This is a genomic window from Nonlabens sp., assembly GCF_051251825.1.
GTDB lineage: Bacteria > Bacteroidota > Bacteroidia > Flavobacteriales > Flavobacteriaceae > Nonlabens.
The window spans coordinates 230,686-461,371 of record NZ_JBPOGG010000001.1; the positions used below are offsets into that span (position 1 = coordinate 230,686).

Annotated in this window: 186 protein-coding genes, 2 tRNA genes and 1 riboswitch (2 of these 189 running past the window's edge); of the genes, 95 read left to right on the plus strand and 93 right to left on the minus strand. The window is 36.8% G+C overall.

Annotation, left to right across the window (positions count from 1 at the left end):
- The 3 genes in view from ACSHWW_RS01005 to ACSHWW_RS01015 are tightly spaced (at most 10 nt apart) and all read left to right on the plus strand, a layout consistent with a single transcriptional unit that may run on beyond the window.
- A protein-coding gene (locus ACSHWW_RS01005) for a transglycosylase domain-containing protein (RefSeq protein WP_435680541.1) crosses the window boundary here: on the plus strand, positions 1–126 show its end. The gene continues 2,211 nt to the left of window position 1, outside the view; the window shows 126 of its 2,337 coding nt (coding positions 2,212–2,337); the start codon falls outside the window, past its left edge; the stop codon is at positions 124–126.
- 10 nt (positions 127–136) lie between these two features.
- The gene (locus tag ACSHWW_RS01010) at positions 137–847 is read left to right on the plus strand and encodes a 3'-5' exonuclease (RefSeq protein ID WP_435680542.1); all 711 of its coding nucleotides are present in this window, start codon (positions 137–139) and stop codon (positions 845–847) included.
- The gene (locus ACSHWW_RS01015; RefSeq protein ID WP_435680543.1) at positions 825–2,525 is read left to right on the plus strand and encodes an ABC transporter ATP-binding protein; all 1,701 of its coding nucleotides are present in this window, start codon (positions 825–827) and stop codon (positions 2,523–2,525) included. Before ACSHWW_RS01010 ends, ACSHWW_RS01015 begins: the two co-directional genes overlap by 23 nt.
- Before the next feature lie 781 nt (positions 2,526–3,306).
- Here the strand turns inward: ACSHWW_RS01015 and ACSHWW_RS01020 are convergent.
- The 5 genes from ACSHWW_RS01020 to ACSHWW_RS01040 all read right to left on the minus strand — a co-directional run bounded on the left by ACSHWW_RS01020 (position 3,307) and on the right by ACSHWW_RS01040 (position 14,428).
- Positions 3,307–5,220 (minus strand): CocE/NonD family hydrolase, encoded by a 1,914-nt coding sequence (locus tag ACSHWW_RS01020; RefSeq protein ID WP_435680544.1) that lies wholly within the window; start codon positions 5,218–5,220, stop codon positions 3,307–3,309.
- A gap of 93 nt (positions 5,221–5,313) precedes the next feature.
- Entirely contained in the window at positions 5,314–7,365 is a 2,052-nt protein-coding gene (locus tag ACSHWW_RS01025; RefSeq protein WP_435680545.1) for a M13 family metallopeptidase, read from the minus strand.
- A gap of 159 nt (positions 7,366–7,524) precedes the next feature.
- Positions 7,525–10,875 carry a T9SS type A sorting domain-containing protein gene (locus ACSHWW_RS01030; protein ID WP_435680546.1) on the minus strand — a complete coding sequence of 1,117 codons (3,351 nt, stop codon included), beginning with the start codon at positions 10,873–10,875 and terminating at the stop codon, positions 7,525–7,527.
- A gap of 161 nt (positions 10,876–11,036) precedes the next feature.
- Complete coding sequence (locus ACSHWW_RS01035) at positions 11,037–13,898, minus strand: alpha/beta hydrolase family protein (protein WP_435680547.1); 2,862 nt, start codon at positions 13,896–13,898, stop codon at positions 11,037–11,039.
- Between the two features lie 32 nt (positions 13,899–13,930).
- On the minus strand, positions 13,931–14,428 hold the full coding sequence (locus ACSHWW_RS01040; RefSeq protein ID WP_435680548.1) for a nuclear transport factor 2 family protein: 498 nt from the start codon (positions 14,426–14,428) through the stop codon (positions 13,931–13,933).
- 80 nt (positions 14,429–14,508) lie between these two features.
- On the opposite strand from ACSHWW_RS01040, the gene ACSHWW_RS01045 reads away from it, so the two are divergent.
- On the plus strand, positions 14,509–15,072 hold the full coding sequence (locus ACSHWW_RS01045; protein WP_435680549.1) for a DNA-3-methyladenine glycosylase I: 564 nt from the start codon (positions 14,509–14,511) through the stop codon (positions 15,070–15,072).
- 19 nt (positions 15,073–15,091) lie between these two features.
- Here ACSHWW_RS01045 and ACSHWW_RS01050 read toward each other — a convergent pair whose 3' ends face one another.
- Together ACSHWW_RS01050 and ACSHWW_RS01055 are read right to left on the minus strand one after the other, a co-directional pair.
- On the minus strand, positions 15,092–15,838 hold the full coding sequence (locus ACSHWW_RS01050; RefSeq protein ID WP_435680550.1) for a metallophosphoesterase family protein: 747 nt from the start codon (positions 15,836–15,838) through the stop codon (positions 15,092–15,094).
- Entirely contained in the window at positions 15,835–16,971 is a 1,137-nt protein-coding gene (locus ACSHWW_RS01055; protein WP_435680551.1) for an ATP-binding protein, read from the minus strand. The genes ACSHWW_RS01050 and ACSHWW_RS01055 overlap by 4 nt, the downstream gene beginning before the upstream one ends.
- A 210-nt stretch (positions 16,972–17,181) precedes the next feature.
- On the opposite strand from ACSHWW_RS01055, the gene ACSHWW_RS01060 reads away from it, so the two are divergent.
- Both ACSHWW_RS01060 and ACSHWW_RS01065 read left to right on the plus strand, forming a co-directional pair.
- Positions 17,182–17,934 carry a UDP-2,3-diacylglucosamine diphosphatase gene (locus tag ACSHWW_RS01060; protein WP_435680552.1) on the plus strand — a complete coding sequence of 251 codons (753 nt, stop codon included), beginning with the start codon at positions 17,182–17,184 and terminating at the stop codon, positions 17,932–17,934.
- 106 nt (positions 17,935–18,040) lie between these two features.
- On the plus strand, positions 18,041–18,421 hold the full coding sequence (locus tag ACSHWW_RS01065; protein ID WP_435680553.1) for a response regulator: 381 nt from the start codon (positions 18,041–18,043) through the stop codon (positions 18,419–18,421).
- On the opposite strand, the gene recJ is transcribed toward ACSHWW_RS01065, so the two are convergent.
- Positions 18,418–20,115 carry a single-stranded-DNA-specific exonuclease RecJ gene (gene recJ, locus ACSHWW_RS01070; RefSeq protein WP_435680554.1) on the minus strand — a complete coding sequence of 566 codons (1,698 nt, stop codon included), beginning with the start codon at positions 20,113–20,115 and terminating at the stop codon, positions 18,418–18,420. The genes ACSHWW_RS01065 and recJ overlap by 4 nt on opposite strands.
- 96 nt (positions 20,116–20,211) lie before the next feature.
- On the opposite strand from recJ, the gene ACSHWW_RS01075 reads away from it, so the two are divergent.
- Positions 20,212–20,802 carry a carboxymuconolactone decarboxylase family protein gene (locus ACSHWW_RS01075; protein ID WP_435680555.1) on the plus strand — a complete coding sequence of 197 codons (591 nt, stop codon included), beginning with the start codon at positions 20,212–20,214 and terminating at the stop codon, positions 20,800–20,802.
- A gap of 1 nt (position 20,803) precedes the next feature.
- Here the strand turns inward: ACSHWW_RS01075 and ACSHWW_RS01080 are convergent, their stop codons facing one another.
- The gene (locus ACSHWW_RS01080; RefSeq protein WP_435680556.1) at positions 20,804–21,610 is read right to left on the minus strand and encodes a hypothetical protein; all 807 of its coding nucleotides are present in this window, start codon (positions 21,608–21,610) and stop codon (positions 20,804–20,806) included.
- Positions 21,611–21,696: 86 nt separating this feature from the next.
- Between ACSHWW_RS01080 and recQ the strand changes: the two genes are divergently transcribed.
- From recQ to ACSHWW_RS01100, 4 genes are all read left to right on the plus strand, one after another.
- The gene (gene recQ / locus ACSHWW_RS01085) at positions 21,697–23,841 is read left to right on the plus strand and encodes a DNA helicase RecQ (protein WP_435680557.1); all 2,145 of its coding nucleotides are present in this window, start codon (positions 21,697–21,699) and stop codon (positions 23,839–23,841) included.
- Between the two features lie 20 nt (positions 23,842–23,861).
- A complete protein-coding gene (locus ACSHWW_RS01090) occupies positions 23,862–24,344 on the plus strand; it encodes an RNA methyltransferase (protein WP_435680558.1) in 483 nt (160 codons plus the stop codon).
- A gap of 110 nt (positions 24,345–24,454) precedes the next feature.
- Complete coding sequence (locus tag ACSHWW_RS01095) at positions 24,455–24,649, plus strand: cold-shock protein (protein ID WP_435680559.1); 195 nt, start codon at positions 24,455–24,457, stop codon at positions 24,647–24,649.
- Between the two features lie 83 nt (positions 24,650–24,732).
- Positions 24,733–25,593, plus strand: a complete 861-nt coding sequence (locus ACSHWW_RS01100) for a hypothetical protein (RefSeq protein WP_435680560.1) — start codon at positions 24,733–24,735, stop codon at positions 25,591–25,593.
- Here ACSHWW_RS01100 and ACSHWW_RS01105 read toward each other — a convergent pair.
- From ACSHWW_RS01105 to ACSHWW_RS01120, 4 genes are all read right to left on the minus strand, one after another.
- Positions 25,590–25,718, minus strand: a complete 129-nt coding sequence (locus tag ACSHWW_RS01105) for a FeoB-associated Cys-rich membrane protein (protein ID WP_435680561.1) — start codon at positions 25,716–25,718, stop codon at positions 25,590–25,592. The two genes, ACSHWW_RS01100 and ACSHWW_RS01105, sit on opposite strands and share 4 nt — an antisense overlap.
- Positions 25,718–27,829 carry a ferrous iron transport protein B gene (gene feoB, locus ACSHWW_RS01110; protein ID WP_435680562.1) on the minus strand — a complete coding sequence of 704 codons (2,112 nt, stop codon included), beginning with the start codon at positions 27,827–27,829 and terminating at the stop codon, positions 25,718–25,720. The genes ACSHWW_RS01105 and feoB overlap by 1 nt, the downstream gene beginning before the upstream one ends.
- Positions 27,822–28,052, minus strand: a complete 231-nt coding sequence (locus ACSHWW_RS01115; protein WP_435680563.1) for a FeoA family protein — start codon at positions 28,050–28,052, stop codon at positions 27,822–27,824. The genes feoB and ACSHWW_RS01115 overlap by 8 nt, the downstream gene beginning before the upstream one ends.
- A 113-nt stretch (positions 28,053–28,165) precedes the next feature.
- On the minus strand, positions 28,166–29,317 hold the full coding sequence (locus tag ACSHWW_RS01120) for a sensor histidine kinase (protein WP_435680564.1): 1,152 nt from the start codon (positions 29,315–29,317) through the stop codon (positions 28,166–28,168).
- Between the two features lie 200 nt (positions 29,318–29,517).
- Here ACSHWW_RS01120 and ACSHWW_RS01125 point away from each other — a divergent pair, with 200 nt between their 5' ends.
- The 6 genes from ACSHWW_RS01125 to ACSHWW_RS01150 all read left to right on the plus strand — a co-directional run bounded on the left by ACSHWW_RS01125 (position 29,518) and on the right by ACSHWW_RS01150 (position 35,038).
- The gene (locus tag ACSHWW_RS01125; protein ID WP_435680833.1) at positions 29,518–30,321 is read left to right on the plus strand and encodes a flavin reductase family protein; all 804 of its coding nucleotides are present in this window, start codon (positions 29,518–29,520) and stop codon (positions 30,319–30,321) included.
- Between the two features lie 2 nt (positions 30,322–30,323).
- The gene (locus ACSHWW_RS01130; protein WP_435680834.1) at positions 30,324–30,698 is read left to right on the plus strand and encodes a DUF3127 domain-containing protein; all 375 of its coding nucleotides are present in this window, start codon (positions 30,324–30,326) and stop codon (positions 30,696–30,698) included.
- A 14-nt stretch (positions 30,699–30,712) separates the two neighbouring features.
- A complete protein-coding gene (locus ACSHWW_RS01135) occupies positions 30,713–31,159 on the plus strand; it encodes a GNAT family N-acetyltransferase (RefSeq protein WP_435680565.1) in 447 nt (148 codons plus the stop codon).
- 174 nt (positions 31,160–31,333) lie between these two features.
- Positions 31,334–31,981 carry a leucyl/phenylalanyl-tRNA--protein transferase gene (aat, locus tag ACSHWW_RS01140; RefSeq protein ID WP_435680566.1) on the plus strand — a complete coding sequence of 216 codons (648 nt, stop codon included), beginning with the start codon at positions 31,334–31,336 and terminating at the stop codon, positions 31,979–31,981.
- A gap of 678 nt (positions 31,982–32,659) precedes the next feature.
- Positions 32,660–33,793, plus strand: a complete 1,134-nt coding sequence (locus ACSHWW_RS01145) for an SPFH domain-containing protein (protein WP_435680567.1) — start codon at positions 32,660–32,662, stop codon at positions 33,791–33,793.
- 153 nt (positions 33,794–33,946) lie between these two features.
- On the plus strand, positions 33,947–35,038 hold the full coding sequence (locus ACSHWW_RS01150) for a DNA helicase PriA (protein WP_435680568.1): 1,092 nt from the start codon (positions 33,947–33,949) through the stop codon (positions 35,036–35,038).
- Between the two features lie 73 nt (positions 35,039–35,111).
- Here the strand turns inward: ACSHWW_RS01150 and ACSHWW_RS01155 are convergent, their stop codons facing one another.
- Positions 35,112–35,564, minus strand: coding sequence for a hypothetical protein (locus tag ACSHWW_RS01155; RefSeq protein WP_435680835.1), 453 nt, complete (start codon positions 35,562–35,564; stop codon positions 35,112–35,114).
- A gap of 390 nt (positions 35,565–35,954) precedes the next feature.
- On the opposite strand from ACSHWW_RS01155, the gene ACSHWW_RS01160 reads away from it, so the two are divergent.
- From ACSHWW_RS01160 to ACSHWW_RS01170, 3 genes are all read left to right on the plus strand, one after another.
- Positions 35,955–36,449: a hypothetical protein gene (locus tag ACSHWW_RS01160; protein WP_435680569.1), complete on the plus strand. Its 495-nt coding sequence runs from the start codon at positions 35,955–35,957 to the stop codon at positions 36,447–36,449.
- Between the two features lie 19 nt (positions 36,450–36,468).
- Positions 36,469–36,918, plus strand: a complete 450-nt coding sequence (locus tag ACSHWW_RS01165; RefSeq protein ID WP_435680570.1) for a hypothetical protein — start codon at positions 36,469–36,471, stop codon at positions 36,916–36,918.
- An 81-nt stretch (positions 36,919–36,999) separates the two neighbouring features.
- The gene (locus ACSHWW_RS01170) at positions 37,000–39,600 is read left to right on the plus strand and encodes a T9SS type A sorting domain-containing protein (RefSeq protein WP_435680571.1); all 2,601 of its coding nucleotides are present in this window, start codon (positions 37,000–37,002) and stop codon (positions 39,598–39,600) included.
- A gap of 79 nt (positions 39,601–39,679) precedes the next feature.
- On the opposite strand, the gene amaB is transcribed toward ACSHWW_RS01170, so the two are convergent.
- Positions 39,680–41,233, minus strand: a complete 1,554-nt coding sequence (gene amaB / locus ACSHWW_RS01175; protein WP_435680572.1) for an L-piperidine-6-carboxylate dehydrogenase — start codon at positions 41,231–41,233, stop codon at positions 39,680–39,682.
- A 14-nt stretch (positions 41,234–41,247) separates the two neighbouring features.
- Positions 41,248–42,243, minus strand: a complete 996-nt coding sequence (locus tag ACSHWW_RS01180) for an NAD(P)H-dependent glycerol-3-phosphate dehydrogenase (protein WP_435680573.1) — start codon at positions 42,241–42,243, stop codon at positions 41,248–41,250.
- A gap of 223 nt (positions 42,244–42,466) precedes the next feature.
- On the opposite strand from ACSHWW_RS01180, the gene ACSHWW_RS01185 reads away from it, so the two are divergent.
- Entirely contained in the window at positions 42,467–43,381 is a 915-nt protein-coding gene (locus ACSHWW_RS01185; protein ID WP_435680574.1) for a nicotinic acid mononucleotide adenyltransferase, read from the plus strand.
- A gap of 239 nt (positions 43,382–43,620) precedes the next feature.
- On the opposite strand, the gene nadD is transcribed toward ACSHWW_RS01185, so the two are convergent.
- The 4 genes from nadD to ACSHWW_RS01205 form a co-directional block, all read right to left on the minus strand.
- A complete protein-coding gene (gene nadD, locus ACSHWW_RS01190) occupies positions 43,621–44,208 on the minus strand; it encodes a nicotinate (nicotinamide) nucleotide adenylyltransferase (RefSeq protein ID WP_435680575.1) in 588 nt (195 codons plus the stop codon).
- Entirely contained in the window at positions 44,195–44,794 is a 600-nt protein-coding gene (gmk, locus tag ACSHWW_RS01195; RefSeq protein WP_435680576.1) for a guanylate kinase, read from the minus strand. The genes nadD and gmk overlap by 14 nt, the downstream gene beginning before the upstream one ends.
- Positions 44,794–45,669 carry a YicC family protein gene (locus ACSHWW_RS01200; RefSeq protein ID WP_435680577.1) on the minus strand — a complete coding sequence of 292 codons (876 nt, stop codon included), beginning with the start codon at positions 45,667–45,669 and terminating at the stop codon, positions 44,794–44,796. Before ACSHWW_RS01200 ends, gmk begins: the two co-directional genes overlap by 1 nt.
- A gap of 66 nt (positions 45,670–45,735) precedes the next feature.
- Positions 45,736–46,323, minus strand: a complete 588-nt coding sequence (locus ACSHWW_RS01205) for a Crp/Fnr family transcriptional regulator (RefSeq protein ID WP_435680578.1) — start codon at positions 46,321–46,323, stop codon at positions 45,736–45,738.
- A gap of 337 nt (positions 46,324–46,660) precedes the next feature.
- Here ACSHWW_RS01205 and ACSHWW_RS01210 point away from each other — a divergent pair, with 337 nt between their 5' ends.
- The 4 genes from ACSHWW_RS01210 to hemF are packed head-to-tail and all read left to right on the plus strand — an operon-like array spanning position 46,661 to position 50,030.
- Positions 46,661–47,323: a uroporphyrinogen-III synthase gene (locus ACSHWW_RS01210; protein ID WP_435680579.1), complete on the plus strand. Its 663-nt coding sequence runs from the start codon at positions 46,661–46,663 to the stop codon at positions 47,321–47,323.
- A complete protein-coding gene (hemE, locus tag ACSHWW_RS01215; protein ID WP_435680580.1) occupies positions 47,316–48,335 on the plus strand; it encodes a uroporphyrinogen decarboxylase in 1,020 nt (339 codons plus the stop codon). The genes ACSHWW_RS01210 and hemE overlap by 8 nt, the downstream gene beginning before the upstream one ends.
- A gap of 1 nt (position 48,336) precedes the next feature.
- On the plus strand, positions 48,337–49,125 hold the full coding sequence (locus ACSHWW_RS01220) for an EI24 domain-containing protein (RefSeq protein WP_435680581.1): 789 nt from the start codon (positions 48,337–48,339) through the stop codon (positions 49,123–49,125).
- Between the two features lie 2 nt (positions 49,126–49,127).
- Positions 49,128–50,030, plus strand: coding sequence for an oxygen-dependent coproporphyrinogen oxidase (hemF, locus tag ACSHWW_RS01225; protein WP_435680836.1), 903 nt, complete (start codon positions 49,128–49,130; stop codon positions 50,028–50,030).
- A 156-nt stretch (positions 50,031–50,186) separates the two neighbouring features.
- Here the strand turns inward: hemF and ACSHWW_RS01230 are convergent, their stop codons facing one another.
- The 4 genes from ACSHWW_RS01230 to ACSHWW_RS01245 form a co-directional block, all read right to left on the minus strand.
- Complete coding sequence (locus ACSHWW_RS01230; RefSeq protein ID WP_435680582.1) at positions 50,187–50,639, minus strand: 6-pyruvoyl trahydropterin synthase family protein; 453 nt, start codon at positions 50,637–50,639, stop codon at positions 50,187–50,189.
- Positions 50,636–50,770 carry a hypothetical protein gene (locus tag ACSHWW_RS01235; protein WP_435680583.1) on the minus strand — a complete coding sequence of 45 codons (135 nt, stop codon included), beginning with the start codon at positions 50,768–50,770 and terminating at the stop codon, positions 50,636–50,638. The genes ACSHWW_RS01230 and ACSHWW_RS01235 overlap by 4 nt, the downstream gene beginning before the upstream one ends.
- A 117-nt stretch (positions 50,771–50,887) precedes the next feature.
- On the minus strand, positions 50,888–52,225 hold the full coding sequence (locus tag ACSHWW_RS01240) for an MATE family efflux transporter (protein ID WP_435680584.1): 1,338 nt from the start codon (positions 52,223–52,225) through the stop codon (positions 50,888–50,890).
- A gap of 15 nt (positions 52,226–52,240) precedes the next feature.
- Entirely contained in the window at positions 52,241–55,603 is a 3,363-nt protein-coding gene (locus ACSHWW_RS01245; RefSeq protein ID WP_435680585.1) for a T9SS type A sorting domain-containing protein, read from the minus strand.
- A gap of 94 nt (positions 55,604–55,697) precedes the next feature.
- Here ACSHWW_RS01245 and ACSHWW_RS01250 point away from each other — a divergent pair.
- Positions 55,698–55,771 (plus strand) — tRNA-Ala (locus ACSHWW_RS01250).
- 11 nt (positions 55,772–55,782) lie between these two features.
- Here ACSHWW_RS01250 and ACSHWW_RS01255 read toward each other — a convergent pair.
- From ACSHWW_RS01255 to ACSHWW_RS01275, 5 genes are all read right to left on the minus strand, one after another.
- Positions 55,783–56,616, minus strand: coding sequence for an alpha/beta hydrolase family protein (locus tag ACSHWW_RS01255; RefSeq protein ID WP_435680586.1), 834 nt, complete (start codon positions 56,614–56,616; stop codon positions 55,783–55,785).
- Positions 56,617–59,352 carry a PD-(D/E)XK nuclease family protein gene (locus ACSHWW_RS01260; protein WP_435680587.1) on the minus strand — a complete coding sequence of 912 codons (2,736 nt, stop codon included), beginning with the start codon at positions 59,350–59,352 and terminating at the stop codon, positions 56,617–56,619.
- Between the two features lie 95 nt (positions 59,353–59,447).
- Positions 59,448–60,821, minus strand: a complete 1,374-nt coding sequence (locus tag ACSHWW_RS01265; RefSeq protein WP_435680588.1) for an OmpA family protein — start codon at positions 60,819–60,821, stop codon at positions 59,448–59,450.
- Between the two features lie 113 nt (positions 60,822–60,934).
- Complete coding sequence (gene kbl / locus ACSHWW_RS01270) at positions 60,935–62,131, minus strand: glycine C-acetyltransferase (RefSeq protein WP_435680589.1); 1,197 nt, start codon at positions 62,129–62,131, stop codon at positions 60,935–60,937.
- A 51-nt stretch (positions 62,132–62,182) separates the two neighbouring features.
- Positions 62,183–65,350, minus strand: coding sequence for a UvrD-helicase domain-containing protein (locus tag ACSHWW_RS01275; RefSeq protein ID WP_435680590.1), 3,168 nt, complete (start codon positions 65,348–65,350; stop codon positions 62,183–62,185).
- 135 nt (positions 65,351–65,485) lie between these two features.
- Here ACSHWW_RS01275 and ACSHWW_RS01280 point away from each other — a divergent pair, with 135 nt between their 5' ends.
- Positions 65,486–66,091: a superoxide dismutase gene (locus ACSHWW_RS01280; RefSeq protein ID WP_435680591.1), complete on the plus strand. Its 606-nt coding sequence runs from the start codon at positions 65,486–65,488 to the stop codon at positions 66,089–66,091.
- Between the two features lie 117 nt (positions 66,092–66,208).
- On the opposite strand, the gene ACSHWW_RS01285 is transcribed toward ACSHWW_RS01280, so the two are convergent.
- The 4 genes from ACSHWW_RS01285 to purN all read right to left on the minus strand — a co-directional run bounded on the left by ACSHWW_RS01285 (position 66,209) and on the right by purN (position 70,223).
- On the minus strand, positions 66,209–68,107 hold the full coding sequence (locus ACSHWW_RS01285) for an amidophosphoribosyltransferase (RefSeq protein ID WP_435680592.1): 1,899 nt from the start codon (positions 68,105–68,107) through the stop codon (positions 66,209–66,211).
- A 101-nt stretch (positions 68,108–68,208) separates the two neighbouring features.
- A complete protein-coding gene (locus ACSHWW_RS01290) occupies positions 68,209–69,129 on the minus strand; it encodes a PfkB family carbohydrate kinase (protein WP_435680593.1) in 921 nt (306 codons plus the stop codon).
- A 50-nt stretch (positions 69,130–69,179) separates the two neighbouring features.
- Positions 69,180–69,659: a ribonuclease HI gene (gene rnhA / locus ACSHWW_RS01295; RefSeq protein WP_435680594.1), complete on the minus strand. Its 480-nt coding sequence runs from the start codon at positions 69,657–69,659 to the stop codon at positions 69,180–69,182.
- Positions 69,660–70,223, minus strand: coding sequence for a phosphoribosylglycinamide formyltransferase (gene purN / locus ACSHWW_RS01300; protein ID WP_435680595.1), 564 nt, complete (start codon positions 70,221–70,223; stop codon positions 69,660–69,662). It lies immediately after the preceding gene.
- A gap of 155 nt (positions 70,224–70,378) precedes the next feature.
- On the opposite strand from purN, the gene ACSHWW_RS01305 reads away from it, so the two are divergent.
- The 5 genes from ACSHWW_RS01305 (at position 70,379) to pyk (ending at position 74,753) form a co-directional block, all read left to right on the plus strand.
- Positions 70,379–70,615 (plus strand): acyl carrier protein, encoded by a 237-nt coding sequence (locus ACSHWW_RS01305; RefSeq protein WP_015361896.1) that lies wholly within the window; start codon positions 70,379–70,381, stop codon positions 70,613–70,615.
- A gap of 87 nt (positions 70,616–70,702) precedes the next feature.
- Positions 70,703–71,950, plus strand: coding sequence for a beta-ketoacyl-ACP synthase II (gene fabF / locus ACSHWW_RS01310; RefSeq protein WP_435680596.1), 1,248 nt, complete (start codon positions 70,703–70,705; stop codon positions 71,948–71,950).
- A 15-nt stretch (positions 71,951–71,965) separates the two neighbouring features.
- Positions 71,966–72,703, plus strand: a complete 738-nt coding sequence (gene rnc, locus ACSHWW_RS01315; protein ID WP_435680597.1) for a ribonuclease III — start codon at positions 71,966–71,968, stop codon at positions 72,701–72,703.
- A gap of 131 nt (positions 72,704–72,834) precedes the next feature.
- Positions 72,835–73,323, plus strand: a complete 489-nt coding sequence (locus ACSHWW_RS01320) for an IPExxxVDY family protein (RefSeq protein WP_435680598.1) — start codon at positions 72,835–72,837, stop codon at positions 73,321–73,323.
- Positions 73,323–74,753 carry a pyruvate kinase gene (gene pyk, locus ACSHWW_RS01325; RefSeq protein WP_435680599.1) on the plus strand — a complete coding sequence of 477 codons (1,431 nt, stop codon included), beginning with the start codon at positions 73,323–73,325 and terminating at the stop codon, positions 74,751–74,753. Before ACSHWW_RS01320 ends, pyk begins: the two co-directional genes overlap by 1 nt.
- 1 nt (position 74,754) lies before the next feature.
- Here the strand turns inward: pyk and ACSHWW_RS01330 are convergent, their stop codons facing one another.
- Both ACSHWW_RS01330 and dinB read right to left on the minus strand, forming a co-directional pair.
- Positions 74,755–75,201, minus strand: a complete 447-nt coding sequence (locus ACSHWW_RS01330) for a PAS domain-containing protein (protein WP_435680600.1) — start codon at positions 75,199–75,201, stop codon at positions 74,755–74,757.
- Positions 75,202–75,316: 115 nt separating this feature from the next.
- Complete coding sequence (dinB, locus tag ACSHWW_RS01335) at positions 75,317–76,402, minus strand: DNA polymerase IV (RefSeq protein WP_435680601.1); 1,086 nt, start codon at positions 76,400–76,402, stop codon at positions 75,317–75,319.
- A 38-nt stretch (positions 76,403–76,440) separates the two neighbouring features.
- Between dinB and ACSHWW_RS01340 the strand changes: the two genes are divergently transcribed.
- The gene (locus ACSHWW_RS01340; protein ID WP_435680602.1) at positions 76,441–77,100 is read left to right on the plus strand and encodes an NAD-dependent epimerase/dehydratase family protein; all 660 of its coding nucleotides are present in this window, start codon (positions 76,441–76,443) and stop codon (positions 77,098–77,100) included.
- Positions 77,101–77,545: 445 nt separating this feature from the next.
- On the plus strand, positions 77,546–78,010 hold the full coding sequence (locus tag ACSHWW_RS01345) for a CYTH domain-containing protein (protein ID WP_435680603.1): 465 nt from the start codon (positions 77,546–77,548) through the stop codon (positions 78,008–78,010).
- Here the strand turns inward: ACSHWW_RS01345 and pbpC are convergent, their stop codons facing one another.
- The 4 genes from pbpC to ACSHWW_RS01365 form a co-directional block, all read right to left on the minus strand.
- Positions 78,011–80,374: a penicillin-binding protein 1C gene (gene pbpC, locus ACSHWW_RS01350; protein WP_435680604.1), complete on the minus strand. Its 2,364-nt coding sequence runs from the start codon at positions 80,372–80,374 to the stop codon at positions 78,011–78,013.
- Between the two features lie 592 nt (positions 80,375–80,966).
- Positions 80,967–81,740, minus strand: coding sequence for an NAD(P)H-binding protein (locus ACSHWW_RS01355; protein WP_435680605.1), 774 nt, complete (start codon positions 81,738–81,740; stop codon positions 80,967–80,969).
- Complete coding sequence (locus ACSHWW_RS01360; protein ID WP_435680606.1) at positions 81,733–84,138, minus strand: M28 family peptidase; 2,406 nt, start codon at positions 84,136–84,138, stop codon at positions 81,733–81,735. Before ACSHWW_RS01360 ends, ACSHWW_RS01355 begins: the two co-directional genes overlap by 8 nt.
- Positions 84,139–84,264: 126 nt before the next feature.
- Complete coding sequence (locus tag ACSHWW_RS01365; protein ID WP_435680607.1) at positions 84,265–84,621, minus strand: hypothetical protein; 357 nt, start codon at positions 84,619–84,621, stop codon at positions 84,265–84,267.
- A gap of 196 nt (positions 84,622–84,817) precedes the next feature.
- Between ACSHWW_RS01365 and hemH the strand changes: the two genes are divergently transcribed.
- The 4 genes from hemH (at position 84,818) to ACSHWW_RS01385 (ending at position 88,186) form a co-directional block, all read left to right on the plus strand.
- Entirely contained in the window at positions 84,818–85,849 is a 1,032-nt protein-coding gene (gene hemH / locus ACSHWW_RS01370) for a ferrochelatase (protein WP_435680608.1), read from the plus strand.
- 272 nt (positions 85,850–86,121) lie between these two features.
- A complete protein-coding gene (locus ACSHWW_RS01375) occupies positions 86,122–87,075 on the plus strand; it encodes a hypothetical protein (RefSeq protein ID WP_435680609.1) in 954 nt (317 codons plus the stop codon).
- A gap of 93 nt (positions 87,076–87,168) precedes the next feature.
- Complete coding sequence (locus ACSHWW_RS01380) at positions 87,169–87,645, plus strand: acyl-CoA thioesterase (RefSeq protein ID WP_435680610.1); 477 nt, start codon at positions 87,169–87,171, stop codon at positions 87,643–87,645.
- Positions 87,646–87,763: 118 nt separating this feature from the next.
- A complete protein-coding gene (locus ACSHWW_RS01385; RefSeq protein WP_435680611.1) occupies positions 87,764–88,186 on the plus strand; it encodes a hypothetical protein in 423 nt (140 codons plus the stop codon).
- Here ACSHWW_RS01385 and ACSHWW_RS01390 read toward each other — a convergent pair.
- Together ACSHWW_RS01390 and ACSHWW_RS01395 are read right to left on the minus strand one after the other, a co-directional pair.
- Positions 88,183–89,079 carry a DMT family transporter gene (locus tag ACSHWW_RS01390; RefSeq protein WP_435680612.1) on the minus strand — a complete coding sequence of 299 codons (897 nt, stop codon included), beginning with the start codon at positions 89,077–89,079 and terminating at the stop codon, positions 88,183–88,185. The two genes, ACSHWW_RS01385 and ACSHWW_RS01390, sit on opposite strands and share 4 nt — an antisense overlap.
- Positions 89,079–89,432 carry an arsenate reductase family protein gene (locus ACSHWW_RS01395; RefSeq protein ID WP_435680613.1) on the minus strand — a complete coding sequence of 118 codons (354 nt, stop codon included), beginning with the start codon at positions 89,430–89,432 and terminating at the stop codon, positions 89,079–89,081. Before ACSHWW_RS01395 ends, ACSHWW_RS01390 begins: the two co-directional genes overlap by 1 nt.
- 59 nt (positions 89,433–89,491) lie before the next feature.
- Between ACSHWW_RS01395 and ACSHWW_RS01400 the strand changes: the two genes are divergently transcribed.
- Both ACSHWW_RS01400 and ACSHWW_RS01405 read left to right on the plus strand, forming a co-directional pair.
- A complete protein-coding gene (locus ACSHWW_RS01400) occupies positions 89,492–89,947 on the plus strand; it encodes a DinB family protein (protein ID WP_435680614.1) in 456 nt (151 codons plus the stop codon).
- Positions 89,948–90,004: 57 nt separating this feature from the next.
- Positions 90,005–91,147 carry a trans-sulfuration enzyme family protein gene (locus ACSHWW_RS01405; protein WP_435680837.1) on the plus strand — a complete coding sequence of 381 codons (1,143 nt, stop codon included), beginning with the start codon at positions 90,005–90,007 and terminating at the stop codon, positions 91,145–91,147.
- Between the two features lie 64 nt (positions 91,148–91,211).
- On the opposite strand, the gene ACSHWW_RS01410 is transcribed toward ACSHWW_RS01405, so the two are convergent.
- Positions 91,212–91,982: a THC0290_0291 family protein gene (locus tag ACSHWW_RS01410; protein ID WP_435680615.1), complete on the minus strand. Its 771-nt coding sequence runs from the start codon at positions 91,980–91,982 to the stop codon at positions 91,212–91,214.
- A 232-nt stretch (positions 91,983–92,214) separates the two neighbouring features.
- On the opposite strand from ACSHWW_RS01410, the gene gdhA reads away from it, so the two are divergent.
- From gdhA to ACSHWW_RS01440, 6 genes are all read left to right on the plus strand, one after another.
- Positions 92,215–93,558, plus strand: a complete 1,344-nt coding sequence (gene gdhA, locus ACSHWW_RS01415) for an NADP-specific glutamate dehydrogenase (protein ID WP_435680616.1) — start codon at positions 92,215–92,217, stop codon at positions 93,556–93,558.
- A 137-nt stretch (positions 93,559–93,695) separates the two neighbouring features.
- Complete coding sequence (locus tag ACSHWW_RS01420) at positions 93,696–95,978, plus strand: two-component regulator propeller domain-containing protein (protein WP_435680617.1); 2,283 nt, start codon at positions 93,696–93,698, stop codon at positions 95,976–95,978.
- Positions 95,979–96,698, plus strand: a complete 720-nt coding sequence (recO, locus tag ACSHWW_RS01425; RefSeq protein WP_435680618.1) for a DNA repair protein RecO — start codon at positions 95,979–95,981, stop codon at positions 96,696–96,698.
- Positions 96,698–99,106, plus strand: a complete 2,409-nt coding sequence (locus ACSHWW_RS01430) for a TonB-dependent receptor (RefSeq protein ID WP_435680619.1) — start codon at positions 96,698–96,700, stop codon at positions 99,104–99,106. Before recO ends, ACSHWW_RS01430 begins: the two co-directional genes overlap by 1 nt.
- Positions 99,107–99,112: 6 nt before the next feature.
- Complete coding sequence (gene pdeM, locus ACSHWW_RS01435; RefSeq protein ID WP_435680620.1) at positions 99,113–99,748, plus strand: ligase-associated DNA damage response endonuclease PdeM; 636 nt, start codon at positions 99,113–99,115, stop codon at positions 99,746–99,748.
- Between the two features lie 54 nt (positions 99,749–99,802).
- Entirely contained in the window at positions 99,803–100,648 is an 846-nt protein-coding gene (locus tag ACSHWW_RS01440; RefSeq protein WP_435680621.1) for a hypothetical protein, read from the plus strand.
- Between the two features lie 2 nt (positions 100,649–100,650).
- On the opposite strand, the gene ACSHWW_RS01445 is transcribed toward ACSHWW_RS01440, so the two are convergent.
- Entirely contained in the window at positions 100,651–101,898 is a 1,248-nt protein-coding gene (locus ACSHWW_RS01445) for a dihydrolipoyl dehydrogenase family protein (protein WP_435680838.1), read from the minus strand.
- A gap of 186 nt (positions 101,899–102,084) precedes the next feature.
- Between ACSHWW_RS01445 and mfd the strand changes: the two genes are divergently transcribed.
- Complete coding sequence (gene mfd / locus ACSHWW_RS01450) at positions 102,085–105,423, plus strand: transcription-repair coupling factor (RefSeq protein WP_435680622.1); 3,339 nt, start codon at positions 102,085–102,087, stop codon at positions 105,421–105,423.
- 3 nt (positions 105,424–105,426) lie between these two features.
- Here mfd and ACSHWW_RS01455 read toward each other — a convergent pair whose 3' ends face one another.
- The 11 genes from ACSHWW_RS01455 to uvrC form a co-directional block, all read right to left on the minus strand.
- Entirely contained in the window at positions 105,427–107,655 is a 2,229-nt protein-coding gene (locus ACSHWW_RS01455; RefSeq protein ID WP_435680623.1) for a YCF48-related protein, read from the minus strand.
- Positions 107,570–108,004, minus strand: a complete 435-nt coding sequence (locus tag ACSHWW_RS01460; RefSeq protein ID WP_435680839.1) for a hypothetical protein — start codon at positions 108,002–108,004, stop codon at positions 107,570–107,572. The genes ACSHWW_RS01455 and ACSHWW_RS01460 overlap by 86 nt, the downstream gene beginning before the upstream one ends.
- An 89-nt stretch (positions 108,005–108,093) precedes the next feature.
- Positions 108,094–111,345, minus strand: a complete 3,252-nt coding sequence (locus tag ACSHWW_RS01465) for a TonB-dependent receptor (protein ID WP_435680624.1) — start codon at positions 111,343–111,345, stop codon at positions 108,094–108,096.
- Positions 111,346–111,458: 113 nt separating this feature from the next.
- Positions 111,459–113,096, minus strand: a complete 1,638-nt coding sequence (gene pgi, locus ACSHWW_RS01470) for a glucose-6-phosphate isomerase (RefSeq protein ID WP_435680625.1) — start codon at positions 113,094–113,096, stop codon at positions 111,459–111,461.
- Positions 113,093–114,337 carry a peptidoglycan DD-metalloendopeptidase family protein gene (locus ACSHWW_RS01475; protein ID WP_435680626.1) on the minus strand — a complete coding sequence of 415 codons (1,245 nt, stop codon included), beginning with the start codon at positions 114,335–114,337 and terminating at the stop codon, positions 113,093–113,095. The genes pgi and ACSHWW_RS01475 overlap by 4 nt, the downstream gene beginning before the upstream one ends.
- A gap of 3 nt (positions 114,338–114,340) precedes the next feature.
- Positions 114,341–115,309, minus strand: a complete 969-nt coding sequence (locus ACSHWW_RS01480; RefSeq protein WP_435680627.1) for a tryptophan 2,3-dioxygenase family protein — start codon at positions 115,307–115,309, stop codon at positions 114,341–114,343.
- 99 nt (positions 115,310–115,408) lie between these two features.
- Positions 115,409–116,197 carry a DUF3108 domain-containing protein gene (locus tag ACSHWW_RS01485; RefSeq protein ID WP_435680628.1) on the minus strand — a complete coding sequence of 263 codons (789 nt, stop codon included), beginning with the start codon at positions 116,195–116,197 and terminating at the stop codon, positions 115,409–115,411.
- An 81-nt stretch (positions 116,198–116,278) separates the two neighbouring features.
- Positions 116,279–116,914: a hypothetical protein gene (locus tag ACSHWW_RS01490; protein ID WP_435680629.1), complete on the minus strand. Its 636-nt coding sequence runs from the start codon at positions 116,912–116,914 to the stop codon at positions 116,279–116,281.
- Between the two features lie 44 nt (positions 116,915–116,958).
- On the minus strand, positions 116,959–118,116 hold the full coding sequence (locus ACSHWW_RS01495; protein ID WP_435680630.1) for a homogentisate 1,2-dioxygenase: 1,158 nt from the start codon (positions 118,114–118,116) through the stop codon (positions 116,959–116,961).
- A gap of 107 nt (positions 118,117–118,223) precedes the next feature.
- Complete coding sequence (locus ACSHWW_RS01500) at positions 118,224–120,458, minus strand: patatin-like phospholipase family protein (protein WP_435680840.1); 2,235 nt, start codon at positions 120,456–120,458, stop codon at positions 118,224–118,226.
- Positions 120,445–122,244 carry an excinuclease ABC subunit UvrC gene (gene uvrC / locus ACSHWW_RS01505; protein WP_435680631.1) on the minus strand — a complete coding sequence of 600 codons (1,800 nt, stop codon included), beginning with the start codon at positions 122,242–122,244 and terminating at the stop codon, positions 120,445–120,447. The genes ACSHWW_RS01500 and uvrC overlap by 14 nt, the downstream gene beginning before the upstream one ends.
- A gap of 125 nt (positions 122,245–122,369) precedes the next feature.
- Between uvrC and trxA (ACSHWW_RS01510) the strand changes: the two genes are divergently transcribed.
- The gene (gene trxA / locus ACSHWW_RS01510) at positions 122,370–122,663 is read left to right on the plus strand and encodes a thioredoxin (protein ID WP_435680632.1); all 294 of its coding nucleotides are present in this window, start codon (positions 122,370–122,372) and stop codon (positions 122,661–122,663) included.
- Between the two features lie 87 nt (positions 122,664–122,750).
- Complete coding sequence (locus tag ACSHWW_RS01515; protein ID WP_435680841.1) at positions 122,751–123,134, plus strand: DUF2237 family protein; 384 nt, start codon at positions 122,751–122,753, stop codon at positions 123,132–123,134.
- Positions 123,135–123,137: 3 nt separating this feature from the next.
- On the opposite strand, the gene ACSHWW_RS01520 is transcribed toward ACSHWW_RS01515, so the two are convergent.
- Positions 123,138–123,605, minus strand: coding sequence for a CBS domain-containing protein (locus tag ACSHWW_RS01520; protein ID WP_435680633.1), 468 nt, complete (start codon positions 123,603–123,605; stop codon positions 123,138–123,140).
- Positions 123,606–124,057: 452 nt separating this feature from the next.
- Here ACSHWW_RS01520 and ACSHWW_RS01525 point away from each other — a divergent pair, with 452 nt between their 5' ends.
- From ACSHWW_RS01525 to ACSHWW_RS01550, 6 genes are all read left to right on the plus strand, one after another.
- Complete coding sequence (locus ACSHWW_RS01525) at positions 124,058–124,498, plus strand: ATP-dependent zinc protease family protein (protein ID WP_435680842.1); 441 nt, start codon at positions 124,058–124,060, stop codon at positions 124,496–124,498.
- Entirely contained in the window at positions 124,488–125,360 is an 873-nt protein-coding gene (gene rimK / locus ACSHWW_RS01530) for a 30S ribosomal protein S6--L-glutamate ligase (protein WP_435680634.1), read from the plus strand. Before ACSHWW_RS01525 ends, rimK begins: the two co-directional genes overlap by 11 nt.
- Entirely contained in the window at positions 125,360–126,346 is a 987-nt protein-coding gene (locus ACSHWW_RS01535) for a succinylglutamate desuccinylase/aspartoacylase family protein (protein WP_435680635.1), read from the plus strand. The genes rimK and ACSHWW_RS01535 overlap by 1 nt, the downstream gene beginning before the upstream one ends.
- Positions 126,315–126,890: a 5-formyltetrahydrofolate cyclo-ligase gene (locus ACSHWW_RS01540; protein WP_435680636.1), complete on the plus strand. Its 576-nt coding sequence runs from the start codon at positions 126,315–126,317 to the stop codon at positions 126,888–126,890. The genes ACSHWW_RS01535 and ACSHWW_RS01540 overlap by 32 nt, the downstream gene beginning before the upstream one ends.
- 117 nt (positions 126,891–127,007) lie before the next feature.
- Positions 127,008–128,105, plus strand: a complete 1,098-nt coding sequence (locus ACSHWW_RS01545) for a sensor histidine kinase (protein WP_435680637.1) — start codon at positions 127,008–127,010, stop codon at positions 128,103–128,105.
- A 1-nt stretch (position 128,106) separates the two neighbouring features.
- Positions 128,107–128,517: a response regulator gene (locus ACSHWW_RS01550; protein ID WP_435680638.1), complete on the plus strand. Its 411-nt coding sequence runs from the start codon at positions 128,107–128,109 to the stop codon at positions 128,515–128,517.
- On the opposite strand, the gene ACSHWW_RS01555 is transcribed toward ACSHWW_RS01550, so the two are convergent.
- From ACSHWW_RS01555 to ACSHWW_RS01575, 5 genes are all read right to left on the minus strand, one after another.
- Positions 128,514–129,131, minus strand: coding sequence for a lipoprotein signal peptidase (locus tag ACSHWW_RS01555; protein WP_435680639.1), 618 nt, complete (start codon positions 129,129–129,131; stop codon positions 128,514–128,516). The two genes, ACSHWW_RS01550 and ACSHWW_RS01555, sit on opposite strands and share 4 nt — an antisense overlap.
- Positions 129,132–129,163: 32 nt before the next feature.
- A complete protein-coding gene (locus tag ACSHWW_RS01560) occupies positions 129,164–129,820 on the minus strand; it encodes a DUF4097 family beta strand repeat-containing protein (RefSeq protein WP_435680640.1) in 657 nt (218 codons plus the stop codon).
- A gap of 36 nt (positions 129,821–129,856) precedes the next feature.
- Positions 129,857–130,243: a TraR/DksA family transcriptional regulator gene (locus tag ACSHWW_RS01565; RefSeq protein ID WP_435680641.1), complete on the minus strand. Its 387-nt coding sequence runs from the start codon at positions 130,241–130,243 to the stop codon at positions 129,857–129,859.
- A 2-nt stretch (positions 130,244–130,245) separates the two neighbouring features.
- Positions 130,246–133,653, minus strand: coding sequence for an isoleucine--tRNA ligase (gene ileS / locus ACSHWW_RS01570; protein ID WP_435680642.1), 3,408 nt, complete (start codon positions 133,651–133,653; stop codon positions 130,246–130,248).
- A gap of 99 nt (positions 133,654–133,752) precedes the next feature.
- The gene (locus tag ACSHWW_RS01575) at positions 133,753–134,916 is read right to left on the minus strand and encodes a DUF3095 family protein (RefSeq protein ID WP_435680643.1); all 1,164 of its coding nucleotides are present in this window, start codon (positions 134,914–134,916) and stop codon (positions 133,753–133,755) included.
- Between the two features lie 169 nt (positions 134,917–135,085).
- On the opposite strand from ACSHWW_RS01575, the gene ACSHWW_RS01580 reads away from it, so the two are divergent.
- Both ACSHWW_RS01580 and ACSHWW_RS01585 read left to right on the plus strand, forming a co-directional pair.
- A complete protein-coding gene (locus ACSHWW_RS01580) occupies positions 135,086–136,324 on the plus strand; it encodes a M48 family metalloprotease (RefSeq protein ID WP_435680644.1) in 1,239 nt (412 codons plus the stop codon).
- Positions 136,287–141,797, plus strand: coding sequence for an AAA domain-containing protein (locus ACSHWW_RS01585; RefSeq protein WP_435680645.1), 5,511 nt, complete (start codon positions 136,287–136,289; stop codon positions 141,795–141,797). Before ACSHWW_RS01580 ends, ACSHWW_RS01585 begins: the two co-directional genes overlap by 38 nt.
- A 189-nt stretch (positions 141,798–141,986) precedes the next feature.
- On the opposite strand, the gene ACSHWW_RS01590 is transcribed toward ACSHWW_RS01585, so the two are convergent.
- The 6 genes from ACSHWW_RS01590 to ACSHWW_RS01615 form a co-directional block, all read right to left on the minus strand.
- A complete protein-coding gene (locus tag ACSHWW_RS01590) occupies positions 141,987–144,443 on the minus strand; it encodes a ligase-associated DNA damage response DEXH box helicase (protein WP_435680646.1) in 2,457 nt (818 codons plus the stop codon).
- 25 nt (positions 144,444–144,468) lie between these two features.
- A complete protein-coding gene (locus ACSHWW_RS01595; protein WP_435680647.1) occupies positions 144,469–145,662 on the minus strand; it encodes a T9SS type A sorting domain-containing protein in 1,194 nt (397 codons plus the stop codon).
- A gap of 11 nt (positions 145,663–145,673) precedes the next feature.
- The gene (locus ACSHWW_RS01600; RefSeq protein ID WP_435680648.1) at positions 145,674–147,293 is read right to left on the minus strand and encodes an ATP-dependent DNA ligase; all 1,620 of its coding nucleotides are present in this window, start codon (positions 147,291–147,293) and stop codon (positions 145,674–145,676) included.
- Positions 147,290–148,456 carry a ligase-associated DNA damage response exonuclease gene (locus ACSHWW_RS01605; RefSeq protein WP_435680649.1) on the minus strand — a complete coding sequence of 389 codons (1,167 nt, stop codon included), beginning with the start codon at positions 148,454–148,456 and terminating at the stop codon, positions 147,290–147,292. Before ACSHWW_RS01605 ends, ACSHWW_RS01600 begins: the two co-directional genes overlap by 4 nt.
- A gap of 59 nt (positions 148,457–148,515) precedes the next feature.
- Entirely contained in the window at positions 148,516–149,040 is a 525-nt protein-coding gene (locus ACSHWW_RS01610) for a hypothetical protein (protein ID WP_435680650.1), read from the minus strand.
- A gap of 100 nt (positions 149,041–149,140) precedes the next feature.
- A complete protein-coding gene (locus ACSHWW_RS01615; protein ID WP_435680651.1) occupies positions 149,141–149,818 on the minus strand; it encodes a hypothetical protein in 678 nt (225 codons plus the stop codon).
- Positions 149,819–150,044: 226 nt separating this feature from the next.
- Between ACSHWW_RS01615 and ACSHWW_RS01620 the strand changes: the two genes are divergently transcribed.
- Both ACSHWW_RS01620 and ACSHWW_RS01625 read left to right on the plus strand, forming a co-directional pair.
- Positions 150,045–150,983, plus strand: coding sequence for an NAD-dependent epimerase/dehydratase family protein (locus tag ACSHWW_RS01620; protein ID WP_435680652.1), 939 nt, complete (start codon positions 150,045–150,047; stop codon positions 150,981–150,983).
- 50 nt (positions 150,984–151,033) lie between these two features.
- Positions 151,034–151,465 (plus strand): TerB family tellurite resistance protein, encoded by a 432-nt coding sequence (locus tag ACSHWW_RS01625; protein WP_435680653.1) that lies wholly within the window; start codon positions 151,034–151,036, stop codon positions 151,463–151,465.
- A 4-nt stretch (positions 151,466–151,469) separates the two neighbouring features.
- Here the strand turns inward: ACSHWW_RS01625 and ACSHWW_RS01630 are convergent, their stop codons facing one another.
- Genes ACSHWW_RS01630 through fbp form a run of 5 tightly spaced genes read right to left on the minus strand, consistent with a single transcriptional unit; the run spans position 151,470 to position 155,722 of the window.
- On the minus strand, positions 151,470–152,990 hold the full coding sequence (locus tag ACSHWW_RS01630; RefSeq protein ID WP_435680654.1) for a hybrid sensor histidine kinase/response regulator: 1,521 nt from the start codon (positions 152,988–152,990) through the stop codon (positions 151,470–151,472).
- A gap of 4 nt (positions 152,991–152,994) precedes the next feature.
- A complete protein-coding gene (locus tag ACSHWW_RS01635; RefSeq protein WP_435680655.1) occupies positions 152,995–153,474 on the minus strand; it encodes a Rab family GTPase in 480 nt (159 codons plus the stop codon).
- A gap of 1 nt (position 153,475) precedes the next feature.
- On the minus strand, positions 153,476–154,303 hold the full coding sequence (locus ACSHWW_RS01640) for a cell envelope biogenesis protein OmpA (RefSeq protein WP_435680656.1): 828 nt from the start codon (positions 154,301–154,303) through the stop codon (positions 153,476–153,478).
- A 14-nt stretch (positions 154,304–154,317) separates the two neighbouring features.
- The gene (locus ACSHWW_RS01645; RefSeq protein WP_435680657.1) at positions 154,318–154,671 is read right to left on the minus strand and encodes a fructose 1,6-bisphosphatase; all 354 of its coding nucleotides are present in this window, start codon (positions 154,669–154,671) and stop codon (positions 154,318–154,320) included.
- Positions 154,672–154,711: 40 nt separating this feature from the next.
- A complete protein-coding gene (gene fbp, locus ACSHWW_RS01650; protein WP_435680658.1) occupies positions 154,712–155,722 on the minus strand; it encodes a class 1 fructose-bisphosphatase in 1,011 nt (336 codons plus the stop codon).
- A gap of 108 nt (positions 155,723–155,830) precedes the next feature.
- Between fbp and ACSHWW_RS01655 the strand changes: the two genes are divergently transcribed.
- The 4 genes from ACSHWW_RS01655 to ACSHWW_RS01670 are packed head-to-tail and all read left to right on the plus strand — an operon-like array spanning position 155,831 to position 160,518.
- Complete coding sequence (locus ACSHWW_RS01655) at positions 155,831–156,316, plus strand: N-acetyltransferase family protein (RefSeq protein WP_435680659.1); 486 nt, start codon at positions 155,831–155,833, stop codon at positions 156,314–156,316.
- A complete protein-coding gene (locus ACSHWW_RS01660) occupies positions 156,303–157,583 on the plus strand; it encodes an aspartate kinase (protein WP_435680660.1) in 1,281 nt (426 codons plus the stop codon). Before ACSHWW_RS01655 ends, ACSHWW_RS01660 begins: the two co-directional genes overlap by 14 nt.
- Before the next feature lie 56 nt (positions 157,584–157,639).
- Positions 157,640–159,460 carry a GNAT family N-acyltransferase gene (locus ACSHWW_RS01665; RefSeq protein ID WP_435680661.1) on the plus strand — a complete coding sequence of 607 codons (1,821 nt, stop codon included), beginning with the start codon at positions 157,640–157,642 and terminating at the stop codon, positions 159,458–159,460.
- Positions 159,461–159,462: 2 nt separating this feature from the next.
- Positions 159,463–160,518, plus strand: coding sequence for a carboxypeptidase-like regulatory domain-containing protein (locus ACSHWW_RS01670; protein WP_435680662.1), 1,056 nt, complete (start codon positions 159,463–159,465; stop codon positions 160,516–160,518).
- A 204-nt stretch (positions 160,519–160,722) separates the two neighbouring features.
- On the opposite strand, the gene ACSHWW_RS01675 is transcribed toward ACSHWW_RS01670, so the two are convergent.
- From ACSHWW_RS01675 to ACSHWW_RS01730, 12 genes are all read right to left on the minus strand, one after another.
- Positions 160,723–161,163 carry an NINE protein gene (locus tag ACSHWW_RS01675; RefSeq protein ID WP_435680663.1) on the minus strand — a complete coding sequence of 147 codons (441 nt, stop codon included), beginning with the start codon at positions 161,161–161,163 and terminating at the stop codon, positions 160,723–160,725.
- 35 nt (positions 161,164–161,198) lie between these two features.
- Complete coding sequence (locus ACSHWW_RS01680) at positions 161,199–161,588, minus strand: VOC family protein (protein WP_435680664.1); 390 nt, start codon at positions 161,586–161,588, stop codon at positions 161,199–161,201.
- Entirely contained in the window at positions 161,585–162,523 is a 939-nt protein-coding gene (locus tag ACSHWW_RS01685) for a 2-hydroxyacid dehydrogenase (RefSeq protein ID WP_435680665.1), read from the minus strand. The genes ACSHWW_RS01680 and ACSHWW_RS01685 overlap by 4 nt, the downstream gene beginning before the upstream one ends.
- Before the next feature lie 145 nt (positions 162,524–162,668).
- Entirely contained in the window at positions 162,669–163,145 is a 477-nt protein-coding gene (locus tag ACSHWW_RS01690) for a hypothetical protein (protein ID WP_435680666.1), read from the minus strand.
- A gap of 55 nt (positions 163,146–163,200) precedes the next feature.
- On the minus strand, positions 163,201–164,550 hold the full coding sequence (gene mgtE / locus ACSHWW_RS01695; RefSeq protein ID WP_435680667.1) for a magnesium transporter: 1,350 nt from the start codon (positions 164,548–164,550) through the stop codon (positions 163,201–163,203).
- Positions 164,551–164,620: 70 nt separating this feature from the next.
- Positions 164,621–165,463, minus strand: a complete 843-nt coding sequence (rsmA, locus tag ACSHWW_RS01700) for a 16S rRNA (adenine(1518)-N(6)/adenine(1519)-N(6))-dimethyltransferase RsmA (RefSeq protein WP_435680668.1) — start codon at positions 165,461–165,463, stop codon at positions 164,621–164,623.
- Positions 165,464–165,579: 116 nt separating this feature from the next.
- Positions 165,580–165,951: a four helix bundle protein gene (locus ACSHWW_RS01705; RefSeq protein ID WP_435680669.1), complete on the minus strand. Its 372-nt coding sequence runs from the start codon at positions 165,949–165,951 to the stop codon at positions 165,580–165,582.
- Between the two features lie 106 nt (positions 165,952–166,057).
- Positions 166,058–166,387, minus strand: a complete 330-nt coding sequence (locus ACSHWW_RS01710) for a DUF4286 family protein (protein WP_435680670.1) — start codon at positions 166,385–166,387, stop codon at positions 166,058–166,060.
- Between the two features lie 9 nt (positions 166,388–166,396).
- Positions 166,397–168,187 (minus strand): tetratricopeptide repeat protein, encoded by a 1,791-nt coding sequence (locus ACSHWW_RS01715; protein WP_435680671.1) that lies wholly within the window; start codon positions 168,185–168,187, stop codon positions 166,397–166,399.
- An 18-nt stretch (positions 168,188–168,205) separates the two neighbouring features.
- On the minus strand, positions 168,206–169,477 hold the full coding sequence (serS, locus tag ACSHWW_RS01720; RefSeq protein ID WP_435680672.1) for a serine--tRNA ligase: 1,272 nt from the start codon (positions 169,475–169,477) through the stop codon (positions 168,206–168,208).
- Between the two features lie 38 nt (positions 169,478–169,515).
- A complete protein-coding gene (locus ACSHWW_RS01725) occupies positions 169,516–170,844 on the minus strand; it encodes an HTTM domain-containing protein (protein ID WP_435680673.1) in 1,329 nt (442 codons plus the stop codon).
- Positions 170,825–171,787, minus strand: coding sequence for a bifunctional riboflavin kinase/FAD synthetase (locus ACSHWW_RS01730; protein WP_435680674.1), 963 nt, complete (start codon positions 171,785–171,787; stop codon positions 170,825–170,827). The genes ACSHWW_RS01725 and ACSHWW_RS01730 overlap by 20 nt, the downstream gene beginning before the upstream one ends.
- Before the next feature lie 105 nt (positions 171,788–171,892).
- Here ACSHWW_RS01730 and ACSHWW_RS01735 point away from each other — a divergent pair, with 105 nt between their 5' ends.
- Positions 171,893–175,150: a reprolysin-like metallopeptidase gene (locus ACSHWW_RS01735; RefSeq protein WP_435680675.1), complete on the plus strand. Its 3,258-nt coding sequence runs from the start codon at positions 171,893–171,895 to the stop codon at positions 175,148–175,150.
- On the opposite strand, the gene pth is transcribed toward ACSHWW_RS01735, so the two are convergent.
- The 3 genes from pth to ACSHWW_RS01750 all read right to left on the minus strand — a co-directional run bounded on the left by pth (position 175,151) and on the right by ACSHWW_RS01750 (position 177,459).
- Positions 175,151–175,786: an aminoacyl-tRNA hydrolase gene (gene pth / locus ACSHWW_RS01740; protein WP_435680676.1), complete on the minus strand. Its 636-nt coding sequence runs from the start codon at positions 175,784–175,786 to the stop codon at positions 175,151–175,153. It abuts the gene before it with no gap.
- Between the two features lie 65 nt (positions 175,787–175,851).
- Positions 175,852–176,490 carry a 50S ribosomal protein L25/general stress protein Ctc gene (locus tag ACSHWW_RS01745; protein ID WP_435680677.1) on the minus strand — a complete coding sequence of 213 codons (639 nt, stop codon included), beginning with the start codon at positions 176,488–176,490 and terminating at the stop codon, positions 175,852–175,854.
- 27 nt (positions 176,491–176,517) lie between these two features.
- Positions 176,518–177,459: a ribose-phosphate pyrophosphokinase gene (locus ACSHWW_RS01750; protein ID WP_435680678.1), complete on the minus strand. Its 942-nt coding sequence runs from the start codon at positions 177,457–177,459 to the stop codon at positions 176,518–176,520.
- 131 nt (positions 177,460–177,590) lie between these two features.
- Between ACSHWW_RS01750 and ACSHWW_RS01755 the strand changes: the two genes are divergently transcribed.
- The 5 genes from ACSHWW_RS01755 (at position 177,591) to ACSHWW_RS01775 (ending at position 180,756) form a co-directional block, all read left to right on the plus strand.
- A tRNA-Leu gene (locus ACSHWW_RS01755) sits at positions 177,591–177,672 on the plus strand.
- A 48-nt stretch (positions 177,673–177,720) separates the two neighbouring features.
- Positions 177,721–177,969, plus strand: coding sequence for a GIY-YIG nuclease family protein (locus tag ACSHWW_RS01760; protein WP_435680679.1), 249 nt, complete (start codon positions 177,721–177,723; stop codon positions 177,967–177,969).
- 136 nt (positions 177,970–178,105) lie between these two features.
- On the plus strand, positions 178,106–178,690 hold the full coding sequence (locus ACSHWW_RS01765) for a HupE/UreJ family protein (protein WP_435680680.1): 585 nt from the start codon (positions 178,106–178,108) through the stop codon (positions 178,688–178,690).
- Positions 178,691–178,752: 62 nt separating this feature from the next.
- Positions 178,753–179,181 (plus strand): deoxycytidylate deaminase, encoded by a 429-nt coding sequence (locus ACSHWW_RS01770; RefSeq protein ID WP_435680681.1) that lies wholly within the window; start codon positions 178,753–178,755, stop codon positions 179,179–179,181.
- Positions 179,182–180,756: a S41 family peptidase gene (locus tag ACSHWW_RS01775; protein ID WP_435680682.1), complete on the plus strand. Its 1,575-nt coding sequence runs from the start codon at positions 179,182–179,184 to the stop codon at positions 180,754–180,756.
- Between the two features lie 54 nt (positions 180,757–180,810).
- Here ACSHWW_RS01775 and ACSHWW_RS01780 read toward each other — a convergent pair whose 3' ends face one another.
- Entirely contained in the window at positions 180,811–181,011 is a 201-nt protein-coding gene (locus ACSHWW_RS01780) for a hypothetical protein (RefSeq protein ID WP_435680683.1), read from the minus strand.
- 355 nt (positions 181,012–181,366) lie between these two features.
- Between ACSHWW_RS01780 and ACSHWW_RS01785 the strand changes: the two genes are divergently transcribed.
- From ACSHWW_RS01785 to ACSHWW_RS01820, 8 genes are all read left to right on the plus strand, one after another.
- A complete protein-coding gene (locus ACSHWW_RS01785) occupies positions 181,367–181,942 on the plus strand; it encodes a DUF3109 family protein (protein ID WP_435680684.1) in 576 nt (191 codons plus the stop codon).
- Between the two features lie 364 nt (positions 181,943–182,306).
- Complete coding sequence (locus ACSHWW_RS01790; protein WP_435680685.1) at positions 182,307–183,302, plus strand: ribonucleotide-diphosphate reductase subunit beta; 996 nt, start codon at positions 182,307–182,309, stop codon at positions 183,300–183,302.
- A 137-nt stretch (positions 183,303–183,439) separates the two neighbouring features.
- Positions 183,440–186,025: a ribonucleoside-diphosphate reductase subunit alpha gene (locus tag ACSHWW_RS01795; protein WP_435680686.1), complete on the plus strand. Its 2,586-nt coding sequence runs from the start codon at positions 183,440–183,442 to the stop codon at positions 186,023–186,025.
- Positions 186,026–186,320: 295 nt separating this feature from the next.
- Positions 186,321–186,767 (plus strand): ferritin-like domain-containing protein, encoded by a 447-nt coding sequence (locus ACSHWW_RS01800; RefSeq protein WP_435680687.1) that lies wholly within the window; start codon positions 186,321–186,323, stop codon positions 186,765–186,767.
- A gap of 264 nt (positions 186,768–187,031) precedes the next feature.
- Positions 187,032–188,639, plus strand: a complete 1,608-nt coding sequence (locus ACSHWW_RS01805; RefSeq protein ID WP_435680688.1) for a peptide-N-glycosidase F-related protein — start codon at positions 187,032–187,034, stop codon at positions 188,637–188,639.
- Positions 188,640–188,936: 297 nt separating this feature from the next.
- Positions 188,937–193,307, plus strand: coding sequence for a DNA polymerase III subunit alpha (gene dnaE / locus ACSHWW_RS01810; protein WP_435680689.1), 4,371 nt, complete (start codon positions 188,937–188,939; stop codon positions 193,305–193,307).
- A gap of 110 nt (positions 193,308–193,417) precedes the next feature.
- Entirely contained in the window at positions 193,418–193,738 is a 321-nt protein-coding gene (gene trxA / locus ACSHWW_RS01815; RefSeq protein ID WP_435680690.1) for a thioredoxin, read from the plus strand.
- A gap of 168 nt (positions 193,739–193,906) precedes the next feature.
- Positions 193,907–194,836, plus strand: a complete 930-nt coding sequence (locus tag ACSHWW_RS01820) for a DUF58 domain-containing protein (RefSeq protein ID WP_435680691.1) — start codon at positions 193,907–193,909, stop codon at positions 194,834–194,836.
- Between the two features lie 402 nt (positions 194,837–195,238).
- Here the strand turns inward: ACSHWW_RS01820 and ACSHWW_RS01825 are convergent, their stop codons facing one another.
- From ACSHWW_RS01825 to ACSHWW_RS01840, 4 genes are all read right to left on the minus strand, one after another.
- On the minus strand, positions 195,239–197,965 hold the full coding sequence (locus ACSHWW_RS01825; protein WP_435680692.1) for an alpha-amylase family glycosyl hydrolase: 2,727 nt from the start codon (positions 197,963–197,965) through the stop codon (positions 195,239–195,241).
- Between the two features lie 63 nt (positions 197,966–198,028).
- Entirely contained in the window at positions 198,029–199,144 is a 1,116-nt protein-coding gene (locus ACSHWW_RS01830; RefSeq protein ID WP_435680693.1) for a SusF/SusE family outer membrane protein, read from the minus strand.
- 18 nt (positions 199,145–199,162) lie between these two features.
- Positions 199,163–200,758 (minus strand): RagB/SusD family nutrient uptake outer membrane protein, encoded by a 1,596-nt coding sequence (locus ACSHWW_RS01835; protein WP_435680694.1) that lies wholly within the window; start codon positions 200,756–200,758, stop codon positions 199,163–199,165.
- Between the two features lie 19 nt (positions 200,759–200,777).
- On the minus strand, positions 200,778–203,660 hold the full coding sequence (locus tag ACSHWW_RS01840) for a SusC/RagA family TonB-linked outer membrane protein (protein ID WP_435680695.1): 2,883 nt from the start codon (positions 203,658–203,660) through the stop codon (positions 200,778–200,780).
- Positions 203,661–203,854: 194 nt separating this feature from the next.
- Between ACSHWW_RS01840 and ACSHWW_RS01845 the strand changes: the two genes are divergently transcribed.
- The 7 genes from ACSHWW_RS01845 (at position 203,855) to ACSHWW_RS01875 (ending at position 215,354) form a co-directional block, all read left to right on the plus strand.
- Positions 203,855–204,874, plus strand: a complete 1,020-nt coding sequence (locus ACSHWW_RS01845; protein ID WP_435680696.1) for a LacI family DNA-binding transcriptional regulator — start codon at positions 203,855–203,857, stop codon at positions 204,872–204,874.
- A gap of 119 nt (positions 204,875–204,993) precedes the next feature.
- Positions 204,994–206,379, plus strand: a complete 1,386-nt coding sequence (locus ACSHWW_RS01850) for an MFS transporter (RefSeq protein WP_435680697.1) — start codon at positions 204,994–204,996, stop codon at positions 206,377–206,379.
- On the plus strand, positions 206,372–207,034 hold the full coding sequence (gene pgmB / locus ACSHWW_RS01855; RefSeq protein WP_435680698.1) for a beta-phosphoglucomutase: 663 nt from the start codon (positions 206,372–206,374) through the stop codon (positions 207,032–207,034). The genes ACSHWW_RS01850 and pgmB overlap by 8 nt, the downstream gene beginning before the upstream one ends.
- Positions 207,034–209,337 (plus strand): glycoside hydrolase family 65 protein, encoded by a 2,304-nt coding sequence (locus ACSHWW_RS01860; RefSeq protein WP_435680699.1) that lies wholly within the window; start codon positions 207,034–207,036, stop codon positions 209,335–209,337. The genes pgmB and ACSHWW_RS01860 overlap by 1 nt, the downstream gene beginning before the upstream one ends.
- A gap of 3 nt (positions 209,338–209,340) precedes the next feature.
- Entirely contained in the window at positions 209,341–211,305 is a 1,965-nt protein-coding gene (locus tag ACSHWW_RS01865; protein WP_435680700.1) for a glycoside hydrolase family 13 protein, read from the plus strand.
- Between the two features lie 240 nt (positions 211,306–211,545).
- The gene (locus tag ACSHWW_RS01870; RefSeq protein ID WP_435680701.1) at positions 211,546–213,909 is read left to right on the plus strand and encodes an alpha-amylase family glycosyl hydrolase; all 2,364 of its coding nucleotides are present in this window, start codon (positions 211,546–211,548) and stop codon (positions 213,907–213,909) included.
- 5 nt (positions 213,910–213,914) lie between these two features.
- On the plus strand, positions 213,915–215,354 hold the full coding sequence (locus tag ACSHWW_RS01875; RefSeq protein ID WP_435680702.1) for an alpha-amylase family glycosyl hydrolase: 1,440 nt from the start codon (positions 213,915–213,917) through the stop codon (positions 215,352–215,354).
- A 58-nt stretch (positions 215,355–215,412) separates the two neighbouring features.
- Here the strand turns inward: ACSHWW_RS01875 and ACSHWW_RS01880 are convergent, their stop codons facing one another.
- Positions 215,413–215,613 (minus strand): hypothetical protein, encoded by a 201-nt coding sequence (locus tag ACSHWW_RS01880; protein WP_435680703.1) that lies wholly within the window; start codon positions 215,611–215,613, stop codon positions 215,413–215,415.
- 164 nt (positions 215,614–215,777) lie between these two features.
- Between ACSHWW_RS01880 and ACSHWW_RS01885 the strand changes: the two genes are divergently transcribed.
- From ACSHWW_RS01885 to ACSHWW_RS01925, 9 genes are all read left to right on the plus strand, one after another.
- Positions 215,778–216,113 carry an arsenosugar biosynthesis-associated peroxidase-like protein gene (locus tag ACSHWW_RS01885; RefSeq protein ID WP_435680704.1) on the plus strand — a complete coding sequence of 112 codons (336 nt, stop codon included), beginning with the start codon at positions 215,778–215,780 and terminating at the stop codon, positions 216,111–216,113.
- Between the two features lie 258 nt (positions 216,114–216,371).
- A complete protein-coding gene (locus ACSHWW_RS01890; RefSeq protein WP_435680705.1) occupies positions 216,372–216,971 on the plus strand; it encodes a DUF6624 domain-containing protein in 600 nt (199 codons plus the stop codon).
- Positions 216,972–217,154: 183 nt separating this feature from the next.
- Positions 217,155–218,222, plus strand: a complete 1,068-nt coding sequence (gene arsS, locus ACSHWW_RS01895; protein ID WP_435680706.1) for an arsenosugar biosynthesis radical SAM (seleno)protein ArsS — start codon at positions 217,155–217,157, stop codon at positions 218,220–218,222.
- A 1-nt stretch (position 218,223) separates the two neighbouring features.
- Positions 218,224–218,910 (plus strand): TIGR04282 family arsenosugar biosynthesis glycosyltransferase, encoded by a 687-nt coding sequence (locus ACSHWW_RS01900; protein ID WP_435680707.1) that lies wholly within the window; start codon positions 218,224–218,226, stop codon positions 218,908–218,910.
- 45 nt (positions 218,911–218,955) lie between these two features.
- Positions 218,956–222,165, plus strand: coding sequence for a SusC/RagA family TonB-linked outer membrane protein (locus ACSHWW_RS01905; protein ID WP_435680708.1), 3,210 nt, complete (start codon positions 218,956–218,958; stop codon positions 222,163–222,165).
- Positions 222,166–222,218: 53 nt separating this feature from the next.
- A complete protein-coding gene (locus ACSHWW_RS01910; RefSeq protein ID WP_435680709.1) occupies positions 222,219–223,670 on the plus strand; it encodes a SusD/RagB family nutrient-binding outer membrane lipoprotein in 1,452 nt (483 codons plus the stop codon).
- A gap of 172 nt (positions 223,671–223,842) precedes the next feature.
- A complete protein-coding gene (locus ACSHWW_RS01915; protein ID WP_435680710.1) occupies positions 223,843–225,189 on the plus strand; it encodes a sodium:solute symporter family transporter in 1,347 nt (448 codons plus the stop codon).
- Entirely contained in the window at positions 225,174–225,998 is an 825-nt protein-coding gene (locus ACSHWW_RS01920; RefSeq protein WP_435680711.1) for a metallophosphoesterase family protein, read from the plus strand. Before ACSHWW_RS01915 ends, ACSHWW_RS01920 begins: the two co-directional genes overlap by 16 nt.
- A 3-nt stretch (positions 225,999–226,001) precedes the next feature.
- Positions 226,002–226,484: a rhodanese-like domain-containing protein gene (locus ACSHWW_RS01925; protein ID WP_435680712.1), complete on the plus strand. Its 483-nt coding sequence runs from the start codon at positions 226,002–226,004 to the stop codon at positions 226,482–226,484.
- 138 nt (positions 226,485–226,622) lie between these two features.
- Here the strand turns inward: ACSHWW_RS01925 and metK are convergent, their stop codons facing one another.
- Positions 226,623–227,879, minus strand: a complete 1,257-nt coding sequence (metK, locus tag ACSHWW_RS01930; RefSeq protein ID WP_435680713.1) for a methionine adenosyltransferase — start codon at positions 227,877–227,879, stop codon at positions 226,623–226,625.
- A gap of 382 nt (positions 227,880–228,261) precedes the next feature.
- A riboswitch (SAM riboswitch) is annotated at positions 228,262–228,366 on the plus strand.
- Positions 228,367–228,493: 127 nt separating this feature from the next.
- On the opposite strand from metK, the gene ACSHWW_RS01935 reads away from it, so the two are divergent.
- Together ACSHWW_RS01935 and ACSHWW_RS01940 are read left to right on the plus strand one after the other, a co-directional pair.
- Positions 228,494–229,786, plus strand: a complete 1,293-nt coding sequence (locus ACSHWW_RS01935; protein WP_435680714.1) for an O-acetylhomoserine aminocarboxypropyltransferase/cysteine synthase family protein — start codon at positions 228,494–228,496, stop codon at positions 229,784–229,786.
- Positions 229,786–230,686 carry the 5' portion of an alpha/beta fold hydrolase gene (locus tag ACSHWW_RS01940; protein ID WP_435680715.1) on the plus strand. 89 nt of this gene lie beyond the right edge of the window, so 901 of the gene's 990 nt are visible here — the first part of the coding sequence; the start codon lies at positions 229,786–229,788; the stop codon falls past the right edge of the window. Before ACSHWW_RS01935 ends, ACSHWW_RS01940 begins: the two co-directional genes overlap by 1 nt.

Here is a 230,686-nt window from a genome sequence, read left to right on the forward strand (position 1 = left end):
GAAATTTCAACTGGAAATTTCAATAAGCCTAATAATCTATCCATCATTGTAGATTGCGATGATTATAAAGAAAGTAGTAATGAATTAGAAGATGAAGATGACGATGGCGATGAACTAGGAATGTAAATCAAGTATTATGCTCAACACGCTTAAACTCGATAACGTTCTATTTCTAGACATTGAAACTGTGCCACAGCAAGCTTCTTTTGATGAGCTGGACGCTGTAGATCAGCAATTGTATGGTGATAAAACTAAGTATCAACGCAAAGATGAGTTTAGTCCCGAGGAATTTTATGATCGAGCTGGAATTTGGGCAGAGTTTGGTAAAATAGTTTGCATCTCAGTCGGTTATTTTGTGGACCGTACTCATAGACAGTTCAGAGTGCGCAGTTTTACAGGAACTGAAGTAGAATTACTCCAAGAATTCAGCAATTTGCTTAAAGAACATTTCTCAGGCAGGCATCAATTGCTTTGTGCACATAACGGTAAGGAATTTGATTTCCCCTATATCGCTAGACGTATGATTATTAACGGATTAGAGCTTCCGGCAAAACTGAATCTATTCGGTAAAAAACCTTGGGAAGTTCCTCATTTAGACACGATGGAGTTGTGGAAATTTGGCGATTATAAGCATTTCACTTCTCTTAAATTAATGACTCGAGTATTGGGTATTCCGTCGCCTAAAGATGATATAGATGGCTCTCAAGTACGGGATGTATATTATAAAGAAAATGACATCAACCGTATTGCTATTTACTGCGAGAAAGACGTGATTGCGGTAGCACAAATACTCCTTAAATTACGCCTAGAACCATTACTTACAGATGATCAAATCGTCACCAAATAAGCCACTGGCCATTATTAAAAATCTCAATGTTTCCTTCAAAAACGGAAAGCAAGAGAATCAGGTGCTGTTTGATGTCAGTCTAGAACTTTTTGAAAACGAAATTCTTGCCGTAGTAGGAGAATCGGGTAGTGGTAAATCTGTTACTTCTAAGGCATTAATGGGTTTATTGCCGGTAAATAATGCTATTATTCAAGCAGATGAGCTGGTAGTACTGGATAAGAATTTATTGAAGTTTGAGAGTGGAGATTGGTCACGCTTTCGCGGAAGCGTCATATCCATGATCTTCCAGGAACCTATGAGTTCTCTCAATCCTACCATCACTTGTGGTGCTCAGGTTGCCGAAATTCTAGAGATTCATACCAAGCTATCTTCTAAAGAAATTAAAGCGGAAGTTTTACAACTCTTTGAAAAGGTGAAATTACCAGTTCCTGAACATACTTTTAATAAATATCCACACGAGATAAGCGGCGGACAAATGCAGCGTGTCATGATTGCCATGGCCATTGCTTGCAAACCTAAAATCCTTATTGCCGACGAACCTACCACAGCTCTTGATGTAACGGTTCAAAAAGAGATTATTCTACTTATTAAAGAACTACAGGCAGCATATGGAATGAGCGTATTGTTTATTTCTCATGATCTAGGTCTAGTTCATGAAATAGCAGATAGGATTGCGGTGATGTATAAAGGAAAAGTGGTGGAAATGGGAACACCTCAACAGCTTTTTGAAAATGCTCAAGAAACCTATACTAAAGCTTTAATAGCCGCTAGGCCAGATACTGAAACTAGACTTAAAAGACTTCCTACTATAAGTGATTTTATGAATGACGCAGTGCCGTCAGAGTTGATAGATGCTACTCAACGTGCAACATCTCATGAAAAAATTTATACTCAACAACCTTTACTTGAACTCGTAAATGTGGTTAAGAAATATCCGTTAAAAAAGAAGTTTTTTAAACCTCAAGAATACTTTACTGCGGTAAATGGAGTGAGTTTAAAGCTGTATGCTGGTGAATCTTTAGGATTAGTAGGTGAAAGCGGTTGTGGTAAAAGCACCCTAGGAAACATGATTCTAGGATTGCGGGATATTACCAGTGGACAGCTGATCTATAAAGGAGAAGATATTACAAATCTCAAAGGAAGTAGAATGCGAGCTTTGAGAAAAGAAATCCAAATTATATTTCAAGATCCGTTTGCGTCTTTGAATCCGCGATTGACGGTAGGGCAAGCGATTATGGAACCTATGAAATGGCACGGAATAGGAACGAGCGATACAGATCGTAAAGATCGAGTGATGAAATTACTAGAACGTGTAGGCTTAACTCCAGAACAGTTCAACCGGTATCCACATGAATTTAGTGGTGGACAGCGACAGCGCATAGGAATCGCAAGAACAGTTGCTCTAGAACCAGAATTGATTGTGTGTGACGAGTCTGTAAGTGCTCTAGATATTTCAGTTCAGGCGCAAGTACTCAATTTACTGAATGAGTTTAAAGAAGATTATGGTTTTTCTTATTTGTTTATTTCGCATGATCTAGCCGTGGTGAAATATTTCTGTGATCAAGTCATTGTCATGAATCAAGGTAAGATAGAAGAACAAAATGAAGCTGACGAGTTGTATCGTAATCCGCAAACAGATTATACCAGAAAGTTGATTGCTGCTATTCCTAAGGGATAAATTTTCAGTAAGCAGTCTTTAAGTCTTCAGTCTTCAGTCCTGTTGTTCGTTTTTTATTCTGAGTTTGTCTGCAGTATTATTTTCAAAATGGAATTGTGCTAAACTGCATATGACTTAGATAGGTTTCCATTACCCAACCCTAAAGGGTGCGGAAACTTGAAGCATATTAATTTTATTATTTGATAATTAGAAACCTTCCCTTTAGGGTTAGGGAAATGCTTTGAAGTCAATTTGTTCCAATCTGTCTATAAGATTAGAGAGCATAAAAAAATCCTCTTTAGGGAAGAGGATTTTTTTGGTTAATTATGAAAAGTGTGTTTTAAAAAACAAAAAATGTTTTAATAATCAGAGTAAACAGACCTTTTAAAAATTTATAAGTTGCCACAATTAAGTTAGGTTGTTTTTCTTCTAAAAAGGTAGTTTCCATGATTAGTCATTGAATTTAGGGATGACGAATATGGGAATAAATGATGAATAAACAGGTTTATTGGTTATAATTATTCGATGAAATGCATCTTTAGTCTCAAGTCGAGTAGTCCTCAGTCTTCAGTCACATTGTGAGGTCTGAGGCTCTCGAAGACCGCCTTAAATAAAATAATATCAGTTAATTACAGGCTTACTTCTGTTTAAAGACATATCTAAAAAGTTTTAAGACATTGCTTTTCACTAAGAAAATCGCATTTTGAGCACCTCAATTCTTGATTTTATAAAAGAGAAAATAACAAGTCTAGGCTTTAATTTTAAAGCGAAAAGGACTGCGTACTAAAATACTGCCTACTAATTACTGTTTCAATTTAGGCAATTGCATGTCAATTCCGTTATTATCTCCTACACTTACTGTACTAGCACCAGTAATTGTTACTTCTCCTACTGTAAAATCACTTTCAGTAGCTTCAAAGATATTCTCCACATATTTTTGTGGATTGCGGTCTATGTATGGAAACCATGTGCTGTGAATTTGAATCATTACTCGATGTCCTTTCTTAAAGGTGTGCAATACATCTTGTAAAGGGAAATTAACGATAGTTTTCTTTCCTTCTTTAAATGGCTCAGGCTTTGAGAAATCGTTTCTGAATCGACCTCTAAAAGTTTCTGCACGCACGAGCTGTTGATATCCTGCTAGAGTCACATATTCTGGAGTGTGTTCTCCGTTTTCCATATCATCAGGATAGACATCAATTACTTTAACTATAAAATCTGCATCAGTGATACCTTTGAGGATTACTTCAAGGTTTGCATTAATTTCTCCGGCAAGTCTCATGTCATCTTCAAGAATTTCTGTTTGAAAAGTAATCACGTCAGGTCTGCGTGAAGCGTGACGCTGGTCGTCAGTCATGTAAGCTCTAGGAGTAAAAGTAACAGGAGTCACTTCACTTCTAAAAGGAACTGGTTTAGATGGATCACTGGTATAGGTATGTTTAAGTTTTTTATCTCCAGCTTGGTTTACTAGCAATTCTCCATTGTTGCCAAATCCAAAAACGATTTCATCTTGCTGTGGTGGCCATTGCATGAATTTCTCCCATTGCTTTAATCCTGTATCAAACATGTAAGCTTCTGGCAACACAGGATTTTTTTCTCCTTTTAAATGGTGTTCAAAGAATGGTGTTTCTATTTCTCTGTGGTAGAACGTAGAAAGACTATCACCAAAATGGATGTGATTTACCATCTGATTTCCTGGCTCACGAGCCCAATTTCCATGACTCCATGGTCCCATGACAATCGTGTTGTTTTTATTCTTTGGGTTATTGCGTTCTACATTTTTGTAAATATTCAATGGTCCATAAAGATCCTCTGCATCAAACCAGCCACCTACAGTCATAACTGCATGATCTACATTTTTTAAATGTGGAATTATAGATCGTTTTTGCCAGAATTCATCATAGTTAGGATGTGTTGCTACATCTTTCCAGAAAAAGTTATCGGGATATATATTTTCTGTTACATTTTTAAGTGGTCCTATGCTTAGGTTAAACTCATAAGAGTCTTTCATACTACCTGCAGCTCTTAACTTGTCCCATTTGTCATTATACCAGCTCTCTGTAGTAGGTTCTGTTTGATGTCCAAATACTGGATAGGCAAAAATATAGCTCTGTAATGTTGCTCCCATGTGATGAAAATCGTCAAAAAAGAAATCACCTATAGGTGCTTGAGGTGAGCTTGCCACTAGTGCTGGATGCGCATCAGGTAACGCAGCCGCCGTATAAAATCCAGGATAAGAAATACCCCATTGACCTACTTTCCTAGTATTATTTGGAATATTATTTATGAGCCATTCTACGGTATCATAAGTATCTGAGCTCTCATCGATATCTTGTTTATTATTGACATCATTTCCAGGGATATTGGGTCTCATGTTATCAAAATCACCTTCACTCATCCAGCGACCACGCACATCTTGATAAACAAATATGTAGCCTTCTTTCATAAGTAACTCGTTAGGTCCTAAACGGCTCGGGTAAGCATCTTCTCCATAAGGTCGCACACTGTAACAGGTGCGTTGCATCATTATGGGATACTTTTTTGAAGTGTCTTTTGGACTATAAACGTGTGTGTATAATTTCACGCCATCACGCATCTCAATCTGGTGGACGGTTTTAGTATAGTTTGCTTTTATGTACTCTTGTTTAGTTGAGGATTGCGCTTTCGCGAAAGCGGAACCTAACACCACTAACGCCACTAGTAAAAACTGTTTCATAATTATCGCTTTATTGCTGGTTTAAAGATAACTCAACTACATAAAAAAAGGCTCTCTATTAAGAAAGCCTTTTAATTTTAATGGATTTGTATCTTACCAGATTTTAATACGGCTGTCTGGAGCCATGTACATTCCGTCAGTTTCTTTGATGTCAAACGCGTCGTAGAATGCATCAATATTTTGAAGTGGCACATAACCACGATACATTCCTGGTGAGTGTGTATCACTCTTAATACGTTGCTTTAAAGCTTCATCTCGCATTTTAGTCCTCCATACCGTTCCCCAACTCAAGAAGAAACGTTGTTCTGGTGTGAAACCATCTATGTTTTCTGGTCGACCTTTATCTTTCATCCATAACTGGTGTGCGTCATAAGCCGCATTAACTCCACCTAGATCACCTATGTTTTCACCTAATGTAAACTCACCGTTAATATTTACTCCAGGTAGCACTTCTATTGTGCTATACTGGTTTGCAAGATCTTTTCCTAGTGCTTCAAACTGCGTTTTATCGTTTGCAGTCCACCAATCTGTCATATTACCGTTTGCGTCAAATTTTGCTCCACTATCATCAAATCCATGAGAGATTTCATGACCTATAACAGCGCCCATTCCACCAAAGTTAAAAGCAGCGTCTGCCTTATAATCATAGAAAGGTGGTTGTAAAATTGCAGCTGGAAAAACGATTTCATTATAATAAGGATTGTAATATGCATTTACCGTTTGTGGTGCCATAAACCATTCTGTTTTATCTACTTTTTCACCTAGTTTGTTCAAGTTATCACGGTAGTTCCAAGCTTGAACAGCAAGCATGTTGTCAAATAAAGTTCCACCTTGCTCAGGAGATTTAATTTCCATTTCAGAATAATCTTTCCACTGGTCTGGATAACCGATTTTTATGGTCATTCCGTTAAGCTTTTCGATTGCTTTTTCTTTAGTTTCTGGACTCATCCATGCTAGACCATTGATACGTACTTCATAAGCTTTCTTCACGTACTCAATCATTTCTTTTGCTTTGGCTTTAGCCTCGGCTGGGAATTTTTCACTTACATATAACTGACCAAGAGCTTCACCTAGAGTTCCATTAACGGTTCCAAGAGCACGCTCATCACGTGGACGTTGTTCTTTTGCACCACGCATGGTTTTACTATAAAAATCCCAGTTTGCATCTTCTAGCTCTGTAGATAACATACTTGCAGCTGCGTCCACCATAGTCCAGCGCATGTAAGTTTTCATAGCCTCAAGATTACTGTTGTCCCACATGTCATTCAATGCGGTCAAGTATGCTGGCTGAGAGACGATAATATTGTCAAATTCCTTTACATCAAGTTTATCAAAATATACATCCCAGTTGATTGCAGGAACTAGAGTTTTAAACTCTTTCATGCTCATAGGGTTATAGCGCTTTAAAGGATCTCTACTAGCAACTTTATCTAATCGTGGTTGAGCCATTTTAGTTTCAATCGCAATTACTGTTTGCGCATCTTGTGCTGCTTTTACTGGGTCAGTTCCTGTCATGGTTAACATGCGAGCTATGTGTTTTTCATAAGCGGCAAGTTTTTCTCTGTTATCTGCATCATCCAGATCTACGTAGTATTCACGTTGCATCCCTAGAGCGCCAGGTCCCATTTGCGCGACATTCATGTCAGTATTTTGAGCATCTGGTCCTACACCAAATCCGTAGAAACCTCTCAATCCTTTTGAAGAAAGGTCTGCTAGTAAAGTAGGAATTTCATCAACTGATTTTATGGCATCGATTTGTGCTAGGTATGGTTTTAAAGGTTCGTAACCTGCTTTATCTCTAGAGTTAGTATCCATGATGCTTTGGAATACATAAACAGCCTTTGCTTGATCTGAAGAAGCATCTAGATTTTTATCGTTCATCGCTTTGTCAAGAATGGCAAGAACGTCGGCATCTGTATCTTTTCTAAGTTTGTTGAATCCACCCCAAACGGTTTGGTCTGCTGGGATCTCAGTAGAGTCGATCCATGATCCATTCACGTAGCGGTAAAAATCATCTTTAGGGGATACGCTTGTATCCATTGCGGTCAGGTCTAAACCTGGATAAGTTTTAGGCTCTTTATCTTCACAAGAAGTAAGAGCTATTGCAGCTACGCAAGCACCTATAATGGTAAGTTTTAATTTCATGATAAGTTTATTTTAAAGGTTAGTTGCATTCTTTTAAAGAATGTTACGAAATATAGGTATAGTTTAAACCTATCCTTTACTCTTTAAATTATAATTAACTAGTGCTCAAAGAAAAAGCCCACAAATTGTGGGCTTTTAATGAATTAAAGTTTGAAAAACTTATTTAATAATAAGCTTTTCAGTTACGGATCCAGTCGCTGTAGTAATGTTTAAGAAATACATTCCTTGAGCAACTCCGTTAATATTAATTTGATGTTGTTCACCTGTATTATTTGACTTAGTCGTAATAAGTTTCCCAGTCACATCATAGATAGAATAGTCAAACTCATTAGCATTATTCCATGATAATGTGAAGTTACCTTGAGAAGGATTAGGATATACTTTAAAGGAATCTTCAAGAGCGATATCACTATTGCTTAGAGTTCCAGTGACAACTACATTATCGATCACAATTCCTTCTTCAGTTACTGAATCATCTGATTGGAATACATATCTAAATGTGATATTGTTTTCAGCACTAAAAGCTGATAAATCATAAGAATAAGTCTTCATAGTTGTGTCAGTACCAGTCCATTGTGCTCCAACACAGTTAAAACAATCTACACCATTAGGCGTTCTACTAGAATTATACCAGTTAGGATCTGTAGAACTACCTAGAATACTCCAGTTCAATCCACCATCAGTGCTATATTCTGTATACATAATATCCCAATCTTGCTCTAGATCAAAAGCCATTTCAAATTGTAATGTTGGATTATTAAGTCCAACTAGGTCATAACAGCCCGTAAATAAATATGCTATTGTAGCGTCTGGATAGTTACCGTCTAGATTAGTCCCATAGACTTGAGTTCCACTCGCGCTTTGATTAAGTGAAGATCCTGTAGGCACACCACGTTCCCATAATATTGCTCCAGTGGCTTCATTAAGAGTTAAGAAATCTCTATTTTCAAATTGATGAACATCATTGATTACTCCAGAGTTATTTTTTAAAACACTAGTTGTCTCATTATTATTATTTGCAAACGCATCATTAAAAGTACTTACCGTAACTGCTAGGTCATTAGTTCCTAGAGCTAAGTTAAGTCCAGTTAGTGTAACAACAGATTGACCTTGTGAAGGAATAGTTTGAGTATAGTTTGCACTTACTGCCGTGCCTCCATTAATGGAGTAACTTATATTAAAAGAATTAATATCATTAGTTCCACCATTTTCAATAAGAACATCTATGTCAGAACTACTACATGTTACAGAGGTGTTTGAGGTTGCAAGGCTTACTAATTTAATATCTGTAGGTGGTAAACCTGCAAACGCTGAAGTTTGCCAAATTCCTCTACCATAAGTTCCAGCAGTTAATATATTATCCACAGGATTAATCTCTAAATCTCTCACATTAACATTAGGTAAGTTATTATTGAATGTGATCCATTGAGTGGTAACGTCATCATATTTGTAAACACCTCTAGTTGTTCCTACAAATAATTCTCCATCTACACTTAGAGGTAAACTAGCAAGAGTATTTTTTCCTAAATCAGGCAGATTACTAGTAATATCTGTGAAATTGGTACCTTGATTAGTACTCTTATAAACACTACCGAAAGAAAATTGTGTGGAAACATAAACAATATTATTATCATTATTGCTTACCTCAATTGCAGTTATATTTTGAGGAAATCCAGCTACTGGCACAAAATTAACACCTGCATTAATACTTCTGTATAACTGGCTATTGATAGCCATATAGATGATATTATCATTAGTTGGATCTATTTCAAGAACATCGATATTAGAACCATAAGGAGATGAAACAGATACAAACGCTCCATTTTGAACCTTATAAAGCCTCGTGTATCCTGCATAAATAGTTCCTTGACTATCTGTTTTAAGTGGAGTTATCCAGTTACCAGATTCCCCAGAAGGTCTGTTTATAGATCCTTGAAGAGAGTTACCGGCATTATTTGTGAAATAAAGTCCGCCACCGCTTTGAATAAATCCATATCTAATATTGGAGTCAAGTGGATCAATTCCTCCATCCATTCCATCTGCTCCGTAGAAATTCTTCCATTGATCACCACTTCTAGCATGTCCACCATTATCTTGCAATCCACCTACTATGTCTGCGCTCGATTGCGAACTAACAGCAATTCTGTAAAATTGACTTATTTGAGCACCTGCAGTTAGGTCTGTAAAAGAACTTGCATTAGAAGTACTACGATAAATTCCACCATCAGACATTACAAAAAGCTCGTTACCGAATTGTCTTATCTGGTGAATATCTGCATGCGTATAGCTAGGTCCTGAAGGATTACTCCAAGAATTTACATTTGAAAAAGAGATTCCGCCATTAAAAGATCTCCAAATATTTAAACATCCTGTATAAACTAAATCGGCATTTGTAGGGGATACTTCAAGTGCAAGGTCATAATTTCCCTGTCCACTTTCTAGAATATCAGTACCATTATCTCTTCTTGTAAAGGTCATTCCACTATTTGTAGAGCGGTACAATCCCATTAGTGATGCATTATTATTAATGATAAGTAAGTATACATAATTAGCATTTGCTGGTGTTACAGCGATTACACTTCTTCTCATACCTGAAGGAAGACCTGTAGATGGTTGTGAAAAAGATACTCCATTATCAGTAGAGATGTAAAATGCATTACTGGTACTTAAATATATGGTGTCTGGTGCATTAGGTTTTAATTTAATGTCCTTTACGTTTCCAGGAAAGTTTCTAGTAAACGTATTTCCTCCATCAATAGATCTATAAAAACCTTGATTAGAAGAAACAAAAACTTTATTGCTATCTCTAGGGTCAAGGTATACTTCACTAATATTACCTGTTGATCCTGCAAAAGTCAAGTCTGTAGTATTCCACGTTTGACCACCATCAGTTGATTTCATCAATCCTATACTGTAAGAGTCTCCACCATCATCATCTCCAGTTCCTATATAGATTACATTAGAATTTGTTGGGTCTATTGCAATCGCACTTACACCTATCTCAGTTAAAAAATCAGATAATGGTGACCATGTAACTCCTGCGTCTGTAGATTTCCATATTCCACCTGCTGGTGCTCCTAAATAATAAGTGTTAGCATTATTAGGGTCCACAATCATCGTGTTTGCTCTACCTTGACCTGTAGACCATGAGCCTGTTCCTAGGGTAGTGAATGGACCTATTGCATTCCAGTTAGAGTTATCAGTTAAGCCACTTTTTTGTCCTTTTCGTTGATTAATTATTTGAGCAATATCTCGCGCACCTTGTAATGTACCATCTTCTTTTACATAAGCTGAGGCTGCATCTACCCAACGCATAAAAGGTTTGTATCCACTTCCTTTTGCATCTTTATCGTGAGTTGCCCAATAAGCTTCACCAGCACTTTTAATATCTTGGTAAGTAAGCTCGCCACTTTTCTCTTTTCTTAATTGTTCCATCCATGGATTGTCTGCACTAGGTTGAGCTGTTACAAACACAAATCCTAATAGGAATAGATAGGGTAAAAATTTCATAAGGTATATTTAATGGATGCGCAATATAATATCTAGATGTCACGATTAAGTAACAACTTGTAGATTATGTCTTAATATATACGAAAACTGACAACATTTAGATTGTTTTTTACCAGATGAATCACCTTTTATCGATTTAAATGGTAATAATAATCTTAAATTTACATCTTCAATGGAGTATTTGTATCCAGTTCATATCCCATTTGTTTTCCTTTTCTATCTGCGCTTAATCCTTGAGTCATCCATACTGGAGCTTCATCACCTTTAAGATAGTGATCAAAAAATTGCATCATGCGCATGGATAAATCACGCTTGTTTTTCATTTTACGTAAGTTGTGTGCTTCTTTATTATAAACGAGCAGCCATACCGGTTTATTGAGACGTCTCATTCCCATAAACATTTCGATTCCTTGATAGTAAGGAACGGCTCCATCTTCATCATTATGCATCATTAATAAAGGCGTATTGATTTTAGGAATATGAAATAACGGTGAATTTTCAATATATAAGTCGAGTCCATCCCATAGATTTTTACCTATACGCGTTTGAGTTCTTTCATATTGAAATGCACGGCTTAAACCGCTTCCCCAACGTATTCCTCCATAAGCGCTCGTCATATTAGACACTGGAGCACCAGCCATTGCTGCGGCATACATATTAGTGCGAGTCACAAGATAAGCCGTTTGATAGCCACCCCAACTTTGTCCTTGCAGTGCCATAGCATTGCGATCTACGTAGCCTAATTGAGCTACGGCTTCTGTTCCAGATATAATACAATTGTATGCGCTTTCTCCAGGATGTCCGTCTTTATAAACGATGTCTGGTACAAAAACCACATAATCATTACTCGTTAAATAAGAGAAATTAACCGTACTCGCACTAGGTTGTGGCGAGCGATATCCGTGTAAACGATCTGCATATTTCTCGTAGAAATAAACGATCATAGGGTACTTTTTTTCAGGATCAAAATCCTCAGGTTTGTAAATCAATCCTTCTAGCTTTTTCCCATCATAAGCATTCCAAGTGAACAATTCCACGCTGCCCCATTTGAAATCTTCTTGTTGAGGATTTGCATCGGTTAAGCGATTCATTCCTTTCTGACCAGCCATATAAACGTCTGGATAGTTGTTGAAATTAGATTTTCTATAGAGGATAGTGTTGTCGTTTTTTGCTTTCGCGAAAGCGGAATTCTCAAAACCTTTATGCTCAACAAAACTCTCTATTCCACCATTACCTAATAGATGAATGTGCGATTCCTTAGTGGTGTGATTGAAACTGCTCAAAATCATCTTATCAAAAAGATATGAAGCTAAATTCCTGTTCTCAGAATCAAGATTCTCTGTGCGATAAGTAATGTTGTTCTCACGACCTTTTGTGATGCGTTGAGGTTTTTCACTTGTGTTTAAATCGACTTTCCAAAGGTCAAATTTGTCCTGAAGTAAAGCGTTGCCATCTTGATCATATCCAGCAAATCCATAAGATGGAGGCAGCGCTGGATGGTCGTCATCCACGTCGTGAAATGCCACTCCTAGCCCTTGAGTTAGATTTTTATCAAGCATGGTATTGAGATTAATACTATGCCAATTGCGATCATCGAAGCTGTAATAAATAGCATGTGTATGAGCAGGATTAAACTGCGGTCTGCTACCTGAATTTGATAGTAATAACTGCTGATCTCCAGTTTTTACATTTTTTAAATAATAATCTGATCTCCATGGATATTCCCAGGAACGTGCGACGTCATATTTTGCGTTATCCATTATTATGATAAGGTCTTTTTCAAGATTTCTATCCCACATAATTCCAGAGCTATCATAACTATTTAGATTAGTGATGTTTCCAGTAGATGTATCGTAAAATTGCTCTGTGGATTTATTTTTCAATCTGCTTTTTCTCAAATTTTGCTCGGGTTGAGTCATGCGATCTTTATAATTCCATACATCTACTTGCGCGATTTCATCATCCATTAATGTGGTGTCGATGGTGTATTCCATTCTAGGCTGCGTGTAGAAGAATAATCTCTTACCATTTTCAGAAAAATAAGGAGCACGTCCTGAAGTTAATTGCCAGTTTACTTTAATATTTTTCTCTGTTCCAGCGATTTTCTCTGGAGATGCGGTGAAATCTTTTAGGTAGTGTAGGTCATATTTCAAAGAATCTGTTTCGGCACTATCAATAGCTACATAATAAGCGGCTTGTTTACCATATTTATCTATACTTAGCTTATCATAGGTCCACGCATCTATCTGGATTTCTATGGATTCTTGAGTTTCAATATTATACATGTAAACTCCATGATCTTTTTTATCTTTTCCTTTTTTACGAGAATAAATAAAGCTCATTCCTTCACGTGCGGTGTCATAATCTTTAATGTCAGTTATGGTGTCTTTAAACTTTGTGGAAGGCTTGTAAACTACTAGATAATCTTCTTTAAGGTATTCTGGTTTTTCCTTTTTGTCTTTTTTTCCTTTATTCTTTTTGCGAGCTTTTTTCTCTTTTTTAAGACGCTTCTTTTTTTCTTTGGGTGTTTCTTTAATTTCTTCCTTTTCGGGTTTTAAATCTTTGTGATGTTCTACGATTACATATCCAGCTGTTTTATCACTAGCATAGAATTTTTTTACCCTTGAGATAGAATCCACTATTTCTCCACGATCTACATCATAAACCATAAAGGTGTTTTTAGACTGATTGTCTTTTTTTACTTCACCCTTCTTTTCTTGACGTGCTTTTTCATAAGCTGGTTTTTGCATGAAATAGACGTACTTCTCATCGGGAGATATTTGTGGATTCACTCCATTAAAGAATGTTTTCTTTTCTCCACTTGCTAGATTGTGAATCTCTAAATATCCATCGCCAGCGCCAGTTGCAGTTACTACCGCTATAGCTGCCACGTTTCCATTATTAGATATACTTGTTGTGCTTACTCGTTTCCATAAATCATAATCTTCGTGACTGAGAGATTTTTTTTGTGCAAACGTTACTGTGATGCATAGCAGAAGTAATAAGGTGAGTGCTCTTTTCATAATATGTTATTGTAGTTTTCCTTGAAGCTTTTTTAATCGTTTTTCAATTTTAATTCTTTAATGTATTCCTTATCCCATTGTTTTTTAAGTTCTGTTAATGAAGACACATTATCATTAGGAACAGCTATGGATAATACATAATGGGCAATTTTATAAACGCCATTTTCCATTTTTAGAATTCCGCTGCCGCGGCAAATTCCCATTTGGGTATCGAGCAGTTCATCAAAATAAACGACTCCATTTGAATTATAAATGTTACGTTCTAGTGAAGTGAAAGACCAGGCTTTTCCTTTATCAAAATAGGGTTTTGAAAAAGCTTTGAATTCCTCGATTTGCCAGTTTTCAGTAGCATCTGTTCCTATAAAGACAGCGTCACGGGTCATTAAGTTAAAATAATTATCAAAATTTGCTTGAGCAGCTGCAATATGCCAGTCGTCTATTCTTTGATTTATTGAATCTGTTTGAATAGCTTTTTGTGAGCCGCATGAAGTTATTAAAATTGCGGTTATAAGGAGTAAGATTCTTTTCATAGCTGTTAAAGATAAAGCAGAAAAATTTAAACTCTAATTGAATATTTGTTTCATACGTAGTGTGTTCTTACATTCGGTTTATGGAAAAAAATAAATGCGGCTGGTGCCTAGGTAGTGATCTTTATGAAGCTTACCACGATCAGGAATGGGGCGTTCCTGTTTATGATGATCAAACATTATTTGAGTTTCTTATTCTTGAAACTATGCAAGCTGGTCTGAGCTGGATTACTGTTTTAAACAAAAGGGACAATTACTTTGATGCTCTAGACCAGTTTAATATTCATAAAATTGCAAAATACGATCAATCCAAACAAGATGAATTACTCTTGAACGCCGGAATTATACGTAACAAGCTTAAAGTGAAATCCATTATCACAAATGCTCAGCTCTTTCTTGAAATTCAAAAAGAATACGGCAGCTTCTCTAAATTTATTTGGGATTATGTGGATGGAAAACCCATTAAAAACGCAATAGTAGATTATAAAAAAGCACCTGCAAACACACCGCTATCTGATCAAATTTCAAAAGACTTAAAAAAACGAGGTTTCAAATTTGTGGGCTCGACCATAATCTATGCATTTATGCAAGCGGTTGGAATGGTAAATGACCATGAGGTAAGTTGTTTTAGATATGATGAGGTTTAATTGAGGAAGGAATTAAAAGCTAGTTCCGCCCATTCTCATTTGGATAGAAAGTGTGAACCGGATCGCTTTGCCAGACTTCTTTAGTTTCTACACAAATCGCTGTGAGTGGTCCTTTATATGCCGCCGCAGTGTCGATATTCCAAACATTGGCAGCATTAACCGGTTCTAATTTCCCTAATCTTGATGTAGGTGTGTGACCTATAAAAACCTCGTTATAGAGTTTCAATCTATTAGGATACCGATCGTTATCTGGTGATAAGTTAGGGTCCAGGCATAGTGCAAGTTCCCATAGAGTGCGGTCCCAGTAGGGCAAGTTGTCATAATATTCATACTCAGGTCCTTTGAGATTATGGAATCCTGCATGGAAAAAGCCGTTATTTGATTTATCGATGTAATAATTTTTCAAGCCGTTTTGAAAAAATTCTAAATGCTTTTCAAAATCTGCTTGGGTTCTGTTTTCATAACTATCAATGGTGCTTTGTCCACCATGTTGTAACCACATATTGTTTTGTGCTTTGGTGGTTAAGTAAGTTAAAAATAATTCATCGTGATTACCTCTCAGATAGATAGGAGCGGTATGATTATTTTCAATACGCTTTCGCTTGAGCGCAATTAAAAACTCTATTACTTCAAAACTCTGTGACCAGCCGTCTATGTAATCTCCTAAGAAGATGAGTAAATCTCTTTCTTGTATATCAATTTTTTCTATTAATTGTTCCAGCGCTTTGTAGCCGCCGTGTATATCTCCTATGGCAATGGTTCTCATGAATTATATGTTACTTTTCTTAATACTCGCAAAGCTTCTTTATAAGCTTGGTAGGTATCGGGATATTTTTTAAGTGTTGATTTGTGAGTTTTCATCTTTTCAATGGCCTCGCCTATACTGTTAAAATGGCATATCAACATGGTCTCTGGTAAGGCACGTAAATCTATAAGTTCTTGTTCTGAAAGTGTTAAGTCGTTTGTTATCTTATTCAATAACGATAAATTAGTATTATAAATATGGTGCAAGGTACGTCTATCATAATACGGCGGATTGAACATTATTTTAGTCTCTAGTTTGTAGGTGCCGTTAGGAGAAAAGTGCAAGGTCTGTCGTTCCAGTGGATAATATTTTTGCTCCTTACCGATGCCTAATTCCACAAATTCTAGTATGCTAAAACTGTCTTTATCATAACTGATTTGCACATCATCTAGCGCACTGTAGAACAATTTAACCTGTTCATTTATAAGTTCTATATCTACTCGAGAATAATAATTTTGCCCATTTTTATGGCTTAATTTTCCTGACCAGCATAGTACAAATTGTTCCTTAAACACCTTATAATGAGTTTCAAGACCGCGATCTTTACGTTCCATAAATTCCATTACGCTATCTAGTGTCAGCTCTATATTATTGCTGGCTTGTTTTTCAATTTTTTGAACTTGGACTGAATTTATATCCTTTACCTCGATGTCAAAATTCTTAGGCATGGAAATACTGCCATCTCTAAAGAACACGGCACCACCATAGTACTTCCAGATATTTTTGCGCAATGAGGTGATACTTTTTTGTGCTCTAATAGTGACTAACCCGACCACTTTGCCATTAGGTAAATGCGGAAACGGAATATTTTCATATTGAATAATAGGCGCATTTTCCAGATATGCATTGACAAGATTTTGCAACTTAGAATCATCATAAAAATCTACTCCTAGAATATCATTTGTCGCATCATCTATACCTATGACTATGTAACTATTGTTTGCAGGATTAGTATTAGAAAGCGCGCAAATGTGCTTGAGAAATTTAGCTTTCCCTTCTTTGTTACTTAAATCTAAACGCAACTTCTTATCATAAAAACTATTCTCATCATTATGAGCGAGCAAGTTTTTAATAAGAAGACGTTTGTTAATCATATAGCTAATATAGTTATCTGGATTGAGTTCAATGTTGAAAGTTTGAAGTTCAGGAATCCTAAACATCATTAAAAGCGGACTTCGAGAGCACTTCGACTAGCTCAGTGTCCACCTCAGTCCTGGTATTCTAGTTTCTTCGAGCATTGAGGCACTCGGAATGCAATCTTAATGGTTTTCAAGTTCATTCAGAAGAATAGTATCTTTGCTCACATGCAAATACCAGCAGGCAAAAAAATCTACTTCTCCAGCGACAACCATTTAGGTGCGCCTACTCAAGAGTTGAGCAAACCTAGAGAACGCAAGTTCCTAGACTGGCTCGATATGGTAAAAGAAGATGCCGCTGCAATATTCCTACTGGGCGATCTATTTGACTTTTGGTTTGAATACAAACACGTCGTTCCTAAAAATCAAGTGCGCGTTCTAGGAAAACTTGCCGAAATCGCAGATAGCGGAATCCCTATTTATTTCTTTGTCGGGAATCATGATTTGTGGATGTTTGGCTATTTTGAACAAGAACTAGGTATTCCTGTTTATCATGAACCACAAGTTTTTGAGTTTAATGATAAGAAATTCTTCATAGGCCATGGTGATGGAAAAGGTCCAGGTGATAAAGGGTACAAACGCATGAAAAAAGTATTCACGAGTCCTTTTTTTCAATGGTGTTTTAAATGGATGCATCCTGATATAGGTGTAGGAATCGCAAGATATCTCTCGGTTAAAAACAAATTGATATCTGGTGATGATGATGCTAAATTCTTAGGTGAGGAAAATGAGTGGCTTGCTCAATATGCTAAGCGTAAACTCGAGCAAGAACACTATGACTATTTTATTTTTGGTCACAGGCACATGCCTATGGAAATAAAAGTAGGTGAGAATTCTACCTATATTAATCTAGGTGACTGGATAGGTCATTATACTTATGGAGTATTTGATGGAAAAGAGTTTAAACTAGAAAAACATTAAGTTTAACCTTAAAAAATGCTTTTAATCGGTAGTGGTTCGTTTTGTTAGAATGATTAATCATTCTTAAGTATAATAAGATGAGATTTAGATTCCTAAAAGAAATCTCATGAAAGAACCACAAATCTGGATCGTTGACGATAATCCTGTTGATTCTTATGTTATTAAAACTATGTTTGAAGTTAACGAGCTGTCACATGATATTCAAGTTTTCTCAACTAATGAAGAAGCACTTAAAAAATTAGATGATTTAAAAAACGAAGATTTTAATAACTCTATCCATATCATCACTGAAAATAAAACAACTACTGTAGATGGCTGGAATCTAGTAGAAGAGATGTCGAGGAAGAATAAAAGTTTAAAATTTCATTTAAGCAGTGAAAATTATAACGCACAAGATTTAAGGAAATTTAAAAACACCGCAGCAGTTCATAGTTTAAATGTAAAGCCATTACGATTAGATGATTTAAAAAGCATTATCGAGCACTAAGCTTTGAGATCTTTAAGCATTAACTGTAGACTTACATTACCATTCCACTCGTTTTCACTGATGGTGTAAGCGATATCAAATTTATTTCCGTCTTTTACAAGGTCACTTTTACTACCTAGATTAAAACCTATCGCATTGATACCATTGCGGTCTTTTTGCTTTTTAACTACTTTGATTTTAAGATGATCTTCCGTCTTGCCTACACATTTTCCATATCCAGTATCAATTACTTTTTCAGTCATAAAAACCGGTCGCATATTTCCAGGCCCATAAGGTGCCATTTGCTGTAGAATGCGATAAAACTTAGGCGTAATAGATTCTAGTGGTAATATTGCATCTATTTTTATCTCAGGTGTCAAGTGTTGTTTTTCTATAGTCGCACAAACCACTTCTTCAAACCGAGCTTTAAAAGCTGCATAATTTTCAGGCTTTAAAGTCAATCCAGCAGCATATTTGTGACCACCAAATTGCTCTATAAATTCTGAACATTGCTCTAGAGCGTTATAAACGTCAAATCCAGATACACTACGTGCGCTTGCGGCGAGGTAGTCACCACTTTTAGTAAAGACTAGTGTAGGACGATAATATTTTTCAATCAATCTTGAGGCTACGATTCCTATCACACCTTTGTGCCAGTTCTCATCATAAACTACGGTAGTGAAACGCTCTTCTTCCTTATCTGTTATAATCAACTCTAGTGCTTCTTCTGTAATAGAACTATCTGCTTCTCTACGGTCTGCGTTGAATTCTTCAATCTCGATAGCAATACGTTGTGCATCTTCAAAATCATCAGTCACCATTAATTCTACGGCATGCAAGGCATGTTTCATTCTTCCAGCGGCATTAATGCGTGGTGCGATGATAAAAACCACATCAGTAATGGTAAGCACGTCTTTTTTTAATTGATGAATAATCGCTTTAAAACCAGCTCGCGGACTCGTATTAATCACATTCAAACCGTGATAGGCTAGAATTCTATTTTCTCCTATAATGGGAACTATATCTGCTCCTATGGCGGTAGCAACCAGATCTAAATACGGAATCAATATCTCAAAGTTCCAATCGTTTGCCTCAACCAGCGCTTGACATAATTTAAAACCTACTCCACAACCGCAAAGTTCATCAAATGGATATGAGCAGTCTGCACGTTTAGGGTCTAGAACCGCGACTGCAGCTGGTAATTGTTTTCCAGGTCTATGGTGATCGCAAATGATGAAATCAATTTTTTTATCGGCCGCATAAGCTACTTTATCAATCGCTTTTACACCACAATCTAGGGCAATGATGAGCGAGAAATCATTGTCGGCAGCAAAGTCTATTCCTTGATAACTCACTCCATAGCCTTCTCCATAACGATCTGGAATATAGGTTGCTACTCGATCATAGAAGCTGAGCAAAAAAGTGGACATTAAGGCAACACTAGTCGTTCCATCCACATCATAATCTCCATAAATAAGGATATTCTCGTTGTTACCTATAGCTTCTTGAATACGTTTTACAGCCACGTCCATATCTTTCATTAAGAATGGATCATGTAAGTCGTTCAAATCAGGTCTGAAGAAGGATTTCGCTTTCGCGAAAGCGTCAACACCACGCTGCACCAGTAAACCAGCAAGAAAGGAGTCTATACCTAGTTCTTGAGCCAGTTGTTCCTGTTTCTCTACATCGGGTTGTGGTTTTAAAGTCCAGCGCATAATTTCAAATGTAATACCAAAATATGATTTGATGGAAAATATCGCAAACGCTGTGATATAATATTATTAACTTGCGGGAACAACCAAATTTATCCTATGCCATTAGTAACTCCACTTGATGCCAGTCATGATCCAGAAACACGTGAATTAGCTGCTTTTTTTAATGAAACACTAGGTTTTTGCCCTAATTCTGTGCTCACTATGCAACGCAGACCAGCTATTTCAAAAGCATTTATCAACCTCAATAAAGCTGTCATGGCAAATGAAGGTCGTGTAACGAGTGCTCTTAAACGTATGATCGCATGGGTTTCTAGTAATGCAACAGGCTGTAGATACTGTCAAGCACATGCCATAAGAGCTGCAGAGCGTTATGGAGCAGAGCAAGAACAACTCGATAACATTTGGGAATACCGCACACATGCTGCATTTAATGAGGCTGAACGTGCTGCGCTTGATTTTTCACTCGCTGCAAGTCAAGTTCCAAATGCTGTGGACCAAAAAATCCAGGATAGATTACACGAGCACTGGAATGAAGGCGAGATTGTAGAAATGCTCGGCGTTATTTCCTTATTCGGTTATTTAAATAGATGGAATGACTCCATGGGAACTATTATGGAACAAGATGCCGTTGATAGCGGTAATCAATATTTAGGTAAACATGGATTTGAAGTAGGGAAACACGTTTAAGTTATTCTGCTTTTTTGAATACTAAAAACTGAGCACCATTTTTATCGTACTCAATAACTAAATTATCATCCTTCTCATAACCTATCCCCATAAAATCTGTGGTAACAGCAAGATAGCAACCTGATTGACTCTTTTTAAGAGTACCGATCAGGTTATTCTTTTTGTATACATTAAATCCAGAATCATTGCTATGAATTTTATATTCTTTGGAGTCTGTTGTATAGATTTGATCTCTTACTAATTCTACAATTTCAGGTTCAGGTATGTCACTCTTTTCTTCCTTGACAACCTCTGCTGAAGGTGTAATATTAACTCCTACGGCTATAGTGCTAGGTTCCATAACTTGAACAGGAACTTCTTTACTAGAAGGGCGATTAACTAAAGGCGCCGAATATGAATAATTTACATCATCCATTGATGTCATGGCATCCCTTAAGGCTTCTCTATAAGCTATTTCAAAATCTTTAGTATGCCCTATTCCTTCTTTAGTAGTATAAACGACTTCATCCTCACAGTTTACAAACTCCAGCGTCATTTTAACTCTAAAACCTGCACTTGTGATAAGCCTTACTGATAATGAGTTACAACGTCCTATATTTAAATCCGCTGGCAATACTTCACTATTTCTAAACCCTTTAATTCCTCTTTTTCCCAGTTCAAAAACAATCATTTCATTAAAACGATATTCATTTGCTTGCCTTTGGAACTCATACTGACTATCTACAATCACATATTTATAATCATTAAGAGTTTGTGCATGGCTCAATCCAGCTGTTAAGATGGTTATTAAAATCAGGAAATGTTTCATGTTGAATTATGGTCTCTTTGTATGCTTTGCTAAAATAGAATAAATTTGTCTTCTATAGATAATTACAAGCCATACAAACCAATTTCATGAAACAATACGAATTATTAAAGAAGCATTTCGGTTACGATAGTTTCCGGCCATTGCAAGAACAAATCATAGATGATGTTCTTGCCCACAAAGATCTCATGGTGGTCATGCCTACAGGTGGTGGAAAATCCATGTGTTTCCAGTTACCATCATTAATGTTAGATGGCGTCACACTTGTGATTTCTCCGTTAATTGCTTTAATGAAAGATCAGGTAGATTCCTTAAAAGCAAACGGAATTACTGCTGGTTATTTCAACAGCTCGCAAGTAGGAACAGAGCAACAGGAAATGTTACAGCTCTTAAAATCGGGCAAGCTCAAACTACTATACGTCGCTCCAGAGAGTATCCAGCAATTACAGCACTATTTACAACCTAGTGATATATCGCTTATCGCAATAGATGAGGCGCACTGTATCTCTACTTGGGGACACGATTTTAGACCAGCCTACACGCAACTGGCTTATCTTAAAAAGTCGTTCCCGCAGGCGAGTATGATTGCTTTAACTGCCACCGCAGACCGCGCCACACGTGCTGATATTAAAAAGCAACTCGACATCTCTCATGCAGACGAGTACGTCGCATCCTTTGATAGGCCTAACTTAACTCTGGAAGTGCGACCTGGTAATAACAGATTGGCTCAAGTGCGCCAGTTTCTCAAAAAATATAAAGACGAATCTGGTATTATTTACTGTCTGAGTAGAAAGTCTTGTGAGAAACTAGCAGAAAAGCTAGCTAGTCTAGGATTCTCTGCTGCTGCTTACCATGCTGGATTGGAACACCGCTTTCGCGAAAGCGTGCAAGAACAATTCATTAAGGATGAATTGAAAATCGTTTGTGCTACGATCGCATTTGGTATGGGAATCGATAAGTCCAATGTGCGATTTGTGATTCATTACAACATGCCTAAAAATATCGAAGGATACTATCAAGAAATAGGCCGTGCAGGACGTGATGGAATTGATGCTCATGCGCTACTTTTTCACAGTTATGCAGACATGATTCAACTGCGCAATTTTGCAGGAGATAGTGGTAATAGTGAGGTGCAAATTGCAAAGCTTGAACGCATGAAACAGTTTGCTGAGGCGCTCACCTGTCGCCGACGCATGTTGCTTTCCTACTTTAATGAGTATCTAGAAAAAGACTGTGGTAATTGTGATGTTTGCTTGAACAAGCCCGACTTTTTTGATGCGACACTTGTGGCTCAAAAAGCGCTGAGTGCTGTTTATAGGATGAAAGAAAACGCATCACTCAATTTATTAATTGACGTGTTGCGTGGTGCGCAAAATGCTACCGTTATAGAAAGTGGATTCCAAACCATAAAAACTTATGGTGCCGGACGTGAAACATCGTGGAACAACTGGCAACAGTACATCATTCAAATGATCAATCAAGGATTGCTAGAAATTGCTTTTCACGAGCATAATCGTTTGAAATTAACACCTCAAGCTCAAGCGGTGTTATTTGATAAGCAAAAAGTGCAACTCGCTGTTATTCCTAAACCAGAAGATCTTGCTGCGCGTAATGCTCAAGCCGCTCAAGATGCCTTGCCTAGTGATATTAATAAAGATTTATATGCAGGATTACGCAAGTTAAGGATGCAAATTGCTACACAAGATAATCTGGCGCCTTACATGGTTTTCAGTGATGCGACGTTGAAGGATATTGCTTCTAGAATACCATTAACTATAGATGAGTTTGACGATATTACCGGAGTAGGAAAACATAAATTAGATACTTATGGAGAAGCGTTTTTAAAACTTACCCAAGGTTTCAAAATGATGCGTGAAGGTGATTTTGTATATCGAGTAGTTGTTGCAAAACCTAAGAAAAGAAAAAAGTCTGGTCTTAAAAAAGATACCGTAATGGAGTCTGTACAAATGTACTGGGATGGCAAAACGGTTGAAGAGATCTCTGAAGCTAGAGCACTTAAAAGCGACACGATTCTTACCCATTTAGGTAAAAGGTATTTGAGCCATAAAGATGTGGATTTAGAGGCTCACATTTCACAGGAAGAAATAAAAGCGATTGAACCACAGTTTGAAACATACCAAAAAGAGAATGCCCTCAAACCTGTTTTTGAACATTTTAATGGTCAGTATAGTTACGGGAAGTTGCGTCTTGCGATGATGCTGATAGGGAATTAATCGAGGTTAAAAAAGATGTGATGAAAATAGATCAATTAGAACCAGGATATTTTGGGATAGGAATTCAAAATGGAAAAACTCCTGAGAACCTAGGTGTTTTGTGGCGTAGTGCTCAAAATCTAGGTGCTAGTTTTATTTTTACGGTGGGCAAACGATATGCTAAGCAAGCAAGTGACACTCATGATGTGGTAAAAGCCATGCCTTATTTTCATTATAACACTTTTGAAGATTTCTATCATCACCTACCTAAAGGTGCCATGATTATAGGTGTAGAATTAGACGATCGAGCAGTAGAATTAGAGGTGTTTAAACATCCTCGTAATTGTGTTTATCTACTCGGTGCTGAGGATAATGGACTTACTAATGAGGCTATTGAAAAATCACATCATTTGATAAAGTTCAACACACCTAAAAGTTTAAATGTGGCCGTTGCAGGCAGCATAATTATGTACGATAGGTTTACAAAAGGCAGTCATATTTATATAAAAGGAGTGCCTAAATAAACTCTTAATCGTTGATTTTCAGCTTAAAAACGATTAATTTACCTACTTAACATTTTAAAATTATAATTCCATATACCTTTGTAACTTATTAATTATTACAATTTATTACAATGAAAGAAGGTACCGTAAAGTTTTTCAATGAGTCTAAAGGATTTGGATTTATCGTTGAAGAAGGATCACAAAACGAATGTTTCGTACACGTAACTGGACTTATCGATGAGATAAGAGAAGGCGACAGAGTAGAGTATGAAGAAAAAGAAGGAAAAAGAGGAATGAATGCTGTTAACGTAAGAGTTGTACAGTAAATAGATCATATTTTTTTTGAATTCAAAAGCCCTTTCAATTTGAAAGGGCTTTTTAGTTGAATCTATTTTTATATATTTCAACTATGAATAATGAATTGAAATTTTACAAAGAGTCCGGTAGTTATAATTTAGGTAATTTAGGTTTTACATTTTTAGCCCTTATTGCTGTCTCCTTAGTATTGGGATATGTATATGCCATCTTAACACAAGTTAGTCCTATAATATATTTAAATGCGCTTGCAGCATTAGGCGCAGGTATTGCTATAAATTTTTGTCTTACTAAATTATTTGACGTTTTTAAAATACGAAGTAGGATGTTCCGTATATTATTTGCGGTACTAATTGCTTTACTGACTTGGTATTTTCAGTGGACTGTTACCTTGTTATATTTATTATATGATGGTGTACCATCAATTACCGATTACTTTTCAAATTTAGGTTGGGCATTTACTGATACTGACTTGAGAGCTGTTTTACCTTTTTTATATGAAAATGGTTATTATGAAATAAAAGGCGCTATGGTTAGTGGAGTTTTTCTAGGAATCATTTGGCTAGCAGAATTATTGATTTTTATTGGTTTTCCAGTATTCGCTTCATTTACCTATGAGCCTACACCATACTCTGATTCTTTTGAGAAATGGTATGATCAATATGTGATTAACAAATCGTTTAGGGTTATGAATAAATCTCAAGTAACACTAGAAGAACTCAACAATAATGCTGCTGAGAAAATTCAATCTTTAACTAAGGCTGGTGTAAATGGGAATTCTATTATATCCTTATTTTATTTACCAGAGGAAGGAACTCAATACTTGCACGTTGCAAATCTCACTTATGAAGGTGAAAAGAAAGAAGAAAAATTAACGACTATAGTAAACTGCCTAGCTATAAGTAAAGATCAAGCACAGCTTATAATGAGTCAGAATGATTGCGTGAAAGTTTAATGACATCCACAATCTCCATCACCACAGCCTGTAGTTTTCTTAGACGGAAATAAAGATTTTCTAAATAACCAGCCCAGAGCAATAAGAACCACTACAGCAACAAGAATATATTGTAAAAGCTCCATTATTTAAGAATTTGGTATGCTGCTAGTGCGGCAAAATATGCAATCACCGTCATGGCACTAAATTGTATTGCTGGCCATTTCCAGCTGTTTGTTTCTCGTTTTACAATGGCGAGCGTACTCATACATTGCATGGCAAATGCATAGAATAGCAACAAAGAAATACCACTCGCAAAATTAAATAACGGACCGCCGAGTATAGGATTGACTTCAGCTCTCATCCGGTTTTTTATCGTTTCCTCTTCATCACTACCTACACTGTAAATAGTCGCAAGAGTTCCTACAAATACTTCACGTGCTGCAAAAGATGCAACAATAGCAATTCCTATCTTCCAGTCATATCCTAATGGTCTTACTGCAGGTTCAATTCCTTTACCTATGTAACCTATAAAGCTGTGCTCTAGTTGTTGAGATGCTATTTTATTAGTCAGCTCTTCTTCAGTTAGATTTTGTCCGGCATATTGTTCCTTTACAATTTCCTCAGCATTTGTAAACTGCTCACCCATTCCGTGACTGGCGAGCAACCATAAAATCACTGAGATTGCCATGATGATTTTTCCAGCTCCTAGTACAAAACTCTTTGTTTTTTCTAACACGGTAATCGCTACATTTTTAAACATAGGTAGCTTATAAGCTGGCATTTCCATGACAAAAAACGCTTTGCGCTTAATAGGTAATATTTTATTAAGAACCCAAGCTGAGAATATCGCAGCACCAAATCCTAGCAAATACAACAACATCAAGGTTAATCCCTGCATATTAAAAATCCACCACACATGTTGCTCTGGAATAACAAGAGCAATGATAATTAAGTAAACAGGTAACCTTGCAGAACAGGTCGTAAATGGCACGACTAGAATAGTAATCAATCGCTCTTTCCAGTCTTCGATATTACGAGTTGCCATTACCGCTGGAATAGCACATGCTGTTCCAGACACTAATGGAACTACACTTTTACCACTTAACCCAAATTTCTTCATAATGTGATCCATTAAAAAGACTACTCGGCTCATGTATCCACTTTCTTCAAGAATGGCTATAAATAGGAATAAAAAAGCTATTTGTGGTATAAAAATCACTATTCCGCCCAGTCCTGGGATAATACCTTCAGCAATTAAGTCTGTAAAAGGACCTTCAGGTAAAGAAGTTTGTGCCCATGAACTCGCTTTTGCAAACGCGGTATCAATCCAATCCATAGGATATGTAGACCAGTCATAAATCGCTTGAAAAATGAGTAGCAGTACTAAAAAGAAAATTAAATAACCCCAAACTTTATGAAGCAACACACGATCTAGTCGAGTACGTAAATCTTTGGCCTGTGATTGATCTACATTGAGAACTTTTTTAAGCAATCCATTTATGAACTGGTAGCGCACTACCGTTTCCTTATGTTGCATCTTTTTCAAATCACTCTCAGACTTTACAGAAAATGATGCTGTTTTTAAATCTTCTAAATCTCTATTTCTATCAATTTTACCAAAGTTGACATCCTGAGTAATGACCAACCACAATTTATAGATAGACTGTTTAGGATATGCTTTTCTAAGTGTTTCAAAATACTCTGGATCGATGCTGGACGCATTTACACAAGGCTCAGATTTTAGATTCTTATAATCTAAAATTGCCTTCTTCAAATCATCTACACCTTCATTTTTACGAGCACTAACTAATACTACTCGAGTATTTAACTCTTGCTCCATCAAATCTATATCTAGTGATATGGCTTTGCGCTTCATACGGTCTGCCATGTTAATCACAAGAATGGTAGGGATCTCGAGATCTTTAATTTGAGTAAAAAGTAGCAGATTACGTTTTAGATTTTCAATATCAGAAACTACCACAGCTACATCTGGATAATCTTTTGAATTCTTATTTAATAATGTTTCTACAACAACGCTTTCATCAAGACTGGATGTGTTTAAACTATAAGTTCCTGGAAGATCAAGAATATGAGCTTTTAAACCGCGGTGGAGTTTACAAATTCCTTCTTTTTTCTCAACCGTAATTCCTGGATAATTCCCTACTTTTTGGTTCAATCCTGTGAGCCTATTAAAAAGGGAAGTTTTACCTGTATTAGGATTTCCTATTAAGGATACGTTTATCGATTTACCCATGGCGCTCTACTATGATTTCTTGAGCTGTCTCACGGCGTATCGCTAGGTAAGTTCCATTTATATTGAGGTAAATAGGATCTTGAAACGGCGCACTTTCCATCATAACCACTTTATTACCTGGTAAACATCCCATTTCTAGGAGTTTCAAGGGAACGAGCTCTTCATTAAAAGAGACGATTGTGGCCTGTTCACCACGTTTTAAGTGTGCTATAGTATTGCTCAAAGCTTATTTAGAATAAATTTGAATAAGCAAAAGTAAGTCCAAATGTAGGAATGAAAAAATTTAGAATACTAAACTTTTGTTGTGGTCGTAGAAAGTATCATTTTAAGTAAATCTTATTTCAATTTACTCAATACTATTTCAAATGTAGTTCCTTGATCTTTTTTACTTTCAGAGACTCTTATGTTACCTTTATGATAATCGTTTATAATGCGATGTGCTAGTGATAAGCCTAAGCCCCAACCTCTTTTCTTAGTTGTAAAACCTGGAGTAAAAATTTGATTCCATTGACTTTTAGGAATCCCTTTTCCTGTGTCTGATACTGTTATAAAAACTTTATGAGCATCGGCACGTAGGTAGATATTTATAGTACCTTTTCCTTTCATGGCATCTATTCCATTTTTTATCAAGTTCTCAATAACCCAAGCATAAAGTTGCTCGTTGAGTTTTACTAGGATAGGTTGACTAGGTAAATCCACCGCAAATTCTACAAGTTTAGAACTACGTGATGAAATGTAATGAGCCGCTTTTTCCGTTTGATCCACGATATCCATTTCTTTCAAAGTAGGAATGGAACCTATTTTAGAAAATCGCTCTGTTATAGTCTGTAATCGCTCGATGTCTTTCTCCATCTCAACGATGTAACTGGGATCTACATCTGTATCTTTTAATAAAGTGGTCCAGCCTACCAGAGAAGATAAAGGTGTTCCTATCTGGTGAGCACTTTCTTTTGCCATTCCAGCCCATAACTTGTTTTGTTCACTAGCTTTAGTAGATCTATAAAAAAACCAAATTACCGCACCAAAAAGAACTAAAATAAGCAGCAACGCCAGTGGGAAGTACTTCATTTTAGTAATAATCGGGCTTTCACCATAGTAAATAGTTTGATAAGGTTTTCCCTCGTAACTGATTTCTAGCGGTGGATTAAGATCTTTGTATTCCTTAACAAGTTCCACGAGAGCTAGAGAATCATTTTTTATTTCATCGGGTAGGTTTCTCGCCTTCATCTCACCCTTAAAATTCACTTCTATAAGTGGAACGGTTGTGTTATTCCGAGTTACTATAGTTCCTAGATTACCCATTTCGGCATTCAGTGATTGATTGTTAAAATCTTCAATTGCCGTTTTATATTCGGTCATGTTTTTTCTTTCACTTTCTTTAAGCTGTTGAAAAAACCCATAGGTATTCCAAAGAATAAGAGCTGTAATAACCATCGCAAAAGCGATAATTACCCATCTCAATACATTACGATTTGCGGTAAAATTCATGAAATTTGTTAAGAATTTTAAATATAGTATTAATTGTCAAACGAGTAATCATAGATTTTATGATACATAGACTAAGAGTCTATTTATAATCTCAAATCCAGTTTATAAAAACGCCATAAAATCCATACCTTTACCATCCTTAAAAAATCACGTTGAAACTAGATCCTAAAGACACAAAAACAGCTCATTTACACGGCATTATGCTAGGCGCGGTACAGCCACGACCTATTGCATTTGCGAGTACTATTGATGAAGATGGAAATGTGAATTTATCACCTTATTCTTTTTTCAACGTTTTTAGTGCAAATCCGCCAGTGATGATTTTTTCACCAGCGAGACGTGTACGTGATAACACGATTAAACATACATTAATAAATGCTCGCGCTACTGGTGAAGTTGTTATTAATGTAGTGAATTATGACATCGTTCAACAAATGTCATTGAGCAGTACAGAATATGCAGCAGGAGTTGATGAGTTTGTAAAAGCTGGTTTAACCGCAGCACCATCAGATCTAGTTGCTCCACCACGAGTGGCAGAAAGTCCCGTACAGTTTGAGTGTAAAGTGAAAGAGATTGTTGAATTAGGTCAAGAAGGTGGCGCTGGGAATCTCATCATTTGTGAAGTGGTGATGGTTCATGTGAACGATGATGTACTGGATGCAGATGGAAAAATAGATCAAATAAAAATAGACACCGTAGCTCGCATGGGTGGCAACTGGTACTGCCGTTCTAAGGACGCGATGTTTGAAGTTCCTAAACCTTTGGCGACTCTAGGAGTAGGCGTGGATGCACTGCCTGATCATGCTAGAAACAGCGATATACTGACGGGTAACGATCTAGGTAAACTAGGAAATGTTGAAAATGTACCTGATAGAGATGCTGTTATCGCTTTCGCGAAAGCGGAAAAACTACCAACATTAAGCATAGAAGAAAAACACAAACGTGCGCACGAGCTTGTCCTGCAAGGCAACATAATAGATGCGTGGAAAATTTTATTATTATAGATATGGAAGTACAAGGAAAAATTAAAGTAATAGGCGAGACTAAATCTTTTGGCTCAAGTGGTTTTCAAAAGCGTGAGCTTGTTGTAACGACTGAAGAGCAATATCCACAGCACTTGATGCTAGAATTTGTTCAGGATAAAACAAGTTTACTAGATGGTTTTCAAGTAGGTGAGCCAGTGAAAGTAGGAATCAACTTGAGAGGTCGTGAGTGGACGAGCCCGCAAAACGAAGTGAAATATTTCAACTCAATCGTAGGATGGAGAATCGAGCGTGTAGGAGCAACTCCTGCTGCGCCGTCACAAGAAATTCCGCCGTTTGATGAATTTGACCCGATTTCAAATTCAAAAGATGAGGACCACGACGATTTACCGTTCTAATAAATTCTTGAACAATGAGGTTAGTAAGAACTGATTCTCATAATGAAGATTTTATAGCTCTAGTCAAAGAACTCGATACTTACCTAGCTATTGCTGATGGTGAGGACCATGCGTTCTATGATCAGTTCAATAAACTGGATCATATAAAAAATGTTGTTGTAGCGTATAAAAGTCATATTCCTGTAGGTTGTGGCGCTATTAAAAAGTATGATTCTCGTTCTGTGGAGATTAAAAGAATGTATACTCAACCAGCTTATAGAGGTAATGGTATTGCATCTTTAATTCTTAAAGAACTTGAGAAATGGTCTGCAGAGCTCTTATTTGAAAGATGTATTCTAGAAACTGGAAGCCGTCAAGAAGAAGCCATCGCGCTATATAAAAAAAGCAATTACGAGATTATTGAAAACTATGGGCAGTACACTGGAATAGCAAATAGTTATTGTTTTGAGAAAAAGCTTTAGATCTTTATAAATGTTATAAATACAAAAATCCCGACCTTAACAGTCGGGATTTCTTACTTAATAGGTTAGCCTTCATTACAAACTCAAAAAAAGCAATGATGAAATAAATTAGCTTTGAAGGCTACTCAAAGTTATCATTTTTGCGGTCAAAACCAAATTTAAACGTCCTAAATCGTGCAAATACTAGATCATAGACATATTTTTCCTCATCCTAGCACAGCTCCTGATCATGGTTTACTGGCTATAGGTGGTGATTTAAATGTAGATAGATTACTGCTCGCATATCGTTCAGGAATCTTTCCCTGGTACAGCGATGGAGAACCTATTTGCTGGTGGAGCCCAGATCCTAGAATGGTATTTGACTTATCAACGGAACAACCCATGCGAGTGAGTAAGTCGTTGCGACAGAGCCAGCGCAATCGTGGTTATGAAATAAAAGAAAACACTTGTTTTACTCAAGTGATGCTTCACTGTGCAAACGTGAAAAGACTACATGAAGATGGCACGTGGATCAATGATGATTTCATAGAAGCTTATTCTCAACTCCATCAACTAGGTCACGCAAAAAGCATAGAAATTTTTAAAGATGAAAAATTAGTAGGCGGACTTTACGGTATCGATTTACCAGAAAAAGGAATCTTTTGTGGAGAATCTATGTTCACTCTAGCTACCGATGCTAGTAAAATAGCGCTACTCCATCTCGTGAATTCTTTACAAGAAAAGAATTATAAACTCATTGATGCCCAAATTTATAATGATCACTTAGACAGTTTAGGTGCTGTGGAAATCGATCGTGAAGTGTTTTTAAGTTATTTGAGTTAAAACAAAGGTTTGGAACTTGGTTTTAATCTGTAGCAGTAAATTACGATCTTGAGTGTTCCTCGTAATGACGTTTTTGAATGAATGGCTTTTTTCGTAGAAGTTCCACCCGCAATAACTATTAAATATTAAAATGTAAATGGTCTTGGGAAGTCTGTCGTAAAAAATGAAAATACGGAAACGTTAATAAGAAAAATCTTTTAGAAATGGATGGAAGTTAGTAGGAGTAAAGCCTATTCTGGCTGTTAGATTTTTAATTCGACAGCCCTTCTTTTTCTTTAGTGAGAGTATTGAAATTTTTAGACAGGTGTCCCAAAACCTAGATTTTTTTGGTTCGTTTTTGCAGCAATGGCAAAAATGAACAAGATTTCAAAAACTCAAAATATACCTTTTAGGCTTTAAAGATATTTAGATACTCGATATTGCAAGCTCCTATCAAGTATCTCAATTACAGCGAAGCAATCTGTTTGTTGAACTCAGTATTTTAGTATTTAATAATTTGTAGAAATGAGGTTTCATAAATCTTTGTTTTCATTACTGGCAGATTACTTTGTCGCGCGCTTCTCGTAATGACGTTTCTATTTTCTCCTTAAAATGCCTTTTAAAAATTACTTTTTAGCGCAAGCAAAATCATCTAAAAATTTACTAACTTGAAAAACCAATTTTAACACATTAATTATCATGAGCATATTTGATAAAATAAAAGAGAAATTAAGTCACGAGTTTATAGACATCGTCGAGTGGCTGGACTATACTGACGATACTATTGCGCACCGTTTTGAACGTTACCAAAACGAGATCAAGACTGGTGCAAAACTTATAGTACGTGAAGGGCAAGCTGCTGTTTTTATAAATGAAGGTCAACTGGCAGATGTTTTTACACCTGGAACCTATGACCTGACTACACAAAATTTACCTATTCTTTCCACTTTAAAAGGATGGAAGTATGGATTTAATTCACCGTTCAAGGCTGAGGTGTATTTTGTAAACACACACTTATTCACAGACGAAAAATGGGGAACTAAAAACCCGATTACGTTAAACGATGATCGTTTTGGTCTGGTAGAAATAAGAGCCTTCGGTACTTATGCATTTAAAATTGCTGAGCCTGGTAAGTTTATTGTAGACATAGTAGGAACAGATAATAATTTTACCAATTTTGAGATTAACGAGCACTTAAAAAGTCTCATCGCTACTCGATTTACTGATACTGTAGGAGAAGCAAATTTACCTATTGAGCTATACGCAGCAAACACCACTGAGCTTTCTGAAACTTGTCAGGAAGTAATGCAACCAGAATTCATGAGTGTGGGAATCTCGCTGGAGCGTTTCTATATTGAAAATGTTTCTATGCCTGAGGAACTCAAGAAAGAGATTTTTGAGTACAGTCGTATTGATAAACTGGACCTAGACAAGCTTACTAAATTTAAAACAGCCAAAGCTATCGAAGCTGCTGCTCTTAATGAAGGCGGAACAGCTGGTGCTGGAATGGGAATGGGAATGGGATTTGTCCTTGCACAACAAATGGGCGGCATGATGTCACCACAAATGGGTGGACAGCAAGCTATGCCACAGCAACAAGCTGTAGGAGCTATGCCACCACCTATGCCTCAAGCTACTCAGTATTTCTATGCTGCAAACGGCGCACAAGCTGGACCAGTAGGATTTGCTCAATTACAATCCTTATTTGCAAGTCGCTCTATTAATAAAGAAACACTGATCTGGAAAGCAGGAATGGACGGCTGGAAAGCGCTAAGCGAAATCGAAGAATTGAAAGGATTCTTAGGAGGAAACACGCCACCACCACTGCCATAAATCTTAGTAGATTACTAATAATTGCCTATTCTTAGTTTGCTATGTAAATTTTTAATTGTTGATTACCTATTTGAGATTTTAAAAATGGGTGATTCTTAATTACGTTTTGCAACGCAAAACGAGAATAGGCAATGGATAGAAACTAAATATCTGTTGGAAAAAACAACAAATTCTGAGCGTAAAAAATCCTGTATCAACTGCGGTGCAGAGCTTACTTATGAACCTGGTACTGATTTAATTACTTGTGATTATTGTGGTCATAAAGAAGTGATTGAACAAAGTGAGCAGCTTTTTCAAGAGCTTGAATTAGACAAGTACTTGCAAGAAATGGGTGCGCAATCGCATTCCATGGAAATCTCTATGCTCCATTGTAAAAACTGTGGTGCAAACCAGCACGTTGAGGAAAGTTATAAATCACTGCATTGTGTTTACTGCACGATGCCTCTGATTATTGAAGATGCATATCAAGAAGACTGGATTGTTCCTGGAGCCGTATTACCGTTTCAGCTGGATCAGAAAAAGGCACATCAAGTATTTAAAAAATGGGTCGATGGATTATGGTGGGCACCTAATAATTTACAACGTGCCACTATCAATCCAGAGTTTACTAAAGGACTTTATGTTCCTTACTGGACCTTTGACGCACAGCTCGTTGCAGACTATCAAGGGCAACGTGGTGAGTATTATTATGTCACTAAAACCGTAGGTTCTGGAAAAAACAAGCGCACGGTTCAAGAGCGCAGAACTAACTGGTCTCCTGCGTCTGGTACGATCAATGGTTTTGTAGATGATACCTTAGTAAAAGCAACTAAGCAACGTGGTAGTCAAATCCCGCGTGAAGTGAGTAACTGGAGTCTCGATGGATTAAAGAATTTTGATACTAAATACCTGTCTGGTTATGTGACTGAGAAATATACCATACCGTTAAAAGATGGTCATTTAGTTGCAAATAAGGAAGCTGAGCAAATTGCTCAAAACTGGATCCGTCGCGATATAGGTGGAGACACGCAGCGCATCAGTGCGATGGATATGCGCTTGTCTGAGGAGACATTTAAACACATTTTATTGCCAGTTTACATAAGTTCTTACACATATAACAGCACTAAGTTTAACTTCTTTGTGAATGGTCAAACGGGCGCAATTTATGGTAAGCGACCTTATTCTTTTTGGAAAATATTTTTAGCGATTCTTGCGGTGATTCTTGTGATAGGACTCATTACTATGATGGCGCAGTATGCTGGATAGTCCGCTTTCGCGAAAGCGTATAAAAAAAAGCCTGATTAAACAATCAGGCTTTTTTATCTTAACAGATAACGTTTTACTGAACCGAGCGCTTAAAAATATAACGAGTTACATAAATACCGTTGCTATCTCCTTTTCCTCCGTAGCTTTCTACACCACTATTTACAAATTCTAGTGACCAGCCGTTTGCAGACATGTCGTTGAGTTTTGAAGTGACAAGAGCGTCATTTGCGGCTATGTTTTGAAAACGAATTCCACCTATGTTGAAAAAGTTCAAAAGTTTAGTTTCATCAAAGTCTTTTACTCTCACATCTTTTCTTTTGGATTTATTTCTCGTGTTATCATCCTCAGTTTGAGTGCTAGTGAACTCTTTATAGTCTCTCATTCCATTTACTGATAACATACGGGAACGTCCTAGACCGTTAGGTACAATAGACTCTATGACGGTTACTGTTTTGAATTCAAAAGTTTGAACTGCAGGTGTTTGTTCATTTTTGTTGATTGTAGTTGCCCCAACGATAATTACCATTACCAGAGCTGCAATAATTGCGTGTACTGTTTTCATAATGAAAGATTTATAGTTTTTAAAGTGCTCAAGATAAGGTGTTTTGTAGGAATGATTTTCACAACGCTTAGCATATGATATAAAAGATATATGACATAAGAATAGAAAGTGCTCTCTTTAAATAAGATTGATCATAATTCATGTTTAGGTTTTGTTATCAATGTTATATTAAAGTTAAACAACACCAGACTTCATATTATCAATTTGTTGATAATCAACGTTTTAATATTATTTCTAAAACAGTAGTATTTTCTCTTAACAACTCTTTAACATTTCGCTCAGTAAAGTCCTATAATTTTAAGTCATCAAACGATTAGTATTTCTCCCCTAACTAATTGCATAAAATATAATCTTATGAAACTATTAAACATGTGCTTGTGTACACTGCTGTTATTGTGCACACTTTCTTGCGAGAAAGATGATGATTCAAATGATAACAACGACCCATTATCTCAATTACCACCCGCAACTATGACTGGTGAGAATACTTTTGGCTGTTTGATTAATGGAGACCCTTTTGTGGTTACCAATACTTCAAATCAAGTTGCTATTTATCAAGGCGGTTTTTTACAGTTTGGTGCAGATGGTATTTTCATGACCGTAAATGATCCGATAACGATTAATACTGAGTATGAATTAATTGGAATGGCTAGATATTTTGTTGATAATAACCCAAATATTGGATGCCATTATCAATTTGAAGACTCTTACAGTGGTAGAGTTGTTTTTAGTAAAATAGATACCCAAAATTTTATTGTGTCAGGAACATTTGAATTTTCAACTGTAAATCAGGATTGTGAAAATATAGATATTATGGCAGGACGTTTCGATTTGCAATATATACCATAAACCATTTAAAATTAAATAGATGAAAAGAATTATTACCATTTTAATTGCATTATTCGTTTATAGTGCTCAATCACAAAATTCAGACTATGCTAATCGTATGGAGCATATTTTTGAAAATATTGATCCTGCAAAAGTTACCACAGGTTATTTAAAAGATTTTGGAATACGTTTTGCCAATATGGGATTAGTAAATGGCGAAATCACAGCTCAAAATCCTGTCAGTAAGCCAGAATTTATAAACATATATAATTCACTTTACAGTATGCGAGTTGGTACTCCTTCAAGTGGAATGCTTGCTCCAGGCACATTTAAAACTGATTTAAGTAATCAACAATCTACTGCTAGTGCAGATGTTTTGTTAGCTGTACAACATTATAACTATAATCAATATAAGGAGAATGCTTATGTAAATGGTGATGTTGCCATTATTGACGACCAGATTTATGACCAAACTGGTAGAAATCCTTAAGAGACTAAAACTGTATTTGCTGCATCAGTTTTAAGTCATGAAATTGAAGGAAGTTCATTTAATTTCAAATTACCTAGTGGATTGGTTTATTCTAATTATAATAATTCAATTGAAATCATACGTATAGATTTCAATGACGGTGCAGGATATCGTGTTATATCATTAGATACAGATATTTATATCTCTTATAATTCAGGTGGAGAAAAAGATATTAAAGTAGAATTTAATTATAGTAATGGAGAACAATTAAGAAGTCATTCTTATTTGTATGTTAATTATATTAATCCAAATGCGCCATTAAGTTACGATGGTGGAGCTTTATTATGGGATCGTGTGCTTATTACTGGTGCTGATTATCAAGGGGCAAGTGCATCAGGACAAGTAACTATAGAATTAGCTCCAGGTCATACACAATTGACTAAACCTTTAATTGTAGTTGAAGGTTTTGATCCAGATGGTAGTTTTAATTATTTCTCTTTGATTAATTCTACTGGTGCCGGTGGATTAAACATTATTATCGATAACTCTACATCTCTAACACTTAACCAAGCTATAGAAGATGAAGGATATGACTTAGTATTTGTAGATTATGTAAATGGTACAGATTTCATACAACGTAACGCTTTTATGGTTGAAGAAGTGATCCGTCGAGTTAATCTTTTGAAAGTTGGAAGTGAAAAAAATGTAGTCTTGGGAATTAGTATGGGCGGTTTGGTTTCTAGATATGCTTTGCGTCATATGGAAATAAATAATGAAACACATGAAACTAAGCTTTATATAAGTCATGATAGTCCACATCAAGGAGCAAATGTACCACTCGCTGCGCAAGCTCTTGTGAGACACTTAGTTGGTGAACAAGTTTCTTTACCAGTCTTTCTGAGTTTATTTAATATTAATTTGACTGATGTAAATGATTTAACGGGTGAAGAAGAGCTTGCCCAAGGATTAGCTATTTTAGAATCGCCAGCCGCAAAGCAAATGTTGATTTATCAGATAAATGGTACTGGGCAAAACTTATCCCATCCATCAACTACATTACATGATACTTTTTTAACAGAATATCAAAACATGGGTTATCCTCAACAGGACAATATTAGAAATGTAGCCATAACTAACTCCACTGATTGTGGAACACCTTTAGAATTTGAACCGTTAGACGATTTAATTAATGCAGACATTACTATTGACTTACCTTATTTTTTTACAAATTTAGGATTAGCTGGAGTCAATGTCTTATCTCTTAATCCTGGTAGGATAGTAAGTTCACTTTTATCTACAAATACAGATGTTAAGGTTGAAATTAATTGTAAAGCGCTACCTTCAGAGCAAATTGAAAGAATTTATAGAGGTAAAGTTTACATAAGTAAGACCATTTTAGGAATATTTGAAGAGCAAGAACATTTCATAGATCCTGGAGCCTTTTATTCTAATAATAATATGTTGGCATTAGATAGCTCTAATGGAGGAATATATGATATCAATACTCTTGCGCAATTACCTGCGTTAGCAGAAGAATATGTATTGGAAACACAATTTAGTTTCATTCCTGTTTATAGTAGTCTTGATATAGGAGAAGGTTTTGTAGACATTACTCCACCAGATTTGTTGAAAAAATATGATGCCACGATGCCACCGCCGGCACCTAAATATGTGCCATTTGACAACTTTCATGCAAATCCTTTTATAAGTCAGGCTCATACACAATTTACTTTAGAAAATGGAAACTGGTTGATTGAAGAGCTTAAGGGCACACCTTTTTCAGAATCGTGCGCCTTAGCTTGTGAGATTGATTCATGGGCAATAGAAGGTCCAGATATTTTTTGTGGTAATGGTTCATACACTTTACCTCCTGGTGCATTTGAATATAACTGGTCTTTTCCAGGTGTGACTAATTCAGATCCTCTAACTCCACATATTGTATCTGTTCAGGAACATTTGAATGGTTACCAAACTATAGCGGCAACCATTAATTTACCAGATTGCAATTATTCAAGAACTATAACTAAAATAGTCTATGCAGGAGTTCCAGAAACTGGCGGTACGTTGATTCAAGTAGATCCAAATACAATTCCTAATTTATCTATTTCGGGTGAAACATATTGCACAAGTACTGGTGTTATTATCACCAATTGGCCAGGTTTTGAGCATGTAACTAATATAGAAATGCAAAAAATATCTGGTCAATCAGATTGGGATGGAGAATATAGAAGTGGTAGAGATTTAAGAACAGTTATTTCTTCAAATTGTAATGAAGTTTTTGAATTTGAGGTACGTGTAGAAAATCAATGTGGCTGGTCAGAATGGGAATACTTTAGTGTAGATATTACGGGATGTCCTAACACTTGTCCACCTGTTTCTAATAGTGGTAATATAGTTTCAGAGAATTTTGTCATATCTCCTGTTCCTGCAAATGATTGGTTAGGAATTGATATGGTAGATAATCCGAATTGGACATTTTTCACGATAGATTGTGGTGACTCAACTACAGACCCAAATGGTAATACTAATTGTCCTACTTATGTAGGTGTTAAGTTATATGATTTTGAAGGGAACTTAGTTATTGATAAACCATCTCATCAATTAGGGTCGGCAGTAGATGTTTCTGCATTATCACCTGGGACATATATTTTACATGTTTCCCATGCTGGACAGTTAGAAACTCATCAAATACCTATTAATTAATATTCAACTTTTGAATAGTCAAAAAAATCCGCTTAAGAATTCAACCTTAAGCGGATTTTATATTTAAAAAAGAAATATTCTATAAATCAAATTTAATTCCTTGTGCTAGTGGTAACTCATCAGAATAGTTTACCGTATTGGTTTGTCTTCTCATATAAACTTTCCAAGCATCTGATCCAGACTCGCGTCCACCACCAGTTTCTTTTTCACCACCGAAGGCTCCACCTATCTCAGCTCCTGAAGTACCTATATTAACATTTGCAATTCCACAATCAGAACCTGAGAATGATAAGAACTTCTCTGCTTCTTTCATTTCATTAGTCATAATAGCAGAAGATAATCCTTGCGCTACACCGTTTTGTTTTTCGATGGCATTTTCTACACCACCAGAATATTTCATTAAATATAAAATAGGAGCAAATGTCTCGTGTTGTACGATTTCAAAATGATTCTCTGCTTCAATAATAGCTGGTTTTACGTAGCAACCGCTTTCATATCCTTCACCTTCTAGTACGCCACCGTCAACTAGTACGTTTCCGCCTTCAGCTTTTGCTTTTTCAATAGCAGCCAGATATGTATTAACAGAGTCTTTATCAATTAATGGACCTATATGATTCTTTTCATCTAGTGGATTCCCTATAGTCAACTGGCCATAAGCACCTACTATAGCGTCACGTACTTTATCATAAACAGATTCGTGAATAATCAATCTTCTTGTAGAAGTACAACGCTGTCCACAAGTTCCTACGGCACCAAATACAGCACCTGGCACCACAACTTTTAAGTCTGCAGTAGGTGTGATGATAATAGCATTATTTCCACCTAGCTCAAGTAAAGACTTTCCAAAACGTTGAGCAACAGTAGCACCAACGATTCTTCCCATTCTAGTAGATCCTGTAGCAGACACTAAAGGAATTCTAGAGTCTGTAGTCATCATTTCACCTACTTTATAGTCTCCATTAATGATACATGAAATACCTTCTGGTAAGTTATTTTCTTTTAAAATTTCGGCTATAATATTTTGACAAGCAACTGTACATAAAGGTGCTTTTTCAGAACCTTTCCATACACATACGTCTCCACAAATCCATGCTAGTGCTGTATTCCATGCCCAAACAGCAACTGGAAAATTAAATGCAGATATAATACCTACAACACCTATAGGATGCCATTGTTCTCTCATTACGTGTCCTGGACGTTCAGACGGAATGACTTGACCGTTTAACTGTCTTGATAAACCTACTGCAAAATCACAGATGTCAATCATTTCTTGAACCTCACCATAACCTTCTTGTAAAGATTTACCCATTTCATAAGAAACAAGTTTACCTAGAGGTTCTTTAAGGTCTCGTAATTTGTTACCAAATTGTCTTACAATTTCTCCTCTTTGTGGAGCTGGCATAGCTCTAAAAGTAGTGAACGCTGCTGTTGCTTTTTCCATTACAGCATCATAGTCTGCACGAGTGGTAGTAGTAACTTTACCTATTAATTTACCATCTACCGGTGAGTAAGAAGCAATCTCTTCTCCACTACCGAAATGGTTATTTCCAGTTGATGTACCATGATTTACATCTTTAATACCTAGTTGTTTCAAAGCTTCATCCATCCCGAAGCTACTTGCAATATTTGACATAGTTGTTTTTAAGTTTAGTCCAGCTTATCAGCTAGTTTTTTAAATACCTTTTTAGGATTTTTATTATCGTATAAGATGCTGTAAACGGCATCTAGAATAGGAGTGCGAGCTCCTTTTTCAGTATTAATTTTATAGGCACTGTTTGTGGCATAATAACCTTCGGCAATCATGCTCATTTCCAGCTGCGCACTTCTTACTGTATAACCTTTACCTAGCATGTTCCCAAAGAGTCTGTTTCTTGAAAATACAGAATAACCTGTAACGAGTAAATCACCTAAATAAGCACTATCGTTTATGTTACGTTTCATTTTATGTACTTTCTTAATAAAACGTTTCATTTCTCTTATAGAGTTGCTCATGAGTACACTCTGGAAGTTATCTCCATAACCTAGCCCGTGAGCGATACCAGCTGCAATCGCATAAATATTCTTTAAAACAGCAGCATATTCAGTTCCTATAATATCGTCTGTAGTTTTACAATTAATGTAATCGCTACTTAATTTAGAGGCAACAAACTCGGCTTTTTCATTATCTGCACAAGCGATGGTGAGGTAAGAAAGACGTTCAAGAGCAACTTCCTCTGCATGACATGGTCCTGTAAGCACACCTATGTCTTCAAACGGAATATTATAATGTTCATTAAAATGCTCACCTACGATCAGTCCCGTTTCGGGTACTATTCCTTTAATAGCACTGAAGATGATTTTACCTTTTAAGTCCACTGTTAAACTTTCTAACTCGGTATATAAAAAGGCACTTGGTATGGCAAAAATACACACGTCAGCATCTGCGACGATCTCGTTGATGTCGTTAGACAATTTAAGCTGCTTATTATCAAACTCAACAGAGCTCAAATAACTAGGGTTATGATCATTACGTTTGATATGCTCTATAGCATACACACTGCGCATGTACCAGCCTACTTGATCAAGGTTTTCACAAAGCATCTTTACGATCGCTGTAGCCCAGCTGCCGCCGCCTATTACCGCAAATTTTTTGTTATTCTCCATAAGTGTTAGTTGGATGGTAAAAATAGCATTTTAAAACGTATGACTCAACCCATTGCAATAGCAGTTGTTCACTAAACGGCTGTAAAATGATGGGTAGAAGAGGTTTTTGTGATTACGCTTTCGCGAAAGCGTAATAAAAAATCTATAAGTAATTGAAAATAAGTTTATTGTGAATTTGGCACACTTTTCGCAAACGTTGTAGTAACTATTAAATATTACGATTATGAAAACATTTTACAAAATTATGGGAAGCCTGTTAATTGCGATGACTATCGTGAGTTGTGAGACAGAAGTAGTGTTAGGAGATGGTTTTGATAATCGCCCTACACTAAATGAGATTTTAAGTGACCAGGATGTATGGTATGTGGACTTGAATAGTACTCTGGGAAATCCAGATATACCGTTTATGACTAGGGCATTTACTATTAGTTTCGATTTTGGTACTTTATACGCAAACAATAATTTAGTTGGTGTAGGAAGAGCTGGAGCTGGACTAGGACTAGATGTAGGTAGTTACCAGATTGTAAATAATCAAGTTTCTATTTTACACGATATTGATGGATTACATGATTTTCAAGTTGTGGTTTTAAGTTACAATCGTATTAAAATAATTGACTTACATCGTGGAACGGTTTACTATCTTGATGGTTATAACCGTAGCAACTTTGATTATGACCAGTTATTCTATGATAACATTCAGTATTTCTTACAGGAATATAAAGCATGGGAAAAGGTTTATACTAGTAATGTAGGTGCGCTTAATGATTTTGATGATGAGAACTACTTGCAGTTTACACCAGGTTTTAATGGTGATGAATTTAAGAGTTCAACAGATCGTACAGGATTGAATTACAGTAGTTTGTTCTGGGATTATACAGGAGAATACTGGGTAGAAGATGCGACGCCAGGATCAATTAACAAGCATTTAACTATGGATTATGATTTTTTAGGCAATGATTATTTCGACCTTTACGTTATTGATGACAGAACGATTGAATTGTATCATGCTGCCTCTGGCACTACTTATGAATTTAAAGGTAGAGGCTACATTCAATTAAAAAGCACTAATAGTGTGGAAAGCAATACCGGTAAATCTAGAATGATAGATGCTGGTAGAATTATAAATAAGAAAAAGTAATAAAAAATTGGTTGGTTGAAAACCGTCTGTGGATCTCTCGAGATTGCAGGCGGTTTTTGTTGTTTTATGGTTTTACTGTTTAAAGTTTAAAGTTCAAAGTTCAAAGTTCAAAGTTCAAGGTTCAATGTTTAAGGTGAAATTCAAAACTCGCTAGCGTAATGGACTTGTAAGTAATGTATAAATACTTTACAGTCATTATGCAGGGTAGTTATCTAATAGTAGATTAATACCTAATACTTCTACTCATAAAATCCCATCTCATCGATATATTCATGTACTCTATGATGCAAGAAATAGCGCAAATCTTTTCCTTCTTTAATACCATTACGTATCATAGTAGAAGAGATTTCCATGATAGGAGCATCTATTCTTGTAACACTTTTATGTTCTAGTAAATCTTTAGGGATATCGCCTTTAGAGATTCGAGGATAAACTATAATTTGATAATCATCAAGCAATACTTGATAGTTTTTCCATTTGTGAAGACTTTTTAGATTGTCTTCTCCCATGATAAGCGTGAATTCATTATCGGGATATTTCTCGCTTAGATGAGCTAGTGTGTTTACGGTATAATTGGGTTGTGGTAAATTGAACTCAATATTACTTGCTTTAATCTTCAAATAATCTTCGGTTGCGATATGAACCATATGCAATCGCTGGTAATCATCGAGTAAGGTAGCTTTCTTTTTATGAGGATTATGAGGTGTAACTACCATCCATATTTCCTTGAGATTGCTGTTTTCTATTAAATAGTTTGCAATCGCAAGATGACCTATATGTACAGGATTATAAGTTCCAAAATAAAGACCAATGTTACTCTTCTTCATTTGCGCCTACTCTTTTATGAATAAAATCTCTCACGACATCTTCTGCCTGCTTTTTTGCAAGTTCTAGATCTACATTTTTAATGATCACGTCAAACTGTGGTGCTGTAGCCATCTCAGTACTTGCCTTTGCGACACGCATGGCTATCTTTTCATCAGTCTCTGTTTTACGTTTTTTAAGACGTATTTGAAGTTCATTAATAGAAGGTGGTTTTACAAAAATAGAAATACAGCGTTCTGGAAATTTTTCCTTTAAACGCAATCCACCTACCACGTCTATATCAAATATCACGTTTTTACCTTGAGCCCATAAACGTTCTACTTCACTTTTTAAGGTGCCATAAAATTGATCTTTATAAACCTCTTCAAACTCTATAAAATCGTTTGCCCGTATTCGATTTTTAAACTCTGGAATTCCTAGAAAATAGTAATGCACACCATCTATCTCGCCTTCACGAGCCTCACGTGATGCTGCCGATATGGAAAAGGCAAGATTTAAATCCTCTATACTCAATAAGTGTCTTACTAATGTAGTTTTTCCAGCGCCCGATGGTGCACTGAAAACGATAAGTTTAGGCTGTGCAGTCATTACAATACGTTCAACATTTGTTCTTTAACTTTCTCTAGCTCATCCTTCATTTGTACAACAATTTGTTGCATCACCGCGTGATTTGCTTTACTACCTATGGTGTTAATCTCACGTCCTATTTCCTGACTTATAAAACCTAGCTTTTTACCTTGAGATAAAGGAGCATTCATGGTTTCTATAAAATAATCTAGATGGTTTTTAAGACGTACTTTCTCCTCTGTAATGTCATATTTTTCTAGGTAGAAAATCAGCTCTTGTTCAAATCTGTTTTCATCTACCTTTTCTTTGATTTCGCTTACTGCTTTTTCTAATCGAGTGCGTATATCTGCAAGACGCGAAGTATCTACATCAATAACCTCATTTAATAAGTTCGTGATGTTTCCTATGCGCAATTCAAACTCGGCAGTCAGTGTCTTTCCTTCATCGAGGCGATAGTTATTTACTTCAGCAAGTGCTTGTGTAGCCGTGTTTACTATAGCTTCTAGTTCCTCTGGTGCAACTTCATCTATTTGAGAAGCAAATACATCTGGAAATTTAGTGGCTATTTCTAGCAGTTTTCCATCTTCAGTATTTCCTATAAAATTGAGACCTTTCACTTCACGTAGTTGTTTGATATACGCTTCTACCACGACAGTGTTTAGTTGTGGAACGTTATCTACACCTGTGCTTTCTACATGAACGGCAAAGTCTATTTTACCTCTTAAAAGTTCCTTTGCAGCGAGCTGTCTTAAAGCAAGTTCTTTCTCTTTATAGGCACTTGACATGCGCATGTTAAGATCCAGATTTTTACTGTTTAAGGTTCTGATTTCTACGGTAATTTTTTTATGAGCCAGTTGAGACACACTTTTACCGTAGCCAGTCATAGATAATATCATATCACTTCATAATTTAATAGAAAGCAAAGATAGGATAATATAAAATCAAGGAATAGAAGAGTGGTATTACTTTGCCTCTTCTAGTTTGCTACGCAGTCGACTTAACGATTGCTGTCTTATACCTAAAAAAGAGGCGACCTCTTTAAGAGGTAAACGATCTATGATACGAGCATAACGTTCTATAAAATTTTTATAGCGTTGTGTAGCATCACGACTTATCATTCTGGATTTTTCATCTACTAATGTGTGATAACTACGAAGCATAAGTTTATGAAATGCCGGTGATAAACCTGGATACAATCTATTCATATATTCAAAATCTTCATATTTGAAGAATACTATTTCAGCTGCTTCTACACAATCTATTTGAATGTTTGAAGGTTGTTGTTCAATAAAACTCATCATTGAGGTGATGATTTCATTTTCTGCCACAAATCTTATAACGTGTAAGTCACCTTTTTCATCAATGATGCTAGCCTTTAAAATTCCTTTTTTCACAAAGAATATCTTAGTAGCAGTATCCCCTAAATATAAAAGTGTTTCTTTTTTTCGTATTTTCTTTACTTCTAGCAGGCTAAAAATTTCACCTACATATTCAATGCTAGGTGTATTTTCACCTTTAGCCAATTCGTAAAGGAATGGTGGTAATTCCATAATTATTCTAAATATTTACTCTTTTCGCATCTAAAGATGCTGCAAATAATTAAGACTTCCTATCGTTTGTGTTATAATTATTATACATAAATAAACACAAAATAATGATTATAAGCATTTTAAGCACTCAATAAACACTTTCTTGATTCTTATCCTTTTTATAGACTAAATGCGGTATTGAACGTATTTAAAGATAATTTGTAGGAATTATTGTTCAAGTATAAATTCTGTCAACTTTACCATTAAATGCATCAAATTCTTACTAAGAAAGACAGCAGCTTTAGTTATTTTTATACATAATTAATCGTTTAAAAAAGCGATTCCTTACGACCATAAATTGAATATTAATAAACGCGTTTTATCCACTAAATTACTTAATGAGCCTCAGTCTGAGTTGCTACTGGCTACAGGACTTGCGATGGTACATTTTAATATTTTGAATATTAAGATGTTGAATCCATCTATGGATCATGCAGTATTGCATCATATTATTATTACAAGTTCAAATGCAGTTGAAGCTCTTAAATCTATTCAAAATAAGGATCAGCAATTCTATGTGGTAGGAGAAAAAACAGCACTTGAAATTCGTGAGTTGGGTTTTTCTGTTAAAGAAGTTGCGCAAAACGCTGCCCAACTGGCGCAAAATATCATTGCTAAATATAGCAAGCATCATTTCACCTATTTATGCGGCGTGCATAGACGTGATGAATTACCTCAAGCACTTTCAACGACACAAATAAATTTTATGGAGGTAAAAGTCTACGATTCTGTTGTGGTAGAAAAGTCATTTGATTGTATTTTTGATGCGGTATTATTCTTCAGTCCTCGTGGTGTGCACGCTTTCGCGAAAGCGAATCCACAAAATCTCCATCTTGCCATATGCATAGGAGAAACTACAGCCACTGCTGCTAGAATTTATACTCAAAACGTAAAAGTGGCACATAAAACCACTGTCGAAAATACCATAGTCACCGCTGTAAAAGCACTACTCAATGATTAAAAACGATTTATTTTTAAGAGCACTCAAAGGAGAAACTGTAGAAAGACCACCAGTGTGGATGATGCGCCAGGCAGGTAGATACTTGCCAGACTTTATGAAGCTCAAAGAGAAATATGACTTCTTTACACGTTGTCAGACTCCAGAACTCGCTACTGAAATTACAGTAATGCCTATCAAACAAATAGGTCCTGACGCTGCGATATTATTTTCAGACATTCTAGTTATTCCTCAAGCGATGAATATAGAAGTAGAGATGAAAAATGGGGTAGGACCATGGTTGCCTAATCCTATAAGAAACGCGGCAGACCTAAATAGAGTGGTCATTCCAGACGTAGCAGATTCATTAAGTTATGTAATGGATGCTATCGATATGACTAAACAAGAACTCAATAATGAGGTCCCATTGATAGGTTTTGCTGGTTCTCCATGGACGATTTTATGTTATTGTGTACAAGGTCAAGGAAGTAAAAACTTTGATAAGGCTAAAGAATTTTGCTTCACGCAACCCGAGGCTGCTCACGAATTATTACAACGCATTACTGATACTACAATCGCTTACTTAAAATTAAAAGTTAAACATGGCGTGAATGCTGTGCAAGTATTTGACTCTTGGGGCGGCATGTTATCTCCAGTAGATTATCAAGAATTCTCCTGGAAATATATTCAGCAAATTGTTGATGCGTTGAAACCACATACTGAGGTAATCGTTTTTGGTAAAGGATGCTGGTTTGCACTAGGTGATATGGCAAAAAGTGGTGCTGCAGCACTAGGTGTAGACTGGACTTGTAGTGCTCGTAATGCACGTTACCTAACAGGTGGAAATATCACATTACAAGGTAACTTTGATCCGTCAAGATTATTCTCTCCACCAGCGACTATTAAAAAGATGGTGAAGCAAATGATTGACGAATTTGGTAAAGATAAATTTGTGGCAAACTTAGGTCACGGGATATTACCAAATATTCCAGTGCGCAATGCACAAGCATTTGTAGACGCAGTAAAAGAATATTAAAATGTTTAAAAACATCATAAAAGGTCTCAAAGCATATGCAGATGGGTTTGCTCTCATAGGTAAGTTAAAGCTGTGGCAGTTTTTTATGGTGCCTATGATTATAAGCGTTTTTATTGCAGGACTAGTAGGACTTGCAGCTTATGGATTATCTGACAACCTTGCAAATCTCGTTTCTCGTTTATGGATATGGGATTGGGGAAAGGAAAGTTTTCATGTGGTAGCAGAATGGATTAGCGCACTAAGTATTTTACTTCTAGGATTTATACTTTATAAACACTTAGTAATGGCGCTGAGCGCACCATTCATGTCGCCCGTTTCTGAACGCATTGAGAAACATCTTTATCCACATGCTCGTGAACACGTTAAACATCGTGACACGTCTAATATGGAGCAATTATGGCGTGGATTGCGCATCAACTTGCGTAATATTATTTACGAATTTGGGATTACGATTCCGTTATTATTGTTAAGTTTTATTCCTGTAGTAGGTATCTTTTTTACCATTTTAGCTTTTATAGTTCAGGCTTATTATGCTGGTTTTGGAAATATGGATTACACGCTGGAACGTCATTTTACGTATCGCGATAGCATAGATTATGTGAAGCGCCATCGTGGGATTGCTATAGGAATAGGTATAGTGTTTATGGGAATGCTTTTTATTCCTGTTATAGGAGTGATTTTAGTATTGCCGTTTTCAGTAACAGCAGCTTCACGTGTTACACTTGAACATATGATTGCCGAAGAAAATCTGGAGCTTCCAGATGCTCAAAAGCCTCAAATTAACGCTTAATGATTAAGACAAAGTTTTATAATTTCATAAAAGAACTTCAAAACACCATTACCTCAAAACTTGAAGAAGTTGATGGTACAGCTACGTTTCAAGAAGACCAATGGCATAGAGAAGAAGGTGGCGGCGGTTTTACACGAGTGATAGAAAATGGTGCTGTATTTGAAAAAGGTGGCGTGAACATAAGTGAGGTTCATGGACCGTTACCAGCAGCAATGCAATCTTATTTTAAAGTAGGCGATGTAGATTTTTACGCAACTGGATTAAGCCTGGTGATCCATCCGGTAAATCCTCATGTTCCTACGGTTCATGCAAATTTCAGGTATTTTGAAATGTATGATAAAGAAGGAACGGTAGTAGATTCATGGTTTGGCGGTGGACTAGATTTAACACCATATTATTTATATGATGAAGATGCAATCCATTTTCACCAAGTGTGTAAAACAGTTTGTGATGAACATGATGTAGCAAATTATCAATCTTTTAAAGAGAAATGTGACGCTTATTTCCACAATTCACATCGAGGTGAAGGTCGTGGAATAGGTGGACTTTTCTATGATTACTGCAAAGCAAGCGATGCACATAGTATGGAAGACTGGCTCGCTTTTCAAAAAGATATGGCTTCTCATTTCCTTGATGCTTATGTACCTATCGCTCAAAAAAGAAAGAGTTTAGAGTATACTCCAGCGCAACGTGACTGGCAAGAAATACGCCGTGGACGTTATGTAGAATTTAATCTTGTTCATGATAAAGGAACATTGTTTGGTTTAAAAACAAACGGTCGCATAGAAAGTATATTAATGAGTTTGCCACCTCACGTTCAGTGGCGTTACGACCATCATCCAGAACCTAATACACCAGAGGCCGCGCTTGTTGAAGTGTTGAAGAATCCTAAGGATTGGGTTTAAAGCTCAACGTTTAAGGTTCAATGCTAGCAACAAATTGTTGTGCTGAGCTCATTTACACATTCCATTGAGTATTATAAACTAAAAACCTCACAGGTCTTCAAGATCTGTGAGGTTTATTTATTTGAAACTGAAAACTGCCTATTAAAATATTGCTAGTTAATTTTGATCACTTGCATGCCACTCAGCATAGCTGGTTTCTGTCTCGCGCAATCTTAGAGAAAAAAGCTCAATATTTTCGGGAAGTCTGTTTTTAATTTTATCGGCAAAATCTAGAATCATCATTTCACTGGTAGGTTGATAATCAGCAAGGATGACCTCATGACCGCGTTCTGATAATTCTTGAGCAAGTTCTACATGTGGTGTGTTTTTATTAAACACTGTAGCATGATCAAACGGATCTACAATCTCTTCTTTTACTATCTTTTTCAAGTCTGTAAAATCAATCACCATTCCATGCTTTACATTGCTAGAATCATCGATAGGACTTCCTATAACGGTAACGGCGAGTTTATAACTATGGCCGTGAACGTTACGACATTTCCCATCATAACCATATAAAGCATGACCAGTTTCAAAGGTGAATTCCTTAGTAATTCTTACTTTTTTCATCGTCTTGATTTCCACTTGTTATAGCCTACTACTACGAGCAAAATTATTGCTATGACTAGAAATATTCCTGAACCACCCATAAATCGAGATAGTTTAAAGAACCAGTTATCGTCTATAATTAATTGAAACATGGATTGTAGTTTGTGGCAAAGATATTGGAAAAATTATGCTTTTTGTTGTTATGCTTTCGCGAAAGCGGAATTAAAAAATCTCTATCTATAATTAAAGATAAATTTGATAGAATGATGTTACTGCTCCATCGCTTTAATACGTTGATAAAACTTGAGAGAAAGAATGAGCGCTCTGCCCAGCATCCAAAGAGTAAAGGCAATCCATACAGCGTAGAGTTGAAAATTAAAGTAATCAAAAATGAGCAACGCAGGAATGAAAACGAAAGCTGTTAAGGAAAATAGCAGATTGCGTAAGTAAGGCGCCTCGCCCCAACCTTTAAAAATCCCATCAAACACAAAGGCGACCGCGTTAATAGGCTGCATGAGCAATACTATCCAGAATGTGCTGAGGAATATTTCAAAAACTGCAGTGCTGTCCGTGAATTGTTGTCCTATGAATTTATAAAAAATCGTACAAATAGATACTAATATTAATGCGACAATAATCCCGTAGCGAGTAGTCATTTTACCTAAATACTTAAGACCAGTGACATCTTTTGAGCCTAGTAATTTACCACCTAGAGCATTTCCAGCATTTGCAAATCCATCCACAAAGAAGGAGAAAAAGAGCCAAATATTCATAAGAATCGCATGTGCAGCACCATATTCCTCACCATAGCCAGTGGAAAATCTATAGGACATAAAGATGGCCACATTTATGGCTGCGGTACGTAGAAAGAAATTTGCTGTGAGACTTACATGTGTTTTAAGTTTGGGATGTGGTTGCCACTTGAGTTGATGTAAGTTAAACTCAGTATGATTATATAAAAAGTATAGCGCAATTAACAACATGCTCAATTGAGCGACTAGACTTGCATAAGCAGCGCCTATAATACCATATGCCGGAATGAAGTCTGTAACTCCATATACAAGTAAATAATCCAGAACGATATTTAAAACCGCTCCAGTTATACTCGCAATCATGGCCCAAGAGGTGTTTTGTAGACCTCTAAATATTCCGAATATGGCAAAAGCACTAAGAGTCATAGGAAATCCTATGGCTCTAATTTGATAGTAAGAGACAGATAAGTCTAGCGCTAATCCTTCAGCATTATAGAGTGTGAAAATCCATGATGCTAGTGGTGCAGTTATTAAATAAAGTAATATACCCAATGCAATATTTATCCATATAACTTGAGGTAAAAGTGAGTGGATTTTGTCAAGATTATTACTGCCCAATGCATTTGAAACTATACTTGAAATAGAAGTCTTAGTCTGTGCAAGTGTCCAGATAATAGCGCTTAAAAATGAGCCTACTAAACCTACTGCAAGCAGACCTTCCACAGCGTTAGTTTTCATGTTACCTATAATGGCAACATCTGTAAGACTAATTAAAGGCTCAGCTATTCCAGCGATAATTGCTGGGATGGCGAGCCTTAAAATATCTTTAGGCGCAATAGAATGTGATTGTTTCAATCTCTAAAGTGCCAACTATTTTATAATTATTTTTTCAGCTGCTACCGTTCCGTCTTGGGTTGCCTTTAGAATATAATTTCCAGAACTTAAGGTAGTTTCTATTGTATGGATTCTTTGATTAGTAATATCAGAACTGTAAACTTTCTGACCTAAAAGATTGTAAATTTCTACCTGCGCCATTCCAGCCTGATTCAAATTCACTTGAAAAGTACCGTTGCTAGGATTAGGATATACTTTAAATAGTTTACTTTCTTGTTCAAGCGTGCTCAAAGTTTGATTTGAGAACTCAATGCTGAAACGTCTCACATCACTACTCAATGGATCATTTGCATCTATAGTAAAAGCGATGCTAGTCGTTGCATTATTTACTAATTCATAACGCATATTTTCATAATTATCAAAGAGGTATGCATTTAGCGGAGCACCACTCATATGAATAAAATAAGTATATGAATTATCGCGATAGTTAGTATGAATTAACTGTATTGATTCTTGATCATTAGGTAAGGCTCTTTCTGCAATGCTGTAATTCAATCCATTTTGTTCAATGGAGGTAGACTCGTCTATGTTATTCAGTTTTTGAGCATCATTTATAGTTATAGCATTTGAGAAATTATTATCAAATATCATATTGAAACCATCGAGGATAGTTGTTCCATTTCCGTTTTTAAGTAGTGCGCTTATTCTCATGGTACCATGAGCGCTGTTAACGGCAAGATTACCTTGGTCTAGAGCTTTGTCAGCTTCAGTAAAATTGATAGATGCTGCACCGTTTGCAGCGGTTTGCACAAAGAACGCTTGGTTAGGTTGCGCATATTGATTTGCAGGACTTCCAGAGTTGCTAGAAACTTTTGTTACTGTGTTAATAGTTACATATGCTCCATTAGTATTAAGATTAGGGTCCCATATATAATAAGAAGGAGCTAGATTGCTACCACTTCTCGTGAGTACAGCTTCCATATCAACAGGTGCTTGATATGGATTTCCTGCAAAACCAAAAGCATTTGCCACATTACTTAATGCAGGACCTGATGTGTTTCCTGTACTGAGTGTACCAGTTGCACGCACTGTTGTTTCATTTACATTACCACCACCAGTAAGTAATGAAGGATCTCTATCACCTCTAACAAATAGTCGATAAGCATTTCCAGCTGTAAGAATGTCTCCACTTGCGTTTGTGCTCGTCGCTGCTATCCAGCCATTTGAGCCTGTATTATCATAAGTGAATAAAGAAGGATTTCCACTTATAGTTGTGTCAAAACCATTTGCTCCAGTGGTACTACCAGATATATGTGTTCCTATTCCAGCTACAAAAACACCATTCTCCTGCCAGTTTTCAAAAATGCTGGAACTAGTTGTTACAGATGGAGACATGAATCTAAAGGCTCTTTTTGCAGGATAGTATCTCTCGACGATTACATCACCATTGATGGTTCCTTCAAACGCATCAACATGTGCGGTTCCATTTGCTGTACTTTTCATTACTAAATTACCATTAGTATTTAAAGTGCTACCGTCGTTATTAAAACTTGTTATAACTTCAACTGGCGCGTTTAAATTAATAGAAGTTGAATTACTTAATTCAAACTCATTAACTGTTATGGAACTACCATTAATTGATTGATTAGTATCACCTTGCATAGAGAGATAATCAAATGTTGCTGTTCCATTATTTGTAAGATTACCATGAAGTAAAATTTCATTGCCACTTGCAGTGCTTAATGTTGCATTATTATCAATAGTCATATCTCGAGTTCCTATTTTATCTGTCACAGACGCAATACCATCTTGCGCAGTTATAGTTGAATTAGGGTTAAAAGTACCACTTGGATCAAAAGGTGTCCAGCTTGAGTTTGTATAGATAAAATTACAATCTGCAAGTTCCATAGCTGGTGATCCACATGGCGCTATACTTGTGCTTTTATCATTAATATAAGTTGCGCCTTCTATATCTGCCTCATCTATAGATCTACTCTGAGATCCATTTGCGATGGAGAAATGCATCACTTTTGTAGGGTCGATTACATGTCCTAATTGTTGGGCATGACCTATTTCATGTAACATAACAGACTCAAAGTCATATTCAGAAAAATCTAATGAAGTAGATGATGCTCCACCATCACGATAATGCCAGTTGATGGCATCATTAATTACAACGTCCATCTCATCAACAAATGCTGTTAATTGATTATTAATAATACAGCCCGAAGCACGAGTAAGTACAAAAGCTAATGTTGTAGAACCTGCAGGTAAATCATTGCCATCAAATTTTACAACATTTACAAAATCTGAGCCTGAACTACTTGGATTATCAGTATTTGCACTGTTTTGAGCGGTAAGATCAGTTCCACGTACAAAGTTGACACCAGTAGTACATCTCCACTTTTCATAAATATCATCTAATGTTGCACTTGCATCTGGCACTGCAACAAAACCTGTAGCATAATCAAAGTCATAACCACCAGAGTTGTTATCATTATAGAGACTCACTTCTGCTACTGCGTTTCCTGTGCTTAACCCAAATGTAAAATTCACATGATTATAACCAATAGCAAGATTTTGTGGCGAAACACCACTATTACCAGTATCTTCTAACACTGCGATGGGACCATTTCCAGCACCACTAGGAACTTGAACTATTATCTCTGTATCATTCCAAGATATAAATTGAGTATTATCTGGTGGTACATTTAGACTACCACCATCATCAGCATTTGAAAAAACCACAGTTCCACTTCCTTGTGTTGCCCCAAATCCAGATCCATTGATAGTAATCACATCACCTACACCAGCATTCACAGAAAGAGGAGATACGTTTGTAATACTAGGTGTTCCCATTTTTGATAAACTAGGAGTATAGTTGAAATTAATCGGAGCTACGCGACGATAAGAATTTCTTGTTATTGCAGTAATTTCATTAAATAATTCAGTTTCTATATTATCCCATTGATTAAGAGCAGAGTAAGCTCTATAATCAGGTTGAGAATATCTTATGAAAGATTGTGAACCAGCGATGGTTTGATAAGTTCCATTTTGATAATTCTGTAACGTAAAAATACCTTTGTCATTTTTAAAAAGCTCTAGGGAAGTGGTCACCTTATCTGCTTTAAGACCTAGAACACCACCTTTTGTGATAATATCGATTGTTGAAGGTATGTTAGATTGATTTTCCTTAAAAAGTTTTGTGATTTCAACAGTGTTTCTGGTTAGAATCATTGAGGATTCATCTATTTGAAAGGTTTCTTGCGCAACAACTTGTCCTTCTATTACAAGATCTGCAAGCACAATTCGCTCATTTAAAGAAATAGGTTTCATTCCACATTGAGCTTGAACGTATCCTGAAATTAGTATGATTAAGAGAATTGATAATCTTTTCATGGTATGGAGTTTAAAATGGGTATAAAAGTAAAGGTAATTTATTGAAAATGCTATATTTACATCGCTTTCGCGAAAGCGTAACACTACAATTTTTGGGGAATTAGCTCATTTGGCTAGAGCGCTTGCCTGGCAGGCAAGAGGTGACCGGTTCGATTCCGGTATTCTCCACTTTTGTTTTCTTAATTTAGAAAATTAATTACACACTGAGTCGTTTGTCTTAAATCTTTAGGTAAGATGTCGTGATTCCATGGATGACTTGCTCCAAATGTATGATTTGCATTATGAATCGATTGTAGCTCTGCTCGAGGATTCCATTGATGTAATTGAAGAGCCTCGTTAAAAGAAACCACTATATCATTTTTACCGTGGACAATTAAATGTGGTATTTTTAAATTTTCAACGGAATTTTTAATAGTGAGCATTTCTTTGTTTTTTTCAAAATCTTCAAAAAACTGAAAATAATGAGGCATTTCTTGATGAGTGCGCCCATTTTTCACATGATAAACGCCACTTTCTTTCCATTTGTCAAAAGTGTTGTCTTTAGGAAATCTCGATTCATAATCACTTACTCCAGCAAGAGTAACTACCTTTTTAACAAGTTTATTTTGCGCAGCACAGATACTCACTATTCCGCCAGCTCTGGAGTGCCCGATGAGGTAAATTTCATTTGTGTTTGCAATTTGTTTTAAATGAGTTTGCGTCCAGTCGATAACAGTATTTAAATCATCTAGTTCTTTACTGTAATTATTATTCCCAAAAGCTTCTAAATCTGGAAAGTCAATGGGGTTTTCCATAGTACCACCATTATGCGAAAAATTAAACTTCACAAAGCAGAATCCAGCGTTAGCATATGTTTGAGCCATAAGATTCCAAGCACCCCAATCTTTAAAACCCTTATAACCGTGGGCAAAGATGATTATGGGTTGATCATTAGATTTACTTGAAGTGAAGTAATCCAGTAGGATAGGCTTTTTTTCTCCTCTTTCAAGGATATGGTTTTTAACAACTTTCATTTAAGCAGGTTCTGATAAAGGAATCTCTGGATTGTAGAGTTCTCTGATAATCTTATGTAATTGTTCTTCAAATTTTTGTAGTTCGCTTTCATCTACCATTTTTGGTTGATATTTGCCAGACTTGATTTGATAAGGAATAAAACCTGCTTTAAAATTCTTAAAACTGATGATTCCTGGGCTGCATTCTGTAAATGGATTATTTCTAGAAAATAGGTAAGCGTACATGAGTACTTGAAAAGCTTTGGACTTCTCATAAGTTTCAATTAATTCATCATACCCATCTTCATTGAGTCCTACATTTTTAGGCTCTACTTTCCCTGACTTGTAATCTATAATTCTTAAGACACCATCTAGTTGATCGATGCGATCTACTTCTCCGTGTATTTTTACTTGACCTATGGAATCAATGTCGATAAGCGTTTCATATCGTACTTCAAGTTGTTTGATAATTAAATCGCTGCCATTTTTTATTAATCCAGCGTCATGAGCTAACATTTTATTTATATAGTGTCTCGCAACTTCATACATGATGGTGTTTTTCCCTTGAGGTTCTTTGGTTGTTTTATAGCTGTCTAGATAAGCTTTGTGAATTACTTGATCTATTTTTTCTCGCATATTTTTAATATGCTGCGCATCTAGAAGTTGATTCACGTAAGGCAGATATAAAGCTTCTAGTGCTTTATGAATCATAGTCCCCATAGTGTTTGCTGCCATATCTTCTTCTACTTCCTCGGCTTCATTGATTTTTAATATTTTACTTCGATAAAATTCGATAGGATTATAAATGTAGCTGGTAATACTAGAAGGAGAAAAACCAGATCGAGCGATTTGAGCTAGTCTATTAAAATAGAACTCATCTTTTGGTATTTCGAGTATTGGGGTTTTAGTTGTTTTTATTTTGTTGGCGTAGAGAACATTCTTAAGATGATGTGCTTCAATCTCATTACTTTCTATTTGCATCAAGAATCTACTTTTTTCTCCACCACCTAAACTATCGGGTTCTGAGTTATAGATGAGGTGTGCTGTTTTACAACGCTGTAATAATCTATAGAAGTGATAAGCATATACACTATCCTTATCTGAATAAGTAGGTAAACCGAATTTCACCTTCATATCATAAGGAATGTAAGAAGCAGTCGATTTTCCCGCAGGTAAAACACTCTCATTTACAGAGAGCATAATAATGTGCTCATAATCAAGCGCACGTGTTTCTAGTAATCCCATTACTTGTAAACCTTTAACAGGTTCACCTATAAAGTCTAGTTTTCTTTGCGGTAATAATTGTTTGAACAAATAATGGATGGTCTTTACATCAGTTACTTGATCTTGATTCTTTACTATGGTGGATAGTTGTTCTATGACACTATGAATACCTAACAGTTGCTCTAATTCCAGTCTGCGATTACTTACTTCAGTTAGTTTTACTTTAAGGAATTGAGAGATGTTATTAATAAAGTGAATTAATTCACTAGCATTCTGTGCAGGCTTAAATAATTCTTTTAAAAAAGAAGATTCTTGATTTTTAAGAATATAATTTAATGGTAGAAAAACCATATTTTCTTTATGAATCTCTTTGAGTAAGGCTTGAGAACCAGAACTATCGATAATTACGGCAAAGTGAGATTCTAGAATATGCACTACGTGCTTGTAATAAAATCCGTGCTCGTTAAAACTTATTTTAAGTGCTATTAAGTGATTGAAAAAACTAGCAATAGGAGTTTTGTCAAGTGTTAATCCCATTGTAATATTGAGGTGACTCACTAAATCGGGAACGGCACTGAGTACTGGTAACAATAACGCTTCGTCTGCAAGTACTAGAGCTGTGTTATCCAGACTTTTATCACTTTCAATTAATTCTTGAATCATTTTCCCAGCAACTTGCGCCATACCTATGGAGCCTGATGTTCCTACAATAGTAATTTTCTTTTCTTTTTCAAATTCATTTGAGCTGAGCTGGAAAGGATTTTTTTCATAGTAGGACCATTCAGTTTTATACTTTCTTAAAAACCTACCAGCCTCGTGATATTCATTTTCTTGAAAGTAATTATCACTATCCCAGTAAATATGAGCATGATTACTTTCTAGAAATATTTTAATTATTTCTTCTTCTGATTTATTGAGTGCATTGAGTCCTAAAAACACAATAGGTTGCTCAGCGTTATAGTCGTTCACCTTTTGAGGTGCTTTTTCATACGCTAACCTGTAGGCCAGTCCTTGATAAACTAGTTCTTTTTGAATACAGTCCTGAGTGAATTGATTATAATAAATCTCTAGTTTTTTCCAAAAGTGAAGATACTTTTGAACCATTTCAGTTTTAGGCTCTAGAATGGACCAGTGACCTTTTTCAAGTTCTTTGAGGTTTCCTAGAAAATTAAAAAACTCTTGTGGTTCAATTAAAAACCTATCTATTTCATTAAAGTCTTTAAGTATAGTAGGTGCCCAAGAAATAAATTCATCGATATGATCTTGATGATCTACGTCTTCTACTTGACAATAACTTTTATAAAAGTCAAAAAGCAGATCGATGTCTGGTGCAATTTCTACTTGAGCTACGTGACTTATAAAATCTTCTACACTGTAAACAATAGGTTCAAAAATTGGTTTTGATGTATTGCTAGCAATTACTTTATTAAGAAATGTAGCAACTCTGCGACTGGGAACAACATAGCTACATTTGCTAAGGTTATAGCCTTTGCTTTTCAAATCTTCAGTAACCGTATGTAAGAAAGTTTTCATTGGTACAAGATATCAATTAAGAATGATGAGCAAAAAATTTAGGCATAAAAAAAGCGCCACTGAAAAGTGGCGCTTTTACTATTATTAAAAATCAATTAGTTAGCTAAGTTGATTTCTACACGTCTGTTCTGAGAACGACCTGCTTTAGTTTTGTTATCAGCAACTGGGCGAGCTTCACCGTAACCTACTGAAGATAATCTGAATTCATCAATTCCATTTCCAACTAAGTAATTCTTAACCTCATTTGCACGAGCGTCAGATAATCTTTGGTTAGATGTAGCAGAACCTACACTATCAGTGTGTCCATCTACAGAGAATTTAGCTGAAGGGTATTTCTTTAAAATTGCAGTAATGTCAGCAAGAACTTTTGCAGACTCAGCTTTTATAGATGCTTTACCTGTATCAAATAAAATTGTCTTAGCATATTGATTCAATTGCTCTTGTTCTTTTACAGTTGGAGCAGCTGGCTTAGGACAACCTTGAAGTGAAGCAATACCAGCAACATCTGGACATTTGTCATCTGCATCTAGTACACCATCACCATCTCTATCTGTAGGACAACCATTGTTTGATGCTGGACCTTTTACAGTCTTACATTTGTCTTTACTATCTACAACACCATCACCATCAGTATCAGGATCTGGACAACCATTGTTATAAGCAGGACCTGCTTCATTCACACAGTTATCATCTTTGTCTAAAGTTCCATCACCATCAGTGTCAGGACAACCCATAGTTTCAGCTGGACCAAAATCGTTAGGACAGTTGTCTTTACTATCTTCTATGCCATCTTTATCAGAATCAGGACAACCCATGAATTGCTCTAAACCAGCAACTGTAGGACAGGCATCTTTATCATCGTAGATTCCATCACCATCAGTGTCAGTTCCACCCCAAATAAATTTCAATCCTGCAACATGCTGGAAGTGCTTAGGGTTTGCATCTTCAAATGCGTGCTTGTAAGTAGTCTGTAAGTTAAAAGCAAGACCTTCAGTTAAGTGAATGTCAAAACCTACTGTACCGTTAAAAGTTCCAAAACCATCAGAATCTAACCAGTTATAACTACCACCTACACCTACGAAAGGATCGATGATACCGTCTTTTTTAATAAGATTGCGGAAGTTGTACTGTAATCCACCATCTAAACTAGTATAAGCTAATTCCTTAATTCTTGTGTCACCAGCTGTAGTAATTTGATTTACTGAAATTCCTCCAGTTGCAACGATTCCATCACCTACGTAGTATCCTAATTGAAACTTAGATGGGAAAGGCATAATGTTGTAATGTGATGTATCAAAGAATTGACCGAAATAGTCACCTAATCCTTGATCAGCTTCACCTACTGGATGAAGATCAATAGCGTTTACACCTATTGCAAATGACCATCTGTTACCTTCATCTTGTGCATTAGCACTAGTTGCTCCTATAAGAACAGCACATGCTACTAAAATTTTAAATATGTTTTTCATGTTGGGGTTTTTTATTAATCAACGTAGCAAAATTACTCGCTTATTGCGCTCTCACAAATGTTTATTGCATAAATTTTCCTAAAAATGCTGATTTTCTGTTAATTTCTCTTAATTTATCGTATAACTCCTAGTTCTAAGCCTACTTTCTTGAAAGCTTTTATCGCTTTGTCTAGGTGTTCTTTTGTATGAGCAGCACTTAATTGTACTCTTATTCTTGCTTTTTCCTTAGGGACTACAGGAAAAAAGAATCCTATAACATATATTCCTTCTTTCAAAAGAGCATCTGCCATGTTTTGAGATAATTGAGCGTCATAAAGCATTACTGGAACAATGGCGCTTTCTCCATCCATGAAGTCAAACCCTAATTCTTTCATTCCTTTTTTAAAGTATGCTGTATTTGCCTGTACTTTATCGATAAGATCTGTGCTAGAATCTATTAATTCTAGTGCTTTTATAGAAGCACCTACTATAGAAGGAGCTAGTGAATTACTAAATAGATAAGGTCTAGATCGCTGTCTTAGAATTTCAATAATCTCTTTACTTGCAACTGTATAACCACCCATAGCACCACCTAGAGCTTTTCCTAAAGTACCAGTGATAATATCTATTCTACCCAAAACGCCCATTGCCTCAAGCGAACCACGACCTGTATCACCTAAAAATCCAGCGGCATGACATTCATCTACCATTACCAGAGCATCATACTTATCAGCTAAGTCACAAATTTTATCTAGCGGTGCGAGAATTCCATCCATAGAGAAAACTCCATCTGTAACTATTACTTTAAAACGAGCACCGTTCTCAGTGGCTTGAATTAATTGTTTTTCTAGATCAGCCATGTCTGCACTAGCATATCTGTAACGAGCTGCTTTACATAAACGTACACCATCGATGATAGATGCGTGGTTTAAAGAATCAGAGATAATCGCGTCTTTTTTTCCTAATAATGGTTCAAAAACTCCACCATTTGCATCAAAACATGCTGCGTATAATATGGTGTCTTCACTACCATAAAAATCAGCGAGTTTTTGTTCTAGTTCTTTATGGATATCTTGAGTTCCACAAATAAAACGTACAGAGCTCATTCCAAAACCATGTGAGTCCAGCGTATCTTTTGCAGCTTGAATAACTTCAGGATGTGATGATAATCCTAAGTAGTTGTTTGCACAAAAATTAAGCACTTCGCTTCCATCATCTAAGGTAATTACCGCACCTTGTGGAGATGTGATGATACGTTCCTTTTTAAATAATCCTTGATTTTTTATTTCTTCAATTTCTTTTTGAAGATGCTCTTTCATACTACTATTCATAGTTCTTTTTTTATAAGGTTTCAAAGGTAATAAACTCTTTACTGGTCCTGTTTAGTTCCATACGAGTTCTTCTAGCTTATCTGTATAAATTAATATTTTGCTTTTAATTTTATAATCCATTTCTTGAAGTAATGCGGCATAGTAATCCAGTTGATCTCTATGTTTCTCCTCAACCGCTCCAGTTTTGTAATCTATGATGGTCACCATATCTTGATCTATAATTAAACGATCTGGAATGAACTTTTCCCCTGTAGGAGTTAAGATTCCTCTTTCATTGAGTACTGTTAAATCAGTATGGAAATATTTCTCAAAATGTTGCGCACTCAGTATTTTTTGAAGTGTTTCTTTTAGCTCTGCTTTGAAATCTTCATCTATAAATGTGTCTCGATCTATTTTATCAAGCACTTGTGGTAAATCTTTTACTGTTTCAATTAAAGACATGTAATCATGGAGCACATTACCTTTATTTATGGATTCTTGGACACCACTTGCCCATAAGGTTCCACGTCGTGTAGAAAAATCTGCACGGTTGTTGGAGGCGCTGGATTTATAATTCCCCAACTCGAGAGTTGGTATAGATTCTTCTTGAGCAGATTGCCTTCCAGTCTCGCCTAATTGGTAACTTGAGGATTGATCATTTTCAATGGCTTTGAGACCTTTACTTTCCACATATCTTTTAAGGAGCTGACTATAGGTGAGTGATCCTACTTTTAGCGATTTGGACTCTGCGATGTCCAGTCCACAAATATATAGTTGCTCTGCGGCTCTTGTAAACGCTACGTAGAGACCGTTAATTTGATCCATTTGCGTTTTATGAATATGTCGTTCATAAATACTCGCCGGTTCTTCTGGATAAAATTGAGCTTCACTCGACAGTGACATATAAAGATGATTAAAATCTTCATAAGCTGCTGGATTCACTGTTACCCAATCTGTTGGGTTAATAGAAAAATTGAGGCGTGTATCGCAGTACGGAACTATTACTACCGGGAATTCTAAACCTTTTGATTTGTGAACGGTCATAATTTGTACCGCTTGAGGATCTGGAGTGGCAGGAACGCTTAATTTTTCTTTCTTCTTTTCCCAGTGTTCTAGAAATAATGATAAAGAGACGTCATACCCATTTGAGAACTCAAATACGAGTTCTAGAAATGATTGCAACCTGAGATCTTGCTCGTTAAAAAGTCCCATAGCTTGTGCTGTGCGCTCTGTGGCTGTGAATAGAGGCGCTTTCGCGAAAGCGTACTCAACACCAGCATGTTCACTATCAAATAACTCACTGATGATATCTTCAATGGTGTTATTAACATATGTAACCACAAATTCATTAATACCAATTATCTTATGATACTGAGCATATTGTAAAAGAAAATTGAGTTTTAAAACGTCCTGATCTGGCTGATGTGCCATTTTCATAAACTCTACCAGCAACTGCACGCGTGGTGATGCCTGGACTAATAAACTATCGCCAGAAACCACTGTGATGTCCTGTTTTACAAGATATTGAGCGAGCTCGTGACCTTGTGTATGCTTGCGCACGAGAATACATATGTCGCCCAGTTGAAATCCTTGAGCAACCACTTTTTCAATCAATCCATGCACGTGCGGTGGATAAGGTGTTGCTAGATCTTCATCTTCTTCATTAAAATCTGCTTCTTTATCTAGAAAATCTATTTGAACATAGCCACCTTTTTTATCGGTGGTGTTTTGATGCAGGTAATTATGATACAGGTCTTGATAAGGTGGATTGTTAAGGTAGTCACCAAAAAAGCTAAAAAAACTATTGTTGAATTCTATAACATCATCATAACTGCGCCAGTTGAATTCTAGTGGCTCATTAATTTTTGCGAGATCAAATAATTTTTCCTCATTGAGCAATCCCAGAAACTGGTCTGCATCTCCACCACGCCATCTGTATATAGACTGTTTTGCATCGCCCACGAGCATTAGGGTACCGCTGTTGCCATACTCATCCTGACTTTGTAAAGCATTACTAATCAATGGCGTCATGTTTTCCCATTGCATGCGTGAGGTATCCTGAAACTCATCAATAAAATAATGACGGTATTTTTCTCCTAATCGTTCATAGATAAATGGCGCTGGCTGATCTTTAATTTGCTGTGCTAGAATACCGTTGAACTCATAAATAGGAACGATTTGCTCTTCTTTTTTAATGTTGTTGATTTCATGCAGCAGCTCATTCAACAATGAAAGCGGCACGATACTTTTTATAATATTCTCATGGAACTTGATATAACCATAAGCAGACTTGTAAGCGTTTCCAAAATCGGCCAGATCACTTGCTAGACCATCGATGGCATCTTTAATATTTTGTTTTTGACCTTTGGCATATAGATTTCCTTCTACGAGATCTCTTATGGAAGCGGCATCTGGTTTTACGGAGAAGTCTTCGTTTGATGTTTTTACAACAGCACTAAATACACCGTTTTTACCTCTTAGGTAGTCTGTAGGGTCGATTCCTTGCTGTGCTGATTGCTCCACAAGATTTTTAGCGAGCTGAATAAGTTGGTTTTTTAGGTCCTTATTTTTAAGCTTTAGGTTTTGCTGCAATCGATCAAAATCTGCTGCGGTTTTATGTTCTAAGGATTTGAGGTATTTATAGTGGTTTTCATTTTTAATTAAGGAAGAGATTTGCATTAAGTCATAAGCAACGTCCCAGCTTTTATCATCATCAATTTTAGAAAGAGAAAATTCTACGAGTCTTTTAGTAAGTTCTTTATCTGTTCCTGCTCTGGCGAGTAGGTTTTGAATGGCTTTATTAATAAGTGAATCTGTATCCAGTTCTACTTCAAAGCCTGGTGGTAAATCGATGTCCTTTGCAAAGGTTCTCAACACGCGATGGTTGAACGCATCTATAGTCACAATATCAAATGCTGAATAATCATGCAACAATCGCTGGTGGATTTTAATCGCTTTTTTAGTGAGATCATCTTCAGTTAATCCTGTAACTTCTTGAATATGCTTGAAAATCCCTATGCTATTACTAGGAACTGGTTGTTTACCAAAATTATGTAAATGCTCCAGCACACGTTCTTTCATCTCAGCCACAGCCTTATTAGTAAACGTCACCGCTAGAATCTTGCGGTAATGGTTATGAAACTGAGATTGAAATAACAATGTGAGATAGTCACGTGCTAGGGTATAAGTCTTTCCAGAACCAGCACTGGCGCTATAAAATGTAGTAGGAGATGCGATCATACTCAAAGGTAAGTAAGCTCGTGTAAAAAGTCATAACTCATTATTAAGTATATTATAACATCAATAATTTTAACATATCGTAGTTTGTAATTAACTTTAGGCTTTCGTTATTAAATAATTAAAACCAAACATATTATGGCTTTTGAATTACCTAAATTAAACTATGCGTATGATGCGCTAGAACCACATATTGATGCAAGAACAATGGAGATTCACCATTCTAAGCATCATAATGGATACACAAACAACCTGAATAATGCTATCGAGGGAACTGATCTTGCTGGAAAGTCTATTGAAGATATTCTTCACAATTTAGATATGGATAATAAAGCAGTTAGAAATAATGGTGGTGGATTTTACAACCATAGATTGTTTTGGGAAGTAATGTCACCTAATGGTGGAGGAAAACCTACTGGAGATCTTGCTGCTGCAATAGATAAAGCATTTGGTTCTTATGATGCATTTCAAGATAAATTTGCAACTGCTGCCAAAACTCAATTCGGTTCTGGATGGGCATTTTTATGTGTGAAGGATGGTGCACTAGAAGTATGTGGAACACCTAATCAAGACAATCCATTAATGCCTGGTGTAGGTTGTGGTGGAACTCCTATTTTAGGACTTGATGTATGGGAACACGCATATTACTTAAATTATCAAAACCGCAGACCAGATTATGTAAGCGCATTTTTTAATGTGATCAACTGGGACGCCGTAGCTGAGAAATATAACGCTGCTAAGTAGTATTTAGTTACTAGTTAACTGATACCAGTTAAATGTATAATTGAAAAGCTCTAAAGTTTCACAAGAAACTTTAGAGCTTTTTTATGTTCAAAAAGTTATTTTACTAATAACCCGTCATCAATAAGCACGTCCAGCATTACCTTCAAAGAAGTTGATGTAAGCACGATTTACCACTCGATTACCACCTTTAGTAGGGTAGTCACCGGTGAAATACCAGTCACCTAAGTTTTTAGGACAGGCTTTATGAAGATTATCTACTGTTTGATATACGATTCTCACCTCTGCCTTTAGATCATCTTCAGACAGTAATTCACCTATTTTATCAGATACTTCTTGATCTGTAAATGGAGCATAAAGTTCCTTTACATAGTTGATCACATCTTTATCTTTAAACTCGATTTGGGATTTACATTTCTTATAAATTTCTTCCACAACAGCATAAGTTCCACGATCTTCATGTAAAGCAAGTGCTGCTTGAAAAGCAACTAAACCTTCAAGTCTCGCCATATCTATTCCATAACAATCTGGATACCTAATTTGTGGAGCACTAGAAACGACTACGATTTTCTTAGGCTTCAAACGATCCATCATTTTAAGAATGGATTTTTTAAGCGTCGTTCCACGCACTATAGAATCGTCTATTATTACAAGATTATCTTGCTCTTTTACGACTCCATACGTTACATCATATACGTGAGCCACGAGGTCATCACGAGAAGAATCCTCAGTGATAAATGTTCTCAATTTAGCATCTTTAATCGCGATCTTTTCAGTACGCAGCTTTCGCGAAAGCGTATCCTCAACTTGCTGAGCGGTCATTTTACCTTCACCTGCTATGATAGCATCTCGTTTTTGCTCGTTAAGAACAATATGAGCCGCTTCTACCATTCCGTAGAATGAAGTTTCGGCAGTATTAGGAATGTATGAAAATACAGTGTTATCGATGTCATGGTCTATAAATTCCATGATTTTAGGGAATAATAAATGCCCTAGTTTTTTACGCTCTTGGTAAATCTCTGCATCACTACCACGAGAGAAATAGATACGTTCAAAAGAACATGCTTTGCGCTCTAGCGGTTTAAGGATTTGTTGAATTTTTACTTTACCATTCTTTTTAATGATAATCGCATTTCCAGGATCGAGTTCTTTAACTTCTTCAAACGGTGCATTAAACGCCGTTTGAATCACTGGTCGCTCGCTGGCCACTACAACTACTTCATCGTTTTGGAAATAATAAGCTGGTCTTATACCAGATGGATCTCTTAACAAGAATGCATCTCCATGGCCCATGAGTCCACCCATGGCGTATCCACCATCCCAATCTCTAGCACTTTTCTTAAGAATTTTACCTACGTTGAGTTGTTCAGCGATTTTAGGTGAAGATTCCATTTTAGAAAGTCCTTCAGCCTTGAATTTTTTATATAATTTAGAAACTTCACGGTCTTGAAAATGACCTACTTTTTCCATCACTGTAACCGTGTCTGCCATATCCTTAGGATGTTGTCCTAATTCTACTAGCTTGTCAAATAACTCAAACACGTTAGTCATATTAAAGTTACCTGCCATAATAAGATTACGGTGCATCCAGTTGTTCTGACGCAAGAATGGATGAACAGACTCTATACTGTTTTTACCAAAAGTTCCATAACGCACATGACCCATCATCAATTCACCTATGTAAGGAATTTGAGCTTTTTGAGCAGCTACGTCATCTTTAATTCCAGGATTTTCTGTGAGCTCAGTATTAATACGATCGTTAATTTGAGCAAAAATATCTTGGATAGGTTGTGCCTCATTACTACGTACTCGAGAAATGTAACGTTGTCCTGGCTTTACATCTAGTTTGATACTTGCAAATCCAGCACCATCCTGACCACGGTTGTGCTGTTTTTCCATCATTAGGTACATTTTATTTATTCCATAAAATGCTGTCCCGTATTTCTCTTTGTAGTATTCAAGAGGTTTAAGTAATCTGATGAGTGCGATACCGCACTCGTGTTTTAATGGATCGCTCATGATGATATCTAAAGGTCAAAGTTAATACCATTTTAGAACAAAATCTAAAACTGATATAAATAAAAAGCCCTCAAATTTTTTGAGGGCTTTTTAATAGTTATTTACGCGTTTATTTCAAATTTAGTCAGCGCTTTAAACTGTTCTAAACGAGTGTTTATTTCGTCTTGTGTGATGGTTTGCATGCGCTCGGTTCCAAATTTCTCTACAGCAAATGACGCAAAGTTAGATCCATAAATAATAGCACGTTTCATGTTTTCAAAACTGTAGTCTTCGCTTGCTGCAAGAAATCCTGCAAATCCACCTGCAAACGTATCTCCAGCTCCGGTAGGATCAAATACTTCTTCTAGCGGTAAAGCTGGTGCAAAGAAAATTTCTTCATCATGAAATAATAATGCGCCGTGTTCTCCTTTTTTAATGACTACATATTTAGGACCCATAGAATGAATCTTACGCGCTGCAGCAACTAGTGAATATTCACCAGACAGTTGTCTTGCTTCTTCATCATTAATAGTAATCACATCTACTTTTGCAATAACATCATGTAACATATCCAGCGCACTATCCATCCAGAAGTTCATCGTGTCCAGAATGATCAATTTTGCATCTGGAGTTTGCTCGATAACTCCTAATTGAACGGCTGGATGTAAGTTTCCTAGCATCACAACTTCGGCATCTTTAAAAGATTGTGGTACAACAGGATTGAAATCTGCAAGAACGTTAAGTTCTGTCGCAAGTGTATCGCGAGTATTCATATCGTTATGATATTTACCAGACCAGAAGAACGTTTTACCGTCTTTTACTACTTCTATTCCTTCTATATTCATACCTCTGTTAGAAAGCATGTCTAGATATTCTTGTGGAAAATCTCCACCTACTACACTTACTAATCCTACTTCAGTATTAAAATGCGAAGCACTTAATCCTATAAAAGTGGCAGCACCACCTAAAATTTTATCTGTTTTTCCAAATGGTGTTTCAATAGCGTCAAATGCTACAGTACCTACAACTACGAGTTTGCTCATTCTTGAGAAATTTTTTGCAAAAGTACGGATTTGTCAACTCTTCAATAGCGTTAAAAAAGACCTTTTTCAGCAGCTTCAAACCCTTCATCCACTAGATGATTGCTTTTATTTAATGCAGCGCCCACGGCAAGTGCATCGCAACGTTCATTGATAGGGTGATCGTTATGACCTTTTACCCATTGCATTCTAGGCTGCGTGGCGTTAAATGCTTTAATGAAACGTTTCCATAGATCTGGATTCTTTACATTTTTCCATTTACGCTTGATCCACCCAGCAATCCAGTTTTTATTAACAGCGTCACTTACGTATTTACTGTCTGTAAAAACGGTGATTTGTACGTCAGTCATTTTAATTTTCTCGAGAGCTTCTATAACCGCAAGTAATTCCATGCGGTTGTTTGTGGTGCGTCTATAACCTTGAGAAAATTCTTTTTTATAATTTTTTCCTACCCATATCATGACTATTCCGTAGCCGCCAGGACCTGGATTGCCACGTGAAGAACCGTCAGTATAAATGTGTACTTGTTCCATTTAAGCGAGTAATTCTTCTATAACCATAGGGAAATGTAGATGTTCTAGCTCATGGATACGTGCCGCAAGATCATCGGCCGTATCATCTTTATGTACAGGACAAGTAAATTGCTCTATAATCGCTCCTTCATCATATTGCTCATTCACATAATGTATGGTGATCCCACTTTTTTCCTCTTTATTATCAATAATCGCACGGTGCACATTCATGCCGTACATGCCTTTTCCGCCATAATTAGGTAATAAAGCTGGGTGAATGTTAATAATTTTTTTTGGGAATAATTTTACGAGACTTTCTGGGATTTTCCATAAAAAGCCTGCTAGGACTATCATATCGGGTGATTCGGCTAGTAATAGAGATTCTACTTTTCCCGCTTTCGCGAAAGCGTACTTATTAAAACTCATCGCAGGAATATTATTTTTTTGAGCTCTTTCCAGCACATATGCTTGTGGCTTATTTGATAAAATCAAAGATATTTCTACAGATTCATTTTGAGAAAAATGATCTATAATTGCCTGAGTGTTAGTACCATTACCTGATGCGAGAATTACAATTTTCTTCATAAATTTTTATGGCAGGCTTGTTGTAAATCAACTGCCAGAGTTGAATTAATAATCATTATCAAATGCGATGGCAAGTTAACTCAAATAACTAAAAAGTGGTTTTATCACAAAGTTTGTTATTTTTGCCATTCATTTAAAATTAAAATTAGAAAATTATGTCAGACATTGCATCAAGAGTAAAAGCAATTATCGTAGACAAATTAGGTGTTGACGAAAACGAAGTTGTAACAGAAGCGAGCTTCACAAACGACCTAGGCGCAGACTCACTAGATACAGTTGAGTTGATCATGGAATTTGAAAAAGAATTTGATATCCAGATCCCAGACGATCAAGCAGAAAACATTGCTACTGTAGGTCAAGCTGTTTCATACATAGAAGAAGCAAAAGCGTAATACTTTTTTGGAGCTTAAAAATATCTTTAGGTCATTTATTGATTTTTTAAGGTATTTTTAAGCTCTTTAAGTATAAAGTTAAATTACATGGAATTAAAGCGAGTAGTCATCACCGGAATGGGAGCTCTTACACCTATAGGTAATAACCTAGAGGAGTATTGGGACGCATTAAAAGCAGGTAAGAGCGGTTGTGCTCCTATCACATATTTTGATACAGAACATTTCAAGACTAAGTTCGCTTGTGAAATCAAGAACTTTACAGTTACTGATTTTATAGACCGCAAAGAAGCTAGACGCATGGATCGTTTTGCCCAGTATGCACTGGTAGCAGGAGATGAGGCGATAGCAGACTCTGGATTAGACCTGGATTCTATAGATAAATATAGAGTTGGTGTCATTTGGGGTGCAGGAATAGGTGGTCTAGAAACTTTCCAGGAAGAAGTTAAGGCGTTTGCAGCTGGTAACGGCATACCGCGTTTTAATCCTTTCTTTATCCCTAAAATGATTGCAGACATAGCTCCGGCTCATATTTCTATTAAATATGGATTTATGGGACCTAACTATACCACAGTATCTGCTTGTGCTTCAAGTGCAAATGCTATGCTGGATGCAGTTAACTATATTAGACTAGGACATTGTGATGTGATTGTGACTGGTGGCTCTGAGGCTGCTGTAGCACAAGCTGGAATGGGTGGATTTAATGCCATGCATGCCTTATCAACTCGTAATGAAAGTCCAGAAACCGCTAGCCGTCCATTTGATGCGACGCGCGATGGTTTTGTTCTAGGAGAAGGCGCTGGTGCGCTGGTTCTAGAAGATTATGAATATGCAAAAGCTCGTGGAGCAAAAATCTATGCTGAGGTTATAGGTGGTGGTTTCTCCAGTGATGCATATCACATTACTGCTCCAGATCCTGAAGGACGTGGAGTTATAGCAGTAATGAAAAATACTCTACAGAATGCAGGAATCAATCCTGAAGATGTGGATCACATTAATACACATGGTACTTCTACACCATTAGGTGACGTGGCAGAATTAAAGGCGATTAAAGAAGTCTTTGGCGATCATGCCTCAAATATTAGTATCAACTCAACAAAGTCTATGACAGGTCACCTGCTAGGTGCCGCTGGAGCGATTGAGTCTATTGCAAGTGTTATGGCTATAAGAGAAGGAATTATTCCTCCTACCATTAACCACACTACTGTAGATGAAAACATCGATCCATCGTTGAGGTTAGTATTAAATAAACCAGAAAAACGTGAGGTTAACATTGCGTTGAGTAACACATTTGGTTTTGGTGGTCACAACTGCTGTATCGCATTTAGAAAAATCTAAGCGGTACTTTCTTAAATGAATCGGTTTAAAAAAATATTCTCCTCTCGCATTTCTACAGATGACGAGGCACTATCACGTGGAATAAAAAAAATTACTGGAGTTACTCCAAAGAATATCGATATTTATCGCAAAGCTTTTACTCATAAATCTATGAGCTTAAAAGATGATAAAGGGAATCCTATAAGCTATGAGCGATTAGAGTTTCTAGGTGATGCGATTTTAGGAAGTGTCATTGCAGAGTATATTTATAATGAAGTTCCTCATGGAGATGAAGGATATTTAACTAAAATGCGTTCCAAAATAGTAAGTAGGGAACATCTCAACGAGCTGGGAATGGATTTTGGCCTTATAGACTTTGCAAAAACGCAAGTGCCTGAACGTAATTTTGGGGCAAACGTACATGGGAATTTATTTGAAGCACTCGTAGGTGCTATCTATCTAGATAAAGGATATAAACGCACTCAAAACTTTATAAGTCGTCGTGTTATTGATCCTTATGTAGATATTGAAAAATTGGAAGGTAAGGTGATAAGCTATAAAAGCATCCTTATCGAGTGGTGTCAAAAACATAAAAATGTTTTCAAATACGACACTTATGAGGATACTGGCGTGAATGAAATCAGACACTTTTCTGTAAAGTTATCTATTGATAACCGAGTGGTAGCAAAGGCTAGAGCTACCTCTAAGAAAAAGGCTGAGGAAAAAGCTAGCAAGCGTGCGTTCTTTGCATTGCAAGACAAAATGAAGAAGTAAAAGTTCTTTGAATCACGCTTTTGCGTAAGCGATGTTACGATAACCATTTCGTAAAAAAAAGACGATTATTAGACTTATATAAATACTTAATTGTAGTTTGTCTGCTTAAATTTGTGGTAGAATAAGAAATTATGGCTACTTACAAATTAGATGGATGGGATTATGAGGAAGAGCCATATACGCTAGTAGGAATTCATTCTACTATGGAGCCTTATAGAATGGCTTATATGGTGAATAAATACTTAGGGTTAAAGTTTCACAGGACTGATGAGGATCAAGACGTGATTATGCCCAACTTTACAGTTAGATATCCTGTCTATAAATATGAAGATGTCATCAACTACACGACATTTTATTTAACGCCTAATAAATATTGGGCATCATTAAATACAGTGGTCAGTAGTGGAGGATTATTTGATAATCAAGAAGAGACTGAAGTTAAAACAGTACTTCTTAAAGAGTTTGCAAAAGTGGACTTTATCATTAAAGTAGAAAAAGAAGCTTCTTTTTTTCCTTTAAAGAAATTGATTAACGACTTAACAAAAATACCTCATGTCATTACAGCTTACCAGCTGGATGAACATGTCATAAAACAACAAGATTATTTAATTTTTGAATAATGCCAAAAACAAAAAAGACCAAAATCGTAGCAACATTAGGACCAGCAACTTCTACTAAGAAGGTATTGCTAGGAATGATGAAAGCTGGCGTAAACGTATTTAGAATCAACTTTTCACATGCAGATCATGAGGACGTAAGAGAACGCGTTCAAATGATACGTGACTTAAATGAAGAACATGGATTTGCTACAGGAATTTTAGGAGACCTTCAAGGTCCTAAGTTACGTGTAGGAGTTATGAAAGAAGAAGTAGTGGTACATCCTGGAGATGTGATTACAATTTCTACTGGAGAACCTTTTAAGGGAACTGCTGAGCGTGTTTACATGAACTATGAGCACTTTCCTAGAGATGTAAAAGCTGGAGAACGTATTTTACTAGATGATGGTAAACTAATGTTTGAAGTAGTAACTACTGATGGTAAAAAAGATGTAGTTACTAAAGTAATTCAAGGTGGACCATTACGTTCTAAAAAAGGTGTGAACCTGCCGCAAACTGATATCTCACTTCCTGCATTGACTGAGAAAGATATCGTGGACGCAAAATTTGCTTGTGAATTACAAGTAGATTGGATGGCACTTTCTTTTGTACGTCACAGTCGTGATTTAATGGAATTACAGGAATTAATTAAAGAGCATTCTGAGCACAAGATTCCTATCATAGCAAAAATCGAAAAGCCTGAAGCGGTAACAAACATTGATAAAATTGTTGCTTACTGTGACGGATTGATGGTTGCTCGTGGTGATTTAGGAGTGGAAGTTCCTGCTCACGAAGTGCCCCTAATTCAAAAGCAACTAGTTCTCAAAGCTAAGCAAGCACGTATTCCAGTAATTATCGCTACCCAAATGATGGAAACGATGATTACAAGTTTAACACCTACACGTGCAGAAGTTAATGATGTTGCAAACTCTGTAATGGATGGAGCAGATGCGGTAATGTTATCTGGTGAAACTTCAGTAGGTCAGTATCCTATTCAGGTAATTGAAAAGATGACAAGTATATGTAAATCTGTGGAGGATAGCGATTTGATTACTGTTCCTCATAGCGCACCGCATATCAAAACTAAAAGATATATCACTAAATCCATTTGTTATCACGCCGCAAAAATGGCCGATGATATCGACGCAAAAGCCATTACCACGATGACTAACAGTGGTTATACCGCATTTCAAATAAGCGCCTGGAGACCAGACGCACACATTCTTACCTTTACAAGTAACAAACGGATTCTCACGCAGTTGAGTTTATTATGGGGCGTTAAAGCGTTCTTATATGATAAATTTGTTAGTACTGATGAGACTATTGAAGATGTGAATCAATTTGCAAAAGATAAAAAGTTTGTGAAGAAAGGAGATTATCTGATTAATCTAGCAGCTATGCCTGTTACAGATAAAGGAATGGTTAATACACTAAGGGTTTCTGAGGTAGAGTAGTTTAAACAAAATACTCTGTTTCAAAAGCTATAAAATGAGACAACTCGCTTTTTCCATTAAAAATGGGAAATGCATGAATCTCGCAACCATAAGCCTCTTCGTTTTTACGATAATTAACAAGGCGAGCAGTAAAAGGCAATTCTTTTTGAATTGCCTTTTTTATGAGTAATTTTGAATTAGAATCTGTTTTATGACCTTGTAAAATACGTGGTTGATGACCTATTAATTCATAGTTTTCATAACCAGTCATTTTCTTAATATTCTCAGAACAACATTGAATGTTTAAATCTTTATCAGTAATCACAAGGCTATAACCTTGAAAATGAGAATAAGCGTCGAGAAAATAATTAAAATGCCAGTCGTTCTCCTCAGCTAGAATTTCCATGTGGTCAAACATTTCTGGATCTAGATTCCATAGTAATTTTCCAACTAAGTCCCAAGATAACATGGGTAATGATTTAATTTGTGATTGTATGGTGGCGTATTGGGAACTCTCTAATGTCATGATAATTCCAAAATTATAATAGTTTTAGATTTATTTCCTACATACGGTAGTTAAATTTTTAGAACGAAAATTTCAATTGAACTTCAACAAAATCTTTTTCTTCAACTTCAGTATTTAAGTTGGATAGAGTGATACCAAGGAGTCGCACGCTTTCACGGAATCCTTCTTGCTCCATTAATTCTATAGCCGTTTGAAGTATCAAATCTTTATTTCTTATAAAATGAGGCAAGGTTTTACTGCGTGTTTGGGTTTTAAAATCACTGTATTTGATTTTTAAAGTTACCGTTTTCCCTGCGACATTATTTTTAGATAATCGTTTTTCAATCTCCTCGGCGATTTGAACCAGTCGTTCTTTCATAAAAATCTCACTGGATATATTTTCAGAAAAAGTACGTTCTGCGCCCAATGATTTTCTAATACGGTCGGGTTTTACAGTACTGTGATGAATTCCTCGTACGATATTATAGTAATGGCTACCACTTTTACCGAAATGTTCTACAAGAAATTCTAGACTTTGCTCCTTTAAATGCGCACCAGTAAAAATACCCTGCATGTACATTTTCTCTGCAGTTACTTTACCTATTCCGTGAAATTTCCTGATGTCGAGCTCTTCAAGAAATGGAAGGACTTCATCTGGTGTGATGGTTTTTTGCCCATTAGGTTTATTATAATCGCTGGCAATTTTTGCTACAAATTTATTGATAGAAATTCCGGCGCTTGCGGTTAAACCTGTTGTTTCATAAATGCGCCTTCTTATATCATAAGCTATTACCGTTGCACTAGGATAATTAAGCTTGTTGTCAGTAACATCAAGATAAGCTTCATCAAGTGATAAAGGTTCTACGAGATCTGTGTAATCTAGGAAAATATCTCTTATTTGGGAAGATACCTTTCGGTATTCTTCAAATCTGTGCTTGACAAATATTAATTCTGGACACAATCTTTTTGCGGTAACGCTAGGCATGGCACTACGCACTCCGTATTTGCGAGCCTCATAACTTGCTGCTGCGACTACTCCACGATCACTGCCGCCGCCTACGGCAATGGGTTTTCCTTTTAATTCTGGAAAATCACGTTGTTCCACGCTCGCATAAAATGCGTCCATATCCACATGTATTATTTTACGATCTTCCAGTTCGTGCATGCTGCAAAATTACTACCTTTAAGTTCATAATTATGTTAATGAAATACTCTGCTGTTGTTATTGGTGCCACTGGACTTACAGGAAGTAAGTTAGTAGAATTATTGTTTGAAAATGAGCAGTATGAACGAGTGATTACGCTTTCGCGGAAGCGTACTAAACTCAACCACCGCAAACACGAATCACATATCGTAGATTTATTTGATCCTACTACTTATGCTGAATTTCTAAAAGCTGATCATTTATTTATATGTACGGGAACCACACAGGCCAAAACGCCCGAAAAAGAAAAATACTATAGAATCGAGCACGATTTACCAGTTCAAGTTGCTCAAGTCGCTTTAGAAAATGGGGTAAAAAAAGTCATCGCCATCTCAGCTCTAGGAGCAGATCCTGAAAGTAGGTTTATGTACAACCGTGGCAAAGGAGAAATGGAGCGTGATATTGAAAAGTTAGGTTTTCAAGAAGCTTATTTTGTACAACCGGCATTAATAGGTGGCGAGCGAGAAGAGCAACGCAAGTTTGAAAGTGCGTGGAAAAAGTTTCAAAAACTGATCGACCCATTACTCATAGGATATCTTAAAAAATACCGCACCATCGAACCAGAAACCATAGCTCAATCCATGATTTATATTGCTGTCAATGGCTATGAAAAATTCAGGATAGAAAGTGATGAGTTGAAGGTTATTGCTTTCTATTAGTTTACAGTCTCAGTCTCAGTCTCAGTCTCAGTCTCAGTTTCCAGTTTGCATATAAATGAAAGTTCGCACTGCTACAAGCTCAGTGACCACCTCAATACCCGTTAAAACTAGAATGCGTGGACTGAGGTGGTCACTGAGCTAGTCGAAGTGCTCTCGAAGGCCGCTATTGAACTTTGAAAATATTATGTGTCAGTTATAGAACGATATTAATTATAGTTTGAGAATTTAGTTTCATCATGTCTTCAGACCGCATTTCGAAAACCTCAATGCTCGTTAAAACTAAAATGCGAGGACTGAGGTGGTCACTGAGCTAGTCGAAGTGCTCTCGAAGTCCGCTTTTTTAAACCATAAACCTTAAACCTTGAACTTAGAACTTTGCCCTTTAAAACAAAGAACAACTTATAACTAGATACAAATTGATACCTTTCCGTTTTAAAACTACTTCATGCTCGAAATAGAACGCAAATTCCTAGTCAAGAACACCGACTTTTTAAAAGATCGCAAAGGAAAACGCATTACCCAAGGTTACCTCTCGACCGATCCTGCACGTACGGTACGAGTACGCATTAAAGGAGCTCAAGGATATATTACCATCAAAGGACAATCTACAGAAAGTGGATTGACTCGATATGAATGGGAAAAAGAAATTTCTATTGTAGAGGCAGAGGATTTACTGGAGCTCGCTTTACCAGGAGTCATTGATAAAACGAGATATGAAGTCATGATTGATCATCATACTTGGGAAGTAGACGCTTTTCACGGAACTAATAACGGATTAATAATAGCCGAAATCGAACTTCAAACCGAAGATGAAACTTTTACATTACCCAATTGGATAATTCAAGAAGTAACAGGTGATCCACGTTATTATAATTCTTATTTGAGTAAGAATCCATTTGTTGAGTGGTAGTTACTTAAACCTCAAACTCATCTGTATATCATTTCCATCCTCATCTACAGCTGTAATCACATGCAATCCAGCGGCTGCGCTTAATGCTATTTCATGGAATTCTTTGGTGCTGGTGATATAATCTTCATCGAGATACCAATACACCGTGGTATTAGGTATTTTATGAGCTAGTTCAAAAACGGTTTCATTCACCTTACCTTCTATATTTTTAGTAAGTGTGATCGTAGTTCCGCTATTAGGTCTTATAAAAGTCATCGCTTTTTCTTGAGGAGATTCACAGTCTGCTCGATAAGGTGGCAACGGTTCAAAATCAGGATGCGTGCGTCTGTAATACCAAGCCATTACTGGTGGTAGTGTGAAATAGGATTTAGAGACCATTTGTGAAACAGGTTCACAATCTGCATTTACCTGATAGGATTGTGTAGCGTCCAGTTGAACTACTTGATGATATGGACAGGAATCATAACGTTCTCCTACGGCAGGAATCCACTGTTTTTCAACTTCACAATCTATCGTGGCAAGATAGCCTGACTTCTTACATATATCTATTTCTACCATATCGTCATATGGCGGCGCAAACCATTCTTGCTGTGGTAATCTATTGAACAAGTCAAAAAGTACTGGCGCAGCGCTTTTTATTCCGGTCATTTCGGCTCGTCCTTCACCGTCGGCGTTTCCGGTCCATACACCTATGACATATTGAGGTGTGACGCCTATCGCCCATGCATCTCTATTCCCGTAACTAGTTCCTGTTTTCCAAGCCATGTTATGGTTGGGATTGAAAAAATGCCAAATCTCTTCGCCTTCTGGTCGGTTGACTTCTTTCATTGCTTCAAAAGTGTGGTAAATGCTTCCAGCTCCGTAGATATTGGGTGTCGTTTTTAAGTCCGCTTTCACTTCGACAGGCTCAGTGCGGCGCGCGGTCGCGTCTCCATCATCAACCACATAGTGTAAACCGTTCATCACGTTTTGATCGTACTCACTGCTGGTTTGTGTGTAGTCTTTTAAAATAGTAGCCATAGCGAGATAGGCATGACTCATGTCCCACAAACTGCTCTCGCCACCACCTATAATTAAGCTCAGTCCATAAGTTCCAGCGCCACGATTAACGTGGGATTGTTCTAGATCTTGCAATTTGTCATAGAAACGAGAAACACCATGGTCGCGCAACATACGTACGGCAGGAACATTTAACGAGCGTGATAAGGCTTGTGAGGCAGGAACGGCACCGCTGTAGGTTTTGTCAAAATTTTGAGTGTTGTATCCATTTATCACAGTAGGAACATCTTTAACTAGGCTATGCGGTAGTAACTCACCATTATCGAGCATGGTTGCATATAAAAATGGTTTGAGCACACTGCCAGTACTACGTGGAGCAGTGATGATGTCCACATCTTTCTGGTGTTCTCTGGTAGTAGGAGCATTTCCCACATAAGCAGATACCGATTGGTTTTCAATATCTAGAACCAGCATTGCTAGGTTGTTAATACCGTTTTGCTTGATGATATTATGATGATTCTGCACGATGCGGTTGACCGTTTCTTGCATTTGGTAATCAATCGTAGTTCTTATTTTTTTAGTGCCGTATTGCTTATTTGCTCTATTCAATAAATGAGGTGCCAGTTGTGGTACTCTAAAATCTCGTGTAGGAACAGATTCTGATACGGCGAGCTCATAATCCATATCATCAATAATGTTTTCCTCTTTTAATTTGAGGAGCAACGCATCTCGTTTTTCTCTAAGTTGGCTTTCTCTTTTCCCTGGATAAATTAAACCTGGTGCGTTAGGTAAAACAGCCAGTGTAGCACTTTCTGCCCAGCTGAGCTCATGTGGTTTTCTACCAAAATAGCGCCACGACGCCATATCTAGTCCTATTACATTTCCACCATAAGGCGCATGAGAAGCGTAGAGTTCTAAAATTTCTTCTTTGGAAAGTCTCAACTCAAGCCTTGTTGCCCAAATAAGTTCTATAAATTTCTCGTAGTATTTTCTATCCTGTTTTCGCGCAAGCCTAATCACTTGTTGGGTAATCGTGCTTCCACCACGCACCACTTTTCCAGCACTTATGTTTTCCTTAAAAGCTTTACCAATAGAAATAGGATTAAAACCTGGATGAGAATAAAAGTGTGCATCTTCATACTGCAACAAGCACTTTTTATATTTATAGGGAACACTGTCCACCGCAGGAAATCGCCATTGATCATCTCGAGCAATATGTGCGTCGAGCAAGCGGCCATCGCTACTTTCTATAACGGTAGAATACGGAACATCAAATAATTGATCAGGCAAACAGAATGCATACCACACAAGTAAAATAGTGGCAACAACTAGTTTTATTTTATGCTTAAAGAGAAATTTTTTCACTGCTGAAAGCTAAGAATAGTTTTATAAATATGTTGATTGCTATACATCTATTTGTAACTGTCATTCTGAACCTGCCTGCCGGCAGGCAGGTTTATTTCAGAATCTGCAATTGATGGAACTGTGTGATTTTTTTCACTAAGTCATTTGTTTAGTTTCCGTTCCCCAGCCCTATAGGGTGCGGAAACCGATCGCGTTTATGTTTTCAATAAATTTCTAATAGAAAATGGGATCTAGAAACCTTTCCCTTTAGGGTTAGGGAAAAAAGGTTTCGGCGTTATTTATAACTCCAAACCTCACAGGTTTTGGTTTTAATAATTACAGGATTTCAGGACTCAGAGAATTTGTATATCCTATGATGATAATTAAAGCGAAACCTGTGAGGTTGGGCTAGGAGCTTTTTAAACCGTCATTACGAGAAGCAACAGCGACGAAGTAATCTGCTAGTGATGAAACTGTATGGTTTTTACACTGAGTCTTTTGTTTAGTTTCCGTTCCCCAGCCCTAAAGGGTGCGGAAACCGATAACCTTATTACTTTAAAACCTGTCATTGAGAGAAGCGACAGCAACGAAGCAATCTGCAATTGATGAAAACCTAATTATACAAAGACTCTATCTTCTTCCCAACTGATGTCCCAGTTTCATCAAATTCAGGTGCTTCCAAACCAAATTCTGCTGCTTTTTGAGAATAGTATTTTTTTCTCGTTTCATGCGGTTCACTTATGGCATGAACGACAGGAGCTTCTAATTCTCCAGTTATGAGTTGTTTTACGATTTCAATGACGTGATCTCGATGAACAAGATTTATAGGCGCATCTGGATTTGAAACGCCTTTGCGACCTGCGAGCATTTTAATTGGGTTTCTATCGCCACCTATTAAACCACATGGTCTGAGAATAGTTGTTTTTTCAAATAGTTCCTGTACGACTTGCTCTGCAGCATGAATCTTTTTGCCGTTGTTGCCTCGGCTGTTTGGGATGTTTTTTTCGTTATAAATTGGTATTTCTAGAGCATCTTGAAAAACCGAAGTGCTCGAGACAAAAATCACATGTTCAACAGTTGCCGTATTTACAAAAGTCATGAGTAATCTCATTCGTTGTGCAAAGTCACTTTCAGGATTCTTCCGCAAGCCTGGCGGTATATTGATAAACAACACATCAATCTCTTTCAAGAAATCTGCAACGTCACCGTAGAGTTTGTCTTCCTTTAAATCGAGAATATAGGTATCTATTCCAGCAGCTTTTAAGTCGGCTAGTTTATCTACATGTCGTACGGTTCCTTTTACGGGAAATCTGTCTTGTACAAGTTGTTTTCCTAGCTCAAGACCTAACCAGCCACAGCCTAAGATACCGATTGTTTTCTTATTCATTTGATGGAATAGAGTCTGTTACTACGGCTGGTTTTGTTAAGGTTACATAGCGTTTTCTCAACACCGCATCGTTGAGTACAAACGGCATACTCATTTGGTTGAGTGGTCTTGCTTTTACGTCTAGCGCTTTGGTTTTTAATAAGTCAAATGAAGCTGCATAGAATTGGAATTGAGGTTCCACGTCTGCTTTAAAGGTGAGTTCTAGTTCCAGTGGCTCGTTGTTAGTCACGTAGTAACTCAATAGACGATTTCCCCATCGGTTAGGCAGTGCTTTTTTGGACACTTTGGCTTTGTAAACTTCTTTGCCATTTACTTTTCCGTCTTCAAATACATAAGATGTATCGCAAAAAACTTCTAATCGCTGGATCACAGATTCACTGTAAATTTTCATTTTCACCGTTCTTAAATCGGCATGCAGGCTGTCTATTAAAGTTTCCACTTTTACCGGTGCGAGTTCTTTATAAGGTGCGGTTGCTGCATAGCTGAATCCGGTTCCATACTTAGAATCGATGGTGTTTTTGTTGAGTGTGCTCGCTTTTTCTGGAGCGTCGCCCAGTTTTGCACGTGTCCAGTCGGTGAGTACTTCATCATAGGTTGCCCATTGTGCGGTTTGCTCGTCTTGATTCTGGATATACACTAAGCTAGTGGATTGTGGTTGAGATGGTGAGAAGTCAGCTTTCGCGAAAGCGTATCCCACACAAACTACCGTTGCCACCATAGCCATAAAAGCTAGTAAATCTTTCCTGCGGTAATGTCCAAAAACAGGAACCAATAAACCGAAAATTAAAGTTGTTAATATACCTGCAACAAACAGAATTCCCATTCCTAGTGCTACTGGAAATGCCTTAACAAACGGTACAAATATGAATAGCGCTGGAATAGCGAGCAGCAATAGTAGTATGTAACTAGGTTTGCGCTGGTTGATATTGAGCCATACCATGAGCAATCCTGCAAATAGTGGTACTAGAAAAAATCCTGCACCTGGTAGAAATACGTCTGGAATCAAGCCGCCATCGCCCACTGGAAATGCGATCAATAAACAAATGAGCCACAAAATAAATAATGGTGCGATACTCAAACTCGCAACATTTTCTTTCTTGTAATATTTATGATATAAAAAGAAGCATAAAGTCACTGCTGCCATAGCTGCCGCTGCAATGAGCCAGTATCCATTATAAGGAAATCCATGCTGTTGATCGATGTAGAAATCACCATTTTTAATAGCTTTCCAACCATACATTCCTAACAAAATACTGATGATTAAACTTCCTAAAAACGGAACAAATCCACCTAAAACTTGAAGGAAGTTAATGCGCCTTTTGCGGATTCCGTAGATGACTAAAAGCACTAATAATAAACCGCTACCAATGATTAACAAAGGCAACCAACTGAATGGGAAACTGACCATTTTAAGAATGGGCATAGGGAAAAACACATCATCATCGCCTAGTTCCGTTTTTAATTCATCACTTAAATCTAAGTTAGAAAAGTGATTCATTAATGGCATGAGGTAGGAACCTTGATGAGCTAGTGTGTTTCTATCCAAGCGCTCATAATTATCCAGCTCTGTATGGTAATCATAATGATCGCCTATGAACGCAAAGTTGAGGCCGTTGATATCACCTTCTTGTCTGAAAACGGTAAGATCCGTATCATTAGGAATCATTTTATAAATACTGTATGCGAGCGAGTTTGCCACTGGATATTCCACACCAGCAGCTGAGAATTCTTTGATGATTTTACGGTTTCCACCATTTGTTTCTAGCAGCATGTAACTAGGTCCACCGCTACCACGTGCTTCAAAGTTGAGTACCATCGCCACTTCTTGTGCCCATGGATGCTCGTTTACAAAAAGCTCTGCGCCGTTGAGTCCTAGTTCTTCAGCATCAGTAATACATATGATGATGTCGTTTTGCGGTTGATTATTTTGAGCTATAAATGCGCGTACACCTTCTAGAATGGTGGCAACTCCACTTGCTGCGTCACTGGCTCCTTTACTAGAATGTGGATCACTATCGTAATGGCTGAGTAGTAAGAGTGCTTTGCCGTTTGAATTTGAACCTTTTATACGTGCAAGGATATTTTCTGGATGAGCTAGATTTCCCCATGGATCCATGGTGTAACCTTTTTGTGTAGTGACGTTAAGTCCTATTCCTTCTAGTTCGCCAATGATATAATCTCTCACGTCATCATGAGCAGCGCTACCTACGTGATGCGGCTCTACAGACATAGTTTTTACATGTTCCAGTGCACGCGCCGTGGACCATTCTGTTACGGCAACATTATTTTCTACTGCAGGAGATGGTGTCTGGCTATAAAACACGTACCATACTAAAGCAATAATTGCCAGAAAGGAAAGCGCTGACGATAAATGGGATTTAGGTTTGAAGGTTCTCATTATTTAGGTTTTTGGTGGTCTTTTGTTTTAAAATCAAAATCAAAAAACATTATAAAGGTATTAGAAATTTGCTTAGTCAATTGAGTGGAAACTGCCTACTGCTTACTAAATGACTGCCTACTCAAATCAAGTTTCCCTTTTTACAATCAAATAGTAATCATCATCCATAGGAAGATATCCTTGATCATAAACGAAGTAATAAACGGTGCCTTTTTTAGTAGTATAAATACTGGTAAATAGTGTGAAGTCAAAACCGTTTGCGAGCAATTTATTGCGCGTGGTTTTGGTTTTGTCTTTTGGGTTGAGTTCATGGAGCACACGCCAGTTCTTGCGCAGTCTATTATTGATATTGCGCATGAGAGCGTTGCTGTCTCTGTTCAGCTTATTATTTGCAACGTTGCGACAGTAATCGCTACAAAAACGCTTGTCTGCTCGACCACGTATTTCTTCATTACATTCTGGACATTTCTTTTGAGCTGCCATAAATAGTATTTTGATAAAGGTACTAAATGTTTGTAAACGGATAGGTTAGTAAAAGTCAAGATACCTGAATTATAAATTGTAAAAAGTATATAACAATAAGATGATATGAGGTGTGAGATTAATAAAGTAAAGAATTTGGTAATTTACTAACAAGTGCAACGACTATAAAACCTCTATTTTTGCACAAAGCCGTACTATGAAAAAAGGAGTTTTAATGGTCAATCTGGGTTCACCAGATAGTCCTAACCCTAAAGACGTTAAAAAATATCTTGATGAGTTCTTAATGGATGAACGCGTTATAGATTTACCCTATATTTTGAGAGCAATTCTGGTAAAAGGAATCGTACTCAACACTAGACCTAAAAAAAGCGCCGAGGCATATAGCAAAATCTGGTGGGAAGAAGGAAGTCCTTTAATTGTGCTTTCTGAACGATTACAAGAAAAAATTGATGGATTTACTAGTGTGCCTATTTCCTTAGCGATGCGTTATGGTTCTATCTCCATAGAAAAAGGACTTCAAGAGTTGAATGATAAAGGTGTAGATGAGGTATTAATAATTCCGCTATATCCTCAATTTGCGATGGCAACTACAGAGACTATTCTCGCACTTGCTGAGGAGTTGCGTCAGGAACATTTCCCGCACATGTCATTCACGACCATGCCGCCATTTTATAATCATCCCGATTACATAAGAGTGCTCTCTGAGTCTATCAAAGAATCGCTGGAAGGTAAAGATTATGAACACTTACTGTTCTCATATCACGGCGTTCCTAAAAGACACATTAGAAAAAGTGATATCACAAAAAGCCATTGTAAAATGGATGGTAAGTGTTGTGCGACTCCATCGCCAGCACATGAGTTTTGTTACAGTCACCAGTGTAAAGAAGTAACACGTTTAGTAGGTGAATATCTAGAAATGGAAGATGGCACGTACTCTACAAGTTTCCAATCACGACTAGGTTTTGATCCATGGTTGACTCCATATACAGATCGTACGATTGAGAAAATGGGATTAGGTGGCACTAAGAAAATGGCGATTGTCACACCAGCCTTTGTAAGCGATTGTCTAGAAACACTAGAAGAAATTGCTATGGAAGGAGAAGAAATTTTCCACGAGGTAAACGGAGAAGAATTTCATGTGATACCATGTTTAAATACCAGAGCAGATTGGGTAAAAGTGCTATCTCGATGGATTGATGAATGGGCGATGAGTGAGGTGACAGCTTAGTTGTTGAATCTCGCTTCCGCGAAAGCGTTTACAAACTTTCAATTTGATTTTATACTTAAAGGACCTTTTTATCGAAGGTCTTTTTTAATTGAGGAAAACGGTAAATTCAAAAGGCATGGTATTTATGGGTCGCCATGAAGAAGTTGAAGCACAGTAATTAACCTAAAATAATGCTCTTAATCGATGATGATAGTGAATAGGGTTAAACTATCCTAAAAGTTTCTTTTAAGTGAACTTTTCTTACCAGTTTTGCATTCAATAATTATATTGTTATGTACAAAATTTTATTTTTCTTTTTATTGCTGTCTGCTTCTATACAAGCACAGGTAGGAATAAATACAGATCAACCTCAAGCGGCACTAGATATAGTTTCAACTGAATCTGGAATGCTTATCCCTAGAGTAGAATTGATTAACACTGGAGATACTACTACTGTCATTAATCCCGATGGGACCTCATTACCTAAATCAACATTAGTGTACAACACAGCTACTAGAAATGATGTAGAGCCTGCATTTTATTATTGGAATGGAGTTGATAAATGGCTCAGACTATTAATAGCTGATGATAACGAAGACATTTGGAAAGCAAATCCTTCTAAAAACCGTATAGAAATTGATAAATTGAGCGATGGAACTACTGACAGGCCTAATAATAATGTTTATATAACAGATGAAAGTCAGCTGATTATAGATCAAGTAGTTACTAATAATGATAACGGTGGTTCTCGTAAGATTCAAGTTTATAATGGTGATATTGCTTATTATTCAAACATAGATAGTAAGAGTGCATTTGGATATTTAGGACATAAATCTCGAGGAAGTATCACGACTCCTACTACAGTGCAAGCTGGAGATGATGTCTCTGCTCTATATTCTCTTCCATATAACGGGATTGAGTATAAGTTATCATCTTATTTCATGCAAGGAGTAGACCCATCTTGGGATGGTACTAATCCTATTATTCCAGGGAATTTTCAATTTCACACTAGGTCTACCACTTCAGGTCTAGCTGGTGAAAAAATGAGAATTACCCATGATGGAAACGTAGGAATCAACACCACATCTCCTACTGAGAAACTTGAAGTTGTAGGAACTATTAAAGCTACCGATATTAATTTTACAGGAATTCCGTCTTTTAGCAGTCAAGCGCAGGCAAATGCATCTACTTCGTTGACATCAGGTGATGTTTATCGAATAGGAAATAATTTAAAAATCAAAATATAAATTACGCTTTCGCGAAAGCGCACTTATAAATATTTTTTAAACTCCTTATCTACTTCTCATCACTGTAATATCTTTACTCAAAATTGAGAGAAGATGTACACCAAAGAATTTGACGTAAGATGGAGTGACCTGGATGCTAACAGGCACATGGCAAATAGTGCCTACCAGAATTTTATGAGCCACACACGTATGGCGTTTTTAATCGATAACGATTTTGGACAGCGAGAAATGGCTCAGTATGAAACTGGCCCAGTTATTTTTAATGAGAATATCTACTATTTTAAAGAAATACATCAAGGAAAACCTATTACGGTAAGTTGTGAAGTTACTGGGATGAGTGAAGATGGTAGCTTATTCAGTTTTAGGCATAATTTCTATGACTATAAAGGTCGCAATGTTGCTCGAGGATTGATGACTGGAGCATGGATGAACTTGAGAGAACGTAAAATTACTGCGCTCCATCACGATTTACACGTAAAGATTAAAAATTTCCCGATGGCTGGTGATTTTAAAATCATGAGTAAAGAGGACACACGTTCTCATGGTGAAATCCCTGTAGATATCAAATAATTAGGTAGTTAATCGTTTGTAATTGTGGAATGTAACTTGAAATAGTGTAGTTGGTCGTTTTTAAATTATTGCTCTTGCAATTTTTTTATTTTTAAGTGTTTGCTGCTTAAATTTGAAAATGTCAACGATTAGAGAATCCATATTTTACTCTGAAGTTATTAAAGAAATGAATTTGCCTTATGGTGATTTCTATTTTTTTGAAGGCTTTATCGTTTCTGAGATTTTTGAAGGTGTGAATTTCACATGGGAAGAGGCTAAACCTGTTATTTATGAAGCTAGCTCTTTTTATAAACATTTAAATGGTGAATTGATTTACATTTCAAATCGTATCAATAAATATTCTGTTAAGCCTATCGACTGGCTCAACTTTGCCACCTATTCTTTTACATTAAAAGGATACGGTGTTATCAATTACTCTAATACGGGAACTTTAAATTCTAAACTTGAGGCCATGTTTGTAAAGTCTAAGTTTAAAACCTTTACAAGTATCATGGATGCATTGCAATGGGCAGCTCGCTTAACTAATGATGTGAACGCCTAACTATTCTTTTTAGGAATACTCGTAATAAATACACCGCTAAAAATTAATAATCCTGCTATTAATTTATATCCTGTGATTTCATCCTTGCCTAATCCTACAGCTATTAAAGTAGCTAGTAACGGCTGTAAATAAACAAAAACAGCTACTACACTAGGTTTCAAGGTTTTTATGGCAATTATATTAAGCATGTAGGTCCCAAATGTAGCAAACAGAACTACATAACCTATATAAAGTAATGTGTCCATACTTGCAGCACCAAAATCAAATGCCAGTCCTTCCATAATACCAAATGGAGTTATTAGTATCACTCCAAATAAGTATAACCATTTCATTAATGTAAATACGTGATATTTGGTAGTCAGCTTTTTAGCAAGGACTATATAGAAAGAGTAGGAAATCGCATTAACAAAAATCAAAAAATTCCCTAATACAGGATCTGTTGCGTTTTCACTACTACCATTACTTGATAAAAAGATAAGTAATGCAGCTCCAGAAAACCCTACTAGAATACCTAAGATACGACTTGCGTATAATCGTTCTTTTAAGAAAATAGCACTCAGCACTAAAACGATAATAGGCGTAGTCACCATAAGAACTGACGCACTTATGGGTGATGTGAGAGAAAGCCCTTTCATAAATGTCAGGATATTAAAACCTACACCGCAAAATGCTGCAAGAGCTATAAGTGGTAATTCCTTAAGTGGCACTTTTTCTCTAGGTCCTATAAATGTGGCTATAACCCAAAAAATAGCACAAGTAACTAGTACTCGATACCACGATAGTCCATATGGACCTATATGTTCAGGAGTTACTTCCTTTGCCGCGGTAAAATTATAAGCATAAAATAATGCTACGAGAAATCCGCAAATAATCGCAATGGTACGTTTGCTCATTATAAAAGAGATTCTTTGGCAGCAGCTACAACTTTCTTGCTGTTACCTATGTATGCTTTATTGTTATAAATAAGAATAGGTCTCATTATAAAAGTATAATGATCTAGGAGTAGATTTTTATAATCTGCTTCAGTGAGATTTTTTTCATGGAGTCCGCGGCCTCTGTAAAGTTGAGCACGTCTATTAAAAAGACTCTCATAAGAACCAGATTGTTCTTTTAGAAATTCTATTTGCTCTAGTGTTACGGGTTGCTCTTTTGTATTTTGTAAAGCGACACTTGCAGGTAAGTTTAATTCTGCTTGAATACGTTTACAAGTGTTGCAGCTTTCTAGATAGATAAATAGATTTTTCATATTGCAAAATTACAAAAGCAACTTGCTTTATGAATACCTTTAACCAAAGCTTTTTAAAAATGGATATTAGATTTGAACATAATTTACGCACTAGGCAATATTTCTTCGATTTTTTAGACCAGTTGAGTGCTGAAGAATTAAACAAGATTTCTGAAGGATTCAGTAATAATATACTTTGGAATACCATCCATGTGATGGTGAGTCAGCAAGCCTTGCTTTATGCGCTTTCGGGATTAGATCAAGGCGTTCCTAAAGAATTATCTTTACTATATCGCAATGGTACAACACCAGAGGAATTTGTGGACGCTGCAAAAATTCAAGTTTATAAGGAAATGCTTTTACCTCTGTTACATAAAACTATTGAAGATTACAACGCTGGATTATTTGTAAATTTTAAAGAATACACGACCAGTACAGGATATGTTTTAAGAGACATAGATGAAGCTATCAATCTCAATAATATTCATGAAGGAATTCATCTAGGATATTGCTTAGCATTGAAAAAAGCGCTCTAAACCGTTTTAAATATCAATTCATTACAATAATATTTTCCTGATATGAGAGATGATAAAATGAAATTTAATACTAAAACCATTCATGGCGGTCAGCATAATATAGATCCAGCATACAACTCAGTAATGCCACCTATATATCAAACAACTACTTATGGGCAGTCTAGTCCTGGAGAACATAAAGGTTTTGAATATTCTAGAAGTGGAAACCCTACGAGAGCGGCACTAGAAAGATCTATTGCCAGTATAGAAAATGGTGATTATGGACTCGCATTTAGTTCAGGTCTTGCGGCTATAGATGCTGTATTGAAATTATTAAAACCTGGTGATGAGGTGATTTCTACCAGTGATCTTTATGGTGGTTCTTATAGGATATTTACGAGAATCTATGAAGATTTTGGAATCAAGTTTCATTTTGTGGGAATGGAAAATGTTGCAAATATTGAAAAGTTCATAAATGAAAACACCAAGCTTGTTTGGGTAGAAACGCCTACTAATCCTATGATGAACATCATAGACATAAAAGCAGCGGCGGCTATTACTCAAAAACACAATCTGCTGCTAGCAGTAGATAACACATTTGCAACGCCATATTTACAAACTCCTCTAGATTTAGGGGCAGATATTATTATGCACAGCGCCACAAAATACTTAGGTGGTCATAGTGATGTAGTAATGGGATCACTAGTAGTAAACGATAAATCCCTAGCTCAAAAATTATATTTTATACAGAATGCAAGTGGAGCAGTTCCAGGACCACAAGATTGTTTTCTTGTTTTAAGAGGAATAAAAACACTTCATCTAAGAGTTCAAAGACATTGCGAAAACGGAAGAGCCGTTGCACACTTTCTAAAATCAAACTCTAACGTAGATAAAGTGTACTGGCCAGGATTTGAAGATCATCCTAATCATCAAATCGCAAAAAAACAAATGAGCGATTATGGCGGTATGGTTTCATTTACTACTAAGGAAGGAACATTAGAAAGTGCCATAAACGTTGTTTCTCGAGTTAAAATATTCACTCTAGCAGAATCTTTAGGTGGTGTGGAGTCACTAGCCGGCCATCCAGCAAGCATGACACACGCAAGTATTCCTAAAAAAGATCGTGAGAAAACAGGAGTTGTAGATTCATTAATACGATTAAGTGTAGGAATAGAAGATATTGATGACTTGATAGCAGACCTTGCACAAGCACTTGAATAATTGGAATTATTATAAACTAAAAAAAGCAGCCTTAAGGCTGCTTTTTTTCTATATTAAAATGAGATTATAAATAGTAAATGTATCCTACATTAAACCACCATATAAAATCAAATGAGCGGTTGTTTACATTGTTAGGACTTAACCCATCTACAAAGTTACTATCGTAATAATGCCATGTACTGGATACAAGAATATCGCTTAGTTGACTTACTTTATATCTAAAACCTACATCACCTACAAGAGAAAAAGTACTTCCTTGTGAAGTATCTATACGATCTATAAAAGTTGGATAAGTTGTAACTGGATTATTTAAAGGTCCTAATGTTGAAGTTGCCTCAGGTCTGTAGTTCACGTAATGAGCACCGATCCCAAAATAAGGCGCAAAATTAGTAAGACCATCTTGAAATTCTCTTATGCTCCATGGAAACCATTCTAAATGCGTTCCTATTTCAAATACTTTGGCTTTACCTTCCATGGATCTTAACTGTAATCCCGCAAGACTAGGTCTGTCTGCAAGCTCACTTAAGTGATTTAAAGTCGTCACATGATAAGCTAGCTGATTTCTTATTTTAAAGTGATCATTCCAGTACGTTTCTTGAGTATAACAATTACAATCTGCTCGATAAGCAAAGTTGATGTAATGAACGAGTCCTAATCCCATTCCCACGTTTCCTTTGTTAGTATCCCAGTCATAGCGCTCACCATAATCAGATTGAAAAGCAACCGGACCACCTATAAGACCTATCTCATGAGAGAATCCTAGCTGTGCTTGTGCTGCTTGAGCCGTACATAAAAAGGCAATAAAAAATCCAATGTAGCGTAGGGTATTCATCATGGTTCTATCATTAGTAAAGCGACAAATATAACAAATTGTTAATGATACATAGACTACCATTAAATACTTTAGGACAAGAAGTTTAAGTTCATCTCGCTTTCGCGAAAGCGTAATCACAAAAAGCTATCGTATCACTACTTAAATAAATGTCAAAATCAATAGCACTTATCTACATTAATATATATTTGCAGTATCAACGAAAACGTTTTCTTAAACGCAATTATTACTAATAATGGAAAAAAACATTCAGAGTTTTATCGATTTGATAAAAAGTAAAAATCCTAACGAGCCAGAATTTATCCAGGCAGTTAGTGAAGTGGCAGAAGCTGTAATTCCTTTTATCGAGAAAAATCAACAATACGCTAGCGATAAGTTACTAGAACGCATGGCAGAGCCAGAACGTGTTACCATGTTCCGTGTGCCGTGGACTGATGACAGTGGTGAGGTTCATGTAAATCGTGGTTACCGTATTCAAATGAATAGCGCAATAGGACCATATAAAGGTGGATTGAGATTTCACCCATCTGTTAACTTGAGTATTCTTAAGTTTCTGGCTTTTGAACAAGTATTTAAAAACAGTTTGACCACATTACCTATGGGTGGTGGAAAAGGTGGATCAGATTTTAATCCTAAGGGAAAATCTGATCGTGAAGTAATGCGTTTTTGTCAATCATTTATGGTAGAGCTTCAACGTGTAATAGGAGCAGATACTGATGTTCCTGCTGGAGATATAGGTGTAGGTGGACGTGAGATAGGATATCTTTTTGGATATTATAAAAAATTAAGAAATGAATTTACTGGAATTCTTACTGGTAAAGGACGTTCTTATGGAGGTTCATTAATACGTCCAGAGGCTACAGGTTACGGTAATGTGTATTTTGCACAAAACATGTTGAAGACTAAAGGTGAAGATATAAAAGGTAAAACTGTTGTCATATCAGGATCTGGAAACGTAGCTCAATATGCTGCAGAGAAGATTCTTCAATTAGGTGGTAAAGTTGTTACCATGTCAGATTCTGGAGGTTATATTCACGATAAAGATGGAATAGACGCAGATAAACTTGCGTTTATTATGGATCTTAAAAATAACAAACGTGGTCGTATCTCTGAGTACGTAGATGAATATTCAAGCGCTACATATCATGAAGGAGATCGTCCATGGTCTGTGAAATGTGACATTGCGTTACCATGTGCAACTCAAAATGAGCTGAATGGTGATGAGGCAAAAACTCTCGTTTCAAACGGTTGTATGTGCGTAGGTGAAGGAGCAAACATGCCATGTACACCAGAGGCTATCGAGCATTTCCTAGATAAAAAGATTTTATTCTCTCCAGGAAAAGCGTCTAACGCTGGTGGTGTAGCAACATCTGGTCTTGAAATGTCTCAAAACTCTATGCGTTACAGCTGGACTGCAGAGGAAGTTGATAACAAACTTCACAGCATCATGAATGATATTCACGAGGCTTGTGTAGAGTATGGAAAAGACAGCGATGGTTTTGTAGACTACGTAAAAGGAGCAAACATTGCAGGATTTGTGAAAGTGGCAGACGCTATGCTGGCACAAGGAATTGTATAATTACGCTTTCGCGAAAGCGGAATTCTAAATATCAAAAACCTCTGAATTTGTATTCGGAGGTTTTTTTATGACTCACTTTTAAAGGTTATTTTTGCTAGGCTTGTATCATATTCATACTTAAAAGACGTTTGCTTTCTATGAAGCGATTATTACTTGTATTATTTTTTCTATCACAATGGTGTGTAGCGCAAGATTTCTCAGATAATTGGGAAGCCTTTTTCTCGTACTCCAATATCGTGGATATGGAGCAATCTGGTAATCTAGTCTATGCGGCGAGTGATAATTCTATTTTTGTATATGATACCGTTTTAGAAACCTTTGAAACTATTACAACGGTAAATGGATTGAGTGGAGAAACCATTTCTCAAATACATTATAGTGAGGCAAAGAATTTACTCGTAATAGCTTATGAAAATGGACTGTTACAAATAGTTCCTGAAAATGGGGACGTTATAAACGTAGTTGCCATAAGAGATAAGCAAACCATATCACCAGCAGATAAAAGTGTGAACGAGTTTCTAGAAAGCGGTGATTTATTATATCTAGCGACAGATTTTGGAATTGCGATATACAACCTCGAATTGCTCGAGTTTGATGATACATATTTTATAGGTGATAACGGAGCACAGTTAATTATTAATTCCATTGACATTTCTGGAGGATTTATCTATGCCGCAACAAATGGTGGCGGAATAAGAAGAGCATCCATCTCAAATCCATTCTTATTGGATTTCATGAATTGGACTCAAATTAATGCCGACGTTTGGGAAGAGATGACAGCTTTTAACAATACTATTTATGCAGTGACTGCAGGTAGATTTGTGGCAGCGCCTAATTTTACGGGTTCTTTTGGTGGAATAGGATCGCAACTTCCTTCTAGAGCTCGAGACGCTCATGTCTCTTTAGATAGAATTACATATGCAACTAGAGACTTTGTGTTAATTTATGACACCACATTTACTGAGATTTTTAGAGTTGATGATATCAATGGAGAAAGTTTTAATTATACATCTGCGATTTTAATAGATGATGAACTTTATATAGGAACTGAAACCGCTGGTATGATAAGAGTTAATTTATCAAATCCTATGGACTATGAATTCATAATAGCCGACGGTCCTGCATTTAATTCAGTATTTTCAGTACAGACCTTACCTAACGAGTTATGGGTGACTTATGGTGCTCACAATGTTTTTTACTCACCAGATAATTCTTTAAGAGGAATTAGTCATCTAGTTGAAGAAGGCTGGATCAATTATTCAAGTGCCGAAGTAGGTGCACTACGTAGTATCCCTAATGTAACCATAAACCCAGATAATCCAAATGATCTAGTCATACACTCTATGAATGACGGATTATTGAATTTTATTGATGGTGTAGCTGGAGTGAATTATAATATAAATAACAGCACGCTTGAAGGTATAGAACCACCTTTTAATCTTACAGTAAGAATACCAGATGGACAGTACGATTCTCAAGGAAACTTATGGGTCATTCAACCACAAGTTGAACTAGCTCTTCATAAAAGAACTCCTTCAGGTCAGTGGACAGCTTATGATGTAGGAGCAGTATATGATGAAGTAACTAATGGATCCAGTGTGACTAAAATGGAAATCACTTCAAATGACAAGATTATTTTTGGTTCCACAGATGGTGGATTAGTAGGTTATGATCCAGCAATGAATCTCTTTTCAAGATTGACAGAAGGTCTTCAAGAAGGTAATTTAGTAAATAACTATGTGAGTAGTCTTAGAATAGATCAGCGTGGTCAGTTATGGATCGGGTCTAATTTAGGATTACGAATTCTATCCAGTGCTAATAGTTTATTCTCAGATAACATCTCAGACGCTAGAGCTGTAATCATAGAAGATATAAATGATATTCCTAGAGAACTACTTGCAGACGAGGCTGTGCTTGATATAGAAGTAGATGGGAATAATAATAAATGGGTGGCCACTGGTAGCTCTGGTGTTTTTCTTTTCAATCCTAGCGGTAGAGAAACAATTTTTCAATTTACTAAAGATAATTCACCACTTCCAGATAATGAAGTGCGTGATATTGCTATAGACGAAGCCTCAGGATTAGTATATTTTGCTACTAAGAATGGATTAGTTGCCTTTAAAGGAGATCGAGCAAGCAAGCCACAAGATGATCTTGAAAATGTATTTGCTTTTCCTAATCCGGTGCGACCAGGTTTTGAAGGAAATGTAACTATTGATGGTTTAACTAATCGCGCAAGAGTTAAAATTACAGACATAGAAGGTAATCTAGTTTTTGAAAAAGTATCTCAAGGAGGAAGTATTCTTTGGGACACGCGCAGCTTTGCTGGTAATAAAGTAGCCAGCGGTGTTTACATGCTTTTCATTTCTACAGACGATAATATAGAAACTACGGTTTCTAAAATAATGGTCATCAGATAAATGCTCACTCGCACACCAGCAATTGTACTATCGACAATTAAATATGGTGAAGCAGATTTAATCGCTCGCTTATATACTCGGGAATTAGGCACACAATCTTATATGCTTAAAGGAGTGCGCAAATCCAGAAAAGGGAAATTAAGAATATCCTATTTTCAACCACTTACACAACTCGAAATTGAAACCCAGCATAAAGGTAAAGGTGCGCTAGAGTATATCAAAGAAGCACGAGTAACGCCAGCTTATGATTCCATTCATACAGACATTATCAAAAGTAGCGTGGTGTTATTTTTCTCAGAAGTACTCACTCAACTATTAACAGAGCAGCAGCCTGATGGAGATTTGTATGATTATTTATCGAGTATTTTTCAGTTCCTTGATCAAACAGATGCTGTTGCAAACTTTTCCATAAAAACCCTACTTGACTTGTCAGTACACATGGGATTTCAACCAGATAGAGAATCCATGGACTTGCCATATTTTAATTTAATGGACGGAACATTTGATAATAACGGAATGTTACCGCACCACGCAACGATTGAAGAAAGTAACTTAATCAAGCTCTTTCTAGGCACGAATTTTGTAGAGATTAACGAAGTTAAAATGAATCGAGAAGATCGCAATAGCCTATTAAATTTGGTGATTGACTATTTTCAGATACATTTGCACGTCTTTAAAAAACCCACATCATTAACGATTTTAAAACAGCTATTCGACTAGTGAGAAAGCTATTATTTTTACTTCCATTCTTATTCTGCATTACGGTTGTTGCTCAGGTAGTTACAGTTGTAGATTCAGAAACTAATGAACCACTCGTTAACGTAGCCGTTTATAATAAATCCAAGTCTAAATCTGCAATTACAGATCTTGAAGGGCAAGTTGATATAGAAAAATTTGATAATCAAGAAGTCATTTATTTTCAAAGTATTTCTTACGCAACTTATAAAATTGAAAAATCTAAGATATCACGAGATAAATTTATAAGATTGATCCAGCAGTCTAACTACTTTAATCCTATCATTTTATCAGCTTCTAAGTTTGAGCAACGAGCACATGATATACCTCAAAAGATATTTGCAGTTGATAAAGAACAAATAGCGTTTAATAATCCTCAAACGAGTGCTGACTTACTCCAGCAATCGGGTCAAGTATTTGTGCAAAAATCACAACAAGGTGGCGGCAGCCCTATTATAAGAGGTTTTTCTACAAATAGATTATTACTTACCGTGGATGGAGTGCGCATGAATACTGCAATTTTCCGTAGTGGGAATTTACAGAATGTCATCTCTATCGATCCTTTAAGTGTAGAGCGCAGTGAAGTAATTCTAGGTCCAGGTAGTGTGGTCTATGGGAGTGATGCTATAGGTGGAGTGATGAATTTTTTCACGCTCAAGCCTCAGTTTCATCAAGACTCTGTACAAATTACAGGGAATGGTTTATTGCGATATGCAAGTGCCAATAATGAAAATACAGGCCATCTTGATTTTAATATTGGTGGTAAAAATTGGGCTTCGGCTACGAGTATAAGTATTAATTTTTTTAATGATTTGCGCATGGGATCTCATGGGCCAGATGATTATTTAAGGGAAAGTTATGTGATCCGTCGTGATGGTCAGGATGTTTTAGTTGATAATGATAATCCTTTAATACAGCGTCCTACGGGCTACGATCAGCTTAATTTATTACAAAAATTTAGGTATAAACCTACTCAGGATTTTGAATTTGGTTTAGGACTTATTTACTCTGGAACAAGTGATTTTTCTCGATATGATGCTTTAGATCGCTTTCGCGAAAGCGGAGAACCCACAAACGCAGAGTGGTTCTATGGTCCACAGACCTGGTTAATGACTAATTTTAATATCACACATCGCGGTAATGGAAAATGGTATGATAAAGCTGTTTTAACAACAGCATACCAGCGTTTTGAAGAAAGTAGAGTCACTCGAGATTTTCAAGATCCTGAGCGTTTTGAACATATTGATCAGGTAGATGCTATTTCAACTTCACTCGACTTTGAAAGAAGAGATCGCGAGTCCAATGCCTTATTCTACGGTGGTGAATTTATTCATAATCGTGTGAATTCTGCAGGATCAGTTCAGGACATAGATACAAATACTTTTACCGCAACGGCCACTCGTTATCCTGATGGATCCTCATGGAGATCACTAGCGGCATATGCAAATTATCAATGGAAGGTTTCCTCACAAATGGTTGTCAACAGTGGTTTGAGGTATAATCATATATGGATCGATGCAGATTTTGGCCCAAATAATACGTTCTTTAATTTTCCCTTTGAAGAGGCGACAGTAAATACCGGAGCGCTCACTGGCGGAATAGGAGCGACTTATGTGACCGAGAATAAATGGGAATTGAGATCTAATTTTAGTACAGCATTCCGTGCGCCTAATATTGATGATCTAGGAAAGATTTTTGACCCGAGTCCTGGAACAGTGATAGTTCCTAATCCAGACCTAGAAGCTGAGTATTCCTATAACGCAGAGCTAGGATTTAAAAAAACATTTCACGAGAAGTTTACCATAGACGCAGCTGTTTATTACACCTATTTAAAAGACGCGCTAGTTGCTCAAGATTATGAGTTGAACGGACAAGAGTTTATCGATTATCAAGGTGAACAGAGTAGAGTTCAGGCGATTCAAAACGGAGAAAAAGCAAATGTCTATGGGCTTGAGCTAGCCTTGAATTATAGAATTAATGATGAATTCACCTTAAAAGGTCATTATAATATTACAAAAGGTGAACAAACTGAAATAGACGGTAATAAAATACCAGTGCGACATGTGGCTCCAGCTTTTGGTGATATTCATTTGAACTATGACAAAAAAGATTTGAAACTAGGTCTTTTTGCTCAATTTAACGGTCAGCTGGACTATAACGATTTGAATCCCACGCAGCAAACACGTCCTTATTTGTATGCGCTGGATTCAAATGGAAATCCATACTCACCATCCTGGTACACACTTAATTTAAGGTCTCGATTTAATTTTAATGAGGTATTCTCACTTAATGTTACATTAGAAAATATGACGGACCAGCGTTATAGAACCTACTCGTCTGGTGTGAGTGCTGCTGGTAGAAATCTTATCGTAGGAGCACGATACCAATTTTAATTTCTTGTGATTTTAACTGTCCAACTTGCTCAACAAACCTTTCAACTTCATCCTAGTGGAGCGGCTTATTGGGTAGAACAGGACACCATTCTCCTCGCCGATGTCCATTTAGGAAAAAGTGCACACTTTCGTAAAAACGGAATGGCTGTTCCTGCTAGTGCAGACGATATGGAATATGATAAACTTAATGAAGTAATCGCTTTATTCAAGCCATCTCGACTTTGGTTTCTAGGTGATTTATTTCATTCTTATGTAAATGCAGAGTGGCATTTCTTTGAACAATGGGTGCGTTCTCAATCTATTGAGATTGCTTTAATTATGGGAAATCATGATGTGATAGGTAGAGATTCCTTTGAGCGATTAGGAGTAAAAACTTATGAGCAACTCAGTATGGGAGATTTGATTTTAACGCATCATCCACAGGAAATAGAAGGTAAGTTTAACATTGCAGGTCACGTTCATCCATCGATTAAAATGAAAGGTGTAGGAAGACAACGTGTGAAGTTATCTTGTTTTTTCAATAATGAATTTGGTTTGATTCTAGCGGCCTTTGGAGATTTTACAGGAACTTATACTTTAAAGCCAAAGAAAGGAAATCGAGTTTTTGCGATTGTTGAGAATGAGGTTATAGAGTTACAATAGGAATTTATCAAACTATTAGCAATAGATTTTGAGGAGCTCTACTATCTTTAAAACATGAAAAAAATTTACTCAGTTCTCAATCTCATCAGTATTATTTTCCTCATCGCATGGAATTGGTATGCAAATACTGGAAATTATAATGGTAAATCGGTAGGTGAACTAAGTGCTGAGTATGATAATTTATTTACGCCAGCGAGTTATGCGTTCTCTATTTGGGGTTTGATATTTTTAATGCTGTTGGTTTTTGGGATTTATGGTGTTTATACTGCTTTCAGGAAGGCTGAGTCGGTAAAGTCCAATGATTACAAAGTTGACTTTGTGAAAACTACAGCGCCTTGGTTCCTTGTTGCAAACATATGTTGCTCAGCTTGGGTTGCTTTTTGGTTGGATGAGATGATAGGTATATCGGTCATTTGTATGCTGGGAATACTTGTGAGCTTATTAATGTGTGTAAAAAAGCTTGATATGGAAATATGGGATGCGCCTTTTCCTATCATTGCTTTTGTCTGGTGGCCGTTGTGTTTATACTCAGGATGGATAAGTGTGGCGACTATTGCAAACATAGCGGCTTATTTAAATGGCACTTATGATATTGCAATAGAGACGCAAGTTTATGCTACCATGGCAATGATTTCCGTAGCGTTTCTGGTCAATCTATTAATGGTGATTTATCGCAACATGCGAGAATTTGCCGCAGTAGGAGTTTGGGCACTGATTGCTATTTTTATGAGATTCAGGACTCCTATGGATGGATTAAGTAAGCTAGCCACAAACCAAATAGCTTATCTCGCACTAGGTCTTGGGATTGTTCTTTTTGTAATAATTGCAATCCATGGATCTAGAAATACGGATACTAATCCTTTTAAGAAGTATTTCGAATGGCGAGCATCAAAGTCTTAATCTTAGAAGCTTTTCAAATCATTTCCCCAAGTAGGGTAATTAAAAATCACTTTTTTCAATTCTTTAAAAGTCATTCCGGCCTTCATAGCGATTGCAAACATATTAATTTGCTCAGCGGCTTCTGGACCTACTATGTGTGCTCCTAGAATGGCGTCACTTTCTTTTTCTATAATCAATTTATAACCATATAAAGATGCGTTGATTCGTCTGTTGTTGAACCAGCCCCTAGAGTCTTCTTCCTTAATATGATATTTTTTATTAGAATCTTTTGCTTGCTGTTCAGTCATTCCTATACCAGCGCATTGAGGAATTGTATAAACGGAACTAGGTATTGCTGTAATTTCTAGTTTTTGTTTTTTACCAGTCAGATTATTTCCTACTACGTTTGCTTCTATACCGCTTAATGGAGTGAGTGGTAAACTTTTACTTGAAACATCTCCACAAGCATAAATATGAGTTTGTGTGGTGCTTTGCAAATACTCATTTACGACCACGCCACCTTTGTCTGTCACAACATTTGCTTTTTCTAGATGAAGTGTTTTTATGGAAGGAACTCTTCCTGCGGTGTTGAAAACACAATCTGTGGTGATTTGGTGAATGTTATTATCAATGGCATAATAAACTATGAATCGATCATCTACTTTTTCAATACTTGAAACTTGAGCATTTTTAATAATGTTAATTCCCATTTGCGAGGATTCTTTTTCTAGCAAATTTGCTGTGAAGGATTCAAAAGGATTCAAAATTTGATCACCTTTTTCTATAACCGTAACCTTAGAACCAGCTCTATGAAGTAGGTGACTAAATTCCATTCCTATATATCCACCACCTATAAAAACTACTTTCTCTGGAGCATCTTTTAATTCATAAAATTCTCCCGAAGTCTGCGCATATTCCTCACCAGGAATGCCTAGTGTTAAAGGTTGCATACCAGTTGCGATAACAAAGTTATCTGCTTGAATCTCTTCGTCATCAAGAATGACAGTATTGGGATTAATAAACTTTGCTTCTCCATGAAAGCATTTTATTCCTTTTGATTTTAAATCCTTTTCTGTGTTAGACGGAATATTTGCTGTGTAACGACGCGCATAATTGTATGCATCACGCCAGTTGATAGAGACATCACCAGCGATTCCATCGCCTTTAATGTCTTTTGCTTTTTGAAAGGCTTCACTAGAGGCAAGTAAGAGCTTTTTAGGATCACAGCCACGTTGCGAGCACACACCACCATATTCTCGATTATCTATAATCCCTACTTTTTATCCAGCAGCTGCACATTTGCTAGCGACTAGTTTTCCCGCAGTTCCAGTTCCAAAAACAAATACATCAAATTTCTCCATACACTAAAGGTAAGCACAGCAATTGTTACGGAGTATTAAAGTATTCTCAATATTCTTGAGTGAGCTGTATTCTAGGCTTATATTTACACTTTCATTATGAGTTTTAACACGATTATTAAGCAGTATGCACAAGCTTCTCAAACGCAAAGTTTGCGAGAAGTCGTGTCTCAATCCCAAGGTTATACTCATGTAAGTGGACTGCAAGGCAGTGCATTTACGATTACCGCAAGTGCCATTTTTGATGATTTAGATAAACCTTTTCTAGTCATTGCAAATGATAAAGAGCAAGCAGCATACATTCTCAACGACTTTGAAAAAATGCTGGGTGAAGATCGAGTGCTTTTTTATCCAGGAAGTTATAGAAGACCTTATCAAATAGAAAAAACAGATAACGCAAATGTCTTATTACGTGCTGAGGTGCTCAATCGCATCAATTCACGCAAGAAACCAGCGGTGATAGTTACTTATCCAGGAGCGCTATTTGAAAAAGTAGTAACTCGCAAAGAACTTGAAAAAAACACACTCAAGATTGCAGTAGGCGACCAGATTTCTATTGATTTTGCAAACGAAGTTCTGTTTGAGTACGAATTCAAACGTGTAGATTTTGTTACAGAACCAGGCGAGTTCTCTGTGCGTGGAGGAATACTGGATGTCTTTTCTTTTTCGCATGATGAACCCTATCGTATAGAGTTTTTTGGAAATGAGATTGATACGATTCGTGTTTTTGATGTAGAAACGCAACTATCTAAAGACCAAGTAAAAAAAATCTCCATTATTCCTAATGTGGAGAATAAGAAACTTGAAGAGAATAGAGAGAGTTTTTTGAAATATCTATCGAGCAAGACCGTCATTTTTGCTGAGAATGTAGAGTTGCTGTACAGTAATTTAGATTCGCTTTTCGCGAAAGCGGAACAAGCATACAGTGAATTGCAAGGCGAAATCAGACAGCTTGTACCAGCTGAGATATTTTGTGATGCTGCACTTATTAAAAAGCAAATAGCCGGCTACAACTTGATCGAGTTAACCACTCAGTCGGGTAATATCAAGTATACGACAGTGCCACAACCAGCATTTAACAAGCAATTTGATTTACTGGTAGAGAATTTAAAAGAGAACGAAGCAAACGGTTATACATCATATCTATTTTGTGGAACGGCGCAACAGGCTAAACGTTTTAAAGACATCTTTGACGACATGGGTGCTGACGTGGAGTATGAAACCGTAGTCATGACCTTAAATAAAGGTTTTATCGATCACGATTTGCGCATAGCTTGTTATACAGATCATCAAATTTTTGATCGTTATCACAAGTTCAAATTGAAGAATGGCTATGCAAAAAAGCAGGCGATTACACTACGCGAACTCAACACACTCGAAATAGGTGATTATGTGACGCATATCGATCATGGAATAGGAAAATTTGGTGGTTTGCAAAAAATCGATGTGAACGGAACGCAGCAAGAAGCTATTAAATTGGTTTATGGCGAGCGCGATATTTTATACGTTTCCATTCACTCGCTACATAAAATTACAAAGTATTCCAGCAAAGATGGAAAAACACCTAAAGTCTATAAACTAGGTAGTCCAGCTTGGAAAAAACTTAAGGCCAAAACAAAGACGAAGGTGAAGCAAATCGCCTTTGATTTGATACAGTTGTACGCAAAACGACGTGCCAAAAAAGGATTCCAGTTTGCACCAGATGGTTATCTTCAAAACGAGCTAGAAGCAAGTTTTATCTATGAAGACACACCAGACCAGTCCACCGCAACTGCCGATGTTAAAGAAGACATGGAAAGCGATCGACCTATGGATCGATTAGTTTGTGGAGATGTAGGTTTTGGTAAGACTGAAATTGCGATACGTGCAGCATTTAAAGCAGCAGTTAACGGTAAACAAGTTGCCGTTTTAGTTCCTACTACTATCCTCGCATTTCAACATGCCAAAACTTTTAAAGAACGTTTAGGAAACTTACCAGTTACAGTCGACTACTTGAATAGATTCAGAACCGCCAAAGAACGCAAAGGAGTTCTAGAAGGACTTGCAAATGGACAGGTAGATATAGTGATAGGAACGCATCAACTCGTCAGTAAATCAATTCAGTTTAAGGATTTAGGTTTGCTGATTATTGATGAGGAACAAAAATTTGGTGTAGGTGTAAAAGACAAGCTTAAAACGATTAAAGAAAATATAGACACACTGACTTTAACAGCAACACCTATTCCTAGAACGTTGCAGTTCTCGTTAATGGCTGCACGTGATTTAAGTGTGATTAAGACAGCACCACCTAATCGTCACCCGATTGAATCTCGAGTGGTACGCTTTTCTGAAGAGACCATACGTGATGCGGTGAGTTATGAAATATCTCGTGGTGGACAGGTATTCTTTGTCCACAATCGTATCGATAATATCACTGAAGTCGCTGGTATGATACAGCGCTCAGTTCCTGATGCAAAAATAGGAATAGGGCATGGGCAAATGGATGGTAAAAAACTAGAAGAGTTAATGCTGGCCTTTATGAATGGTGAATTTGATGTTCTAGTTGCTACTACTATTATTGAAAGTGGACTTGATGTACCTAATGCCAATACCATTTTTATTAATAATGCCAATAACTTTGGACTCTCAGACTTGCATCAAATGCGTGGTCGAGTAGGACGTAGTAATAAGAAAGCATTTTGTTATTTCATCACACCACCATACGATATGATGACTGACGATGCTCGCAAACGTATTCAAGCCATAGAAACATTCTCAGAATTAGGAAGTGGTTTTAACATTGCTATGAAAGATCTTGAAATACGTGGTGCAGGAGATATTTTAGGCGGTGAACAAAGTGGATTCATGAACGAAATAGGATTTGATACCTATCAAAAAATCCTGAATGAAGCCATCACAGAATTAAAAGAAAACGAGTTCAAAGACTTGTATGATGAAGATCTTACTGAGAAAGTCCATGTAAGTGATGTCACCATCGATACAGAGTTTGAATTACTCTATCCAGACGATTATATCAACTCTATAACAGAACGTCTAGCTCTATATTCTAAGCTTAACGAGGTTAACAATGAAGAAGAACTTGCCGTTTACAGAAAAGATCTCGTTGATCGTTTTGGTGAACTACCTGACCAAGCAGAAGATTTACTTACCAGCATTAAACTCAAATGGGTTGCTGCAAGAATGGGACTTGAAAAAGTTATCATGAAACAGGATAAGCTTATAGGATATTTTATCTCAGACCAGCAAAGTGAGTTTTACCAAAGTGACGGTTTTTCAAAAGTATTACAAGCGGTACAGCAACAACCTAAAATACTGCGTATGAAAGAAAAGCAAACCAGAAGTGGATTGCGATTAATGCTGACCGTTGATAAAGTCAAAACGGTGGATAGAGCATTTGAAATATTAAACGCAATTATTCCTGTTGTAGAAACTGCTTAGAAATTATTCTTTTATAATTTTATGAATGGAAACTACTCGGTTTTCATCAAGTATGTGCATGAAGTAGATTCCAGTAGTGAGCGAACTCAAATCAACCGTATCAGAGTCATCCACTTTTTGAGATAACACTTTTCTACCATTTAAGTCATATAATTCTGTTGCGCTTATTGATAGGTTTAAAGTCTTGATGTTGATAAAATCTGCTGTTGGGTTAGGATATATTTTAATATCGTTATAAAGCTCTGTATCGTTATTGCTGAGTAGTGCGCCTATCTCTAGCGTGTAAATATCTGTTCTTGTTCCAAACGAATACACATGATCTTGAGTGATGTAAAAATTAGTAGGCATATTGCTTGGGCCTGGTACATTATTTACAACGGTCCAGGTCGTTCCGCCATCTTCAGTTTTATAAACCCAACCGTTACTACTTACTCCTATAGCAAATGTTGCTGAGAAGAAGCGATAATCCCATAGGTAACCTGGGAAATTATAATATTGAAAAGTGATACCACCATCAGTAGTTACTTGTTGACCTATATAGAATGTATTTGCATCTATAAACTCAATAGTTCCTTGATCATTATTACCGCCTGTATAAGCGATAGAAGTCCATGTAGAGCCACCATCTATAGTTTTATAAGCTTGATTGCTACTATTAGTCAGTACTCCTACATTATCATTGAGGAATTTAATATACTCTACGTTATTTACAGCAGCATTATGAGTCCAGCCAGTTCCTGTTTGGTAACGATAGAGTCCATCGCTGGCAAAGAAATTTCCACCACCTACAAAAAAGTCATCACGCGACTTGAGCCATATAGCTTTGGCAATGAATTGTTGAGTAATAGTAGGTCCAGGAATATTAGTCCAAGTATCTCCATAATCACTAGAATAACTTACGGTTCCTATATTGAATTGAGTGGTTAGCGCACGACCATCAGGTTTCATATCAACGGCATAATAACCACCAGTGACTGTTTTGCGTTCCCAATTGACTCCACCATCATCAGTACGATACATAACGTCTCTAAAAACGCCACTACCATTCTGTCCTTTTCCTACCATTAATCCAGTATTACTATCTGAAAAAGCGGCGTCATCTAGACTGCTCATAGTAACATCTTCTAGATGTGTACTCCATGTCGCTCCATTGTTGAAGGATTGAAAAACTTCATTCTCAGATCCTATGTAAATAGTATTGCTGGATGCTGCGATGCTAAATAAATCTTTATTGTCAATAATTTGACCATTCCAGGTGACACCTAAATCTGCTGAGGTCAGTAGCGTTCCATCATTTCCTACGACCATATACTGATTATTGATATAAACTACGTCTTGCAATTGTTTAATAGTATTAGTAGTTGCAAGATTCCATGTTGTTCCACCATCAATGGTGTTGAAGATAAGACCGCCTACACCTATGACTATACCGTTTAAACTGTCTTTAAAAAAGACTTTATTAAGTGCATATTGATTTGCGCTAGGTAAAGTTACCGGTTGCCAAGTTGTTCCACCATCTATAGTTTTAAGAAAAGTAAGACTTGCACCACAGGCAAACCCTATGTTATTGTCTATAAAAAATACATCATAAATATCTCTGGTAGTTCCAGATGTTAGAGTTGTCCATGTCGTTCCTCCATCAATGGTTTTATGAATTTTACCATCTTCTCCAGATACAAAACCAACATTCTCATCTATAAAAAATACATTTTCAAAGAAATAGGCATTTAAGGTAAAGTTGGTGGTAGTGCGCCATTTATCAGTGGTTTTAGTAAGTCTATTGGTAGAAATTAAAAACCCTTTATCATCGTCAATCATCTGCATATCTTTTGCAGCGGCATTACCTTGTCTTCTGTAGGTTGCACCATTATCCTCACTGATGTACATGTGATTGAGCAAGTTGCTAGAATCATAGATATAGATGGTCCCATCTGGTGTGACGTCTATTTCTTTAAGATCAGATATGTTCTTAATAGGAGTGCGCAACGTCCATTCCTGAGCTTGAGCTATTCCTTGAAATAAGAAAATTAAAGCTGTAAATATTTGAATAATATACTTCATAGGAATGTGTTGAAACGCTATTGATGTAATGAGTTGTTGAGGTTGTTGTTGATACGCTTTCGCGAAAGCGTGATTCAAACAATCCCTAGAACCACTGACTCCATGGGATTCTCGTAAGAACAAGAATAAATGCGATAGAATAGAAAGTGGCAAGCATTTTAAATTTACCATTGCTTACGATCTTCTTTTTATGCTTAGAATAACCGATGGTCAAAAATGTGATTGCGATAATCATGGTTAAAGGATGTTCTACAAGCATGAGACGAGCTTCAGAATTTCCCATGACTTCTTTCATGCCGCCAGACCATGCATCAAACCATGGTGACGTGAAGTATAAAACCAGTCCTATCAATAATTGAATATGTGTAACGATAAGTCCACCTAATGCAAGACTGAAGTCACGATTCCCAAATTCCTTCTTAGTGAAATAACCGATAAGAGAATTTATAGTCGCTAAACCTAATACGATTAAAACGATGTATGCCCAACCTGAGTGTGCGTATTTAATAATGTCCATAATGTTGTATTTAAATTCAAAAATAACCATAAACAACAAACCCTACTCGCTAGAGTAGGGTTTGTTTATAAAATGTATGTTTTAAATAACTCTTAGTTAAAGATATATCTTAAACCTACTTGCATTTGCCATCTTGAAGAACGAGTTCCACCATCATCAATCACTTCGATATCATCGTTTGTGAAATTAGGGTTGAAACTGAATTCAGGATCTGGCCCACCACTTTCAGTAGTAATTAATCCTACTTCACCAAAGTTAGGTACAAATGTTCTTTGTCCCCAATCTTTGTTTAATAGGTTAGCAAAGTTGAATACATCTAAAGAAATCTGTAAAGTGTTCTTATTTTCTTTATTTGCACCAGTATAGATAGAAAAGTCTTGTAAGAATTTAAGATCGATACTGTGATTCCATGATGCACGACTCGCATTAGCTTCAGCATACTTACCACGACGACTACTTAGGTAATCATCATTTTCAATGAATCTATCAAGAGCAATCCATTGGTCTGCTGCAGAGATACCATCGTTATCTACAAGGTTGATTTCGCTTGCGTTTCTAGGAACATAGATTAATGCGTTATCACGTGAATCATCACCTAATAAATCGCTTCCTTCATTGTATATATAAGAAACTCTACCACCATTCTGTCCTGTGTAGAAAACACCAAAAGTAGTTGCGATGTTTTCATTCCAGTCTTTTCTATAAGTAGCGTTTGCTATAATTTGATGTCCTGTTGCAAATTGAGAGTTTTGAACTTGTGCAGTATTCTTACCGTTTACTGTAAGTACGTTTCTCCACTGACTACTGTTTTGAGAAGATGTTCCTTCAAAAACGCTCTGACCATCACCATAAGTATAAGCTACCTGACCACCAAAACCATTTGTAACTGGCTTAGTTAATGTAAATGTTGCGTTGTAAGAATAACCAGCATTAGTATTAGTACCTAGATAGATATTGTTATAAGTGTTATCTAATCTGTTACGGTTCCAGTATAAACGATCATCAGCACCATTCAAGTTTCCTTGTGGACCTACGGTATTAAGGTTCTGGTAAGTAACGTCAGTTAAAACTTCATTATAAAGGAAATCTGCAGATGCGATCAATCCCCAAATTTTAGTTTTTTGATCTATACCTATGTTAGTTTTTAAACGCTGTGGCAATTTAAAGTCTGGAGCAAAAAGATCAATCTGACCACCTAGCTGACCACTACCTGGAGCAGCACCGTTACCGATAGGTTGGTTGTTAGGATCTGAATTAAAGAATACTTCATCTAAGTCAAAGTCTCTTTCATCTACAGAACCTACAGAGATACCGTTATTATTATAAGCTCCACCAGGCCATACTAGAGGAATTCTTGATGTAAATACACCTATTCCACCACGTATTTGTGTAGAGTTATCACCTTTAACATCCCAGTTGAATCCTAATCTAGGAGCTAGGTGCAGTTGACTTTTAATAGGAGTTCCTACTCTAGCTCCTTGTAAATCTTGACCTGCAGCCTCGAGTATTGCTACTGTACGAGTGTTGAAATCTTCATTTACTGTTCCTTCTTCAAAGAATGGAGTGTCAACACGCAAACCATAAGTTAAACGTAAGTTGTCTGTTACGTTCCAAGCGTCTTGTAAATAGAATCCTAACATAGAATATCTAAATGCAGCCGCAGCAGCTTCAATATCATCTCCTGTAGTTCCAGCTGGATCTAAAAGAGAGTAGCTGTAGTCATAAGCATCTGCAGCGACATCATTTGTTGCGTCATTATCAAAATAAGTATTGAAATCATCAAGACTTAAGAATTGATATTGACCAAAATTTTGTCTTACAAATACGTTTCTTACATCAAAGTGTTCAAAACTACCACCGATAGTGAAGTTGTGAGCACCAGACTGAATTTCAAAGTTGTTAGTTACATTGAATAACTTCTGGTCTAGAATGTTTCCTGTAGAAAATGCTTCAGATCCAAAAGTGATTCTTCCATTACCATCATTTATTTGTACTCTAGAGAAATTATTTCCTATAGGATCTCTATCATCATTTACAGTAGAGTAACCTATTACTAAATTGTTAGAAAGGTTAGATCCATTTGTTGTTCTCCATTCAAAGGTTGTGCTGTTAGTTTCAGATTTGAATAGAATTCCTGCATTTGCAAAGTTGATGCTATTTGCATTACTTAAACCTGGTGAGTTGGATTCTCCACTTACATAATTATGCTTTAATGTAAAAGTGTTTTTTGCGTTCAAGTTGTAATCCAGACGTGCTGTAAATGTGTTTGAAGTAAGTGACTGTGTACCATCTTCAAAATCACCAGGATTGTAACCAAAAACGTTTGTCAAATTATCACGAAGGGTTTGTATGTCAGCTAGTGAAGAGTCACCATTGTAAGCACTCGCGTCAAAGAAACGTGGAGTCTCTTCATCTTGTCTTTCATAATTCAAGAAGAAAAATAATTTATCCTTGATAATAGGTCCACCTATTCTCATCCCTATACGTGATGCCGTGAACTCATCAAGTTTTTCTCTATCATCAGCTTCAAAACCTCCTGGAGTTTTACCAGCAAGGTCTTCACTTCTATAGTAACTATAAGCAGATCCTGCCCATTTGTTAGTACCAGAACGAGTAATAGCGTTAATTGCTCCACCAGCAAAACCTGACTGACGTACATCAAAAGGTGCAAGATTAACAGAGAACGATTCAATAGCGTCAAGTGAAATAGGATTAACTCCTATTTGTCCACCATTTGTTCCTGAAGCTGCTAAACCAAAAACGTCATTACTAACAGCTCCATCAATATAGAATGAGTTATAACGATTGTTCTGACCACCTAAGCTAATTCCGCCACCTTCATTAACTTGAGCTTGTGGAGTTTTTCTTAGTAAATCTGCGATATTACGAGTTACAGTAGGTAGTGTTTCAATTTCACGAGTAGAAATGTTAGTCTCAGGTCCTGTTTTTCCTGAATCAAAAATCCCATCTCTAACTGCTTCTATAACTATAGCGTCTAGCGCATTAGTATCTGCCTCAAGTGTTGCTTCAATACGTTCAGATTCACCTAATTGTAAATAAATATCACTTAAAACGATTTCATTCTTACCTACGTAAGATATAGTAACAGTGTAAGGTCCACCTACACGCATGTTGTTAATACGATAGTATCCATCTATGTCTGTAGATGTTCCATACTTCGTATTTGTAGGAGTGTGTACTGCTACTACAGTAGCTCCTAGAAGAGGTTCATTCTCTGCTTCGAGAATTCGACCATTGATACTCGAGGTTGTTACTTGAGCACTCATGACCATGGAGCTTAATAAAAGCCCGATTGCAAAAAGAAATTGTAAAGATTTTTTCATTCCTATCAGTTTAGTTTGTTTTGCAAAAGTACTGACGAAATGAATGTTCTACATTAATTTATCTTTAAGAATATAAAAAACTTATAAACTTTAAAATATTGGCAAACAGAAGATTAACTATTTGCCTGTGCAAATCTTTTTAAAATAGCGGTTGTGGAGCTGTCGTGACCGTCAAATTTCTTGTTTTCTATGTCATCAAGAATCGCATCGGCAAGAACTTTTCCTAGTTCAACGCCCCATTGATCATAACTGTAAATATTCCATATTACACCTTCAGTAAAAATCTTATGTTCATACATCGCAACGAGTTTTCCTATACTCTTTGGTGTCAACTCATCAATGAGTAATGTCGTTGTAGGTTGATCACCTTCAAAGACTTTAAATGGTAATAATTTCTCTATTTCTTCGGCGCTTTTTCCTGCTTTTTCCAGATCTTTTTTGGCTTCGGCTTTTGTTTTACCGTTCATTAATGCCTCAGTTTGGGCTATGAAGTTTGCCATCAATTTATTGTGGTGATCTGGTTGGTCGTATTTCGCTTTCGCGAAAGCGATAAAATGAGCCGGAATTAACTTAGTTCCTTGATGAATTAACTGGAAAAAAGCATGTTGTGAGTTAGTTCCTGGTTCACCCCAAACGATGTTTCCAGTATCATAAGTCACTGGATTACCATCGCGATCTACACTTTTACCATTACTTTCCATAATGGCTTGCTGTAAATAAGCTGGCAATCTATGTAAATATTGAGTGTACGGAATTACAGCTTCGCTTTGAGACATGTAAAAGTTATTATACCAAATAGTCATTAAAGCGAGTTGTACCGGTATATTCTGGTCAAAAGCGGTGTCCTTAAAATGGTTGTCCATTTCATGAGCGCCATCTAGTAAAGCCTGGAAATTTTTAGATCCTATCCCTAGTGCGACAGACATTCCTACGGTACTCCACAAAGAGAAACGGCCACCTACCCAATCAAACATAGGGAAGATGTTTGTAGCGTCTATCCCAAATGCTACGGCTTTATCCACATTACTGCTTACGGCAATAAAATGTTTAGAAACTGCTGCTGCATCTATCTTTTCTGTAAACCAGTTTCTGATTGTTGTTGCGTTTGTAAGTGTTTCTTGAGTTCCAAAAGATTTAGAAACGATTACAAACAGAGTAGTTGCTGGGTTGATTTTTTTAAGTACTTCTTCTACGTGATCACCTTCTACATTTGAAACAAAATGAAGTGTCATGTCATTTTTATAAGTTTGTAAAGATTCATAGATCATTACAGGACCTAAATCACTTCCACCTATTCCTATGTTAACTATCGTGTTAAACTTGTCGCCGCTAGCAGTTAAGATCGTTCCATTGAGAACACTATCCACATAAGTGAACATTTTTTCCTTGCTTTCTAGAGCAGCTTTTACATTTTCAGTCACACTTTTAGGTGCATCTTCAAGTGGAGTTCGCAGTGCGGTGTGAAGTACAGCCCTGTTTTCAGTAGCGTTTATAATATGGCCATTGAAATAAGAGTTAATCGCACCTTTAAGATCACATTCAGTCGCAAGAGCGGTAAGGTGTTCTTTAGTGATCGCAGTAATTAAGTTTTTTGAAAAATCGACGTAAAAATCATTATTTACTAACGTGAACTTTTCTGCTCTTGAGGAATCTTTTTTGAATTCTTCTCTTAAACTAAAATGATCAAAACCTTCAAAATGTTTTTCAAGTTTAAGCCATGCAGTAGTTTCTGTAGGATTTATATTTTTCATAGAATCTGATCGTCGTTGTCGTTTTTAAAAGGTACTAAGTCTATTTTCTCCTTAAGAGGTTGAATAAAGTTGAGGTAGTCTTCCATTTTTTCTTTAGGCAGTGGATCTGCGCTCGGTAAATTTTGTTTATAAGGATCGACTTGCTTGCCATTTACCCAGAATCTATAACATACATGTGGTCCTGTTGCAAGACCTGTAGAACCTACAGTTCCTATAACTTGACCTTGCTTGACTCGTTGCCCTACTTTTACTTTACGTTTAGTCATGTGCAGGTACTGAGTCGTGTAAGTGCCATTATGTTGAACCTTTACATAATTACCATTACCTCTGGTATATCCTGATTTTGTGACTACGCCATTTGCCGTAGAGACGATAGGAGTACCATAAGCGGCAGCATAGTCAGTTCCTTTGTGAGCTTTCCAGCGTTTTTGAACTGGATGAAATCTGCGTTTAGTAAAACGACTTGAGATTCTAGAATAATTTACGGGTGCTTTTAAGAAAAAACTACGCAGTGTTTTACCATTCTCGTCATAGTAATCACTCACTTGATTAATAGAATCTGTCTCAAATTCAAATGCGTAGAAAGGTGTTTTATCAGTTTCAAATACAGCTGCTTCTATACTTTCTATTCCAGCAAATATGCTGTCATTTATATAGCGCTCTGTATAAATCATTTTAAAACGATCGCCTTTTTGAAGTCTGAAAAAATCAATGGACCATCGATAAATATCAGACAGTTCATAGATGGCGCTCATACCTAGTCCTTCTTCTTCCATCGCCTCAGATAGTGTGGAATTTATGATACCGCTGGCAGTTTTTTTAACAAATTTAATGGGATGTTTATCCTTGTAGGCATTTAAACTATCGGCAAAGTTGAGTACCACGTAGTCCATTTTAGTAGGCTCATAAATAAAAGCCTCAGGAGTTCCCAGGCTGTCTTTTCTTTTTAAAATTTTATAAGGTTTACCTACCTGAATGCGGCGCACGTTATAAACAGAATCTAGTGTTTGAGAAGCTTTAAAAACGCTTTGTCCATCAACAAGATGTGCATCTATAATTTTTCCAAAAGTGTCTCCGTTTTTTACCGTATCTGTAACGACCTCATAGTTGTTAAGGTCAAAACCGTATTGCATAACCGGTAAAACTACCTCAGCGACAACAGGTTCTACATAAACTTCTTTTTCTTTGCAAGCTGTTAGGCTCATTCCTAGTGCTAGAACCAGGATTAGAAATTTCTTCATTTATTATTTTGTATTTAAAACGTGGTTCACCCATTGCTGTCCCCATTCCTCATGTTCTTTTTCAGTCCATAGAGTAGGGAAGAAACAGATTTTCTGGAAACTAGGTGGTAAGAATTCTTTCCAGTTTGTTCCTCCTGTTGCTTTTACCGCTTTGCCTTCTTTACGCAGGTATCTGTGTGCTGCGCCTGTGTGCATGAGTTTCCAGTTAATGTTTGTGTTTTGGTCTAGAGTACGCAACGCGTCTTTTAAATCTTGTGTTTGTTCTTCCTCAGGAAGTGACAAATATTTCTGATTTAGATTAGAACTTTCTACTTCTTCTATAATTCTTAAAAACCTAGGTGTATAACGTTCTTCAAATTGTTTTAGTGTAAGCGTTTTTTCTCCAGTATCCATATCGATACCACCTTTTTTCCAGTACACATTATCATATAGTTCTAGATGAGTTGTGCTGGTTCCGCTTTCGCGAAAGCGAGATCTAACAGATGGATGTACTAGATTTATCAAGTCCGTGCTGTAAAATTCTACCATTCTATACTGAGCGCTCTGGAAACCACTTGCTGGTAATAATGACATGCGGAATTTGAGAAATTGATCACGCTCCATTCCAGTAATCATGACCTCAAACGAGTTGATCATAACAGAGAAATAGGTATTAATCCTCAGTGCTTTTTCTTTAAAAAATGCGCCTGTAAGATTTTCGTTTTCTATGATTTGTTTTTGCTCATGAATAATGAGCTTTAAATACAATTCTGATATTTGATGATAACTTAAAAATATCAACTCATCGGGAAATTCTGTAGAGGTAACCTGTAGGCTTAATAAAGTTTCAACACGTATGTAATCCCAGTAAGTTAAATATTTATCATAGAGCAAACCGTCTAAGTAAGAGGTCATGTCCTGTCCAGAATTCTTAAATTTTTCTTCTAGTAGCTTTATGCGTTGCGCAATTTCAGGACTGATTTCTTGTGACATGATAACATTTTACGGGTTCTACAAATGTAATAATACCTGAGAAACCCTAAAACGTATCTATCTAATAAAGCAGGATGTTGTTAACAGCAATATGTTAATCTAATCTGGCAAGGTCTTGAACTGGTATTTCAATCCTTTAAAAGCATCTAAGTCTGCAGTAAGAGACCCTACAGCTAGTTTTGCTTTAATCTTTAAAGGCATTTTATTCTCGTCATCAGAGATCCACACCGTAAGACTTTCTTCTTCTTTAAATACACGACCAGATTGTACATAAGGTCTGAATTCAAGTGCTGGAATTTTACCGAATTTAGTACGAATAGTATCACGACCTAAGAACTTCAATTTAAAATCAAAATTCTCATTATCAAAAAACATAGGTAATTGAAACTCGTCTCCTTTTTCAAGTGTTGTGATATCCACTATAGTACGCAAGTGATAAAAGGCACTCATCATATCTTGAGTAGCAGGCTCTATGTTCATAGATTCTACTTTATCGCGTTTTTTATCATTTATCAGAGCTGTTCCAGCCTCGTGATCAAAATCAATTTGGATATTCTTAGTATGTCCACCTTCATCTATATCGCGTATAAAACGATACGGTTTTACTGTGGTGCGATCTATATAAGTTTCATAGCGGTCATCTACTTTAAAGAACAAGTGCATGAGTCCCGTAGATTTTCCTTTTCCTTTTATATGATATACGTCTTTTCCATCCAGCTTAGCTTCTGATACCTGCATGGTCGCATAGCTAGCGTTAAAAATACCGTAGTGTATTCTGAATCGGAACCATTCACCTTTTTTGAACGCCATTTCTGGTGGCGCAGTACTAGGCATGAATGCAGTCGTAGAGATAAATATAGCGAGTAATATAAGTAAGGTCTTTTTCATGATGCTGTTATTTAAGCGTGTTTTCACACGTTTCAAACTTAGAATTACAAAACCCGTTCCAAAACTCATTTTAATCGCTTTTTAGTCTTCAGGAACTTCCTCAATTACAGTTTCAATCTCTTCAATCTCCATTTCTATGGAGTCGATATCTTGCTCCATACTGTCTATTTCTTCTTCATATTCATACCAGTCATCTTCCACTTCAGACTCTTCATAGTCTAATTCTTCATCATAGTACTCATTATCATTCCCAAAAATATCTTGGAAATCTGAATCACCAAATCTGTAAGCATTATCAAATACATCAAACAAGCCAAGACCGATAATCAATAGACTCACAATTCCTACTACTAGATTGAAAATTTTTGCATTGCTCACCTTTTTGAAACTACCAGGATCGTATTGCTCTGCATTCTGTTTGTATTTATTTACACTATTGTTTGCTAAAATAAATCCTATCACAGAAAGAATAAATGCAAGAATCGGTCCTCCAAAACAACAACATAATACAAATACACATGTTGCTATAATGGCTAGCACCATTGCGCTAGGATCTGCTGGTAACTTAGTGCGATAGGGTTGTGAGCTCCAGTTCTGTCCACCTTGATTCTGATTTTGCTGCTGATTTCTCGTGCTGTCAAAACCTTGATTTGTGTAATTGTTATCTTCCCAAGATCTGTTCTGGTTAGAAGAATTATTAGTTGTGTTGTTTTCCAATGGTAACGTCTTTATTGATAATTTATGATTGCAAATATAGTGGCTTATTCTAACCAGCTTTTGTGATATTCTTCATCTGCAATTTCGAGTGCGGCTTTTGTGACCTGTAATGGTTTAAATGTATCAACCATTACTGCGAGTTCTTCAGTTTCTGTTTTTCCTATGCTACGTTCTGCAGCTCCTGGATGTGGACCATGAGGAATTCCTGCAGGATGTAAACTTATATGCCCAGCATCGATATCATTACGGCTCATAAAATCACCATCTACATAATACAAGACTTCATCACTGTCTATATTACTATGATTATAAGGTGCCGGAATACTATCTGGATGATAGTCATACAATCGAGGTACAAAACTACATACTACAAACGCATCTGTTTCAAAAGTTTGATGTACTGGTGGCGGCTGGTGGATACGACCTGTAATAGGTTCAAAATCATGAATAGAAAGTGCATAAGGAAAATTATAACCATCATATCCTACCACATCAAATGGATGTGAAGCATAAACCATGTCAAAAATCTCATCCTGCTTTTTTACCTTCATGTGAAAATCACCGAGCTCGTCGTGAGTTTCTAATGTCTCGGGTCTTCTTAAATCACGTTCACAAAATGGAGAATGTTCCAGCAACTGACCGAACCAGTTTCTGTAACGTTTAGGCGTGTAAATAGGTCGTCTGGATTCGGTAATGAATAACCTATTGTCTTTATCGTTAAAACGGAGCTTGTAAATAACACCACGTGGGATTAATAAATAATCTCCATATTTAAAATCTATATTACCTAAATGTGTGCGTAGCGTTCCAGATCCTTTGTGGATAAAAATGAGCTCGTCTGCATCTGAGTTTTTATAGAAATAATCTTCCATAGACTCTTGTGGCGCAGCAAGTATAATGTTTACATCACTATTAGTAAGAACTACCGTGCGGCTCTCTAAGTAATCTGCCTTAGGTTTTACTTGAAATCCTCTAAAACGATATGATTTGATATGATTTGCAAGCGCGATCTCAGGTTTTACAGAATACTGACCTTTAATCTCTTTTACCATGGTAGGTCTATGGACGTGATATGAATTTGTAGACATCCCATCAAAACCTATGGTTCCAAAAAGCTGTTCAGAATATAATTCACCGTTAGGTTTTCTGAAAATCGTGTGTCTTTTGGGTGGTATTTTCCCGAGTTTATGATAAAAAGGCATGTGCTTTTATTTTTGTTTTAGCAATTTCGGAAATTCTTGAGACGATTCCATGCATTAAGCTAATTATTTTGAATGAGTTAGTGAGGATACGCTTTCGCGAAAGCGTACTAAAACTGAAATCCTAGATTTACATAAAACTCACCTTCTTTTTGCTCAGGACTGAAGCTATATTTTAACTCCAGTGGTCCTAGAAAAGTTTCTAAACCATAACCTATCGCATATCCTGTAAAGCCGTCTGTACTGAACCAGTGCGATTTTTCAAAAAGATAATCTTCAATCTTTACAGAGTTTGTACTTAAGATAATATGGTTGTTTTTAAAAATCTCATAATCGACTTCTATAAGACCACTTATAACCGTATTACCGCTTAAACTGATAAAATCATATCCATAGAATGGCAGGATATTGTTAATGCGTCTTGCACCATAACCACCTAAATAAAAGTCAAATGTGCTGTTTCCTGGATTACCTATAGGTAATCCTAGGAGTAAATTACCTCTCAGACTTAGGTTGCCAAAACTTCTCGCATGACCTATACTGACTTGTGCCAGCGAGAACTCCTGAAAATTATTAGTTGTTCCACTATTATATAAATACAAGTGAAGATCGCCATCTACTTTCCAACCGCTAGAAGGGAAAAATAAATTATCATAGGTGTCATAAAGCAGCCTTGTATAAATGCTGCTATAATCACTATTTTCAAAAATGGTGCGATTGTCTGCTGGGTTAGTGGTGCTTAATGTTTCTGTAAATAAACGCAAGGATTTATACTCTGCACCTATGGACAGGTTAAATCCATTACTCAATCTAGTTTGTAAAAAGAGTTGCTGTGTCCAGTCATTATAATCTAGACTTATGGAGTTTACATTTATAGGGTCACCTGTAACTTGTTGCACAAATTGTGCGTCGATTTGTTTATCAAACTGGATAAACTCACTGTGCAATCCTATAGACCAATATTTACCTTTATCAATATAATAATCAAGGTTATAACGTACATTATCACCCAGAATCACGTCTGCAGATATGATGTCACTATCAAATAGCACATTTTTTCTAGTAAGATTCACCAGCGCAGCGCTTCTCATCAACTCGTCATAATGAACACCTAGTCTTAAATAATTGCGTACCGTAGATTCTATCACACCTATTTCAAGCACCGCACCATCTGGTGTGTTGATGATTTCATAGTTGATTTTAGAAAAATTATTAGTCGCTTGAAGGTTGTTAATTCCATCTCTAATAGCGGTGTAAGCGACGTTACCTGGTGTTTCAATTTTAAAACGTCCATTGATGTATGCTCTAGAATATCTTTCATTTCCATTAATATAAACCTGTGCTACATAGATACTGTCTGAGGCGACGGCATTTAACTGCGGTCTCTGGTAATTTTGCGTAACAAGTGCTTTAAGTTCTTCTTCCTTTTTAAGTGCTGCAATTTTACCTTCACTAATTATTTGTGTTCCTGCATCAAATGAGATAACGGTGTACTTCTCAATATTGGGTTGAATGTAAATATCAGTTAGTCTTGACTTATCCTTCATCGCATTTATCGTACGATAATTGTTGATTTGGGTAAGAATGTCAAACGCTCCATTGAGATGTTCACGATCTTTTAATCCATCTTGAACATCTACTCCTATAATAATATCTATTCCTAGCGCTCTTAATTTTTCTACAGGATAATTATCTGTCACACCACCATCTATAAAAAGCCGATTTTCTATTTCTACAGGAGCAAACAGTGATGGTAATGCACCACTAGCATTTACTGCACGAGGTAAATAACCACTATCTAGGATTACGTCCTCACCTGTCTCCACATCAGTCGCGATGCAAAAGAATGGAATGGGCAACTCACTAAAATCACTCACATCCTTAACATGAGAAAGCAGTCTTGAGAGCAAATTATAAATGTTCTGTCCTTTACTCAAGGAGTTAGGGACTTGAACTTTAAAGTCTTTGAAAGGTAGAGTAACAGCATATCGCTCGTTCTCTCGTCGTTCAAAAAATGTTTTAGATTCTCTAGGAATATCATCACTTATAATATCGTCAAAGTTGATGGTCTTAAAAATTGAGTCCAGCTGCTTACCCGTATAACCTGACGCATATAAAGATCCTACAATTGCGCCCATACTGGTTCCCGCGACATAATCTACTTGAATACCTAATGAATCTATGACTTTTAAAGTTCCTATATGAGCAAGGCCTTTGGCGCCACCACCAGAAAGTACGAGTCCTATTTTTTGTTTTTTAATTTCTTGATTTTGTTGCGCTGTGACATATATCGCTTGCGCGAAAACCAATAACAAAACAAGTCCTAATTTCTTACTCACTTTCATCATTGTAAAAATCGATTATTTTTTGCGCTCGTGAAACACCTACCACAGTTTCAAGCTCTTTTTTACTGGCTTCTTTAATTCTTTTAACAGATCTAAAGTGACGCAATAAGTCTACCGCTGTTTTTTCTCCTATTCCAGGAATGTTATCTAGTTCAGTTTCAATCGCTTGCTTACTGCGTTTATTGCGATGATGTGTAATCCCGAATCTGTGCGCCTCATTCCTCATTTGCTGGATTACTTTTAAGGTTTCAGAACGTTTATCTAGGTATAATGGTACAGGATCATTAGGATAAAAAAGTTCTTCCAGCCTTTTTGCAATTCCTATAATGGTAATTTTACCGCGCAACCCTAATCGATCGAGTGCTTTTAAACCACTGGATAGCTGACCTTTTCCACCATCAACTACTACAAGTTGCGGTAACGGCTCGCCTTCTTCCTGCAACCTGCGATATCTTCTATGAACGACCTCTTCCATACTCGCAAAATCATCTGGTCCTTCAACGGTTTTAATATTGAAGTTGCGATAATCTTTTTTGCTCGGTTTCCCATTTTTAAAAACCACACAAGCTGCCACAGGATTAGTTCCTTGAATGTTTGAATTATCAAAACATTCAATGTGAGTAGGCTCCACGTCCAGTCTCAAGTCTGCTTTCATTTGTGCCATTAATCGTTTCACATGTCGGTCAGGATCTACGATTTTAATAGTCTTAAACTGCTCCTGACGGAAGAATTTTGCGTTTCTCAACGATAAATCTACAATCTTCTTTTTGTCGCCCAGTTGAGGAATCGTGACTTTAATCTGGTCGCCTAATGCTACTTTAAATGGTACATAAATCTCTTTACACTGTGAGTTGAATCGTTGGCGCAATTCTATAATCGCTATTTCTAGCAATTCTTGATCTGTTTCTTCTAGTTTCTTCTTAATCTCTAAGGTGTGAGAACGTACAATTGCACCATGTGATAATTGCAAGTAGTTCACATAAGCATGCGTCTCGTCAGATATTAATGAGAACACATCTACATCAGTAATTTTAGAATTAACGACTGTAGATTTAGACTGATATTTTGTGAGGATTTCTAGTTTTTCTTTAATACGCTGCGCATCTTCAAACTGCATGTTACCAGCAAGTTCCATCATTTGAGATTCAAAATGCTTTGCCGCATTTTTATAATCTCCTTTAACTATATTGCGCACGTTATCTATATTCTGTGCATAAGCCGTTTCGCTCATGAGATTTTCACAAGGTCCAGCGCAATTTCCTATATGATATTCCAGACATACTTTATATTTGCCAGCGTTAATTTTATCGGCACTCAAGTCATATTTACAAGTCCGCAGAGGATACAATCCTTTAATTAAATCAAGTAACGCACGCACTGTTTTTACACTTGAAAATGGGCCATAATACTCGCTGCCGTCTTTAATCATGCGACGTGTTAAAAATATGCGTGGGAAACGTTCGTTTTTAATACACAACCATGGATAGGTTTTGTCATCCCGCAACATAATATTATATCGCGGATTCCTATTTTTAATCAGTGAGTTCTCCAGCAGCAGCGCATCCATTTCAGTCTCCACCACGATGTGCTCAATAGTCACGATTTTCTTCACCATCGATTTGATGCGATAACTGTCGTGATTTTTTGTGAAATAAGAGGAAACGCGCTTCTTCAAGTTCTTTGCCTTACCTACATAGAGCAGTTTGTGGTCTTTATCATAGTATTGATAAACACCAGGTGTAGAAGGTAAAATTTTTATTTGGACCTCGAGTGGAGATAATTCCATAGCGATGTAAAGTTAGGAATTTTCTAGGGCACGCTTTCGCGAAAGCGTATTAAAATCAACCCAAATTCTTATCATTTCTATAACGCAGGTAAATAGAATATTGCTTTAATTTTGAAAATAAAAAGATGGCCAGCTTCAAAGAAATCATTGCAACAGACACACCAGTGCTTATCGACTTTTTTGCCACATGGTGTGGTCCATGTCAAACTATGATGCCCGTACTTGAAAAATTAAAAGATGAGCTAGGCGACAAAGTAAAAATTCTAAAAATAGACGTCGATAAAAATAAAGCGCTCGCTACTCAAATGAATGTGCGTGGTGTTCCAGCATTTATGATTTATAAAAGTGGAAAATTAATATGGAAAGGCAGTGGTGTGCAGCCGCTGCATGTGTTAAAAGAGCAAATTGCAAGTGCATAAATTCCCTTGTGTAATTAAGGTAGTTTTTTTAAGACTACTTTAAATATGCGTTTACTTATAGGACTCTTCTTAATTTCATCAATAGCCATGGCTCAAAGCAATACTGTATCGCAACCACTTAATGTTCTAGGAACAGCTTTAGAATCTTGTTGTAACGATCCCATGACAGGTTACTGGCGTGATGGATACTGTCGCACGGCTAGTGAGGATCGCGGTACTCATGTGGTTTGTGCTGTGATGACTCAAGAGTTTCTTGATTATACTAAGTCTAGAGGAAACGACTTGAGCACAGCTATTCCAGCTTATCAATTCCCTGGATTAAAACCAGGAGACAAATGGTGTTTATGTATCTTAAGATGGCTCGAGGCAGAAAAAGCAGGAGTAGCGCCTTTAATTAACTTAGCATCTACTGATGATGCTGCGCTAAATTATACAAGTTTAGAGTTATTAAAAAAGTATGCTGCGGAATAGCGTTTATCTTTTCCAGTCTTCACCTTTGAGTTTAGTCGCTGCTATGATGACGTCCATCCTTGAGATTTGACCGATTAATTTACCATTATCGGTTACTGGGAATCTTCTATGACCAGTTTTCAAGAATCGGGTGGCCGCTTCAAATATGTCTGCTTCTACGTCTATGGTATCTACTTGCTTAGACATATAATCACTCACTTTGCGATCACCTACGGGCATGTTATGATATCTACTGTCTCCTATCACATGCATTAAATCAGTATCGCTTATAATTCCTACGAGTTGCTTATTCTCATCAACTACAGGTCCACCGGTGATGCGCTGTTTTAATAACGTTTCCATAACTGTTGTGATTCCTTGATCTGGGCTGAACGTGACCAGTTTGCGAGTCATGAAATCCTTCACTTGAAATGCTTGATTAGAGTTGCTAGCTTTATCAGTTCTTTTTCCTACAAAACTTTTAATACCCATAATGAATGTTTTTGAACATCAGTAAGGTAAGTAAAAATATCCAATTTGAAAAGCGCCAAATTTTAACTAAAAACAGCAGTAATTTTAACTAAAAATGAGATGGTGTATTCAAAATCTAGAATACATTTACACTATAATTTTAAAGTCATAACACCATGGCAAATAAACCAGCAAAAGGTCCGAAAAACTTCGGTAAACCTTCTTCTAAGCCAGCAGCGGTAGCGCCTAAGGCAAAGAAACAAGCTCCTAAGAAGTAATTGTTTCTTGCGGTACAACCCGATTGTACCTTAACTTAAGATTAAAACAAAGTAAAGCCGTTTCCTTAAAAAAGAAGCGGTTTTTTATGCGGTTGATGGAATTGAATATTTCAATAATGTGCTTCAATTAAATAATTTACTTCAAGATAAATTCTCATAAAATACACGCATCTTTGCCTCTTATAACAGATAGAAATAGTGTCTAAAAAGAAACATGTAATAGGTCGTACCGATCGAGCAGATTTTCCTAAGCTAGAAATAGAAGCTCTCGATATTAAAATTGATACCGGAGCATATACCTCTAGCATTCACTGTACAGATATTCAAGAGGAAAATGGCGTATTGCTTGCCACATTACTAGATGAGGCTCATGAACAGTATCATGGTAAACAAATGCGATTTGATGAATATGAAATTACAAGCGTGCGCAGTAGTAATGGAACCTCTGAGTTACGTTATGAGGTAATGGCAAATATTAGACTATTCAGTAAACTCTGGAAAATTTCATTAACGCTCAGTAATAGAGAAAACATGAGGTATCCAGTTCTTATCGGTAGAAAGTTTTTATCGTCTAAATTTATAGTGGATCCTGAATTACAGGATGTTTCTTATCTTCAAAGCCTACATGAAAATTAACATACTCTCACGTGGAAACACGTTATACAGCACTAAACGCATGGTGGAAGAGGCGCAAGCCGCTGGTCACCCGGTAAAAGTTATTGACCCTTTAAAGTGCGACATTAAATTAGAAAGGCAAAAACCAACCGTTTATTATAAAGGTGAACGGTTAGAAAAACCAGACGCTATCATACCGCGTATAGGTGCTTCCATTACTTTTTATGGTACCGCAATAGTGCGCCAGTTTGAAGCAATGAATTGTTTTACAACAGTTAGTTCTCAAGCACTGGTGCGTAGTAGAGATAAGTTGCAGAGTTTACAACGACTTTCTAGTGCTGGAGTAGGCATGCCCAAAACTGTTTTTACAAATTTTGGACAGCACACTGACGCTATTCTTAAAATGGTAGATGGACCACCGGTGGTTATAAAAGTTCTTGAGGGAACTCAAGGAATAGGAGTGAATCTCGCAGAAGATTATGATAGTGCACAAACTATTCTTGAAGCTTATAACACCATGCAATCTAGAGTGATTGTTCAAGAGTTTATTAAAGAAGCTGGTGGCGCAGACTTACGAGCATTTGTGGTAGGAGATCGCGTAGTAGGAGCTATGAAAAGACAGGCGATGGAAGGAGAATTCCGTTCAAACCTACATCGTGGTGGAAGCGCCATGAATATTAAGTTATCGCGTGAAGAAGAGTTAACAGCAATAGGTGCGGCAAAATCTCTAGGATTAGGAGTTTGTGGAGTCGATTTATTGCAAAGCGCTCGCGGACCACTAGTTCTTGAGGTAAATTCATCTCCAGGACTAGAAGGAATAGAAGGAGCAACAAAACACAATATCGCAAGAGAAATTATTAAGTTTATTGAACGCAGCGTTTAATGTCACTGAGAAAAATAAATATTCTAGATACTGAGGTCAAGCCTGGTCATATCTATAAGTTGAACTTTAATAAAGCAAAACTTTATACATCTACAGTCATAGAAGTTCCTGTTATTATAAGGCGCGCGCACAAAGCTGGTCCTGTAGTATTAATTATGGGTGGCTTGCACGGCGATGAGATTAATGGAATAGAAGTAGTTCGTCAAATTATTGCAAAAGGTTATAATAAACCTAATGCGGGAACTATAATATGTATGCCTGTGCTCAACATTTTTGGTTTCTTAAATATGCAACGTGAATTTCCTGATGGAAGAGATTTGAATCGTAGTTTTCCAGGATACAAATCGGGTTCACTAGCTGGTAGGTTTGCACATCAGTTTGTAAATGAAATATTACCACATGTAGATATCGTCATGGATTTCCATACGGGTGGTGCGCAGCGATTTAACGCGCCTCAATTAAGAGTAGATCCTGGTTATGAAAAATCATTAGAACTTGCACATGTTTTTAAAGCGCCGTTTCTCATTCATAGCGGGAAGTTAAAAGGAACGCTGAGAAATACTTGTATGGAATTAGGTAAAGCCTATTTGTTATATGAAGGAGGAAAATCTTTTGAGAGCGATAAGCACATCGTTAAAATAGGTGTGCAAGGAGCAAAACGAGTCCTACATCATTTAGGAATGCTAGGTACTTCTTTTGAATTGCCACCAGTGGTTCCTGATAGTGTAGTTGTTCATAGTTCCAAGTGGTTAAGAGCCTCTTACTCTGGATTATTCCATCCTAAAGTTCCTTATGGTAGATTTGTTGAAAAAGGAGAATACATTGCTACTATTACTGATCCTTACGGTTCATTCCGTCATAAGGTAAAATCAAATCAAACAGGTTATATTATAAATGTAAATCAAAGCCCGATGGTATATCAAGGAGATGCCATATTCCACATAACTTCTCATGATGGACAAGAAAAACCTAAGGAAGAAATATAAAGAGTTAAGAGCCCAGCTCACTGATCAGCAAATCGAGGATTACAGCCTTGATATAGCAAATCAGTTAGTGACTCTAGATATATGGAATGATAAAATGTATCACCTATTTCTCAGTATAGAGAAACAAAAAGAAATTCAGACAGATTTCATACTCCACGTTTTACAAGGAAAGGATAAAAATGTTGTGATTTCAAAAAGTAATTTTGAAGATTACAGTATGAATCATTTTCTCTTGACCGATGATACCCTAATTGAAATCAATAAATGGGGAATTCCAGAGCCCGATGGAAATGGAATTCAAATCAACGAAAATCAACTCGATGTGATCTTCATTCCTTTACTAGCTTGTGACCATTATGGAAATAGAATAGGCTACGGAAAAGGTTTTTATGACCGATTTTTAAAAAAATGTCGACCAAATGCGATTAAAATTGGTTTATCATTTTTTCATCCTATAGACAGTGAAATCACCACAACAACCGACGATGTCCCGCTAAACATACTTGTTTGTACAGATAAAATATTTCATTTCGGTTATAAATAACATTTCGTCGTTGAATTGCATGTTTTTTAATCATTGTAATTTGAAACTTTTGTCTTATTTTTCCACTTGTAGCAGATGTTGTATTCTGTTTTTATAACGTTTTTCCCCTAAAAAACGATGCGTCGACATAATCAAATAGGACTTCAAGAAGCTCTTGAAGATTCTTCATACTTCCTCAAGGAGATAGCTGCCATGACTAAAACTGGCGGCTACAGTTGTAATTTAATTACTGGAGCAGTTTTTCTAGATGAAATGGGTATGGAATTGTTAGGTATTCCTCACGATTTCGACTTAAATTTCAATAATGTTTCTCGCTTTTTTGTGAATAAAACGCCAGTAAGTGAACTATTTAGAAAATCTTTAATAGGTGAAGAATCTGTTTTAGATTTGGAAATGATAAAGTTTGATGGCTCTCACTTCTGGGCTAGATTTAATTGCAAACCTTATCAAGAAAATAAAAAAACTATTGCTTTGCGTGGTGTTTTTACAAGTGTAAACCGATATGTAAAAGATGCTATAAAAGCTGAGAAGGACGCTCAAGTTATTCAAGCCCAAAATGAACGTTTAGTGCATTTTGCTCATATAGTTTCGCATAACTTAAGATCTCATGCAAGTAACCTGCAACTCACCTTGCAAACTTTTGATGATGTAAAAGAGCCTGGAGAAGTAGAAGTGTTTAATAGCTATTTACATGATATTTCCTCGAGTCTCAATCAAACGTTGAGACATTTAAATGAAGTAGTGACTATTAATACTGAACTTCAAATAAAGGAAAATGTTGATATTGAAGCGGTATTTAATAAAGTACTTTTAGGATTCAAACAGGAACTAGAGGATATAAAAGCCGTAGTGATTTATGATTTTGCAGAATTGCTATCTGTAGAATATGTTCCAGCGTTCCTAGAAAGTGTTTTTATAAACCTTATTAGTAACGCTATTAAATATAGAGATCCAGCAAGAGCTTTGAAGATTACCGTCAAAACTAAAGTGAGAAATAAACGTCAATTATTAGTCGTGAAGGATAATGGGTTAGGTATTGACTTAGAACGTCACGGGAATAAAATATTTCATATGTATCGCACATTTCATGCAAATGAAGATGCACAAGGAGTAGGGCTTTTTCTAGTTAAAAGTAAAGTCGAGGCTTTAGGTGGCGATATAACCGTAAAGAGTGAGTTAGGAAAAGGAAGTTCATTTTCAATAAGATTCAATTAAAATGTCTCAACCAGCAATTAAAAAAGCCTGTATTATAGATGATGATAAGCTCTACGTGAGTCTTATTAAAATGCTCATTCAAAAAAACAACCTAGCCGATGAGTTACTAATTTTTGAAAACGGAGAAAAAGCGTTTGAATACTTTAAACAGGCATTGAAACAAGATCAAACAACAGACTTGCCTGAGGTCGTCTTGTTAGATCTCAACATGCCTATTATGGATGGATGGGAATTTCTAGAGGCGATTAAACCTTTTGCATCAAAACTCCAAGACATAGACTTAAAGCTAAATGTGGTTAGTTCCACCATAAACCCTGCAGAAGTGAGCAGAGCAAAGAACCATTCAATAGTTAATGATTTTATTACAAAGCCTATCTCAAAAGAAGCGATGATAAAAGCTTTTAAAATTTAAGACTTTTCTGGAAATGCCTTTTTACTAAATAAAATCAATAAGGCAACTCCTATCGTTATGGAGGAATCTGCTATGTTGAAAATGGCATTAAAGAAAGAAAAAGTTTCTCCACCTACCCATGGCATCCAGTCGGGCCATACTCCATCAAATAAAGGAAAATATAGCATGTCCACCACGTGTCCATACCCTATTCCAGCATAACCACCACCATCTGGAAATGCAGTTGCAATGGCTCCATGGTAACTGCCAGAAAAAATAACTCCATAGAATATAGAGTCTATAATATTTCCTAATGCACCAGCAAAAATCAGTGCAATGGAAAGGATAAGGATCTTATGGCCGTTTTTCTTAATGCTGCTCCACAACCAGTAACCTATTCCGCAAACAGCAAATACTCTAAAAATCACAAGAATTAGTTTTCCATACTCTCCAGGAATCTCTGCGCCCCATGCGGCTCCAGCGTTCTCATAAAACATAAGTTTGAACTTGTCGAGATCGTAGATAGGGTTATTAGAGTCTGTAGTAAGTGTGTAATTCAATTTTATATAAATCTTACTTATTTGATCAATAAGAAGAACTATAGAAATAATAAGAATCGCTTTGGATAACTTCATCAGTTGCGTTTGGATAGGAACAAAAATACTACTTAATCCTCAATAGTAATGTCACCGTTAATGGTTTCTATTTTTTGAAGATATAGTTGATTTTTGTGAGAATTATTTTTTTGAATCGCTCCATATTTAGAGTGCATTTCTATAGTTGAGGTGGATTTTGAAACATGCACATCTGCATGAACAGATATGATATGAAAATCACCTTGAATTGCGTTGAGTTTACAATCTCCTGACTGTATATTCACAAACATCTTTTTGAATTGACCACTAATAGTTAAATAAGAACTTCGTGCAGTTATTCTTAGTTCTAGTCCAGCAGGTAGATATAACGTCGCTTTTCCATCTATGATTTTATGAGCACTCAGTTTATCTTGAGGAAAATGAAAGTTAGGATTGAACGGATCAGTGATTTCAAGCGTGTCGTTTACTACTTTGGAGCTTAATAGTATAGCATCTTTATATTCTCCGCCTTGACTTCCTGATATTCTTATTTCTTGGGAAGTAGTAGTTCGTATCTCAAGTTCAATTGTCGATTCTAGTGTGATATCTACCACTTTGACATGCGCATTTGAGTAGATGATGTCGCTTGAATTGCGTTGTGAATACGCTTTCGCGAAAGCGAATAACATCAAAATACAGCTCATAAAAAAACTCCTGTAAACTATAGAAAACCAATGTGATTTTGCCATAATTTAAAGGAGTTGAATATGTGAAACAGCGGTGATTTACTGCTGCATGTTTTTTGCTTCTATACTAAGTGTTGCGTGAGGAACTAATTCCAAGCGCGCTTTTTGAATTTTTTTTCCGGTCACACGACAGATTCCGTATGTTTTATTTTCAATACGGATTTGTGCATTTTTCAAATCTCTAATGAACTTTTCTTGTCTTATAGCAAGTTGAGAACTCGTTTCCTTATTCATGACCTCGCTACCTTCATCAAACGCTTTAAACTGTGGCGCAGTGTCCTCAGTTCCATTGCTGGCGTCATTCATATAGGCACTTTTAATAAGCTCCAGTTGTTTAGTAGCCTCGTCTAGTTTTTCTTGTACTAAAGTTCTAAAATATGCAAGGTCTGCATCACTATACCTTTCTTTTTCTGCGGTATTGCTCATAATTATATTTTTTTAATCTGTATGGTGGTTACAATATCGTCAAATTCAATAATTGTACCATTATCTACAGTTTGTGTTAATGTTAAGCTATCTGCCAGCGTTTCATCTTTAATGTATTGCTCATTTGATGCAACGGCTTCATCAATCTCATCATGCGATTGTATCGTAATATTGATACGATCAGTTACCTCGAGTCCTGAGTCCTTTCTTATATTCTGAATACGATTCACGAGTTCACGTGAAATCCCTTCCTTTTTAAGCTCAGGAGATATCGTTACATCGAGCGCAACGGTAATCCCAGATTGATTTGCAACTAGCCATCCTTCTATGTCTGAAGATGTAATTTCCACATCTTCAAGGGTCAAGATAATTGCATTTCCGTTTACTTCAACTTCTTTTTGACCAGTTTTTTCTAACAAAACGATGTCTTCTTGTTGAAAACTTTTGATTTTCCCAGCTATTTGCCCCATTGCTTTACCAAATCGTGGTCCCAAAGCCTTGAAATTAGGCTTGATTTCTTTCACTAATATTCCGCTAGCGTCATCTATTAATTCAATCTCTTTTACATTTACTTCACTTTTTACAAGATCTGCAATCGCTTCTATTTGTGCTCGGTCATTAGCATCTAGAACCGGTATCATAATACGCTGTAAAGGCTGGCGCACTTTAATACTTTCCTTTTTACGTAACGATAAGGTAAGACTGGATATTACTTGTGCTTTATGCATTTTATCTTCAAGCGCTGCGTCTATTAATGTCTCGTCTGCTTTAGGGAAAAGGGATAAGTGAACACTTTCACTCGCGTCGTTCTCACAAACACTAGTTAAATCGCGGTACAATTGGTCCATAAAGAATGGAGCAATAGGTGCGCCTAATTGTGCCACTGTTTTTAAACAGGTATAAAGTGTCTGGTAAGCAGCAATTTTATCTTGCTCATAACTTCCTTTCCAGAAACGTCTTCTACACAATCGCACATACCAGTTACTCAAGTTCTCAGTCACAAAAGTGGTGATCGCACGAGCTGCTTTAGTAGGCTCATAATCTTCATAGAATGCCGTGGTTACTTTTATCAAAGTGTTTAATTCTGATAGTACCCAGCGATCGATTTCTGGTCTTTCATTCAATGGAATGTCTGCTTCGCTATAAGTGAATCCATCTACGTTTGCATATAAACTAAAGAAGGAATAGGTGTTATAAAGTGTTCCAAAAAACTTGCGCTGCACCTCTGTAATTCCATCGGTATCAAATTTGAGGTTATCCCATGGATTTGCGTTGCTCACCATGTACCATCGAGTAGCATCGGCTCCATACTTGCCTAGGGTTTCAAATGGGTCCACCGCATTTCCTAAACGCTTGGACATTTTCTGTCCGTTTTTATCGAGTACGAGTCCGTTTGAAACTACGTTTTTATATGCTACATCATCGCTTATCATAGTTGCGATAGCGTGTAGAGTGTAGAACCATCCACGAGTTTGGTCTACACCTTCGGCAATGAAGTCTGCTTTTCTAAGTTGGTTTTCTACTTGTTCTTTATTTTCAAAAGGATAATGCCATTGTGAATATGGCATAGAACCAGAGTCAAACCATACGTCGATAAGATCTGCTTCACGAGTTAATTTTTCTCCAGTTTTACCTACTAAATAAATGGCATCAACTACATTTTTATGAAGATCAACTAGGTCATAGTTGGTCTCACTCATGTCTCCAGATTTGAATCCGTCAAATGGATTTGAAGTCATGAATCCAGCGGCGATGGATTTTTCTATCTCGCCCATCAGTTCTTCAACAGAGCCTATGATGACTTCTTCAGTTCCTGTTTCATTTCTCCATATAGGAAGTGGTATTCCCCAGAAACGAGAACGTGATAAATTCCAGTCGTTTGCATTTGCCAGCCAGTTGCCGAATCTTCCTTCTCCTGTAGATTTAGGTTTCCAGTTGATAGACTTATTCAGTTCATGCATGCGATCCTTAAACTCGGTCACTTTTATAAACCAACTGTCTAGTGGATAATACAATACAGGCTTGTCAGTTCTCCAGCAATGCGGATAACTGTGTACATATTTCTCTACTTTAAAAGCACGATTTTGTTCTTTGAGAGCAATCGCGATATCTACATCTACAGAGCGTTCTGGCGCTTCTCCATCTGCAAAATATTCGTTCTTCACATATTTCCCACCTACTTCAGGAAGTTCATCTCTGAATTTTCCTTGTAATGTAACAAGTGGTACTGGATTTTGATTTTCGTCCAGAACCAGCATCGGTGGAATAGGCGGATTTGCTTGTTTTGCAACTAGCGCATCATCTGCTCCAAATGTAGGTGCGGTGTGTACGATTCCTGTTCCATCTTCTGTCGTTACAAAATCTCCTGCGATAACTCTGTAAGCGTCTTGGGCGTTTTCAAACGGTTGTGCATATGGCAACAACTGTTCGTATCTTAAATTTACAAGTGCAACACCTTTGCAAGATCCTAGTACTTGATATGGTATTTTTTTATTAGCTAGTTGATATTCTTGTTTCGCTTTCGCGAAAGCGTCACCTTCAAGAACCTCATACTTCTTACCAAATTGATAACTCACTAATTTCTCAGCAAGAATCACTTGCATAGGTTCGCCAGTGTACTGGTTAAAAGTTTCTACGAGAACGTAATCAATTTTAGGACCAACGGTAAGTGCCGTGTTAGATGGTAAGGTCCATGGCGTGGTCGTCCAAGCTAGGAAAAATACATTCCCGTTATTTTCAAAAGGTAATTTTGATGGGTCTTCTACTTTAAATTGAGCCGTTACCGTAGTGTCCGTCACGTCTTGGTAACAACCTGGCTGGTTTAACTCGTGAGAGCTCAATCCTGTTCCTGCAGCAGGAGAATACGGTTGTATAGTGTACCCTTTATACAATAAATCTTTAGAATAGATTTGTTTCAACAACCACCATACCGATTCCATATACTTGGACTTATAGGTAATATATGGATCTTCCATATCTACCCAATATCCCATGTCATCAGTCACTTTACTCCATATGTCGGTATATTTTAAAACGGCATCTTTACAAGCTTGATTGTATTCTTCTACAGTGATTTTAGTTCCTATATCTTCCTTAGTGATTCCGAGTGCTTTTTCAACACCTAACTCTACTGGAAGACCATGCGTGTCCCAACCAGCTTTACGATTTACTTGATAACCTTGCTGGGTTTTAAAACGACAGAATAAATCCTTTACCGTTCTTCCCATTACATGATGTATCCCAGGCAAACCGTTTGCAGATGGTGGTCCTTCAAAGAAAATAAAAGGCTCATTTCCTTCACGAGTCGTCATGGACTTGTTGAAAATGTCGTTGTCTTTCCAGAATTGTTTGATACGTTCATCAACTTCAGGAAGGTTCAATCCTTTGTATTCATTGAATTTTTTACTCATCACACAGGTGTTTTAAAGCTGGCAAAAGTACGGAAATTTGAAACAATTGCAGTCTATTAAAAGCAACACTGAAAGTAATAGTCGCAAGTGGACGAACCTTTAATGGACCGGCTCTAATTTGCTTTTATAAATAATGGCAGCGCTTGTATAACCGCCTTCAGTACCATCAACAAAATGAATATGATTTTCTTTACGGTCTTGCACATAGCAACTCATTACAGAAGCATAAGTTATATGGACACCGTATTTTATTTTACCTTCTTGTTCTAATAGTTTCAAGTAATTTTCTAGCCTCTCAATTTGTTCAGTGCTACCTTCTATGACCATATTGAGTGATCCATCAATCATTATCGTGTCTGATAATAAGCTTACCTTAGATAAATATTGTTGACCTTCTTTAAAGTACTTGAAATAAATACCACCAAAATTAGTCACAATCCAATGCTTCAATAGATAGCTCAGTTTGTTCTGACCTATACGCGCAATCATTTCTTTTTTTATTTTAGAAAGAGTAGCTTTTAGTTTTAATCGATTCACTGAAATAGGAGTGCGCTCAGATAATGTTCCAAATAACAAGGTTATAATATCAAGAATATCACTGTATAGTTCTGTTTGAGAATCTTCATTAACTGTATTTACAAGTAAACACAATACTTTATGGTCTTTTTGTTTTGGAGATATCTCGTCCCACCGGCATTCCATACCGTTGAGATTAATTTTACTATTGAGGTTAGTAGGGATGCTTTTTTTAGTCACATCGTTTTTAATTTGGCTTTCGGCAAATTTTAATCCGTGGCCTAAAACTACAGGAACAGTTAAGTATTTATTTAATTTGGATTTAGCTAATCGAAGCGAATAGCCATTTTCAATAATTTTGCTCACGCGCATACTTCCCACTATTAAAGTTAGTGCGAGGTTTTTTTCCACATGAATTCTATAGGTTTCTAGTGCTTGGTTTACTTCTTCTATAAAGCTGTCATGAACTAGAAATGTAGCTCCATCACCACCAAAAAAATAAGGAACTTCTGTCTCAGATAGGTTTCCTTTAATTTGATTAATTACAGTTACCACACTGCCAGTTGCTGCTAAGTTAACTTCATTGTGAAAACCATTTGCTACAGCATACGTGCTGTCTTTTACATCTGCAACTACGACATGCCAGTCTTGCGGAACGTTACAAAAGTATTTATCATTCCTCACCAGTTTATGAACTGGAGATTTATTGGCCTTTAAAGAAGAATAAAAGTGTTTCGTGGATTTCATGATTTTAATTAGTCATGTAAATTTAGGAAGATGAACAAATATGAAATCATAATTAACTTTTTGTGTGTAGGAGTGAAAAATTAAGATTGTAATACTTCATTACAGACCATTAATTTATCTAGTAAATCCTTAAATTTAAAACCTACAATTCACACAGTAAAAGTTATTCATGTCACAAGACGTTATTGAGTCTAAGGCCGTTCTGGAGCCTTTTCCTTATCATAAAAAGTTGAGAGATCATTTAAAGAGTCGTAAAAAGACCTGGCAATGGTTTAAAGATGAGAAAGTAAAAACCCAGCAAATAGAATCTTTTAAAAAAGACTTGCTTAAAAACACCTACCGACTGGATCAAGACAGCCATGGTAAGTTGTATCAAATGGCACAAGAAATCTGTAAAGATTTAAACATAGATGCTCAAGTCACTTTTTATCAAGAAAATAATAGCTTGCAATTAAACGCCAGCATCTCAGTCATAGAAACTGAGGCTCATATCGTCCTTTCTGGAAATATTTTACAGTTACTAGATGATAAACAACTCAAAGCATTACTAGCTCATGAGCTATCCCATTATCTATTTTTTAAAATTGAAGATGGAGATTATGAAGTCACGCAACGCATTATTCTTGCGCTAGCAAACGACTCACGTAGTGAAGATAGTATTATTGAAACGGCACGTATTTTTCAATTGTACTTAGAGCTTTTCTGTGATGCTGGAGCTTTTAAATCTTGCAGAGAACACTACACGGTAATCCAGATGTTGATCAAACTCAATACCGGACTTGCTGAAGTAAATGCCCAAAGCTACCTGGATCAAGCCAAAGAAATTATCAATCAAGATGATGAGGCCACAAATCAACAAACACACCCAGAATCTTACATGCGTAGCATAGCGCTGGATTTAAAAGCGCGCAATGCCCAAGATTATTTTGAGGAGTTGAATAGACTGATTGAAGGGAAATGGGATATTAATAGTCTCGATATTTTTGAACAAGAAAAGACAAGAAAACTCTCTAGAGATTTCATGCAACTTATTCTAAGACCACAATGGATGAATTCCAGTGCTGTGCTCAATCTCGCTCAACAGTTTTTTCCAGATTTCAATAAAACAGAAGAACTAGATACCACCGAATTAAAAGAACGATTAAAACACACCACACCGAGTACAAAAAGTTACTTGTGTTATGTTTTACTGGATTTTGCTCGAGTAGATAGCACTCTTGAAAAATTACCACTGGCACACACACTTGAAATAGCTGAGCTATTAAATCTTGTGGAAGATTATGAACGAGTGGTAAGAAAAGAATTGAAACTTACTGTGCGCAGTTTTAAAGATTTAAAAGAAGAAGCGATGAAAGATTTAAGTCGCGTGAATGAGAACCAAGATAACAGCATCTACGATAATGAGTGATTATAAAGCAAGTTTTTTCAGTCTGCTGGATGAGGTAAAGGATCATGGAGGCAGTACTACATCAGATTTTATCGCGCGCGTTTTACCGCTTATTGAGAAAGCACATTTCTTAAGATCACGTAATCTGGTACTCGGTATTTATTCCATAGATGATATTTATTTCAATGGCAGAATCCTAGCCATAGACTCTGAAGGAAAAGAATTTAGAAAAGGAACCAGAAAACCATTTAGCAAACCTAAACAGCGCTATGCGGTTGAGGTAAGCGGAAATTACAGCGAGATCAGTAAATTGGAAGGAGATGATCTTGATCGAAATATCTACGATGATGAGGCAATCCAAGAAGATGCAGAAAAGCCCATTTCTAAACCGGTCTATTTACCATTTTATAAAAGTTGGGATCTTAAAACAGGTCATTATGATCCTATAACTGAGATTTTTACTCTAGGTTTTATAATGGCATCAGTCGCTTATGGAATAGACTTTAGAGATACTGAGGAACTCAAGCGTTTTGTAGAAAATAGAGAACGATTGTATTTCTATAATAAAGAGTTGCACCCAACCGTGCATCACGTGATCAGAGAAATGACTCCTTTATATAGAGAAGATCGTGCGCCTAGTCTGGAAGAAATAATCGCAAAACTCAAAAACTACAGAGATTTCAATCCTGAAAATTATGTGGATTTAACCGCTACTGAAGGTTTCCGTAATTTGAATCTTTCGGATCGTGGTAGTTATATTCTCGATAAATTAAAACGTAGGTTATTTGATATTTCTCGCAGGAACAAACTGCTTTATTTTAATGATCGCGGTGGCTTTTTAAATCTTACAGAGGCATCTGTTCCTATGTTGTTGGATTATAAAAATATCAGTGAGAAGGATTTGATTTTTTGGAACGCTCATATCCACACGCAGTTCATTTCAAAGAAAAAAGTCAACTTAAATAGATATTTAGAAATTGATAGAAATAGATTTTTAGGTCCAGCGCTCAATAAAATCAGGCTCGAGGCACGCAAGAGTAAAAATGAATATGGTTTTGATCAATTGCGAGTCGTCGTGGCATTTTTACACTGGTATAATTTTAAAGAAAGTAGTGATGAACGTATCAGTTCGCCGTTGCTATTATTACCGGTTTCTTTAACTAAGAAGAAAGGCGTTAAAGACCGTTTTGAACTCACGGTAAATGATACTGAGGCAGAGATTAATCCGGTGCTGAGTTATTACCTCAAGGATCTTTATGACATCGATTTACCAGATTTTGTAGATTTAGAATCCAGCTCTGTAGAAGAATTGATCCAGAGTATAAAAAACCAAATCTCCCTAGGCGGAACAGGAATCGATTTGAGATGGAGAGATAAGCCCAAAATCCAGCTCATTCACAAACTGGCTAAACGCAACTTCAAACTTAAAAAACGCAAACTTTCTAATCGTAATTCAGGATTAAGCACTCGTAGTTATGACTACTCTTATGATGATGAGCACATGAAACCGTTAGGACTTGCGATTTTTAATAACCTCATTGCCAAAAAACACAACGAGCTCGAGTACATCATTAATGAAGATATCAATCCTTACAGTGATCTCGCGGTAGCAGAGCAACGTCGCAGTTTTTATCACACAGATAATGACGGCGAAGTGAATCCGCTGGTGTGGGAAGTAGATACTTGTAACATGACCATCGGTAATTTTAAGTACCGCAAGATGAGTCTAGTACGTGATTATTCTGAAATTTTAAAGGCCGATATTAAGGATGAGGTTTTTGATGAACTCTTCAGTGATCAACCTAGAAAAATTAATCTGGACGGTTATCAAAAAACCAGTCTGGACCAGTTATATCCTATCATTCAGTCCGATCCTACGCAGTCGCAGGCTGTTTTAAAAGCACGCTCTGGAGAGAATTATATCATTCAAGGACCACCTGGAACCGGTAAATCTCAAACCATTACTAATCTCATTGCAGACTATGTCGCGAGAGATCAAAAGGTGCTGTTTGTATGTGAAAAACGGGCCGCTTTGGACGTGGTATTCCACCGTTTGAAAAACAAGAAACTGGATGAATTATGTTGCTTAATCCACGATTCCCAAACCGATAAAAAGGCCTTTATCATGAATCTCAAGGATACCTATGAGGCGTTTATGAAGAAGGATATGAGTACGAGCACGCTTTCGCGAAAGCGTGAAAAAATAATCCACGAGATTGAAACACATCTAGGGAAACTAGAACATTTTCACAAGAGCATGCGTGATGGTGAGCCACCACTTTATGAGCTTTTTCAAGTGCTTATTGCGCATTACCAAAGCAAAGAAAAACTGGATGATACCGAGTTGATTTACGTGCCTTTCTATGATGAATGGATTACAAATGAAACCTGGATTACTGAAATGATTGCTCAAATAAAGTTGAACGATCATGGGCAAAACATATCAGATTATGCTTTTAATGGATTATCGCAAGAGTTGCTCGATGCGCCTAATTCTAAAGGAGCGGTACTGGAAAAAATTGAAGCAACCATCAGTTTATTAGACGCTTTAAATGAGTTGCTGGATGAGCAAGAAGTCCCTATTAAAAAACAATCTGTAGGAGCATGGAGACAGGAATTTGAGTTTGCCGTAAGAGTTTCAAAAATAGTCGCTCAAAATGCAATAGGGATTTTTGATACGAGTACCATAAGCGCATCTAACCTCGATAATCTTAACAGGCGTATTGAGAAACAACGCAGGTTACATCAAAGTCTTATCAAAGAAAACAGCAATTGGACTCAAAAATTAAATGCAACCGATGCTCAAATTGCCCAACAACAATGGCAACGACTCGATGGTAGTTTCTTCAAGTTTTTAAATCCTAGTTGGTATAAATTAAAAGGTCAAATCAAAAGTGCTTATAATTTTAAAGCACACAGTATTGAACCTACTATAGAAACCGTACTCAAGACTTTAAATGAGGAATATCAAGCGCTAGAATCACTTGAAGAACAACGAGAAGAAGGAGCAAGTAAATTTGGTCTTGAAGATTTTGTAAGCGATTATGAATGGATCAAAAAACAACAGCAACAACCAGATGATATCATAAAAAGCTGGATGGCGACAGATCATACGGCTTATGTAAACAGTTTGTTAGGTTTCAAATCTAGTTTTGATGAACTGGATGCAAATCTCAACCAGTTATTTGCTCATTATAAAGATGACTCGCTGACTGATCTAGAAGATAAATTACAACGTGGTCGAGCGTCTATTCATACTATAGGGTTATTTACTCCTTATATTAAACAATTACATGGTACGACTCAGGAAATGCAAAACAACCTGCGCCGTAAACCATGGCAAACAGATGATATCGCCTTTCACACGGCTTATAAATCCATTAAAGAAGTGTATGATAAAGAACCTGTTTTTTCTCAAACGAGTGAAGACAGCCTGGCAAACTCTGTACGTAAAATAGATTCTTTACTGGACGGTTATTATGATTCAAATGTGGCTTATATACGTTCTAAAATTAGAGATAAGTTTCTAAACAAAGTACGCATTACAGAGTCTGTGGCCGCACAATTAACAGTAGAGGAAAAGATTCTTAAAAAAGAATACAATGCTTCTCGCAGGATTTTAGAAAATGAGTTTGGTAAAAGCATGCGTTATAAATCCATACGTGAACTCGCTACTGGAGAAGCACAAGATATTATGACGACGTTAAAACCAGTATGGTTAATGAGTCCGTTGAGTGTAAGTGATTCTATGCCTATCGATACTTCAATTTTTGACGTGGTGATTTATGATGAGGCTTCTCAAATTACCGTGGAAGAAGGTGTGCCATCACTATTTAGAACCCATCAAACCATAATCGTAGGTGATGAAATGCAAATGCCGCCTACAAATTTCTTTAGTGCAAATAATACCGACCAAGAAGAAGACGAGGAGGAAATCGAGGAGAAAACAGGAATCATGCTCGATGCAGATAGTTTGCTTAATCAAGGCGCACGCAAATTAAGTTCTGTGATGCTGGGATGGCATTACCGCAGCCGTCGTGAGAGTTTGATAAGTTTTAGTAACGCTGCTTTCTATAAAAGAAACTTACTTACCATTCCAGACAGCCGCATCGCACGTACGGGAATAGAACCACTGGAACCTATTATAAATCCAGATCAAGAGATAGATACTCAAGATGTGTTGAGCCGCAGTATCAGTTTCCATTATATGGAAAATGCGATTTATCACAAACGAGTCAATAAAGATGAGGCGAGTTATATTGCAAATATGGTGCGCACGTTCCTCATGGAAGACGTGAAAAAAAGCATAGGTATTGTCGCATTTTCTATGGCACAACAAGCCGAAATAGAAGAAGCACTAGACAAACTGGCGCTGGAAGATCCACATTTTGGAAAGTTACTGGAAGAAGAATACCAGCGTACTGAGGAAGATCAATTTGTAGGGCTGTTTGTAAAAAATCTAGAGAATGTTCAAGGTGATGAGCGTGACATTATTATTATGAGTATTTGCTACGGTTTTAATAATCAAGGCAAGATGTTTATGAACTTCGGGCCTATTAATAGACGTGGTGGAGAGAAACGACTCAATGTGATTTTCTCAAGAGCTAAGCGCAATATGATCGTGGTATCTTCTATTCAGGCATCAAATATCAAGAACGATTATAATGAAGGAGCAAATTATTTTAAACGTTTTCTCGCTTACGCGAAATTTATTAGCGACGGGCAGTTAGAACTCGCAAATGGCGTTTTAGATAGTTTACACCTCGATGATGATGCCGAAGAACGAATCAAGCGACTGCCTATCATCAATCAGCTTAAAAAGGCGCTTGAAAAAGAAGGCTACATAGTAGATAATGCAGTAGGGCAATCGCATTTTAAATGTGATCTCGCTTTGCGTAAAACAGATAGTGATTCTTATGCACTCGCCATTTTAATAGACCGCTCAACTCATTATGCCACAGATGACATACTGGAACAATACAGCCAGAAACCAGCAGTTTTGAGAGCCTTTGGATGGAAATTACAGCATGTATATAGTAAAGACTGGCTAGAACAACCAGAACGTGTCCTTGAAAAAATCAGACAAAAACTAGAAGGCAAAGAAGAAGAACTTGAGGAACTCGAACTTGAACCTGAATTCGAACTTGAAAATGAAAATGAATTTCAAAATGAAGTAGATGCTGTTGCAGCAATAAAACCTATTACTGAAAGCCTAAAAACTTCAACACCTCAAGAATTTGAAACGGAACTTGAACCTAAAACAGAACAAAAACATCAAAGCAATCTCACCTTTAAACGCTACGAGTTTGTGGAAGGTTCCAGTAATAAATATTGGGAAATCGCTGTAGATGGATTTGATATTGTAACTCGATACGGCCGTATAGGAAATCAACCTCAAGAAAATAGAAAGAGTCTAGATGATCAGGTGGCTGTTCTTAAAGAGGAACTAAGATTGATAGGAGTAAAGACTAGGAAAGGTTATCGACCGGTGTAAACAAGCAAGACGCGCTATAAATCTCTATTCTTTTCCTAAAGGCAGACTTAAGTCTGCCCTCAGGAAAACTAGGTTAAACTAAGATTATAGCTAACCTATTTCCCTCTTTTCCAAAGGGAAATATTTGAACTCAATTATACGATTTTCAACTTTCAACTTCAACTTCAACTTCAAGTTCTAATTCAGTAACTATTCCCACTTCAACTGCATGCGCTTGATTCTATCGGCAAGCTTTTCACTAGATAACTTTTCGCGTAAGCGGTCTGTGATGATAGGGAAAGAAAATGGCGTAGGTTTTTCACAGGCTTTCCAAATGATTTCTTGTTGCTGGATGCGTTCTAGCGCTTCTCTTAAACGGTATTCTTCAATCGCATTTTCAAAAGTTTCTGTATAAGCCTGGCGGAATAACAAATTATCAGGTTCATTATCACGGAACACTTCAAAAAGCAGCTGACTGCTGTTTTGTAAATGCTTGGTCTTGATTAATTTATTTGGATACCCAGAAAATACAAGTCCTGAGATGACGGCAATATCTCTAAATTTTCTTCTTGCCATTTCAGTGGCGTTCATGCTGGCTTGCAGGTCTTGAGAAAGCATGTCTGGAGTAAGTAAATCGTTATCTAGTATCTCTTGCATGTCAAATTCTAAATCGCTCAATATCTCAAAACCATAATCGTTAAAAGCTAGTGAGAAAGTGATAGGTTTTAACAAACTAGCACGATATGCGATGATTCCTGCCATAGCCTCGTGGACAAATCGGCCTTCAAATGGGTAAAATACCGCATGGTAACCTTCTCGAGTTTTAAAAGTCTCAATGAGAAATTCATTCTTCTGTGGAACGATGCTTTCTCGCTGCTGTCTTTTGATGATATCTTTAAGCGCTTTAACTTCTGGAGTGCGCTTTTTACCCGTTTGAAAATTCTCCATCTCGTCACGTAGGAGTTCGCCTAGTTGTGCGCTCAATGGTAAACGACTTCCCTGCCAGTTAGAGACTCGTGCTCTTTTTTTAGAAGATAATCGCACTTGTGCCACCATTCCTTTTAAACGCACAAATTCTAGGGTTCTTCCTCCTAAAACAAATACATCACCACGAGATAATTTGCTTACAAAGTATTCCTCAATACTACCTATGTAGCCACCAGAAACAAATTTTACCGTCACGGTCGTTCCAGTCACAATCGTTCCCATTTGTAATCGATGACGCATAGCAACCTTTCTATCATCTATAAAATACCGACCGGTATCGTCTATTTTCACCTTTTTATATTCATCATAAGATTGCAAGGAAGAACTACCGTAAACTATAAAATCGAGACACCATTTCCATTCATCCTCTGTAATAGCGGCATAGCAAAATGTGTTTTTCACTTCGGGATAAATCTCATCAGGATAAAAGCCACCAGATACCGCGAGTGTACAGAGGTACTGAATAAGCACATCATAACATAAAATATAAGGCAGTCGGTCTTCTACGGCTTGTGTTGCGACGGCTTTTTGTAATGCGCTAGCTTCTATTAATTCGAGTGCATGTGTAGGTAAAAAATGGATCACACTGGTTTCTCCAGGTCTATGACCAGAACGACCTGCACGTTGTAGAAAACGAGCCACACCTTTAGGTCCACCGACTTGTATGATGGTTTCTACTGGAGCAAAATCTACTCCTAAATCCAGTGATGAGGTACAAACACAAGCTTTTAGACTTTCGTTTCTAATCGCATTTTCTACCCAAATGCGAGTTTCTTTATTAATCGAACCATGATGCATCGCTACTTCACCAGCAAATTCGGGATATTGTGTCATTAATGACTGGAACCACAGCTCACATTGCGCACGAGTATTAGTAAAAATCAAGGTAGAGCGACTGGAATTGATAATCGCCACCACTTCCTTTAGCAGGTGTAACCCGAGATGACCACGCCATGGAAATTTATCCATGCTCTCAGGAATTATGGGCTGAACTTTTATGTCTTTTTTGATATTGGCTTTGATAAGTACACTTTCGCGAAAGCGTGTTTCATCAACTCCTAACAGTACTTCACGAGCTTGTTCAAGATTACCAATCGTAGCACTAATTCCCCAAACTCTAATTGATTTACTTAAGCCTAAAAGTCTGGAAATCCCAAGTTCCATTTGTACGCCACGTTTTGTACCAAGGAGCTCGTGCCACTCATCAATGATGATGGCTTGGCAATCTTTAAAGATTTTTGCATGGTCTTTTGAGCCCAGTAATAGGTGCAAACTCTCTGGTGTAGTGATGAGTAAATCGGGCATGGATTTGCGCTGTGCCGTACGTTCTTTAGTCGTCGTATCACCACTGCGTATTCCGACTGTAAAGGGCAAATCGATCCCATCTACAAAGCGTTGGGATGCTTGTGCAATCTCTTGAGAAAGCGACCGCAAAGGAGTAATCCATATCGCTTTGAGTCCTTTTTTAGGTTTCTTTTTATAGTCGGGATTCTTCTTGATGTAATCCAGAACAACAGCTACCCAAAGGGCATAAGTTTTTCCACTACCAGTAGGTGCGTTCAACAAACCATGTTTACCCGATAAAAAAGCATCCCAAGTCTTTTTTTGAAATGGAAAAGCATCCCAACCTTGCTGGTGGAAGTAATCTTCGGCGATATGGAAAAGCTCTTTACGATTCATAAAGTGGTAGAGCGCAACTGTATTATCAAGGCGCCTTTACAAATCTCAAGGTTTCTTTATGATCATCCTGTGATTGTATTGTTAAAAAGTACAATCCAATTGTGAGTTGAGATATATTTATAGTGCTATTTTCATAAAAATCGGTTACTATTAATTTACCAGATACATCATAAATGCTATAGGATATGATTGTTTTATCAGTTAAAATTGAGATGTTATCTTGACTAGGATTAGGGTAAAGAGACGTGTTTTTAGCTGGTTTAATTTCTGTATTGTTGAGTACAGCACAATACTGATTTGTGAATTGACTATCATAATGTTGTGTGTGAAAATCAATCATAGAAAGTGCTAAGGAATCTATAACAGCGTCGCGATTGGTACTATTAAATCTCAAGTTGGAATTCAGTTCGATTTGAATGGCATTGATCTGGCTTGTGTTATCACTGGATCCATGTCTTCTCGTATTATATCCGCCAGCAAAATAAGGTTCTGTTCCTTGAGGTGCTGGATCAAAACTGCTGGGAACTGCATGAAAACCACGATTAGCAATGATATCACCAAAACTACTCGTTCCACGCAAGAGCTGTGCGAGCGTTAAATTTTGCTGGTTGCTGTTTGACAAGGTTCTGATGCTATTGTCTTGAGCCGCTGTATTCGTGTTTAAGTAATTATCTGTTTGCTGTAATTCTGCACTGGTAAGAAGATATCCTAATTCTATACGCTGTATGGTATGGCCATGACCATGCATGTCATAAAATGTTCCCGTTCCATAATCTTGAATTATTTGAGCTTTTGCAGCGTCTATGAAGTTATGATAGTTATTCCAGCTCTGAATAACCGTAGGATCGCCGTTTGCGGCATCACCTACATCTCGGTTAGCATCAAATTTTTTACGATGCAATAAATTAATAATGACGTGCGGATAGCAACCAGTTTCTGCGAGTATAGCGTTATCTACTCCACGAGTAACTTCTTGAGTAAATGAGTCTCTTATGGTCACGCAACCCGTACAATTGCGATCAGGTATGCTAGCAGGCTCTAAATAACCTCCATGAGGCGAAGAAATCACTATTGGTAAATTACCAGCTCTATATTCAACATAACCTGTTGCGTCTATATAAGTGTTGCCAGGAATGTAATTTTGAGCAAAGGATAGGAAACCTAATCCTATTATAATGTAATTAACGAAATAGAAAATAATTAAGGTCAGCTTGCTCATGAAATGGTAATTTACAAAAATCCGCCATCAGATGGGATGAGTGCTTTTAAATCATCTAAAGTATTTGCTTCTTCAATAGGTTTATCTTGACGCCATCTTATGATTCTAGGGAATCGAGTTGCTACTCCAGATTTATGTCTTTTACTAGGTGCGATACCTTCAAAGGCTATTTCAAAAACGTGGTGTGGTTTTACAGAACGCACGGGACCAAAACGTTCCAAGGTGTTTTTCTTGATCCAAGCATCTACTTTTCTAAATTCTGCATCAGTGAGTCCTGAGTAAGCTTTTGCAAAAGTGACGAGTTCTCCATCTTGCCAAAGTCCAAAGGTATAATCGGTATATAAATTTGCTCGGCGTCCATGACCACGCATGGCATAAGTGAGTACGGCATCTACAGAAAACGGATCTACTTTCCATTTCCACCAGTCGCCTTTTTTACGACCTACGAGATATGGACTATCTTTTCTCTTCAACATCAATCCTTCAGATTTACGCTCGGCACTGCGTTCTCTTTCATTTGCAACTTCTTCCCAAGTGGAGAAATGCATAGTTTCTGAGAGAAGTAGAGGCACTTGGTTTGAACTTGAATCTGAAGTTTGAACTGAGGCAACGAGTTGGTCTAGTAAAGCTCTACGTTCTTGAAAAGGTAATTCTCTAATGTCTTTACCTTGCCACTCGAGTAAGTCATAAGCAACGATGACCACAGGAACATCTGCCAGTAATTTTTTACCTACTGTTTTGCGACCTATTCTAGTTTGAAGATCATTGAAATTGAGAATTTGGCCATCTTTATAAGGTAAAATTTCTCCATCTATGACGGTTCCGTCTGGTATGACGTTGAGGAATTGCTGGAACTCAGGATATTTATCGGTAACGAGTTCTTCACCACGTGACCAAACAAAAATCTCACCAGCACGTATAATAGTTTGTGAACGTATTCCATCCCATTTATGCTCAGCGCTCCATTGGGTAACATCACCTAAATCTTTTACTTTACCTTCTACGGCATAAGCGAGATAAAACGGATAAGGTTTACCACGCATGGCCACTTCATTATCTTCATAAACGAGTTCTTGAAAAGTGGTGTTTTCTCCTGTCCAACTTCCCATTAATTTATGAGCTAGGATGTCTTTATCTATGCCTGTAGCTTGAGATAATGCTCGGGTCATCAACTTTTGAGAAACTCCTATTCTAAAACCACCAGTCATGATTTTATTAAATACAAATCGCTCGTAGTAATTAAGTTTCAACCAGTTTTCTTGAAGATATTCTTTCTTGTAGTCATCATCTTTTTTGCGCAGTTGTATGAGTTCTTGAATAATTTGAGAAAGTGATTTCTCAGAAGATTCATTAGTCGTGGGAAGTATTAATGCAATCGTTTCTGCAAGATCACCTACGATGTGATAGGATTCTTCAAACAACCATAAAGGAATGCCACTAATTTCAGTCGCCCATTCTCTCATGAGAGTAGTGTTCACTGGTCGTTTAGGGCGACGATGTGATAGTATGGCAATGGTCCAAAGTTTATCCTCGTCAGGAGCGGTTTTAAAATACTCAGTTAATGCCGCAACTTTGAGCGTGGTTTTATTTGTACCGTCTATGATTCTTATGAGTTCTGCAAACTGTTTCATGGCGCTATGCTTGAAGTTGTACTTGAACTTGAAAAGGATTCCTTGATTTGCTGAGAATCTTTCTGATTGCTCATATTTTTAGAAGATGAAAAGTTTGTGTTTGATGATTTTACCTCTTTAGTAGAATCTGAAATTACGGAGTCGGTTTCATCATTTGAACTTTCTTTTTCATTGAGATTTTCACCTTCATATTGTGTGCGCTCACTGATAGCGTTGAGTCCTTTTTCTTCTCTTAAATATCTTGCAAAAATATCTTGATAACCGTGAGTAGTAATGACATTTTCACAACCTGTGGCGTCTATACTATTTAATAAGCCGTCCCAATCGCAGTGGTCTGACAGTACAAAACCTTTATCGATAGCGCGTCTTCTCCTTGCTCCACGGAAAGCCATCCAGCCACTAGCACTAGCTGTGACATAAGGAACCATTTTACGCATCCATGGACTACCGTGTGCACTAGGTGGCGCTACTACTATATTACCTACAAGTTCTTCCTTAGTAGTTTCTTTAGTTATTAAATAAGTCGGCGGAAAATCGATGAGTTCTCGTAGTACTTCAGTCATTTTATAGACCGCACCATGGCAATAGATTTTCATTTGTGAAGTATCGAGATGCTTGATCAACCGTTGCGCTTTACCTAAGGAGTAAGCAAAAAGTACCGAGGTTTTACCATCGGCATGATTTTGTGTGCACCAGTTATTTACGTCATCCATGACTTGTGATTGTGCTTGCCACTTAAAAGCTGGTAAACCAAAAGTACATTCTGTGATAAACGTATTACATTTCACGGGTTGATATGGAGTAGAGATTCCATCATCTTCCGTTTTATAATCTCCTGTAAATACCCAAACTTCATCTTTGTGTTCTACACGTATCTGGCTGGAACCTGGGATATGTCCAGCAGGATGAAATGAGAATTTCACGTTGTTGATGAGCAGGTTTTCGCCGTGAGCGATTCCAGAAACATTAATATCACCTAATCGATGTGATATGATAGGTACATTATCGTGATGAGTGATGTAATTTTTGTGTCCCCAGCGGGAATGGTCTGCATGGCCGTGTGTGATAAGCGCTTTTTCCACGGGCTGCCATGGATCGAGATATACTCCAGCGGCGTCGCAGTAAATTCCTTTATTAGTAAATTGAAGTAGTGGTTTGCTCATTGCTTAAAATTAAGCACTGAGCAGGAGAATTGCCTTGGGATTAAGAGAATTTTATTACACTAGATACCTTCTAGTGCATCATTATTTTCCTCAAGATCATTTAAATTATCTTCTAGATTTTCCAGAATACTTTCTTCGGCCTTTTTTAAGAGAAAAACCTCCATCATTTGGATTTTTAATCCATCCAGTGCAGTAATAAGCTGGTCGTAACGATCTTGTTGCGTTGATACTTCATAGCTATTATGAGTCAGTAAGGCGTGATATGATTTTACCCGAGTTTCAAGTACTTTTAATCGTGATCTCACGGGTTGTTTGTTGAGTTCTTCGGGAAGGCTTACATCCATGTCATCTACGGCAAGTATAAGACGTTCTGCTGCTGCAGTTGAGTGATCAAAGTTTTCTAATTCAGTAATGAATTTTTGGTAAGCAACCCAAGTGGTGTTGAATCGCGCCGCATCTCCTATCAACTCCATTTGAGAAACGGCTGGATCAAATGCAATTTCACTTTCTGTATTATTGGACTCAATGGGAGCATTTTTCTCACCACAAGAAACTATTAAAAATAATAAAAGTATAAATCGCATGAGTAGTAAACGTTGAAGTACAAAGATGATTATAAAGTAGGTAAAAAAAAAGTGCCGTGATTTCTCACGGCACTTTCTAAATTAAAGAGATGATAGATGATTATTTATCTTTCATTTCTTCATTATACTCCTCAGTTGCATCTAAGTACTTTTGAGTAGTACTTTGCTTTCTATTACTATTAATTTCTTCCATGTATTCTTCCATGGCATCTTCTTTATTATCTACATACTTTTTACGAGCTTCAATGATTTCTTCTTCTAGATCATCAAATGCTTCTTGAAGTTCTTCCATGTTCTCTTTATTATTCTTCATAGAAGCTTTTTCACCAGTAAGTTCAGATTCGTACTCATTTAATTCCTTCTCGACGTCTTCTATAGCATCTTGAACATCATCAATTCTTAAATATTCAGGAATGGAAGCTTTAAATTTATTAAAACTTGCTTTCAAGCTTTCGCTATTATTACTTAGGTCTGCTTCTTTCATGGAAGGTAAAGCCATAACGTCTTGTCTAAACATAGCATAAGAGTCGTAACCTTTAATAGCAACAATTTTATTGTCTTTTACTTCTACATTACTTTCAAAATCGTTTGCCATTGTAGTAACTTTCTCTTTAGTATAAGAGGCTACTTCTTCTGTAGTTTCTTCAACGTCGTTTGCTGCGTCTTGAGCCATTTGCTCAGTATCTTCCATAGCTTTCTCCATTTCCTTTTCTTGTTTTTCATTACAAGAAGTTAATGCGACTGTTGCAAACATTGCGGTAATTATTATCTTTTTCATAGTTTTCGTTTTTAAGTTGTGACAAATGTATGTCGATTATATTATCTTAAAAATTATTTATAACTAATTTTTAGTTAATCATTTATATCATTTATTAAATTAATTAACATAATTGTTGATTTTACGCTTTCGCGAAAGCGAGATTCTCAATTTGTTAAATTTTACCACTAAATATTAAGAATTACAGAAAATAGAGTGACTATATTTACCAACCTTAAAACAACATATGGCTACTAAAATCTTGATAATAGGTGCTTGCGGGCAAATAGGAACGGAATTAACGATGCGACTGCGTGAAATATATGGAAATGATAATGTCATTGCTGGTGATATAAGAGAAGGCAGCGAGGAATTAATGCAATCTGGGCCTTTTGAGATTGTAGATGCTACGGATAAGAGTTCTATTGAAAACGTTTGTTTATACTACGAGATTACTGAAATTTATTTAATGGCAGCCATGTTAAGTGCCACTGCTGAGAAGTATCCTAAAAAGGCATGGAATCTTAACATGGATTCTCTTTTTCATGTGTTGAATATTGCTAAGGAAGGAAAGATTGATAAGATTTTCTGGCCGTCGAGTATCGCGGTTTTTGGACCTACTACGCCTAAGGAGAATACTCCACAACAAACCGTAATGGAGCCTAGTACTGTTTATGGAATTTCTAAACAAACTGGTGAACGCTGGTGTGAGTATTACCATAATAAATATGGAGTAGATGTGCGCTCGATACGCTATCCAGGATTAATATCATGGAAAACACTGCCTGGTGGAGGAACTACAGATTATGCTGTTGAGATTTTCCATGAAGCTTTAAAAAATAATCACTACGATTGTTTTCTCAAAGAAGATACTAGCTTGCCTATGATGTATATGGAAGATGCTATAAAAGCTACCGTTTCCATCATGCAAACTATACCTGTGAATATTAAACAGCGCAGTTCTTACAACCTTGCTGGAATGAGTTTTACACCACAAGAAATCGCAGCCGAGATTCAAAAGCATTTACCTCAATTTACTATTAATTATGAACCAGATTTTAGACAAGCAATTGCAGATAGCTGGCCTGGATCTATAGATGATAGTGTTGCAAGAGAAGATTGGGCATGGAGTCATGATTATGACTTACAAAAAATGGTTAAAGAAATGCTAGATAACCTTAAATAACTTACGGTTTCATTATAGGTCTTTTTATATTTGCACTTTAAATTATAGATATGTCATTCTCAAGTTTATTTGAATCTGGTGAAAGCGCCAGAAATAAAAGTCATTTTGCTACGATAGTAAGCATAGCTCAATCTCATGAAAATATTTCTCCTGAGGAAATGATTGTGATTATGCGTTTAAAATCTAAGCTAGATATATCTGACTCAGATTATGCTGCTATTTTAAAGAATCCTGCAGCTTATCCTGTAACGCCTCCTACTGATAGTGAGGAACGTATTCAATGGTTGCATGATTTATTTAAAATCGTATTTGCAGATCATGCTATGGATGAAAATGAGCATAAATTATTGAAAAGATATGCTACAGCTATAGGTTTTAACGATGTAGATGCTGAGTATCTAGTGAAACGCTCAATAGAGATTTTTTCTGGGCACTTAAACCTAGAAGATTATAGATATTTACTAAATAAAGATCGCAAGTAAGGAATTACTTGAATTTTTTAAGATTGAGCCTTTTATAAATGGTGTTTAACAACTCATCATCTGTATAAGGCTTTTTTACTACGTCCTTAAATCCTGCTTTGCGATAAGCAGCGATCTCTTCAGGTAAAGTTTTTGTGGTGACAGCGATAATAGGAATCTTCTTATTATGATCGTTTGAAAATTCGTTGATAAGACTCATTAATTCTATGGCATCCATGTGAGAGATGGAAGATGACATTAAAATAAGATCGTAATCGTCTTTTTCTACAGTTTCTAAAAGTTGTTTAGGGTCTGTGTAGACTCGAGTGTCAAAATTACCAGAGCTTACTAACACTTTTAACGCAGTCATTTGAGTAACGCTGTTGTCCTCTGCAACGATGGTGCGTACTTTTTCAGTAAGATGGATTTTACTTTTTGATGTTGAGTTAGGTTCTTCGACTATTTCAGTATCGTGCATCGGGAATACTAACTTGATATCTGCAATTTGCGAGGTGCCACCATTATCGTTTTGCTTAATCGCTATTTTACCATCCATGAGGTAAGCAAGTTCTCTAGCAATAGAAAAGCTTAGTCCTGTTGTTTTTTCTAAGTCACCTTTGTCAAGTGAAGCATACTCATCTAAGCTACTGGAGTTAGACATATCTGGAATAGCTCCTTCATTGTTATTGACTTCTATGCGCAAGCTTGTCTTATTTGCTCTACGCTGATTTTCTTTGATATTAATTTCTATTTCCTCACCTTTTCCGTATCTCAAGGCGTTATCTAAAAAATTAGTTATGATTTGTTCTACCCTACGCTTATCTCCTGTTAATGTAAGTGGTACACCAGGTTCAATTTTCAAAGAAATATTTATTTCCTGAGAAGCAATTGCTGTAGTATAATTGAGGTGTATTTTCTTAAGTAACTTAGGTAAAGAGAAAGGAGCGTTTTCTAAAGATAGTGAGCTGGTTTTAAGAATTGAAAGATCAATAATGTCATTGAGAATGTCACGCAGCTTGTCGCTTTGGTCTTTAATAGCCTCTACGAGCATGTTCTGATCTAGGTTGAGCTCCGTCTTTAATAGCATAGAAGAGAATGAACTCACTAGCGTTAAAGGGTTGCGCAATTCATGGGAGAAATTTCTAATAAAAACATTCTTAAAGTCTTCCTTTTCTTTAAGTAATTGGTTTTTGAGCTCTAGGGATTCTTGAAAAATGATAGATTCATTTCTCTTTTGAGCCATCATCTGTACTCTATTGTAGAAATCTGTTCCTTCTCTAAAGATGACTACAGCTGTGTCATCAGTATTAATCAAAAAATCGACGTCAAAAATGCGCTCATTTATATGTACACATTCCAGCTTAAAATGCTTTTCATTACTGTCAAAATATATTTCAAGACTTTCAAAAAACGGGTGAAAGTCTTTAATAGAATTATTGATTTTGAGGCTAAAAAGTTGTTGGTCAGTAGTTAGTATTGTTCCAGATTTATCTATTGATACAAACTGTAAATCTTTTGAACTATAATTACGCTTTAATTCTTCCATGGGATTACAATAACATTTTTGCTATTTTTTCAAATAGGCGTTGAACATTATTTCCTTCTTTTGCGCTCACTAACATGTCTAGAAAAGAGAGTTCTTCTTTTTTATCTGAGATACTGCCTTTAGGTAATAAATCACTTTTATTTCCTATGCTTAAAATGGGAACGTTATTAAAGTTTGTTTGAAGGTACTCAGTTTGAGACTCGATATTACTGTAGGTAACAGGTCTTGTTAAGTCACACACAAAAATAAAACCATGAGTTCCTAACAGGTAAGCCTTTCTTATATCTTCTATGTTATCAGTACCTTCAGTATCCCATAAAATGAGGTTAATTTCTTTCTCATTTACTTCTACGGTTTTCTTTAAGATATGAACACCTATGGTTACTTTATAGTCTTCGGAAAAAACATCTTCTACAAAACGGCGTATGAGGGATGTTTTACCAACTCCAAAATGACCAACTATGACTATTTTCTTTGATACCATATTATTGATTACTGAATTTGAGAGTGTAGTATTTATCAAGAAGTAACTCTTCTAGTTCTACTCGTGAAGTTAACACTTCTTTTTTATTAATCTCTTCAGAAACCTCTAGATTAAAATTCTCTAACTCGTTCTCTAGAGTTTCTGTAAATGTACCGCTTACGGCGGTTGCTATATAGTATTTGTGAAAGCTATGAAGATGAATTTCATAAAGATCATATTCTATAGATTGTAAGTCATGACCAGTTTCTTTAAAAGCGTCTTCCACAAAAGCTTTAATGGCAGTTAACATACCGCTAATCATATCCTCATCTACGGTTTCTTTAATTTGAAACTTACCTAGGAGGATTCCAGAACCTTTTTCAATGACAAAGACTTGCTCAATTTTAGCATTTGCAAGCTCACTAAGAATCATTTCTTTCTCGCTTACTCCTGTGAAAATTGATTTTAACTTGCGCTTTAATCCAGCTACAGAAAGTGTGTCTTTGGCTTTTTTATTGACGGTTTCTGTAAGTACTTTAAGTTCTTGAGAGATATATTTTTTAATCATTTTCCCTAGAATGGGATATAATGCTTCTACCACTTCATCTTTTGACTCAGCGATTTGTTTTTTTAAAGTTGCAGTAATTGTAGGTCCTAACGTTCTAGGGATATTTGCACTGAATTCTTCAAGTTCTTCACGAATGATTGGAGAAATTTTGTCAGATAATTTTTGTTTTTCTCTTAGAGTTTCTTCAAGAATATTAATCTTAACCGAAATGGATTCAGCATACTCTCGCTCATCTGTGAGCAAGATGGTCTTTAATAACGCCAGTTTTTCATCTTCGGTCATGGCGATTTGTATTATTAGGCTTTTATTTTATTCCCTAATTCTATAAGAGCTTCACCTAGCATATCTCGACTAGTCTTCTCATCTTCAATGGTGTCAAGACGGTCTTCAAGTTTATTCTCTAAGTCAGTAATACGTATGTTGAGGTCTGTGGAAAGACTGTCAATACTCTTATTGAGTTCATCGCGAGTATCATCAATGAAACTTTGAAGTTCTTGTTTCTTTTTTAATAAATCAGCCTTGAGATCATCAAACTCTGTATTGTACTGTTGTATATTCTCTCCAAAAATGAGGTTTTTAATCGCCTCGATCTTTGAATTACTATCAACACTTTCGTTTTCAGCGGTTTGGGTTTTAGATACTTTACTCATCTTTATTTCTCATTTGAGAAGTAAAAATACTAGAAAATTATTACTTATCGTGCTTTTGTATGAATTCCTCGACCTTTGCCACCATATTCTTACTTCCACAGAAGAACGGAACACGTTGATGTAGCTCAGTAGGTTTTAGATCCATTATACGAGTATGCCCATCACTAGCTTTACCGCCAGCTTGTTCTGCAATAAAAGCCATAGGATTACATTCATATAATAAACGCAATTTACCATTAGGTGCTTTAGAACTTTGTGGATACATATAAATACCACCTTTAATCATATTTCTATGAATGTCAGACACTAGACTACCTATGTATCTACTTGTATATGGTCTGTTGTCTTCTTCTTGCTGGCAATATTTAATATAATCTTTAACGCCTTGAGGGAAATGAGTATAGTTTCCTTCATTCACGCTGTAGATGTTTCCATCTTCTGGAAACTTCATATCAGGATGCGATAAATAATATGTTCCTAGGGCAGGATTTAAGGTAAATCCATTTACTCCATGGCCAGTTGTATAAACCAGCATGGTAGAAGTTCCATAAATTATATAACCAGCAGCAACCTGAGAGTTACCTGGCTGTAAAAAATCTTCAAGTTGAACTGGAGTTCCTACTGGAGTAATCCTGCGATAAATTGAAAAAATAGTTCCTACAGACACGTTTACATCTATATTAGAACTACCATCAAGTGGATCCATAAGTACCACATATTTGTTAGAATGATTTTCTCTTGAACCTTTTATGGTAATAAAGTCATCATTTTCTTCACTGGCGATTCCACAAACTATTTCACGATTAGTAAGTGTTCTTATAAATGTATCGTTTGCTAGAACATCTAGTTTTTGTTGATCTTCACCTTGAGTGTTTATTTCTCCTGCGCTACCAGTGATATCCACTAGTCCAGCTTTATTTACCTCATGGTTTACCATTTTTGCGGCAAGCCTTATGGAATTAATTAGTCTAGAGAGTTCACCGCTAGAATATTGAAATTCTGACTGATTCTCTATGATGAATTCTCCTAAGGTTTGATTTTTACGTGCCATAATTGGTTTGAGGTATTTTGCAAATATCTTAAAATTAAATGCAGTACGATAACGATGTAGTAAGATAGTTTTAAGAACTTGTCATAACTCTCCATTATATTTACACATATGATTGAAATAAGAGAAGCTGTTAAAGCAGATTATCCTAGAGTATTAGAGCTTATTCAAGAACTCGCTATTTTTGAAAAAGAGCCAGAAGCTGTGCAGGTCACTGTTGAAGAATTAATTGTGAATGGAACAGGAGACCATCCACTTTTTAAATGTTTTGTAGGCTTGTATCATGATAAAATTGAGGGAATAGCACTTTGTTATCCTCGATTTTCAACATGGAAAGGGAAAACCATTCATCTCGAGGATTTAATTGTCACTCAAGAAATGCGTGGTGTAGGATTAGGCAAAGCGCTTTATAATAGGGTCATGAAGTATGCCTATCAAGAAAAAGTGAGGCGAGTGGAATGGGTCGTACTCGATTGGAATAAAAACGCAATTGAATTTTATAAAAATACTGGAGCAACCATTTTAGAAGACTGGCATCTCGCACAAATGGATGAAGAATCGCTCTGTAATTATGTTTTGAAAAATGAAAATATTTAAATTTGGTGGAGCATCAGTTAAGGATGCAGATGGTGTGCGCAATGTAGTGAAGGTTGTTCAACACATGGGCTTTGAGAATTTGGGAATAGTAATCTCTGCTATGGGTAAAACGACCAATGCCCTAGAGAGTATCATACTCAAATATCAAGAAAAAGACAGTTCGTACTTAAATCTTATTGATGAATTGTATGAAAAACACCTGTTAATTGTTAGTGATTTAGAATCTAGTGGAGCTGGTGAGGATGTGTTATTACGCTTTCGCGAAAGCGGACTCAAAACAACCCTAAAAGCTATTATTGAATCTCTAAAGGGAGAAATGCTGCGCAATCAAAGTAAAAATCATGCATTTCTTTATGATCAAGTGGTCAGTCACGGAGAATTACTCTCAACTAAAATAGTTGCGGCTTACTTTAATGCGCATGAGATACCAGTAGAGTGGATCGATGCCAGGGAACTCATAAAAACAAATCAAAAGTATAGAGATGCTGCCGTAGATTGGAATAGAACGGTGGAACAAGTGCAATCAAAATGTGCAAATAAGCTTTTTTTAACTCAAGGTTTTATAGGGTCTGATGATAACGGATTCACAACTACATTAGGCCGTGAAGGAAGTGATTATACCGCAGCAATCCTAGCTTATGCGCTGGATGCAAGTGATGTGACTATATGGAAAGATGTTCCAGGAGTTCTTAACGGTGATCCTAGAGTGTTTGAGGACACAATTTTGCTAGAACAAATATCTTACAGAGAAGCTATAGAACTTGCCTTTTATGGAGCTAGTGTTATTCATCCCAAAACGTTACAGCCATTACAAGGTAAAGGTATTGAGCTGCGTGTGAAATCATTTATAAATCCTCGTGAAAAAGGAACCGTAATTAGAGAAGGCGAGGCTCTTTTTCCCATGATTCCTTGCTATATCGTTCGTAAAAATTTAGTTCATCTTGAAATATCGGCAAGGGATTTTAGTTTTATAGGTGAGGATAACATCAGTGATATTTTTCACCAACTCAGTGAGAGTAAAATGCAAGTAGGATTAATACAGAATTCTGCTATTAGTTTTACATTGTGTGTTGAAGATAAGTATCATCATATAGATAAGTTATTGAATAGTCTCGAGGCGCGTTATAAAGTAAAAGCCATTGAAAATGTTGATCTATACACTATAAGACATCATAGTGATAATGGGATTGAGTCTATAGAAAAAGGTAAAAAAGTATTGTTAAGACAGCGTACTCAGGAAACTTTGCAACTGGTTATAATTGAGTAGAATCGAGCACTGCTCAAATATGCTATATTTGTAAGTCTACTATTTTAAAATAAAGAATGGGTCTGGTAACAGCAAAGGAAGTCGCAAAAGCGATTCATATCGATAAGTATGGTTTTCTAGGAACGCTAGGTGGCTGGACGCTCATGAAGGTTTTGCGTATCTCGACGCTTAACAAATTATACAATAGACATAAACATCTTAACGACGTAGAGTTTCTTACAGCGTTACTGGACGATCTTCAAATTGAGTTTGAGATTCCAGATGAGGACTTGCGACGCATTCCTAAAACTGGAGCTTTTATTACCATCTCAAATCATCCACTAGGTGGAATAGATGGTATTTTACTCATGAAATTATTACTGGATAAAAGACCAGATTATAAGATTATAGCAAATTTTTTACTGCATCGTATAGAGCCTTTAAAGCCTTACATCATGCCAGTAAATCCGTTTGAGGATCGTAAAGATGCAAAATCATCTACAGCTGGATTTATGCAAGCCATACGTCATTTAAAAGCAGATTTACCGTTAGGGATTTTTCCAGCAGGTGAGGTTTCCACTTATAAGGACGGAAAACTCGTAGTGGATAAACCATGGGAAGAAAGTGCTATGAAATTAGTTCAACGCGCTGAGGTTCCTGTGATTCCTATCTACTTTCATGCAAAGAATAGCAGTCTTTTTTACAGATTAGCAAAAATCTCTGACACGTTCAGAACGGCAAAACTACCGTCTGAATTACTAACTCAAAAAAGAAGAGTCATTAAAGTGCGTATAGGTAACGCCATCTCTGTTAAAGATCAAAAAGAGCACAATGATTTAGGCGATTTCACAGAGTTCTTAAGAAAGAAAACCTATATGTTATCTAAGGCATATGATAAGGAAGCGACTAAGCTTACTGATATTCCTAAAAATATAAAATTACCTAAATCGCCTAAAAAGATTGTAAATCCTGGTGATCCTCAAAAGATGATCAAAGAGGTGGATCAATTACGCTCAAATGATAAGCGATTATTAATATCTAAAAACTATGAAGTGTTTCTTGCAAAAAGTGAAGAAATGCCTCATGTAATGACTGAAATAGGAAGATTGCGTGAAATCACCTTTAGGAAAATAGGTGAAGGAACTAATAAAGCAATTGACCTAGATCACTATGATAACTATTATCATCAAATGTTTTTATGGGATAACGAGGCAAAAAAAGTTGCCGGAGCTTATCGCATGGGAATGGGAAGTGAAATCTATGCAGCACATGGAATAGAAGGGTTCTACCTAAATGAACTTTTCAAGTTTGAACCAGAGCTCTATAAAATGATGAATGAATCCATAGAAATGGGACGTGCATTTATTATTCCTGAGTATCAAATGAAGCCTATGCCATTATTCCTTTTATGGAAAGGAATCGTACACTGTACGCTGCGTTTCCCAGAACATAAATACCTTATAGGTGGAGTAAGTATAAGTAACAAGTTTTCTAATTTCTCAAAATCTTTGATGATAGAATTTATGAGAAGTAATTATTACGATCCTTATATAGCACAGTACATTACTCCTAAAAAAGAATTCAAAGTAAAACTAGCCGACGCAGATAAGGATTTCATCTTTGATGAATCTAAGGCTGATTTAGTAAAATTTGATCGTCTTATTGATGAGCTAGAACCTAATGAGCTGCGATTACCAGTGCTTATTAAGAAATACGTTAAGCAAAATGCAAAAGTAATTGCATTTAATGTCGATCCTTTATTTAATAACGCGATTGATGGATTAATGTACATACGTATCGCAGATCTGCCAGAAAGCACTGTAAAGCCTGTAATGGAAGAGTTCCAGGCAGAGATGGAGGCAAAGTACTTCAGAGATAAAGATGACAGTGAAGAGTAGTAATGAAGTCATTCTATCTATTTAGTGTAATTCTCTTTTTTTGCTCTGTCAGTTTTGCTCAAGAACTTCAAGGTAAAGTTCTAGACTCCAAAACCCAAGAACCTATTAGCGGAGCATCTGTCTATATAGATGGAACTTCTCAAGGTGTGATTACAGATCTAGATGGTGTATTTAAATTCAACTATCCAGATAATGTAAACTCAGCGCTGGTGATAAGAATGTTGGGTTATCAAACTTTACGATTTAAAAATCCACAGGAAGCTGATTTGAGTATCATTAAACTCATTCAAAAGGCAGACGAACTCGATCCAGTAATCATTAATCCTGACCCATGGTCTAGAAAAAAGAAAGAGCGGTACTTTAAAGAGTATTTTCTAGGTACTTCTAGATTTTCTAGTGATTGTAAAATATTAAATCTTGATCAGGTAAGATTACGTTTTAACCCATCTACAGGACTACTCACTGCAAAATGCAAAGTACCTATTCAAATTAAGAATAAATACCTGGGCTATTTAATTACGTATGATCTTTTAGATTTTGAATTGGAATTTGAAAAACAAATTTTAAAAGCTGGTCCTGGCATAATTCTACCTAATAATGCAGAAACTCAGGAAAGCTATCACTTAAAGGAAGCCTATTATCTAGGCTCTTCCTTTTTTCAAGAATTAAGTGATAAGGAATCCAAGCTCAAAAAATATAAGAAAAGAAGAGCTGCATTATACGAGGTTAGCGAATTGAGATTCTTCAGAATTCTTGCTCAAAATAAGTTAAAAGAGAGCGGTTATAGCCTTTATTACAATAAATTTCCTGTAAAAATTAAGGATCATGTGCGAGTAAGGCAACTGAAAGATTTTTCTATAGTGAATTTTAGAAATGAAAAATATCCAATCATTGATGCACATAAAAATAGATCAGATATCTACCTAACTGGTGATGCAATCATCATTGATGAATATGGGAATAACCACACTGGACGATCGATTAAATTCAATGGATTTCTAGCAAGCTTGAAAGTTGGTGGTATGTTACCGTTAGACTATAAGCATGCCGAGAAGTAATACATGTATTTATTGAAACTAATCTAGAGATTTAATTTTTAATTCCTTTTCCGCTCTTGCGAATGCGTCTCCATGATAAATCACTTTAAAATAAAAGCTGCAATTATCCTTAATATTACTTAGGGTAGTTGCAGCTTTGTATTCATACTACTCATAGAATTATTTACTAATTCTATGAAGTCTTAAATCAAGTTTAATCGATTTCTAGAACCAAGGTTTCTTGTTGACTTGGTAGGTTTGATAAAACTCTTCTTCACTTTTAGTAAGGTAAATAATACCTTCAATAATTCCAATAATACCAGTCGTACCACAAGTAAGTACGCCTACTACTAATTGAATAATACCTTCTTGAGTGTAGCCTAGAATGAATTTGTGAATTCCTAACCAGCCAAAAAAGATTCCCATCACTCCTGCAATGATTCTTTTGTTGCCTTTATCTCCAGAGAATTTGTCAAACTCTTTTTTAAAATCATTTGCGGCACCTGTGGCTGCCTCTTTTGCATCTTCAAAAGTTTCGCTCGCACTTTCTTTCACGTTTTCAAAAGTTTCGCTTGCTGCTTCTTTTGCCTTATCAAAGTTTTCTCCAGCAGCTTTTTTTGCGCTGTCAAAACCTTCTTTTGCACTATCAAATCCTTCGTTACTCATGGTGGTTGGTTTTAAGTTAATAGGTCTAATTTAAACTATTTTTCAAATAAGTGCTCATTTGCTGGTTCCCATAATTCGACCTTACGGCCATCTATATCTATGATCCACCCAAATTTACCGTAATCAAATTCTTGCATTTCTCCAGCCATCTCAACACCAGCTTGTTTTAATTGTTCTAGTAAACGGACTAAATCATTTACTTTATAATTAATCATAAATTCTTGATTCTTGGGATCTAGATAGGTCGTGTCATTTTTAAAAGCACTCCATTGCTGGCTCGATTTCACCTCTGTAGGACCATTCCAAAACGTACATCCATAATCATCAACTGGTAATCCTAAATGTTTTTCATACCACGCTTTAGTCGCAGCAACATCTTTGCATGTAAAAAATATTCCGCCTATTCCGGTGACTTTTGCTTTCATGATTTATGGTTTTTAATGATTTTATTTGCGATAACTTGCGCGAGTTTGAATTTAGATTCTACGGTCCATCCTGCCACGTGTGGACTTAATAGAACGTTATCCATTTCAAGTAATTTTTTAAAAGCACTCGGCATGTGATTTTCAAAAAGAGATGTAAACGAGCTTTTTTCATATTCTAGAACATCTAGTCCAGCACCTAATATTTTTCCTGACTCAAGTGCTTGAACTAAGTCAGCCGTAACGACTGATTTTCCTCGAGCGGTATTGATGAGGTAAAACGGTTTATGAAAACTAGTAATGAAATCAGTATTCACCATATTTGTGGTTAATGGCGTTTGTGGTGTGTGTAAACTTAATACATCACTGCGTTCTTGGAGCTGGCTTAAAGAAACTTGAGAAGCATTCTCATCACCTATTCCGTCTTTTAAATCATGAAAAATGACTGTACAATCAAATCCAGATAATTTTCTAGCAAATGATTTTCCCATGTTTCCATAACCTATCAAGCCTACCGTCTTTCTTTCCAGTTCCAGACCACGATTTTCCTCTCGCAACCAGATTCCTTTGCGCACTTGCTGGTCTGCACGGTTCATGTGGTTAAAGAGTGATAATAACATTCCTAGCGCGTGCTCACCTACAGCATTGCGATTTCCTTCGGGCGCGTTATAACATGATATGTTCAATTCCTGTGCAACAGCTAGATCTATATTTTCCAGTCCTGCACCTACACGACCTATAAACTTTAATTTTTTGGCAGTTTTTAAGAACAATGCATCTATAGGAAATCTACTGCGCACTATAAGTCCATCATAATCGTCTATGACTTTTAAGATGTCTTCTTTAGGAGATGTATAATCGTGATGATTTGTAAAACCAGCCTGTTCGAGCATCTCTGCAAGAATGTCGTGGTTAGAATCTATGTGCAATACTTTCATGATTTAAAAATACATCTTTTTAAAGTCCACAGCTCAACTTGAATTAAAATCAATTTGATGAGGACTGAGGCTCTCGAAGTTCGATGTTAAAGGGATTTCTGATAATAATAACAGATTCCGCATCAGGTGCGGAAATTCAAGTTCGTCAATAATCAATCATGTTCAGTTCCTGCTCAAAATCATATTGAAGGTCTTCATGTAAGGTGCTTATACGAACTTTGATAAGAACAATCTGGCGAGCACAAATATCTCTCAGGACTTTACTCTGTGAGTAGTAGGGCTGGAAATTCTGTAACAGCCTGCAAAAATGAATTAATACAGACACCTCAGTTTCTTTACTGCCAGAATAGCGTATATATTTTTTAGCCTCTTTAAGAATTTTTCTGATTCCTTTTTTTGCGTAGTAAATATTGCGTGTGTTCACGGCAAGAAATTGCTCGTCGATATGCGCTTTAACAGAGTCCACATAATCGTCCTCGTGATGTGCTTCAAAAAGCAAGTAAGTGAGTAGTTCTTTATTCTCTTTTTTGAAACGAGACAATCGCAAAACGATTTCCATGAGCTCTTTCTCGTCCTTATATTTAAGTTCGTCTTTGAGTTCTTTAACGCTGGCCGTTTTCATGTAGTGAGATGGTTTTTTACGCTTTCGCGAAAGCAAGATAAATAATACCCGAGTGCTATATTCCTATAATCGCCTTTGCAATTAAGAAGTAGATCAAGATACCAAAAATATCATTACTCGTAGTAATAAACGGTCCAGTAGCCAGTGCTGGATCGATGCCTCTTTTATGCAATGCCAGCGGTACAAAAGTACCAACTAGACCAGCCACAATAATAACGGCAAATAAGGATACTGAAATGGCGAGTGAGGTCAAAAACTCACCTTCGGCAAAGAACGTATAAGCAAATAAAAGAATGGCGAGTATGACACCGTTAAGCATGGCGAGCAGCACTTCTTTTATCAATCGATTTCCTATGGATCCTTTCAAGTCATCATTTGCAATACCTTGAACGATGATCGCACTGGACTGCACACCTACATTACCAGCCATAGCGGCAATAAGCGGCGTGAATAAAAACAGTACAGCATATTCTTTAATGAGGTGTTCAAATCCACCCATAATCGCTGCGGCACCTATTCCACCTACCAGTCCTAGAACGAGCCAAGGTAATCGTGCTTTAGTCAGGTCCCAGATGCTGTCATTTGCCTCTACGTCTTGTGAAATACCACTAGCGAGCTGGTAATCTTTCTCTGCCTCTTCAGTTATAAAATCTACAATATCGTCTATGGTCACACGACCTACTAATCGATCGAGTTCGTCCACTACGGGAATAGCCTCAAGGTCATACTTACGCATGATACGAGCTACTTCTTCTCCAGAAGTATTCACGCTTACAGAATCTACTTTGGGCTTACAAACGTCTTTTATAGGAGTAGTCTCTGCGCTTGTCAGTAAATCTTTGAGTGATAAACGACCTTTTAATTTATCATTATTATCAACGACATAAATGGAGTGTACACGAGTCACGTTTTCTGCTTGAGCGCGCATTTCACTTACACAACCAGTAACGGTCCAGTTCTCGTTCACTTTCACGAGCTCTTTTGCCATGAGTCCACCAGCGCTGTTTTCCTCATAACGCAGTAGGTCCACGATATCTTCAAGATGCTGTTCATCTTCCATTTCAGAGATCACCTCTTTGGCAATGTTATCTGGTAGATCGTTTAGAATATCTGCAGCATCATCAGTGTCCATTTCCTCGAGCTCGTCTGCGATTTCCTTAGGAGAAAGTGCGTTAAGAACGCGATCTCGCTGGTCCTCATCGAGTTCCATAAGAGCTTCACTGGTAGTTTCAGAATCGAGAAGCTTAACGATGTAAACGGCTTGCTCGAGATTGAGCTCGTCTATAATCTCTGCAATATCAGCAAAGTGTAGTTCTTCTAGAATGTGTTCTAGCTGCGCACTATTATCGCTTTCAATGAGCGTGCGTATTTCTTCTAGAAAATCTTTGGTAATATTAAACTGCATGATAGAATGGACTTAGTGCAAATATAAAGGTAATAGGAATTGAAACCGAACTTGAATTTCAACTTGAATGCTACAACTTCTCAATCTCCGTAGCCAGCTCCACAAACATATCCACACTTATCTGTTCTGGGCGCAGGCTAAAAATTTCTTTTTCACGCATTTCATCAGGTAAATTCATCGTTTTTAAAGAGTTTCTCAAGGTTTTGCGACGTTGTTGAAAGGCGAGTTTTACAACCTGTCTTAAAATGGAGTAGGAGCAAGTAAGATTGTCATAGTTATCTCTACGTTTTAAAAAGAGTACACCACTATCTACTCGTGGTGGTGGATCAAATACTTCTGGTCCTACGGTAAATACATAGTCTGCTTCATAATAAGCTTGTGCAAGAACTGATAAGATTCCGTAGGTTTTTGAACCGTGCGGTGCGCAAATACGCTGGGCAACTTCTTTTTGAAACATACCGCCAAATTCAGGAATTTGCTCACGGTTTTCTATCGTTTTAAAAACAATTTGCGTACTGATGTTATACGGGAAGTTCCCTATAATGGCAAACGACTGCTCGCCATAAATCTCTTTCAAGTCTTTCTTCAAGAAATCTGCTTCTATGACTTGGAAGCTTTTTTCATTGACAATCTTTACATGTTCAATAGGAAAACTATGTTTCAAATACACTACAGATTCACTGTCCAGTTCCAGCGCTGTCACCTTCATGTTTTTACGGATCACATGTTTAGTCAGCACACCAGTTCCAGGTCCTATTTCTAGAATTTGGTCATAACCTTCATAGCTCAACACATCTGCAATGCGCAATGCGACCGTTTCATCTTTAAGGAAATGCTGTCCTAGATGTTTTTTTGCGGTAACACCTTTATCGCCTACTTTGTATGGAGTTCTATGTTTGTTGTGTTTTGCCAATTTATTTAGTTTACAGTCTCAGTCTCAGTCTCAGTCTCAGTCTCAGTCTCAGTCGCAGTCGCAGTCGCAGTCTCAGTCGCAGTCGCAGTCAAAACTAAGATCAATAAAGGTAGAACTTATTGCTTGTTTGAGCCGAACTTATCTGGATTATTTATCATGTAGTTAATAAGCTTCCCAATTTCCTGCGTTTGGTTGTAAATAGCCTTATAGTCTTGATTGGGAATGTATTCGCAGGCTAGAGCAAAATTGAGCCATACCGCAGTTTCACTGTTTTCTGCATCAGAATCTGTTAGTTTGCTTATGAAATGTCTAGGATATCTTCTTTTTCTATAAGCTTCGGCAATATTTGCTGCAACGCTTCTTGAGGAACGCCTTATTTGGTCAGTTAATGAATATGTTTCTTCTTTAGGAAATGACTTTGAAACTTCTTGAATAAGCATAGCGTTTTCAAAAGCTTTTTTATATGCTAGTAAACTTTCAAAATCCATGCTTCAATTATTTAGAGAAATCTCAAATATATTTAAAATGACCTTACTACTTTCCAACAGTACTGAAAACTGCGACTGCGACTGAAAACCGCGACTGTCAACTGAATTAATTCAAATTAGTATGTACCGTATATTCATCAAGTACATCTAGCTCTGTGCGGAATGCGAGAACATTGTTTCCCCATTTCTCCAAACCTTCTTTGCGTAATGCTTCGGCGTGTTTTGAGTAATAGATTTCTAAAGCCTCACGACTTATCGCTTTGTACTGAATAGAAAAAGTACTGTCTCCATCTTGTTCTTCTACAAGTACTCGAGTCAATTTTGCGTCTTTAAAAAGTCCTGTTCCTAATACTTGAGCGATGTGCTCGCGTATCCAATCTAGCCATTCTTCTTCAAGATGACTTGACATATTACAAGTCACATTATATATTACCATAAATGATTTTTAAAAAGCTTTTACATTTTCATCACCTCTCAAACGACGGAATCTCCTGCGAGCATCTACAAAGTGTATGCTGTCTGCATAGTCATAAATAATGCGTTCAAAATGTGCTTGAGCTTTATTATTATCGTTAAATTTTTCTTCAAAAAGCAGTCCTAAGTAATAATAAGCATCGTCTGCCAGAATACCGTCTGCAAAGTTATCGATGATAGTTTGATAGTTGCTTTTTGCCGCCTCAAAGTTCGACTCAAGTTCGTAGAGTTGCGCTTGTTTTAATAAAGCTTCATCTTCAATTGGGTCGCCTTTGTGGTTTTGTAACAATTTGTCGTAAAGTGCAATTGCTTCTTGACGTCTGTTTTGATATTGTTTTAAATCTGCATAGGAATATGCTTTTAATGCTACAAACGTGGTGTCTTCCAGGCTGTGATCGCTTATAGTAAGACTTAGTTCCATAGCATCGTTTGCGATTAACTTAGAAGTAGCGCTTCTCAACACTTTTAATTGGGTTAAACTCCATGGGAAATCACCTTGATAATAACTAGTTCTAGCGACTCTAAACTGAGCCTCTTGAGCTAATTCATCATTGGGTAAATCAGTTTGCACTTGACTATAAAGAATAAGTGCGCGATTAAATTGTTCTTGAAGCACGAGAATGTCTGCGAGAAGCATTTTCACTTCGGCTTTTTGAAACTTGCTGAGTCTTTTATTTTCTAAATCGCTTAATAAAGTCACAGCAGTATCTGGTTCGCCGGCTTTAAAAGCGAGAAAGTTTGCATAATCTAGCTGCAGCATAAAAGTTTCTCCATCTCTACCATAAGTAGTAAGTAATTCTTCATACTGTGCTTTTACGGTTGGAAATTCTGTTGCGGTGGCTTTATCGGCATCTATTTTTGCGAGTAAACTCTGTGCTACATATCGTGTAGAAATTACCTGAGATTCTTGGACTAGGTATTCCAGAATTTCTTTGGCAGCATCTACATCTTTTTCCTCGATAGCGGTTACGGCAAGTTCTTGTAATTCAACGGTACTTTCTTTAGTACGTACATAGATTGCTTTTTCTTGAATAAAAGCTTTCTTAAAATCTTTTTGCTGAATGAAAAGCCAGCTTAAGAGCTGATTGTAGATGGGATTTTGGTTTTCGCGCAAGCGTAATAGCAGCGTTTTCCTCAATAATTTATTTCCCTCATTATCTGGGTCATCTGTGACATATCTTGTAAAAATAGCCTGTGCACGACCACGATAAGCAACATTTTCTTCAATTAAATCTACGTACTGAATAAACATTTTTTCAACGTTTCCTTGCTGCCCATAAAGGTTTGCTAGCTGGTACCTGAAGTTTGCCTTAGGATTTGCCGCCATGCCACGTTCATAAGCTTCTATCGCTTCATCGAGTAGATTGCGTCGTTCAAATCTATTTGCGATTTGATAGGTTAAATTAGGCAAGGAATCAAGAATAGTAATCGCTTCGTTATAATAAGGTTTTGCCAGTGAATCTTTTCCTTGCAGTGTCAAATTATAGCCACGTTCTACGGTTAATCCATAGTTATTGCGCAGTAATTTTTGCGCATCATCAAGTAAGGAATCTACCTGCTGGTATTGTTCCAGTTGATGATTAATGTCTATGACTTTAAGTAAGTTATTAACGTTGCGCTTATTCTCGCTATAGATTTTATTGTAAATCTTGAGTGCTTTACCGTATTCACCTTGATCTATATAATTCTCGGCCAGTCTAGGGTTTTGAGAAAAGCCCAAGCTGCTGCATAGCAGTAAAGTAAGAATTATAAATTTGCGCATAGGTCTAAATATAGGCTATTAATCAATGATGTCAAATCCGCAATAAGGTTTTAAAACCTCAGGGATTTTGATTCCGTTTTCTGTTTGGTAATTTTCTAAAATCCCAGCAAGAATACGTGGCAGTGCCAGTGAACTACCGTTCAAAGTGTGTGCCAGTTCTGTTTTCCCTTCGCTATTGCGAAAACGTAATTTCAAACGATTACTCTGGAACGTTTTAAAATTTGAGACACTACTTACCTCGAGCCATTTTTCTTGAGCCGTACTATAAATTTCAAAATCATAAGTGAGCGTTGAGGTAAATCCAAGATCACCACCACACAATCTTAAAATACGATATGGCAATTCTAGTTCCTCAAGAATTTCTTTAACATGAACCACCATTGCGTCGAGTGCACCATCACTCTGATCTGGATGCTCAATACGTAGTATTTCTACTTTATCAAATTGATGTAAACGATTCAAACCACGCACATCACTTCCATAACTACCTGCCTCACGACGGAAACATGGTGTGTAACCAGTCATGGCGATAGGTAAATCTTTAGATTCTAATAAATCACCACGATAAATGTTTGTGATAGGCACTTCTCCAGTAGGAATCAAGTATAAATCATCTACACCTACGTGGTACATTTGTCCTTCTTTATCTGGTAGTTGACCAGTTCCATAACCACTAGCTTCATTTACTAAATGCGGTACTTGCATTTCTTCATAACCAGCAGCGGTATTTTTATCTAGAAAATAATTAATTAATGCACGCTGTAAACGAGCACCTTTTCTTTTATAAACAGGAAAACCTGCTCCAGTGATTTTATTACCTAGTTCGAAATCGATAATATCATAATCTTTCACCAGTTCCCAGTGTGGTTTTGAACCACTGTGTAGCGTAGGAATCACACCATGCTCAGAAACTACCTCATTATCTTCATCACTATTTCCGGCAGGAACGCTGTCTTGAGGTACGTTAGGAATCGTATAAAGTATGTTTTGTAATTCTTCAACGGCAACATTTAACTCGTCGTTGAGTTGCTTAGATTTTTCTTTTAAATCGCCTGTTTGAGCTTTGAGTTCGTTTGCCTCTTGAGCTTTGCCAGACTTGAATAAATCGCCTATTTGCTTAGAAAGTTTGTTGCTTGTAGCAAGTGTTTCATCAAGTTGTGCTTGTAGAGAACGTCTAGTTTCATCAACTGAAATGGCGTTTTCTAACAATGGCAATGCATCAATGTTTCTCTTTTTAAGTGCTTGTGCATAAGCTTCTTTATGCTCGCGTATAGCTGCGATTTGTAACATGGTAATCGTTTTAAATTCTAAGCTGGTAAAATTACCATTTATTCCTTGTTCTCATAGAGAGATGATGGTAAAATCCACTCAGTATGTGACCAGTGACTCCATTCTTGAGCAGCTACATCTACTTTCTTATCTGTAAACTGTTGCATCGGGCGACCATTGATGCTTACCTTGGCATCGATATAGACTGCAATGTCCTCGCCTTCAGCAGCGTGGAGTTCTTTAAGTCGTTGTGCAAATTGCCACATGAAATCGGGTTTGGTTTGCACACTATAAGATTGTTTTTTTGTGAGATAATCGTCATAATTCACAGGTTTGCGACTACCAGTAGTTTTGTTTTCTATATAGTAAGTAGTATGACCGCGTCGATTGCGCAACATCATACGCCAGCTTAAGCGATGACCTTCTTCGGTCCAAAGTACATCGTCTTGAATCAACCAGTGACGCAATGGTAATAATAACATCACAAGCAAAAATCCAGTGCTCACTATTAATAATGGCTTTTTAAGGGCAGGAATTATCACTTCATCACCTTCATAGAAGTTTTTCTTTTTGAAAAATCGCTTTTGAATAGTTTTAGGGTTAAAAAAGAAAACTAAAAACGCCAGTGCGAGATAAGGAAAGATACCTATCTTGAATATGATAGAATTAAAAATATGAAAAAAGAAAGATGCAATCACAGCAATCACTCGAGTGCGTTTCCAGAGCAATAATGGGATGATTAATAGGTCAAATGTGAGTCCGTAAATCATAATCGCCCAGTGCGCCCATTCATATTGTAATATATTCCAGTCGCCAGCTCTTATTTTCATTAAATGTTTAGGGAAAGAAGTATCCATCCAGTCTGGATAAAACTTTGCCACACTTGCATAAGAATAGACTATGAATAAAAAAGCGATTATAAAAGCATATATCCAGCGACTCATATGTTCCTTGCGCAACACTGGATTATACTTTGCATCTAGCGATACAGAACGATTTGCAGGTAAAAATACCATGATGTAATTAAGCAACATCAATAAGTAATAATGATTGTTATAAGAAGTTTTTTGAAGTAAATAAACATAGGTCCAGGCAATTGCGTAAAACAACATCGCTGCACGATATTTATAGCCTACCATGACTAAAAGTCCAGCGATTCCCATAAGAACAAATAAACCATACATTAATGGTGCTGGTAATGGTTCTAGAAACTCAAAGCCTATGAAAGTAAAGGTAAATTGAGGTTGTAAAAAGTGTTTATCTACCGCTCCTAGAGCTATGTGACCAAAAGCCTCACAAGCCAGTAATAGCCCAAAAAACATGCGGAATAATACCAGCGCAGAATTATCTACCTGTTTGAAAAGCCAATTATCCCATTTGCTGAACATAAGCTCTGGTGTTTAATTCGTCTTGTTTCATGGCGACTTTTAACTCTTCAATAGAGTTGAATTTAAGCTCGTCTCGCAATCTTTTGTGAAAAAATAACTGCATTTGCGAGTTGTATAAATCGCCATTAAAATCTAAGTAGTAAGTTTCAATGGTTTTTTGAGCATTATCTGATATCGTAGGATTCACGCCTATGTTAGTCATTCCATACACACGTTTTCCATCTATCATGCTGCTGGTTACATAAACACCGTTTTTAGGAAGTAATTTGTAATTCTCAGCTACTTTGAGATTTGCAGTTGGATAATTTATAGTGCGCCCTATTGCTTTTCCGCTTTCTACGATTCCTTGCACGCTATAAAATCTGTTCAAGTAATTATGCGTGGTTTCCATGTCGCCAGCTTCTATTGCAGCTCTTATTTTAGTGCTGCTTACAGTAACTTCTTCCACTTCTTTTTTAGAAATTTGTATGACTTGAAAATTAAATTCTTTGCCATATTCTTCAAGTTCATTAATACTCGCCGCACGATTCCTGCCAAAACGATGGTCATAACCTATTACAACCACAGCCGCTTTTAATTGATCAACGAGGATATTTTTCACATAATCGAGAGCACTCGTTCTAGCAAATTCAAGTGAAAAAGGATGAGTGACTATATTCTCGATTCCATTTGCCGCGATTAATTGCTGTCGCTCTTCAATGGTATTAATGAGTTTCAAGTCAGCATCGGGTTGAAGCACCATTCTAGGATGCGGAAAAAATGTCAATAAAACGCTGGTAAGAGATTGCTGTTGGGCAATTTCTGTGACACGTTGTAGTATTTTCTGGTGGCCGTGATGCACACCATCAAAAGTTCCAATCGTTACTACCGCACCTTTTTGAGCTTTATAAGAAGCTATGTTTTCAAATATATTCAATAGAATAATGTTGTTATTTCCTGCCATCGCAAATTAAAATATTCTCGACGAAATGTGCTAAAAAACCAGAGGTTTATACAAATGTTTGTACATACCGCAAACAAGCAGTATTTTGTGAGCTTATAATTCCCTATGAAATATTTTTTTAGCTTCGTAATGGTGTTGAATTTCGCTTTCGCGAAAGCGCAAAACTACTGGCAACCTGCTCCACAAATACCTACTGAAAATTTAGAAAATCGTCGTTTTATTCCCGAGACTTTTCAAGTTTTTAAACTCAATGTAGATGGATTACAGCAACACGTCGCAAATGCGCCGCAAAGATTTACAGTTGCAAATTCAACAGTGATTGTGAGAATGCCTAATGCTACTGGAGATTTTAATGATTTTGAAGTATTTGAGACGGAATCTATGGAGCGACCGCTGGCTCTTAAATATCCACAAATTAAAACCTATATAGGATTTAATATTAACGACGCTGCTCACGTGATTCGTTTTTCAATAACGCCTCATGGATTTCATAACATAGAGTTTATTCCTGGTGCGCCTACCGTTTATACAGATCCGTTTACACAAAATCATGATACTTATATCATTTATGATCGCTCTGCACTTCCAGAAATTAAAGAAGATTTTGAATGTCTCACAGATGATGCTACAGTTATAGGAACTGGAAGTGAAAGTGCCACACAAATTCAAAAAGCCGCAGATGATAGTTCTCTAAGAACCTATAGAGTGGCAATTTCTTGTAATGCTGAGTACGGTAACATCTTTGCCGGGAATGGAACCGATGCTCAAAAACGAGCTAATATCCAAGCGCAGCAAGTCATCACCATGAATCGTGTGAATGGAGTCTATGAAAGAGATCTGGCTGTAAATATGGTTTTTGTAGCAAACAATGATGTGCTTCTTTATTATGGAGATACATCGCTGGATCCTTATACTAATAATTTTAATGGGCGCACGCAGGATTTAATTGATGGAGATCTTGCTGGGCAAGGTTTTCCTGGAATAGGAAATGCAAACTATGATATAGGACATAATTTCAATACGTCTGGTGGAGGAAATGCTGGTTGTATAGGTTGTGTATGTCAAGCTGGTCAAAAAGGTAGTGGAATGACAGGTCAAGCAAACCCGACTGGAGATCCTTTTGATATCGATTATGTCGCTCATGAAATGGGACACCAGTTCGGTGGTTATCATTCTATGGCATCAAATGGTTGTAGAAGTGGAAGCGGTCAGACTGAAGTAGAGCCTGGTAGTGGTAGCACGATCATGGCATATGCAGGAATATGCAATCCTAATGTTCAGAACAATTCAAACGATTATTTTCATTATGTAAACATAAGAGACATTACTAATAATATTCAATCAGGTGTTTCTAGTTCATGTGCCGTAATAACAAACGTTTCCATAACAGCACCAGTTGCAGATGCTGGAGCTGATTACATCATTCCTTATGGTACAGCCTTCTTATTAACTGGAACAGCTAGTAATTTAGGTGCAGATACGGTGACTTATAATTGGGAACAAAATGATCCAGAAAACCCTAATAGTAGTGCAGGACCTGATCCTACTAGAGTAGTTGGGCCAATGTATCGTTCTAGGCCATCTGTCACGGTTCCTACTCGCTATTTCCCACCGCTTGCAAATGTGGTTCAAGGAAATTTAGTGCCCGATTTTGAAGTGACGCCATTTGTTGCTAGATCTATGGAGTTTGCTTTTACAGTTAGAAAATACAACTCAAACATAGGTCAGAACGATTCTGATTTAATGAATATTACGGTAGATGGTGTCGCTGGGCCATTTCAAGTAACGAGTCAAAACATTAATGAAACGTATAATACTGGAGAGGCTGCAATTATTAATTGGGATATTGCTGGTACTGACTTAGCGCCTGTAAATACAAGTTCGGTAGATATTCTATTATCGACTGATGGTGGTTTAACTTTTCCAAACATTGTAGCTAGTGCAACACTTAATGATGGAACTGAAACAGTTGTTATTCCTAATGTAGGCGCGACCACTCAAGCTCGTATAATGATAAGAGCAAATGGAAATGTTTTCTATGCTGTAAATTCAAGTAATTTTACAATTACAAGCGATGAGTTTTCATTAAGCACCACTGATTTAAGTCAGGAAATATGTCTTCCTGGAGATGCTGTTTACGACTTTACTTATAGAACGTACAATGGTTTTAACTCGCCTACGACTTTATCTTTATTAGGCGCGCCAGCTGGCTCTACTGTAAACATTACTCCATCAACAGTTACAAATGATAATACACCAGTAAATATTACTATAACTGGATTGACTGCATCGATGGTAGGAAGTTATAATTTGACTTTTGAAGGAATGGCAGGATCCACTATGCGTTCTACAGGTTTAACTTTAGACGTGTTGAATTCTGGTTTGACTACAGTTACTTTAGTGGAACCTCAGGATAGTGCTGTTGACGTGGCTTTATTTCCGACTTTAGAATGGAGCGCAACGGCAGGCGCTCAAGAGTATGATGTAGAGCTTGCTACCGATGCTAGTTTTACAAACATCATAGAAATCGCTACTACGCCAACAAATTCATTTATAACAACGTCAACTCTTATTGAAAACACGGTCTACTACTGGCGTGTTAAGAATAGAAATGTTTGTGGTGAAGGAAATTATAGCATGGTGCGCAGTTTTAGAACGGCAAATCTAATTTGTAGTAATGAGTTAGCAACGACTATTCCAGTTGCTATAAGTCAAGGTCCACCATCATCTATAGATTCAATTATTACTATAACTAATAATGTGGTTATCACTGAAGTTTCACTAAATATAGACTTGTCACATACATGGATGAGCGATATTGATATTTATCTCACAAGCCCGTCTGGAACGCAAATTATAATAGTAGAGGATCGTTGTAATAATCGTAATGATATGTTTGCAACCTTTACTGATAGTGGTTCACCTATTAATTGTACATTTTCTGCACCTACTATTAGCGGAGTTGTTTTACCAGTAGAATTATTCTCAGCTTTTAATGGAGAGAATTCGATAGGTGATTGGACACTTACTGTAGCAGATGATACAGAACAAGATGGCGGTAGCTTGAATAACTGGTCACTAGACATTTGTGGAACTCAAACATTATCTACGCCAGATTTACTATTGAGTGAAATTAAATTATATCCTAATCCGGCAAAGACAGTTGTTACCGTGGAGCTGGGGAATCTCGCTTTCGCGAAAGCAGAATACCAAATCTATGATATGGCTGGAAGATTTATTACATCCCAAAACTTACAAACTGCTACTTCCCAAATTAACACGAGTCAATGGGCGAGCGGAATGTATTTAGTAAAAATTAATGTCGATGGAAATACTGTGGTGAAGCAATTAATTAAAGAGTAATTATTTACCGTTAAATTGATTCATGGTATTTGCGAGTCCTGCGTGCGTGAAAGATAAACAAGCTTCGGCTGCTTTTCCTATGCGTTCAGGTAGTGATTTTTGTTCTTCTTTATCCCATTCACCTAAAACATAATCTACCTGGCGACCCTTTGAGAATTCGTCTGAGATGCCAAATCTCAATCGAGGATAATTAGGTGTGTTGAGCTTGATTTGTGTGTCTTTTAAACCATTATGTCCACCATCAGTGCCTTTTGCTTTCATGCGTAAGGTGCCAAATGGTAAATTCAAATCATCAGTAACTACAAGAATTTGTTCCTTAGGAATCGATTCTTGATTCATATAATATTTAATAGCCTTACCACTTAAATTCATATAAGTGCTAGGCTTGAGTAAAGTGATTTTTTTTCCTTTATGTGTAATAGTTGCTACGTCGCCTAAAGTCAGTGTTTCAAACGATGCGTCTTTTTCTCGAGCGATTTCATCGAGTATTTTGAATCCTATATTATGACGAGTTTCACTGTATTTTTCTCCTATGTTTCCTAATCCTATAATGAGAAATTTTTTCATGTCATGTTCTTTTTCAATGGGCTGCTCTTTAAATAACGAGCTCCACCATTTTTGAATGGCTATTATCATGCGTTAAAAATAAAAAAAGCCGTAAGAAATTAATCTTACGGCTTGTAAATATTTGATAAAAGAAATTAATCTTCTTTTACTGCAGCTACATCATCAGTTTGAGTTGATGGTACATCTCCAGCTTCCACTTCTTCTTCCTCTTCTTCGTCCACAATTGCAGTACGAGAAGTTTTGATCATTACAACAACAACACTGTCTGGGTGCATGATTTCAAATTCTGGCACACGTAAGTCGCGTACATATCTCTTGTTTCCTATCTTCATATCAGAGATATCAATTTTGATATAATCTGGCAGGTTAGCAGGAAGTGCTTTTACTTTTAAACGACGGTTATTTCTACGTAGAACACCACCATTAAGTACACCACGTGCAGAACCTTCAAGCATTACAGGAACTTCCATAGTTACTGGCTTGTCATCAAAGATTTGATAAAAATCTGCGTGTAATAATTGTTCTTTTACTGGGTGCCATTGCATATCTTGAGCGATAGTTGCAAATTGCCCATCTTTACCTAGGTCTATAACAACTGTCATTGCGTCAGAGGTGTAGATAAGGTTTTTAAATGCTTTTTCTTCTGCTTGAAAATGCACTGGTTTGTCTCCTCCGTAAATTACGCAAGGTACCAATCCAGCATTACGTAGGGCTTTAGTTGCCTTTTTGCCCACGCTTTCTCTTGTAGATCCGTTGATCGTGATTGATTTCATTTGTTGTTTATTAATTAATTATTGAAATTACATGATAAAATTAGAACTGATCGATTCATTATTTTGAACGCTTTTCATAACGTCAGCAAATAAAGAAGCACAAGTAAGGACTCTTATTTTTCCACTTTCTTTTCTTAAAGGGATAGAGTCAGTTACTATCAATTCAACGAGTTGAGAGTTTTCTATTCTCTCATAAGCCTGACCAGATAAAATCGCATGAGTACAAATAGCTCTTACACTTTTTGCACCGCGCTCCATCATTACGTCTGCAGCTTTAGTTAATGTTCCAGCAGTATCGACCATGTCATCTACTAGAACTACATTTTTTCCTGTCACATCACCTATCAGCTCCATGTGAGATATCACATTTGCTTTTTGACGTTGTTTATAACATACTACTACATCGCTTTCTAGAGTTTTTGCATATGCATAAGCTCTTTTAGAACCACCCATATCAGGTGAAGCAATAGTAAGGTCAGTTAAATTTAAACTCTTTAAATAAGGTATAAATAGCGCACTACCGAAAAGGTGATCCACTGGCTTTTCAAAGAATCCTTGAATCTGGTCTGCGTGTAAATCCATAGTAATGATGCGAGTTGCACCAGCACTTTCTAGAATTTTTGCGATCATTTTTGCACCTATAGGTACACGAGGCTTGTCTTTACGATCTTGTCGCGCCCAACCGAAGTAAGGAATCACGGCTGTAATATGACGAGCACTTGCACGTTTTGCAGCATCCAGCATTAATAATAACTCCATTAAGTTATCACTGCTAGGATGTGTAGAACCTATAATAAAGATGCGACGACCACGAATCGATTCTTCAAAAGACGGCTGAAACTCTCCATCGCTAAACGTAGAGAAATTTACTTGACCTAGTGATGCACCGTATTGCTTAGCTACTGCTTTTGCAAGGTCCATACTTTGTCTACAACCGAATAATTTTGCTTCTGTCATGGTGTTAGTCATCTTAAAATGATTTAGACTCCTGATTTTAAGGCTGCAAATGTACAGATATTTTTATTCTATCTCTTTAAAAATCACTCTAAATAAGGTGTGGAATTTAAAATATAATGTACTTTTGCATTCCAATTTTTGTTGCCTCAGTGGTGGAATTGGTAGACACGTTGGATTCAAAATCCAATGCTCTCGGGCGTGCCGGTTCGATTCCGGCCTGAGGTACTTTGAGAATCCAGATCAGAAATGTTCTGGATTTTTTAATTTTAGGGCATGTTTACAGTTTACGCATTAAGTTCTGTTTATAGAAATTATATTTATGTAGGATTAAGTTCTGAACTAGAAGAACGTTTAAAAAGACATAATTCTGGAAAAAATAAGACTACAAAACCGTACGCGCCTTTTATTCTGTTGTACTCTGAGGAGTTAGAAACAAGGGACGAAGCTAGAATTAGAGAGAAATATTGGAAATCAGGAACAGGAAAAGAACAATTGAAAAGAATGCGTGAGAATATAAAATAAAGGTTCGACCTGCCTGCCGGCAGGCAGGTTCCGGCCTGAGGTACTTTGAGAATCCAGATCAGAAATGTTCTGGATTTTTTTATGGGACAACACTTAAAATCTTATTTTTGAATCTTTGCCTTAAAATTAGTATTCAATGGAGGATTTCTTACGCAATGTTATTTTTGGATTTGAGCACGTGCTGGATTGGAAAGCTTATGATCACATTCTTTTCATTGCGCTACTTGCAGTACCGTTTCTATTTAAAAGTTGGAAAAAATTATTGTGGCTGGTTACCGCTTTTACTATAGGTCATACCGTATCGTTAATGCTGGTTGCGTTTGCAAGCGTAACTTTCTCTAGTAGGTACATTGAGTTTTTAGTACCTGTAACGATTGCCATTACAGCATTATATAACATTTTTACTGCAGGAAACAGGCATAGGGATAATGCGCCATGGATAGGGATTGGTATATCTTTATTCTTTGGAATAGTTCATGGATTTGCGTTTTCAAGCGCTTATAAGATGCTTGCGAGTGGTAGTGATAATGAATTTTTACTACTTTTAGAATATGCTTTAGGAATAGAAGGTGCGCAACTAGTAATCGTTCTAGCTGTGCTGGTTCTTAACTTTCTGTTTACGGGATTGTTCCGTTTCAGTAAAAAGGATTGGGTTCAGGTAACTTCAGGAATTATTTTGGGAATGGTGATCCCTATGTTGATTGCTCGATGGATCTGGTAAGGAGTATTTAATTACGCTTTCTTTTAACTTCGCTTTCGCGAAAGCGTAAAAAAACAAATAAATTGATTGATCAAAAACAACATAAATACGACGTAGCTTATTTAAAAATGGCTACAGAATGGGCAAAATTGTCTCATTGTAAAAGACGTCAAGTAGGTGCTATCATGGTGAAAGATCGTATGATTATAAGCGACGGATATAATGGAACACCTAGCGGTTTTGAGAATTTCTGTGAAGATGATGAAGGATATACAAAGTGGTATGTGCTCCATGCTGAGGCAAATGCGATTCTTAAAGTAGCAGGTTCTACACAATCTTGTGCCGGAGCGACGCTGTATATTACTATGTCACCATGTAAAGATTGCAGCAAGTTGATTCATCAAAGTGGTATAAAACGTGTTGTATATGTAGAAGGATATAAAGATGATAGCGGTTTGCAATTTCTGCAAAAAGCTGGCGTTCAAGTAGAACATATAAACCAACTCGATTAAGTGAAAAAATCACAAGTATATTATCCTTTGTTTTTAGGAATAGCGGTCGCTCTAGGAATAGGGCTAGGTTATCTATTGCATAATGGTGGTACAAGTGATGGATTATTAATGGCAAGCAATGCCAAAAAACGCAAACTCAATAAACTCATAGACATCATCGACCAGCGATATGTGGATGAGGTAAATACAGACAGTATAGTAGATGTTACAGTTAATGGAATCCTTGCTAATCTAGATCCACATTCTGTCTATATCTCAAATGATGAGATGGAAGAAGTCGCAGACCAGATGCGTGGCGACTTTGTGGGAATCGGAATTCGCTTTTTTGTGAATCAGGATACGATTTCTGTGTTAAATGTTCTCGATGGTGGTCCTAGCAAACGAGCTGGAATTAGAGGTGGCGATAAATTATTATTTGCAGATGGGAAACCGCTCTATGGTGTAGATGCTGTAAATACTGATGTTCTCAAAGGTGAAGAAGGTTCTAAAGTAATGCTAGGAGTTTTGAGAGCTGGAGATTCTAATGTGCTTAACATACCTGTAGTAAGAGGTAATGTTCCTATTAATAGTATTGAGGCAACGTATATGATTAACGATCAGCTAGGTTATATAAAGGTCAATCGTTTTGCAGAATCTACTGAGAAGGAATTTGATGCAGCTATTGATGAACTTCTCGATAAAGGTGCTCAAGAATTAATAGTAGATTTAAGAGATAATCCTGGTGGAGTTTTAAATGCCGCTATCTCAATGGCCGACGAGTTTTTACCTCGCAAAAAACTTATCGTGTTCCAGCGTGATCGCAATAACGACCGTAAAGATTCTTATGCCACTAGTGAAGGTGATTTTGAGGACAAGAAAGTCTATATTCTTATTAATGAAAATAGCGCCAGCGCCAGTGAGGTAGTTGCTGGAGCTTTACAAGATAATGATGTTGGAACTATTATAGGAAGACGCAGTTTTGGTAAAGGACTGGTGCAACAAGAGATAAAATTAGGTGATGGAAGCGCAGTACGATTAACCGTTTCTAGATATTACACGCCTACAGGTCGCAGTATCCAGCGTCCTTATGAGGATGGAAATGAAAATTATTATAAGGAATACATTGATAGATATAATAATGGCGAGCTAGAAGATGCTTCAAACATTGAAGTAAATGATTCTTTGAAACGAATCACGCCAGGTGGAAAAGTGGTTTATGGCGGTGGCGGTATTATCCCAGACGTGTTTGTTCCTAGTGCCGATGGCTACATACTTCAAACTCTAGAGTATTTTGCTAGAACAGGATTTGCTGATCAATTTACCAATCGTTATTTGCAAAACGATGGTATGAAATTGCGCAATATGTCTCAAGAAGATTTTATGGAAACTTATAGTGTTCCAGAATTAGTGATGGAAGACTTTATCCAATATGCTCAATTATATAATACGAGTATTTCCTTGCCAGGTTATAGAGATGAGATTTCTACTATTATCAAGTCTTCACTTGCAGAGCAATTATTTAACACTGAGGCAAAAATAAAAATCCTCAATGAACACGACCGCATGATTCAAAAAGTGCTAGAGTTGAATAAGTAGATTTTATAAGGATTTCCTATAAATATAAGTAGCAACAAGACTGCAAAATGGAACCTATCGTTTCTCGTGCTTCTCTTTAATTTTAAGAGAGACCTGTAAAATAGCCAGCAGTATGAAAACGCAAAGCGTTGCAAGAATGCTTATCACAGCAATCTGACTATCACCTTGCATAGGGCTGTTAAAATCGAGTTTAGTTGCATTAAAGATCAGATTTACAACCGCGAGACCCATTAATATATAGATGAATATTTTCATTAAAAAAGTACTTTGAAATAAACTATAAATAACTTTATCACTGTGGCAAGCAAGATAACCCCAAAAATTTTACGGAACACATAAATCCAAGGTTTTCCTATCAATTTCTTTATGTAATTAAAGTTTTAAAATCAATAGAATAGAGTCTGTCTAGAGAATTATAGTTACAATATTAGTTCATGCAAAATTTCATTTTAGCAATTAAACTGAGGTTAATATTTATTCCATATAATTATTATAATAGTGCAGGATATCACTTTTAGAACATCTCTTTTTCTTAAAAGAAGTATCAACTCCTAGTTAAATAATGTTCCTATAGTATAGTTGAATATCTTTGCAGCTCAAATACTACTTTATGTTTCAGCTAGGAAAAACCATCGTATCAGATGACGTACTTGAAAAAGACTTCGTCTGTAATCTCACTGCTTGTAAAGGAGTGTGTTGTGTGGCAGGTGAGGCAGGAGCACCACTGGAACAAAAAGAGCTCGACATTCTAGATCGAGAATATGAAAAAGTAAAACCTTATTTACGTCCAGAAGGTATCGCGGCGATTGAATCTCAAGGCACGTGGATAGAACGTGAAAACGGTGAACTAGAGACACCACTTGTGGATGGAGCAGAATGTGCTTACACGACTTTTAAGGAAGATGGCACCGCACTTTGTGGTATTGAGGCGGCATATCGAGATGGTGCGACTTCATTTTATAAACCTATTTCATGTCATTTATATCCTGTACGCATTCAGGAATACACAGATTTTAAAGCGGTGAATTATCACAAATGGCAAATCTGTGATGACGCCTGTACGCTCGGTGAAGAATTAGGCGTTCCGGTCTATAAATTTTTGAAAGAAGCACTCGTTCGTAAATTTGGAATTGCTTGGTATGAAGAACTGGAAGAAATAGCTCAAAGTTTCTCTTCAAATTCTTAAATCTGCGTTTTTAAAAATGAGTTTTTTGAATTCGCTTTCGCGAAAGCGTGGATAACTTTCTAAATTATTTTTTAATTTTTTTTGTAGGAAAGAACGTGAAATTTGTCGCTCAATAGTGATGAAATATAGACTTGTAGAATGTTGTTTCTATGAAACGTAAGGAAAGTTAGACGAAATCACAACTAGTTTAAATTCAGTAATTTAAAGGACTATTTTAAAGTTTTGTTAACGTAGTCAATGAGTAAAACGAGTGTTGAAAACTTGTTTAAAAGCAAATTAGGAATTCCCACTTTTCCTCTCAATCATTTTTGATATTTGTTAGTCCCAAGTAACAACAGATTAAATAATTTTTAAAGAGGACATTATGCAAGCGACGACAGTAGAACCCATTTTAGTAGATAACCCAGATAGATTTGTAATCTTCCCGATTCAACATCATGATCTATGGGAATGGTATAAAAAACAACAAGCTTGTATATGGACTGCAGAGGAGATTGATCTTCATCAAGATGTTACCGACTGGGAAAATTCATTAAACTCTGACGAGCGTTATTTCATCAAGCACATTCTTGCCTTCTTTGCGGCAAGTGATGGAATTGTAAATGAGAACCTTGCAGAGAACTTTGTTAACGAAGTTCAGTATTCTGAGGCTAAGTTTTTCTACGGTTTCCAAATCATGATGGAAAATATCCATTCTGAGACTTATTCTTTACTTATCGATACTTATGTAAAAGATGATAAAGAAAAAGATCAATTATTTAAAGCAATTGAAAACTTCCCTGCAATTAAGTTAAAGGCTGACTGGGCAATGAAGTGGATCGATAGCCCATCTTTTGCTGAGCGTTTGATAGCATTTGCTGCGGTAGAAGGGATCTTTTTCTCAGGAGCTTTTTGTTCTATTTTCTGGTTAAAGAAAAGAGGATTGTTACCTGGTTTAACATTCTCAAACGAGTTAATCTCTCGTGATGAAGGAATGCACTGTGACTTTGCGGTACACTTACATAATAACCACTTGATTAATAAAGTGCCTAAAGCTCGTATCACAGAAATTATAGTGGACGCTCTTAATATCGAGCGTGAGTTTATTACAGAATCTCTTCCAGCTAGTTTAATAGGAATGAACGCAAAATTGATGACTCAATACTTAGAGTTTGTAACAGACCGTTTATTAGTAGAGCTAGAATGCGAAAAAGTATATAATTCTACTAATCCATTTGATTTCATGGATATGATCAACCTTCAAGGAAAGACTAACTTCTTTGAAAAACGAGTAGGTGAATATCAAAAGGCTGGAGTAATGAACAGCACTAAAGAAGGTAAAACAGAGATGGATTCTTTCTCTCTAGACGCTGACTTTTAGATAAAAGTTTTACAGCCTTTAAGGTTGTTCCATATATAGAATAGAGAATATCACTTGACGTTCTCATAAGTAATAACCCAAATCTTAGATAAAGGGATGAAAATCCTTTTCTCTAAACCCAAAAAACCGAGTTCAATATGTTTGTAGTAAAAAGAAACGGCCAGAAAGAGCCAGTAATGTTTGACAAGATCACCGCGAGAGTACGTAAATTATGTTACGGCCTTAGTAATCACGTGGATCCTGTAAAAGTTGCCATGCGTGTCATCGATGGATTATATGATGGTGTTACTACAAGTGAACTTGATAACCTAGCGGCTGAGACTGCTGCAACGATGACCACCGCTCATCCAGATTATGCACGTCTTGCAGCGCGTATCTCTGTTTCTAACCTGCATAAAAACACAAAGAAAACATTTAGTGAAGTAGTTACAGATCTTTATGAGTACGTGAATCCTCGTACGGAGAAAAAAGCACCTATGATCTCAGATGAGGTCTACAAAGTAATTCAAGATAATGCAGACCGTTTGAACTCGGCAATTATCTATAATCGTGATTTTGGGTACGATTACTTTGGGTTTAAAACATTAGAGCGCAGTTATTTATTAAAAATTAATGGTGAGATTGCAGAGCGTCCGCAGCACATGTTGATGCGTGTATCTATCGGGATTCATATTGATGACCTTGATGCTGCGATTGAAACTTATGAGTTGATGTCTAAAAAGTATTTTACACACGCAACTCCTACGTTATTCAATTCTGGAACTCCTAAACCTCAAATGTCTTCTTGTTTCCTATTAACGATGCAAGATGATAGTATTGAAGGTATTTATGATACATTAAAGCAAACGGCAAAGATTTCTCAAAGTGCTGGTGGAATAGGGTTGTCTATTCACAATATACGCGCAAGAGGTTCTTACATAGGTGGAACAAACGGTACTTCAAACGGAATCGTTCCTATGCTTAAAGTATATAACGATACAGCTCGCTATGTAGATCAAGGTGGAGGAAAACGTAAAGGTTCTTTTGCTATTTACATGGAACCATGGCATGCAGATATCTTTGATTTCCTAGACTTGAAAAAGAATCACGGAGCTGAGGAGATGAGAGCCCGTGACTTATTCTACGCTATGTGGATGTCAGATTTATTCATGAAAAGAGTAGAGGCAAATGCACACTGGACATTAATGTGTCCTAACGAGTGTCCTAACCTGTACAACGTTTATGGAGATGAGTTTGAAGCACTTTATACTAAGTATGAAGAAGAAGGAAAAGGTCGCAAGACCATTCAAGCTCGTGAGCTTTGGGATAAAATACTAGAATCTCAAATAGAAACTGGAACACCTTACATGCTGTATAAAGATGCAGCAAACCGTAAGTCAAACCAGCAAAACCTAGGTACGATTAGATCTTCTAATCTGTGTACAGAGATTATGGAATATACAGCTCCAGATGAAGTAGCAGTATGTAACCTAGCTTCTATCGCTTTACCTATGTTTATTAAAGACGGTGCTTTTGATCATAAAGCACTTTATAAAGTAACTAAGCGTGTAACTCGCAACTTGAATAAAGTAATTGATCGTAACTATTACCCAGTAAAAGAGGCAGAGAATTCTAACATGCGTCACAGACCAGTAGGATTAGGAATTCAAGGTCTTGCAGATGCTTTTATAATGCTGCGCCTTCCATTTACAAGTGATGAAGCAAAGAAATTGAACTCAGAGATTTTTGAGACTCTTTATTTTGCAGCTTGTGAAGCTTCTATGGAAATGGCTATGGAAGAAGGACCTTATTCTACGTTTGCAGGTTCACCTATGTCAAGAGGAGAATTCCAGTATAACATGTGGAATATCCAAGATGAAGAATTAAGCGGCCGTTGGAATTGGGCAGATTTAAGAACCAAAGTAATGGAAAATGGTGTGAGAAATTCACTTCTTGTAGCGCCTATGCCTACAGCAAGTACTTCTCAGATTTTAGGAAATAATGAAGCCTTTGAGCCATATACTTCAAATATCTATACACGTAGAACACTATCAGGAGAGTTTATCGTAGTAAACAAGCACTTATTAAAAGATCTTGTAGATCAAGGATTATGGGATGATACCTTGAAGAATGCTATTATGAGAAATAATGGTTCTATTCAAGCTATTGATGGAATCCCTGAAGATATAAAAGAACTCTATAAGACAGTTTGGGAATTGAGCATGAAGGACATTATTGATATGTCCCGCCAGCGTGGTTACTTTATCGACCAGTCACAATCACTGAACCTGTTCATGGAAAATGCAAATATGTCTAAATTGACATCGATGCACTTCTATGCATGGAAGAGCGGACTTAAAACTGGAATGTATTACTTGAGAACTAAAGCAGCAGTAGACGCTATTAAGTTTACAGTTACTAAGGAGAAAAAAGCAGCGCCTGTTGCGCCAGCAACACCTGCAGCTCAAATAACACAACCAGTGGCAGCTGCACCAGTACAGGCGGCTTCAGTGCAGCCAGTTACTCCAGTAGCAGCGACACCACAACCAGGACAAACGCAATCGCTATTTATAGATGATAGTGCTCCTGCAGCAGCAAAGGTGATGAATCAAGCAAGCTCTATTGAAAACACAAATGTAATCACAGAGAGTGATGAAATGAGTGAAGAAGAATACAGAATGATACTTCAACGCGCTAAAGAAGCTGCCAGCAATGGTGATGATTGTGAGATGTGCGGCTCATAAAAAAATGACTTAACTAAAACGATAAAAACGGCTTTGCAATTTGTAAAGCCGTTTTTTTATACGCTTTCGCGAAAGCGTACAAACATAAACCTCACAGGCTATCAAAATCTGTAAGGTTTTCTATTGCTCAAATTGAAGCTATAAGTTAATCAATTTAACAACTCTATAATAATTGAGCTCATAACCCTAAATCTATGCTAAGATTCCTATAAACCCTTGTTAATCGTGCGATAAACACTGTATTGTGCTTGTATATTGAGGTGTAATTAATTTATTAACCATACAAACAAATATTATGAAGTATACAGAAGAAGTAGCAAATAAGTTAAATGAATTATTAGAAAAAAATTACGATGCTGAGGCAGGATATAAACTAGCCAAAGACAAAGTAGAAAGTCGTAGACTAAAAGATTTTTTCACCCAACAAGCTCAGGAACGATATAACTTCGGTCATGAATTAAAGACTGAAATAAGAAGTTATGGTGAGTCTCCAGAAAAAGGAACAAGCTTTAAAGGAGATGCGCATCGAGCATGGATGAACATAAAATCCACATTTACGTCAAATAATGAAGAAACAATTCTAGAAGAGGCAATACGTGGGGAAAAAGCTGCAGTGGAAGAGTATAACTCAATTATCTCTGAAACAACATTGCCACCATCAACAAATTCATTGTTGACTAAACATAGAGATAACATCCAGCATTCATTAAATAAAGTTAGTGCGATGGAAACTATAGCATAATTTCCATAGATTATTGATTGGAAAGCCCTTTTGAGAAATCAAAAGGGTTTTTTATTTATTATTCTCACTATTATAAATAAATAATGTAGATACTTTTCTTAATTAATGGATTCATTAATTTAATTCAATTAATACAGCGATAATGATTCTGATAATTGTCAAAAAAGGTTGAAAAGCAGCAGTTTATATAGTAAAAAAGAAACATCATGCTTTTTTAGTGCTTACAGAATTTTATATTTGGAATCCAAAACTAATTTAAAATTTATGAAACATTTAAAAACGTCCTACATGATGTTCTTGCTATTATTTGTAGCCATCGTATCATGTGACAAGGAAGAAACAGCCCCAAAAATTACAGAGATTACGCTCAGTGCATCAACTACCACAGTTCAAGCAAATAATGTCGTGTATTTATCTGTAACCACTGATACTGACGTGGATATTACAAATGATGTGCGATATGTGGTAAATGGCACACCTCAAACCTCTTCTGAGTTTACGCCCAATACATTTGGTGACTTTAGGGTCATAGCGACCTACAGTATTAATAATAGAACTTTAGAAAGTAATGATGTGATTATTACGGCTACAGCGGCTCCACTAACTAGTGTTACATTAGGTTCTGACAGCTATTTGAAGGAATTAGGCCAAGTATTTACGCTCAGTGTCATAGGCGATAATGATGTTAATCATACGGCAGATGCTTCATTTTTCGTAGATGGTGTTGCTTTAACAGATAATACATATACAGCAACCAGTTTAGGAGAGTTTACTGCAACGGCAACTTATAATCATAATGGTACAACCCTAACAGCTGATCCTGTAACACTAGAGGTTAAGGGGAATCCAACCACAGTTAAATTCTTTGATGAAATTGTGTTTTATGATGGATATGCCGCTGTAGTTAGTGATCCAGTGCCACCTGGTGTAATTAGAAAATCAAATGATACTTACTTTACAAAAATTGAAGCTTCTGATATAAGTCAGATTAGTGGAGATGAATTAGAGATAGAAATAATTATCGGTGCTTTATGTGATAATTATGATAGAGGTGGTCACTTGTTTTTAAATACAATCGCAAAGAATACAACCTTTGATGTAAATAATGTAGTTGACCGTTTTGAAATAGCCCGTTTTATTACTCCATTTATGAATAAGAATAGAATGCCCGATGAAGTCCCTTATAATTATGATGCAAATAACATTGCAAAAATACTTAATGATACAAGTTTAAATGCTGCCTTTGATTTTTATTTAGAGTTTAGAGTTTTTGGTGTTCCTTATGCAGCAAATACTCAAGTTTCTGGCTGTGCTGGTAGAAATGATGTCTTTAGAGGAACAGTGAATTTTAAATCTACAAATGCAAATGTAATTCCGGTACCGCAAGCAATTGAACCTATTTGTTCTGATGCGCCTCTTAACAATTATTCTGCAAATGCTACGGACGTTATGGGACAGACCACACGTACATTTAATATCAACTTAAATGCTGCTATAAATGCTGCTCAACTAGTTGTTATAACCTCTAATCATGGTGCAAACACTGGTGGTGAAGAGTATAATAGACGCCAGCACTTTATTTATTTTGATAATATAAATGTAGACACCTACATTCCTGGAGGTAAATCTTGTGAGCCATATAGGCGTTATAATACACAAGGAAATGGAATTTATCAAAGCACACCACAACCGCTTAGTTACTGGACGTCTTTTAATAACTGGTGTCCTGGTGATGCAATCCCTACTCGTGTTTATAATTTAGGAAATTTGGCAGCTGGTGCTCACTCGTTTAAAATAGAGGTGCCAGATGCTGAATTTGTTGATGGACAAGGTAACATCCCTACATCAGCTTATATTTACGGAGATTTATAATAATTACTAATCTGATTAGACATACTTAAAATTAAGAAAAAGACCTCCTAATAGAGGTCTTTTTCTGTTTTTAAGAACTTATGGGAATTACAATATGTTTTCAGTTTAAATAGGTTAATGTTCATAACTCAATTTTTATAAAGCTTATCAATAACCTATATTTAAAGTTCAACTTTTTAAAAAGTTTTAATTTTTAAGTATCTGAAGGTGAGCTTTTTATTTGTTTTATAAGATTCAGTTTTTTAATTTTTTAATTCAAAAAAAATAAGAACCTATCAACCCAATAACCCATAGAGTATGTATCTCATTTTTGACACTGAAACCACAGGATTACCTAAACGCTGGGATGCACCATATACTGATGTGGATAATTGGCCACGAGTAATTCAGATCGCATGGCAGTTACACGATGAGATGGGAAATATGATTGAACATCAAGACTTTCTGATTAAGCCAGATGGCTTTGATATTCCATATGATGCAGAGCGTATTCATGGTATTTCTACAGCACTTGCTGAGCAACAAGGAATTCCGCTTGAGGAGATGCTATCGCAATTCAACATTGCACTCAGTAAAGCAAAATTTGTCGTAGGTCAAAATTTAAAGTTTGACTTAAATGTAACTGGAGCAGAGTTTGAGCGCACTCAAATTGCAAACGACTTGCAAGAAATACCAGTGCTGGATACCTGTACCGAACATACCGCACAATTATGTCAAATCCCAGGTGGACGTGGTGGAAAGTTCAAACTGCCTACACTTACAGAGCTACACCAGTTCTTATTCAATCAACCCTTTGGAGAAGCCCACAACGCTACTGCCGATGTGGAAGCAACAACCAGATGTTTCCTAGAACTCGTCCGTAAACAGCAATATACTAAACAGCAGCTCGACGTTGCAGACGATTATTTTGTACGTTTCCAAGAGGCAAATCCAGCGATGATTAAACCGGCTGGAATAAGACATGTGAATCTAAAACAAGCCTCAGCACAACTCATTGAAGCTGCAGAGCCGGAACTGACAAATCAGGAAATAAAGGAGAATTTATCTGAACTCAATGAGGTTCCATTTGCTCATTTACATTCACATTCTCAGTTTTCTATATTACAATCTACTGCAAGTGTTCAAGATTTAGTCCAAGCAGCTGCAGCAAACGATATGCCTGCCGTTGCGATGACAGATCATGCAAACATGATGGGCGCGTTTCATTTCATAAAAGCAGTAAAAGCGCATAATGCGAGTTTAGTAAATCAAGAGGAAGATGGACCGCAAAAAGAACCCATAAAACCTATTTTGGGTTGCGAGTTCTTTGTCTGTGAGGACATGAATGATAAAACACACAAGGATAACGGTTATCAAATTGTGCTTCTTGCAAAAAATAAAAACGGTTATCTCAACATAGCCAAAATGTCGAGTAAAGCCTATGTAGATGGATTCTACTACGTGCCTAGAATTGACAAAAAACTCATTGAGGAATTTAAAGAAGACATCATCGTTCTTACAGGAAATATGTATGGAGAAGTGCCTTCAAAAATCCTCAATCTAGGAGAAAAACAAGCCGAAGAAGCACTATTGTGGTGGAAAGAGCAATTTGGTGAAGATTTGTATATAGAACTCATGCGCCACGGCTCGTCTATGAGTAATATACAAGAAGATGAACAAAGAGCAAATGATGTGTTGGTCTCGCTTTCGCGAAAGCATAACATCAAAATAGTTGCTACTAATAATACTTATTACGTCCATAAAGAAGATGCCAATGCTCACGATATCTTACTTTGTGTAAAAGATGGAGAAAAACAAGCTACACCTATAGGTCGTGGTCGTGGTTATCGTTATGGATTGCCTAATCAGGAATATTATTACAAGTCTGGTGCTGAGATGAAGCAGCTGTTTAAAGATTTACCTGAGGCGATTTCAAACATAAGTGAAGTGCTTAACAAAATTGAGCAATTTGAGCTAGCAATGGATGTACTCTTACCTAAGTTTGATATTCCAGCAGAGTTTCTAGATGCTCAAGACGAGCACGATAATAAAAAACGTGGTGAGAACTCTTACCTGAAACACCTCACTTATGAAGGTGCAAAAAAACGTTATGGAGAAATTACTCCAGAGATTGAAGAACGACTAGAGTTTGAGTTAGATACTATACGCAAAACAGGTTATCCAGGTTACTTTTTGATTACTTGGGATTTTATAAAAGCTGCCCGTGAAATGGACGTGGCTGTAGGACCTGGTCGTGGTAGTGCGGCAGGAAGTGTAGTTGCTTATTGTCTATGGATTACAAATGTAGATCCTATACATTATGACCTACTTTTTGAGCGTTTCTTGAATCCAGATCGTGTAAGTATGCCCGATATTGATATTGATTTTGATGATGAGAATCGATATAAGGTGATGGATTATGTAATTGAGAAATATGGTGCGAGTCAAGTGGCACAAATTATTACTTATGGTACCATGGCGGCTAAATCCTCCATACGTGACACCGCAAGAGCACTAGATTTACCGCTTAACGAAGCAGATCATATCGCAAAATTAATTCCTGATTTTTCTAAACTCAAAAAGATTTTTGCCCTTGAGGATAATGAAATAAGAAGCAAGTTCCGTGGAGAAGATGCAGATATGGTCGAGGAATTAAGACGTATCGCAGCAGGTTCAGACCTCGCGGCCGAGACATTGAAACAAGCTCGTATTCTAGAAGGTTCTGTAAGAAATACAGGTGTGCACGCCTGTGGAGTGATCATCACACCCGATGCGTTGACAAATTTCGTACCTGTAGCAACTGCTAAAAACTCAGATTTATATGTAACTCAATTTGATAATGAAGTTGTAGAAAGTGCTGGATTGTTGAAGATGGATTTCTTAGGACTCAAAACACTAAGTCAAATTAAAGATACCGTCGCAATTATAAAAGATCGACACCAGATTGATCTTGATATAGAATCGGTGCCACTAGATGATGTAAAAACTTATGAACTTTTTCAAGAAGGAAATACAGTAGGGATTTTCCAGTATGAAAGTGCTGGAATGCAAAAGTACATGCGCGATTTAAAACCTACGCAGTTTGCAGATTTGATTGCCATGAATGCTTTATATCGTCCTGGACCACTAGAATATATTCCAGATTTTATCGATAGAAAACATGGTGTTAAGGAGATTACTTATGACCTTGATGGTATGGAAGAATACCTGTCAGAGACTTATGGAATTACCGTTTATCAAGAGCAAGTAATGCTCCTTTCTCAAAAACTGGCAAACTTCTCAAAAGGTGAAGCCGATGTATTGAGAAAAGCGATGGGTAAAAAGCAAATGGCAACCCTTCAAAAAATGAAACCTAAATTCCTAGATAATGGAGAATCAAATGGTCATGATAGAACGATTCTAGAAAAAGTATGGAAAGATTGGGAAGCATTTGCCTCTTATGCATTTAACAAATCGCACTCGACTTGTTATGCATGGATAGGTTATCAAACGGCTTATTTAAAAGCAAATTATCCAGCAGAGTTCATGGCGGCAACACTGTCTAACAACATGAACCAAATCAAGGATGTGACTAAATTTATGGATGAATGCAAGCACATGGGATTACCAGTGCTGGGACCAGATGTAAATGAATCCAATTATAAGTTTACGGTAAACAAAGATGGTGCGGTACGTTTTGGAATGGGTGCAGTAAAAGGATTAGGTCATGGTGCGGTAATGACTATTATTGAGAACCGTCAGGAAGCGCCTTATAAAAGTATTTTTGACATGGCTAAGCGCATAGATTTGCGTGCGGCAAATAAGAAGTCCTTTGAGGCACTAGCTTTAAGCGGTGGATTTGATGGTCTAGGTGGAGAAAACAGAGCGCAGTATTTCTATGAATTTGATAACGGTCAGATTTTCCTAGAACAAGTGGTGAAATATGCCCAGAAGTTTCAAGAAAATGAGAACAGTGCACAGGTAAGTCTTTTTGGAGAAGCGAGCGATGTTCAAATTCCTGAACCAGAGTTACCTATATGTGAAGATTGGGGAACGATGGAAAAACTCAAACGAGAAAAAGAAGTCGTGGGAATTTATATTTCGGGCCATCCGCTGGATGACTATAAGAAGGAGATGGAATTTTTCTGTAACACAGGATTGAGTAGTTTGAAAGATTTACATGGACTTGTGAATCGTGAGCTTACTTTTTGTGGAGTGATCAGTGACGTGCAGCATCGCATTACTAAGACTAATAAAGGTTGGGGAATGTTCACGGTTGAAGATTATGAAGAGAGTTTTGAATTCCGTTTGTTTAATGAGGATTACCTCAAGTTCAGGCACTTTCTAGTTCCTAACTCTTTTATTCACTGTAAAATCAAGATAAAAGAAGGCTGGATTGATAAAAAAACAGGACGACCTACAGAGCCTAGAATCAACTTTCTAGTGATGCAGCAATTACAAGATTTAATGGCGAGCACCGCAAAGAAATTGACCATACAGTTCCACATAAGTGAAGTAGTGGAGAATAGAGTCGAGTGGTTACAACAAGTGCTAGAAACACATAAAGGTGATCACCAGTTATTCTTTAATCTAGTGGATCATGAAGAGAAAATCTCGTTAAACATGCCTAGCCGATTGAAGAAAGTAAATGTGACTAATGAATTGCTTGCTTTACTAGATGAGCAAGGCATTAATTATGGAGTGAATTAAGGTTAAATCATAAACCTACATATCATTATAAGTAAGTACAATGATGACAAGCTGTGAAATGGAATAGGATTTGATTACTTTTGTGTATAGAAATTTAAACAGCACATAAAATGGCACTAGAAATAACAGACGCAAACTTTGAAGAAACAGTATTAAAAAGTGATAAGCCAGTATTGGTTGACTTTTGGGCAGCATGGTGTGGACCATGTCGCATGGTAGGTCCTATCATCGATGAGGTTGCTACAGACTATGACGGTAAAGCCGTAGTAGGTAAAATGGACGTAGATGCAAACCAAGAGTTTGCTGCAAAATACGGAGTACGTAATATCCCAACGGTTCTTGTTTTTCAAAACGGAGAAGTTGTAGGGCGTCAAGTAGGAGTTGCTCCTAAAAACGCTTACACAGACGCTATAGATGCATTATTGAACTAGAGTTACAGTTCATAATTTATAAACGAGCTCATTTCTTAATTGAAATGGGCTTTTTTTATGCGATGTACTTTGGGTATTATGCTTTCGCGAAAGCGTATCAAAAAAAGTCACTGCTACTTTTATAAAAACTTTATTTGCAAATAAATTCCAGTCACGTATCTTCACGCTATGGATATTCAAAAGGAGTTAAATAAAACCGCCGGATTTAAAAACCTAGCCTTACTTGCCAGTCAAGTGGTTGAAGGATTTATTTCTGGAATGCATAAATCTCCGTTCCATGGATTCAGTGCAGAGTTTGCTGAGCACAAAATTTATAATCCTGGAGAAAGTACGCGTCACATAGACTGGAAACTGTTTGCCAAAACAGACAAACTCTACACTAAACGCTACGATGAGGAAACTAACTTGAGATGTCATCTTATTATAGATAATAGTCCATCTATGCATTATCCTCAAGTAAAAGTTCAAGAGCTGGGCAGTTTTAATAAAGTAGGTTACAGTGCACTCGCTGCCGCTAGTGTAATGAATGTCTTAAAAAAGCAACGAGATGCTGTAGGACTATCTGTTTACAGTGATACGTATGAATATTATGCGCCTGAGAAAGGTAGCGATAGACATCATAGCATGTTGCTGGATCAATTATCTCAACTAGCCATAAATGAACCTACGGGAACTTCTACAAACACTTATAAGTACCTGCATGAAATTGCAGAGAAAATGAAGCGTCGTTCACTTATTTTTCTATTTACAGACATGTTTCAAAGTGACGTTCATGAAAACGAACTCTTTGAAGCGTTGCGACATTTGAAGTATAATAAGCATGACGTGGTATTATTTCATACTTATGACAGTGCTACAGAGGTTGATTTTGACTTCTCAAATAAGCCTTCTCGCTATACTGATGTGGAGACAGGTGAACACATCGACTTGTATGCTGATAATGTGAAAGAGGTTTATAAAGAAGCCGTAAGTGCTTATTTTGAAAAACTAAGAGTGCGTTGTGGACAGAATAGAATTAAATACATGCCTGTAGATATACAGCGCAATTTTGATGTGGTGCTCACTACTTTTCTACTTGAGCGCCAACTTTTTAAATAAAATTTCTGTGAATAAAAAAAGCCTGTCTTGCGACAGGCTGATCGTAACTCAAATTGCGAAAAGAGTATGAGCTACTAGAATACCTCAATATTCGTACGGCAAATATGAGCTTCTCTATTCCTACAATTAAAAATGCTTTTGTCCTACAGACTTTATTCGTTGAAATGTAATAAAAACATATAAAGCGTAAAAAATAAAAGCCTATCGTGAGATAGGCTTTTGTAACCGAATGAATTATGAAAAGAGTATTATTTGGTTACACTTAAATAGGAACTAAGGTTTTTAGGGAAAACCTAAGCCCTTAATTTGAGCAGTGCAAATATCTCTATTTCTAAATTTAAGCATCAAATTGTCTGTCTATTCAAATTATTTATCGATAAAATGATAAGATTTAAAGTCTATCTACTCTTTTATAAGCTTGATTTGTTGATTTCCAAGGAGTGTCTGTGCGTTAATAATATAAATTCCAGCAGGAAGTGCTTCAATTGAATAGCTCGATAAGCTCTCAGTAAACTGCATTACTTCTTGTCCGCTTAGATTATAGATACTCATTCTTTCAATTTCAGTTGAAAGTCTGAAGCTATTTTGCGCAGGATTAGGGTACAATCTTACCTTGCCTAAACTGTTTTCTATATCTGTATTACTCAATGGGTCTTGCAATTGTTGCGTAGAATATACTCTGTATTCTCCTGGTTGCAGGTTTATTGTAGCAGTTTGGTTAGTGATGTTCACTGTTGTACCGCTAAAGTATTCATGCCAGGTTCCGGTCTGTGAAAAGTTTGGATTTACATTTTGAGCGGTAATTCCAAAATTTGCAACCACTACAGCATCAAAGACTGGTCCGTTAAGATTGATACGTTTAGTGACACCACCTACATCAAGATTGTTATTAGTTGTATTCCATGTGTCAGGATACAAGGTTTTAAAACCTATCATAGTTGCCGTAGCTTCATATAGATCCATGCGGTTTTGATCTGTATCATAGTTCAAAGTCCACGGAATAGGCTTGCGACCAGTACGACCATTCTGATCGATGTCTATTTCATATCCTAGCTCACCAAACTGCCATAGCATTTTAGGACCTGGAATACTATATAGAATGGCTGCAATCGCCTCTTGTCTATCAAGTGCTACTGGAAGTGATCGTACGTTATGAGAAGAGTTTGCTGCATTTCCAAAATTTAGGTTCTTATACATCAATCGTTGTTCATCATGACTCTCGGCATAAGCTACTAAATGCTGGTCGTTCCATCCGCGCGCTGTGTAGTAAGCGTTGAAAACATTATTATTACTTGAGAATCCCATGGAGTTTTGGTTGAACTGATCAGTCATTTTACCCCATAACATGAATCCTGAGTTTGCAAGCACTGTTTCTTCTGAGTTGTCACCTAAGTGCTCTAGAATCATGTAAATATCATTACTGTTTGCGTTCCAAATTGTATTCTTATAATCGTTGAGTATATCTACTCTTGACTGATCATAAGCACTCCATGCTCCGATATTTCCTAGAGTAAAGTTTTGAGTAAAACCTTTTGATAAGTCAAATCTGAATCCGTCGATGCGGTATTCATCAATCCAGTATTGTAGGGTTTGTTTCACGTAATCTCTTGTCCACTGACTTTCATGATTGAAATCGTAACCTACATTAAAATCATGTGTAGGAGATGAATTCAAATATGGATTATTTGCCGCAGGTCTAAAATTGGCTTGATCCCACCATAATTGACATAAAGGTGATTGACTAAAAGCATGATTATAAACTACGTCAATTACAACTGCGATTCCTTTAGAGTGACATAAATCAATCAGCTCTTTGAATTTTGCTGGTGTTCCATAAGCTTTGTCTAGAGCTCCGTGAAATTTAGGATTATAACCCCAACTATCAGTTCCTTCAAACTCATTAACGGGCATTAATTGCAGCGTGTTAATTCCTAAATCCTCGAGATAATCGATACGGTCAATTACTTGTTGAAAGCTGTCTTCCTCAGAGAAATCACGTACTAGAAGTTCGTAAATAACTAGATTCTCTTTATCAGGTCTTTGGAAATTGTTTACAGTCCAGCTATAAGGAGTTGCTTGGTAAGTATGTAAGGAAATATCTCCAGTAGTTTGATTAGTAGGATAAACGGGTAGATTAGGGAAGTTACCTGGCTTGATAAATTGGTCACTACCAGGATCAAGAATTAATTCTGAAAAAGGATCTGCCACCTTAAGATCATAATCTACTAAATACTGATATTGAAATGTTTGGTTTGCTGTGAAGTTTGCTGCAGGAACTGTCACCCAAAAATAGTCACCATCTTTATTCATTTGGTAGTTTGCGTTGAGATTCCATCCTGTGAAATCTCCTATCACCATTGCATCACTTTTTCCTGGAGCAGCTAGTAAAAAAGTAACACTACCATCTGCATTTTCATTTACTCCATTTTTTAAACCTGCAGGTCTCGATTGATTTTGGGTTGCCGCTGGAACATAAACGCTTATCACGTCACTTACTTGTTGAGCACCATTATCTGCAGTTAGTTCTATATTGTGTCCACCTGTCGTAGTGAATGTATAAGGTGTTGAAATAGTAGCTGCATTTGTAGTTGCTACTGATGTGTTGTTGACTTTAAATTCTAGGTTTGCCGTTTGAGACGCATCACCAGTTAAGGTAATCGTTTGATTTAAATTAAATATTTCTCCATTTGTAGGAGCTGTAATTAATGTATTTAAACCAGGTTGAAACACAGGTAAGAAGATATCAGGATTAGTTTGTACTGTTGCGTTTGCATTTCTCACAACGAGACAAATCTCACTTACTACATCTCCTGCGGTTACACCATAGAAAGCATCTAAGCTAGTGCCTAATGTAAGTTGGTAAATATTTCCACCAGTGTTTACAAATGGTGGAGCTGTTGTATTATCTGTAAAACTTGTGTTTGGAATGTTCTGCCATCTAGTACCGTTTATAGTAACTCCAGTGTAGGCATAAAATGTTCCAGTTGTGTTTTCTAACGCTGTACCAGTTGCATCAAATATTAATGTAACCTGATCAGTCTGTGTAGGTGTAGATGGGTTTGTGGTTACTTGCGCTTTCGCGAAAGCGAATCCTAAAACCGCGAGTAAGAGAAGTAAAATATTTTTCATAGCTATTGTTTTAATCTAAAAAAGGGCTGTTCCCAGCCCTTTTTAATAATTTAAAATGATTCTTTATTCTACTGGAATCAACATGTAACGACCATCTAAATCATTGAAGAAGATGTCATAAGTTCCAGGAGCGATAGGAATGTTAGGGCCATTTTGAGTTCCTTGACCAGAAAATTCTGTGTCAGCACCCCAATTTGTAGCCCAATCGTCGTTTGCTCTGAATTTCATTTCACCAGATACAAGAGTTACATTTCTTAAGCTGTATTGGTGTGGATCAAAAGAAGATTGTATCATCGCTGTGCTCGCGCCCCAACCTGCTGGAGTACTATCTCCAATAATTCCTACAGTCATATATGTTGCAGCGGTTGCAGCAGCACTGTTTGCTGTCATTGAAAAACTTGAATTCCCTTCAGAAGTGTTTGTAACACCATCAATGTCCACAACAAAATCATAGTATCCTGCAGCTGGAGCAGCAAATACGTTAGGATCGCTACCACCACCATCATTAACACCTACCGCACCATTGCGCTCACCATATTGAGGTTGCCAGAATCCTGGAGAAGATAATAATTTGAATTGGTCACCATTAAAATAACCTGTGTAGTAATATACAGTTTCATTTGCAGGGTCACGGAAAAGTGCTGGGTTGTTGTTATCATTACTCCATCCTGGCTCAGTTGCGGCTCCTACTAAATATAAATCTGTGAAAGGATATGCTGCAAAAGGTGTGATAATAATATTCACCTCATTTGATACAATAGGATTTACAGCAGGATCTGCTGTAGTGGCAACAACTCTTAATTTATAATTTCCTGCTAGTGTTGCTTCTCCACCTAATGCAATTGCTGCTGCATTCAAAGTTTCATAAGTTACTCCTACGTTAGTATCTGTAGTAGCTCCTAATATTTGTGGTGCACTATAGTCACCCATGTCAGTATCCATTTGCAAAGCATAATCGATTTGCACAGGTACTTCAAGACTGATTGCGTTCCATGAGAAACGCTCTGCTAGATCATCACCATTAAATTCTGTTACTTCAAATGCTCCAGAACCTGGTGCAAGAGTAATCTCACCAGAGGTGTTTGTGTTTAAGTTGAATTCTTCAGAATCATTGTCGTCACATGACGTGATTGCAGCGATTGCTAAAAACGATAATATTAAAATTGAAAACTTTTTCATCGTGTTGCTTTTTTATAATTAATATCCAGGATTCTGGACTAGGTTAGGATTTAAATTTACTTCTTGTGCTGGGATAGGTAAAAGATTGCGGAATGGAGCAGTAGTCGTTCCTGCTTGAACGTTTCCTTTCCATGCCCATACTTTACCTGTTGTGAATTTACCAAAACGGATTAAGTCTTGACGTCTATGAGTTTCCCAATGTAATTCTCTAGCTCTTTCATCGAGTATGAAATCTAGGTCTAGGTCTCCGGCAGCAATATTACCGCTGGTGTTACCATAAGCTCTTTCACGTAACTGGTTGATGTAACCTACTGCTACGTTAAGATCTCCTGCAGCTGCGCCTCTTACGGTTGCTTCAGCATACATCAAATAAGCGTCTGATAAACGGAAAACTGGAAAGTCGATATCTACAAAGTCTCCTACAGTATCACTACCAGGATTTCCATTAACATCAACATTCTTAAATTTTTGAATGGCAAAACCATCTTTAAAACGTGCTACATCATTAATTTCTAGAGTTTGATCTCCTGTGAAGAAAGTTTCACGTTGATCTGCACTGTTTTCCATTCCTGGGAATAACTCTACAAATTGCTTAGTAGTACGTATTCCACCCCAACCACCGTTGATACCAAATTCAGATGGATCCATATCTCCACCTACTGGTGCATGTGTCAAATATGTAGTTCCACCAAAGGTTTGTGTGTTCAAACCATCAAAGTTTAGTGTCCATATAAACTCGCTTTGAGCTCCATTACTATCATTATCTGCATAGAAACTATAAGCATAAGGAACAGAAGGGATTGTATATCCACCATTGATTACTTTGTTGATGTAAGCTAATGCATCATCATTTCTTTCAGTGCCCGTATAAACCTCAGCGTTTAAGTACATTTTTGCAAGAACCATTTGAAGAGCTGCTTGATCTGCTCTACCATATTCATTCATTCCTGCAACTATCATTTGATCTTCAATAGTGGTTAACTCACTTTCAATCCAGTTAAAAAGATCAGTTCTGTTGATCGCTTCTAGACCATTTGCAACATCAGTATTCTCTGTGCTGAAAGGCATAGTTCCAAAAAGATCCATACCATGGTAGTAAGAATAAGCTCTTAAGAAACGAGCTTCGTTTCTATAATCTGCAACTTCAGCTCTAATGTCACTAGGAACATTAAATTCATCAAGTTTTGAATCTGAAGATAATCTTAAGAATTCATTACATATTGAAATTTGATAGTTGATACGTGAGAACATCGCATTGATAAACTCGTTACCATCTGTCCATACATGACCGTGAAGATCCTTAATGGTTCCATCATTCCAGGCAATGATTGCCTCATCAGTGGTTAATTCTTGCATGTTCCAGTATAATCTTAAGTAGTTTGAAAAACCACCATCGATACCAGAAATATCTGCATTTCCATCTCCACCAGATTGTCCACCTAGCATTAAACCTGCATAAGCTTTTGCAATAAGTCCACGATAAGCCGTAGGATCTTTTAGTAAATCTGCTTCTGTAAGAGCATCTCCATCAGGCTCTACGGTAAGCACATCATCACAGGCTGTGAAAAGGAGCATTCCGAAAAAAGCCAGAATAATTGATTTATACATTTTCATATTATTGCTTTTTTAAATATTAAAAGTTGAATCCTAAACCGAAGATGATTCCGCGGTTTCTAGGAAATAAGTTATTGTCAATTCCACCGAAAACTTCAGGGTCAACTCCATCATAATCTGTAATAGTAAGTAAGTTAGTTCCTGTTATAGAGGCTCTTATGTCCACTTTGTCGCCTGGGAAGTTATAACCTAACGATAGGTTATCCAATTTGACAAAATCTGCTTTCTGTACATAATAATCAGAGAATAATTCTTGATTACTGAACCCAGTATTATTGAAGTCTGCTGGAGTATTTATATAAAGCGGATTCTGAGTGTTAGTTGGGAAAATGCTTCCAAGGTTTGCAGCATTTGAAGTTACATTGTTATAGTTGTAACCACCAGCAGCACCTCTTAACGTAGCACTTAAATCAAATCGCTTGTAAGTAAAGTTAGTCGTTAAACCGAAGTAAGCATCGTGATTAGCTTTCTTATAACGCACCTTGTCAGCATCATTAATTACATTGTCACCATTAGTGTCGATATAAACGCCATCGAGTGGAGCACCATTTTGGTCATAAACTTGACGATATACATGGAATGTTGTAGGATCAGAACCTACAGCCCATTCTTGAATATTGTTACCTACACCACCAGAAATACCACCTACTTGTACTGGATCATCGTTTGCTCCAGCTAAGTCTGTAATTTCGATTTCTTGGAACGTGATATTTCCACCTATGTTCCAAGACATGTTTTCACTTTCAATAACTTTTACGTTAATACTAGTTTCAATACCACGGCTTAATGTTGAACCAGCGTTTTGAATACTACCGTTTTCAAGACCACCTGCTGGAAGTGGACCAAATAATAATAAATCTGAAGTTTCTCTATAGAAACCATCTACACTACCAGTAACACGATCATTAAAGAATCCTAAGTCAATACCAGCATTCCACTGATCTGTTGTTTCCCAAACTAGGTCTATAGAACCTTCAGGCCTTATAGTAGTTACAAATTCATTACCGAATTGTACAGCAGCTGTTTGTTGTCCTGGAGTAAACGTTGACAAGTAAGCAAATGGAGCATTAATCTCCTGTTGACCTGTCTGACCAAATCCACCTCGTAATTTTAACTGAGATAAAACAGTACTGTTTTTAACAAAATCAGTATTAGTTAATTTAAGAGCTCCACTTACACCGTAGAAATTTGCCCAACGGTTTTCTTCAGAGAATCTTGAACTACCATTACGAGAGTAACTTCCAGAAAGAACAAAACGATCCATGATGTCAAATTGTGCTCTACCGAAGAAAGTCACTATTGAATTCTCATCTGGAGAAGAAAGGAAATTTACAAGAGATCCATTCTCAAGTCCACGACCAAAAGATTGTCTAAAGAACGTTTGAACACTACTACCTAAAGTAAAGTCCATTTGTGTATCATATTGCTCAAGATCTTTTTTGTAATCAAAACGACCATCAAGTAAATTATTTCTTCTTATACCACGATCATAGTTTTGTGAAGCGACACGAGCGCCTGCTCCAGAATTAGGATTTCTTAAAGAATAAGAATCAAACTCGTTATAATCAACACCAGCATTACCTGTAAACTTTAAACCTTCAACTGGTAACTTGTACTCAGCGTTCATGTTTAATCTTGCTTGATTATTGTCTAGTTGAGAGTCAAGGCTATTTAATAAGCCTAATGGGTTTCTAGGAGCATTAGGTTCAGGACCTGTTGAGTTTGTGTATTCAAAGAATCCGCCAAAATCATTATTACCACTCATGATAGGTTGTGTAGGGTCAAAAACTACTGCCGCGCCTACCGCGCCACCATCGGCACTTCTTATTTCTTCTTTTGCAAGCTGAGAAGTGAATGTTAATTTAAGTTTGTTATCCAGTAACTTTTGGATCACGTTTAAACTTAAACTAGCTCTTTCATAACCAGAGCGTAGCAATGTACCGTGCTCATTATTATAACCTAAAGAAGCTCTTACTGAAGTAGATTCATAACCTTTCTCAATAGTAAGGTTGTGAATGGCGCGAGTACCATTTTGATAAATAGCATCTTGCCAGTCTGTATTTGCATCTCCTAGTATAGACGTATCACGGCCTTGATCTGCTACTAACTGACGGAACTCATCACCTGTTAACACATCTATGTAGTTGTCTACCTTCTCAATAGCAAACTGAACGTCATACTTTACTTTAAGATCACTACTGAAGTTAGCCTTCTTAGTAGTAATTAAAACCACACCATTTGAAGCACGGTTACCATAAATAGCAGTTGCCGATGCATCTTTTAATATAGTTATACTTTCAATATCATTTGGGTTGATAGAGTTCAAACTTGCGTTACTTTGATCAAGCGGCACACCATCTACTACGTATAAAGCATCTTGACTACCTGAAAGAGTAGAACCAGGACGTACACGTATTACAGGACCATCACCAGGACGACCACTTGCAGCGGTAACTTGAACACCAGCAGCTTTACCAGCGATTAACTGACCAGGAGAAGTGATAGCACCTTTATTAAACTCTTCAGACTTGATAGTTTCTTGGGCACTCGTAACATTTGCTTGTTTGATACTACCATAACCTATAAGAACAATCGCATCGAGTTCTGATGGGTTTTCTTCAAGGGAAATATTGATGGAGCTTTGTCCTGTATAAGCAACCTCTTGCGTGGTATAGCCTATATAGGAGAAGACAATCACAGCACCGTCGGGTATATTATTAAGCGTGTAATTACCATCGAAATCTGTAGCAGTACCATTTGAGGTGCCTTTTACCATAACGCTGGCGCTAGGAACTGGTAATCCAGTGCCTGCATCTTTAACCGTTCCAGTGATAACACTTTGAGCCATAGCTAATAAGGGTAGTACCAGGAACAATAAAGCAGTTTTAAATTTTTGATTCATTACTGAAATTTGTTTAAATTAATAGTGAATATCTTCTTCACACACGGTTCAAAAATATACAAACTCTTAGTTAGAGAAACCTTTTAATAACGCAATTCTACGAAAACGTTTTCGGTGTTTTTTTATAACTTTATATATGTTATATTTCGCTTTCGCGAAAGCGTAACTAATTAGATATAAAGAATTTATAATACATGGCTCAAAAATTAACTCTTAAGAAAATTGCACAAGAATTAAAGGTTTCTATATCAACGGTTTCGAAAGCTTTAAGAGATTCTCATGAGATAAGCTTAGAAACTCGCACTAAAATCAAAGAATACGCAAAGCAGTATAACTTCAAGCCTAATAATATTGCGCTGAGTCTTAAAAATCAAAAGACTAAAAAGATAGGAGTGATTATTCCTGAAATCGTGCATTACTTTTTTGCAACCGTTATTATGGGAATAGAAAGAGTGGCAAACGAGAAAGGATATCAAGTAATCATTTGCCTGTCTGGTGAGAGTTTTGATAAAGAAGTTGTGAATATGGATATGCTGGCCAATGGTAGTATAGACGGATTTATAATGAGTCTTTCTAAAGAAACCATGGAGAAACAAGATTTCCATCACTTGCGAGAAGTAACTAATCAAGGAATGCCTATAGTCATGTTTGATCGTGTGTCTGACGATATTGCATGTGATAAAATTATCATAGATGATGTAGAGGCAGCAAATAAAGCGACCGATTTCTTATTGCGTAAAAACTGTAAAAAACTAGGCTTAATTACTACTCCAGACTATGTGAATGTAGGAAGATTGCGCACGCAAGGTTTTAAAGAAGCGCTCATGAAAAGAGGTTATGAAATTGATGAAAGCGCCATATTAAAAGTAGAAGATGTAGAAAATTGTAGAGATATGATTAAAGACTTTCTTGCGGCTGGAGACTATGACGGTTTGCTAGCGGTAAATGAGCTTTTTGCTGTTATAGCGAGTAAAGCACTTCAAGGAATGGGCAAGAATATACCAAGTGATGTTGCCATAGTGGCTTTTACAGACGGAATACTTTCTAAATATGCAAGCCCTACATTAACAACTATAGGTCAAAAAGGTGAAGAAATGGGTGGACTAGCAGCTGCAAAATTGATTCAAAAACTTGAGGCAAATCATCAAGAAGAAGAAAGTTACGAAACCGTTATCGTAAAAACTTCTCTCATAGAAAGAGAATCTACACCGTAATTTTTTACCTTGCACTGTCTTAAAGAAGAATTCTTTAAGAAGTTTATCAAAACTTATCTTCTTCACACACACTAAGTTTTGATAAGTCATAAGGCTTATCGTCATTAAAAAATAACGATATGCAAAAGCCTAAGTTAGGTTTCTGGGATATTTGGAACATGAGTTTCGGGTTTCTCGGTATTCAATTTGGATTTGCCTTACAAGGTGGATTCATGTCACGTATTTTTCAAACTCTAGGAGCTGTAAAGGATGAAATTCCTCTTTTATGGATTGCTGCGCCTTTAACAGGTTTATTGGTTCAGCCCATAATAGGTTTTTTAAGTGATAGAACTTGGTCTTCTCGATTTGGGAGAAGACGACCTTATTTCCTTGTTGGAGCTGTCTTAAGTTCTATAGCATTATTTTTTGTTCCTTATTCGTCAGCATTATGGATGGCAGCTGGATTCTTATGGATTCTCGATGCATCTATTAATATTTCAATGGAACCATTTAGAGCACTGGTTGCAGACAAGCTTCCAGATTCTCAACGATCCTACGGTTTTGTAATGCAAACTCTTATTATAGGAATAGGAACATTTATAGCGAGTTCATTGCCAGCATTAGTCTCTATGCTTGGTGTTTCTGACGAGGCGCCTGCAGGAGTGATTCCACCTTCTGTGAAAGTGGCATTTGCGATAGGAGCGGCTGTTTTTTTAATAACCATTTTATGGACTGTTTTTAAAACTAAAGAATATTCTCCAGATGAAATGGCGCAATTTAATGGTGAGACTGAGGACGATACTGAAGGAATGATCTCAAGTATTTCTAAGACCTATTCATTAATTCCACCAACGATGTTGAAACTAGGAGTGGTTCAATTCTTCTCGTGGTTTGCATTTTTTACGATGTGGAGTCTAGCCACGCCAGCATTAACTGAAGCTGTTTTTCAAGCTCCAGCACCAGTAGCAACTAGTTTTGATATGACTGATGCTGTTCAACTTGCTGCGTTTGATGTACAAAATACAGCCTATCAAAAAGCTGCTAATAGTGTAGGTGGTTATATGGGAATTTATGGATTATCTTCCATGGTTTTTGCTCTTTTATTGACATTATATACTGCAAAGAGACGCATCAATAGAAAATATGTTCACATGGCTTGTTTAATAGCTGGTGGAATAGGTTTTTTAATGATGAACTATATATCTAATCCTGTTTTACTCATTGTTTCTTTTTCATTAATAGGAATCGCATGGGGTAGTATTCTTTCTATGCCTTATGCGATGTTATCCAGTAGTGTAAACCCTAAGCAAATGGGATTAATGATGGGTATTTTTAACATGTTCATCGTTATTCCTCAAATTATCGCCGCTTTAGGTGGAGTAAATTGGACGTCTAGTTTATTAGGTGAAGGAGCTATTCACGCCATGACTGTTGCTGGAATCGCATTAGTTCTTGCAGGAATCAGTAATTTTTTAATAACAGATAAGAACGCAATTACTTATCAATCTACAGAATCAAATGATTAAAAAAGCATTCATATTTGATCTAGATGGAGTTATCGTGGATACAGCAAAATTCCACTTTATTGCATGGCAGCGACTTGCAGCTTCTTTAGGAATCAATTTTACAGAACATGAAAATGAGCAACTCAAAGGAGTTTCTCGTGTGAATTCCCTCAAGAAAATTCTTGAATGGGGAAATAAAGAAATAAGTCCAGAGCTTTTTCAAGCTAAGATGGACCAGAAAAATGAGGAGTATCTAGAACTCATTGAAACACTTGATGTGAATGATATCATGCCAGGAGTTCATGATTTTTTATTAGAATTAAAAAAACAAGATCAACCTATCGCTTTAGGAAGTGCAAGTAAAAACGCTCGACCTATTTTAGAAAAATTAGGCATCAAGGATTTATTTCAAGTCATTGTTGATGGAACTAATGTTACAAAAGCAAAACCAGATCCAGAGGTTTTCCTTTGTGCTTGCGAGCAGTTGGGTTATAGTGCTCAGGAAAGCATCGTTTTTGAAGACAGTGTTGCTGGAGTTCAAGCAGCAAATACTGCAGGAATGATATCTATAGGATTAGGAGAACAAGACATACTTCACGAGGCAGACGAAGTATTCAGTCATTTTACAGACATGCCTCAGGATTATATCAATACACTATTAAGTAAGAAGAAGTAATGAATCAGGAATATATAAAACCAAATGCGTGGTCCATCATTCAAGAAGGATGGAGTCCTGGATTAGTAAAATCTAGCGAAAGTCTTTTTTCCATTGGAAATGGAGCTATGGGACAACGCGCAAATTTTGAAGAACAATATACAGGAGAAGCTTTTCAAGGAAGCTATGTCGCAGGTGTTTACTATCCAGACAAAACTCGTGTAGGATGGTGGAAGAATGGATATCCAGAATATTTTGCAAAAGTTCTCAACGCACCCAATTTTATAGGGATAGATGTCTTTATAGATGGTGAACCACTTGATTTACATAAAGTAGAAAAAGTAACTAACTACCACCTAGAATTGAACATGAAAGAAGGCTGGTTAGAACGTAAGTTTATAGCTCATTTTTCTGAAGATAAGGCTGTGCAAGTGGTTGCTAAAAGATTTTTAAGTCTTGAGGTAGATGAATTAGGTGTGATAAATTATCAAGTTACTGCAGTAAAAGGCGATATAAAAGTTGAATTTCAACCATATATTGATGCTGGAATTACAAACCTAGATTCAAACTGGAATGATGCGTTCTGGGAAATAGAAGAATTAATCTCTGAAGAGCATCAAGCATTTATAAGAAGTCGCACTAATAAGACAAATTTCCATGTGTGCACATTCATGCAATCTGAGCTCGTGCAAAATGGAGAACATCTTCAATACGCAAACCAATTAGAACAAAATAATAAAGTAATACGTCATACTGCAAGTATAGAATTGCAAGAAGGTGAAAGCATAACATTAAGAAAGTATGCCGGTTATACATCAAGTTTAAATCATCAACAATATGACTTGTTTGATTATGCAAGAAAAGTGCTTACTCATGCTACGGTAAACGGATATGATGTATTATTGCAAAGTCAAATCGATCAATGGGCTCAAATATGGGCCATGGCAGATATTACCATAGACGGCGACCTTAAAGCACAACAAGGAATACGTTTTAATATTTTCCAGTTGAATCAGACGTATCTCGGTAAAGATCCGAGATTAAATATAGGACCTAAAGGATTTACTGGTGAAAAATACGGTGGTTCAACATACTGGGATACAGAGGCTTATTGTATTCCGTTTTACATGGCTACTAAAGATCAACAAGTAGCACGTAACCTTTTAAGATATAGATATGAGCAGCTAGACAAGGCCATTGAAAACGCTGAGAAATTAGGGTTTTCTAATGGAGCTGCTCTTTATCCTATGGTTACCATGAATGGTGAAGAATCTCATAATGAATGGGAAATCACCTTTGAAGAAATTCACCGCAACGGTGCGATGGTTTTTGCCATTTACAATTACGTGAGATATACAGGAGATTATTCTTATGTTCCAGAAATGGGACTTGAGGTCATGATCGCTATCGCTAGATTCTGGCATCAACGAGCTACCTTCTCCAGTAAAGCAAATAAATACATGATCCTAGGTGTGACTGGACCTAACGAGTATGAGAATAATGTGAATAATAACTGGTACACTAACTATTTAGCCAAATGGTGTATCAATCAAGCCTTAGAACATTTAGATAAGGTAAAAGACGGATATGATGATGATTACCAGCGCATCATAGGTCTAACACACCTCACAGGATCAGAAACGGCTTCATGGCTTGAAGTAGCAGACGGAATGTACGAACCATTTGATGAAGAGTTGGGCATTTATTTACAGCAAGATGGATTCTTAGATAAAGAAATTATTCCAGTTAAAGATCTGGATAGAAACCATAGACCTATCAATCAAAAGTGGTCCTGGGATCGTATTTTGAGAAGCTGTTATATCAAGCAAGCAGATGTACTTCAAGGATTCTATTTCTTTGAAGATCATTTTACAAAGCAAGAATTAGAAAAACACTTTGACTTTTATGAGCCATTAACTGTTCATGAAAGTTCGTTATCACCATGTGTTCATAGTATTCAAGCGGCTAAGTTAGATCGCATGGATCAAGCTTATGATTTCTACTTGAGAACCTCTCGACTAGATCTTGATGATTATAATAAAGAGGTAGAAGAAGGTTGTCACATCACAAGTATGGCAGGAACATGGATGAGTATTGTAGAAGGATTTGGTGGGCTTAAAATTGTAGATGATAAACCTAGCTTTGAAACTAAATTACCATCTCAATGGGAAGGATTCAGTTTTAAAATCAACTTCCGCAATCAAGTGTTGCATGTTAAAGTTGATAAAGCTGGAACTGAGGTTACCATGTCTGGCTCAGAGTCTATTGATATTATCGTAAATGGTAAAGAAATAACCCTACAGCCTCAAACTATAAATGCTTAAATCATGAATAAGGCAATTCAACTCAGTAGTCTACTTTTTATTCTCGTTTTTAATTATTTCGCTTTCGCGAAAGCGGAACAATTAAAGTCTAACCCTTTGCAGAACGGGACGAAAGCGTCGCTAACACAAACCATAGACCGCATAGAACCGCCATTCTGGTGGGCAGATATGGAGCATTCACAAGTTGAGGTAATGTTTTATGGGAAAAATATAGCGAAGAATGATGGAGTTGATAGTGATTTACCTATAGTAAAAATCACCAAAACTGAGAATCCAAATTACTTATTTGTGACCTTAGAAACTTTAGGGAAACAGCCTGGTAGTTATAACATAAGCTTTAATGTTTATGACACATATTATGTGATGGATTATGAGCTTAAAGAAAGAAAAAAAGATTCAAAATTGCGCAAAGGATTCGACTCCAGTGATGCAATCTATTTGATTATGCCAGATCGTTTTGCAAATGGTAATCCATCTAACGATAGCACAGATGACACCGTAGAAAAAGCAAATCGGGAATTTAAAGGTGGACGACATGGTGGCGATCTTCAAGGAGTCATCGACCACTTAGATTATTTAGAAGATTTAGGAGTTACAGCTTTATGGAGTACGCCACTATTAGAAGATAACGATAAAAAGTATTCTTATCATACTTATGCACAAAGCGACCTGTATAAAATAGATCCTCGCTATGGAACAAATGAAGATTATAAAAGATTAGGTGATGAGTTGCACAAACGTGATATGAAACTCATCATGGATTATGTGACCAATCATTGGGGCGCGACTCACTGGATGATGCAAGACTTACCTACACAAACTTGGATACATCAATTTGATGATAATACTGGTAAAGACTTCCCAGTCGCTGGATATGCAAATTCTAGTTATAGACAAACCACTCAAATGGATCCTAATGTAAGTCAACATGATGATAATTATGCTGAGAAAGGCTGGTTTGTAAGCACGATGCCCGACTTGAATCAAAGTGAGCCGCTGCTGCTAAATTACTTAATTCAAAATTCCATTTGGTGGATTGAATATGCAGGTCTCGACGGCTTTAGAGTAGATACATATTCATATAATGAGAAAGAAGGAATTGCAAAATGGACCAAAGCTATCATGAATGAATATCCGAATTTTAATATTGTAGGTGAAACATGGATGCATGATCAGGCACAAATTGCTTTCTGGCAAAAAGACTCTGCGATAGGAGCAATTCAAAGTTATAATTCTGGTTTACCTAGTGTGATGGATTTTACATTACATGATGCCATCATGAAAGCTTTTAATGAAGATCAGCAAAACTGGGATCAAGGAATGGTAAAGGTTTATGAGAACTTTGTCAATGACTTTTTATATCCAGATATTGATAATATCCTAGTTTTTGCAGGAAATCATGATACTAATCGTATCAATGGTAATGGATTGTACAATGGTGATTTAAATAAGTATAAACTCGCCATGACAATTGTTTTAACTACTCGTGGAATTCCTCAATTGTATTACGGTGATGAAATAGGTATGGATGGAAATAGAGATACAGATGGTGATGGAGATATACGGAGAGATTTCCCAGGCGGCTGGGATGGAGATGAGATAAACGCTTTCAACAAACCAACAGATTACCAAAAAGGCTTTCAAGAATTCACTAAAAAACTGCTGAATTACCGTAAAAACAAATCTGTGTTGCATACCGGTAAGTTATTGCAATATGTTCCTGAGAATAATTGTTATATATATTTCCGTTATAATGATGATAGTAGAGTAATGGTAATCATCAATAACAATTCAGAAGCTGTAACTTTAGATCTTAAGAAATTTGCAGAAGGAATTGCTGGAAGAAAAAAAGGAAAAGATATTTTAACCAATCAATTAATTGATTTAACTAAAGAATTGAAAATTGAAGGAAAGACGAGTATGGTTATTGATTTAGATGATTTGAAAAGTGGACCTAGATGGTTTTAAGACAAACCCCAAAGGTTTCGCAAACCTTTGGGGTTTATTGAACAAACAAGGTCAACCTCACAGGTCTCTAAGTGCTGTGAGGTTTGGCTGAAATCGAAGATGAATCAGGTATTTCAAACTAGCAAAGTCTTCATAAAGGTTTTCCCTTGAGGGAAACCTGCCTGACGGCAGTCAGGTGCCGATAGGCAAAGTATGTTTGCACCAGAGTAAAACCTATTACTTTAACGGATTAAATTTAATATGAAAAAACTACTCACCATAATCGCTGCTTTACTCATCATAAGTTGCGGTGATAAAAAAGAAGCAGAATCAGGCGATACAAGACCTAGCGTTATTGAAGCTATGACTTCTCCTATTTATGCAGCAACTGCAGGAACTGAAGTTTATACTTCAGACTATTTACTGGATGTAAATGAGTTAGATAGTATTACTTATGGAAAAGGAGTATTGTTCAATCCTAATGTTAAAAATGCTACTGAACCTTTAAAAATCAAGTTGGATTCTGTGGCGCCATATGTTTCTCATGTCACCTTATGGACTGACGGAATAAGAAATGATATTCCGGTGTTCAAAAGTACCTCTGCCATAATACCTATTAATTACTACGGGAATTCAGCAAATAAAAACGTGCAAATCAAAGGTGAGTTTACAAATTGGGCTCCAGTAGATTTAGAAATAGAAGGTGACCGATTAGTTTATAACGCTATAGTTCCTCAAGGTAAATTTCAATATATATTCCTTAAAAATGGTCAGGAAGAACGATTAACTGGTCAGGAAGATAATGTGATCAGCAATGGAATGGGTGGATTTAATCGAGTGATTGATAATTCAAGGAAAGCGGCACCTGCACAATTAAACTATGGAGAAATTCTAGATAATGGATTCACGTTTACAACCTCAAGCGCTTTAGAGAATATTGTGGTTATTTATGAAAACCAAATGATAAGTGCTGCTCAAAAAGGTAATTCTTATATTGTAGAATTGCCAGAGAAAAACTTTGCAAACCGTAAATCTAAAACGCAACTAGTAAGAGTATATGCCAGTGATGCAAATGGTCGCACAAACGACTTGTTAGTTCCAGTGCAAAATGGAGATGTTGTTAAAGACCCGTCACAACTGGCGCGATCTGATTTTCACAATCAGGTGTTATATTTTATGATGGTAGATCGTTTTTTGGATGGTGACGCTTCAAACACTAAACCAGTTCCAGATCCTGAAATTCTTCCCAAAGCAAATTACATGGGTGGAGACCTTGCTGGAGTACTTGAAAAAATTAAAGATGGCTATTTTGAAGAACTAGGAATCAACACCATCTGGTTGTCACCTATCACGCAAAATCCTGAAGGAGCTTATGGTTTATGGCCTGAGCCGAGGACCAAATTTAGCGGTTATCACGGTTACTGGCCTATCTCAAATACTAAAATCGATTACCGTTTTGGTGATGAAAAGATATTTAAAGAAATCATTGAAGAGGCGCATAATCGCGACATGAATGTGATCCTAGATTATGTGGCAAATCACGTCCACGAGGAACATCCATTATATAAGGAGCATCCAGATTGGGCTACTAACCTTTACCTTGAGGACGGCAGTTTAAATACCGAGCGATGGGACGACCAGCGATTGACCACTTGGTTTGACACTTTTATGCCTACACTGGATTTCTCAAAACCTGAGGTTGTTGAAAAAATGACAGATTCTGCTCTTTACTGGGTCACTAATTATGAGCTCGACGGTTTCCGTCATGATGCGACTAAGCACGTTCCTGAGGTGTACTGGAGAACACTCACACAAAAAGTGCGCGAGAATACTGATCGACCTATTTACCAGATTGGAGAAACTTATGGATCCTACGATTTAATACGCAGTTACGTGAGCACTGGGATGTTAGATGGGCAGTTTGATTTTAACCAGTATGATGCTGCTGTTTCCGCTTTCGCGAAAGCGGATGGCGACTACGCAAACCTCACAGAAACACTCTTTAAAGGTTTAGAATATTATGGGCACCACCATTTAATGGGTAATATCTCTGGAAACCAAGATCGAGCTAGATTTATAAGCTATGCTAGCGGTGATGTGACCTTTGAAGAAGATGCAAAAAAAGCTGGCTGGACGCGAGAAATAGGAATGAGCGACACAACTGCTTTTGATAGATTAGGAATGTTACAAGCATTTAATATGACGGTTCCTGGAATTCCAGTTATTTATTATGGCGACGAGTACGGTAGCATAGGAGCAAACGATCCTGACAATCGCAAGATGATGAAATTTAAAGATCTCTCACAGAGAGAATCTGACTTGAGAGAATTAGTTAGGAACCTTGTGGAACTAAGAAGAAACTCCATGTCATTATTATACGGTACCACTGAAGTAATAAGTGAAGCAAATGGATTGTTAGTGTTGAAGCGCACTTATTTTGGCGAGGAAACCATCGTTTATTTTAATGAAAATGCCATTGCTTTAAATGTTCATACTAAACCGACTGACCAGCAAAACATTGAAATTACTGCTCTTAATGCGCTGGAGTCTGGAAATAAAATCCAAGTAAAAGCACGTAACTTTGCTATGGTACAAACTAGAATTAAAGAAACTATTCAAGAATAAAATTTATGAAAAAATCAACATCACAATGGCTCATTCTACTCTTTACCGCCATGACTCTTTTCTCTTGTAAAGAAGCTGTAAAGGACACTGTGGAAAAATCTCCTGAAGAAACTAAAACAGCATACTCACCTATCACAGATGCAGATCTGGAAAACGCGGTGATTTATGAAGCAAACATAAGACAGTACTCTGAAAAAGGAACTTTTAATGAGTTTACTAAAGATATTCCAGAGCTTAAAAAGCTAGGTGTAAAGGTGATCTGGTTGATGCCTATTTTCCCTATATCTGAGAAGAATAGAAAAGCAAAAGGTGATTTACTAGTTGAGGATATAAAAGATCCTGCAGAGCGTGAAAAATACTTAGGAAGTTACTACGCTGTCGCAGATTATGAAAAAATAAATCCGGATTTAGGAACTGAGAAAGATTTAGAACAGTTAATTCAAACAGCTCATGATAACGGAATGTATGTGATCCTTGATTGGGTAGCAAATCATACAGGTTGGGATAACTTGTGGATAGAAAAGCATCCTGATTTTTATACTAAAGATGGTAAAGGAAACATCATCCATCCTAAAGGAACTGACTGGACAGACACTGCCGACTTGAATTATGACAATAAGGAATTATGGGATGCTATGGCAAGCTCCATGTTATCTTGGGTAGATAAGTATGATATTGATGGTTTCCGTTGTGATGTAGCGCATGAAGTTCCTACTGAGTTTTGGAACTATGCGTCTAAAGCAATTAGAGATGTCAAACCAGTTTTCATGCTCGCAGAAAGTGAAAAGAAAGACTTATTTCAAGGTGCTTTTGAAATGGGATACAATTGGGAAGGACATCATATCATGAACGAACTTGCTCAAGGAAAAACTGACGTAAACACGTGGGATGAATACATGATACGTGTGGAAGAAAATTATCCAGAAAACCACATTTTAATGAATTTCATCACTAATCACGATGAAAACTCATGGAATGGAAGCGTTACAGAACGTATGGGAGATGCTAGCGATGCGATGCTTGCTTTTCAATATGTAATTCCAGGTATGCCACTCATTTATTCAGGTCAAGAATATGGAATGACAGAACGATTAAAGTTCTTTGAGAAAGATCAAATCCCACACGAGAAAGGAAAAGTGTGGAATACTATGGAGAAACTAGGAGCTTTAAAAGCTAATAATCCTGCACTTAATGGTGGAAAAGATGCCGCTTCTTATCGACGAATCAATACTAGTGAGGACTCAAAAATATATGCGATAGAAAGAGAAAAAGAAGGTCATAAAGTAATCTATGTAGCAAATTTCTCAGAAGAATTAGTGGAGTTTAAAGCTCCTACCATTGTAGGTAAAATGACTGATGTAGTTAGAGGATCAGAATCAAATATTCCTGCAGACTACAACTTTACATTTCCGCCATACGGTTATCGCGTTTGGGAAGTGAAGTAATAAAACAAAAATTTGAAAAAATTAAAAAGGCTCTTTATTAAGAGCCTTTTTTAATTTATTACTTGTTGTCTGCTGCAATAGCGTCTGAGTCTTTGCGACTCTTAAGCATTGAAATTCCTGCAAAGAAGAAAATAACACCTAGTATAATACACGGCCATTTTGCATTTCCTATTTCCATAGATCCAAAAGCACTTAATACGCCTAGAATTAGAGCTATTGCTCCACCTACTGCCATTACTATTCCTAATATTTTTATCATGAGTTCTATTTATTGGTTTTGTTAAAAATACTTATAATATATAATTAGATGATAATCCTTAGTAAATTCTTATCACTTTATTAATTCAAATTTGTGAAATGGATTAAAATTATGACATTGTTTATGAGATTAGTATTGCATTACATTTGTAAAAAATAAAAGTAATGGATAAGACTTATTATGATCCTAAGGATCTTAGAAAATTTGGGAAAATCACGGAATGGAGTGAAGAATTAGGAACAAAGTTCTTTGATTATTACGGTAAAGTGTTTGAAGAAGGAGAATTGACTGCTCGTGAAAAATCATTAATTGCGCTGGCAGTTTCTCATGCAGTTCACTGTCCATATTGTATAGATGCTTATACAGGTGATGCACTTAAAAGAGGAATCACTAAAGGAGAAATGATGGAGGCTGTTCACGTTGCTGGAGCCATTCAAGCTGGAGCAACATTAGTACACGGTGTTCAAATGATGAATAAAGTCAATAAATTGGAAATGTAAGCAGGACGTTGACTTTGCACAGCAAAGTCTTACGTATCGCTTATCCCGATAATCTGCGACGAGCAGATTCATCGGGATCTGTTTGGGGATATAGTTTTTGCGCAGCAAAGTCTTACCTATCGCTTATCCCGATAATCTGCGACGAGCAGATTCATCGATATTTGTTTTTGAGATTTTTGTTGCTTTGCGAAACCATAGCCTAGAAATTTAGATATACCATCGTTTTTTAAATTGAAGAAAACCTTTAAGTCACTACCAATGAAATTCCCTGAAATTGCAGAGAAAATAATCGACCTCGAAGAAGCTGATTTAAAACTCAGAAATGAGCTTTTAAAAAAAGGAATTCTTGAGGACGGCTATAATGAAGAAATGGAGTTGTTGCATAATAAGAATGTGCAAATTCTAAATGATATTATATCTCAAATAGGATATCCTACGGTAGATCAGGTAGGTGAAAAAGCAAGTAACTCTGCATGGTTGGTCATTCAGCATGGAATCAGTCAACCAGCTTTTATGAAAAAGTGTTTAGGATTACTGGAAGTTGCTGTTGCTGCTGGAAAAGCAAATCCTATGAACCTAGCTTATCTAGCCGATAGGATTGCGGTTTTTGAAGAGCGTCCACAACTATACGGAACTCAGTTTGATTGGGATGAGCATGGAGCATTGAGTCCGCTAGAGATGGATGATGTTGTACATGTAAATGCTCGCAGATTAGAGTTAGGTTTAAATACTGTTGAAGCTCAAACTAAAGCCATGCGTGATCAAGCTTTTAAGGAAAAAAGAACATCACCAGCAAATTATAAGAACCGAAAAATAAAATATGATGCCTGGAAGAAAAAAGTAGGCTGGTTGAATTAGAACTATGAGAATTCCTGAAATGAAATTTAAGAGGATTGTAAATTCCTCCTTGAGTATTGTAAATTTCACCTCTAGATGGAGACTTTAAGTTTAATAGTGACAGATTTGTGAGATTTTCTGACTACTTATGCAAAACCGTAGCATGAATAACTACGTAAATAAATAAAAAAGAGACCATAATTTATGGCTGTAAATACCAAAACCTCTCTTCAAAAAAGAGATGCAGATTTAGCAAATATCAATAAGCAAATGGAAATCCTTAATGGAGAACCATTTTCAAACGGTGAATTGCCTTCGTTTGCAAAAAAAATAAAGGATACCACTGATCAGTTCCCACTCAGACCTAAAAAACTTGAAATCATTCAAGTAAATGTAGGTTATATGTGTAATCAAGTTTGTGCACACTGCCACGTGGACGCTGGACCAGATCGTAAAGAGATCATGACTCGCGATACTATGGATAAAATCGTTGAGATAATAAAAACTACTGGAGCACATACCTTAGATTTAACTGGTGGAGCGCCAGAGATGAATCCAGATTTTAGATACTTTGTAGAACAAGCAAGTGAAGCTGGAATTAAAGATTTTATTGTGCGTTCTAATCTTACTATCATAAGAGCAAATCCTAAGTATCACGATTTACCAGATTTCTTTAAGAAACATAATATACACGTTGTCTCTTCTATGCCGCACTGGACCAGAGGAAAAACAGATACCCAACGTGGTGATGGTGTTTTTGATAAGTCTATTAAAGCATTACATGAACTCAATGAGCGCGGCTATGGAATGCCAGGCAGCAGTTTGAGACTAGATCTAGTTTATAATCCTAGTGGAGCATATTTACCTGGTGATCAAGCGAGTATGGAAAAGGATATGAAAGCTGCCTTATTGGAAGACTTTGATATTCAGTTTCATAACTTATTTGCAATAACTAATTTACCTATCGCTCGATTCTTAGACTATCTGGTGGCAAGTGAGAATTATGAAGATTATATGTATGCACTCGTTGATGCTTATAATCCAGCAGCCGTAGAAAATGTAATGTGTACAAATACGATCTCAATTTCTTGGGATGGATGGTTGTACGATTGCGATTTTAACCAAATGCTTGATTTGAAAATCGACAATAAGATTCAGCATATAGATGATTATAACGAGGATTTAATTAATAATCGTAAAATTCAAATCTCTCAACACTGCTACGGCTGTACTGCTGGTGCAGGGAGTAGTTGTCAAGGTGTAGTCGCATAATATGATTAAGAAACGTTCACAGACCGCTATTTTACTTTTTGCCCAATCGGCACAGGTTGATACTACCAGTAAATCACTGGTAAATGTGGATGTGATGAATGTTTTAAATGCTAGAATTCTCAAAACAGTACAAGCATCGGGACTGGATTACTATCATTTTACAGAAAAAGAACAACGTGGTAATTCCTTTGCGAGCCGTTTCACTAATGCTGTTCAAGACGTTTTTGATAAAGGATATAAATCGATTATAAGCCTAGGAAACGATACGCCTTTACTCACCGTAGATTTAATTCATGCAGCAAAGACAGCCTTGCAAAACGGTAAAGCCGTTCACGGGAAATCTGCAGACGGTGGTTTATATCTCATAGGTTTGAATCGTGAGCAGTTTCAACCGCAATCGTTCGAGAATTTGCCATGGCAATCTCAACGCTTGACAAGTTCTTTTCATGATTATCTCAAGGACTTAGGTAGTGAAATAGATGTTTTAAAATCTCTTCAAGATATTGATTCTATGGACGACTTACGCCAGTTTCTTGCTGGAAAAGATGCTCGTGTAGAATTAATTGGGATGTTGTTGAATACGCTTTCGCGAAAGCAAAATTCTCATCATTATTCCAAGCAACAAAATATTAAAGTTACTCTCTTACAGCCTGCAAATAAAGGTTCTCCTCAATCCTTAGCTGCTTAAATTTCTTTCCCTATTCAGGGACTTTTTCAACTTTTATAATTTTTCATGAAGAGAATTACTATACTCATGTTGTTCCTATGTAGTTTTATAGGCGCAGCACAATACACAATTACAGGAACTGTGACCGATATTACTGGTGAACCTGTTGCCTTTGCAAACGTTGCAGAGCAAGGAACGCGTAATGGCACCACCACATCTACAGGCGGAATTTATACCATTACCGTTCAAGAAAATGCTACTCTCGTTTTTTCATTTATAGGTTATCAATCGCAAGATGTAACAGTGACAAGTTCCCAAACTCTCGATATAGTGCTGGAAGAAGGCGATTCTCTGGATCAAATCATAGTTACAGCGCTAGGTGTAAAAAGACAAGAACGAGAGCTAGGATATGCGGTGCAAACGCTGGATGCAGGCCAAATAGAAGAAGTTAAAGCCGTTAATTTGCTAGATAATCTAGCTGGTAAAATCGCTGGTATTTCAGTAACGCAAGGTGCGACTGGAGTAGGTTCTTCTTCAAAAATCACCATACGTGGCGAGGCTAGTTTCTCAAATAATAATCCGTTATTTATTGTGGATGGAACCCCAGTAAATAATAATACAGTATTCAATTTCACAAATGAAGCCGCTGCTGGATTCCAGGAAGTTGATTTTGGGAATGGAGCTGGAGAAATCAATCAAGATGATATCGCAAGTGTGTCTGTTCTTAAAGGTCCTGCAGCTGCAGCGCTTTATGGAACTAGAGCATCAAACGGTGCCATAATCATAGAGACTAAAAATGGTGGCAAGCAGCAAGGATTAGGTATTTCTTACAACACGAGCTTCTTTGTAGATACGGCTTTTCAATTACCACAATTTCAAAACCAATACGGTCAAGGAAACAGTGGTCAGTTTGAATACGTCGACGGACTAGGTGGCGGAATTAATGATAACATTACCTATTCTTGGGGACCGCGATTAGACGCTGGAATTAACATTGCCCAATTTGACAGTCCAGTAACATTGCCAGACGGAACGATTGTACGTGGTGGAGATACTTCTTTATATAGCGGTAATTCAATTACGCCTACAGCCTTCAATAGTAATCCCGATAATTTGAAAAACTTCTATGAAACTGGTCATACATTTATCAATAACATTGCGGTTTCAAATGGCTTTGAAAAAGGAAACTACCGTTTGAGTTTTACAGACTTGCGCAGTGAGAGCATTATTCCTGGAGTAAATCTAGATAGACAAAGTGTAGCTGCAAAGCTGAATTTTACACCTAGCGATAAAACAACCATACGCACGAGTATCAACTATGTAAATAGTGCGTCTGACAATAGACCATCAAACGGTTATGGAAGTGAAAATGTGAACTACTCTTTAGTAGCATGGGGACCACGATCTTTAAACATTGATAATTTAAGAAATTACTGGCAACCAGGTTTGGAAGGCGTACAACAGTATTCTTTTAATTATACATTCTTTGATAATCCGTATTTTATATTGAATGAGAACCGCAACAGCTTCGGTCGTGATCGTTTATATGGTAATGTTTCTTTAACTCAAGAACTCACTCCAGAGTTGACCGCAACTATAAGAACTGGGATGGATTATAGCAGCGAGAAGCGCCGTTTCTTAAGAGCATATTCCACAAATCGTTTTAGAAATGGAGCTTATGCAGAGCACGATGTCATGTATCGAGAAATCAATACTGACTTTTTATTGAACTATAAAAAGAAGTTCAACGACATCAGTTTTGACGCAAGTGTAGGAGGAAATCGTTTGAATCAATCGGCTTCAACCACTCAAGTGCAAACCACTAGTTTAGCGCAGCCAGGTATTTTTTCGTTGAATAATGCCGCGAGTCCTATCGAGAGTTTCGGGTTCCGTTCAGAGAAGAGAATTAATAGTTTATACGCTTTCGCGAAAGCAGGATACAAAAACTTCCTCTACCTAGAACTAACTGCTCGTAACGACTGGTCCAGTGCTCTAGCAACACCGTTTACAGCAGACAATACTTCATTTTTCTACCCATCAGTATCTACTAGTTTTATATTGAGCAATGTGGTGGAATTACCTAAAGCGATTGACTTTGCAAAAATTAGAGCCAGTTATGCTCAGGTAGGAAATGATACAGATCCTTATCAAACTCAAGGAACTTTTTTATCACAAACTCCAGTAAACTCACAACCTACGTTTACAAATCAAGACTTTATTCCTAACCAGAATTTAAGACCCGAAACTACTTCTAGTGTGGAACTTGGATTTGATCTTCGTTTCTTAAAGCAACGTTTGAATCTAGACTTCACTTACTACAATGCGGTAACATCAGACCAAATTCTGTCGTTGCCTATAGGAATCTCTTCTGGTTATAGTCAGCAAGTGGTAAATGCAGGATCTGTAAGAAACACAGGAGTTGAGGTTGTTTTAAACGCGATTCCAGTGCGTACAGATGATTTCCAGTGGAGTTCTACAGTAAACTTTGCAACAAACAGAGCTATTGTAGAAGAGTTGCCACAAGAAGAAGGACGTTTAACACTTGCTTATTCTAGAGTGTATAATAGTCAAGATCAAACGGTATGGCATCAAGTAGAAGAAGGCGGACGCATAGGAGATCTTTATGGAACAGGTTACCAGCGCAATGAAGAAGGTGATTTCATTCTCACACCAGACGGACGTTTTATTGCAGATCCAGAATTAAGAAAACTAGGAAATTATAATGCAGATTTTACCATGGGTTTCAATAACAGTTTTACCTATAAAAACTGGGATGCATCATTCTTACTGGATTGGAGACAAGGTGGGATTTTAGTTTCTAGAACGCTTGCTCTAGCCGCAGTAGGTGGACAGCTAGAAGAAACAGCAAACAGACCTGATGCCGGAATAGTGGCAGATGGTGTTGTAAACACAGGAACAGCAACAAATCCGGTTTATGTTCAAAATACCACAGCAGTAAGTGCAGAGAGTTATTACCGTCAATTTTACGACCGTAATCACGAGGAGAATAATGTTTATGATGCTAGTTATTTAAAGCTACGTCAGTTCTCTATAGGATATTCATTCGACCTCAATAAAGGAGCACTTGGATTATTTGACGATGGAGCAAAAATGAATGTTTCATTAATAGGTAGGAACTTGTTTGCCATCTCTGAAATTCCGCACTTTGATCCAGAACAGCTTGCGGTGCAAGGTCAAGGATTTGTAAGTGGTGTAGAAGATATGTCATACGCCTCTACAAGAAGCATAGGTATTAAAGCAGGAATACAATTCTAAATCTAAGTTTAAACTTAAGTTTAAATTTAAGTTTCAACCTTAATTATTTTAAAATGAAATATATATTTAATTACTGTTTGTTGTTATCGTTCGTTGGGATTTTATTCACTTCCTGCACAAACGATTTTGAAGAAATCAATACAAATTCAAATGCACCAGTAACCGTGCAACCTAGTTTATTGTTGAGACAAGTGATTTACAATTATGGAGAAGAAATGTCTTATGAAGGCTTTGTCGCTGGTGGATTGTTAGGGCAGCACATGACAGCGCTGGATTTCAATCTATTTGATAGACACGCGTTGAAAAGTCCGCAGTTAGGTGGAGATCCGTGGCCTATTTTTTACCGCAATTTGAGAGATAATGAATTGATTATTAATCAATCGAGATCTAGTGAAGCTTTTAAAGTTTATGAAGGTCCAGCTTTGATTTTTAAAGCATATATGACCGCAGCACTTACAGACATCTATGGAGATGTTCCATACAGTGAAGCATTCCGTGGACTAGATGGAATTGTACAACCTAAATATGATTTGCAAGAAGATATCTACCTGCAAGAAGGCGGAATCTTAGATAATCTAGACCAAGGAATTGCAGCTATTCAATCTTATACGGGATCTATCGCATTAGAAGGCGATGTACTTTATGACGGTAATTTAGACGCTTGGGTACGATTTGCAAACAGTTTAAAAATTAAAGCTCTAGTAAGAATATCAGATAAGGAAAATGTAAATACACGTTTACAAGCTTTATTTGATGATGGAAATTACATTACGGATAACACACAAAATGCAGTTTTTAACTTTAGTGATAGTGAACCTAATAACTTCCGTATGGCGCGATTGAGAGCTGGAGATTTCAACAATTTCGTGATGAGTGAAACGATGGAAGAAGTTTTAGAGAATTTAAATGATGCACGTGTCGATGTGCTTTTTAGAGCTCGAGGAAATAATGGTAATGGAGATGATTATGAAGGCTTACTAAACGGTATAGACGCTTCTTCAACATCAGTAAGCCTTGCAGATTATTCACTAGCCGGAACGATCTTTAGAGAAAATACAGGAATGCTAGATGCAAACTATATGACTGCTTGGGAAACTAACTTTTTACTTGCCGAAGCTGCCGAAAAAGGACTGATTACAGCACCAGCACAAACTTTATATGAAACTGGAGTCACACAAGCGCACGCATACTGGAATACAGCATTGCCTTTAGATTATTTAACAACTACAGCTGCTTATAGCGCAAACGGCAATGATCCTATCGAGCAAATCATTACTCAAAAATGGATAGCAAGTGTAATCAACGGTTATGAAGGATGGATTGAGTATAGAAGAACTGGTTTTCCTGCTTTAAAAAACATATCGGCTAGTTTAAATAATGATTTAATTCCAGTAAGAATGCCATATCCTGCAGAGGAAGCCGCACTCAATGCCGATAATTATAATACCGCAGCAAGTGCTACCAATGGTAATGATATTAATGTGCCTGTGTGGTGGGATGAGTAGTTTGAATTTGAACTCGAACTTGAACTTGAACTCGAATAAAGAATATTGATGAAGGATTAACTAATCTGTTAAGAATAAAAGTAAAACGAAAAACAAATATGGCTCAAATGTCAGTTCGAGCGGAGTCGAGAACAGTTTAAGAGCATTTATAAGTCTAAATCATATCCCAAAAGTGGAATTCCTAAAAGAAACATCAACCATACAATGGTTACTCATCATAGCGAGCAGTGTGATTTTTTTCATATTGGCGCCGTATGCAAAAGATGTTGCGACGTTTTTTAAGGCGGAACATCGAGGGAAACAACCTAGCATGGTCATGCTTACAGGAAGTTTAATCATCTCGTGGATTTTTGCAAAAAGTATTACAAATGCTGCAAATTTAGGATTGGCTTTTGGACTTGTAGGTGGCGTTGCTTATGCTGGTTATTACTTATCATTTGCAGTTGCAGGAATTATTATTTATCAGTTGCGAGTTCAAGGTGGATTTGAAAGTATTCATCATTTCTTAGGTTCTAAGTTTGGCAAAAGTGCTGTAAATCTATTTTCGATATTAATCAGCTTTAGACTATTTAATGAAGTATGGTCTAATACAATGGTGATAGGAACTTACTTTGGTGATATAGGTTCTACGGCTTATTATGCTGCCATAATTGTCTTTACATTACTCACACTAGCTTACACTTTAAAAGGCGGATTGAGCAGTTCTATATTTACAGATGTGATTCAGATGGTGCTTTTTTCTATATTACTCATCATCATTTTAGGAGTCATTTTTACTGAGCCCGAAGTGCAAGCTGGTGAAATGATAACCAGCGGTACTTGGTCCATGGAATTAGGTCTGAATTTATTTTTTGCGGCTATTTTACAAAGCTTCAGTTATCCGTTTCACGATCCAGTATTAACAGATCGTGGATTTATAAGTTCGCCTAGAATTACTAGAAAAAGCTTTTTATGGGCTGCTGTATTAGGAGCGCTTTGTATAGTCCTATTCAGCATGGTAGGTGTGTACGCGCAACAAACAGGATTAGAAGGTCAGGCAGCAGTTGAGGTTGCCAAAAAGTTAGGCGTAGTTCTATTACTTATTATAAATTTCATAATGATTACCAGTGCAGCAAGTACGCTAGATAGTACGTTTTCCAGTTTTTCAAAACTACTTACCATTGATTTAGGATTGGGAAAAACGGTAACTTTCGGTCGGGTAATGATGATTGTAGTTGCTGTTTTAGGTACTATTCCTGTTTTTCTAGATGCTGAGATTTTAAGTGCCACTACCATCAGTGGAACTATGGTCATAGGACTCACACCAGTTTTTTTATTATGGAAAATGGATGTTCCTAAAATCAGCTATTTCCTTTCTGTGATTGTAGGATTGGTCTTTGGTGTTTTGTTAGTTTTTGAGATTTTTCCTGAATCGCTCATTCACACCACTGGTAAATATTCCTTATTATTATGGATTAATTTCTATGGTATAATCACTAGTTTCATACTTTTTCTAATTCCCACATGGTTCAAAAAATAAAAGATTTAGGTCATAAACGTGGTAAAATGCTCCTTTTTGGAGGTGTTTATAGCAATTTTCAGGCGCTTGAAGCAGTAATGGAATTGGCTCGTGAGCACGATATTGAACCAGAGAATTGTATTTGCACAGGTGATATCATTGGATATTGCGGTCAACCTCAAGAAACTCTAAATGCATTTCAAAAGTGGAATCCTTACAGTATTTTAGGGAATGTAGAAATTCAGTTGCGAGATGATCAAGAAGATTGTGGTTGCGATTTTACAGCAGGATCTCGTTGTGATGGGTTTAGTGAGGTATGGTACGCTTTCGCGAAAGCGAACTTACACACCAACTCAAAAGATTATTTCAACACCTTGCCAGATCACATCACCTTTGAATATGGTGGTAGGACCATAGGAGTAGTTCACGGAAGCGCAGATCACGTATCACAGTTCATTTTCAAATCCAGCGATTGGGCAGAGAAAATAGAAAGTTACCAAGATCTGGAAGTAGATACCATTATAGCAGGTCATTGCGGTCTCCCATTTAGAGATGAATATGAGCATTTATTATGGCTCAATCCAGGAGTGATAGGCATGCCAGCAAATGATGGCGCAACGCACACTTGGGCAATGTTTCTAGATGATGCAGACGGTTTTGAGGCAACTCACGTTCCACTGACATATGACTATCAACAAGCCGTGAATTACATGAAAAACAACAACTTACCACAAGAATATGCGCGGACTTTAGAAACTGGAATATGGGATAATATGGAGATTTTACCAGATGAGGAACGACTATTGCAAGGGAAACCACAATCGTTTTAAGCAATGAAAAAACTAATTCTATTCATTTCATTTTTATCCGTTTCTATGAGCATTCAAGCTCAGGAGATTAACGAACTATTACATCAATGGAATAGGATGAGCGTTTCATACATTACCGTTCAGACCTTGAAGATGGAATATGATAAATACATCATTCTAGACACCAGGAAAAAACCAGAGTATGATGTCAGTCACTTGCCAGGAGCAATATGGGCAGGTGAAAAGCTCGATTTGAAGTTATTAAAAGATATTTCTAAAGAAAAACCAATTGTGGTGTACTGCTCTGTAGGAATACGTAGTGAAGATTATGGAGAAGAATTACTCAAAACTGGCTATGAAAAAGTATTCAATCTTTATGGTAGCATTTTCTCTTGGAAAGATGCTGGTTATGAAGTTGTTGATATAGATGGAAATAAAACCAATCAAGTACATGTTTTTTCTGCAGCATGGGCTAAGTATTTGAAAACTGGTGAGAAGGTTTTTTAAAACTATATTTTCTATTCATATGTGCAGACTTAAGTCCGCACCTATGAATAGAAAAAACAACGCCTCGTGAATCTCACGAGGCGTTTTGCTATTTTACTAAATACTAAATACTAAATACTAAATACTAAATACTAAATACTATAAAGAAAAAGCCTTTTTCACTTCATCCACATAGTCCAATTTTTCCCAAGTAAATAACTCAACTGTTTTTTCAACTCTACCATTATATGGTGATTCAAAAACCAGCGTTTCAGTGCGTGGTTCACGTCCCATGTGACCATAAGCAGCGGTTTCAGAATAGATAGGATTTCTTAATTTCAATCTGCGTTCAATGGCTGCTGGACGCATGTCAAAAATTTGAGCAACTTTTCTAGAGATTTCACCATCAGTTAAATCAACGGTAGATGTTCCATACGTATCTACATGAATTGACGTAGGTTCTACCACACCTATGGCATAAGAAACTTGTACGAGAACTTCAGTAGCAAGTCCTGCAGCAACGAGATTTTTAGCAACATGACGCGCGGCATAAGCAGCACTGCGATCTACTTTAGAAGGATCTTTTCCAGAGAATGCTCCACCACCGTGAGCACCTTTACCACCATAAGTATCTACGATGATTTTTCGACCTGTAAGTCCAGTATCTCCATGTGGTCCACCTATTACAAATTTCCCTGTTGGGTTAATATGATAAGTGATTTTGTCATTAAATAATTTCTGTGCATAAGCTGGTAATTGCGCAATTACTCGCGGAATTAATATCTCCACAAGATCTTTTTTGATCTGTGCAAGCATCGCATCATCATCTTCATTAAAAGGATCATGCTGTGTAGAGATTACAATAGCGTCGATACGTTGTGGTACGTTATCATCACTATATTCAATCGTTACCTGTGATTTTGCATCTGGACGTAAATAGGTGATGTCCTTCATTTCACGTCGCAACTTAGCAAGCTCGATAAGAATCTTATGAGAAATATCTAGTGCAAGTGGCATATAATTATCAGTCTCTGCAGTTGCATAACCGAACATCATTCCTTGATCTCCAGCGCCTTGCTCTTCCTTATTCTCACGGTCTACACCTTGATTAATATCTTGAGATTGCTCGTGGATTAAAGAAATGACACCACAAGAATCACCACTAAACTGATAAGCTCCTTTTGTGTAGCCTATTTTGTTAACTACTTCACGTGCAATTTGTTGCGCGTCTATATAAGTGTTGGATTTTACCTCGCCGGCAAGAATTACTTGTCCAGTGGTCACCATAGTTTCACAGGCCACTTTGGATTCTGGGTCAAAGGCTAGAAAATTATCTAATAAAGCATCACTAATCTGGTCTGCAACCTTGTCTGGATGACCTTCACTAACGGATTCACTTGTAAATAAATAAGGCATTTATGTATTGCGCTTTCGCGAAAGCGAGATCAAAAAAATCACTCTCGACATTAATAAAAATAGAAGATAAAAATGGCTGTAAGCTCGCGCGGTACACTGTTTTAGCGTTTGTGTCTTCTTTTTTGAAAACGAGGTCGCAAGCAGCCAAATCTTTCCTCTTAATTGAGCAGCAAAGGTAATAAAATGTAGGGCATAAAAATGTCAACCTTATAGCTTTATTAACTTATGGAATAGGAAATCCTGATGAGTCTTTAATTTTTAATTAGATTTAAGTAATTGTAAATAAGTGTTTTACACCTTAATTGTATATGTTTTTCTGAAAAAAGCTTGGTAGTGTCAAAAAGTTTTATGAATCTTTACATTCACGTTCATAACCATATTGAAATTATCAAGAAAGGACGAGGGAACAGACCCATCGACTCCTTAGCAACCCTTAACACTCGTTAAGAAGGTGCTAAATTCTGCCCATTACGGGACAAGATGATACACATGTAAGTAGGTTATACTAACAAGTTTCTTTTTTGATTTTCTATCTAGACTCACGGTCTGGACAGGAGATGTTTTTTCAATTTGGTTTTGTTCTTAAATCAATTTTTAATTTAAAAAGAAACAAAATGTCAAATCAAAAATTTTCAACAAACGCACTTCATGCAGGTCATGACTTCAACAACAATGGTGGAACTCGTGCCGTACCTTTGTACCAAAGCACAGCTTATGTCTTTAAAGACAGTGATCATGCCGCTAATCTTTTTGCACTTGCAGAGCCTGGTTACATCTACACTAGAATAAATAATCCTACTGTTGATGTGCTCGAGCAACGACTAGCTGCACTAGAAGGAGGAATTGCAGCTGTGGCAACAGCATCTGGAACTAGTGCCATTTCTACCACTTTATTAACCTTGCTAAGAGCTGGTGACCACATCATTGCGAGTAGTTCTTTATATGGTGGAACTTATAATCTGCTGTCAGTGACCTTACCGAGATTTGGGATTACGACCACTTTTGTAGACCCAAACGATGATGATGCTTTTATAAATGCATTACAAGAAAACACCAGAGCTATTTTTGTAGAATCGCTGGGAAATCCTAAGCTAGATGTACTGGATTTAAAGAAAATAAGCGCTCAGGCACAACAGGCTCGTGTACCGCTTATTGTAGATAATACAGTTGCGACACCTTATTTACTCAATCCTATTGCTCATGGAGCAGACATCGTGATTCACTCATTGACTAAGTATATTAACGGTAATGGAACCGCACTAGGTGGTGTAATCATAGATGCTGGAAAATTTGACTGGACTAACGGGAAATTCCCAGAGTTTACAGAACCTAGCGCTGGTTATCACGGTTTAGTCTATGCTGAGGTGTTGAAAGAAGCAAGCTTTATTGCCAAAGTACGTATTGAAGGATTGCGCGATTTAGGTGGAGCGATTTCACCATTTAATGCATGGCAAATCATTCAAGGATTAGAAACCTTGAATTTGCGTATAGAAAAGCATTCTCAAAATGCGCTGGAACTAGCCAAATGGTTACAGAACAAAGAAGAAGTAGCTTGGGTGAACTATCCAGGACTTGAGGATAATAAATACTATGACCTTGCTCAAGAATACCTGCCTAAAGGTCAAAGCGGTATCGTAACCTTTGGTGTAAAAGGTGGATATGAAAGTGCTAAAAAAGTAGTAGATAACACAAAGGTATTCTCACTACTGGCTAATATAGGTGACAGTAAGTCGCTCATCATTCACCCAGCAAGTACCACACACCAGCAGTTAAGTGATGTATCGCAATTGAGTACTGGTGTGACTAAAGATTTGATTCGTCTATCTGTAGGATTAGAAGATATTACAGACTTACAAAAAGACCTTGAAGAAGCATTTGCTACCGTAGATAAAAAAGTACAAGTTTAATGAGTTCTTCTTTGAAGCATATTCACTTACCAGACTTTCAATTACGTTGTGGTAAAAAGCAATCTATTAGTGTTGGTTATCAGATTTTTGGGTGTCAGTTACACACGGCACCCATTATTCTGGTCAACCATGCGCTCACAGGAAATTCCTCGGTAATCGATTGGTGGTCAGATATAGTAGGTTCTCAAAAGGCAATAGATACCGATAGGTATACAGTAGTTGCTTTAGATATTCCAGGGAACGGTTTTGATGGAGAAGTAGAACATTTGATTTACAATTATCCAGATTGGATACTGGAAGACGTGGCACACGCTTTCGCGGAAGCGTTGCAACAACTCAGAATTTGTTATGTACATGCTGGAGTAGGTGGTAGTATAGGTGGTTGCTTATTATGGGAAATGACAGTGGCCTATCCAGAACTATTTGGCACCATAATTCCGATTGCGTCAGACTGGAAAGCGACCGATTGGATTATAGCAAATTGCCATATTCAAGAACGTATTCTTCTAAATTCAAAACAGCCCATAGAAGATGCACGCCAGCATGCCATGACTTTTTATAGAACGCCTCAAAGTTTAAGACACAAATTTAATAGAGCAAAAGACGCAGATTTTAAAGTGAACAGCTGGTTGAACCATCATGGAAAAGCCTTGAAAAAACGATTCACACTACCGTCTTATCAACTGGTAAATCATTTGCTTGCAACCGCAAATGCCTCAAAAAATCATCACGATAATATTCTCAAAGCTCTTGCAAATAGTGATGTGAGAATAAGATTAATTGCCGTAGATAGCGATGGTTTTTTTACAGCTCAAGAAGATTATGAAACCTACCAGTTGCTTAAGAACTATAGAGATATAGAATATCATGAGATTAATAGCATTCATGGTCATGATGCTT

Excerpts from the sequence above, each read along its gene's own strand:
- ACSHWW_RS01010 (WP_435680542.1), top strand. The coding sequence starts at position 137 with ATGCTCAACACGCTTAAACTCGATAACGTTCTATTTCTAGACATTGAA.
- ACSHWW_RS01015 (WP_435680543.1), top strand. The coding sequence starts at position 825 with ATGATCAAATCGTCACCAAATAAGCCACTGGCCATTATTAAAAATCTC.
- ACSHWW_RS01020 (WP_435680544.1), bottom strand. The coding sequence starts at position 5,220 with ATGAAACAGTTTTTACTAGTGGCGTTAGTGGTGTTAGGTTCCGCTTTC.
- ACSHWW_RS01025 (WP_435680545.1), bottom strand. The coding sequence starts at position 7,365 with ATGAAATTAAAACTTACCATTATAGGTGCTTGCGTAGCTGCAATAGCT.
- ACSHWW_RS01030 (WP_435680546.1), bottom strand. The coding sequence starts at position 10,875 with ATGAAATTTTTACCCTATCTATTCCTATTAGGATTTGTGTTTGTAACA.
- ACSHWW_RS01035 (WP_435680547.1), bottom strand. The coding sequence starts at position 13,898 with ATGAAAAGAGCACTCACCTTATTACTTCTGCTATGCATCACAGTAACG.
- ACSHWW_RS01040 (WP_435680548.1), bottom strand. The coding sequence starts at position 14,428 with ATGAAAAGAATCTTACTCCTTATAACCGCAATTTTAATAACTTCATGC.
- ACSHWW_RS01045 (WP_435680549.1), top strand. The coding sequence starts at position 14,509 with ATGGAAAAAAATAAATGCGGCTGGTGCCTAGGTAGTGATCTTTATGAA.
- ACSHWW_RS01050 (WP_435680550.1), bottom strand. The coding sequence starts at position 15,838 with ATGAGAACCATTGCCATAGGAGATATACACGGCGGCTACAAAGCGCTG.
- ACSHWW_RS01055 (WP_435680551.1), bottom strand. The coding sequence starts at position 16,971 with ATGATTAACAAACGTCTTCTTATTAAAAACTTGCTCGCTCATAATGAT.
- ACSHWW_RS01060 (WP_435680552.1), top strand. The coding sequence starts at position 17,182 with ATGCAAATACCAGCAGGCAAAAAAATCTACTTCTCCAGCGACAACCAT.
- ACSHWW_RS01065 (WP_435680553.1), top strand. The coding sequence starts at position 18,041 with ATGAAAGAACCACAAATCTGGATCGTTGACGATAATCCTGTTGATTCT.
- recJ (WP_435680554.1), bottom strand. The coding sequence starts at position 20,115 with ATGCGCTGGACTTTAAAACCACAACCCGATGTAGAGAAACAGGAACAA.
- ACSHWW_RS01075 (WP_435680555.1), top strand. The coding sequence starts at position 20,212 with ATGCCATTAGTAACTCCACTTGATGCCAGTCATGATCCAGAAACACGT.
- ACSHWW_RS01080 (WP_435680556.1), bottom strand. The coding sequence starts at position 21,610 with ATGAAACATTTCCTGATTTTAATAACCATCTTAACAGCTGGATTGAGC.
- recQ (WP_435680557.1), top strand. The coding sequence starts at position 21,697 with ATGAAACAATACGAATTATTAAAGAAGCATTTCGGTTACGATAGTTTC.
- ACSHWW_RS01090 (WP_435680558.1), top strand. The coding sequence starts at position 23,862 with ATGAAAATAGATCAATTAGAACCAGGATATTTTGGGATAGGAATTCAA.
- ACSHWW_RS01095 (WP_435680559.1), top strand. The coding sequence starts at position 24,455 with ATGAAAGAAGGTACCGTAAAGTTTTTCAATGAGTCTAAAGGATTTGGA.
- ACSHWW_RS01100 (WP_435680560.1), top strand. The coding sequence starts at position 24,733 with ATGAATAATGAATTGAAATTTTACAAAGAGTCCGGTAGTTATAATTTA.
- ACSHWW_RS01105 (WP_435680561.1), bottom strand. The coding sequence starts at position 25,718 with ATGGAGCTTTTACAATATATTCTTGTTGCTGTAGTGGTTCTTATTGCT.
- feoB (WP_435680562.1), bottom strand. The coding sequence starts at position 27,829 with ATGGGTAAATCGATAAACGTATCCTTAATAGGAAATCCTAATACAGGT.
- ACSHWW_RS01120 (WP_435680564.1), bottom strand. The coding sequence starts at position 29,317 with ATGAATTTTACCGCAAATCGTAATGTATTGAGATGGGTAATTATCGCT.
- ACSHWW_RS01125 (WP_435680833.1), top strand. The coding sequence starts at position 29,518 with ATGCTAGGCGCGGTACAGCCACGACCTATTGCATTTGCGAGTACTATT.
- ACSHWW_RS01130 (WP_435680834.1), top strand. The coding sequence starts at position 30,324 with ATGGAAGTACAAGGAAAAATTAAAGTAATAGGCGAGACTAAATCTTTT.
- ACSHWW_RS01135 (WP_435680565.1), top strand. The coding sequence starts at position 30,713 with ATGAGGTTAGTAAGAACTGATTCTCATAATGAAGATTTTATAGCTCTA.
- ACSHWW_RS01145 (WP_435680567.1), top strand. The coding sequence starts at position 32,660 with ATGAGCATATTTGATAAAATAAAAGAGAAATTAAGTCACGAGTTTATA.
- ACSHWW_RS01155 (WP_435680835.1), bottom strand. The coding sequence starts at position 35,564 with ATGGTAATTATCGTTGGGGCAACTACAATCAACAAAAATGAACAAACA.
- ACSHWW_RS01160 (WP_435680569.1), top strand. The coding sequence starts at position 35,955 with ATGAAACTATTAAACATGTGCTTGTGTACACTGCTGTTATTGTGCACA.
- ACSHWW_RS01165 (WP_435680570.1), top strand. The coding sequence starts at position 36,469 with ATGAAAAGAATTATTACCATTTTAATTGCATTATTCGTTTATAGTGCT.
- amaB (WP_435680572.1), bottom strand. The coding sequence starts at position 41,233 with ATGTCAAATATTGCAAGTAGCTTCGGGATGGATGAAGCTTTGAAACAA.
- ACSHWW_RS01180 (WP_435680573.1), bottom strand. The coding sequence starts at position 42,243 with ATGGAGAATAACAAAAAATTTGCGGTAATAGGCGGCGGCAGCTGGGCT.
- ACSHWW_RS01185 (WP_435680574.1), top strand. The coding sequence starts at position 42,467 with ATGAAAACATTTTACAAAATTATGGGAAGCCTGTTAATTGCGATGACT.
- nadD (WP_435680575.1), bottom strand. The coding sequence starts at position 44,208 with ATGAAGAAGAGTAACATTGGTCTTTATTTTGGAACTTATAATCCTGTA.
- gmk (WP_435680576.1), bottom strand. The coding sequence starts at position 44,794 with ATGACTGCACAGCCTAAACTTATCGTTTTCAGTGCACCATCGGGCGCT.
- ACSHWW_RS01200 (WP_435680577.1), bottom strand. The coding sequence starts at position 45,669 with ATGATATTATCTATGACTGGCTACGGTAAAAGTGTGTCTCAACTGGCT.
- ACSHWW_RS01205 (WP_435680578.1), bottom strand. The coding sequence starts at position 46,323 with ATGGAATTACCACCATTCCTTTACGAATTGGCTAAAGGTGAAAATACA.
- hemE (WP_435680580.1), top strand. The coding sequence starts at position 47,316 with ATGATTAAAAACGATTTATTTTTAAGAGCACTCAAAGGAGAAACTGTA.
- ACSHWW_RS01220 (WP_435680581.1), top strand. The coding sequence starts at position 48,337 with ATGTTTAAAAACATCATAAAAGGTCTCAAAGCATATGCAGATGGGTTT.
- ACSHWW_RS01230 (WP_435680582.1), bottom strand. The coding sequence starts at position 50,639 with ATGAAAAAAGTAAGAATTACTAAGGAATTCACCTTTGAAACTGGTCAT.
- ACSHWW_RS01235 (WP_435680583.1), bottom strand. The coding sequence starts at position 50,770 with ATGTTTCAATTAATTATAGACGATAACTGGTTCTTTAAACTATCTCGA.
- ACSHWW_RS01245 (WP_435680585.1), bottom strand. The coding sequence starts at position 55,603 with ATGAAAAGATTATCAATTCTCTTAATCATACTAATTTCAGGATACGTT.
- ACSHWW_RS01255 (WP_435680586.1), bottom strand. The coding sequence starts at position 56,616 with ATGAAAGTTGTTAAAAACCATATCCTTGAAAGAGGAGAAAAAAAGCCT.
- ACSHWW_RS01260 (WP_435680587.1), bottom strand. The coding sequence starts at position 59,352 with ATGAAAACTTTCTTACATACGGTTACTGAAGATTTGAAAAGCAAAGGC.
- ACSHWW_RS01265 (WP_435680588.1), bottom strand. The coding sequence starts at position 60,821 with ATGAAAAACATATTTAAAATTTTAGTAGCATGTGCTGTTCTTATAGGA.
- kbl (WP_435680589.1), bottom strand. The coding sequence starts at position 62,131 with ATGAATAGTAGTATGAAAGAGCATCTTCAAAAAGAAATTGAAGAAATA.
- ACSHWW_RS01275 (WP_435680590.1), bottom strand. The coding sequence starts at position 65,350 with ATGATCGCATCTCCTACTACATTTTATAGCGCCAGTGCTGGTTCTGGA.
- ACSHWW_RS01280 (WP_435680591.1), top strand. The coding sequence starts at position 65,486 with ATGGCTTTTGAATTACCTAAATTAAACTATGCGTATGATGCGCTAGAA.
- ACSHWW_RS01285 (WP_435680592.1), bottom strand. The coding sequence starts at position 68,107 with ATGAGCGATCCATTAAAACACGAGTGCGGTATCGCACTCATCAGATTA.
- ACSHWW_RS01290 (WP_435680593.1), bottom strand. The coding sequence starts at position 69,129 with ATGAGCAAACTCGTAGTTGTAGGTACTGTAGCATTTGACGCTATTGAA.
- rnhA (WP_435680594.1), bottom strand. The coding sequence starts at position 69,659 with ATGGAACAAGTACACATTTATACTGACGGTTCTTCACGTGGCAATCCA.
- purN (WP_435680595.1), bottom strand. The coding sequence starts at position 70,223 with ATGAAGAAAATTGTAATTCTCGCATCAGGTAATGGTACTAACACTCAG.
- ACSHWW_RS01305 (WP_015361896.1), top strand. The coding sequence starts at position 70,379 with ATGTCAGACATTGCATCAAGAGTAAAAGCAATTATCGTAGACAAATTA.
- fabF (WP_435680596.1), top strand. The coding sequence starts at position 70,703 with ATGGAATTAAAGCGAGTAGTCATCACCGGAATGGGAGCTCTTACACCT.
- rnc (WP_435680597.1), top strand. The coding sequence starts at position 71,966 with ATGAATCGGTTTAAAAAAATATTCTCCTCTCGCATTTCTACAGATGAC.
- ACSHWW_RS01320 (WP_435680598.1), top strand. The coding sequence starts at position 72,835 with ATGGCTACTTACAAATTAGATGGATGGGATTATGAGGAAGAGCCATAT.
- pyk (WP_435680599.1), top strand. The coding sequence starts at position 73,323 with ATGCCAAAAACAAAAAAGACCAAAATCGTAGCAACATTAGGACCAGCA.
- ACSHWW_RS01330 (WP_435680600.1), bottom strand. The coding sequence starts at position 75,201 with ATGTTATCTTGGGACTTAGTTGGAAAATTACTATGGAATCTAGATCCA.
- dinB (WP_435680601.1), bottom strand. The coding sequence starts at position 76,402 with ATGCACGAACTGGAAGATCGTAAAATAATACATGTGGATATGGACGCA.
- ACSHWW_RS01340 (WP_435680602.1), top strand. The coding sequence starts at position 76,441 with ATGAAATACTCTGCTGTTGTTATTGGTGCCACTGGACTTACAGGAAGT.
- ACSHWW_RS01345 (WP_435680603.1), top strand. The coding sequence starts at position 77,546 with ATGCTCGAAATAGAACGCAAATTCCTAGTCAAGAACACCGACTTTTTA.
- ACSHWW_RS01355 (WP_435680605.1), bottom strand. The coding sequence starts at position 81,740 with ATGAATAAGAAAACAATCGGTATCTTAGGCTGTGGCTGGTTAGGTCTT.
- ACSHWW_RS01360 (WP_435680606.1), bottom strand. The coding sequence starts at position 84,138 with ATGAGAACCTTCAAACCTAAATCCCATTTATCGTCAGCGCTTTCCTTT.
- ACSHWW_RS01365 (WP_435680607.1), bottom strand. The coding sequence starts at position 84,621 with ATGGCAGCTCAAAAGAAATGTCCAGAATGTAATGAAGAAATACGTGGT.
- hemH (WP_435680608.1), top strand. The coding sequence starts at position 84,818 with ATGAAAAAAGGAGTTTTAATGGTCAATCTGGGTTCACCAGATAGTCCT.
- ACSHWW_RS01375 (WP_435680609.1), top strand. The coding sequence starts at position 86,122 with ATGTACAAAATTTTATTTTTCTTTTTATTGCTGTCTGCTTCTATACAA.
- ACSHWW_RS01380 (WP_435680610.1), top strand. The coding sequence starts at position 87,169 with ATGTACACCAAAGAATTTGACGTAAGATGGAGTGACCTGGATGCTAAC.
- ACSHWW_RS01385 (WP_435680611.1), top strand. The coding sequence starts at position 87,764 with ATGTCAACGATTAGAGAATCCATATTTTACTCTGAAGTTATTAAAGAA.
- ACSHWW_RS01390 (WP_435680612.1), bottom strand. The coding sequence starts at position 89,079 with ATGAGCAAACGTACCATTGCGATTATTTGCGGATTTCTCGTAGCATTA.
- ACSHWW_RS01395 (WP_435680613.1), bottom strand. The coding sequence starts at position 89,432 with ATGAAAAATCTATTTATCTATCTAGAAAGCTGCAACACTTGTAAACGT.
- ACSHWW_RS01400 (WP_435680614.1), top strand. The coding sequence starts at position 89,492 with ATGGATATTAGATTTGAACATAATTTACGCACTAGGCAATATTTCTTC.
- ACSHWW_RS01405 (WP_435680837.1), top strand. The coding sequence starts at position 90,005 with ATGAAATTTAATACTAAAACCATTCATGGCGGTCAGCATAATATAGAT.
- ACSHWW_RS01410 (WP_435680615.1), bottom strand. The coding sequence starts at position 91,982 with ATGATGAATACCCTACGCTACATTGGATTTTTTATTGCCTTTTTATGT.
- gdhA (WP_435680616.1), top strand. The coding sequence starts at position 92,215 with ATGGAAAAAAACATTCAGAGTTTTATCGATTTGATAAAAAGTAAAAAT.
- ACSHWW_RS01420 (WP_435680617.1), top strand. The coding sequence starts at position 93,696 with ATGAAGCGATTATTACTTGTATTATTTTTTCTATCACAATGGTGTGTA.
- recO (WP_435680618.1), top strand. The coding sequence starts at position 95,979 with ATGCTCACTCGCACACCAGCAATTGTACTATCGACAATTAAATATGGT.
- ACSHWW_RS01440 (WP_435680621.1), top strand. The coding sequence starts at position 99,803 with ATGAAAAAAATTTACTCAGTTCTCAATCTCATCAGTATTATTTTCCTC.
- mfd (WP_435680622.1), top strand. The coding sequence starts at position 102,085 with ATGAGTTTTAACACGATTATTAAGCAGTATGCACAAGCTTCTCAAACG.
- ACSHWW_RS01455 (WP_435680623.1), bottom strand. The coding sequence starts at position 107,655 with ATGGTAAATTTAAAATGCTTGCCACTTTCTATTCTATCGCATTTATTC.
- ACSHWW_RS01465 (WP_435680624.1), bottom strand. The coding sequence starts at position 111,345 with ATGAAAAAATCTTTACAATTTCTTTTTGCAATCGGGCTTTTATTAAGC.
- pgi (WP_435680625.1), bottom strand. The coding sequence starts at position 113,096 with ATGAAAAATATAAATCCTACAGAAACTACTGCATGGCTTAAACTTGAA.
- ACSHWW_RS01475 (WP_435680626.1), bottom strand. The coding sequence starts at position 114,337 with ATGAAGAAATTTCTAATCCTGGTTCTAGCACTAGGAATGAGCCTAACA.
- ACSHWW_RS01480 (WP_435680627.1), bottom strand. The coding sequence starts at position 115,309 with ATGTCACAAGAAATCAGTCCTGAAATTGCGCAACGCATAAAGCTACTA.
- ACSHWW_RS01485 (WP_435680628.1), bottom strand. The coding sequence starts at position 116,197 with ATGAAAAAGACCTTACTTATATTACTCGCTATATTTATCTCTACGACT.
- ACSHWW_RS01495 (WP_435680630.1), bottom strand. The coding sequence starts at position 118,116 with ATGCCTTTTTATCATAAACTCGGGAAAATACCACCCAAAAGACACACG.
- ACSHWW_RS01500 (WP_435680840.1), bottom strand. The coding sequence starts at position 120,458 with ATGAAAGTGAGTAAGAAATTAGGACTTGTTTTGTTATTGGTTTTCGCG.
- uvrC (WP_435680631.1), bottom strand. The coding sequence starts at position 122,244 with ATGGAATTATCTCCACTCGAGGTCCAAATAAAAATTTTACCTTCTACA.
- trxA (WP_435680632.1), top strand. The coding sequence starts at position 122,370 with ATGGCCAGCTTCAAAGAAATCATTGCAACAGACACACCAGTGCTTATC.
- ACSHWW_RS01515 (WP_435680841.1), top strand. The coding sequence starts at position 122,751 with ATGGCTCAAAGCAATACTGTATCGCAACCACTTAATGTTCTAGGAACA.
- ACSHWW_RS01520 (WP_435680633.1), bottom strand. The coding sequence starts at position 123,605 with ATGGGTATTAAAAGTTTTGTAGGAAAAAGAACTGATAAAGCTAGCAAC.
- rimK (WP_435680634.1), top strand. The coding sequence starts at position 124,488 with ATGAAAATTAACATACTCTCACGTGGAAACACGTTATACAGCACTAAA.
- ACSHWW_RS01535 (WP_435680635.1), top strand. The coding sequence starts at position 125,360 with ATGTCACTGAGAAAAATAAATATTCTAGATACTGAGGTCAAGCCTGGT.
- ACSHWW_RS01540 (WP_435680636.1), top strand. The coding sequence starts at position 126,315 with ATGGACAAGAAAAACCTAAGGAAGAAATATAAAGAGTTAAGAGCCCAG.
- ACSHWW_RS01545 (WP_435680637.1), top strand. The coding sequence starts at position 127,008 with ATGCGTCGACATAATCAAATAGGACTTCAAGAAGCTCTTGAAGATTCT.
- ACSHWW_RS01550 (WP_435680638.1), top strand. The coding sequence starts at position 128,107 with ATGTCTCAACCAGCAATTAAAAAAGCCTGTATTATAGATGATGATAAG.
- ACSHWW_RS01555 (WP_435680639.1), bottom strand. The coding sequence starts at position 129,131 with ATGAAGTTATCCAAAGCGATTCTTATTATTTCTATAGTTCTTCTTATT.
- ACSHWW_RS01560 (WP_435680640.1), bottom strand. The coding sequence starts at position 129,820 with ATGGCAAAATCACATTGGTTTTCTATAGTTTACAGGAGTTTTTTTATG.
- ACSHWW_RS01565 (WP_435680641.1), bottom strand. The coding sequence starts at position 130,243 with ATGAGCAATACCGCAGAAAAAGAAAGGTATAGTGATGCAGACCTTGCA.
- ileS (WP_435680642.1), bottom strand. The coding sequence starts at position 133,653 with ATGAGTAAAAAATTCAATGAATACAAAGGATTGAACCTTCCTGAAGTT.
- ACSHWW_RS01575 (WP_435680643.1), bottom strand. The coding sequence starts at position 134,916 with ATGAAATCCACGAAACACTTTTATTCTTCTTTAAAGGCCAATAAATCT.
- ACSHWW_RS01580 (WP_435680644.1), top strand. The coding sequence starts at position 135,086 with ATGTCACAAGACGTTATTGAGTCTAAGGCCGTTCTGGAGCCTTTTCCT.
- ACSHWW_RS01585 (WP_435680645.1), top strand. The coding sequence starts at position 136,287 with ATGAGAACCAAGATAACAGCATCTACGATAATGAGTGATTATAAAGCA.
- ACSHWW_RS01590 (WP_435680646.1), bottom strand. The coding sequence starts at position 144,443 with ATGAATCGTAAAGAGCTTTTCCATATCGCCGAAGATTACTTCCACCAG.
- ACSHWW_RS01595 (WP_435680647.1), bottom strand. The coding sequence starts at position 145,662 with ATGAGCAAGCTGACCTTAATTATTTTCTATTTCGTTAATTACATTATA.
- ACSHWW_RS01600 (WP_435680648.1), bottom strand. The coding sequence starts at position 147,293 with ATGAAACAGTTTGCAGAACTCATAAGAATCATAGACGGTACAAATAAA.
- ACSHWW_RS01605 (WP_435680649.1), bottom strand. The coding sequence starts at position 148,456 with ATGAGCAAACCACTACTTCAATTTACTAATAAAGGAATTTACTGCGAC.
- ACSHWW_RS01610 (WP_435680650.1), bottom strand. The coding sequence starts at position 149,040 with ATGCGATTTATACTTTTATTATTTTTAATAGTTTCTTGTGGTGAGAAA.
- ACSHWW_RS01615 (WP_435680651.1), bottom strand. The coding sequence starts at position 149,818 with ATGAAAAAGATAATAATTACCGCAATGTTTGCAACAGTCGCATTAACT.
- ACSHWW_RS01620 (WP_435680652.1), top strand. The coding sequence starts at position 150,045 with ATGGCTACTAAAATCTTGATAATAGGTGCTTGCGGGCAAATAGGAACG.
- ACSHWW_RS01625 (WP_435680653.1), top strand. The coding sequence starts at position 151,034 with ATGTCATTCTCAAGTTTATTTGAATCTGGTGAAAGCGCCAGAAATAAA.
- ACSHWW_RS01630 (WP_435680654.1), bottom strand. The coding sequence starts at position 152,990 with ATGGAAGAATTAAAGCGTAATTATAGTTCAAAAGATTTACAGTTTGTA.
- ACSHWW_RS01635 (WP_435680655.1), bottom strand. The coding sequence starts at position 153,474 with ATGGTATCAAAGAAAATAGTCATAGTTGGTCATTTTGGAGTTGGTAAA.
- ACSHWW_RS01640 (WP_435680656.1), bottom strand. The coding sequence starts at position 154,303 with ATGACCGAAGATGAAAAACTGGCGTTATTAAAGACCATCTTGCTCACA.
- ACSHWW_RS01645 (WP_435680657.1), bottom strand. The coding sequence starts at position 154,671 with ATGAGTAAAGTATCTAAAACCCAAACCGCTGAAAACGAAAGTGTTGAT.
- fbp (WP_435680658.1), bottom strand. The coding sequence starts at position 155,722 with ATGGCACGTAAAAATCAAACCTTAGGAGAATTCATCATAGAGAATCAG.
- ACSHWW_RS01655 (WP_435680659.1), top strand. The coding sequence starts at position 155,831 with ATGATTGAAATAAGAGAAGCTGTTAAAGCAGATTATCCTAGAGTATTA.
- ACSHWW_RS01660 (WP_435680660.1), top strand. The coding sequence starts at position 156,303 with ATGAAAATATTTAAATTTGGTGGAGCATCAGTTAAGGATGCAGATGGT.
- ACSHWW_RS01665 (WP_435680661.1), top strand. The coding sequence starts at position 157,640 with ATGGGTCTGGTAACAGCAAAGGAAGTCGCAAAAGCGATTCATATCGAT.
- ACSHWW_RS01670 (WP_435680662.1), top strand. The coding sequence starts at position 159,463 with ATGAAGTCATTCTATCTATTTAGTGTAATTCTCTTTTTTTGCTCTGTC.
- ACSHWW_RS01675 (WP_435680663.1), bottom strand. The coding sequence starts at position 161,163 with ATGAGTAACGAAGGATTTGATAGTGCAAAAGAAGGTTTTGACAGCGCA.
- ACSHWW_RS01680 (WP_435680664.1), bottom strand. The coding sequence starts at position 161,588 with ATGAAAGCAAAAGTCACCGGAATAGGCGGAATATTTTTTACATGCAAA.
- ACSHWW_RS01685 (WP_435680665.1), bottom strand. The coding sequence starts at position 162,523 with ATGAAAGTATTGCACATAGATTCTAACCACGACATTCTTGCAGAGATG.
- ACSHWW_RS01690 (WP_435680666.1), bottom strand. The coding sequence starts at position 163,145 with ATGAAAACGGCCAGCGTTAAAGAACTCAAAGACGAACTTAAATATAAG.
- mgtE (WP_435680667.1), bottom strand. The coding sequence starts at position 164,550 with ATGCAGTTTAATATTACCAAAGATTTTCTAGAAGAAATACGCACGCTC.
- ACSHWW_RS01705 (WP_435680669.1), bottom strand. The coding sequence starts at position 165,951 with ATGGATTTTGAAAGTTTACTAGCATATAAAAAAGCTTTTGAAAACGCT.
- ACSHWW_RS01710 (WP_435680670.1), bottom strand. The coding sequence starts at position 166,387 with ATGGTAATATATAATGTGACTTGTAATATGTCAAGTCATCTTGAAGAA.
- ACSHWW_RS01715 (WP_435680671.1), bottom strand. The coding sequence starts at position 168,187 with ATGCGCAAATTTATAATTCTTACTTTACTGCTATGCAGCAGCTTGGGC.
- serS (WP_435680672.1), bottom strand. The coding sequence starts at position 169,477 with ATGTTACAAATCGCAGCTATACGCGAGCATAAAGAAGCTTATGCACAA.
- ACSHWW_RS01725 (WP_435680673.1), bottom strand. The coding sequence starts at position 170,844 with ATGTTCAGCAAATGGGATAATTGGCTTTTCAAACAGGTAGATAATTCT.
- ACSHWW_RS01730 (WP_435680674.1), bottom strand. The coding sequence starts at position 171,787 with ATGGCAGGAAATAACAACATTATTCTATTGAATATATTTGAAAACATA.
- ACSHWW_RS01735 (WP_435680675.1), top strand. The coding sequence starts at position 171,893 with ATGAAATATTTTTTTAGCTTCGTAATGGTGTTGAATTTCGCTTTCGCG.
- pth (WP_435680676.1), bottom strand. The coding sequence starts at position 175,786 with ATGATAATAGCCATTCAAAAATGGTGGAGCTCGTTATTTAAAGAGCAG.
- ACSHWW_RS01745 (WP_435680677.1), bottom strand. The coding sequence starts at position 176,490 with ATGAAATCAATCACGATCAACGGATCTACAAGAGAAAGCGTGGGCAAA.
- ACSHWW_RS01750 (WP_435680678.1), bottom strand. The coding sequence starts at position 177,459 with ATGACTAACACCATGACAGAAGCAAAATTATTCGGTTGTAGACAAAGT.
- ACSHWW_RS01760 (WP_435680679.1), top strand. The coding sequence starts at position 177,721 with ATGTTTACAGTTTACGCATTAAGTTCTGTTTATAGAAATTATATTTAT.
- ACSHWW_RS01765 (WP_435680680.1), top strand. The coding sequence starts at position 178,106 with ATGGAGGATTTCTTACGCAATGTTATTTTTGGATTTGAGCACGTGCTG.
- ACSHWW_RS01780 (WP_435680683.1), bottom strand. The coding sequence starts at position 181,011 with ATGAAAATATTCATCTATATATTAATGGGTCTCGCGGTTGTAAATCTG.
- ACSHWW_RS01785 (WP_435680684.1), top strand. The coding sequence starts at position 181,367 with ATGTTTCAGCTAGGAAAAACCATCGTATCAGATGACGTACTTGAAAAA.
- ACSHWW_RS01790 (WP_435680685.1), top strand. The coding sequence starts at position 182,307 with ATGCAAGCGACGACAGTAGAACCCATTTTAGTAGATAACCCAGATAGA.
- ACSHWW_RS01795 (WP_435680686.1), top strand. The coding sequence starts at position 183,440 with ATGTTTGTAGTAAAAAGAAACGGCCAGAAAGAGCCAGTAATGTTTGAC.
- ACSHWW_RS01800 (WP_435680687.1), top strand. The coding sequence starts at position 186,321 with ATGAAGTATACAGAAGAAGTAGCAAATAAGTTAAATGAATTATTAGAA.
- ACSHWW_RS01805 (WP_435680688.1), top strand. The coding sequence starts at position 187,032 with ATGAAACATTTAAAAACGTCCTACATGATGTTCTTGCTATTATTTGTA.
- dnaE (WP_435680689.1), top strand. The coding sequence starts at position 188,937 with ATGTATCTCATTTTTGACACTGAAACCACAGGATTACCTAAACGCTGG.
- trxA (WP_435680690.1), top strand. The coding sequence starts at position 193,418 with ATGGCACTAGAAATAACAGACGCAAACTTTGAAGAAACAGTATTAAAA.
- ACSHWW_RS01820 (WP_435680691.1), top strand. The coding sequence starts at position 193,907 with ATGGATATTCAAAAGGAGTTAAATAAAACCGCCGGATTTAAAAACCTA.
- ACSHWW_RS01825 (WP_435680692.1), bottom strand. The coding sequence starts at position 197,965 with ATGAAAAATATTTTACTTCTCTTACTCGCGGTTTTAGGATTCGCTTTC.
- ACSHWW_RS01830 (WP_435680693.1), bottom strand. The coding sequence starts at position 199,144 with ATGAAAAAGTTTTCAATTTTAATATTATCGTTTTTAGCAATCGCTGCA.
- ACSHWW_RS01835 (WP_435680694.1), bottom strand. The coding sequence starts at position 200,758 with ATGAAAATGTATAAATCAATTATTCTGGCTTTTTTCGGAATGCTCCTT.
- ACSHWW_RS01840 (WP_435680695.1), bottom strand. The coding sequence starts at position 203,660 with ATGAATCAAAAATTTAAAACTGCTTTATTGTTCCTGGTACTACCCTTA.
- ACSHWW_RS01845 (WP_435680696.1), top strand. The coding sequence starts at position 203,855 with ATGGCTCAAAAATTAACTCTTAAGAAAATTGCACAAGAATTAAAGGTT.
- ACSHWW_RS01850 (WP_435680697.1), top strand. The coding sequence starts at position 204,994 with ATGCAAAAGCCTAAGTTAGGTTTCTGGGATATTTGGAACATGAGTTTC.
- pgmB (WP_435680698.1), top strand. The coding sequence starts at position 206,372 with ATGATTAAAAAAGCATTCATATTTGATCTAGATGGAGTTATCGTGGAT.
- ACSHWW_RS01860 (WP_435680699.1), top strand. The coding sequence starts at position 207,034 with ATGAATCAGGAATATATAAAACCAAATGCGTGGTCCATCATTCAAGAA.
- ACSHWW_RS01865 (WP_435680700.1), top strand. The coding sequence starts at position 209,341 with ATGAATAAGGCAATTCAACTCAGTAGTCTACTTTTTATTCTCGTTTTT.
- ACSHWW_RS01870 (WP_435680701.1), top strand. The coding sequence starts at position 211,546 with ATGAAAAAACTACTCACCATAATCGCTGCTTTACTCATCATAAGTTGC.
- ACSHWW_RS01875 (WP_435680702.1), top strand. The coding sequence starts at position 213,915 with ATGAAAAAATCAACATCACAATGGCTCATTCTACTCTTTACCGCCATG.
- ACSHWW_RS01880 (WP_435680703.1), bottom strand. The coding sequence starts at position 215,613 with ATGATAAAAATATTAGGAATAGTAATGGCAGTAGGTGGAGCAATAGCT.
- ACSHWW_RS01885 (WP_435680704.1), top strand. The coding sequence starts at position 215,778 with ATGGATAAGACTTATTATGATCCTAAGGATCTTAGAAAATTTGGGAAA.
- ACSHWW_RS01890 (WP_435680705.1), top strand. The coding sequence starts at position 216,372 with ATGAAATTCCCTGAAATTGCAGAGAAAATAATCGACCTCGAAGAAGCT.
- arsS (WP_435680706.1), top strand. The coding sequence starts at position 217,155 with ATGGCTGTAAATACCAAAACCTCTCTTCAAAAAAGAGATGCAGATTTA.
- ACSHWW_RS01900 (WP_435680707.1), top strand. The coding sequence starts at position 218,224 with ATGATTAAGAAACGTTCACAGACCGCTATTTTACTTTTTGCCCAATCG.
- ACSHWW_RS01905 (WP_435680708.1), top strand. The coding sequence starts at position 218,956 with ATGAAGAGAATTACTATACTCATGTTGTTCCTATGTAGTTTTATAGGC.
- ACSHWW_RS01910 (WP_435680709.1), top strand. The coding sequence starts at position 222,219 with ATGAAATATATATTTAATTACTGTTTGTTGTTATCGTTCGTTGGGATT.
- ACSHWW_RS01920 (WP_435680711.1), top strand. The coding sequence starts at position 225,174 with ATGGTTCAAAAAATAAAAGATTTAGGTCATAAACGTGGTAAAATGCTC.
- ACSHWW_RS01925 (WP_435680712.1), top strand. The coding sequence starts at position 226,002 with ATGAAAAAACTAATTCTATTCATTTCATTTTTATCCGTTTCTATGAGC.
- metK (WP_435680713.1), bottom strand. The coding sequence starts at position 227,879 with ATGCCTTATTTATTTACAAGTGAATCCGTTAGTGAAGGTCATCCAGAC.
- ACSHWW_RS01935 (WP_435680714.1), top strand. The coding sequence starts at position 228,494 with ATGTCAAATCAAAAATTTTCAACAAACGCACTTCATGCAGGTCATGAC.